At 61.2% G+C, this 225,323-nt stretch carries 221 protein-coding genes, 1 tRNA gene, 1 pseudogene and 2 riboswitches (1 of these 225 running past the window's edge); of the genes and pseudogenes, 114 read left to right on the top strand and 109 right to left on the bottom strand.

Features of this window, described 5'->3' with window-relative positions:
- From pip to AC1DIJ_RS17360, 5 genes and pseudogenes are all read left to right on the top strand, one after another.
- Positions 1–359 carry the final stretch of a prolyl aminopeptidase gene (gene pip / locus AC1DIJ_RS17380; RefSeq protein WP_112387333.1) on the top strand. The gene continues 610 nt to the left of window position 1, outside the view, so 359 of the gene's 969 nt are visible here — the last part of the coding sequence; the start codon falls outside the window, past its left edge; its stop codon occupies positions 357–359.
- Positions 360–740: 381 nt separating this feature from the next.
- Positions 741–1,340 carry a transglutaminase-like cysteine peptidase gene (locus AC1DIJ_RS17375; protein ID WP_112387332.1) on the top strand — a complete coding sequence of 200 codons (600 nt, stop codon included), beginning with the start codon at positions 741–743 and terminating at the stop codon, positions 1,338–1,340.
- A 170-nt stretch (positions 1,341–1,510) separates the two neighbouring features.
- Positions 1,511–2,334, top strand: a pseudogene (locus AC1DIJ_RS17370) (hypothetical protein).
- Between the two features lie 121 nt (positions 2,335–2,455).
- Positions 2,456–3,982 (top strand): SPOR domain-containing protein, encoded by a 1,527-nt coding sequence (locus tag AC1DIJ_RS17365; RefSeq protein WP_112387330.1) that lies wholly within the window; start codon positions 2,456–2,458, stop codon positions 3,980–3,982.
- Positions 3,983–4,094: 112 nt separating this feature from the next.
- Positions 4,095–4,370 carry a hypothetical protein gene (locus AC1DIJ_RS17360; RefSeq protein WP_112387329.1) on the top strand — a complete coding sequence of 92 codons (276 nt, stop codon included), beginning with the start codon at positions 4,095–4,097 and terminating at the stop codon, positions 4,368–4,370.
- A 4-nt stretch (positions 4,371–4,374) separates the two neighbouring features.
- On the opposite strand, the gene AC1DIJ_RS17355 is transcribed toward AC1DIJ_RS17360, so the two are convergent.
- A complete protein-coding gene (locus tag AC1DIJ_RS17355) occupies positions 4,375–4,812 on the bottom strand; it encodes a DUF1489 family protein (protein ID WP_112387328.1) in 438 nt (145 codons plus the stop codon).
- Positions 4,813–4,874: 62 nt separating this feature from the next.
- Positions 4,875–6,281: an L-serine ammonia-lyase gene (locus AC1DIJ_RS17350; RefSeq protein WP_112387327.1), complete on the bottom strand. Its 1,407-nt coding sequence runs from the start codon at positions 6,279–6,281 to the stop codon at positions 4,875–4,877.
- Positions 6,282–6,514: 233 nt separating this feature from the next.
- Here AC1DIJ_RS17350 and AC1DIJ_RS17345 point away from each other — a divergent pair, with 233 nt between their 5' ends.
- Together AC1DIJ_RS17345 and AC1DIJ_RS17340 are read left to right on the top strand one after the other, a co-directional pair.
- Positions 6,515–7,282: a DUF599 family protein gene (locus AC1DIJ_RS17345; RefSeq protein WP_112387326.1), complete on the top strand. Its 768-nt coding sequence runs from the start codon at positions 6,515–6,517 to the stop codon at positions 7,280–7,282.
- Entirely contained in the window at positions 7,283–8,284 is a 1,002-nt protein-coding gene (locus AC1DIJ_RS17340; protein WP_112387325.1) for a heparan-alpha-glucosaminide N-acetyltransferase, read from the top strand. It abuts the gene before it with no gap.
- Between the two features lie 4 nt (positions 8,285–8,288).
- On the opposite strand, the gene AC1DIJ_RS17335 is transcribed toward AC1DIJ_RS17340, so the two are convergent.
- Positions 8,289–8,681, bottom strand: a complete 393-nt coding sequence (locus tag AC1DIJ_RS17335; protein WP_112387324.1) for a MerR family transcriptional regulator — start codon at positions 8,679–8,681, stop codon at positions 8,289–8,291.
- Positions 8,682–8,751: 70 nt separating this feature from the next.
- The gene (mgtE, locus tag AC1DIJ_RS17330; protein WP_112387323.1) at positions 8,752–10,167 is read right to left on the bottom strand and encodes a magnesium transporter; all 1,416 of its coding nucleotides are present in this window, start codon (positions 10,165–10,167) and stop codon (positions 8,752–8,754) included.
- Between the two features lie 243 nt (positions 10,168–10,410).
- Between mgtE and AC1DIJ_RS17325 the strand changes: the two genes are divergently transcribed.
- The 3 genes from AC1DIJ_RS17325 to AC1DIJ_RS17315 all read left to right on the top strand — a co-directional run bounded on the left by AC1DIJ_RS17325 (position 10,411) and on the right by AC1DIJ_RS17315 (position 12,102).
- Positions 10,411–10,905 carry a peptide deformylase gene (locus AC1DIJ_RS17325; RefSeq protein ID WP_112387322.1) on the top strand — a complete coding sequence of 165 codons (495 nt, stop codon included), beginning with the start codon at positions 10,411–10,413 and terminating at the stop codon, positions 10,903–10,905.
- A gap of 71 nt (positions 10,906–10,976) precedes the next feature.
- A complete protein-coding gene (locus AC1DIJ_RS17320; protein ID WP_112387321.1) occupies positions 10,977–11,474 on the top strand; it encodes a BON domain-containing protein in 498 nt (165 codons plus the stop codon).
- Positions 11,475–11,748: 274 nt separating this feature from the next.
- Positions 11,749–12,102, top strand: coding sequence for a hypothetical protein (locus AC1DIJ_RS17315; RefSeq protein ID WP_112387320.1), 354 nt, complete (start codon positions 11,749–11,751; stop codon positions 12,100–12,102).
- A gap of 58 nt (positions 12,103–12,160) precedes the next feature.
- Here AC1DIJ_RS17315 and AC1DIJ_RS17310 read toward each other — a convergent pair whose 3' ends face one another.
- Positions 12,161–12,805 carry a metallophosphoesterase family protein gene (locus AC1DIJ_RS17310; protein WP_112387319.1) on the bottom strand — a complete coding sequence of 215 codons (645 nt, stop codon included), beginning with the start codon at positions 12,803–12,805 and terminating at the stop codon, positions 12,161–12,163.
- A gap of 157 nt (positions 12,806–12,962) precedes the next feature.
- A tRNA-Leu gene (locus AC1DIJ_RS17305) sits at positions 12,963–13,047 on the bottom strand.
- Between the two features lie 170 nt (positions 13,048–13,217).
- Between AC1DIJ_RS17305 and lipB the strand changes: the two genes are divergently transcribed.
- From lipB to sugE, 10 genes are all read left to right on the top strand, one after another.
- Complete coding sequence (lipB, locus tag AC1DIJ_RS17300) at positions 13,218–13,931, top strand: lipoyl(octanoyl) transferase LipB (RefSeq protein WP_112387318.1); 714 nt, start codon at positions 13,218–13,220, stop codon at positions 13,929–13,931.
- Positions 13,932–13,988: 57 nt separating this feature from the next.
- On the top strand, positions 13,989–14,915 hold the full coding sequence (locus tag AC1DIJ_RS17295; protein ID WP_112387317.1) for a DMT family transporter: 927 nt from the start codon (positions 13,989–13,991) through the stop codon (positions 14,913–14,915).
- A 98-nt stretch (positions 14,916–15,013) separates the two neighbouring features.
- A complete protein-coding gene (locus tag AC1DIJ_RS17290) occupies positions 15,014–15,706 on the top strand; it encodes a hypothetical protein (protein WP_112387316.1) in 693 nt (230 codons plus the stop codon).
- A gap of 101 nt (positions 15,707–15,807) precedes the next feature.
- On the top strand, positions 15,808–17,817 hold the full coding sequence (locus tag AC1DIJ_RS17285; RefSeq protein WP_112387315.1) for an acetyl-CoA carboxylase biotin carboxylase subunit: 2,010 nt from the start codon (positions 15,808–15,810) through the stop codon (positions 17,815–17,817).
- Positions 17,818–17,928: 111 nt separating this feature from the next.
- Positions 17,929–19,191 carry a zinc metalloprotease gene (locus AC1DIJ_RS17280; protein WP_112387314.1) on the top strand — a complete coding sequence of 421 codons (1,263 nt, stop codon included), beginning with the start codon at positions 17,929–17,931 and terminating at the stop codon, positions 19,189–19,191.
- A gap of 122 nt (positions 19,192–19,313) precedes the next feature.
- A complete protein-coding gene (locus AC1DIJ_RS17275) occupies positions 19,314–20,441 on the top strand; it encodes an S-(hydroxymethyl)glutathione dehydrogenase/class III alcohol dehydrogenase (RefSeq protein WP_112387313.1) in 1,128 nt (375 codons plus the stop codon).
- Positions 20,442–20,545: 104 nt separating this feature from the next.
- Positions 20,546–21,124, top strand: coding sequence for an S-(hydroxymethyl)glutathione synthase (gene gfa / locus AC1DIJ_RS17270; RefSeq protein ID WP_112387312.1), 579 nt, complete (start codon positions 20,546–20,548; stop codon positions 21,122–21,124).
- Between the two features lie 96 nt (positions 21,125–21,220).
- Complete coding sequence (locus AC1DIJ_RS17265) at positions 21,221–21,688, top strand: YaiI/YqxD family protein (protein ID WP_112387311.1); 468 nt, start codon at positions 21,221–21,223, stop codon at positions 21,686–21,688.
- On the top strand, positions 21,685–22,518 hold the full coding sequence (gene fghA, locus AC1DIJ_RS17260; protein ID WP_112387310.1) for an S-formylglutathione hydrolase: 834 nt from the start codon (positions 21,685–21,687) through the stop codon (positions 22,516–22,518). Before AC1DIJ_RS17265 ends, fghA begins: the two co-directional genes overlap by 4 nt.
- A 156-nt stretch (positions 22,519–22,674) precedes the next feature.
- On the top strand, positions 22,675–22,989 hold the full coding sequence (gene sugE, locus AC1DIJ_RS17255) for a quaternary ammonium compound efflux SMR transporter SugE (RefSeq protein WP_112387309.1): 315 nt from the start codon (positions 22,675–22,677) through the stop codon (positions 22,987–22,989).
- Between the two features lie 38 nt (positions 22,990–23,027).
- Here sugE and AC1DIJ_RS17250 read toward each other — a convergent pair whose 3' ends face one another.
- From AC1DIJ_RS17250 to crcB, 7 genes are all read right to left on the bottom strand, one after another.
- Positions 23,028–23,423 carry a DoxX family protein gene (locus tag AC1DIJ_RS17250; protein WP_112387308.1) on the bottom strand — a complete coding sequence of 132 codons (396 nt, stop codon included), beginning with the start codon at positions 23,421–23,423 and terminating at the stop codon, positions 23,028–23,030.
- Between the two features lie 124 nt (positions 23,424–23,547).
- Positions 23,548–25,080, bottom strand: a complete 1,533-nt coding sequence (locus AC1DIJ_RS17245) for an acyl-CoA carboxylase subunit beta (protein WP_112387307.1) — start codon at positions 25,078–25,080, stop codon at positions 23,548–23,550.
- Positions 25,081–25,112: 32 nt separating this feature from the next.
- Positions 25,113–25,571, bottom strand: a complete 459-nt coding sequence (locus AC1DIJ_RS17240) for a hypothetical protein (protein ID WP_112387306.1) — start codon at positions 25,569–25,571, stop codon at positions 25,113–25,115.
- Positions 25,572–25,642: 71 nt separating this feature from the next.
- On the bottom strand, positions 25,643–26,428 hold the full coding sequence (locus tag AC1DIJ_RS17235) for an ATP12 family chaperone protein (RefSeq protein ID WP_112387305.1): 786 nt from the start codon (positions 26,426–26,428) through the stop codon (positions 25,643–25,645).
- A gap of 9 nt (positions 26,429–26,437) precedes the next feature.
- Positions 26,438–27,088: an HAD-IA family hydrolase gene (locus AC1DIJ_RS17230; RefSeq protein ID WP_112387304.1), complete on the bottom strand. Its 651-nt coding sequence runs from the start codon at positions 27,086–27,088 to the stop codon at positions 26,438–26,440.
- A complete protein-coding gene (locus AC1DIJ_RS17225; RefSeq protein WP_112387303.1) occupies positions 27,085–28,077 on the bottom strand; it encodes an RluA family pseudouridine synthase in 993 nt (330 codons plus the stop codon). The genes AC1DIJ_RS17230 and AC1DIJ_RS17225 overlap by 4 nt, the downstream gene beginning before the upstream one ends.
- Before the next feature lie 89 nt (positions 28,078–28,166).
- On the bottom strand, positions 28,167–28,544 hold the full coding sequence (crcB, locus tag AC1DIJ_RS17220) for a fluoride efflux transporter CrcB (protein ID WP_112387302.1): 378 nt from the start codon (positions 28,542–28,544) through the stop codon (positions 28,167–28,169).
- A gap of 120 nt (positions 28,545–28,664) precedes the next feature.
- Here crcB and AC1DIJ_RS17215 point away from each other — a divergent pair, with 120 nt between their 5' ends.
- Entirely contained in the window at positions 28,665–28,934 is a 270-nt protein-coding gene (locus tag AC1DIJ_RS17215) for a hypothetical protein (protein WP_112387301.1), read from the top strand.
- Positions 28,935–29,008: 74 nt separating this feature from the next.
- Here AC1DIJ_RS17215 and AC1DIJ_RS17210 read toward each other — a convergent pair whose 3' ends face one another.
- Together AC1DIJ_RS17210 and AC1DIJ_RS17205 are read right to left on the bottom strand one after the other, a co-directional pair.
- Positions 29,009–29,995 (bottom strand): copper chaperone PCu(A)C domain-containing protein, encoded by a 987-nt coding sequence (locus tag AC1DIJ_RS17210; protein ID WP_112387489.1) that lies wholly within the window; start codon positions 29,993–29,995, stop codon positions 29,009–29,011.
- A 76-nt stretch (positions 29,996–30,071) separates the two neighbouring features.
- The gene (locus tag AC1DIJ_RS17205; RefSeq protein ID WP_112387300.1) at positions 30,072–30,452 is read right to left on the bottom strand and encodes a hypothetical protein; all 381 of its coding nucleotides are present in this window, start codon (positions 30,450–30,452) and stop codon (positions 30,072–30,074) included.
- Positions 30,453–30,611: 159 nt separating this feature from the next.
- A riboswitch (glycine riboswitch) is annotated at positions 30,612–30,704 on the top strand.
- A gap of 150 nt (positions 30,705–30,854) precedes the next feature.
- Between AC1DIJ_RS17205 and gcvT the strand changes: the two genes are divergently transcribed.
- From gcvT to AC1DIJ_RS17185, 4 genes are all read left to right on the top strand, one after another.
- The gene (gene gcvT, locus AC1DIJ_RS17200) at positions 30,855–31,991 is read left to right on the top strand and encodes a glycine cleavage system aminomethyltransferase GcvT (protein WP_112387299.1); all 1,137 of its coding nucleotides are present in this window, start codon (positions 30,855–30,857) and stop codon (positions 31,989–31,991) included.
- A 24-nt stretch (positions 31,992–32,015) separates the two neighbouring features.
- Positions 32,016–32,378 carry a glycine cleavage system protein GcvH gene (gene gcvH / locus AC1DIJ_RS17195; RefSeq protein ID WP_112387298.1) on the top strand — a complete coding sequence of 121 codons (363 nt, stop codon included), beginning with the start codon at positions 32,016–32,018 and terminating at the stop codon, positions 32,376–32,378.
- Entirely contained in the window at positions 32,378–35,242 is a 2,865-nt protein-coding gene (gene gcvP / locus AC1DIJ_RS17190) for an aminomethyl-transferring glycine dehydrogenase (RefSeq protein WP_112387297.1), read from the top strand. Before gcvH ends, gcvP begins: the two co-directional genes overlap by 1 nt.
- Positions 35,243–35,361: 119 nt before the next feature.
- On the top strand, positions 35,362–35,631 hold the full coding sequence (locus AC1DIJ_RS17185; protein WP_112387296.1) for a DUF982 domain-containing protein: 270 nt from the start codon (positions 35,362–35,364) through the stop codon (positions 35,629–35,631).
- Positions 35,632–35,638: 7 nt separating this feature from the next.
- Here AC1DIJ_RS17185 and AC1DIJ_RS17180 read toward each other — a convergent pair whose 3' ends face one another.
- The gene (locus AC1DIJ_RS17180) at positions 35,639–36,439 is read right to left on the bottom strand and encodes a class I SAM-dependent methyltransferase (protein ID WP_112387488.1); all 801 of its coding nucleotides are present in this window, start codon (positions 36,437–36,439) and stop codon (positions 35,639–35,641) included.
- Positions 36,440–36,641: 202 nt separating this feature from the next.
- Between AC1DIJ_RS17180 and AC1DIJ_RS17175 the strand changes: the two genes are divergently transcribed.
- Complete coding sequence (locus AC1DIJ_RS17175; RefSeq protein WP_112387295.1) at positions 36,642–36,917, top strand: flagellar basal body protein; 276 nt, start codon at positions 36,642–36,644, stop codon at positions 36,915–36,917.
- A gap of 1 nt (position 36,918) precedes the next feature.
- Here AC1DIJ_RS17175 and AC1DIJ_RS17170 read toward each other — a convergent pair whose 3' ends face one another.
- From AC1DIJ_RS17170 to AC1DIJ_RS17135, 8 genes are all read right to left on the bottom strand, one after another.
- Entirely contained in the window at positions 36,919–37,554 is a 636-nt protein-coding gene (locus AC1DIJ_RS17170; protein WP_477831489.1) for a LysE family translocator, read from the bottom strand.
- Positions 37,555–37,645: 91 nt separating this feature from the next.
- Positions 37,646–38,041 (bottom strand): Fe-S cluster assembly scaffold SufA, encoded by a 396-nt coding sequence (gene sufA, locus AC1DIJ_RS17165; RefSeq protein WP_112387294.1) that lies wholly within the window; start codon positions 38,039–38,041, stop codon positions 37,646–37,648.
- Between the two features lie 94 nt (positions 38,042–38,135).
- Positions 38,136–38,516 (bottom strand): SUF system Fe-S cluster assembly protein, encoded by a 381-nt coding sequence (locus tag AC1DIJ_RS17160; protein WP_112387293.1) that lies wholly within the window; start codon positions 38,514–38,516, stop codon positions 38,136–38,138.
- Between the two features lie 10 nt (positions 38,517–38,526).
- Complete coding sequence (locus AC1DIJ_RS17155) at positions 38,527–39,768, bottom strand: cysteine desulfurase (RefSeq protein ID WP_112387292.1); 1,242 nt, start codon at positions 39,766–39,768, stop codon at positions 38,527–38,529.
- 12 nt (positions 39,769–39,780) lie between these two features.
- Positions 39,781–41,055 (bottom strand): Fe-S cluster assembly protein SufD, encoded by a 1,275-nt coding sequence (sufD, locus tag AC1DIJ_RS17150; RefSeq protein ID WP_112387291.1) that lies wholly within the window; start codon positions 41,053–41,055, stop codon positions 39,781–39,783.
- 23 nt (positions 41,056–41,078) lie between these two features.
- Complete coding sequence (gene sufC, locus AC1DIJ_RS17145; protein ID WP_112387290.1) at positions 41,079–41,834, bottom strand: Fe-S cluster assembly ATPase SufC; 756 nt, start codon at positions 41,832–41,834, stop codon at positions 41,079–41,081.
- A 72-nt stretch (positions 41,835–41,906) separates the two neighbouring features.
- Entirely contained in the window at positions 41,907–43,376 is a 1,470-nt protein-coding gene (sufB, locus tag AC1DIJ_RS17140) for a Fe-S cluster assembly protein SufB (protein WP_112387289.1), read from the bottom strand.
- Positions 43,377–43,519: 143 nt separating this feature from the next.
- Positions 43,520–44,686: a cysteine desulfurase family protein gene (locus tag AC1DIJ_RS17135; protein WP_112387288.1), complete on the bottom strand. Its 1,167-nt coding sequence runs from the start codon at positions 44,684–44,686 to the stop codon at positions 43,520–43,522.
- A 204-nt stretch (positions 44,687–44,890) separates the two neighbouring features.
- Between AC1DIJ_RS17135 and AC1DIJ_RS17130 the strand changes: the two genes are divergently transcribed.
- A complete protein-coding gene (locus AC1DIJ_RS17130) occupies positions 44,891–45,568 on the top strand; it encodes an alpha/beta hydrolase (RefSeq protein WP_112387287.1) in 678 nt (225 codons plus the stop codon).
- Here the strand turns inward: AC1DIJ_RS17130 and AC1DIJ_RS17125 are convergent.
- Positions 45,565–46,056 (bottom strand): GNAT family N-acetyltransferase, encoded by a 492-nt coding sequence (locus AC1DIJ_RS17125; RefSeq protein ID WP_112387286.1) that lies wholly within the window; start codon positions 46,054–46,056, stop codon positions 45,565–45,567. The two genes, AC1DIJ_RS17130 and AC1DIJ_RS17125, sit on opposite strands and share 4 nt — an antisense overlap.
- 4 nt (positions 46,057–46,060) lie before the next feature.
- Complete coding sequence (locus AC1DIJ_RS17120) at positions 46,061–47,203, bottom strand: anhydro-N-acetylmuramic acid kinase (RefSeq protein ID WP_477831488.1); 1,143 nt, start codon at positions 47,201–47,203, stop codon at positions 46,061–46,063.
- A gap of 120 nt (positions 47,204–47,323) precedes the next feature.
- Here AC1DIJ_RS17120 and tyrS point away from each other — a divergent pair, with 120 nt between their 5' ends.
- Positions 47,324–48,580 carry a tyrosine--tRNA ligase gene (gene tyrS, locus AC1DIJ_RS17115; RefSeq protein WP_112387285.1) on the top strand — a complete coding sequence of 419 codons (1,257 nt, stop codon included), beginning with the start codon at positions 47,324–47,326 and terminating at the stop codon, positions 48,578–48,580.
- Positions 48,581–48,630: 50 nt separating this feature from the next.
- Here tyrS and AC1DIJ_RS17110 read toward each other — a convergent pair whose 3' ends face one another.
- Complete coding sequence (locus tag AC1DIJ_RS17110; protein ID WP_112387284.1) at positions 48,631–52,032, bottom strand: YhdP family protein; 3,402 nt, start codon at positions 52,030–52,032, stop codon at positions 48,631–48,633.
- A 116-nt stretch (positions 52,033–52,148) separates the two neighbouring features.
- Between AC1DIJ_RS17110 and AC1DIJ_RS17105 the strand changes: the two genes are divergently transcribed.
- The 5 genes from AC1DIJ_RS17105 (at position 52,149) to AC1DIJ_RS17085 (ending at position 56,939) form a co-directional block, all read left to right on the top strand.
- Positions 52,149–52,622 carry a peroxiredoxin gene (locus tag AC1DIJ_RS17105; RefSeq protein ID WP_112387283.1) on the top strand — a complete coding sequence of 158 codons (474 nt, stop codon included), beginning with the start codon at positions 52,149–52,151 and terminating at the stop codon, positions 52,620–52,622.
- Positions 52,619–53,443: a ferritin-like domain-containing protein gene (locus AC1DIJ_RS17100; RefSeq protein WP_112387282.1), complete on the top strand. Its 825-nt coding sequence runs from the start codon at positions 52,619–52,621 to the stop codon at positions 53,441–53,443. The genes AC1DIJ_RS17105 and AC1DIJ_RS17100 overlap by 4 nt, the downstream gene beginning before the upstream one ends.
- Positions 53,444–53,544: 101 nt before the next feature.
- Entirely contained in the window at positions 53,545–54,852 is a 1,308-nt protein-coding gene (locus tag AC1DIJ_RS17095) for a M23 family metallopeptidase (protein ID WP_112387281.1), read from the top strand.
- 157 nt (positions 54,853–55,009) lie between these two features.
- Positions 55,010–56,509 (top strand): DEAD/DEAH box helicase, encoded by a 1,500-nt coding sequence (locus AC1DIJ_RS17090; RefSeq protein WP_112387280.1) that lies wholly within the window; start codon positions 55,010–55,012, stop codon positions 56,507–56,509.
- A 7-nt stretch (positions 56,510–56,516) separates the two neighbouring features.
- On the top strand, positions 56,517–56,939 hold the full coding sequence (locus AC1DIJ_RS17085; protein ID WP_112387279.1) for an NUDIX domain-containing protein: 423 nt from the start codon (positions 56,517–56,519) through the stop codon (positions 56,937–56,939).
- Here the strand turns inward: AC1DIJ_RS17085 and AC1DIJ_RS17080 are convergent, their stop codons facing one another.
- From AC1DIJ_RS17080 to AC1DIJ_RS17050, 7 genes are read right to left on the bottom strand one after another with little or no spacing between them, the layout of a single operon-like run.
- Positions 56,940–57,257 (bottom strand): TfoX/Sxy family protein, encoded by a 318-nt coding sequence (locus tag AC1DIJ_RS17080; RefSeq protein WP_112387278.1) that lies wholly within the window; start codon positions 57,255–57,257, stop codon positions 56,940–56,942. It abuts the gene before it with no gap.
- A gap of 1 nt (position 57,258) precedes the next feature.
- Positions 57,259–58,893 (bottom strand): NTP transferase domain-containing protein, encoded by a 1,635-nt coding sequence (locus AC1DIJ_RS17075; protein WP_112387277.1) that lies wholly within the window; start codon positions 58,891–58,893, stop codon positions 57,259–57,261.
- Entirely contained in the window at positions 58,890–59,597 is a 708-nt protein-coding gene (locus AC1DIJ_RS17070; RefSeq protein ID WP_112387276.1) for an XdhC family protein, read from the bottom strand. Before AC1DIJ_RS17070 ends, AC1DIJ_RS17075 begins: the two co-directional genes overlap by 4 nt.
- Entirely contained in the window at positions 59,597–59,926 is a 330-nt protein-coding gene (locus tag AC1DIJ_RS17065) for an XdhC family protein (protein WP_112387275.1), read from the bottom strand. Before AC1DIJ_RS17065 ends, AC1DIJ_RS17070 begins: the two co-directional genes overlap by 1 nt.
- Positions 59,923–61,185, bottom strand: coding sequence for a vWA domain-containing protein (locus tag AC1DIJ_RS17060; RefSeq protein WP_112387274.1), 1,263 nt, complete (start codon positions 61,183–61,185; stop codon positions 59,923–59,925). Before AC1DIJ_RS17060 ends, AC1DIJ_RS17065 begins: the two co-directional genes overlap by 4 nt.
- Before the next feature lie 3 nt (positions 61,186–61,188).
- Positions 61,189–62,118, bottom strand: coding sequence for an AAA family ATPase (locus tag AC1DIJ_RS17055; RefSeq protein WP_112387273.1), 930 nt, complete (start codon positions 62,116–62,118; stop codon positions 61,189–61,191).
- A 21-nt stretch (positions 62,119–62,139) separates the two neighbouring features.
- Positions 62,140–62,634, bottom strand: a complete 495-nt coding sequence (locus AC1DIJ_RS17050; protein WP_112387272.1) for a flavin reductase — start codon at positions 62,632–62,634, stop codon at positions 62,140–62,142.
- Positions 62,635–62,806: 172 nt separating this feature from the next.
- Here AC1DIJ_RS17050 and AC1DIJ_RS17045 point away from each other — a divergent pair, with 172 nt between their 5' ends.
- From AC1DIJ_RS17045 to purB, 4 genes are all read left to right on the top strand, one after another.
- Positions 62,807–63,883 (top strand): ABC transporter substrate-binding protein, encoded by a 1,077-nt coding sequence (locus tag AC1DIJ_RS17045; protein ID WP_112387485.1) that lies wholly within the window; start codon positions 62,807–62,809, stop codon positions 63,881–63,883.
- 89 nt (positions 63,884–63,972) lie between these two features.
- Positions 63,973–64,650, top strand: coding sequence for a ribulose-phosphate 3-epimerase (rpe, locus tag AC1DIJ_RS17040; RefSeq protein ID WP_112387271.1), 678 nt, complete (start codon positions 63,973–63,975; stop codon positions 64,648–64,650).
- 28 nt (positions 64,651–64,678) lie between these two features.
- Entirely contained in the window at positions 64,679–65,164 is a 486-nt protein-coding gene (locus AC1DIJ_RS17035; protein WP_477831487.1) for a hypothetical protein, read from the top strand.
- 65 nt (positions 65,165–65,229) lie between these two features.
- Positions 65,230–66,531 (top strand): adenylosuccinate lyase, encoded by a 1,302-nt coding sequence (gene purB, locus AC1DIJ_RS17030; RefSeq protein ID WP_112387269.1) that lies wholly within the window; start codon positions 65,230–65,232, stop codon positions 66,529–66,531.
- Between the two features lie 29 nt (positions 66,532–66,560).
- On the opposite strand, the gene AC1DIJ_RS17025 is transcribed toward purB, so the two are convergent.
- Complete coding sequence (locus tag AC1DIJ_RS17025; RefSeq protein ID WP_112387268.1) at positions 66,561–67,118, bottom strand: low affinity iron permease family protein; 558 nt, start codon at positions 67,116–67,118, stop codon at positions 66,561–66,563.
- Between the two features lie 78 nt (positions 67,119–67,196).
- Positions 67,197–67,994 carry a DUF2189 domain-containing protein gene (locus AC1DIJ_RS17020; protein WP_112387267.1) on the bottom strand — a complete coding sequence of 266 codons (798 nt, stop codon included), beginning with the start codon at positions 67,992–67,994 and terminating at the stop codon, positions 67,197–67,199.
- A gap of 165 nt (positions 67,995–68,159) precedes the next feature.
- Between AC1DIJ_RS17020 and AC1DIJ_RS17015 the strand changes: the two genes are divergently transcribed.
- The 7 genes from AC1DIJ_RS17015 (at position 68,160) to AC1DIJ_RS16985 (ending at position 73,737) form a co-directional block, all read left to right on the top strand.
- Positions 68,160–68,714: an RBBP9/YdeN family alpha/beta hydrolase gene (locus AC1DIJ_RS17015; RefSeq protein ID WP_112387484.1), complete on the top strand. Its 555-nt coding sequence runs from the start codon at positions 68,160–68,162 to the stop codon at positions 68,712–68,714.
- Positions 68,715–68,836: 122 nt separating this feature from the next.
- Entirely contained in the window at positions 68,837–71,092 is a 2,256-nt protein-coding gene (locus AC1DIJ_RS17010) for an EAL domain-containing protein (protein WP_112387483.1), read from the top strand.
- Positions 71,093–71,320: 228 nt separating this feature from the next.
- Positions 71,321–72,085, top strand: coding sequence for a phosphoribosylaminoimidazolesuccinocarboxamide synthase (gene purC, locus AC1DIJ_RS17005; RefSeq protein WP_112387266.1), 765 nt, complete (start codon positions 71,321–71,323; stop codon positions 72,083–72,085).
- Between the two features lie 18 nt (positions 72,086–72,103).
- On the top strand, positions 72,104–72,346 hold the full coding sequence (gene purS, locus AC1DIJ_RS17000; RefSeq protein WP_112387265.1) for a phosphoribosylformylglycinamidine synthase subunit PurS: 243 nt from the start codon (positions 72,104–72,106) through the stop codon (positions 72,344–72,346).
- Between the two features lie 19 nt (positions 72,347–72,365).
- Positions 72,366–72,623 carry a hypothetical protein gene (locus tag AC1DIJ_RS16995; protein WP_112387264.1) on the top strand — a complete coding sequence of 86 codons (258 nt, stop codon included), beginning with the start codon at positions 72,366–72,368 and terminating at the stop codon, positions 72,621–72,623.
- Positions 72,620–73,291 carry a phosphoribosylformylglycinamidine synthase subunit PurQ gene (gene purQ, locus AC1DIJ_RS16990; protein ID WP_112387263.1) on the top strand — a complete coding sequence of 224 codons (672 nt, stop codon included), beginning with the start codon at positions 72,620–72,622 and terminating at the stop codon, positions 73,289–73,291. The genes AC1DIJ_RS16995 and purQ overlap by 4 nt, the downstream gene beginning before the upstream one ends.
- 47 nt (positions 73,292–73,338) lie before the next feature.
- Complete coding sequence (locus AC1DIJ_RS16985; RefSeq protein ID WP_112387262.1) at positions 73,339–73,737, top strand: hypothetical protein; 399 nt, start codon at positions 73,339–73,341, stop codon at positions 73,735–73,737.
- Here AC1DIJ_RS16985 and AC1DIJ_RS16980 read toward each other — a convergent pair whose 3' ends face one another.
- Entirely contained in the window at positions 73,738–73,992 is a 255-nt protein-coding gene (locus AC1DIJ_RS16980; protein ID WP_112387261.1) for a YjiS-like domain-containing protein, read from the bottom strand.
- A gap of 81 nt (positions 73,993–74,073) precedes the next feature.
- On the opposite strand from AC1DIJ_RS16980, the gene AC1DIJ_RS16975 reads away from it, so the two are divergent.
- The 5 genes from AC1DIJ_RS16975 to AC1DIJ_RS16955 all read left to right on the top strand — a co-directional run bounded on the left by AC1DIJ_RS16975 (position 74,074) and on the right by AC1DIJ_RS16955 (position 80,747).
- Positions 74,074–75,492 (top strand): aminotransferase-like domain-containing protein, encoded by a 1,419-nt coding sequence (locus AC1DIJ_RS16975; protein ID WP_112387260.1) that lies wholly within the window; start codon positions 74,074–74,076, stop codon positions 75,490–75,492.
- A gap of 131 nt (positions 75,493–75,623) precedes the next feature.
- Positions 75,624–76,199 (top strand): acyloxyacyl hydrolase, encoded by a 576-nt coding sequence (locus AC1DIJ_RS16970; RefSeq protein WP_112387259.1) that lies wholly within the window; start codon positions 75,624–75,626, stop codon positions 76,197–76,199.
- Between the two features lie 127 nt (positions 76,200–76,326).
- The gene (gene purL, locus AC1DIJ_RS16965; RefSeq protein WP_112443940.1) at positions 76,327–78,561 is read left to right on the top strand and encodes a phosphoribosylformylglycinamidine synthase subunit PurL; all 2,235 of its coding nucleotides are present in this window, start codon (positions 76,327–76,329) and stop codon (positions 78,559–78,561) included.
- A 21-nt stretch (positions 78,562–78,582) separates the two neighbouring features.
- Positions 78,583–78,816: a BolA/IbaG family iron-sulfur metabolism protein gene (locus tag AC1DIJ_RS16960; RefSeq protein ID WP_477831486.1), complete on the top strand. Its 234-nt coding sequence runs from the start codon at positions 78,583–78,585 to the stop codon at positions 78,814–78,816.
- A gap of 119 nt (positions 78,817–78,935) precedes the next feature.
- Positions 78,936–80,747 (top strand): hypothetical protein, encoded by a 1,812-nt coding sequence (locus tag AC1DIJ_RS16955; RefSeq protein ID WP_112387256.1) that lies wholly within the window; start codon positions 78,936–78,938, stop codon positions 80,745–80,747.
- On the opposite strand, the gene AC1DIJ_RS16950 is transcribed toward AC1DIJ_RS16955, so the two are convergent.
- Positions 80,744–81,901: a hypothetical protein gene (locus AC1DIJ_RS16950; RefSeq protein ID WP_112387255.1), complete on the bottom strand. Its 1,158-nt coding sequence runs from the start codon at positions 81,899–81,901 to the stop codon at positions 80,744–80,746. The genes AC1DIJ_RS16955 and AC1DIJ_RS16950 overlap by 4 nt on opposite strands.
- A 157-nt stretch (positions 81,902–82,058) precedes the next feature.
- Here AC1DIJ_RS16950 and AC1DIJ_RS16945 point away from each other — a divergent pair, with 157 nt between their 5' ends.
- The 4 genes from AC1DIJ_RS16945 to AC1DIJ_RS16930 all read left to right on the top strand — a co-directional run bounded on the left by AC1DIJ_RS16945 (position 82,059) and on the right by AC1DIJ_RS16930 (position 85,440).
- Entirely contained in the window at positions 82,059–82,283 is a 225-nt protein-coding gene (locus AC1DIJ_RS16945; RefSeq protein ID WP_112387254.1) for a hypothetical protein, read from the top strand.
- A gap of 158 nt (positions 82,284–82,441) precedes the next feature.
- Positions 82,442–82,777, top strand: a complete 336-nt coding sequence (gene grxD / locus AC1DIJ_RS16940; protein WP_112387253.1) for a Grx4 family monothiol glutaredoxin — start codon at positions 82,442–82,444, stop codon at positions 82,775–82,777.
- A 141-nt stretch (positions 82,778–82,918) separates the two neighbouring features.
- Positions 82,919–84,124, top strand: a complete 1,206-nt coding sequence (locus AC1DIJ_RS16935; protein ID WP_112387252.1) for a multidrug effflux MFS transporter — start codon at positions 82,919–82,921, stop codon at positions 84,122–84,124.
- 35 nt (positions 84,125–84,159) lie between these two features.
- Positions 84,160–85,440, top strand: coding sequence for a multidrug effflux MFS transporter (locus AC1DIJ_RS16930; protein WP_112387251.1), 1,281 nt, complete (start codon positions 84,160–84,162; stop codon positions 85,438–85,440).
- A 56-nt stretch (positions 85,441–85,496) separates the two neighbouring features.
- On the opposite strand, the gene AC1DIJ_RS16925 is transcribed toward AC1DIJ_RS16930, so the two are convergent.
- The 3 genes from AC1DIJ_RS16925 to AC1DIJ_RS16915 all read right to left on the bottom strand — a co-directional run bounded on the left by AC1DIJ_RS16925 (position 85,497) and on the right by AC1DIJ_RS16915 (position 86,428).
- Positions 85,497–85,661, bottom strand: coding sequence for a hypothetical protein (locus AC1DIJ_RS16925; protein WP_310300036.1), 165 nt, complete (start codon positions 85,659–85,661; stop codon positions 85,497–85,499).
- Between the two features lie 111 nt (positions 85,662–85,772).
- Positions 85,773–85,982 carry a cold-shock protein gene (locus AC1DIJ_RS16920; RefSeq protein WP_112387250.1) on the bottom strand — a complete coding sequence of 70 codons (210 nt, stop codon included), beginning with the start codon at positions 85,980–85,982 and terminating at the stop codon, positions 85,773–85,775.
- Between the two features lie 209 nt (positions 85,983–86,191).
- Positions 86,192–86,428, bottom strand: a complete 237-nt coding sequence (locus AC1DIJ_RS16915) for a DUF982 domain-containing protein (protein WP_112387249.1) — start codon at positions 86,426–86,428, stop codon at positions 86,192–86,194.
- 195 nt (positions 86,429–86,623) lie between these two features.
- Here AC1DIJ_RS16915 and AC1DIJ_RS16910 point away from each other — a divergent pair, with 195 nt between their 5' ends.
- A complete protein-coding gene (locus AC1DIJ_RS16910; protein WP_310300038.1) occupies positions 86,624–86,752 on the top strand; it encodes a hypothetical protein in 129 nt (42 codons plus the stop codon).
- A gap of 114 nt (positions 86,753–86,866) precedes the next feature.
- Here the strand turns inward: AC1DIJ_RS16910 and AC1DIJ_RS16905 are convergent, their stop codons facing one another.
- The 5 genes from AC1DIJ_RS16905 to AC1DIJ_RS16885 all read right to left on the bottom strand — a co-directional run bounded on the left by AC1DIJ_RS16905 (position 86,867) and on the right by AC1DIJ_RS16885 (position 91,010).
- Complete coding sequence (locus tag AC1DIJ_RS16905) at positions 86,867–87,691, bottom strand: inositol monophosphatase family protein (RefSeq protein WP_112387248.1); 825 nt, start codon at positions 87,689–87,691, stop codon at positions 86,867–86,869.
- A gap of 30 nt (positions 87,692–87,721) precedes the next feature.
- Complete coding sequence (gene ttcA, locus AC1DIJ_RS16900; protein WP_112387247.1) at positions 87,722–88,606, bottom strand: tRNA 2-thiocytidine(32) synthetase TtcA; 885 nt, start codon at positions 88,604–88,606, stop codon at positions 87,722–87,724.
- A gap of 59 nt (positions 88,607–88,665) precedes the next feature.
- Positions 88,666–89,595, bottom strand: a complete 930-nt coding sequence (locus tag AC1DIJ_RS16895) for a glutaminase (RefSeq protein ID WP_112387246.1) — start codon at positions 89,593–89,595, stop codon at positions 88,666–88,668.
- A gap of 71 nt (positions 89,596–89,666) precedes the next feature.
- Positions 89,667–90,284, bottom strand: a complete 618-nt coding sequence (gene rpsD / locus AC1DIJ_RS16890; protein WP_112387245.1) for a 30S ribosomal protein S4 — start codon at positions 90,282–90,284, stop codon at positions 89,667–89,669.
- Between the two features lie 198 nt (positions 90,285–90,482).
- Positions 90,483–91,010: a MarR family transcriptional regulator gene (locus AC1DIJ_RS16885; protein ID WP_112387482.1), complete on the bottom strand. Its 528-nt coding sequence runs from the start codon at positions 91,008–91,010 to the stop codon at positions 90,483–90,485.
- A 99-nt stretch (positions 91,011–91,109) separates the two neighbouring features.
- Between AC1DIJ_RS16885 and AC1DIJ_RS16880 the strand changes: the two genes are divergently transcribed.
- Positions 91,110–91,445, top strand: a complete 336-nt coding sequence (locus AC1DIJ_RS16880) for a cupin domain-containing protein (RefSeq protein ID WP_112387244.1) — start codon at positions 91,110–91,112, stop codon at positions 91,443–91,445.
- A 6-nt stretch (positions 91,446–91,451) separates the two neighbouring features.
- Here AC1DIJ_RS16880 and AC1DIJ_RS16875 read toward each other — a convergent pair whose 3' ends face one another.
- The 6 genes from AC1DIJ_RS16875 to AC1DIJ_RS16850 form a co-directional block, all read right to left on the bottom strand.
- Positions 91,452–92,966, bottom strand: coding sequence for an ATP-binding protein (locus AC1DIJ_RS16875; protein ID WP_112387243.1), 1,515 nt, complete (start codon positions 92,964–92,966; stop codon positions 91,452–91,454).
- 97 nt (positions 92,967–93,063) lie between these two features.
- On the bottom strand, positions 93,064–94,215 hold the full coding sequence (locus tag AC1DIJ_RS16870) for an MFS transporter (RefSeq protein WP_477831498.1): 1,152 nt from the start codon (positions 94,213–94,215) through the stop codon (positions 93,064–93,066).
- A gap of 119 nt (positions 94,216–94,334) precedes the next feature.
- Positions 94,335–95,138, bottom strand: a complete 804-nt coding sequence (gene murI / locus AC1DIJ_RS16865) for a glutamate racemase (RefSeq protein WP_112387242.1) — start codon at positions 95,136–95,138, stop codon at positions 94,335–94,337.
- Positions 95,119–95,949 carry an RNA methyltransferase gene (locus tag AC1DIJ_RS16860; protein WP_112387241.1) on the bottom strand — a complete coding sequence of 277 codons (831 nt, stop codon included), beginning with the start codon at positions 95,947–95,949 and terminating at the stop codon, positions 95,119–95,121. The genes murI and AC1DIJ_RS16860 overlap by 20 nt, the downstream gene beginning before the upstream one ends.
- 56 nt (positions 95,950–96,005) lie before the next feature.
- Positions 96,006–98,000 (bottom strand): FUSC family protein, encoded by a 1,995-nt coding sequence (locus tag AC1DIJ_RS16855; protein ID WP_112387240.1) that lies wholly within the window; start codon positions 97,998–98,000, stop codon positions 96,006–96,008.
- Positions 98,001–98,073: 73 nt separating this feature from the next.
- Positions 98,074–98,598 (bottom strand): hypothetical protein, encoded by a 525-nt coding sequence (locus tag AC1DIJ_RS16850; protein ID WP_112387239.1) that lies wholly within the window; start codon positions 98,596–98,598, stop codon positions 98,074–98,076.
- Between the two features lie 189 nt (positions 98,599–98,787).
- On the opposite strand from AC1DIJ_RS16850, the gene AC1DIJ_RS16845 reads away from it, so the two are divergent.
- The 3 genes from AC1DIJ_RS16845 (at position 98,788) to AC1DIJ_RS16835 (ending at position 101,248) form a co-directional block, all read left to right on the top strand.
- On the top strand, positions 98,788–100,002 hold the full coding sequence (locus AC1DIJ_RS16845) for an NADP-dependent isocitrate dehydrogenase (protein WP_112387238.1): 1,215 nt from the start codon (positions 98,788–98,790) through the stop codon (positions 100,000–100,002).
- A 75-nt stretch (positions 100,003–100,077) separates the two neighbouring features.
- Entirely contained in the window at positions 100,078–100,521 is a 444-nt protein-coding gene (locus tag AC1DIJ_RS16840; RefSeq protein ID WP_112387237.1) for a GNAT family N-acetyltransferase, read from the top strand.
- An 88-nt stretch (positions 100,522–100,609) separates the two neighbouring features.
- Positions 100,610–101,248 carry a glutathione S-transferase family protein gene (locus AC1DIJ_RS16835; protein ID WP_112387480.1) on the top strand — a complete coding sequence of 213 codons (639 nt, stop codon included), beginning with the start codon at positions 100,610–100,612 and terminating at the stop codon, positions 101,246–101,248.
- Here AC1DIJ_RS16835 and AC1DIJ_RS16830 read toward each other — a convergent pair.
- From AC1DIJ_RS16830 to recA, 3 genes are all read right to left on the bottom strand, one after another.
- Positions 101,240–102,091, bottom strand: a complete 852-nt coding sequence (locus tag AC1DIJ_RS16830; RefSeq protein ID WP_112387236.1) for an AraC family transcriptional regulator — start codon at positions 102,089–102,091, stop codon at positions 101,240–101,242. The two genes, AC1DIJ_RS16835 and AC1DIJ_RS16830, sit on opposite strands and share 9 nt — an antisense overlap.
- A 132-nt stretch (positions 102,092–102,223) precedes the next feature.
- On the bottom strand, positions 102,224–104,887 hold the full coding sequence (gene alaS / locus AC1DIJ_RS16825) for an alanine--tRNA ligase (RefSeq protein WP_477831485.1): 2,664 nt from the start codon (positions 104,885–104,887) through the stop codon (positions 102,224–102,226).
- Positions 104,888–105,047: 160 nt separating this feature from the next.
- Positions 105,048–106,133, bottom strand: coding sequence for a recombinase RecA (gene recA / locus AC1DIJ_RS16820; protein WP_112387234.1), 1,086 nt, complete (start codon positions 106,131–106,133; stop codon positions 105,048–105,050).
- 241 nt (positions 106,134–106,374) lie between these two features.
- Here recA and AC1DIJ_RS16815 point away from each other — a divergent pair, with 241 nt between their 5' ends.
- Positions 106,375–107,319: a carbohydrate kinase family protein gene (locus AC1DIJ_RS16815; protein WP_112387233.1), complete on the top strand. Its 945-nt coding sequence runs from the start codon at positions 106,375–106,377 to the stop codon at positions 107,317–107,319.
- Positions 107,320–107,349: 30 nt separating this feature from the next.
- Positions 107,350–108,276, top strand: a complete 927-nt coding sequence (locus tag AC1DIJ_RS16810; protein WP_112387232.1) for a pseudouridine-5'-phosphate glycosidase — start codon at positions 107,350–107,352, stop codon at positions 108,274–108,276.
- Between the two features lie 36 nt (positions 108,277–108,312).
- Here the strand turns inward: AC1DIJ_RS16810 and cckA are convergent, their stop codons facing one another.
- Positions 108,313–110,919 carry a cell cycle histidine kinase CckA gene (gene cckA, locus AC1DIJ_RS16805; RefSeq protein ID WP_112387231.1) on the bottom strand — a complete coding sequence of 869 codons (2,607 nt, stop codon included), beginning with the start codon at positions 110,917–110,919 and terminating at the stop codon, positions 108,313–108,315.
- Between the two features lie 277 nt (positions 110,920–111,196).
- Between cckA and AC1DIJ_RS16800 the strand changes: the two genes are divergently transcribed.
- Positions 111,197–112,306, top strand: a complete 1,110-nt coding sequence (locus AC1DIJ_RS16800) for a flagellar biosynthetic protein FliO (protein WP_477831484.1) — start codon at positions 111,197–111,199, stop codon at positions 112,304–112,306.
- Positions 112,307–112,382: 76 nt separating this feature from the next.
- On the opposite strand, the gene dksA is transcribed toward AC1DIJ_RS16800, so the two are convergent.
- A complete protein-coding gene (gene dksA / locus AC1DIJ_RS16795) occupies positions 112,383–112,802 on the bottom strand; it encodes an RNA polymerase-binding protein DksA (RefSeq protein WP_112387229.1) in 420 nt (139 codons plus the stop codon).
- Positions 112,803–113,077: 275 nt separating this feature from the next.
- Between dksA and AC1DIJ_RS16790 the strand changes: the two genes are divergently transcribed.
- From AC1DIJ_RS16790 to AC1DIJ_RS16775, 4 genes are all read left to right on the top strand, one after another.
- Entirely contained in the window at positions 113,078–113,572 is a 495-nt protein-coding gene (locus AC1DIJ_RS16790) for a SixA phosphatase family protein (RefSeq protein ID WP_112387228.1), read from the top strand.
- A gap of 76 nt (positions 113,573–113,648) precedes the next feature.
- On the top strand, positions 113,649–115,124 hold the full coding sequence (locus AC1DIJ_RS16785) for a YcjX family protein (RefSeq protein WP_112387479.1): 1,476 nt from the start codon (positions 113,649–113,651) through the stop codon (positions 115,122–115,124).
- A complete protein-coding gene (locus AC1DIJ_RS16780; protein WP_112387227.1) occupies positions 115,121–116,203 on the top strand; it encodes a TIGR01620 family protein in 1,083 nt (360 codons plus the stop codon). The genes AC1DIJ_RS16785 and AC1DIJ_RS16780 overlap by 4 nt, the downstream gene beginning before the upstream one ends.
- A 212-nt stretch (positions 116,204–116,415) precedes the next feature.
- A complete protein-coding gene (locus tag AC1DIJ_RS16775; protein WP_112387226.1) occupies positions 116,416–116,964 on the top strand; it encodes a hypothetical protein in 549 nt (182 codons plus the stop codon).
- Positions 116,965–117,018: 54 nt separating this feature from the next.
- Here AC1DIJ_RS16775 and folK read toward each other — a convergent pair whose 3' ends face one another.
- From folK to folP, 3 genes are read right to left on the bottom strand one after another with little or no spacing between them, the layout of a single operon-like run.
- Positions 117,019–117,537: a 2-amino-4-hydroxy-6-hydroxymethyldihydropteridine diphosphokinase gene (gene folK / locus AC1DIJ_RS16770; protein WP_477831483.1), complete on the bottom strand. Its 519-nt coding sequence runs from the start codon at positions 117,535–117,537 to the stop codon at positions 117,019–117,021.
- Complete coding sequence (folB, locus tag AC1DIJ_RS16765) at positions 117,527–117,898, bottom strand: dihydroneopterin aldolase (RefSeq protein ID WP_112387225.1); 372 nt, start codon at positions 117,896–117,898, stop codon at positions 117,527–117,529. The genes folK and folB overlap by 11 nt, the downstream gene beginning before the upstream one ends.
- Positions 117,895–118,764 carry a dihydropteroate synthase gene (gene folP / locus AC1DIJ_RS16760; protein WP_112387224.1) on the bottom strand — a complete coding sequence of 290 codons (870 nt, stop codon included), beginning with the start codon at positions 118,762–118,764 and terminating at the stop codon, positions 117,895–117,897. Before folP ends, folB begins: the two co-directional genes overlap by 4 nt.
- 100 nt (positions 118,765–118,864) lie before the next feature.
- On the opposite strand from folP, the gene AC1DIJ_RS16755 reads away from it, so the two are divergent.
- Positions 118,865–119,491, top strand: coding sequence for a DUF922 domain-containing protein (locus tag AC1DIJ_RS16755; RefSeq protein ID WP_112387223.1), 627 nt, complete (start codon positions 118,865–118,867; stop codon positions 119,489–119,491).
- 285 nt (positions 119,492–119,776) lie between these two features.
- Here AC1DIJ_RS16755 and AC1DIJ_RS16750 read toward each other — a convergent pair whose 3' ends face one another.
- Positions 119,777–120,097, bottom strand: a complete 321-nt coding sequence (locus tag AC1DIJ_RS16750) for a 2Fe-2S iron-sulfur cluster-binding protein (protein WP_112387222.1) — start codon at positions 120,095–120,097, stop codon at positions 119,777–119,779.
- Positions 120,098–120,325: 228 nt separating this feature from the next.
- On the bottom strand, positions 120,326–120,694 hold the full coding sequence (locus AC1DIJ_RS16745; protein WP_112387221.1) for an Hpt domain-containing protein: 369 nt from the start codon (positions 120,692–120,694) through the stop codon (positions 120,326–120,328).
- Positions 120,695–121,158: 464 nt separating this feature from the next.
- Between AC1DIJ_RS16745 and AC1DIJ_RS16740 the strand changes: the two genes are divergently transcribed.
- Together AC1DIJ_RS16740 and AC1DIJ_RS16735 are read left to right on the top strand one after the other, a co-directional pair.
- Positions 121,159–127,584, top strand: a complete 6,426-nt coding sequence (locus tag AC1DIJ_RS16740; RefSeq protein WP_112387220.1) for an apolipoprotein A-IV repeat region-like domain-containing protein — start codon at positions 121,159–121,161, stop codon at positions 127,582–127,584.
- A 243-nt stretch (positions 127,585–127,827) separates the two neighbouring features.
- Positions 127,828–128,691 (top strand): D-alanyl-D-alanine carboxypeptidase family protein, encoded by an 864-nt coding sequence (locus tag AC1DIJ_RS16735; RefSeq protein ID WP_112387219.1) that lies wholly within the window; start codon positions 127,828–127,830, stop codon positions 128,689–128,691.
- A gap of 3 nt (positions 128,692–128,694) precedes the next feature.
- On the opposite strand, the gene AC1DIJ_RS16730 is transcribed toward AC1DIJ_RS16735, so the two are convergent.
- The 5 genes from AC1DIJ_RS16730 to AC1DIJ_RS16710 all read right to left on the bottom strand — a co-directional run bounded on the left by AC1DIJ_RS16730 (position 128,695) and on the right by AC1DIJ_RS16710 (position 133,514).
- Positions 128,695–129,348: a glutathione S-transferase family protein gene (locus AC1DIJ_RS16730; RefSeq protein ID WP_112387218.1), complete on the bottom strand. Its 654-nt coding sequence runs from the start codon at positions 129,346–129,348 to the stop codon at positions 128,695–128,697.
- A 99-nt stretch (positions 129,349–129,447) separates the two neighbouring features.
- Positions 129,448–130,062, bottom strand: a complete 615-nt coding sequence (locus tag AC1DIJ_RS16725) for an ABC-type transport auxiliary lipoprotein family protein (RefSeq protein ID WP_112387217.1) — start codon at positions 130,060–130,062, stop codon at positions 129,448–129,450.
- A 32-nt stretch (positions 130,063–130,094) separates the two neighbouring features.
- Positions 130,095–131,465 carry an MlaD family protein gene (locus AC1DIJ_RS16720; RefSeq protein WP_112387216.1) on the bottom strand — a complete coding sequence of 457 codons (1,371 nt, stop codon included), beginning with the start codon at positions 131,463–131,465 and terminating at the stop codon, positions 130,095–130,097.
- Positions 131,466–131,474: 9 nt separating this feature from the next.
- On the bottom strand, positions 131,475–132,323 hold the full coding sequence (locus AC1DIJ_RS16715) for an ABC transporter ATP-binding protein (RefSeq protein WP_112387477.1): 849 nt from the start codon (positions 132,321–132,323) through the stop codon (positions 131,475–131,477).
- Positions 132,324–132,332: 9 nt separating this feature from the next.
- The gene (locus AC1DIJ_RS16710) at positions 132,333–133,514 is read right to left on the bottom strand and encodes an MlaE family lipid ABC transporter permease subunit (protein ID WP_112387476.1); all 1,182 of its coding nucleotides are present in this window, start codon (positions 133,512–133,514) and stop codon (positions 132,333–132,335) included.
- Positions 133,515–133,598: 84 nt separating this feature from the next.
- On the opposite strand from AC1DIJ_RS16710, the gene dgcA reads away from it, so the two are divergent.
- The gene (dgcA, locus tag AC1DIJ_RS16705; protein WP_112387215.1) at positions 133,599–134,582 is read left to right on the top strand and encodes an N-acetyl-D-Glu racemase DgcA; all 984 of its coding nucleotides are present in this window, start codon (positions 133,599–133,601) and stop codon (positions 134,580–134,582) included.
- Here dgcA and AC1DIJ_RS16700 read toward each other — a convergent pair.
- Entirely contained in the window at positions 134,534–135,754 is a 1,221-nt protein-coding gene (locus AC1DIJ_RS16700) for an MFS transporter (protein ID WP_477831482.1), read from the bottom strand. The two genes, dgcA and AC1DIJ_RS16700, sit on opposite strands and share 49 nt — an antisense overlap.
- A gap of 150 nt (positions 135,755–135,904) precedes the next feature.
- Complete coding sequence (locus AC1DIJ_RS16695) at positions 135,905–136,708, bottom strand: UDP-2,3-diacylglucosamine diphosphatase (RefSeq protein ID WP_112387475.1); 804 nt, start codon at positions 136,706–136,708, stop codon at positions 135,905–135,907.
- A 213-nt stretch (positions 136,709–136,921) separates the two neighbouring features.
- Here AC1DIJ_RS16695 and AC1DIJ_RS16690 point away from each other — a divergent pair, with 213 nt between their 5' ends.
- Together AC1DIJ_RS16690 and AC1DIJ_RS16685 are read left to right on the top strand one after the other, a co-directional pair.
- A complete protein-coding gene (locus tag AC1DIJ_RS16690) occupies positions 136,922–139,234 on the top strand; it encodes an NADP-dependent malic enzyme (protein ID WP_112387213.1) in 2,313 nt (770 codons plus the stop codon).
- A 124-nt stretch (positions 139,235–139,358) separates the two neighbouring features.
- Positions 139,359–140,456 carry a DUF2865 domain-containing protein gene (locus AC1DIJ_RS16685; RefSeq protein ID WP_112387474.1) on the top strand — a complete coding sequence of 366 codons (1,098 nt, stop codon included), beginning with the start codon at positions 139,359–139,361 and terminating at the stop codon, positions 140,454–140,456.
- Here the strand turns inward: AC1DIJ_RS16685 and bluB are convergent.
- The 4 genes from bluB to AC1DIJ_RS16665 all read right to left on the bottom strand — a co-directional run bounded on the left by bluB (position 140,453) and on the right by AC1DIJ_RS16665 (position 144,716).
- Entirely contained in the window at positions 140,453–141,136 is a 684-nt protein-coding gene (bluB, locus tag AC1DIJ_RS16680; RefSeq protein WP_112387212.1) for a 5,6-dimethylbenzimidazole synthase, read from the bottom strand. The genes AC1DIJ_RS16685 and bluB overlap by 4 nt on opposite strands.
- A 43-nt stretch (positions 141,137–141,179) precedes the next feature.
- A riboswitch (cobalamin riboswitch) is annotated at positions 141,180–141,361 on the bottom strand.
- A 17-nt stretch (positions 141,362–141,378) separates the two neighbouring features.
- On the bottom strand, positions 141,379–142,209 hold the full coding sequence (locus AC1DIJ_RS16675) for a TolB family protein (RefSeq protein ID WP_112387211.1): 831 nt from the start codon (positions 142,207–142,209) through the stop codon (positions 141,379–141,381).
- A gap of 32 nt (positions 142,210–142,241) precedes the next feature.
- Positions 142,242–142,949, bottom strand: a complete 708-nt coding sequence (locus AC1DIJ_RS16670; protein ID WP_112387210.1) for an NYN domain-containing protein — start codon at positions 142,947–142,949, stop codon at positions 142,242–142,244.
- Between the two features lie 84 nt (positions 142,950–143,033).
- On the bottom strand, positions 143,034–144,716 hold the full coding sequence (locus AC1DIJ_RS16665; protein WP_112387209.1) for an NAD+ synthase: 1,683 nt from the start codon (positions 144,714–144,716) through the stop codon (positions 143,034–143,036).
- Between the two features lie 242 nt (positions 144,717–144,958).
- Between AC1DIJ_RS16665 and AC1DIJ_RS16660 the strand changes: the two genes are divergently transcribed.
- Both AC1DIJ_RS16660 and AC1DIJ_RS16655 read left to right on the top strand, forming a co-directional pair.
- Positions 144,959–146,848 (top strand): LTA synthase family protein, encoded by a 1,890-nt coding sequence (locus AC1DIJ_RS16660; RefSeq protein ID WP_477831481.1) that lies wholly within the window; start codon positions 144,959–144,961, stop codon positions 146,846–146,848.
- 79 nt (positions 146,849–146,927) lie between these two features.
- Positions 146,928–147,461: a DUF1003 domain-containing protein gene (locus AC1DIJ_RS16655; protein WP_112387207.1), complete on the top strand. Its 534-nt coding sequence runs from the start codon at positions 146,928–146,930 to the stop codon at positions 147,459–147,461.
- Here AC1DIJ_RS16655 and AC1DIJ_RS16650 read toward each other — a convergent pair.
- Positions 147,458–147,853: a GFA family protein gene (locus tag AC1DIJ_RS16650; protein WP_112387473.1), complete on the bottom strand. Its 396-nt coding sequence runs from the start codon at positions 147,851–147,853 to the stop codon at positions 147,458–147,460. The genes AC1DIJ_RS16655 and AC1DIJ_RS16650 overlap by 4 nt on opposite strands.
- A gap of 300 nt (positions 147,854–148,153) precedes the next feature.
- On the opposite strand from AC1DIJ_RS16650, the gene AC1DIJ_RS16645 reads away from it, so the two are divergent.
- Together AC1DIJ_RS16645 and AC1DIJ_RS16640 are read left to right on the top strand one after the other, a co-directional pair.
- Positions 148,154–148,576: a TadE/TadG family type IV pilus assembly protein gene (locus AC1DIJ_RS16645; protein ID WP_112387206.1), complete on the top strand. Its 423-nt coding sequence runs from the start codon at positions 148,154–148,156 to the stop codon at positions 148,574–148,576.
- Positions 148,577–150,304 carry a pilus assembly protein TadG-related protein gene (locus AC1DIJ_RS16640; protein WP_112387205.1) on the top strand — a complete coding sequence of 576 codons (1,728 nt, stop codon included), beginning with the start codon at positions 148,577–148,579 and terminating at the stop codon, positions 150,302–150,304.
- A 45-nt stretch (positions 150,305–150,349) separates the two neighbouring features.
- Here AC1DIJ_RS16640 and AC1DIJ_RS16635 read toward each other — a convergent pair whose 3' ends face one another.
- Positions 150,350–151,723, bottom strand: a complete 1,374-nt coding sequence (locus AC1DIJ_RS16635) for a class II 3-deoxy-7-phosphoheptulonate synthase (protein ID WP_112387204.1) — start codon at positions 151,721–151,723, stop codon at positions 150,350–150,352.
- 315 nt (positions 151,724–152,038) lie between these two features.
- Between AC1DIJ_RS16635 and AC1DIJ_RS16630 the strand changes: the two genes are divergently transcribed.
- On the top strand, positions 152,039–153,328 hold the full coding sequence (locus tag AC1DIJ_RS16630) for a pilus assembly protein TadG-related protein (RefSeq protein WP_112387472.1): 1,290 nt from the start codon (positions 152,039–152,041) through the stop codon (positions 153,326–153,328).
- 3 nt (positions 153,329–153,331) lie between these two features.
- Here AC1DIJ_RS16630 and gor read toward each other — a convergent pair whose 3' ends face one another.
- The 3 genes from gor to rpiA form a co-directional block, all read right to left on the bottom strand.
- Positions 153,332–154,717, bottom strand: a complete 1,386-nt coding sequence (gor, locus tag AC1DIJ_RS16625; protein ID WP_112387203.1) for a glutathione-disulfide reductase — start codon at positions 154,715–154,717, stop codon at positions 153,332–153,334.
- Between the two features lie 118 nt (positions 154,718–154,835).
- Positions 154,836–155,477 (bottom strand): DUF2059 domain-containing protein, encoded by a 642-nt coding sequence (locus AC1DIJ_RS16620; protein ID WP_112387202.1) that lies wholly within the window; start codon positions 155,475–155,477, stop codon positions 154,836–154,838.
- A 16-nt stretch (positions 155,478–155,493) separates the two neighbouring features.
- On the bottom strand, positions 155,494–156,192 hold the full coding sequence (gene rpiA / locus AC1DIJ_RS16615) for a ribose-5-phosphate isomerase RpiA (protein ID WP_112387201.1): 699 nt from the start codon (positions 156,190–156,192) through the stop codon (positions 155,494–155,496).
- Between the two features lie 177 nt (positions 156,193–156,369).
- Here rpiA and AC1DIJ_RS16610 point away from each other — a divergent pair, with 177 nt between their 5' ends.
- On the top strand, positions 156,370–157,095 hold the full coding sequence (locus AC1DIJ_RS16610; RefSeq protein ID WP_112387200.1) for an HAD family hydrolase: 726 nt from the start codon (positions 156,370–156,372) through the stop codon (positions 157,093–157,095).
- Positions 157,096–157,162: 67 nt separating this feature from the next.
- On the opposite strand, the gene AC1DIJ_RS16605 is transcribed toward AC1DIJ_RS16610, so the two are convergent.
- Entirely contained in the window at positions 157,163–159,037 is a 1,875-nt protein-coding gene (locus AC1DIJ_RS16605; RefSeq protein ID WP_112387199.1) for a L,D-transpeptidase family protein, read from the bottom strand.
- A 392-nt stretch (positions 159,038–159,429) separates the two neighbouring features.
- Here AC1DIJ_RS16605 and fumC point away from each other — a divergent pair, with 392 nt between their 5' ends.
- From fumC to AC1DIJ_RS16585, 4 genes are all read left to right on the top strand, one after another.
- On the top strand, positions 159,430–160,821 hold the full coding sequence (gene fumC, locus AC1DIJ_RS16600) for a class II fumarate hydratase (RefSeq protein ID WP_112387198.1): 1,392 nt from the start codon (positions 159,430–159,432) through the stop codon (positions 160,819–160,821).
- Between the two features lie 493 nt (positions 160,822–161,314).
- Positions 161,315–162,412: a porin gene (locus AC1DIJ_RS16595; protein ID WP_112387197.1), complete on the top strand. Its 1,098-nt coding sequence runs from the start codon at positions 161,315–161,317 to the stop codon at positions 162,410–162,412.
- A 149-nt stretch (positions 162,413–162,561) separates the two neighbouring features.
- Positions 162,562–164,169 (top strand): fumarate hydratase, encoded by a 1,608-nt coding sequence (locus AC1DIJ_RS16590; protein ID WP_112387196.1) that lies wholly within the window; start codon positions 162,562–162,564, stop codon positions 164,167–164,169.
- Between the two features lie 381 nt (positions 164,170–164,550).
- Positions 164,551–165,618 carry a GGDEF domain-containing protein gene (locus AC1DIJ_RS16585; RefSeq protein WP_112387195.1) on the top strand — a complete coding sequence of 356 codons (1,068 nt, stop codon included), beginning with the start codon at positions 164,551–164,553 and terminating at the stop codon, positions 165,616–165,618.
- 21 nt (positions 165,619–165,639) lie between these two features.
- On the opposite strand, the gene AC1DIJ_RS16580 is transcribed toward AC1DIJ_RS16585, so the two are convergent.
- The gene (locus AC1DIJ_RS16580; protein ID WP_112387194.1) at positions 165,640–166,251 is read right to left on the bottom strand and encodes a pyridoxamine 5'-phosphate oxidase family protein; all 612 of its coding nucleotides are present in this window, start codon (positions 166,249–166,251) and stop codon (positions 165,640–165,642) included.
- Between the two features lie 50 nt (positions 166,252–166,301).
- Positions 166,302–167,255, bottom strand: a complete 954-nt coding sequence (locus AC1DIJ_RS16575) for an alpha/beta fold hydrolase (RefSeq protein WP_112387193.1) — start codon at positions 167,253–167,255, stop codon at positions 166,302–166,304.
- A 45-nt stretch (positions 167,256–167,300) separates the two neighbouring features.
- On the opposite strand from AC1DIJ_RS16575, the gene AC1DIJ_RS16570 reads away from it, so the two are divergent.
- Complete coding sequence (locus tag AC1DIJ_RS16570; protein ID WP_112387192.1) at positions 167,301–167,768, top strand: MarR family transcriptional regulator; 468 nt, start codon at positions 167,301–167,303, stop codon at positions 167,766–167,768.
- 3 nt (positions 167,769–167,771) lie between these two features.
- On the opposite strand, the gene AC1DIJ_RS16565 is transcribed toward AC1DIJ_RS16570, so the two are convergent.
- Positions 167,772–168,962, bottom strand: coding sequence for a low temperature requirement protein A (locus AC1DIJ_RS16565; RefSeq protein ID WP_112387191.1), 1,191 nt, complete (start codon positions 168,960–168,962; stop codon positions 167,772–167,774).
- Positions 168,963–168,987: 25 nt separating this feature from the next.
- Positions 168,988–169,362, bottom strand: a complete 375-nt coding sequence (locus tag AC1DIJ_RS16560) for a gamma-butyrobetaine hydroxylase family protein (RefSeq protein ID WP_112387190.1) — start codon at positions 169,360–169,362, stop codon at positions 168,988–168,990.
- A 134-nt stretch (positions 169,363–169,496) separates the two neighbouring features.
- Here AC1DIJ_RS16560 and moaA point away from each other — a divergent pair, with 134 nt between their 5' ends.
- Positions 169,497–170,543, top strand: coding sequence for a GTP 3',8-cyclase MoaA (gene moaA / locus AC1DIJ_RS16555; protein ID WP_112387189.1), 1,047 nt, complete (start codon positions 169,497–169,499; stop codon positions 170,541–170,543).
- Positions 170,544–170,572: 29 nt separating this feature from the next.
- Here moaA and AC1DIJ_RS16550 read toward each other — a convergent pair whose 3' ends face one another.
- Positions 170,573–170,764, bottom strand: coding sequence for a hypothetical protein (locus AC1DIJ_RS16550; RefSeq protein WP_112387188.1), 192 nt, complete (start codon positions 170,762–170,764; stop codon positions 170,573–170,575).
- Between the two features lie 217 nt (positions 170,765–170,981).
- Here AC1DIJ_RS16550 and AC1DIJ_RS16545 point away from each other — a divergent pair, with 217 nt between their 5' ends.
- From AC1DIJ_RS16545 to mobB, 3 genes are read left to right on the top strand one after another with little or no spacing between them, the layout of a single operon-like run.
- Entirely contained in the window at positions 170,982–171,890 is a 909-nt protein-coding gene (locus AC1DIJ_RS16545; RefSeq protein WP_112387187.1) for a DMT family transporter, read from the top strand.
- A gap of 8 nt (positions 171,891–171,898) precedes the next feature.
- Complete coding sequence (gene mobA / locus AC1DIJ_RS16540; RefSeq protein WP_112387186.1) at positions 171,899–172,531, top strand: molybdenum cofactor guanylyltransferase MobA; 633 nt, start codon at positions 171,899–171,901, stop codon at positions 172,529–172,531.
- On the top strand, positions 172,528–173,049 hold the full coding sequence (mobB, locus tag AC1DIJ_RS16535; protein WP_112387185.1) for a molybdopterin-guanine dinucleotide biosynthesis protein B: 522 nt from the start codon (positions 172,528–172,530) through the stop codon (positions 173,047–173,049). The genes mobA and mobB overlap by 4 nt, the downstream gene beginning before the upstream one ends.
- Before the next feature lie 48 nt (positions 173,050–173,097).
- Here the strand turns inward: mobB and AC1DIJ_RS16530 are convergent, their stop codons facing one another.
- A complete protein-coding gene (locus AC1DIJ_RS16530; protein WP_112387184.1) occupies positions 173,098–175,383 on the bottom strand; it encodes an OmpA family protein in 2,286 nt (761 codons plus the stop codon).
- 319 nt (positions 175,384–175,702) lie between these two features.
- On the opposite strand from AC1DIJ_RS16530, the gene AC1DIJ_RS16525 reads away from it, so the two are divergent.
- From AC1DIJ_RS16525 to AC1DIJ_RS16485, 9 genes are all read left to right on the top strand, one after another.
- Positions 175,703–176,473, top strand: a complete 771-nt coding sequence (locus AC1DIJ_RS16525; RefSeq protein WP_112387471.1) for an ABC transporter substrate-binding protein — start codon at positions 175,703–175,705, stop codon at positions 176,471–176,473.
- Positions 176,474–176,585: 112 nt separating this feature from the next.
- Positions 176,586–177,389 carry an ABC transporter permease gene (locus AC1DIJ_RS16520; RefSeq protein WP_112387183.1) on the top strand — a complete coding sequence of 268 codons (804 nt, stop codon included), beginning with the start codon at positions 176,586–176,588 and terminating at the stop codon, positions 177,387–177,389.
- Positions 177,386–178,216, top strand: a complete 831-nt coding sequence (locus AC1DIJ_RS16515) for an ABC transporter permease (RefSeq protein WP_112387182.1) — start codon at positions 177,386–177,388, stop codon at positions 178,214–178,216. The genes AC1DIJ_RS16520 and AC1DIJ_RS16515 overlap by 4 nt, the downstream gene beginning before the upstream one ends.
- Before the next feature lie 161 nt (positions 178,217–178,377).
- Positions 178,378–178,644: an usg protein gene (locus AC1DIJ_RS16510; protein ID WP_112387181.1), complete on the top strand. Its 267-nt coding sequence runs from the start codon at positions 178,378–178,380 to the stop codon at positions 178,642–178,644.
- Between the two features lie 94 nt (positions 178,645–178,738).
- Positions 178,739–179,551 carry a methyltransferase domain-containing protein gene (locus tag AC1DIJ_RS16505; protein ID WP_112387180.1) on the top strand — a complete coding sequence of 271 codons (813 nt, stop codon included), beginning with the start codon at positions 178,739–178,741 and terminating at the stop codon, positions 179,549–179,551.
- A gap of 87 nt (positions 179,552–179,638) precedes the next feature.
- Positions 179,639–181,249: a hypothetical protein gene (locus tag AC1DIJ_RS16500; protein WP_112387179.1), complete on the top strand. Its 1,611-nt coding sequence runs from the start codon at positions 179,639–179,641 to the stop codon at positions 181,247–181,249.
- A 92-nt stretch (positions 181,250–181,341) separates the two neighbouring features.
- Entirely contained in the window at positions 181,342–182,034 is a 693-nt protein-coding gene (locus AC1DIJ_RS16495; RefSeq protein WP_112387178.1) for a glutathione S-transferase family protein, read from the top strand.
- Positions 182,031–182,366, top strand: a complete 336-nt coding sequence (locus tag AC1DIJ_RS16490) for a metalloregulator ArsR/SmtB family transcription factor (RefSeq protein WP_112387177.1) — start codon at positions 182,031–182,033, stop codon at positions 182,364–182,366. The genes AC1DIJ_RS16495 and AC1DIJ_RS16490 overlap by 4 nt, the downstream gene beginning before the upstream one ends.
- A complete protein-coding gene (locus tag AC1DIJ_RS16485) occupies positions 182,363–182,839 on the top strand; it encodes an SRPBCC family protein (protein WP_112387176.1) in 477 nt (158 codons plus the stop codon). The genes AC1DIJ_RS16490 and AC1DIJ_RS16485 overlap by 4 nt, the downstream gene beginning before the upstream one ends.
- Before the next feature lie 5 nt (positions 182,840–182,844).
- Here the strand turns inward: AC1DIJ_RS16485 and AC1DIJ_RS16480 are convergent, their stop codons facing one another.
- From AC1DIJ_RS16480 to AC1DIJ_RS16465, 4 genes are read right to left on the bottom strand one after another with little or no spacing between them, the layout of a single operon-like run.
- Complete coding sequence (locus AC1DIJ_RS16480) at positions 182,845–183,666, bottom strand: ATP-binding cassette domain-containing protein (protein WP_112387175.1); 822 nt, start codon at positions 183,664–183,666, stop codon at positions 182,845–182,847.
- A 10-nt stretch (positions 183,667–183,676) separates the two neighbouring features.
- Entirely contained in the window at positions 183,677–184,513 is an 837-nt protein-coding gene (locus AC1DIJ_RS16475) for an ABC transporter permease subunit (protein ID WP_477831480.1), read from the bottom strand.
- A gap of 23 nt (positions 184,514–184,536) precedes the next feature.
- Positions 184,537–185,706, bottom strand: coding sequence for an FMNH2-dependent alkanesulfonate monooxygenase (gene ssuD, locus AC1DIJ_RS16470; protein ID WP_112387173.1), 1,170 nt, complete (start codon positions 185,704–185,706; stop codon positions 184,537–184,539).
- Positions 185,707–185,733: 27 nt separating this feature from the next.
- A complete protein-coding gene (locus AC1DIJ_RS16465; RefSeq protein ID WP_112387172.1) occupies positions 185,734–186,702 on the bottom strand; it encodes an aliphatic sulfonate ABC transporter substrate-binding protein in 969 nt (322 codons plus the stop codon).
- A gap of 262 nt (positions 186,703–186,964) precedes the next feature.
- Here AC1DIJ_RS16465 and AC1DIJ_RS16460 point away from each other — a divergent pair, with 262 nt between their 5' ends.
- Positions 186,965–187,834, top strand: a complete 870-nt coding sequence (locus tag AC1DIJ_RS16460; RefSeq protein WP_112387171.1) for an NAD(P)-dependent oxidoreductase — start codon at positions 186,965–186,967, stop codon at positions 187,832–187,834.
- Complete coding sequence (locus tag AC1DIJ_RS16455; protein ID WP_162705950.1) at positions 187,831–188,007, top strand: hypothetical protein; 177 nt, start codon at positions 187,831–187,833, stop codon at positions 188,005–188,007. The genes AC1DIJ_RS16460 and AC1DIJ_RS16455 overlap by 4 nt, the downstream gene beginning before the upstream one ends.
- Before the next feature lies 1 nt (position 188,008).
- Here the strand turns inward: AC1DIJ_RS16455 and AC1DIJ_RS16450 are convergent, their stop codons facing one another.
- The 3 genes from AC1DIJ_RS16450 to AC1DIJ_RS16440 form a co-directional block, all read right to left on the bottom strand.
- Positions 188,009–188,497 carry an Lrp/AsnC family transcriptional regulator gene (locus AC1DIJ_RS16450; protein ID WP_112387170.1) on the bottom strand — a complete coding sequence of 163 codons (489 nt, stop codon included), beginning with the start codon at positions 188,495–188,497 and terminating at the stop codon, positions 188,009–188,011.
- 67 nt (positions 188,498–188,564) lie between these two features.
- Positions 188,565–189,188 carry a uracil-DNA glycosylase family protein gene (locus AC1DIJ_RS16445; protein ID WP_477831479.1) on the bottom strand — a complete coding sequence of 208 codons (624 nt, stop codon included), beginning with the start codon at positions 189,186–189,188 and terminating at the stop codon, positions 188,565–188,567.
- Entirely contained in the window at positions 189,179–189,727 is a 549-nt protein-coding gene (locus AC1DIJ_RS16440) for a thermonuclease family protein (protein WP_112387168.1), read from the bottom strand. Before AC1DIJ_RS16440 ends, AC1DIJ_RS16445 begins: the two co-directional genes overlap by 10 nt.
- A gap of 105 nt (positions 189,728–189,832) precedes the next feature.
- On the opposite strand from AC1DIJ_RS16440, the gene AC1DIJ_RS16435 reads away from it, so the two are divergent.
- A complete protein-coding gene (locus AC1DIJ_RS16435) occupies positions 189,833–191,368 on the top strand; it encodes a sensor histidine kinase (protein WP_112387167.1) in 1,536 nt (511 codons plus the stop codon).
- 2 nt (positions 191,369–191,370) lie between these two features.
- Here AC1DIJ_RS16435 and AC1DIJ_RS16430 read toward each other — a convergent pair whose 3' ends face one another.
- The 3 genes from AC1DIJ_RS16430 to cobT all read right to left on the bottom strand — a co-directional run bounded on the left by AC1DIJ_RS16430 (position 191,371) and on the right by cobT (position 194,078).
- Positions 191,371–192,441 carry a hypothetical protein gene (locus AC1DIJ_RS16430; protein ID WP_112387166.1) on the bottom strand — a complete coding sequence of 357 codons (1,071 nt, stop codon included), beginning with the start codon at positions 192,439–192,441 and terminating at the stop codon, positions 191,371–191,373.
- Between the two features lie 97 nt (positions 192,442–192,538).
- Positions 192,539–192,976 carry a diacylglycerol kinase gene (locus tag AC1DIJ_RS16425; RefSeq protein ID WP_112387165.1) on the bottom strand — a complete coding sequence of 146 codons (438 nt, stop codon included), beginning with the start codon at positions 192,974–192,976 and terminating at the stop codon, positions 192,539–192,541.
- 85 nt (positions 192,977–193,061) lie between these two features.
- Positions 193,062–194,078: a nicotinate-nucleotide--dimethylbenzimidazole phosphoribosyltransferase gene (cobT, locus tag AC1DIJ_RS16420; RefSeq protein ID WP_112387164.1), complete on the bottom strand. Its 1,017-nt coding sequence runs from the start codon at positions 194,076–194,078 to the stop codon at positions 193,062–193,064.
- 157 nt (positions 194,079–194,235) lie between these two features.
- On the opposite strand from cobT, the gene AC1DIJ_RS16415 reads away from it, so the two are divergent.
- From AC1DIJ_RS16415 to AC1DIJ_RS16405, 3 genes are read left to right on the top strand one after another with little or no spacing between them, the layout of a single operon-like run.
- Positions 194,236–195,018, top strand: coding sequence for an adenosylcobinamide-GDP ribazoletransferase (locus AC1DIJ_RS16415; RefSeq protein WP_112387163.1), 783 nt, complete (start codon positions 194,236–194,238; stop codon positions 195,016–195,018).
- Between the two features lie 18 nt (positions 195,019–195,036).
- Positions 195,037–195,249 (top strand): DUF1289 domain-containing protein, encoded by a 213-nt coding sequence (locus AC1DIJ_RS16410; RefSeq protein WP_112387162.1) that lies wholly within the window; start codon positions 195,037–195,039, stop codon positions 195,247–195,249.
- Complete coding sequence (locus tag AC1DIJ_RS16405) at positions 195,246–195,947, top strand: retropepsin-like aspartic protease family protein (protein ID WP_112387161.1); 702 nt, start codon at positions 195,246–195,248, stop codon at positions 195,945–195,947. Before AC1DIJ_RS16410 ends, AC1DIJ_RS16405 begins: the two co-directional genes overlap by 4 nt.
- A 481-nt stretch (positions 195,948–196,428) precedes the next feature.
- Here the strand turns inward: AC1DIJ_RS16405 and tet are convergent, their stop codons facing one another.
- On the bottom strand, positions 196,429–197,604 hold the full coding sequence (tet, locus tag AC1DIJ_RS16400) for a Tet(A)/Tet(B)/Tet(C) family tetracycline efflux MFS transporter (RefSeq protein WP_112387470.1): 1,176 nt from the start codon (positions 197,602–197,604) through the stop codon (positions 196,429–196,431).
- 75 nt (positions 197,605–197,679) lie between these two features.
- Between tet and AC1DIJ_RS16395 the strand changes: the two genes are divergently transcribed.
- The gene (locus tag AC1DIJ_RS16395; protein WP_112387160.1) at positions 197,680–198,294 is read left to right on the top strand and encodes a TetR/AcrR family transcriptional regulator C-terminal domain-containing protein; all 615 of its coding nucleotides are present in this window, start codon (positions 197,680–197,682) and stop codon (positions 198,292–198,294) included.
- Between the two features lie 7 nt (positions 198,295–198,301).
- On the opposite strand, the gene AC1DIJ_RS16390 is transcribed toward AC1DIJ_RS16395, so the two are convergent.
- The 5 genes from AC1DIJ_RS16390 to AC1DIJ_RS16370 all read right to left on the bottom strand — a co-directional run bounded on the left by AC1DIJ_RS16390 (position 198,302) and on the right by AC1DIJ_RS16370 (position 203,922).
- Complete coding sequence (locus AC1DIJ_RS16390; RefSeq protein ID WP_112387159.1) at positions 198,302–199,063, bottom strand: ABC transporter permease; 762 nt, start codon at positions 199,061–199,063, stop codon at positions 198,302–198,304.
- Positions 199,060–199,986, bottom strand: a complete 927-nt coding sequence (locus AC1DIJ_RS16385) for an ABC transporter ATP-binding protein (protein WP_112387158.1) — start codon at positions 199,984–199,986, stop codon at positions 199,060–199,062. Before AC1DIJ_RS16385 ends, AC1DIJ_RS16390 begins: the two co-directional genes overlap by 4 nt.
- 386 nt (positions 199,987–200,372) lie before the next feature.
- A complete protein-coding gene (locus AC1DIJ_RS16380; protein WP_112387157.1) occupies positions 200,373–200,621 on the bottom strand; it encodes a hypothetical protein in 249 nt (82 codons plus the stop codon).
- Between the two features lie 65 nt (positions 200,622–200,686).
- Positions 200,687–201,988, bottom strand: a complete 1,302-nt coding sequence (locus AC1DIJ_RS16375) for an extensin-like domain-containing protein (RefSeq protein WP_477831478.1) — start codon at positions 201,986–201,988, stop codon at positions 200,687–200,689.
- A gap of 113 nt (positions 201,989–202,101) precedes the next feature.
- Entirely contained in the window at positions 202,102–203,922 is a 1,821-nt protein-coding gene (locus AC1DIJ_RS16370) for a methyl-accepting chemotaxis protein (RefSeq protein ID WP_112387468.1), read from the bottom strand.
- Positions 203,923–204,491: 569 nt separating this feature from the next.
- On the opposite strand from AC1DIJ_RS16370, the gene AC1DIJ_RS16365 reads away from it, so the two are divergent.
- The gene (locus AC1DIJ_RS16365) at positions 204,492–204,878 is read left to right on the top strand and encodes an acyl-CoA thioesterase (RefSeq protein WP_112387467.1); all 387 of its coding nucleotides are present in this window, start codon (positions 204,492–204,494) and stop codon (positions 204,876–204,878) included.
- A gap of 11 nt (positions 204,879–204,889) precedes the next feature.
- Here the strand turns inward: AC1DIJ_RS16365 and AC1DIJ_RS16360 are convergent, their stop codons facing one another.
- The 3 genes from AC1DIJ_RS16360 to AC1DIJ_RS16350 all read right to left on the bottom strand — a co-directional run bounded on the left by AC1DIJ_RS16360 (position 204,890) and on the right by AC1DIJ_RS16350 (position 207,902).
- Positions 204,890–206,062, bottom strand: a complete 1,173-nt coding sequence (locus tag AC1DIJ_RS16360) for a DUF1501 domain-containing protein (RefSeq protein WP_112387156.1) — start codon at positions 206,060–206,062, stop codon at positions 204,890–204,892.
- An 11-nt stretch (positions 206,063–206,073) separates the two neighbouring features.
- The gene (locus AC1DIJ_RS16355) at positions 206,074–207,585 is read right to left on the bottom strand and encodes a DUF1800 domain-containing protein (RefSeq protein WP_112387155.1); all 1,512 of its coding nucleotides are present in this window, start codon (positions 207,583–207,585) and stop codon (positions 206,074–206,076) included.
- A gap of 80 nt (positions 207,586–207,665) precedes the next feature.
- Positions 207,666–207,902 carry a hypothetical protein gene (locus AC1DIJ_RS16350; RefSeq protein WP_112387154.1) on the bottom strand — a complete coding sequence of 79 codons (237 nt, stop codon included), beginning with the start codon at positions 207,900–207,902 and terminating at the stop codon, positions 207,666–207,668.
- Between the two features lie 193 nt (positions 207,903–208,095).
- Here AC1DIJ_RS16350 and AC1DIJ_RS16345 point away from each other — a divergent pair, with 193 nt between their 5' ends.
- The gene (locus tag AC1DIJ_RS16345) at positions 208,096–208,317 is read left to right on the top strand and encodes a hypothetical protein (protein WP_112387153.1); all 222 of its coding nucleotides are present in this window, start codon (positions 208,096–208,098) and stop codon (positions 208,315–208,317) included.
- Between the two features lies 1 nt (position 208,318).
- Here AC1DIJ_RS16345 and AC1DIJ_RS16340 read toward each other — a convergent pair whose 3' ends face one another.
- Positions 208,319–208,783, bottom strand: coding sequence for a phage regulatory CII family protein (locus tag AC1DIJ_RS16340; RefSeq protein WP_112387152.1), 465 nt, complete (start codon positions 208,781–208,783; stop codon positions 208,319–208,321).
- A gap of 197 nt (positions 208,784–208,980) precedes the next feature.
- Positions 208,981–209,334: a DMT family protein gene (locus tag AC1DIJ_RS16335; protein WP_112387466.1), complete on the bottom strand. Its 354-nt coding sequence runs from the start codon at positions 209,332–209,334 to the stop codon at positions 208,981–208,983.
- 224 nt (positions 209,335–209,558) lie between these two features.
- On the opposite strand from AC1DIJ_RS16335, the gene AC1DIJ_RS16330 reads away from it, so the two are divergent.
- Positions 209,559–210,815, top strand: coding sequence for an MFS transporter (locus AC1DIJ_RS16330; protein WP_112387151.1), 1,257 nt, complete (start codon positions 209,559–209,561; stop codon positions 210,813–210,815).
- A 320-nt stretch (positions 210,816–211,135) separates the two neighbouring features.
- Here AC1DIJ_RS16330 and AC1DIJ_RS16325 read toward each other — a convergent pair whose 3' ends face one another.
- A complete protein-coding gene (locus tag AC1DIJ_RS16325; RefSeq protein WP_112387150.1) occupies positions 211,136–212,386 on the bottom strand; it encodes an MFS transporter in 1,251 nt (416 codons plus the stop codon).
- A 173-nt stretch (positions 212,387–212,559) separates the two neighbouring features.
- Positions 212,560–214,560 (bottom strand): putative bifunctional diguanylate cyclase/phosphodiesterase, encoded by a 2,001-nt coding sequence (locus AC1DIJ_RS16320; RefSeq protein WP_112387149.1) that lies wholly within the window; start codon positions 214,558–214,560, stop codon positions 212,560–212,562.
- A 318-nt stretch (positions 214,561–214,878) separates the two neighbouring features.
- On the opposite strand from AC1DIJ_RS16320, the gene AC1DIJ_RS16315 reads away from it, so the two are divergent.
- From AC1DIJ_RS16315 to AC1DIJ_RS16295, 5 genes are all read left to right on the top strand, one after another.
- The gene (locus AC1DIJ_RS16315; RefSeq protein WP_112387148.1) at positions 214,879–215,922 is read left to right on the top strand and encodes a class I SAM-dependent methyltransferase; all 1,044 of its coding nucleotides are present in this window, start codon (positions 214,879–214,881) and stop codon (positions 215,920–215,922) included.
- A gap of 150 nt (positions 215,923–216,072) precedes the next feature.
- A complete protein-coding gene (gene uvrB, locus AC1DIJ_RS16310) occupies positions 216,073–219,066 on the top strand; it encodes an excinuclease ABC subunit UvrB (protein ID WP_112387147.1) in 2,994 nt (997 codons plus the stop codon).
- A gap of 110 nt (positions 219,067–219,176) precedes the next feature.
- The gene (locus AC1DIJ_RS16305; protein ID WP_112443948.1) at positions 219,177–219,701 is read left to right on the top strand and encodes a hypothetical protein; all 525 of its coding nucleotides are present in this window, start codon (positions 219,177–219,179) and stop codon (positions 219,699–219,701) included.
- Positions 219,698–220,447: a hypothetical protein gene (locus tag AC1DIJ_RS16300; RefSeq protein WP_112387146.1), complete on the top strand. Its 750-nt coding sequence runs from the start codon at positions 219,698–219,700 to the stop codon at positions 220,445–220,447. Before AC1DIJ_RS16305 ends, AC1DIJ_RS16300 begins: the two co-directional genes overlap by 4 nt.
- Positions 220,405–221,088: an NUDIX hydrolase gene (locus tag AC1DIJ_RS16295; RefSeq protein WP_112387145.1), complete on the top strand. Its 684-nt coding sequence runs from the start codon at positions 220,405–220,407 to the stop codon at positions 221,086–221,088. The genes AC1DIJ_RS16300 and AC1DIJ_RS16295 overlap by 43 nt, the downstream gene beginning before the upstream one ends.
- A gap of 8 nt (positions 221,089–221,096) precedes the next feature.
- On the opposite strand, the gene AC1DIJ_RS16290 is transcribed toward AC1DIJ_RS16295, so the two are convergent.
- Positions 221,097–221,696, bottom strand: a complete 600-nt coding sequence (locus AC1DIJ_RS16290) for a DnaJ domain-containing protein (RefSeq protein WP_112387465.1) — start codon at positions 221,694–221,696, stop codon at positions 221,097–221,099.
- Between the two features lie 804 nt (positions 221,697–222,500).
- On the opposite strand from AC1DIJ_RS16290, the gene AC1DIJ_RS16285 reads away from it, so the two are divergent.
- The 4 genes from AC1DIJ_RS16285 to AC1DIJ_RS16270 form a co-directional block, all read left to right on the top strand.
- Positions 222,501–222,941, top strand: coding sequence for a hypothetical protein (locus tag AC1DIJ_RS16285; protein ID WP_477831477.1), 441 nt, complete (start codon positions 222,501–222,503; stop codon positions 222,939–222,941).
- A 701-nt stretch (positions 222,942–223,642) separates the two neighbouring features.
- Positions 223,643–224,257 (top strand): hypothetical protein, encoded by a 615-nt coding sequence (locus tag AC1DIJ_RS16280; protein ID WP_477831476.1) that lies wholly within the window; start codon positions 223,643–223,645, stop codon positions 224,255–224,257.
- Positions 224,258–224,367: 110 nt separating this feature from the next.
- The gene (locus tag AC1DIJ_RS16275) at positions 224,368–224,712 is read left to right on the top strand and encodes a hypothetical protein (RefSeq protein WP_477831475.1); all 345 of its coding nucleotides are present in this window, start codon (positions 224,368–224,370) and stop codon (positions 224,710–224,712) included.
- Positions 224,713–224,832: 120 nt separating this feature from the next.
- A partial coding sequence (locus AC1DIJ_RS16270) for a hypothetical protein (RefSeq protein ID WP_477831474.1) occupies positions 224,833–225,323 on the top strand: 491 nt, incomplete at its 3' end.

Below are 225,323 nucleotides of genomic sequence, written 5' to 3'. Positions count from 1 at the left end.
GGTGGGAGGCCGCGTCGATCCTGCTTGCCGATCCGAACGGCATGCCGCGCCGGTGGGCCGATCCGCGCTATCTGCTGATGCGTGCGCGGATCGTGACGCACTACTTCCATCACGGCGCCTGGCTGAAGGACCGGCAGCTGCTCGCCGATGCCAGCAAGCTTCAGGGCATACCCGCAACGCTGATCCAGGGCCGGTTTGACCTTGAGGCGCCGTTGACCACCGCATGGGAACTGGCCCAATCCTGGCCTGAAGCCGAGCTCGTCATCGTCGAAAATGCCGCTCATTCCCTCGACAACAGCGCCATCGCCGCTGCTATCGTCGATGCGGCGGCAAAATTTCTGCATTTTCTCGAAAAATAATTTTCGCCGGAATCGGACGAAAACCTACCAATTCGGCGCTTTTTGCGCCCTTATGTCGGCGATCTTGCATCTGGTCCGGCAAGGTCAGCCGGCAAGGCAGCGTTAACAACGCGATAACAAGCCACAATCCGGAACACTCCGCCGTTAACTTTTACCCCGGAATAGCGCCATTCCGGCACAGAACCCGTATCGGGAATAGCTGCAATTTTAATCGAATTCGCCGCAAATTTTCTGCGGTTTTTATGCGTATTCGATTCAAATATCGTTCAAGTTTTCTCCGCTTTTGAATCAACTAAGCACTTAATTTGACTACGTAATTTTGCGTCGGATAAAACCGTCGATGTCATTGTCACCTCAACAAACGGGGAGACGGCAGAGACAATGTTCAACGCAATCAAGAGCGGCATTTTCGCCAGTATCATGATGATCACCATGACGGGCACAGGACAGGCGGCGCCCGGCAGCATGACGCTTGCAGGCAACGCTAGCCCACCGATCGGCGCCTATCAGTTCTGCAAGGAAAATCCGGCCGATTGCAGCAATCCCGCGGGTGACGCCGGCCCGCTGCTTCTCACCGAAGCACGCTGGAAGGATATCCTGAAGATCAACTATCAGGTCAATTCGTCGATCCAGCCGATGACCGACATGGAGATCTACGGTGTCGAAGAGCGCTGGGCCTACCCGCGTACCGTCGGCGACTGTGAGGACTATGCGCTCTTGAAGCGCAAGCTGCTGATCGATGCCGGCGTCTCCCCGTCCGATCTTCTGATGACCGTCGTGCTGCAGCCGAATGGTGAGGGCCATGCCGTGCTGACCGTCCGCACCGACCACGGCGACTTCATTCTCGATAACATGCGCAACAAGGTCATGCTCTGGGCCGACACCGAATACACCTACCTCAAGCGTCAGTCTTCGGATGATCCGAATCGCTGGATGAAGCTTCAGGATGGCCGTGCGGTTGCCGTCGGCAGCGTGAAGTAAGACAGCCGCCGGGTTATCCCGGCGTCACAGCCAGGCACCGGTCAGTCCCCCGCATCCCCGTCCCCGACCGGCGCCCCAGAGCCGCTCCCGCTGTCCCGGGAGCGGCTCGCCCTTTATCGGGCGCTCCGCACCTCTTTGGTTAATGCGATATTAACCATCCTCGCCTGATGATGCCGTCAGATTCATCCAGGCACCGGCGGCTCACGTTTTTCTTGCGGCGGTCAACGACTGAAGAGCCGCCATGAGCCATCTCGCCCCCAATGCCGCCGCAGTCGACGAAAGCCCGATCCTCTCCAGTGGCTTCCTGATCCGCGTGACCGCCGCCGTCGCCGTTCTTGCCGTCCTGACCATCGCGATCAGCCTCGGCGGCCGCTGGTTCGGCCGCCACATCACGCTGGCAGGCAATAGCGAAAGCACCCAGGCCGTCAGCGTCACGATCGGCCGCGACACGCTCAACCTTTCGGAAAACACGATTCGCTTCCCGAGCCAGCGCCATGCCGGCGTCTCCGAGCGTGCCGACCTGTATCTGACCTGGCCGGAAATGCAGGGCTACACGAAGAACGACCGCGAACGCTTCGACGACGTTGCCCAGTCGGCCGGCCTCATCTTCCTGCAGATCACCCAAAGCACGATGTCGCGCGACATGTCCGGGCGAATCGAACCGATCTACGCCCATCTGATGGACGGTGCGGCCAAGCCCTATGCCGATGGCCTGACGCTCCACAACCTGCGCGCCGATGCCGGCTACACCGGAGAGGTCCTGCTGACGGCAGAGCGCCCGAACGCGGCCGACTATGCCGTTCGCTGCATCCTGCCCGAATCGCCCGAGCTCGCGACCAGCGGCGACTGCCAGCGCGACATCAAGGTCGGCAAGGATCTGAGCGTGCTTTACCGATTCTCCAGCCGTCATTTGAACGATTGGGACCATATTGATGCCGCTATTCGCTCTTTTGTGGAGGCGCGTCTCGCGACCCGTTCTGCGACAAGCCGCTAAAACGCGGCTGACGGGCGAAAGAAACGATTAATCATAAACGGATTGGTAACTCAGCCCCGGTAAATTCCGTAGTCAACGATCGCCGCGGAGGGGCGTGCGGTCTGGTTCAAAAACATCAGAAATGCAAGCGAAGAGTGAAATAGTGTCAAGGTCAGTCTCCTCCGTACATCCGTCGCGGTCCGGCAATTTCCTGGTGAAGATGCTTGCGGCACTTGCGATCGCCACGACGGCGTTTCTTGCCGAATCGGTTACCGCGGAAGCGGAAGCAGCCAATCCGAAATATGCAGGGATCGTCGTCGATGCGAAGACCGGCAACGTTCTCTACAGCGAGAACGCCGACCGCCTTCAGTATCCGGCATCGCTGACCAAGATGATGACCCTCTACATGACCTTCGAGGCGCTGGAGCAGGGCCGCATTTCGCTCGATACCCGCGTCCCCTTCTCCCCGCACGCCTCCGCACAGGCACCGACCAAGCTCGGCGTCCGCGCAGGCGGTTCGATCACCGTCGAACAGGGCATTCTCGGCCTCGTGACGCTGTCCGCCAACGACGCGGCAACCGCGCTTGGCGAGATGATTGGCGGTGGCAGTGAAGATCGCTTCGCGCAGATGATGACGGCCAAGGCCCACGCGCTCGGCATGACCCGGACCACCTATCGCAATGCCAACGGCCTGCCGAACACCGCGCAGATGACCACGGCCCGCGACCAGGCCCGCCTCGGCATCGCGCTTCGCCAGCATTTCCCGCAATATTACGGCTATTTCGCCACGCAGAGCTTCAAGTTCGGCACCCGCACGATCCGCAGCCATAACCGTCTCGTCGGTTCCGTGCGCGGCGTCGACGGCATCAAGACCGGCTATACACGCGCTGCAGGCTTCAATCTCGTCAGCTCCGTGCAGGACGACGGCCGCTCGATCGTTGGCGTGGTCATGGGTGGTGCCTCTACCCCTGCCCGCGACAACCAGATGCGCAAGTTGATCGCCACCTATCTGCCGAAGGCTTCGACCCGCGGCGGCACCAAGCTGATTGCCGAACCGGCTCCGACGCGGGTACCTGCCCCGGCAGCTGAAGTTCCGGTCGCTGCTGCCTCCGAGATCGAATTGCCGCATACAGCTCCGGCTCCGGCTGCACGCTACGAAGTTGCCGCTGCGGCGACTGCTTACACCGACACACCTGCCGTAAAGACGGAAAACCCGCTGGTGGCAACTCAGCAGCCGACCGAGATGCCGTCGCCGACAAAGGTCAAGACGGTTGCGATCAAGGGTTCGGTTGCCGTCCCGACGCCGGCGCCGGCCTATATGCCGGAACAGGCAGAGGACAATTCCGTGGACCAGCTGACCACGGCTTCCGTCCCTGCGGCAAAGGCTGCTGCGACGCCTGCACCTGTCACCGAAAAGGGTCCGTCCGGCTGGGTTGTCCAGATCGGCGTCTCGTCCAGCAAGGATGCAGCGATGGATCTGCTGCAGAACGCCAAGACCAGGGGCGGCAAAGCGCTGAGCGCCGCCAAGCCTTTCGCTGTCGCCTATGCCAATGACGGCGAACAGATTTATCGCGCCCGCTTCGGTGGTTTCGACGACCAGCGCGACGCGGTCAATGCCTGCAAGGCGCTGAAGCGCGCCGGCGTTAAGTGCTGGGCGGCTGCCCAGTGAGATATTCGGCGCCGCCAGTCCTGTTTCTGACGGCACCGCTGATGGCCGAACCGGTGTTTGCGGTTCTGGTCGAAATTCGTGACCTCGATTGTTAGTGCGTACGGGGAATATTATGGCGATCAATGGAAATGTACCGGGCTTTCCGCCCGAAGGACGCGCAACCGGCAAGCCGGCCCGCATCGGCCTGCACCCGCTTCATGAGGCTGCATTGCGCCTCGCCGAGATCGGGCGGCCGCGCGCGACCAAGTCGGCAAAGACCAAGGATCTGATCAATCTTCTGCTGACTCATGGCGCCCGCGCCTGGCGCTACCAGCAGCCCGAAGCCCGCATCCACCTGCACGTCACCTGCCCGGAAGGCACGTCGCCGGTTACTCTGCGGCTTCGCTGATTATCTAGAGCAATCCGAGTTCCGAAAGCTCGCGGCGCAAGTCCGCGGGCATTTCAGCAATACCGGCGCCGAGACTCATCAGGTCGCGCGGCGTGTCTTCTTCCGGATAGTAGCGCCAGCCCTGGAACGCCCGCTTCGGCTGAACCGATGTCTCGATGACCTCCGGTCCGAGAATGAGATGGCAGCGGCCGATGCCCTCGCCATCCGTGAAGGTCTCGATACCCAGCAGCTTCTGGCGCGCCTGTACCTGCCCCTTGATCACCCAATAGAGCGAGCCGCCGTCGAGAAGTTCATCGACGCGCTTCGGCACCATGCGGGTGGTGTGGATGGAGTGGGGTTCGAGACCGGCGGCAATCGCCCGCAGAGAACGTTCAGCGACCCATTCGCGCAAATCCTCGATGGAGTCGGCGCCAACGCACAATTTGATGAGATGCAATGCCATGCTGGCTGTTGAAATCCTTTTGACCGGCAGCGTCAAGCGCTACCGGCCCGAAGTCCACAAACTCAGCATTCCACGACGTTGACCGCCAAACCTCCGGTGGAGGTTTCCTTGTATTTCTCGCTCATGTCGTATCCCGTCTGGCGCATCGTCTCGATACAGGCGTCCAGCGGAACGAAATGCTGACCGTCTCCCTTTACCGCCAGCGAGGCCGCCGTCACTGCCTTGACGGCACCCAAGGCGTTGCGCTCGATACAGGGAACCTGGACGAGGCCGGCAACCGGATCGCAGGTCATGCCAAGGTGATGCTCGAGCGCGATCTCGGCGGCATTTTCGATCTGGGCCGGTGTCGCGCCCATGACCGCGGCGAGCCCCGCAGCCGCCATCGCAGCCGCCGAACCCACTTCGCCCTGACAGCCGACTTCGGCGCCGGAGATCGAGGCATTGTGCTTGATAATACCGCCAACGGCTGCTGCTGTCAGCAGATAGTCGCGGATGCCGTTCTGGTCCCAGTCGTCATGGAAATGCTCGTAGTAGCGGATCGTAGCCGGAATGACGCCGGCAGCGCCATTGGTCGGCGCGGTGACGACGCGGCCGCCCGCGGCATTCTCCTCGTTGACCGCCATGGCATAGACGCTCAGCCAATCGTTGGCGAGCAGCGGGTTGATGCGGTTGCTGCGCCATTCTTCCTGCAGCTTGTCGTGGATCTGGCGCGCCCGGCGGCGAACCTTGAGCCCGCCAGGCATGATGCCATCGACCTTCAGGCCGCGCTCGATACAGGAGCGCATCGCGTCCCAGATCCGGTCGAGACCGGCATCGAGCTCTTCGCGGCTGCGCTGGCTCTCCTCATTAGCGCGCTTCATCTGCGCGATGGTGAGCCCGGAGCGATCGGCCATCTCCAGCATCTGGGCAGCAGTGGCGAAGGGATAGGGCACCTTAGTCGCACCGGGCGCTGCCTTCTTCTTGGCGCGCATCTGCTCGAGTTCGGTATCGGTGACCACGAAACCGCCTCCGACCGAGTAGTAGATGCGGCGCAGCAGCAGCCGGTCGTCCTTGTCGAAGGCTGAAAAGATCATGCCGTTCGCATGGCCGGGAAGCGTCTGCTTCTTGTCGAAGACCAGGTCGTTCTTCGGCAGGAAGAAATAGGCCGGATGGCCGGGCGGCGTGATGCGGCCGGAACGCTCCACCTGATCGATGATGCCGTCCATCTTGTCGGGATCGACGCTATCTGGCGCCTCGCCCATCAGGCCGAGAATTACCGCCCTGCCCGTTCCGTGGCCAATCCCGGTATAGGCGAGCGAGCCATGCAGGCTGGCCTTGATCGACGCGACCTGCGCGCCTGATGAAGGCCGCGGCCACTCGTTCGACAGAATGAGGTCGAGGAAGCGGTTGGCAGCCGACATCGGCCCCATCGTATGCGAGCTCGAAGGCCCGACGCCGATCTTGAAAACATCGAATACCGAAAGGAACATGCCTGCTTCCCAATAATGAACTGCACCGAGACTATCCCCGGGAGAAACTTGCCGCGCGCGGCGAACCGACATCGCGTTTGACCGGCGCGACACTGCTGCAGAAGGATTTAATGCCTGTCGGTGCTTTGCGAAAGGCCGCGCCACTGGAAATCGCTTCAGGCCGCCGTCCCCGTCATTGCAGCATCTCATGGCATATGTAGAGTGGCGCCGGAGACCAAGGGGTTGAATCATCGATGCTTACGCTTGCGGACTATACTGCGCTTGCCTTCTTTGCCGTGTCCTGGCTCGGCTATTCCTGGCTTCTCCGCGGCCGGACCTTCTTCGGGCGCACCAGTCTGACGCATGCAATGGGCGAGCGTCGCCGCGAATGGATCTACAATTCGCTGCGCCGTGACCTGAAGATGATCGACACCCAGATCATGGCCGGCCTGCAGAACGGCACGGCTTTCTTCGCCTCGACATCGATCTTCGCGATCGGCAGCTGCTTTGCCCTGCTCGGCGCCACCGACAAGGTCAGCGCCATCTTCGCCGACCTGCCCTATGTCTTCGGCGGCAGCCACGTGAGCTTCGAACTCAAGGTCGGCGGACTGGCGGGACTGTTCGCCTACGCCTTCTTCAAATTCGGCTGGTCCTACAGGCTTTTCAACTACTGCACGATCCTGTTCGGCTCGATTCCGATGATGCGCGACACGGAAGCGGATATTTATGCTGCGGAACGCGCCGCCGAGCGCGTCATCCGCATGAACATCATTGCCGGCGGTCATTTCAACGAAGGCCTGCGGGCGATCTTCCTGTCGATCGGCTATCTCGGCTGGTTCGTCAACGCTTACGTTTTCATGGCAACGACGGCGACCGTCGTCTTCGTGCTGACGCGCAGGCAGTTCTTTTCGGAGGCGCGGCTGGCGATCATGGATGTGTCGCCGCCATCAAATCTCCACCTTTCTCCTATTCCCCGCGACCCAGCGCAAAACGGCGACGGTGATTTGTCCGGGAGACAGTGAATGACGATGATGGCTGACGGCAACGGCAACCCGGCTCAGCCGCCGCGGATCGGCCTCCTCGACACGCTGCGCGGCGCCGCCCTGATCGCCATGGCAACCTATCATTTCAGCTGGGACCTGGAGTTCATGGGCTATCTGGCGCCCGGAACCGCAGAGACCGGCTGGCTGAAGCTCTATGCGCGGGCCATCGCCACCACATTCCTGTTCATTGCCGGGCTCAGCATGGCGTTGTCGAGCCAGGCAGGCATTCGCTGGCCGTCATTCTGGAAGCGCTTCGCGATGATTGCAGGCGCTGCACTGCTGATCTCCATTGCGACGCGCATCGCCATGCCCGGCGAGTGGATATTCTTCGGCATCCTGCACTGCATGGCGGCGATGACGCTGGTGGGCGTCGTCTCCGCCCGCCTGCCGCTCTTCGTCACCGCCCTCGTGACGATTGCCCTAGTTGCCGCCTGGGTTGCCGATACCTTTGCTGCGCCCGGCACGCTCCGCTCGGCATCGTTCAACCAGCCGCTGCTCTGGTGGATCGGTCTTACCGACATGCCGCCGCGCTCGAATGACTATGTGCCGATCTTCCCCTGGGCCGCAGCCTATATGTCCGGCTTGACGCTGGCGCTGATTGCCCTGCGCACCAGCCTGCCGCAGAAGCTTGCCGCACTTGGGACCGGCGGCTCGCTTCTGGCACGCGGCGGGCGCCACAGCCTGGCATTCTATCTGATCCATCAGCCGGTTCTGATCGCCATCGCCTACGCAATGACCTTCGTCGCTCCACCCGCAAAACCGGATCTCGCCGAAATTCACATGCGCCAGTGCAATCCCGGCTGGTGCCAGGGGATGGATGCCAAGTCATGTCAGATCTATTGCGAATGCACGCTGACCGAAATGCAGGGGCAAAAGCTGCTGGAGCCGTTCCACACGGGGATCGTCAAGCCTGACGACGACCGGGTGCAGGCGATCGCCAATCAATGCAGCATCAAGGCGCTTCCGTCCGAACCGCAATAGCGGCTCAGGTGCCGACGCCGATTTCGGCCAGCCGGCCGAGGCAGGATTCCTCGATATTGTCGAGTTCCGCCAGCGTGTCGTCGATATCCTTGCGCTTCTGGCGCAGGTCCTCACGCTTCTCATCGACGCGCTTCATCAAGAGCTTCAGCTGACCGAGTTCGCCCGGCGGCTCCTTGTAGACGGTGATGATCTCGCGGATCTCGGCGATGGTGAAACCGATGCGCCGGCCACGCAGGATTTCCTGGATGAGCCGGCGGTCCGCCTGGCGGAAAAGCCGGGTACGGCCGCGGCGCTCCGGATGGATCAGACCTTCGTCTTCATAGAAGCGAAGCGTGCGCGTCGACACACCGAATTCGCGCGTCAGCTCCGTTATGCTATAATACTTGTTCACAGGCATCAGATTCCCACTCTCTCCCGCCAATAATATTGACTTTTACGTAATAGTCAATTTCGGCAGGGCAGCGTGGTTAAATGGCAAACCACCAGGTCGCAATCCCCAGGAATGCGAAGAAGCCCGTACAGTCGGTGACCGTCGTCACGAAGACCGACGATGCGATGGCGGGATCGGCGCCGACCTTGTCCAGAAGCAGCGGCAAAAGGATGCCGGCCAACGCTGCGGCAATCAGGTTGATGATCATCGCCGCGCCGATCACCATGCCCAGCTGGTAGTCGTGGAACCAGGTGCCGGCAATCGCCCCCATGATCGTTGCGAAAATCACCCCGTTCATGACGCCGACAGTCGCTTCCCTGCGGATGATGCGGCCAGCGTTGTAGATGTCTAGATCGCGGGTCGCGAGCGCCCGTACGGTCACGGTCATGGTCTGCGTGCCGGCATTGCCGCCCATCGAGGCGACGATCGGCATCAGCACCGCCAGCGCGATCATCTTCTCGATCGAGCCGTCGAACAGCCCGATGACGCTGGCAGACAGCATCGCCGTGCCGAGATTGATCAGCAGCCAGAGGAAGCGCGAACGGACTGTGGAGATGACGTTATCCGACAGCTCTTCGTCACCGACACCGCCGAGGCGCTTGATATCCTCGTCAGCCTCTTCATGGATAACGTCGACCACATCGTCGATGGTGAGCACGCCCACCAGACGCTCATTCTCGTCGACGACGGCGGCTGAGAGAAGGTCATACTGCTCGAAGAGCTGTGCCGCCTCTTCCTGGTCCATCTCGGCCGGGATCGGGTGGTTCGTCTCCCGCATGATCACTTCGATCTTGTTCTGCCGCTTGGTGCGCAAAATCTGGTCGAGATCGACGGCGCCGAGCAGCTTGAAGGTCGGATCGATGACGAAGATCTGCGTGAAGGAGTAAGGCAAGTCCTCCTCCTCGCGCATGTAGTCGATCGTCTGCCCGACGGTCCAGAACGGCGGCACCGCGACGAATTCCGTCTGCATGCGCCGGCCTGCCGAGCTCTCGGGGTAGTCGAGGGCTCTGCGAAGCCGCACCCGCTCGGTGAACGGCAGCTGGGCGAGAATTTCGTCCCGGTCTTCCTGATCGAGATCTTCGAGAATGTAGACGGCATCGTCGGAATCGAGATCGCCGATCGCCGCCGCGATCTGCTCGTTCGGCATCTGGTCGACGATTTCGCGGCGGATCGCTTCGTCCACCTCGGTCAGCGCCGTCATGTCGAAGTCGTCGCCGAGCAGGCGCACCAGCGCCAGACGCTGATCCGGCTGGATCGCTTCGAGCAGATCGCCGATTTCCGATTCGTGCAGGCGCGCCACATTCTGGCGCAGGAAAATCGTGTCGCGATCAGCGATCGCTGCGCCGAGCAGCGCTAGAAAATCGCTGCGAACGTTGCCGTCCTCGTCATAGATGTCGGCGTCTTCGTCCTCTGGACGCTTGCGGATGCGTTCGTCTTCTTCGCCTGCCGTCATTTGCGCCTCGCATCCAGGATCATAACAGTTACGGCTTTCCTGCCGCGTTCGAGAATGGCGGCGGAAAAGGCATTGTCAACAAACGGATAAACGAACCCCGCCAGCCGTTGCGGCAGCATAAGTCCCCGTCCCTGCTAACCGAATTGGCTCCTTGCGTCTAGCGTCCAAAACCATGTCTGCGGATGACAATGCGCCGTTGCGGCGATAGTTTCCGCAACCCGAATATCAGGAGCTTACGAAAACATGACGATCCGCCCGATCCTACGCTATCCGCATCCCGGATTGAAAACAGTCTGCGCACCTGTCAGCGCCTTCGACGGCGATCTGCAGAGCCTTGCGGGCGATCTCCTGGACACCATGCGGGCCGCACCCGGCGTCGGCATCACGGCAGCCCATATCGGCATCTTCCAAAAGGTGGTGGTGATCGAACTCAGCAAGGCCGATGGCGTGCGGACCTATGTCAATCCGGAAATCCTCTCGTCTTCGGCGGAACCTTTGCGCCAGATGGAAGGCAGTGTCTCCATGCCCGGCGCGACAGAGGAGGTCATCCGGCCCGGCGCAATCCGTTTCCGTTATCAGACTGTGACCGGCGAGACGAAGGAGGAAAACGCAGATGGTTTTCTCGCCATCTGCATCCAGCATGAGATCGACCAGCTCGATGGTATCTTCTGGCTGCAGCGCCTCTCCAAGCTCAAGCGCGACCGGCTGATCCGCAAATGGGAAAAGGCCGCCCGCTAATTTCATAAAACTTCCACGAACCAATCCAGCCGATGAGCGTTCTTTGAGCATGACCTTGAAGGAGGACGATCATGCCGAAGACCGACGACAAGAGCACCATTTCACGCGAAGAAGATTATCGCGACTACGAGGAGCGCAATCTCGATGACGGCTGGCCCTATTCCGACAGCCCCGGCGCATCCTCGGCAAAGCCCGCCAACGGCGCCTATGGCGAGACATCAGCCAATTTCGACCGTGACCGCAACGGCGGCTTCCGCATCGATGGAACCGACGAGGACGGCAATGAGAACCGTCTGAGGGATTCGCTGACGGCAGATATGATCGATCGCAGCGAGAGCGACGATCTGGAAGCCCGCGTCTCCGAAAACCTCGAAAACATTCCTGATCTCGACGCAGACAGCATCGACGTCCATGCCGACGGCCATACGATCACGCTGGAAGGTTCAGTCGAGACGATCGGAATTGCCCGCAAGGCCGAACTCGGCGCGCTTTCCGTCGATGGCGTCCACCACGTTCGCAACCGTCTTGAGACGACAGGCGTCGACTCGCATATCCCGAACGAGGATTAGCTTCAACAATTGTAGAAACGAATAATGTATTCATGGGTTGCATGTTTCGATAAACCCGGCCGCACATGTGGCCGGGTTTTGCTGTTTTGATAGGCTGCTAACCTATGTCACAAAACGGTGAAATATCGCCACAGAATCGTGAATTACATGGACAATTCGTAATCCGCGCTGGCCATATACTCCCACAATTTCGCCTCAATTCAGGAGCGAACTCGTACCTGCCGAGGGTTATCGTTTCGTTGTTGATTGCAACAACTGATTGAGGAGATATCACATGAGAATCAAACTTGCAGCCACCGCGGCCCTGTTTGCCATTGGCGTCGCATCGTCCGCTTTCGCCGCTCCCATGTACGACGACAGCTACGTCCGCCCGATCCGCATCAGCCCGCCGAAGCCTGTTCACTACACCGAACATGCCCCTCCGGCCTATTCCGACGACTACACCAATGACAGCGACGGCTGGTACCAGACCAAGATGGCCGCGCCCAAGAAGATCAACTATTCCAAGCTCGAAGCCCAGCGCCTTCCGCCGTGCAAGAACCCGGCCGAACTGACGGGCGTGCAGACCAGAGCCGGTGATGGCGGAGCTTCCGATACCGATGCCTGCCGTGACGTTGGCACGCACTGACAGCGACGAAAACGCAACAAGAGCCGCATGTGCGGCTCTTGTTTTATCCCCGCGGCGATCAGCCTCGAACCTGAAGCAATGCGGCCGGACCGCCCGGTAGACCATCATCGAAAACCGCGCAGGAGAGTTTTCCCCCGAAGACGCAGCCGCTGTCGAGATTGGTGCGATTTCCCGTCGTTCGCGGATTGGCCGGTGACGGCGTATGCCCGTGCACCAGATGCTTTCCCCAGAACTCACCTGATACATCGTCTTCGAAGCGCAGCCACATCAGCTCATGCGGCGTCTGATCTTCGAGATACCGTCCTTCTCTGACGCCGGCATGCACGAAGATGCGATGCGGATCCGTGTGTAGAAGCGGCAGTGCCGCCATCCAGTTCAAATGCGCTGATGGAACCGGCCCGCCGTAAGACGCCAACGTCTCGATCCCGCCGTTGTCCAGCCACAACGATTCGTCGTGCCGCCCCTCGTGAGCACCCGTTGCCATGTCCTCGTGATTGCCCTTCAGCGCGATCCATTGCCAGTCCGGCGAGCGCGGCCCTGCTATTAAAGTCTCCACGACGGCACGGCTGTCGGGACCACGGTCGATATAGTCGCCGAGGAACACGATCTTTCCGGATGGCGCGTAGTCTTCCACCCGCTCGATCATCCGCAAGAGCGGGCCGATGCAGCCGTGGATATCTCCAATTGCGAAGGTGAGGCTCAATACGCAGCGCTCCCGTCGATGTGACAAGGAAATAAACTAGTGCAAGGCAGCCAATGGTCGATAGCGCCGAAACAACTGTCAGCGGCTCAGGTTTCACATCAGCAAAATGAGATAAAAAACTGTAGAAAAAGAAAAACCCGCCGAAGCGGGTTTACTTTGGTGCGGTCGAGAAGACTCGAACTTCCACGGGTTGCCCCACAGCGACCTCAACGCTGCGCGTCTACCAATTCCGCCACGACCGCATCGTGGTAGAGCCGATTTGCGTCGGCGAGGCAGCATGTAGCAAAAGCATTTTGGGCGCACAAGAGCGATATGACAGATTTTTTCAAAACAAATCGCAGCATTTGAATTGGTTATCAAACGAGGCCATATAGCAGCATGCCGCTGAGCCTTTGCGGCAAGGGAAAAGTCCATGCTGCGTACCGATCTTCAACTCTCCATGTTTCCACAGGCCGGCAACAAACCCGTGCGCTGGCGCATCGCCGATGAGCTGGTGCCCTATGAGCTTGCTGTGGAAACCATGGAGCGCGAAGTGGCCTTGATCGCCGATGGCGGCGATGAGCTCGTCTGGCTGGTCGAACACCCGCCGCTCTACACGGCAGGCACAAGCGCCGATGCCAAGGATCTTGTGCAGCCCGACCGATTCCCGGTCTTCGCCACCGGCCGCGGCGGTGAATACACCTATCACGGTCCCGGTCAGCGCGTTGCCTATGTGATGCTCGATCTCAAGCGACGCCGTCAGGACGTCCGCGCTTTTGTCGCAGCCCTCGAAGACGTCGTCATCCGCACGCTCGATTCGATGAATGTCCGCGGTGAACGGCGCGAGGACCGCGTTGGCGTCTGGGTGCGGCGGCCGGAAAAGCCGTTGCTGCCGGATGGCACGATGAGTGAGGACAAGATCGCCGCCCTCGGCATCCGCCTGCGCCGCTGGGTGACCTTTCACGGGCTGTCGCTCAACGTCGAGCCCGATCTCGATCATTTTACCGGCATCGTCCCCTGCGGGATCTCCGCCTATGGCGTCACAAGCCTTGTCGATCTCGGCCTGCCGGTGATGATGTCAGATGTCGACATCCGTCTGCGTCAGTCGTTCGAATCGGTTTTCGGAGAAACTGTCTCCGACGCCTAGGTCATATTGATCCGGCGCGGTTCCTGTGGTTGATGGCTGTGTTTCCGAAAGCGCAGCATGTCTCAGCCACAATCATACCAGAACCCGCTCCAAGGCATGGCCATCATGGCCAGCGCCATGATCGTCCTGCCGGCCATGGATGCGATCGCCAAATATATGGCGACGTTCGAATCGATGTCGCCGGGCCAGGTCACGTTCTACCGCTTCTTCTTCCAGCTGGTCTGCACGCTGCCGCTGCTGCTCTATATCTTCCGCTGGAAGGCATTGTCGGCCAAGCGCCCGTGGATGAATCTGTTGCGCGGCGCGCTACACGGCGCCGCCAGCCTGCTGTTCTTCGTCGCCGTCAAATACATGCCGCTCGCCGATGTCTTCGCCATCTATTTCGTCGAGCCGTTCATGCTGACGGCGATGTCGGCGATGTTCCTGGGCGACAAGGTCGGCTGGCGGCGCTGGACGGCGATCGTCGTCGGCTTCGGCGGCGCGATGATCGTGATCCAGCCGAGCTACGAGATCTTCGGCCTGAAGGCGCTGCTGCCGGTTTTCTGCGCCTTTCTCTATTCCCTCTACCTGTTCCTGAACCGGGCCATCGGCGATGCCGATTCGCCGCTGACGATGCAGACCATGGCCGGTATCGGCGGCACGCTGTTCATGTCGGTGGCACTTGCGGGCGGTGCAGCCGCAGGCATTCCGGATTTCGAAATCTCGCTGCCCTCGTCCGTCCTCGGTCTGGTCCTGCTTCTACTTCTCGGAACGATCTCCGGTTACGCCCATATGCTGATCGTGCGCGCCTTCCGCCTGGCGCCGCTCTCGCTGCTTGCTCCATTTCAGTACTTCGAGATCATCTCGGCAACGGTTCTCGGCTACGCGCTGTTCAATGATTTTCCCACACTTTCCAAGTGGATCGGCATCGCTATCATTGTGGCCTCGGGGCTTTTCATCATCTGGCGCGAGCGGGCGCAGTCGAAGTCTGTCAATTCCGTCTGAACGGCGCGGCATTTCGTTAACTGTCGTTGTTCAGGGATCTTCAATTCGCCCGCGCTAGAACCGTCTCCGGCCTCATGATGAGGTTCTGGAGACAAAAAATGAGCGAATTTCGACTCGCTTTCCCGGCATGTGTCATCGCCGGAAAGCATCGGCTTGCCGCCGACGATATCGGCCTTTTGCGCAAGCACAGCTTTCCGGACGGCGTCCGGACATCCGACGACGTCGTCGTCATGCTTGCCCTCAACAATTCCTGCCCCGAAAAATGCCAGGAATGGAACGCGTTCTTCGTCGAGAACCTGGCAGGCTTCATCGTCAATTACACCTATCCGCAGGGCTCGCTCGACGCGATCAACGTTGCCTGGATCATGCGCATGTTTGCGACTGACGGTGTCGTCAATTCCGCGCTCGAGCTGGAGCTCGTGCTGCACATCATGGAGATTTCCTCCCATGTGCCGGACGAGCTGCGTGCCTTCGCCCTCGATCAGCTGCGCCTTGCGATCACCGACAATGTCGGCGGCTACAAGCTTTCGCGCGCCGTCGATCGCAAGGGCATCACCCGCCAGGATATCGATTTCGTCATGCGCGTGCTGCGCAATGTCAGCGAAGGCGGCGTCATTCCGGTTTCGCCGGTGACCCATGGCGTTCTCAGGCGGATCGAGACGGAGACCCTGCCCGCCTCGAACCATCCCCGCTGGGTGGAAATCATGCGGGCGCTCGAACTTCGCGACTATCACCAGCCGCGCACCAGCCGCTGGCTACGGATTGTCGATGACGAGCAGGCGGTCGCCTGACCCCACGCCATAAAGCTGAATATCTGCAAGGCTTTCGCACGATTGTGCGTTCTGAAGTTTCTGCGTAGAACTTCAGAACGCATTTTTCGGGTGGAGTCTGCATGTTCAAGAAAATCCTGATCGCGAACCGCGGCGAGATCGCTTGCCGCGTGATCAAGACTGCGCGGCGCATGGGTATCCTGACGGTCGCAGTCTATTCCGACGCGGATCGGGATGCGCTTCACGTCGAGATGGCGGACGAAGCCATCCATATCGGCCCTGCACCGGCCTCGGAAAGCTATCTGGTGGCCGAAAAGATCATCGCTGCCTGCAAGGAAACGGGCGCCGAAGCCGTACACCCCGGCTACGGCTTCCTCTCCGAACGCGCCTCCTTCTGCGAAGCGCTGGAGAAGGAAGGTATCGTCTTCATCGGACCGAAGCCCAAAGCGATCCTCGCCATGGGCGACAAGATCGAATCGAAGAAATTCGCCAACGCCGCGAAGGTCTCGACGGTGCCCGGCTATCTCGGCGTCATCGAAGATGCCGTCCATGCCGAAAAGATTGCCGGCGAGATCGGCTACCCGGTCATGATCAAGGCCTCAGCCGGCGGCGGCGGCAAGGGCATGCGTATCGCCTGGAGCGAGAGCGAAGTCCGCGACGGTTTCGACCGGGCACGCTCTGAAGCAAAGAGTTCGTTCGGCGATGACCGCGTCTTCATCGAGAAATACGTCGTCGATCCCCGTCATATCGAGATCCAGGTGCTCGCCGACGGATACGGCAACACGGTCCATCTCGGCGAGCGCGAATGCTCGATCCAGCGCCGCAATCAGAAAGTCGCCGAAGAGGCGCCCTCGCCGTTCCTCGATGAGAAGACCCGCAAGGCCATGGGCGAGCAATCTGTCGCGCTTGCCAAGGCCGTCGACTACCAGAGTGCAGGAACCGTCGAATTCATCGTCGATCGTGACCGCAACTTCTATTTCCTCGAAATGAACACCCGCCTGCAGGTCGAGCACCCGGTGACCGAACTCATCACCGGCATCGATCTCGTCGAACAGATGATCCGGGTCGCCGCCGGTAAAAAGCTCCCCTTCGTGCAGAAGGACATCAAGCTCAACGGCTGGGCGATCGAAAGCCGTCTCTACGCCGAAGACCCTTATCGCAACTTCCTGCCCTCGATCGGCCGCCTGACGCGCTACCGCCCGCCTGAAGAAGGCAAGCAGGGCGACGTGATCGTCCGCAACGACACCGGCGTTTATGAGGGCGCCGAGATTTCCATGTATTACGACCCGATGATCGCCAAGCTCTGCACCTGGGCGCCGGACCGACTGGCGGCCATCGATGCCATGGCCGAAGCGCTCGACGCCTTCGTCGTTGACGGGATCGAACATAACGTCCCGTTTCTTTCGGCACTGATGAAACATCCACGCTGGCGTGAGGGCCGCCTGTCGACCGGCTTCATTGCCGAGGAATATCCCGATGGCTTTGCCCCGTCCGAACCTGACGGCTGGCAGCAGACTGCTCTCGCAGCCATCGCGCTATCGGCATCGCTGATCGAAACGAGCCGCCGCGAGCGCCACGCCGACCGCCTGCGTGCGGCCAGCAGCGATCTGCGCAGCGACTGGGTGGTCAGGATCGGCAAGGACTATGTCGGCCTCTCGCTGACGGAAGGCCACGTCACCATCCCCTTCGACATGGGGATGAATGCAGATTGCAGCGAAATCCAGGTTGTCACCACTTGGAGACCGGGCGAACCCGTCTGGTCCGGAACGATCGGCGGCGTCAAAGTCATCGCCCAGATCCGCCCCATCCTGAATGGCCTGCGGATCGACTGGCAGGGGCTTTCTGTCCGGACGAAGACGTTCACGCCGCGCCACGCGGAACTCGACAGGCTGATGCCGGTGAAGCTGCCGCCCGATACGTCGAAACTCCTGCTCTGCCCAATGCCCGGCCTTGTCGTGTCGATCTCGGTGTCCGAAGGCCAGGAGGTCAAGGCCGGCGAAACGCTGGCGGTGGTCGAAGCCATGAAGATGGAAAACGTCCTGCGCGCCGAGCGCGACCTCGTCGTCGGCAAGGTCAAGGCGAAGCCGGGTGAAAGCCTGGCCGTCGATGCCGTCATCATGGAATTCGCCTGACCCATTCCGGGACAGCCGCAGCCTTTGAGAGCCTGAAAGCCAAGGATTTTTGTTAAGACGCCCGCTCTATGATGAGCCGTTTTCGTCCTGTGGCTGGGGCCGGAGTTGCGAATGACGGCCCTTCAATCGGCAGGCTTGCTGCTATCGATCAATCTTGGCCTGCTCTGGCTGTTGATGCGTATGCCACTCGGGCAACGCACGATCAGCGTCGTCAGAACCTTCCACTGTTCGCCGGAAACACTCTGGAAGGCGATCAATCCCGCTGGCGAAGCCGCTGATTGGCATCACGCCGTCATCAGCAGCCGGCCAATCGCGCATCGTCCTGGGTTCGTCGAGCAGGTCTACAGCCATCTCGACCGCAATGGAGAGCCGCTGCGCCGCGTCCTGGCGCTCGACGCGCTCCCGGCTGGCGGCGTTCATGCCTTCCGCTCCCGGATTGCCGACGACAGCACGCTCGATCCGCAGTTCTGGACGCATTACACCGAGAGCCGCATTATCAGGGCAACGCCGCAAGGGGCGACTCTGGAGATCAGCCAGACCGACCACTATCGCGGTCTTGCTTTTCTGCTCTTCCGCTATTTCGTTCTGCAGCGGGAGGTAAGGTCGCTGCAGGGCTGGCTGGAAACCGGCATTTCGAAGCCACAGGGTTACTTCGAAGGTCCGTTGGTGCAGACAAGCCTGGCGATCCTCTCGACGCTGCTGCTCTGGCCATTCTTCGGGCTCAACGTCAGCGGCCTGATGATCTCCACCTTTCTCACGCTGGTCATCGTGCTTCATGAGCTTGGCCACATGGCGGCCTATCGCGCCTTCGGACATCGGTCGGTACGAATGATCTTCGTCCCCCTGCTCGGCGGTATCGCCATTGGCGGGCGGCCGTACAAGAATCTCTTCGAGGTCGCGGCCTGCGCGCTGATGGGCGCCGGCATGTCGGCTTTCCTCGTGCAGATCGTCATCACCGCATACCAGGGGATCGGCCATGGCCTTCTGCCTGCCAGTTTCGGACGGCCGCTGCTTGTCTTCCTGCTGATTCTCGGCGCCTTCAATCTGCTGAACCTCTTGCCCATGCATCGCTTCGACGGCGGCCAAGTTCTGCGGCAGATTTTCCGCACCCGCCATTCGCTGATGGTGGCAAGTTTCGCTGTCACAGGCTGCATTCTGGCGATCGGCTGGGAGATCGGACTGTCGAACAATCTGTTGATCGCCGGCCTCGTCGTCTTCATCCTGCTGAGCATGATCGGCTCGGGATCCGTCAAGCCGCGCCAGAAGCTTGATGAGATGAATGATGGCGAGCGGATGCTTGTGGCATTCGGGCTTTATGCGGCAATCGCGATGCACGGCTATGCCATTATTTTCGCGAGCGAAAACCTCTTCTGACGTTTGCGGAAAACTCGCTGCCGCATCCCGGACAAAGTGTCTTTTGATCAAGCTTTTTGCTTGAGCCTCCCTTACCCGGCGTGCCAATGTCCGCCATCAAATCATATGAGGGAGATCAGACGATGGACGTTCGCGCCGCAGTCGCCGTTCAAGCCGGCAAGCCGCTTGAGGTCATGACAGTTCAGCTTGAAGGACCACGCGCCGGAGAGGTGCTGGTCGAGGTGAAGGCGACGGGCATCTGCCATACCGATGATTTCACTCTGTCGGGCGCCGATCCGGAAGGCCTCTTCCCGGCAATTCTCGGTCACGAAGGTGCAGGCATCGTCGTCGATGTCGGCCCCGGCGTCACCTCGGTGAAGAAGGGCGATCACGTCATTCCGCTCTACACGCCGGAATGCCGCGAGTGCTATTCCTGCCTGTCGCGCAAGACCAACCTCTGCACATCGATCCGCGCGACGCAGGGCCAGGGCCTGATGCCCGACGGCACCTCGCGCTTCTCGATCGGCAAGGACAAGATCCACCACTACATGGGCTGCTCCACCTTCTCGAACTTCACCGTTCTGCCGGAGATCGCGCTCGCCAAGGTCAACCCCGACGCCCCCTTCGACAAGATCTGCTACATCGGCTGCGGCGTCACCACAGGCATCGGCGCTGTCATAAACACCGCCAAGGTTGAGATCGGCTCGACGGCGATCGTCTTCGGTCTCGGCGGCATCGGCCTGAACGTGCTGCAGGGCCTGCGCCTTGCCGGCGCCGATATGATCATCGGCGTCGATATCAACCCCGACCGCAAGGAATGGGGTGAAAAGTTCGGCATGACGCATTTCGTCAATCCGAAGGAAGTCGGCGACGACATCGTGCCCTATCTCGTCAACCTGACGAAGCGCAACGGCGACCTGATCGGCGGCGCCGATTACACGTTCGATTGCACCGGCAATACCAAGGTCATGCGTCAGGCGCTCGAATCATCGCATCGCGGCTGGGGTAAGTCTGTTATCATCGGCGTTGCCGGCGCCGGCCAGGAAATCTCGACGCGTCCGTTCCAGCTGGTCACCGGCCGCAACTGGATGGGCACGGCCTTTGGCGGCGCGCGCGGCCGCACCGACGTGCCGAAGATCGTCGATTGGTACATGCAGGGCAAGATCCAGATCGACCCGATGATCACCCACACGATGCCGCTCGAAGACATCAACAAGGGCTTCGAGCTGATGCACAAGGGCGAAAGCATCCGGGGCGTCGTGGTCTACTGAGGAGAGTGATGCGGAATGCGGTTCGACGTTGAAATCGCCTGCGGCTTTGTCGCAAATCGATCCTGATTTGGGAGCCGTGGGCAGCTGAGGAGGAGAAGCTGAACATGGCAAACCAGGTATCGATACACCCGCTGCTCGATGGCGGGGTGAAGAAGGGTCAGGCGAATTTCAACGGCGGAACGCTTGTCTGCGCCTGTACGGACAAGCCCGTGAAGGTGGCGGTCAAGGGCACGGTACTGCACAACCATGCCTGTGGCTGCAGCAAGTGCTGGAAGCCCAAGGGCGCCGCATTCTCGATCGTGGCAGTGGCGGCGCATGAGAATGTCTCGGTTCTGGAGAATGGCGACAAGCTTCACGTCGTCGATCCCGAAGCGCTGATCCAGCGCCATGCCTGCAAGCAGTGCGGCGTTCACATGTACGGACCAGTGGAGCGCGATCACGCGTTCAAGGGGCTGGATTTCGTTCATCCCGAACGTTTCCAGGAAAGCGGCTGGCCTGAACCGGGCTTTGCGGCCTTCGTCTCCTCGATCATTGAAACCGGCACGCCGCCTTCAGCGATGGCGGGCGTGCGGGGCAAGTTCAGGGAGATCGGCCTGGAGACCTACGACTGCCTCAATCCGACGCTGATGGACGTCATTGCCACCTGGGTGGCAAAGAAGGCCGGCACACTGAAAGAAGCCTGACATCTTGAACCGATGGCAGCCGCCGGACTATGAGAGCCGAAAGAAAGAACGCTACGCGGTAACGCGTGGCGTTCCAGCAAGAACAGATTGAACTTTATGATCTATGTCGATGCAGACGCCTGCCCGGTCAAACCGGAAATCCTGAAGGTTGCCGAGCGCCTCGGCATCGAGGTCACCTTCGTCGCCAACTCGGGCCTGCGTCCGTCGCGCGATCCGATGGTGAAGAACGTCATCGTATCCAATGCGTTCGACGCGGCTGACAACTGGATCGCGGAGCATGCAGGTCAAGGTGACGTCGTCGTCACCGCCGATGTGCCGCTTGCCGTGCGCTGTGTCGCAACCGGCGCGCTCGTCAGCGGCCCGACCGGACGCGTCTTCGACGACACCAATATCGGTATGGCGAGCGCCATGCGCGATCTCGGCGCCCATCTTCGCGAGACCGGCGAGAGCAAGGGCTACAACGCCGCCTTCAGCCCCAAGGACCGCTCACGGTTCCTGGAAACATTCGATCGCCTCTGCCGGCGCGCCAAGGCCGCCAGCTCCAATACGGATAGTCAGCCATGAACATCATTTCCCAGGCAACCGCTTTCGGCGGCATGCAGGGCGTCTTCAGCCACGCTTCGGAAGCTTGCAAGTGCGACATGACCTTTGCGGTCTTTGTGCCGCCGAAGGCGATCAAGGAGCCCTGCCCGGTGCTCTGGTATCTCTCCGGCCTCACCTGCACCCATGCAAACGTCATGGAGAAGGGCGAATACCGGCGCATGGCTGCAGAACTTGGCCTGATCATCGTTTGCCCCGACACCAGCCCGCGCGGCAATGACGTTGCCGACGAGCTGACCAATTGGCAGATGGGCAAGGGCGCCGGCTTCTATCTCGACGCAACGGAATCGCCCTGGACCGAGCACTATCAGATGTACACCTACATCACCGAAGAGCTCCCTGCCCTGATCGCCGAACAATTCCGGGCCGACATGAGCCGTCAGGGCATCTTCGGCCATTCGATGGGCGGTCACGGTGCGATGACGATCGCGCTGAAGAACCCGGAGCGTTTTAAGAGCTGCTCGGCCTTCGCGCCGATCGTCGAACCTTCGACAGCCGACTGGTCGGCACCTGCGCTCGGAAAATATCTCGGCACGGATGAGACCAAGTGGCGCCAGTATGACGCCTGCGCGCTGGTAAGCGATGGCGCACGGTTCCCGGAGTTCCTGATCGATCAGGGCAAGGCCGACGGCTTCCTGGAAAAGGGCCTGCGCCCCTGGCTGTTCGAAGAGGCGATCAAAGGCACGGACATCGGTCTGACGCTCCGCATGCACGAGCGCTACGACCACTCCTACTACTTCATCTCGACCTTCATGGACGACCATTTGAAGTGGCATGCCGAGCGGCTTGGGTAAGGCGCAAGAAACGGGTGGCATGGCAGCTATGCCAATTCCTACCTTGAACTCGGCCGTTACTCCGCGCATATAGAAATCAACGCAGACGACTGCGGCGTCCGATCCCTCGGGCGCAAATGTCGCGGGGACGGCCTCGCTCTTGAAAAGGAGAGTGAGATGGCCTGGTTCCTGCTGTTTCTAGCCGGACTTTTTGAATGTGGTTGGGCGATCGGTCTGAAATACACCGATGGCTTCACCAAACCCATGCCGACGATTTTCACCGTTATCTCGATGGTGATCAGCGTCGTGCTTCTGGGGCTGGCGGTAAAGACGCTACCGATCGGCACCGCTTACGCGATCTGGACCGGCATCGGCACGGTCGGCACGGTCCTTCTCGGCATCTGGCTGCTTGGCGATCCCGCGACCGCATCGCGCCTCGCCTGCATCGCACTGATCGTTGCAGGCATCGCGGGGCTGAAGCTCACCGCATGAGATAAAAACGCCGCAGGCCAAGACCCGCGGCGTCTTCTTTAGGCGTTGCGCTTGTCCACCGACAGCGCGCCAGCTCCGGCGAAAACCAGGAACAGGAAGATGAAGCAGAACAGGATCGCTTCGCCGCCGCCGTTGACCGCCGGGTAGAAGCCGCGCGGGAAATGCGCCATGAAATAGGCGATCGCCATCTCACCGGACAGCAGGAAGGCAACCGGGCGCGTCAGGAAGCCGACGAGAACGAGCAGACCACCGATAACCTCAAGCAATGCGGCAACGAGGAAAAGCGGCGGCAGCGAACCACCCTCGCCTTGCGGGATGGGAAAAGCGAAAAGCTTCATCGTGCCATGCTCGATAAAAAGCAAAGCGGTGAAAATTCTGAGCGCAGCCAGCGCGAAGGGTTGGTAGGCGTTCAGGCGATCAAAAATACCAGACATAAACTCTCCTTTTAGGGGCGCAAGAGCGTTAGCGCGTCGCCATTCCCAAGAAAAATCACGGAATGCCAACGTCTATTCACTTCTTCGACAGTGCGTAAACAGCTGAAAGGACAGTTTTATTCGCTCATAACGGAATGTTGTCATGCTTCTTCCAGGGATTGGAGAGATCCTTGTTGCGTAGCATCTTCAATCCGCGCGCCAGACGGCGGCGCGTCGAGTGCGGCATGATCACCTCGTCTATGTAACCGCGCTCGGCGGCAACGAAAGGCGACAGGAACCGGTCCTCGTACATTTTCGTATGCGCCGCGATCTTCTCGGGATCGGCAATATCCTTGCGGAAGATGATCTCGACCGCGCCTTTGGCTCCCATGACGGCGATCTGTGCCGTCGGCCAGGCGTAATTGAGGTCGCCGCGCAAATGCTTCGACGCCATCACGTCATAAGCGCCGCCGAAAGCCTTGCGGGTGATCACCGTCAACTTCGGAACCGTCGCTTCGGCATACGCAAACAGCAGCTTTGCGCCATGCTTGATCAGGCCACCATATTCCTGCGCCGTCCCAGGCAGGAATCCCGGTACATCGACAAAGGTCACCAGCGGAATGTTGAAGCAATCGCAGAAGCGCACGAAACGCGCCGCCTTGCGCGATGCATCGCTATCGAGCACGCCCGCCAGCACCATCGGCTGGTTGGCCACGAAACCGACCGTAGAGCCCTCTATGCGCCCGAAGCCGCAGACGATGTTCTTGGCGAAGCTCGACTGGATCTCGAAGAAATCGCCCTCATCGGCGACCTTCAGGATCAGTTCCTTGATGTCATAGGGCTTGTTGGCGTTGGCGGGCACAAGCGTATCGAGCGACTCGTCCACCTCTGTCACCGGCTGGTAACATTCGATTTCCGGGATCGGCGATGTGTTTGACAAGGGCAGGAAATCGATCAGGCGGCGCACCTGCAGCAGCGTATCGACATCGTTGTCATAGGCGCCGTCGGCAATCGACGACCGCGTCGTATGCACGGAGGCGCCGCCGAGCTCTTCGGCCGTCACCGTCTCATTGGTCACAGTCTTGACGACGTCGGGCCCGGTCACGAACATGTAGGACGTATCACGCACCATGAAGATGAAATCGGTCATAGCCGGCGAATAGACGTCGCCACCAGCACAAGGCCCCATGATCACTGATATCTGCGGGATGACGCCCGATGCCAGCACGTTGCGCTGGAACACTTCCGCATAGCCGCCGAGCGCCGCGACGCCCTCCTGGATGCGCGCACCGCCTGCATCATAGATACCGATGACGGGCGCGCGGTTCTTCAGCGCCATGTCCTGAACCTTCATGATCTTCTCGGCATGCGCTTCCGAAAGCGAGCCGCCGAAGACCGTGAAATCCTTGGCGAAGACGAAGACGGTACGACCGTTGACCGTGCCCCAGCCGGTGACGACACCGTCGCCGGCAAAGCGGGTCTTCTCCATGCCGAAATCGGTGGAACGGTGCTCGACGAACATGTCGAATTCTTCGAAGGAATCTTCATCGAGGATCAGGTCGATCCGCTCGCGGGCCGTGAGCTTGCCACGCTTGTGCTGCGCATCGATGCGCGCCTGCCCGCCGCCAAGCCGCGCTTCGTCGCGCCGGCGCTCAAGCTCCTCGAGAATTTCCTTCATGAAAACTCCTCCTGCCGCCAGCGCGGCATTGATCAGCCGCGCCCGGCCGTCAGCTTGAATGCCGAGCGAAGCCGCGCGGCAATATCTTCTGCGAGAATCTGATCGGCCATCGCAGGATCGTTGGCGAAGCTCGACACGTCGAAAGCCGAGACGCCGATCACCGACCCGTCGTCGACAGAGGCAGCATCGGCGGTAATCTTCGCGACGTTGCGGTTGTTGTCGAACCCCTGCCCCTTGGTGACGGAAACGATGCGGATCGTCAGCACGACGCGCGGATAGACGTCGGTGCGGACCGTGGCATTGATGGCGGCATTGACGCGGTCGCTGATGCCTGAAAGCAGAGGCCCGGCGATCCCGGGGCCACCGAGAACCACAGCACTTCTGACGTCATATACAGGGGCTGGCGGCTCGCTGGAACCCATGCCGGCACAGCCGGTTAAGGCAGCGCAGATGATCGCTATCTGGCAAAAACACAACCGCAGCCACTTCATTGAAAAACCCTGCACCCATCCCCACTCAGGAGTCGCAGAGTTCGTCATTATGGCGGTCAAAGCAATATGTTTCAGGCCCTTAGCGCCAAAAAAACATCCGCCGACGCCTTGAAGTCCTCGAAGCGCTTGGCGCGACGCTCTTCGGCTTCCTCGTCGCTGCCCCAATGCTCGATCGTCCAGTCCTCGTCGAGATGCGCAAGCGACCAGGCTTCGTCCATCGTCAGGTGCCGCTCGGCAAAAGCCAGCGCCAGGATTGCCGATCCGGTCAGCGTCGTCATCGTATGCAACGCGGCAAGCGCCAGCGCGCTATTATGGCGGCGAAGCGTCACGCCGAAAGCCGCGATGGCGTCACGCGGCTGCTCATGATGGATCACGCCCTCGATCAGCAGGAAGCGCGCACCGAGATCGCCGGCCGCCCAGTCGAGCACCGGATCCCAGCGCTCGGCCTGGCGCTGCACTAGCAGCTCCGGCTGGTCGGCGCGGTAGCAGAGAAGATCGCTGGAGGAAAAGCGCACAATATCGTCGAACACCGCCTGTGTGTCGGTCGCCACGCCGTCGAGCGCCGTGTTCACCAGCCGCGTCACAGGCATGGTCGCCGGATCGATTACCTCCGCCTGCGCCTGCCATTCGGCAGAGAGCAGATCGGCAAGCAGCTTGGTCGGCACGGCAAGGATCTGTTTGGCAGGCGTGCGGACGGGCCGGCCGTCGAGCAGGATCGCAAATCCGGCATCCTGCTCGGCAACGGAAACCTCCTTGTAGAAGCGTTTCGGCAGCGGCTTCTTCATCTGGATCTGCGCGCGGCGGATCGGATCGGGATGGCTGAGGCCTTCGGAAAGGTCGTTCAACAGGTCGCGCATGGCGTCACCTCATAAATGGTCGAGCACGTCGTTCGGATGATGGGCGATCGCATCGGCACCTGCAGCAATCAGCTCATCGACACTGGCATATCCCCAGGATACGCCGATCGCCTTGGCACCGGCGGCCTTCGCCATCTGCATGTCGTAAATCGCATCGCCGATGACAACGGTATCGGCAGGGTTCATGCCGGTTTCGTCACAGCATTCCGTCACCATGGCCGGATGCGGCTTGGACGGGCAATCGTCGGCAGTCCGTGAAACGATGAAGTGTGGCGCAAAGCCATGGATTTCAAGAACGCTGACAAGGCCACGCCGGGACTTGCCGGTCACGGCACCGATCAGGATGTCGTCGCGCGCCGCAAGCGCTGCAATGACAGTCTTGATACCGTCGAACAACGGCACGTCCATGCCGGGTTCGCCGCGCACATCCATGTAGATTTTCTTGTAGTGCGCGGTCATTGCCACTGCCTCGTCATCGACATGCGGTTTGCCCTGCATCCGGGCAATGGCGATATCGAGCGTCAGACCGATGATCGACTTGGTGCTTTCGATCGCAGGCCGCGGATGGCCGAAGGCCACGAAGGTCCGGGCCATGACTTCATGGATCAGCGCAGCACTGTCGACAAGCGTGCCGTCGCAATCGAACAGGGCGAGCTTCATTCGTAGTCTTCCCGATCCGCCTCTGCGAGGTCGAGGCCGAGCAGGTTCCAGGTCTGCACCATATGCGGGGGCAGCGGCGCGGTGACCCGCAGACGGCCGCCATTCGGATGAGGAACGTCGATCTTGCGCGCATGCAGATGCAGCTTCTTCTGCACGCCGCCGGGGAAATCCCAGTTATGGTCGTCGTCGAAATATTTGGGGTCGCCGATGATCGGGTGGCCGATGTGCAGCGCGTGCACACGCAACTGGTGCGTACGCCCCGTATAGGGCTCCATCTCCAGCCAGGCGAGGTTCTGCGCTGCCGTTTCGCGCACCTTGTAGTAGGAGATCGCGTGGTCCGCCCCCTCCTCGCCGTGCTTGCAGACCCGCATGCGGTCACCGTCCGGCGTCTGCTCCTTGACGAGCCAGGTCGAAATCTTGTCCTCGTGCTTGCGCGGTACGCCCTTCACCAGCGACCAGTAGGTCTTTTTGGTGTCGCGCTCGCGAAACGCCGCCGTCAGCTTTTGCGCCGCGCCGCGGGTGCGGGCAATCACCAGCACGCCCGAAGTGTCGCGGTCGAGCCGATGCACCAGCCGCGGCTTCTCGCCCTTCGGGCTGGTCCACGCCTCGAGCATCTTGTCGATATTGCGCGTTACGCCCGATCCGCCCTGCACAGCAAGGCCGGCCGGCTTGTTGAGCACGATCACCTTGTCGTCCTCGTGCAGCACCATACGCTGCAGCAATTCGTAATCGCCACTATGCTTCAGATCATGGCCGGCAATCGGGGTGTTTTTCTTGGCATCGACATCAATCGGCGGAACGCGCACCACCTGGCCGGGCTGCACCCGCGCGTCGGTCTTGACGCGGCCGCCATCGACACGCACCTGGCCGGAGCGCAGGAGCTTCTGGAGAGGACCGAAGCCCAGGCCCGGAAAATGGATCTTGAACCAGCGATCGAGCCGCATGCCCGCCTCGTCCGGTTCGACGGTGATATGTTCAATGCCAGCCATGAAAGTACTTTCGGAAAGAGTTGCCGGCGCCAAGCGCGGCCTTTGCCGGTGGCTTTAGAGCATTTTTGTCGAAAACGGAAACCCGAATCTCAGATCAGCGCCCGCATCAGCGCAAGACCGGCGACAACGGCGGCCATCGAGAGACCGACGCTGGCAGCGATATAGACACCGCCGAGCACGGCTTCACCACGCTCGAAAAGCGAAATTGCGTCCAGTGAAAAGGCTGAGAACGTCGTGAACCCGCCGAGGAAGCCGGTGACCAGCAAGAGCCGCAGCTCTACCGACGCATTGAAACGGCGGGCGATCATCTCGGCAAACACGCCGATGACGAAACATCCGGCAACGTTGACGATCAGCGTGCCCCACGGAAAGTTGGGACCCCACAGTCTGAGCGACCACTGGCCGACGAAATAACGCAGCAGAGAGCCGAGAGCGCCACCGGCGGCAACGAGAAAAGCCTGGAACATGGCCCTGTTTAGCGCAGCAGAAGAGCATTTCCAATCGTTTCCCGGTAATTCCGGCAGATCGGTAAAATGCGAGTATTTTCCTTAGCCGGGAGCCAACGCCACACCGGTATCGTCGAAAGCATGACACAGGTCGTGACCATATCGGCAAGCACTGCGGCTGCCGCCTTCGACTCGTTGCGGATCGCTCCGCGCGTTCCGGCAAGCATGGCCGCGAAGGATGCCCGCAGGATTGCCGAGCGCCAGCTGCGTGGCGTCGAAGCGGCCGACGAACATGAAGAAATGCCGAACATCATCCAGTCGACGGAAGTGGCGCTGGACCTGATGACCAAGGGCAACAAGCAGCCGCAGGCAGGCCTGCAGCACGCGCTTAAATCCTACGAAGACTTCTAACTTCTGTCCCCGGAAGGCAGAAAGGCCCGCGGTCTGTGACGCGGGCCTTTTTGTTGATTGCCTTGACGGGCGTGTTACTTGCCTTGCGCCGAGAGCACCTTCAGCGTCACATCGACCTTGCCCGCCTTTTCGAATGTCAGCGTCACCGGAACTGTGTCACCCTGCTTGAAGGGCGCAGTGACCTTCTGGAACATCAGATGCAGGGCGCCGGGCTCGAGCTTGACGGTTCCGCCCGCAGGAATGGCGATGCCACCCTTCAGCTCGCGCATCTTCATGACATTGTTCTCGGTCTTCATCTCGTGCATCTGCACCTCGCCGGCATTTGGCGACGTGATGGCGACAAGCGTATCATCGTTCTTGCCGTTGTTCTTGACCGTGAAGAAGCCACCGCCGACAGGTTGGCCCGGAAGCATCGCCTTGGCAAAGGCGCCGGATATTTCGAGATCGCCGATCTTCGCCTCGTCGCCCGCGGGCGCCGCCATGGCCATTCCGGCCATACCGCTCATGTCCATGCCCGCCATGTCGTCGTGGCCATGGCCGTGACCGCTGCCCTCGACCACCTTCAGCACCGGCGCCGGGCTCTTCAGCTTGTGCGGATCGCTGCCATCGGCGGCGATCTGATCCCAGGCCTCGACGGTATCGCCGCAGAGCTGGGTGACCGGGAAGGCCAGCGACGCCCCAGCCTCGATGCCCGATACCTTCCCCTGGATCACGAAGGTGTCGTAGAAATCGTCGGAGAGATTGCCGCCCTTCCAGCGGATCTCGATCGCGCCCGACTTCACCGGCGTACCGTGATTGTCGTAGCTCCTCTTGTAGTCGCCCTTGATGACCTCGAGCTCCCAGCCGGCCTTCGGCTGCGGCTTGGCGAAGACAAAGCCTTCCGGCAGCTTCACCTGCACTTCATTCGTCGGCTTGCCGTCGCAGCCATGCGGGACCTGCAGCGTTGCCAGGATGGTGGCTTCCTGCGGCGCCTCGGCGTCGAGAAAGGTCACATGGGCGCTGGCGGCCGTCGCGGCAAAGGAAAGAGCAGCGGCAAGGCCAAGGGTTTGAACGGTTTTCATCTGATGTCTCCTCGCCGTCATCCGCATCGTCTTGGCGGTCTCCGGCATCATATTGCATTTCGGTTCGGGTTGGAGATCAGGCCAGAACCGGTGGCCCCCGCGATTTCGGCTGCGTCACGGCGCGAAGCGACAGGGCCGCGATGTCGCTCGTCAGGCCGTTCTCGAACGAGGCAAAATCGAGCTTCAGCCATGCGGCAGCATCCGGCGCGGGCAGGATCACCGAGACAGCGAGGCGGCAGACGTCGCAATTCGGCCCCATCGGAATCCGCTTGCCTTCGTCATCCTTGACGGTGACGCAGAGCGAGGCGAAGGAACCGTCAGGCAGGGTATATTCGGCAGCGTTGTAAAGCGGGTCGGCGCCGAGTTGCGGCAGCTGGTGCCCAAGGCCGAGCAAAAGCAGGCTCAGCGCGCAGATCATGCGCGTCAGCATCCCGGCTTTCCGGCTCCGTGCAGTCATCCAATCCCCTCACCGCTGCTGTCGCGATTAATCACTTTATTGGCGAAAAGCAAAAGCCGATTTGCCGCAGAATGCAATTCGCGCCGGGGCGGCGCGACAAAAATTTGCTCGGTGGCGACATTCCCCTCTTGCCAAGCACCCGTTCCGCCCGATAATTGCCGCAACCTTGTTGGGAGAAGCTGGTTTGCAAGAACCAGTGCCGAAGGAGCAACCGCCCCGGAAACTCTCAGGCAAAAGGACCACAAGGGGCAGACGGAACTCTGGAGAGAGGCGTTCTCGAAACGCTCGCCGAAGGGATAACAATCTCAGGCGCAAGGACAGAGGGGGCTCGATAACGAGGCGTAACTGCGCCTTCATTTGAGCCCGCGCATGGACTTCCACGCGCAACGACCGGAGGCGTCATTGGACGATACTGCTGCCCTCAAGAAAACCCCGCTTCATGCGCTGCATCTGTCGCTCGGCGCCCGCATGGTTCCTTTCGCAGGCTACGACATGCCGGTGCAATATCCGGCCGGCGTCATGAAGGAACATCTGCAGACCCGCCAGGCTGCCGGCGTCTTCGACGTTTCGCATATGGGCCAGGTCATCGTGAAGGCGAAGACCGGCAAGTATGAGGATGCAGCCCTCGCGCTCGAAAGCCTCGTACCCGTGGACATTCTCGGTCTCGCCGAGGGACGCCAGCGCTATGGCTTCTTCACCGACGACAATGGCGGCATCCTCGACGATTTGATGATCACCCATCTCGACGACCACCTGTTCGTCGTCGTCAACGCCGCCTGCAAGGACGAAGACGTCGCGCATATGCAGAAACATATCGGCGACCGCTGCGACATCACCGTGCTCGACCGCGCGCTCGTTGCGCTGCAGGGACCGCGCGCCGTCGATGTGCTCGCCGAACTCTGGGCCGATGTCGCCGCCATGAAATTCATGGACGTGCGCCACTGCCGCCTGCACGACGTTTCCTGTCTCGTCTCCCGTTCGGGCTATTCCGGCGAGGACGGCTTCGAAATCTCCATTCCCGCCGACAAGGCCGAGGATGTCACCAAGCGGTTGCTTGAGCATCCCGATGTCGAGGCAATCGGCCTCGGCGCCCGTGACTCGCTCCGCCTCGAGGCCGGTCTCTGCCTTTATGGCAACGACATCGACACGACGACGACGCCTGTCGAAGCGGCCTTGGAATGGGGCATGCAGAAGGCCCGCAAGACCGGTGGCGCCCGCGCCGGCGGTTTCCCGGGTTCTGCCCGCATTCTCTCCGAACTCAACAACGGCGCCACACGCCGCCGCGTTGGCTTGAAGCCCGAGGGCAAGGCGCCGGTGCGCGGCCATGCCAAGCTCTACGCCGATGCAGAAGGCAAGACCGAGATCGGTGAAGTCACGTCCGGTGGCTTTGGCCCGAGCGTCGAGGGACCCGTTGCCATGGGCTACGTGCCCGTCTCGCACGCGGCTGCCGGAACCGAAATCTACGCTGAAGTGCGCGGCAAGTATCTGCCGATCACCGTCAGCGCCCTGCCCTTCATCACGCCGACCTACAAACGCTGAACCTTTTCAAGAGAGGACCTTTCCATGCTGAAATTTACCGAAGAACACGAATGGCTGAAGATCGAAGGCGGCGTTGCAACGGTTGGCATCACCAATTACGCGGTCGACCAGCTCGGCGACCTGGTTTTCGTCGAACTGCCTGAAGTCGGCGCAAGCTTTGGCAAGAATGACAATGCCGCGACCGTCGAATCCGTGAAGGCTGCTTCCGACGTCTATTGTCCGCTTGATGGCGAAATCACCGAAGTGAACCCGGCCATCGTTGCCGATCCGTCGCTGGTCAATTCCGATCCGCAGGGTGCCGGCTGGTTCTTCAAGCTGAAGCTTGCCAATGCCGCTGACGCCGATGGCCTGCTCGACGAGGCGGCCTACAAGGAGCTCACCGCGTAATGACGACGCCGACGGAATTCCAGTTTACCGACTACCAGCCCTATGACTTCGCAAACCGCCGTCATATCGGACCGTCTCCGGCCGAAATGACCGATATGCTGAAGGTCATCGGCTATAACAGCCTTGACGGGCTGATCGATGCGACCGTGCCGCCCTCCATCCGCCAGAAGGCGCCGCTCGCCTGGGGCGCGCCGATGACGGAACGCGAGGCGCTCGACAAGCTGCGCGAGACCGCCAACAAGAACAAGGTTCTGACCTCGCTGATCGGCCAAGGCTATTACGGCACGATCACGCCGCCGGTCATCCAGCGCAACATCCTCGAAAACCCCGCCTGGTACACGGCCTACACGCCCTACCAGCCGGAAATTTCGCAGGGCCGCCTTGAAGCGCTTCTGAACTACCAGACGATGATCTGTGACCTGACAGGTCTCGACGTCGCCAACGCATCGCTGCTCGACGAAGCGACGGCTGCTGCCGAAGGCATGGCGATGGCCGAGCGCGTCTCGAAGTCGAAGGCCAAGGCCTTCTTCGTCGATGCCGCCTGCCATCCGCAGACGATCGAGCTGATCAAGACTCGCGCCGAGCCGCTCGGCTGGAGCGTTATTGTCGGCAACCCGTTCACTGATCTCGACCCCGTCGATGTCTTCGGCGCAATCTTCCAGTATCCGGGCACCCATGGCCACGTCCATGATTTCACCGGCCTGATTTCCCGCCTGCACCAGACCGGCGCCATCGCCGTCGTTGCCGCCGATATCCTGGCGCTCACGCTGCTCAAGTCTCCGGGCGAAATGGGCGCCGATATTGCCATCGGCAATTCGCAGCGCTTCGGCGTTCCGGTCGGTTACGGCGGTCCGCATGCGGCCTATATGTCGGTCAAGGACGCACACAAGCGTTCGATGCCCGGCCGCCTCGTCGGCGTCTCCGTCGACGCCCGCGGCAACCGCGCCTACCGCCTGTCGCTGCAGACCCGCGAACAGCATATCCGCCGCGAAAAGGCGACGTCGAACATCTGCACCGCGCAAGTGCTGCTCGCCGTCATGGCCTCGATGTATGCCGTCTTCCACGGCCCCAAGGGCATCAAGGCGATCGCCCAGCAGGTCCACCAGAAGGCCGTGCTGATGGCCAAGGGTCTCGAGAAGCTCGGCTACACGATCGAGCCCGAAACCTTCTTCGACACGATCACCGTCGATGTCGGCCACATGCAGGGTGTCATCCTGCGCTCGGCTGTTGCCGAGGGTGTGAACCTGCGCAAGGTCGGCGCCACCAAGATCGGCATGAGCCTTGACGAGCGCACCCGCCCGGCAACGCTGGAAGCCGTCTGGCGCGCCTTCGGCGGCAACTTTGCCGTTGCCGAATTCGAGCCGAGCTATCGCCTGCCGAAGGGTCTCGCCCGCACCAGCGAATACCTGACGCATCCCATCTTCCACATGAACCGCGCCGAAAGCGAGATGACCCGCTATATCCGCCGGCTCTCCGACCGCGATCTGGCGCTCGACCGCTCGATGATCCCGCTCGGCTCCTGCACGATGAAGCTGAACGCCACGGCGGAAATGCTGCCGATCACCTGGCCGGAATTCTCGGATATCCATCCTTATGTCCCGGCGGACCAGGCGCTTGGCTATCGCGAGATGATCGACGACCTGATCGAAAAGCTCTGCGCCGTCACCGGCTATGACGCCTTCTCGATGCAGCCGAACTCCGGTGCCCAGGGCGAATATGCGGGCCTGCTGACGATCCGCAACTACCATATCGCCAATGGCAATGGTCACCGCGACGTCTGCCTGATCCCGACTTCGGCGCATGGCACCAACCCGGCTTCGGCCCAGATGGTCGGCATGAAGGTCGTGGTCGTCAAGGTTCGCGAAAACGGCGATATCGACCTCGACGATTTCCGCGCCAAGGCCGAGCAGCATTCGGAAAACCTCTCCTGCTGCATGATCACCTATCCCTCGACGCATGGCGTATTCGAGGAAACGGTGAAGGAAATCTGCGACCTCGTGCACAAGCACGGCGGCCAGGTCTATCTCGACGGCGCCAACATGAACGCCATGGTCGGCCTGTCCCGCCCAGGTGACATCGGCTCCGACGTCTCGCACCTCAACCTGCACAAGACCTTCTGCATTCCCCATGGCGGCGGCGGTCCCGGCATGGGCCCGATTGGCGTCAAGTCGCATCTGGCGCCCTTCCTTCCGGGTCACCCGGAAAGCGACGGCCGCCCGGGCGCGGTCTCCGCGGCAGCTTTCGGTTCGGCATCGATCCTGCCGATCTCCTGGAGCTACTGCCTCATGATGGGGGGCGAAGGCCTGACGCAGGCAACCAAGGTGGCGATCCTCAACGCCAACTACATCGCAGCCCGGCTGAAGGGCGCTTACGACGTGCTCTACAAGTCCGAAGCCGGCCGCGTGGCGCATGAGTGCATCATCGACACCCGCCCGCTGGTCGACAGCTGCGGCGTGACGGTCGACGATGTCGCCAAGCGCCTGATCGACTGCGGCTTCCACGCCCCGACCATGAGCTGGCCGGTTGCCGGCACGCTGATGATCGAGCCGACGGAATCGGAAACCAAGGCCGAACTCGACCGCTTCTGCGAAGCCATGCTGGCGATCCGCCAGGAAGCCCGCGATATCGAGGAAGGCCGTTCCGACAAGGCGAACAACCCGCTGAAGAACGCCCCGCACACGGTCGAAGACCTGGTCGGCGAATGGGATCGCCCCTATTCGCGCGAACAGGCCTGCTTCCCGCCCGGCGCCTTCCGCGTCGACAAATACTGGTCACCGGTCAACCGCGTCGACAACGTCTTCGGCGACCGCAACCTGATCTGCACCTGCCCGCCGCTCGAAGACTACGCCGAAGCGGCCGAATAAGGTCTGAACAACTGGAGCGCCCGGCTTGGTCCGGGCGTTTTCTTTTCTTGAAAGCTTGTGAGCAGCCCGAGTGAAAGCTAAGGGTCTCCCACTTTCAGGCAATCACAGGTGACACCGCCATGGCAAAATCCGACGACGATCTCACGCAGGTGCCTTGGGCTAAACCCGTGCAGCTCGCGCTTGAAGAGCCAGGCGTCTACGTAACAATCAACACGACACAGGCCGCCTCCTGGGCGATGATCGAGGACTGGCCGACGGAAGACGGCCCGGCGCTCGACAAGGCGTTGCTGATCTGCGCCGATGTCATCAAGGGAAAGCGGACCAACGAGGACGCCCGGCAGGCATTCATAGCCGCGGCTGTGGAAGCAGGCATCGATATCCAGAAGTGAACTACGCTCAGGGCACCCTGCCGCGGCAGACCCAGGCGATGTTGGCAAAGGAACGCGGGCCGTCGGGCCGCCCGGCTTCATAGGCATCACGTACTGCCGCATCGGCCTGCGCCCTCTCCGCGCCGCCGAGCTTGCCCATGAATGCGCCGAGCGGCCCTTCCCCCGCGGCAATCGGTTTCCAGTAGTCCTCGAAAGTCTCGTAATCCATGCGGACAAGCAGCTGCGTCTCCTGGACATCGAAAAGACCGCTATCGATGAAGGCCTGCTTCATCTCGCCGGGTTGCATCATCGGCTGAAAGCAATAGCGGGCGCGCAACTGCCGCCCGCCTTCACTGAGCGCCGCCACGGTATCGATCATCATCCGCATGCCCGGCATGCCGCCGAGATGATCCCAGACCGCCGCCGCAACCACGCCACCCGGGCGCACGACCCGCCGCATTTCGGAAATTGCCTTCGGCGCTTCCGGAACGAAATGCAGCACGAGCAGGGCCAGCGCCCGGTCGAAACTCTTCGCCTCGAAAGGCAGCGCACAGGCATCCGCCTGCCGCACCGTAATGCGCGGATCGTTGTTGTGACGGATCACCTCGTCGATGAATATCTGCGAAAAGTCGATTGCCTCGATCGCGCCGACATTAACGGTTTCTAACAGCGAGAAGGTAAGGCTTCCTGTGCCGCAGCCGACATCGAGCACCCGATCGCCATCCTCGACACCTGAAAACGCAATGAATGACGGCGCGAGCTTGCGGCTCCAGCGGCCCATCAGCTGCTCGTATCCATCCGCCTTGTGAACATTGAAGCTTGAAGACATCGCCGCCTCCACCATCAGGCCGCATCGTACTCCCCGGTCGCAACGACGCCAAGTGCGGACCGCTCAGCCAGCATTCACGACCTGCACCAGTTCGACACAGATCGTGCATCCAGCTGCGGCCACCGTTAACGAAACGCGTTCAGCATTCACTAAGCTCCGGCTGCTATAGGACAGTGACGGGACGCGTGGGGAATACCGGCCGATGAACATCTCAAGCATCATGAATACTGCATCGTCGGGCATGCGGGCGCAGACCAACCGCTTCGCCGCCGCTGCCAACAATGTCGCGAACTTGAGCACCCCGGGCTACAGCCGTGTCGACCCCGCAACGCTCACCACGGATGAAGGCCAGCCGGCCGATCTCGCCTCCGAGATGACCGACATGATGCAGGCGACGCAGGCTTACAAGGCAAACGCCGTGGTTTTCGAAACCGGAGCCGACATCTGGCAGTGGCTGGCCACCATCAAGCGCGACTGAATTACCCGAGAAGATTGATCGCGGCATAGCCAAGCACGGCAATGCCAAAGCCAATGATCAGCCAGCCGGAAATGCGGCGGATCAGCAGCGTCACGTCGCTGGAAATCCTGTCTCTGGCGAGATTGACCGCCGCACTCAGCGCCACCCACCACGCCATCGCCCCGAAGAAGACGCCGATGACGATCGCTGCCGTCTCCGTGACCGTATTGCCGTCAACAAGCCCGAGGCCCGCGAACAACCCGCCGAAGGATAGCAGCGCCCCCGGATTGGAGATTGCCAGCAGAAAGGTCGAGGCGATCAGACGGAAGAGATTACCGGCGCCCACTTCCCGCGCTGTAGCCGGCGGCGTCACCAGGTCGCGGATGCCGAGGAAGAGAAGCAGCACGCCGCCGACGGCAGCGATCATCAGCGAATAGGTATCGACGACGTCGGAGACCATCGCGAGACCCGCAGCGGCAACCAGCGCGTAGATGGAATCTCCGAGTGCCGCCCCGATGCCGATCGCAGCCCCCGATGCAAAGCCGCGGTTCAGGCTGCGGTCGATGCAAAGCGTCGCGATCGGGCCTGGCGGTATCGTGATCACGAGACCGAGCAGAGCGCCTTTGGCAAAGAGCAGAAGCAGCGTTTCGATGATCATGCCTGAGAGATGTTACGCCGCCGCGATCGGACAACTGCAAAACAAAAAGCCGCCATCGCTGGCGGCCTGTCGGTGGCCATGAGACCGCGCATCAATGCGAAGCGGTCACGACCGGATTGCCCTGCGCGGCGAGTGCCGCGAGATCGGCGGGCTTCAGCTCGACGGATTCGCCGCAGCCGCAGGCCGATGTCTGGTTCGGGTTGGTGAAGGTGAAACCGGAGCGCAGCGTCGTCTGTTCGAAGCCGAGCTGCGTCCCGAGCAGATAAAGCACCGCCGAGGGCTCGATCCAGACGCGCGCGCCATCGCGCTCGATCAGGTCGTCCTTCGGGTTGGGTTCGCTCACCATGTCGATGGTATATTCCATCCCGGCGCAGCCACCCTTCTTGATGCCAACGCGAATACCCTTTGCATCCGCTCCTGCACCGCCGACGATCGCCTTCACGCGATCGGCCGCTTCCTGCGTCATGCTCATCACTGCAAAGCCCATCGGCTCATTCTCCTTACGCACACGGATTGAAGGTCCGGTGTTTCATGAATCAAATGTAGTGCCAGTGGCTTAACCGATCAATACCAGCGGCCAATTAGTACCAGCCAACGGCGACCTGCGCCTCTTCCGACATGCGGTCCGGCGTCCACGGCGGATCAAAGGTCATCTCGACCTCGACGCCGGAAACACCCTCGACGGAACCGACGGCGTTTTCCACCCAGCCCGGCATTTCGCCGGCCACGGGGCAACCGGGCGCCGTCAGCGTCATCATGATCTTCACCATCCGGTCGTCTTCGATGTCGATCTTGTAGATCAGCCCGAGTTCGAAGATATCGGCAGGAATTTCAGGGTCATAGACCGTCTTCAGCGCCATGATGACATCATCGCTGAGGCGTGCCAGCTCTTCCGCCGGAATGCTGGAATGCACGATGCCCTCGCGCACGTCGATCTTCTGTTCGCTGTCGTCAAGGCTCATAACGGTATCCTCAAGCAAAGAACTTGCGCGCATAGTCAAGCGCATCGGCCAAGGCATCGACCTCGGCACGGGTATTGTACATGCCGAAGGATGCACGGCATGTGGAGGTCACGCCGAAGCGTTTCAAGAGCGGCATGGCGCAATGCGTCCCGGCGCGAACCGCAACACCGCGCCGGTCGATCACCGTCGAGACGTCATGGGCATGCAGGCCCGCAAGCTCGAACGAGAAGATGCCGCCCTTGCCGGGCGCCGTGCCGATGACCCGCAGCGAGTTGACGTCGCGCAGCCGCTCCGTGGCATAAGCCGTCAGATCGGCCTCATGACGGGACATAGCCTCGCGGCCGACCTTTTCCATATAGTCAAGCGCATAGCCGAGACCGATCGCCTGCACGATCGGCGGCGTACCGGCTTCGAAACGGTGCGGCGGCTCGTTATAGGTGACGTTGTCCTCGGTAACCTCGAAGATCATCTCGCCGCCGCCCTGGAACGGGCGCATGGCGCGAAGCCGATCCCTCTTGCCGTAGAGAACGCCGATGCCCGAGGGACCGTAGAGCTTGTGGCCGGTCATCACATACCAGTCGCAATCGAGATCCTGCACGTCGACAGGCATATGGACCGCACCCTGCGACCCATCGACCAGCACAGGAATGCCGCGCTCATGGGCGATGCGGCAGATTTCCTTGACCGGAACGACAGTGCCGAGCGCATTCGACATATGGGTGATCGCCACCAGCTTGGTGCGTTCAGTCAGGCTCTTTTCGAAGGCTTCGATCTGGAACGCGCCCTCGTCATCGACATCGACCCAGACCAGTTTCGCGCCCTGGCGCTCGCGGATGAAATGCCAGGGAACGATGTTGGAATGATGCTCCATGATCGACAGGACGATCTCGTCGCCCTCGCCGATCTCGGGCATGCCCCAGCCATAGGCGACCGTGTTGATCGCTTCGGTCGAGGACTTGGTGAAGACGATCTCGTCGACCGAAGGCGCGTTCAGGAAGCCGCGCACCTTTTCGCGCGCAGCCTCGTAAGCTTCGGTGGCGGCGTTCGACAGGAAATGCAGGCCGCGATGCACATTGGCATATTCATTCGAATAGGCATGGCTGATCGCGTCGATCACCGCCTGCGGCTTCTGCGCCGAGGCGCCGTTGTCGAGATAGACCAGCGGCTTGCCATACACCTGTTTCGCGAGGATCGGGAAATCCTTGCGAATGGCTTCGACGTCATAGGCGGTTACCGGCACGATCTTGTCCATGATGCGATCCGATCAGGCGTGCTTTTCAAGCCAGGCCGAGATCACGCCCTCAAGCGCTTCGACCAGACCTTCGTCTTCCAGTTCCTCGACGATTTCGGCAACGAAGGCATTGACGAGCATCGCCCGCGCCTTGTTCTCCGGAATGCCGCGCGCCATCAGGTAGTAGAGATGGTTGTGGTCGATATCGGCAACCGTCGCGCCATGGCCGCACTGCACGTCGTCGGCGAAGATTTCGAGCTCGGGCTTGACCGAGAACTCGGCATCATCGGACATCAGCAGCGTGTTGCAGGCCATCTTGGCGTCGGTCTTCTGCGCATCCGGGGCAACCCGGATCATGCCCTGGAAGACGCCCTTGGCGCGGTCGAACACGACGTTGCGGATGATCTCCGTCGAGCCGGTGTTCGGCACGTTATGGCCGAGAACCATGGTGACGTCGGTATGGGTATCGCCGCCGAGCAAATTGATGCCGCGCAGCGTCAGGTCGGAACCCTCGCCCGTCGCCTTGATATGCAGTTCCTGGCGCACCAGCTTGCCGCCGGCATTGATGACGAACAGCCTGAACTTGGCGTCAGCGCCGAGATCAACGCGGATCTGGGCGAGATGCGTGTCATCGGCGCCCTGCTGCTGCAGGATGATCCAGGTGAGTTCGGCGCCTTCGCCGATGGTGATGTCACTGACATGAGATACCAGCGCGGCATCCGATGTCACCGTCAGGTGACGCTCGATCACGGTCCCCTTGACGTTGGCGCCGAACGTCACCGGCAGACGTGTATGGATCTGACCGCCAGCATGGACGATGTCGATTTCGAGAGGCTTGTCGAGTTCGGTGCCATCGGCAACGTCGATCACGTAACCGTCGCGCACGAAGCTGCCATTGATACGGCCGACCGCGTCATCGGCGCCGAGTGCGCCTAGCGACGTCGCAGCCGAACCGTCGAGCAGATGCTGCGCATAGCTCGAAACCTCGAGATCGCGCACCGAAGCCTTGGCATCGACATGACCCTGGACGATCGAAAGCACCGAGGATCCCTCGACGAGCGGCTTGACGCTCTTCGAAACGGCATCGCCGGCAACAGCCGGAACCGCGCGCAGCAGGTTCTTCAGGTCGGTATAGTGCCAGGCCTCGACGCGGCGCGTCGGCAGGCCGGACTTCTTCAGATCGTCAAGCAGGCGGTCGCGCGTCGCGGTGACCGCGCCGTCGCCCGGCAGTTCGCCGAACTGGTTGTTGAAAGCCTCGATCAGCGCTGCTTCCGCAGCAGTCAAGCGGCTCGTCGTCTGCATGTTCATGGACGTCGTCCTTTCCGCCTCGATCAGGCTGCCGCTCCGATGATGTCGGCATAGCCATTGGCTTCCAGCTCATGCGCCAGCGTCTTGTCGCCGGACTTGATCACCTGGCCCTTGTAGAGAACGTGGACGGTGTCAGGCACGATGTAATCGAGCAGGCGCTGGTAGTGGGTGATGACGATGACGGCGCGATCCGGCGAACGCAGCGCGTTGACGCCGTCGGCCACGATCTTGAGCGCATCGATGTCGAGGCCGCTATCCGTCTCGTCGAGAATGCAAAGCTGCGGCTGCAGGAGCGCCATCTGCAGGATTTCGGCGCGCTTCTTTTCACCGCCGGAGAAACCGACGTTCAGCGGGCGCTTCAGCATCTCGGTGTTGATCTGCAGCTTGGCGGCCGCATCCTTCACCAGGCGCATGAAATCAGGCGTCTTCAGCTCGTCTTCGCCGCGCGCCTTGCGCTGCTCGTTCATCGCCACCTTCAGGAACTGCATGGTGGCAACGCCCGGGATTTCGACCGGATACTGGAAGGCGAGGAAAATGCCCTTGGAGGCACGCTCCGCAGCGTCGAGCTCAAGGATGCTCTCGCCGTTATAGAGAATGTCACCCTCGGTGACTTCGTAGTCTTCGCGGCCCGACAGGATGTAGGAGAGCGTCGATTTGCCGGAGCCGTTCGGCCCCATGATCGCAGCAATCTCGCCGGCCTTCACCGTCAGGTTCAAACCACGAATGATCTCGGTGCCGTCTTCGGCGATGCGGGCGTGCAGATTTCTGATTTCAAGCATGTTCTTTTTCCATAAAAGCGTTCGGAAACGGGCGCGCTCAGTCGCGCCCCTGAATAGTCAATCGCGACGGCGTCAGCCGACAGACCCCTCGAGCGAGATGCTGATCAGCTTCTGCGCTTCGACGGCAAATTCCATCGGCAGCTCCTGCAGGACTTCCTTGACGAAGCCGTTGACGATCAGGGCGATCGCTGCTTCGGTGGGGATGCCGCGCTGCAGGCAGTAGAAGAGCTGATCCTCGGAGATCTTCGAGGTGGTCGCCTCGTGCTCGAACTGCGCCGTCGAATTCTTCGCCTCGATGTAGGGCACCGTATGGGCGCCGCACTTGTCGCCGATCAACAGCGAGTCGCACTGCGTGAAGTTGCGGGCGTTGGATGCCTTGCGGTGGGCCGAGACCTGGCCGCGATAGGTGTTCTGCGAGACGCCGGCGGCGATACCCTTGGAAACGATGCGGCTCGACGTGTTCTTGCCGAGATGGATCATCTTGGTGCCGCTATCGATCTGCTGATGGCCGTTGGAAACGGCGATCGAGTAGAACTCGCCTCTGGAATCGTCACCGCGCAGAATGCAGGACGGGTATTTCCAGGTAATGGCAGAACCGGTCTCGACCTGCGTCCACGAGATCTTGGACCGGTCGCCACGGCAATCGCCGCGCTTGGTGACGAAGTTGTAGATGCCACCCTTGCCCTGGGCATCGCCCGGGTACCAGTTCTGGACCGTCGAATACTTGATCTCGGCATCATCGAGCGCAACGAGTTCGACGACAGCCGCGTGCAGCTGGTTTTCATCGCGCTGCGGCGCTGTGCAGCCTTCGAGGTAGGACACATAGGCGCCCTCCTCGGCAATGATCAGCGTCCGCTCGAACTGGCCGGTGTTCTTCTCATTGATGCGGAAATAGGTCGACAGTTCCATCGGGCAGCGAACGCCCTTCGGAACGAAGACGAACGAGCCGTCGGTGAAGACAGCAGAATTCAGCGTCGCATAGTAGTTGTCGGTCGTCGGGACGACGGAGCCGAGATACTTCTGAACGAGCTCGGGATACTCGCGGATCGCCTCGGAGATCGACATGAAGATCACGCCGGCCTTCTTCAGCTCCGCCTTGAAGGTCGTAACGACGGAAACGCTGTCGAAAACGGCATCGACGGCGATCCGGGGCTTTTCGACACCGGCCAGGATTTCCTGTTCCTTCAGGGGAATGCCGAGCTTTTCGTAGACCTTGAGAATCTCGGGATCGACTTCGTCAAGCGACTTCGGGCCCGGCGTGCTCTTCGGCGCGGCATAGTAATAGAGATCGTTGAAATCGATCTTCGGATAATCGACGCGTGCCCAGCTGGGCTCTTCCATCGTCAGCCAACGCTTGTAGGCGTCAAGGCGCCATTCCAGCATCCATTCCGGCTCCTGCTTCTTGGCGGAGATGAAGCGGATGATGTCTTCGGACAGGCCCTTGGGTGCCTTGTCCATTTCGATGATGGTCTCGAAACCGTATTTGTACTGATCGACGTCAATCTCGCGGACGCGATCAACCGTTTCTTGTACGGCTGGCATGTCGTTCTCCAATCTCGCCGGATAAAGGGCCGGCAGGCTGTCGTGCGGGCATTTTTTGATTGCCCCTTATGTAGTGGGCCAAAAGGGCCTTTTCAGCCCTGATGGCAAGCAGAAATTTCCGTTTCCGCAATTTTCTGAAGCGCTCAGGCCGCCTCTCCGGTCGGCCTTCGCCGCCCGGCAATTTTCGCAAAGGCGCCGAGCGCCCGGTCTATGTCTTCGTCGCTGGTCGCAAAGCCGAGCGAGATGCGCAGCGCCCCCAGTTTCGGGTCATGGCCCATGGCGACCAGGACATGGCTTTCGCCCACCTTGCCCGAAGAACAGGCCGAACCCGCCGAAATCGCCACACCTTCGAGATCGAAGGCGATCTGCCCTGTCTCGGCCTTCAGCCCCGGCAGCGTGAAAAACGTCGTGTTGCAGACCCGCGACCCCTCAGCGCCATAGATGACGACGTCAGGGGCGGCATTCCGCATGCCGTCTTCAAGACGGCGCTGCAAGGCCGCGATACGTCCGTTCCGGCCGGCAAAGTCCGAAACAGCCGCAGCGGCTGCGGCGCCGAAACCGACGGCAGCCAGCGAATTCTCCGTTCCCGAACGGTGACCCTTCTCCTGCCCGCCGCCATGGATCAGCGGCTTCGGCATCAGGACCTCACCGCGCGACACCAAGGCACCGGCGCCCTTCGGACCGCCAAGCTTGTGCGACGAGAGGATCAGGAAGTCGGGACCCAGCGCGTTGATGTCGATCTCGACGCGGCCTGCTGCCTGAACCGCATCGACGACCAGCAGCCCGCCATGCGCCTTGACGATCTCGGCAGCCTCGCGGATCGGCTGAATGATGCCGGTCTCGTTATTGGCCAGCATGATCGCCACCATCGGCAGGCCTGACGCTACGTCATGATTGGCAAGCTGCGCCTGAAGCGCCGCGAGATCGACCACACCTTCCGATGTCACCGGAATTTCGCTGGCCTTGTCCTTCGAAAAGCGTCCGCCCTCGCGCACGGCCGGATGTTCGACGGCGCTATAATAGAGATGTCCGATCGCCAGCGGCGTGCGCCCCATGCGAAATTCCGGCGTCAGCACCATATTGGCCGCTTCCGTCGCGCCGCTGGTCAGCACCACATGCGAAGCCTCGGCGCCGACAAGCGCTGCGACCTGACGGCGCGCGCCCTCGATCGCGGCCCTGACGGCACGGCCCTCGGCATGCACGGAATTCGGATTGCCAAACAGATCCATGGCGCGCAGCATGGCCTCGCGCACTGCGGGATGCAGCGGCGACGTCGCGTTCCAGTCAAGATAAAGGCGGGGCGGCGCCATGATCTCAGGTCCTGCGCTTGGTTTCTGCTTCGGTCGTCCGGCTCATTTTTCTTGAAATGTCTGCCGGGCTTGCCTTATGACACTTTCCACACTGCGTGGTGCGCCATGCAAAGTTTCGAATTGTTCTAAACTGCGTTTTAGAAAAGCTGACAACGTCCGTCAAGTCTGCGCAGTCCGAACGCGAAAATAAAACCCGGAGTACCGATGCCCGAAGTCATTTTCAACGGCCCAGCCGGCCGTCTTGAAGGCCGCTACCAGCCCTCCAAGGAAAAAAGCGCCCCGATTGCTCTCATTCTGCACCCGCACCCGCAGTTCGGCGGCACGATGAACAATCAGATCGTTTACCAGCTCTTCTACATGTTCCAGAAGCGCGGCTTCACGACACTGCGCTTCAATTTCCGTGGCATCGGCCGCAGCCAGGGCGAATTCGACCACGGCGCCGGCGAACTCTCGGATGCCGCTTCGGCGCTGGATTGGGTGCAGAGCCTGCATCCCGATTCGAAGACCTGCTGGGTCGCCGGCTATTCCTTCGGCTCCTGGATCGGCATGCAGCTTCTGATGCGCCGCCCTGAGATCGAAGGCTTCATGTCGATCGCCCCGCAGCCGAACACCTACGATTTCTCGTTCCTGGCGCCCTGCCCGTCCTCGGGCCTGATCATCAATGGCGATTCGGACAAGGTTGCGCCCGAAAAGGACGTCAACGGCCTCGTCGAGAAGCTGAAGACCCAGAAGGGCATCCTGATCACCCACCGCACGGTGCCGGGTGCCAACCACTTCTTCAACGGCCAGATCGAGCCGCTGATGGCCGAATGCGAGGATTACCTCGATCGCCGCCTCAACGGTGAACTGGTTCCGGAACCGGCTGCCAAGCGCATCCGCTAGGAATTGCTATTCGTGGCGCCCACCTCAAAGGTCGGCGCCACGAAGCCATCAATATGGCGCGGCGCAATCTGCCGCATCCCGGCCTTTCGCAAAACATGCTGCGACGCATGATTGTCCGGATGGGTGAAGGCGATCAGCCGGCCCATGTTTCTTGCCGAAAACCAGTCGATCAGTGCCCGGGCCACTTCCGTGGCAAAGCCCTTGCCCCACTCATCTTCGCGAAACGCGTAACCCATCTCGTATTCGCCGGTTTCCCGATCGTGCAGCGATATTCCCGCGCGCCCGATAAAGCGGCCACCGTCCCGGCTGAGAACCTTGTATTTCGTCGTCCCATCCTCGGCCTGTTCACGGAACCATTGAGCGATGCGCTCCTCGCACCTCGTCATATTCCACGGCTCGCCACCGGACATGAAGCGGCTCGTCGCCATTGTCGAATGCAGGTCATGTACCAACCGCGCATCATCTGGCTGCCACATGACGAGGCGCATCCGTTCAGTCTCGAGAATGGTCTCCACGTCTCACCTCCGCAAGCACTCCACCACTGACAGGCTCCCGCACACCCGTCGTTCCCGGATAGGTCAGCGGCAATCCTTCGAGCGAGCGGACTGCCAGATAGGCCCAGGCCTCGGCCTCCATCGCGTCGCCGTTGAAACCGGCATCCTCGGCGGAAATCACCGCTGAGTCCTGCCTCGCAGCGAGTTCCGTCAGGTCACGCATGATCACCCGGTTCAGCCGCCCGCCGCCGCAGATCACATAGAGCGCAGGCGTCACCGGAAGGTGACCGGCGGATTTGATGATCGAGGCAGCCGCCACGTAGGCAAGCGTGCGCGCGCCGTCGGCGAGCTCCGCATCACTACCCGAAGGCGGCAGAAAATCGTTGCGGTCGAGCGAGCGGCGTTTCGTAGCGTTAAAGAAAGGACTCGCGAGATAGCGCTCCGCGAGATCATCGGCGATACGCCCCTCCGAGGCGATCATCCCGCCCTGGTCGAAGGGAATGCCGGCATGCGCCTCGACCCACTGGTCGATCAGCGTATTGCCGGGGCCGCTGTCATAGGCAATCACCGTCCCGTCGGCACCAACATAGGTCAGGTTCGAGATCCCGCCGATATTGACGAAACAGACCGGCAGTTTGGCGCCGTCTATGTTGGCAGCCAGTGCCGCGTGATAGGCAGGAACCAGTGGCGCACCCTGTCCGCCATGCACCATGTCGTTGGCGCGCATGTCGAAAACCGTGACAATCCCGGTTTCATTCGCCAGCAACGCGCCGTCGCCGATCTGAACGGTCAGCGCCTCGTCCGGTCGATGCAGAATGGTCTGGCCGTGAAAACCGAGCACATCCACCGCTTCGGCAGCAATCCCGTTCGTGTCGAGAAATTCCCTAACGGCAGCCACATGCCGTAGCGTAAGCTCGTGCTCGATGGCTGCCAGATCGCCCGGCCGCTCTGTCCGCGTCGTGATCGTCTTTGCCTGTTCGAGCGCCAGTTTCAGCCGGTTGCGGAAGGAAGCATCATAGCCGACGCCCAGAAACGGCCCGCGCTCGACGACGCTCACGCCGTCCGTCCGCACCAGAGCCACATCGATACCGTCCATCGACGTACCGCTCATCAGGCCGATCGCGGTTCTCACTCCGGGCATGCTTCCTCCAAAAACTCTGCGGCCGAATAGTGCACTTTCGGCAAAACAGTGCTAAACGCGCCGCGGCGCTTCAACAAGTGCCGATCGCAATTCCCTCCGAAGCCTCAAGAGACGAAGTTCATGTCCGAGTTCAAATCCGATTTCCTGCGCACTCTGAAAGAGCGCGGCTTCATTCATCAGATCTCCGATGAATCCGGCCTCGACGATCTTCTCGCCAAGGAAACCGTGACGGCTTATATCGGCTACGACCCGACGGCCTCGAGCCTTCACGTCGGCCATCTGACGCAGATCATGATGCTGCACTGGTTCCAGGCGACCGGCCACCGTCCGATCTCGCTGATGGGCGGCGGCACCGGCATGGTCGGCGATCCCTCCTTCAAGGAGGAAGCGCGCAAGCTGATGACGATCGACATGATCGAAGACAACATCGCCTCGATCAAGCGCTGCTTCTCGAACTACCTCGATTACGGCAAGCCCGCCAACGCGGCGCTGATGATCAACAATGCCGAGTGGCTCCGCTCGCTGAACTACCTCGAATTCCTGCGCGATGTCGGCCGTCACTTCTCGGTCAACCGCATGCTGTCCTTCGATAGCGTCAAGACGCGCCTCGACCGCGAACAGTCGCTGTCCTTCCTCGAATTCAACTACATGATCCTGCAGGCCTACGACTTCGTCGAGCTTGCCAAGCGCTACGACTGCCGCCTGCAGATGGGCGGTTCCGACCAGTGGGGCAACATTATCAACGGGATCGATCTCGGTCACCGCATGGGGACAGAGCAGCTCTACGCGCTGACCTCACCGCTGCTGACAACCTCGTCGGGCGCCAAGATGGGCAAGTCCGCGTCCGGCGCCGTGTGGCTGAATGCCGAGCTTCTGCCGGTCTATGACTTCTGGCAGTACTGGCGCAACACCGAGGATGCCGATGTTCCGCGCTTCCTCAAGCTGTTCACCACCCTGCCGATGGATGAAATCGCCCGCCTCTCGGCCATTGGCGGCGCAGAGCTGAACGAGGTCAAGAAGATCCTCGCGACCGAAGTGACGGCTATCTTGCATGGCCGTGCAGCGGCCGAGCAGGCAGCTGAAACCGCCCGCAAGACCTTCGAGGAAGGCGCGCTTTCCGACAATCTTCCGTCGGTCGAAATTCCATCCGCCGAACTGGATGCCGGTCTCGGCCTGCTCTCCCTGATCGTCCGCGCCGGTCTCGCCGCATCGAACGGCGAGGCGCGCCGTCATGTCCAGGGTGGTGCCGTGCGCATCAACGATCAGGCCGTCAGCGACGAGCGCAAGATGATCGGCAGCAGCGAGATCACCGCCGATGGCGTGATCAAGCTGTCGCTCGGCAAGAAGAAGCACATCCTGATCCGTCCCGCTGCCTGATAAGCGGGCAAGTCAGCCATCATCGAAAGCCGGCCTCGCGCCGGCTTTTTTTATTGAAATTCGAAGATGTTGCGGAACACGCCGGGCGCAATGATCGACAGCGGATTGATCTGCAGGTTCGGCTTGTCGAACTTGCCCGTCAGCTTGAAGGTGATGCCGATCAGGCCGCGATCGGAACCGTTGCCGAGAATGATGCCGATAACCGGCAATTCTGCGAAGAGGCGGTTCAGCCCATAGGCCGGCATGAACGTGCCGGTCATGTCCATATTGCCATTCGGATCGCGGATGGTGCCCTGAAAGGTCGCGCCGATCTGCTCGCCGCGCACCACACCGTTTTCGATGCTGACAATGCCGTTCTGCGACACGATGCGGGCAAAGCCGCGCTGGAAGCGCTGTGCCGATGTATCGATATCGCGCTTGACCGCCGAATTCAGGCTTCGTTGATCCTGACCGACAGGGGTCGAAACGATCGAATGCAGCCTGTCTTCATTGACGATCGAAAACCGCCGGACATCGGCAGAACCGTCCCAGCCGCCATTGCCGAAGCGCACCGTCATGTTGAGCAGCCCGCCGCGCATATGCTTGTAAAAATCGGCAAAGCGCGACACGGAGCCAGCGTCACCGGTCGTGACGTTCAGGATCCGCCCGTCCTTCATCTGCGTGACTACCGCCTCGCCGCTATCGGTCACGCCTGAAAGGTTGAGGACCTGCAGATCGCCGTCGCGCATCATGTAGAGCGCATCGAGGCTGCGCAGACGCTCGTCATTGAAGCCGACCACCTGTCCAAGCTTGGCGCGCACCGTGATGTCGCCGCCGCTGTCGGATTTCCCGTCGCCGTCGCCGCTACCGTTCTGGCCGTTCTTCAACCTGGCCAGGATCGGCCGCGCATCCGCGGTGTCGCCGGAAACCGAGACTTCGAAGACACCCTTGGCGCGGCGGATGGAGATCGCGAAATCGTCGAGTGACGACAGTTTCACGCTATCGAATGTCGCAGAGGTCAGTCCGCCCTTGCTGACCACGAGCGAGCCGCTGGCACCAAAACCGTCACCCTTCAACTTGAAATTCTTGACCTGCGTATTGTCTGCCGGACCGGATATCTCGAAGTCCGCCCCAGCCGGAATGCCCGCGCCTTTCGACCATCCGATCCACGGAAGCTGCAGCGTCGAGCGTGACAGGTCGATACTGACGGCTTGGCGGTCGTTGTCGATCCGTGTCAGCTCCACCTTGATGCTGCCGTCGATGATGCCTGACAGACCGGGCAACAGTTTTTCTCGCTGGTCGTTGGTCAACGTCGCGGTGATTTCGCGCTCTGGCGAGATGCCCGAATTCTTGTCGACCGGCTCCAGCAGCGAAATATCGGCAGGAACGCCGTCGATCTGCCCCTTGCCGTCGAGCGTCACCTGTTTCGGATCGGCGTTGAGCGTGCCATCGAGATTGGTGATCTTGCGGCCGGACACCGGCTTGGCGACATCGACGCCCGAAAGCTGCATCGACGCCTTCCAGTCCGGTGGTGGCGGGTTCTGGGCGCTGACCAGTCCGAAACGTGCCTGTACCGTCGCGCTAATCTTGCCGCTGAGATCCTGCGGCACGAGGTTGGCGCGCTGCAGCACCTGCACGGGCTTATAGGTAAGCAGTTCGCCGACAGCATCGGCAGCCCCCGATATGGCAAGCTGCATCTCCGCCATCAGCGGCTTGTCGTAAGTCGCCGGCAGCACGAACGTGCCTTCGCCGAGATCCACCGTACGCCCGGACGGAAAGAACGACCGACCGCTTTTGATCGACACCGTCGCCCGCGGTCCCTTGAGATCGAAATGCGCCGCCGTATCGCGGATCGGCGGAATATCGCCGGCAACGTTCATCCGCGCATTGGCGATATCGAAATCGATCTTGATCTGATTCTCGTCGAGCTTCAGCCCCTTGCCGACAGCCTCGTCCAGCCGGCCGAAGGGGATGAAGACCGAAATCGAGGCATCGCTCACCGTTCCGCCGAATAGGTTCTTCAACACCCAGTCGCGCGCCTTCGGCGCCATCCAGAACGGCCAGAGCTGCTTGATCGCCGCCGTCTGCAATTGCTGCGACTGCCCGGCAAAACTTATCTCCGGCGAGACGTTGCCGAATTTCACATGCAGAGCGCCGTAAAGCTGTCCGAGTGGACTGGAGGCCGTGATGCCCGGGAATTGCAATTCGCGGGTAGCGACCATGAAGCGGCCGCTTGCCTGGATATCGAAGGGTACCGGCTGCTCGCCGGAACCAACGGGCGAAGCGCTGCCGCCGCTAACCAGGAGATCGACCCCGAAACCCTTGCCGGCCGCTGGATCGAGCCGGTCGAGATCGATCAGCGCACCGTTGAACGGCACCGATGTGGCGCCGAACTGCCCGTGCGACTTGGCGATCTCGATCGTCTGTTTCTTGAAGTCGTAATCGAGATTGATCTGCCCGCTGGTGAGTTCCTGCTGGTCGCCGTCGACATAGATCAGACCGGGCGCAAGCGTAATGCCGGCGCTCAGCGCGGGATCGGTACCCTCGCCGTCTCTCGCTGCCGACACCGTAAAATCGGCAAATGCATTGACCCCCTGCCGGATCTCGCCAAGCACGTTCCGCTTGATGGCAAACGGCGTGACATCGGCGTGGCTGAGCTTGGCGGTAAAGCGCTGGGTCTTGCCGTCGCGGTTGTCAGCTTGGACATCGAGCATCGCCGGCTCGCCGTTGATCGAGATCTGACCGGCTAGATGCAGCGCGGTTGCCGAAGGACGGGAAAAAACGAGATCATCGACAACGATCGACAGCGGCCCGTTGGCGGTGTCGGCAATCTTGATGTCGATGCCTGAAATACGGATGCTGTCCGTACCGCCCCGCTGTGCGAAACTGTCGAACAGGTCAAGATGGGAGAAAGCCGCTTCCAGCGCCTCAGGGATCTGATCGACCCGCAGATTTTCGAGCTTTACCGGATTGCCGGAAGGCAGAAGCGCCGTATCGAGTGCAATATCCTCGGCCTCGACATCGGCAATCGCTATCCGCCCGCGAAACAGCGCCAGCGGATTGAGAGCCATGCGCATTGCACCTGTCGTCGACAGATGCTGGCCGCTTTGCTGGTCGATCATGTTGACGTTACGCGCTTCGAGAGCCAGCCGAAGACCGGAGGTGAAACGGATCACGGTCGATCCGACCTCGGCCCTGTATCGCGGACCGATCGCCGAATTGAGCGCCATCTGCGCCTGCTTCGAGAGCGTCTGATCGACCATTCCGCTTTCGATGACGGCGGCGATGACAGCCAGAATGAGGACAAGCACGGCAAAACATCCGCCGGTCCATCCGGCGGTGCGCCGCAGCTTGGAGCGTGGCGGCGGGCAATGCACGATCATGGGATCTTCGGTTTGGGCCGAAGGGAGTTCATGCAAGGCGACGATGTCTTTCTTGCGAAACGTAACTTTTTCGCCGCGGATCGCCGACATACGTCTTGGGTAACTCCTTGAATTCCACTTTCCGGTCTAGCTCGCCCGGTACTCGCCCAATATATATCGGCTGGGTTAAGTGTCACCCATAAACCCGGCAAAAGAAAGGTTTCCACATGGCGGATATCGGCATCGGCGCCGAAGCCCCGGACTTCGACCTCCCGCGTGATGGCGGCGGCCGCGTATCGCTCGCAGAATTCAGGGGCAAACCTCTGGTTCTGTTCTTTTATCCGAAAGATGACACGGCGGGCTGCACCGCCGAATCGATCGGCTTCACCGAGCTTGCCGGCGAATTCGAAAAGGCCGGTGCCGGGCTTGTCGGCATGTCGCCCGACTCGGTCAAATGCCACGAGCGTTTTATCAGGAAACATAGCCTCGCCGTCGCGCTTGCTTCGGATGAGGAAAAGACCGTGCTGCAGACCTATGGCGTGTGGAAACAGAAGAGCATGTACGGCCGCACCTATATGGGCGTCGAGCGCACCACCTTCCTGATCCGCGCCGACGGCACCATTGCCACCATCTGGCAGAAGGTCAAAGTGCCCGGCCATGCAGAGGCAGTGTTGCAGGCCGTCAGGAACCTCGCCGCATGACCGCACTGACGATGACGTCGTTGCGAGGTGGCGCGATCGACGCCATCCGCTCCGCCGATCTCGACAGGAAGACGGAGCTCGCCCAGGAAGCAGCAACGCGCTGGTTCGAGCGCAGGATTTCGCTGCGCTCGCCGCTCGACCCCCCATTGCCGGAGCGGCCGGGCCGCCCGGAGAAACCGAAGCTGGTTCCGCCGACCCAGGTTGAGAAGCGCTCGCTGCACACGGTTCATGGCCGTATCGCCCTGCTTCATTCGATCGCCCATATCGAACTCAACGCCGTCGATCTGGCCCTCGACATCGTCGCCCGCTTCGCCACCGAACCGGTGCCGAACTCCTTCTTCGACGGTTGGATGCAGGTTGCCTTCGAGGAAGCCAAGCATTTCCGCATGGTCCGCGACAGGCTGCGAGACCTCGGCGCCGATTACGGCGATGTTCCGGCCCATGACGGGCTCTGGCAGGCGGCGCACTCCACCCGCAACGACCTGACCGCCCGGCTCGCCGTCGTCCCGCTCATTCTCGAAGCACGCGGCCTCGACGTCACGCCGTCGCTGCAGGCGAAGATGCGCGAAACCGGCGACCTTGAAAGCGCCGCCATCCTCGATGTCATCTACAACGATGAAAAGGGCCATGTCGCGATCGGCGCAAAATGGTTCCGGTTTCTCTGCGCCCGCGAACGCCGAGATCCGGCTCAGACCTTTCGAGAGCTCGTCCGGGCAAACTTCCGCGGCCCGCTGAAACCGCCTTTCAACGACCTGGCGCGTGCCGAAGCCGGACTGACACCATCGTTCTACCGTTCATTGACATCGACAAGCAGTGGCTGAACCATTGCGTGCGCCGGCTCCATGGCCGAAGTAATTTGTTAACCTTAACAGTGTGTAATCAACCCAATCGAGGCACGGGCGCATCAATTGGGAGATTCTCCGTGACGCATGCACAGCACCAGCGCGTATTCGGCAAGCGTTCACAAGAGCATATCCTCATTCTGGCCAGCGGCGACAAGGTCCGCCACATGACGGTCAAGCCTTGGATGGCCGCCCTTGCCTTTTGCTTCGTCGGTGTATTCGCCATCGGATATCTGCTCGCAACCTCCTATCTCGTGCTTCGCGACGACCTGATCGGCGCCACCATGGCGCGCCAGGCCCGGATGCAGCACGATTACGAAGACCGGATCGCAGCCTTGCGTGCCCAGGTCGACCGCGTCACCTCCCGTCAGTTGCTCGATCAGCAGGTCGTCGAGGACAAGGTCGACAAGCTGATGGAACAGCAGATGGCGCTGACCTCGCGTCACGGGAAGCTCGGATCGCTGCTCGACCGGGCCGAAAGCTCCGGCCTCACGGATAAGGACATGCCGGCGCCGGTCCAGTCCTTCGTTCCCGATACCAAGGACAAGCGCGCATCGCTTTCGGGCGGCGCCGCAGCGATCAACAAGATGCTTTCGGGCGGCAGCGAACCGGCGGACGCCACGCCTGACAATACCACCCTCGCCTATGTTCCCGCACCTGAAACTGTCGGCGACCGCGCCGACCGTCTGTTTTCTAAGGTCACGCTTTCGCTGAAAGGCGTCGAGGAAGACCAGCGTTCGCGGGTCGATCAACTGACAGCCGATGCAGGCGATGCCGCCGATGCCATTTCCAGCGTCCTGAACCGCTTCAGCATTTCAGTCCCGCAGCAGACGGCAAAAGCCGGCGATGACGATAGCGCCGTCGGCGGTCCCTTCGTGGAGCCGGAGAGCGAAGACGATTTCGACAATTCCCTGGTGCAGCTCGACACCGCGCTGACACGGCTTGAGACCGTGCGTAACACCGCCGAATCCCTGCCCTTCCGCAATCCCGGCATCGGCAAGGACATCACGAGCCCCTTCGGCAACCGCCGCGATCCGTTCCTCGGCCGCCTGGCACTTCATTCCGGCATCGACTTCCGCTTTGCCCCAGGCGAAAAGGTTCGCCCGACGGCCGCTGGCAAGGTCACCACCGCCGGCTGGACGGGTGGCTATGGCAACATGGTGGAAGTCGATCACGGCAACGGCATTTCCACCCGCTATGGGCACATGTCGCAGATCCTGGTAAAGGTCGGCGACACCGTCGATCGTGGCGATGTTATCGGCCTTGCCGGTAGCACCGGCCGCTCCACCGGCACGCATTTGCACTATGAAGTACGCCAGAACGGTCGCGCCGTAGACCCGATGTATTTCATGAATGCAGGGTTGAAACTGGCGACCTATATAAAATAACCAAAGGCAGTAACCACAGCTTTACCTGTGCAAGGGCTGCAAGGCCCGTATTCCTTGACTTGCAAGCCGTTTGGGAATATGTCGCGCTGCATTGCGGCATGCAATCCCGCCGACTCAGCCAGAGTTCGGCCGAACCTGAACGGAAATAGTTTTCCCTTTGACGACATTTGCTGATCTTGGCTTGAGCCAAAAAGTGCTTTCCGCCGTTACCGACGCCGGCTACACGATCCCTACCCCTATTCAGGCGGGCGCCATCCCGTTCGCCCTGCAGCGCCGCGACATTTGCGGCATTGCGCAGACGGGTACGGGCAAGACGGCGTCCTTCGTTCTGCCGATGTTGTCGCTGCTGGAAAAGGGCCGCGCCCGCGCCCGCATGCCCCGCACGCTGATTCTCGAGCCGACCCGCGAACTCGCGGCCCAGGTCGCCGAGAATTTCGAGAAATACGGCAAGAACCACCGTTTGAACGTCGCCCTTCTGATCGGCGGCGTGTCCTTCGAAGAACAGGACCGCAAGCTTGAGCGCGGCGCCGACGTTCTGATCTGCACGCCCGGCCGCCTGCTCGACCATTTCGAGCGCGGCAAGCTGCTGATGAGCGGCGTCGAGATCTTCGTCATCGATGAAGCCGACCGCATGCTCGACATGGGCTTCATTCCGGATATCGAACGCATCGCCAAGATGATCCCGTTCACCCGCCAGACGCTGTTCTTCTCGGCCACCATGCCGCCGGAGATCCAGAAGCTCGCCGATCGCTTCCTGCAGAATCCGGAGCGCATCGAAGTCGCCAAGCCGGCCTCCGCGTCGAAGACCATCACCCAGCGTTTCGTCGCCACCCATGGCAAGGATTATGAGAAGCGCGCTACCCTGCGTGATCTCGTGCGCGCCCAGGAAGAGCTGAAGAACGCCATCATCTTCTGCAATCGCAAGGTCGATGTTGCCGACCTGTTCCGCTCGCTGGAACGGCATGGCTTCTCCGTCGGTGCGCTGCACGGCGATATGGACCAGCGTTCGCGCACCACCATGCTGCAGAACTTCCGCGACGGCCAGCTCCAGCTTCTGGTGGCCTCTGACGTCGCAGCCCGCGGCCTCGACATCCCGGATGTCAGCCACGTTTTCAACTTCGATGTACCGATCCATTCGGAAGATTACGTTCACCGTATTGGCCGTACCGGCCGTGCAGGCCGCTCCGGCGCCGCCTTCACGCTGGTGACCAAGCGCGATATGAAATTCACCGATGCGATCGAAAAGCTGATCGGCGAGAAGGTCGAATGGCTGAACGGCGATCTCAATGCCCTGCCTCCTGCAGAGGAAAGCAAGGAGATGGATCGTCCGGGACGCGGCGGCCGTGGCGACAAGAGCCGCGATCGCGGCCGCGGCAAGGGCCGCGGCGCTTCGGGTCATAAATCTGATACCGCCGTCGAACATACTACCGCAGAAATCATCGAAGTAGCACCACCAGCAAAGGTCGAAAGCGTGAAGCAAGAGCGCAAGGCAGAGAACAAGCAGCACAACAACGCGCGCAACACTCGGCCCTATCCGGCAAACGACGACTCTCGCGACCGCCGCCGCTACCGCGACCACGATGACGGCCCGACACCGGTTGGTTTCGGCGACGACATCCCTGCCTTCATGTTGATCGCAGCCAGCGCCAAGGTCTGATCCCGCGATGGGTCAGCCGGGCATCGATTTCCCAGGCCTCGGCGTAGGCCTGGTGATTTTGCGCGACGGCAAGATTCTTCTCTATGAGCGCGTCAAGGCGCCCGAACCGGGTCACTGGAGCATTCCAGGCGGCAAGGTGGATTTTATGGAATCCACCGCCGAGGCCGCACGCCGCGAGGCCGAGGAAGAAACCGGCCTCGAAATCCGCACTGTCAGACTGCTTGGTCCAGCGGAGGTGCTCAGCCAGGCCGACAGGCAGCATTGGATTTCGCTGCTTTACATCGCCGACGAGTTTCGCGGCGATCCCGAGATCACTGAGCCGGATAAGCTTTCCGATTTCGGCTGGTTCGGCCGCAACGAGCTGCCGCAGCCACTCTCCGAATTTGCCCGTGCGGCAATCGATTTCCTCGGCGACACCGACCTCCGCTGACTACTCGGCCCGCAGCGCTGCCTCGTAGGCAAGCCTGACCCATTTCGCCATCTCGTCCGGATCATCATAGGCATTCTCGGGGATAGACCAGTAGGGCATCTTCACCGGATTGCCCTTCTTGCCCTCGTAGGCCCACTGGCTGGCGCCGGCATCGGCAAATTCCGGCGCGCTCTTCTCGTCAGCCTTCAGGAGCATTTCATCGCGCAGTTCGATCGCGATGATCCGGCCGAGGTGATAGATTCCCTTGCCGCCGAACATCCGCTTGATGGTGACAGGGCCGAGGCCCTGAAACATTTCCTCGATCGCCGCCGTATCCATTCTACCCCCTCAAAATGCCACCGGCCGCTACAACGGCTTCCGGCGTATCCACGTCCAGATGTGCCGCATCGCCAATATCGACATCGATCACAGGCAATCCGGATGTCTCAATGATATGCCGCGCCCCGACATCGCCTTCAAGCCGCATCACGGCATCGCCGAGGGAGCGCGGAAGAATGACCGGGTTGCCACGCTTGCCGCAGGACACCGCGCGAACGATCGCCCGTCCGGACGCCGTGCGGAATGCGGAGATCAGGGCGTCGAGATCGGCAGCCGTCACGCCAGGCATATCCGCGAGCATTACAAGCACACCATCCGCATCGCGTGCCGGCGCCGCCGAAAATCCTGAAATGAGCGAGCTTGCCATGCCGGACGCGTAATCGGGGTTCTCGATGGCCGCCACACCCAATCCGGCGAGTGCAGCCTCGATCTCGCTCCCCCGGTGACCGGTCACGACGACGACGGATGCCGTATCGGCAGCAAGCGCGGTTTCGGCGGCGCGGCGTACCAGCGGCTTGCCGTCGAACTCCGCCAGCAGCTTGTGGGCACCACCCTCTCCCATCCGGCTGGCTTTGCCGGCCGCCAGGATGACCGCAGCAACTGTCACCGGCCGGTGACGCTCCTCGGCACTGTCCCGCGGCCGCGGCCGTGTCTCGATCTCCATCAGCAACCCTCCGACACCCATGCCCGTCAGATCATGGGCATCGGGTTTCTCTCCAGCCAGGATGCGATCCAGCACCCAGTCGAAACCGTTCTCCTTCGGACTGCGGGCGCAGCCCGGCGCACCGACGACATAGGTCTCGCCGATCCGCCCGAGCACCATCAGATTGCCGGGATCCACCGGCATGCCGACGCTCAGGATCTCTCCGCCGGCCTGCCGGATCGCCGCCGGGATTACATCATCTTCGTCGATCACGGCCGATGCCCCAAAGACGATCACGAGCTTCGGAAAGCGATCGGCAGCCACCATTGCCTCACCAATGGCGACAGCGACGGCGTCGCGCCCGTGAGCCACGCGCTGCTCGCGTGCCAACCAGTTGCCGGATGCTGCCAGCCGCCGCTCCAGAATGCGCGCCGTCTTGTCCATGACCACGGGTTTCAGCGACGGCAACTCGGTAGCGACAAGCGATACTGCATATTCGGCGAAAGGCTTGACCTCGAAGGCCACCGCAGCTCGCAAGGCATCGCACGCGGCCTCGACCTTGTGGCCTGACACCGCAAGCGGAATGATCTTGAAAGTCGCCACCATATCGCCCGTCCGCACGCGCGCATGATCTCCAAGACAGGCTAGCGTGATTGCCGGATCGATGCGATTGACGCGGTCGACGATGGCGCGGTCCGCGACAAACAGCCCATCTGCCGCCGCATAGACATTCACCCGCCCCGTGGCTGCCTCCGAAAAGCGCAGATGATCTGGCGCAATTGCCGCAGCAAGTTGCCGCGCCGCTTCGTCTTCGCTGAGATCCCCGTCCTCGATGCGCGCTGCGGTGACGCTGGTAATACCGGCGCGCCGAAGCGTTTCGATATCCTCCGGCAAAACGCGGTGGCCTTTGTGCAAGGTCCGGCCGGGCAGTTTCACCGCATGGGCCAGCATCAGTCCTTCCGCACCGGTGACCGGAAACTCGCCAAATTTCATCCCATGCCACCCTTCGGAGACAGGAGATTGCGCGAGCGCAGCGCCTCGATGATCTGCGCAAGGATGGCGACGGCGATCTCTGCCGGACTGGCTGCGCCGATATTGAGCCCGATCGGCCCGTTGATGCGCGCCAGCGCCTCATCCGGGAAACCCTCGGCCCTCAGCCGCTCGAGACGCGACGCATGGGTCTTCCGGCTTCCCAGGGCGCCGACATAGAAACAGCCGCGGCGCAGCGCCTCGGCAATCGGAAAATCGTCTATCTTCGGATCGTGCGTCACCGCGACCAGCGCCGTATAGGCATCGATAGGCTTGTCCTTCAGGACATCGACCGGCCAGTCGGCCGTCAAGTCGATCCCCGCAAAACGCTCCGGCGTCGCGAAAGCCGTCCGCGGATCGATGATCCTGACGTCGAAGCCTGCCAGCGCTGCCATTTGCGCCAGGACCTGGCTGATATGGACCGCGCCGATGATGACGATATCAGGCGGCGGCAGATGGACGTTAAGGAAATAGCGCCCGCCATCGGCCTCCACCATACTCGAGCGCCCCGAGCGAAAGGCCGCCGCTATGGCTTCGCCAAGCGCGCCGGAGAGCCGGTCACCTTCGGCAACGACGCTCGCCCGGCCACCACCGAGATCGGTGACCAGTGCGGCAGCGATCCGTGCCTGCCTCAAGGCATTCAGCCGCTCGAGCGCCGCCAGCTCCATTAGCCGAGCCTTTCCACATAGACGCGAATCCGCCCGCCGCAGGAAAGCCCGACGCGCCAGGCCGTCTCGTCGGCGACACCGAATTCCAGCATCTTCGCTTCGCCGCTGCCGATAACATCGAGCGCTTCGGTGATGACGGCGCCTTCGACGCAGCCGCCGGAAACGGAGCCTTCGAAATTGCCATCGGCATCGATCACCAGATGGCTGCCCGCAGGCCGCGGCGCAGAACCCCAAGTCTCGATGACCGTGGCGATCGCCACATCGCGGCCGCTTCTCCTCCAGGCTTCCGCCGTCATCAGCGGATCGAGACCAACAGACGTCTCGCTCATGCAGAGCCTCTCATTCTCTCCAGATACCGCCGCGGCTGGTACGCCTCGGCGCGGCCGTACCCGAGTGCCGCAGCAAGATCACTCAAGGAGGATAGATTGTGGACCGGCCGGAATTCGTCAACATGCGGCAGCATGGCGCGAACGCCGCGCGCCCGCGGCTCGAAACCATCGAAGCGCAGCAGCGGATTGAGCCAGATCAGCCTCCGGCAGGAGCGGTGCAGCCGGTCCATCTCGGCCGAAAGCTGCTCGACGCCCTCGCGCTCCAGCCCGTCCGTGATCAGCAGCACCACGGCGCCCTGCCCCAGCACGCGCCGTCCCCAGAGGCGATTGAACTCGTGCAGCGTCTCGCCTATCCGCGTTCCGCCCGACCAGTCGTTGACCGCAGCCGCACATTCGTCCAGCGCCTGATCCGGATCCTTGCTGCGCATCTGCCGTGTGACGTTGGTCAGCCGCGTCCCGAACAGGAAGGTGCTGACGCGCCGCCGCCGTTCGGTCAGCACATGCAGGAAGTGCAGGAAGATCCGCGTATACTGGCTCATCGAGCCGGAAATATCGGCGAGCACCACCAAGGGCGGCTGAATCTCCTTGCGCTCGCGGTAGCGCGGCAGGATCAGCGATCCGCCGGTACGAAGGGCGGCGCGCATCGTTGCGCGGGGATCAACCGTCGCGTGGCGATGCGATGGCTTGAATCTCCGGGTGGTGACACGGTCGAGCGGCAGCTGCAGGCGTGCCAGCTCCTTCTTGGCGAGCGCCATCTCCGCTGCCGACATCTGCGCGAAATCCATGCGCCGGATGATCTCGTTGCCCGACATCGTGAAGCGCGCATCGATCTCGATATCGGGCTCTTCGCGCGGCGGCTTGTCGGCGCGCCGGTCGCCGAGCAGCGCATCGCTTGCCCGGGTCTCTCCCGGTCTCTGCTTTTCCTTCTCCCGCGTATCCGGCGCCCGTGGCGACATCATCGCGATCATCTTCTCGACGAGATTGCGCGATCGCCAGAAAAGCCGGAACGCTTCGTCGAAGACAGCTGCATCCTCATGCCGCTTGACGAAGACCGCCGAGAGCGCCGCATGGAACTCGTCGCGCGATCCCATGCCGATCGTTTCCACCGCCTCGATGGCGTCAGCGATCGCGGCCGGGCCAACTTTCAGTCCGGCCTTGCGCAGCGTCCGGCCGAAGAAAACGATATTGTCAGCAAACCGGCCGTCACCCAACGGAAGCGGCGGAACGACGATACCATCCTCTGCCTTCTCGCCCTGCATCGCCTATCCCGCAACCCGCAATTCGTCCTGGACATCCTTCAGCACCCGTGCGCCCTCGCCGCCCTGAATGCGCGCGATGTCGTCCTGATATTTCAGGAGCGTGCCGATCGTGTCGGAAATCGTTTCCGGATCGAGCGCCAGCCGATCGAGCTCCGTCAGCGCCGTCGCCCAGTCGATCGTCTCGGCAACGCCTGGGTTCTTGAAGAGGTCGAGTGTCCTCAGCCGCTGCACATAGGCAACGATCTGGCGCGACAGCGTCTCGTTGCAGTAAGGCACTTTCCGGCGGATAATCTCAAGCTCCTGCTGCGCCTCGGGATAATCGACCCAGTGGTAGAGGCAGCGCCGCTTCAGGGCATCGTGCACCTCACGCGTCCGGTTCGTGGTGATGATGACGATGGGTGGTTCGTCTGCCCTGATCGTCCCGAGCTCGGGAATAGTCACCTGAAAATCGGACAGGACCTCCAGCAGGAAGGCCTCGAAGGCCTCGTCGGTACGGTCGAGCTCGTCGATCAGGAAAACCGGCGCACGCCCGTCTGTGGAGGAAAGCGCCTGCAGCACCGGGCGGCGGATCAGATAGCGCTCGGAAAAGATATCGGATTCGATCCGCGCGCGGTCGGTCAGGCCAGAGGCTTCCGACAGCCGGATCTCCAGCATCTGTGCCGGGTAGTTCCACTCGTAGACGGCAGAGGCGACGTCCAGCCCCTCATAGCACTGCAGCCGGATTAGCGGACGCCCGAGCGCCTTGGACAGAACCTTGGCGATCTCAGTCTTGCCGACGCCCGCCTCGCCCTCGAGAAACAAGGGCCGCTTCATTTTCAATGCCAGGAAAAGCACGGTGCCGAGCGCCCGGCCCGCAAGATAATCCTGCCCGCCGAGCAGCGCGATCGTATCATCGATCGACTGCGGCAGAAGCGGCGCGCTCTGATCAGCCATGTCTCCTCCCTTTTGGAGAAGTTATAGCGTGTGATAGTCGCGGTTCATATAGAGGAGAGCCGGTTTTGTTTCGTCGAAACGCACGCCGACCACCTCGCCGAAGATGACGTGATGCGTTGACATCTCCTTGATTTCCATGACCCGGCAATCGAAGGAGGCGAGTGAATCCGAAAGCACCGGCGCACCCGTCACCAGCTTCTCGAACCTGCCCGTCGAGAACCTGTCCTCGTTGTCGAGCTTCATGCGTCCGGAGAAGGCATCGGCCAGCCCCTGATGATGGGCGCCCAGCGTGTTCAGCGCAAAGATGCCGCTGCGGAAGAAGATTTCATTCTTGGGGTTGCTGTTGTTGAGGCAGACGAGCACGCAGGCCGGACTGTCGGAGACGGAGCATGCGGCAGTGATCGTCACGCCGCGCTTCTGATCGCCGAGCGCCGTCGTCACCAGCTGGACATGCCCACCAAAGCGGCTCATGGCATCGCGATACAGCGCTGGATCGATCGGTTGCCTGCTCAACACAGAAGGTCTCCTGCGGCCTCGCCGCTTGTTGTTATGTCACTAATATGGCCGCCATCGGTTACATTTTCTACAATGAACGCGACGAAATGCTGCCTATTACGCTGTTTTTCTTTGACGATTAGTATTCGCCGGATAAAAGGGCATGGACAAAGGTCAGGAGCCGGCGACTTTTATGAATATTCTGCGTGGCATAGCTGCTGTTTCGATGCTGCTGATGGCGGCGCCGGCAGGCCATGCAGCCGGCATCATCATCGGCGTCGTTGCCCCCCAGGGCGGCAATCTCCAGCAGCTCGGAACCCAGATCTTCGCCGGTGCTAATTTTCAGGTCACCAAGGATGGCAACACCTTCGTCGCGGTCAACGAACCCTGCGAGGACAACAGCGGCGGCACGATTGCCGACGCGCTGATCGCCGCCAAGGTCCAGGTCGCCATAGGCTTTCTCTGCAGCGAGACGCTGGAAGGTGCCCTGCCGAAGCTGAAGGATGCCAATATCCCCGCAATCACCGTGTCCGTCCGCTCGCGCATCCTGATGGAAGATTCTCTGAAGAACGGCTGGCCGCTCTTCCGTCTTGGCCCGCCTGATGGTGCTGAAGCCGCTCGCATCATCGAGGTTATCCTGCGCGACTGGGCGGCCGCGCCGATCGCCCTCATCGAGGACGGCACGATCCACGGCCGCGAACTGACCGAGGCCGTCAGGAACGCTCTTGAGCAGAACGGCCTGAAGGCGGCCTTCACCGACACCTACCGGCCGGGCCAGGAACAGCAGATCGCGCTTGTCCGCCGGCTGAAACGCGCAGGCGCCGCCAAAGTCTTCATCGGCGGCGACCGCTCGGACGTGGCGATCATCGCCCGCGATGCGGCGGCCGAAAAAATCCCGCTCGATATTCTGGGCGGCGACGCAATGCGGGCCGCCAATCAACCGCTAGCATTGGCGGACGGCGTGCACGCTGTCGCGATCCCCGAATATGCAAGCCAGCCGGATGGCAAGGCTGCCGCCCAGGCGATGCGCGAACAGGGCATCGAACCGGAAGGCTATGTGCTTCCCACAGCCGCAGCCGCAGCGATCGCGCAACAGGCGGTGTCCGCGGCAAACGGCAAGCCGCTCGCCGATGTGCTGACCGGCACGCGCTTTGAGACGCCGATCGGTCCTGTCACATTCGGAGCCAATCACGAACTGGCGGACAACCCCTACCGCCTGCAGGAATGGCGCAACGGCGCCTTCACGATCCTCGGCGCGGCTTCGGAGTGATGATGCTGCAGATCGGGCACTTCGATCAGTTGCCCGTCGCGTCGCACACTGCTAAATCCGCGGCGAGCATCTTAACGAGAGAGATCCCCATGACGCTGCCGATCCGCATCGCCCCCTCCGTCCTCGCCGCCGACTTCGCCAAGCTTGGCCAGGAAATCAGAGACGTGACCGCAGCCGGCGCCGATTGGATCCATCTCGACGTCATGGACGGCCACTTCGTTCCGAACATTTCCTTCGGCCCCGATGTCATCAAGTCCGTGCGCTCCTATACCGACGCCACCTTCGACTGCCATCTGATGATCGCGCCTGTCGATGCCTATCTCGAAGCCTTCGCCAAGGCCGGCTGCGACCGCATCACCGTCCATGCCGAATCCGGCCCGCATCTGCACCGCTCGCTGCAGACAGTGCGCAATCTCGGCAAGAAGGTCGGCGTGACGCTCAATCCGGCAACGCCGCTCTCCGTCATCGAAAACGTCATCGACGATATCGACTTGATCCTCATCATGTCCGTGAACCCCGGTTTCGGCGGCCAGAAATTCATTCCGGCGATGGCCGCAAAGATCGCCGCCGCCAAGTCCCTGATCGGTGACAGGCCGATCGAGCTGCAGGTCGATGGCGGCGTGACGCTGGAAACAGCACCCATTGTCGGCAAGGCTGGCGCCAATGTGCTCGTCGCCGGTTCGGCGATCTTCAAGGCGGGATCGCCCGAAGCCTATCGCAGCGAGATCGCCGCATTGCGGGCAGCAGCCGAAGCCGGCCGCGTATGACGGCACTCTCCGCGATCGCCCGCTGACCATGGAACGCCTGCGCGCCGCAAAGCCACCGCTGCTGGATGTCCTTGCGGGCGCCCTGCTCTGGGGCCTGATGATGACGGCCTCGGCGACCGCGGCGCTTTATCTGCGCAACCGCTTCGAAACCAGCCATCTTGCCGAACTCGCGCAGCTCTATTTCTTCGGCGGCCTGTTCGCCTGGCCGTTCATGCTGCCGCTGGCCCGCTTCTTCRCTTGGCAGCGCCCGATCGAGACCCGTTTCGCCGCCTTTTTCGCCTGCCTGACGATTGGCACGATCCTGATGACGGCGTTTCTGTTTTCAATGGATTACCGCATCTTCTATTCGCGCTGGCATGCGCCCTTCGGCAGCGTCATCTGGATTTTCGAGTTCATCTTCACCGGCGCCAATGCCGTCTACCAGTTCTCGGTACTCGGTGTCCGGCTGTTCCTGCCCTTCGGCCTGATCTGCCTGCTCGCCACCAGTTTCGCGCTGGCGAAACGCATGCGTTGAGATTGCCGCCCGTCTTTGCTACAGGGGCGCCAGCAAGTTTTGTCTACCAACGAAAGCAGTGAGCCATGATCCCGCGTTACTCCCGCCCAGAGATGGTCGCCATCTGGTCGCCCGAAACCAAGTTCCGCATCTGGTTCGAGATCGAAGCCTTCGCCTGCGATGCGCTCGCCGAACTCGGTGTCATCCCCAAGGACGCGGCAAAGACCATCTGGGAAAAGGGCAACGCGGCGGTGTTCGATGTTGCGCGCATCGACGAGATCGAAGCTGTCACCAAGCACGACGTCATTGCCTTCCTGACCCATCTGGCGGAGTTCGTCGGCCCTGACAGCCGTTTCGTGCATCAGGGCATGACGTCGTCCGACGTGCTGGACACCACTTTCAACGTCCAGCTCGTCCGTGCTGCCGACATCCTGTTGGCCGGTGTCGATCGCGTGCTCGCCGCCCTGAAAACCCGCGCTTTTGAGCACAAGGACACCGTCCGCATCGGCCGCAGCCACGGCATTCATGCCGAGCCGACGACCATGGGCCTGACGCTTGCCCGCTTCTATGCCGAGATGGACCGCAACCGCGCCCGCCTCGTCGCCGCCCGTGCCGAAATCGCCACCGGCGCAATCTCGGGTGCCGTCGGCACCTTCGCCAATATCGACCCGCGCGTCGAAGAGCATGTCTGCGCTAAGCTCGGCCTGACGCCGGAGCCTGTCTCGACGCAGGTCATCCCGCGCGACCGCCACGCGATGTTCTTCGCCACGCTCGGCGTCATCGCTTCGTCGATCGAAAACATCGCCATCGAATTCCGCCACATGCAGCGCACCGAAGTTCTGGAAGCCGAAGAGTTTTTCTCGCCCGGCCAGAAGGGCTCGTCGGCCATGCCGCACAAGCGCAACCCGGTCCTGACCGAAAACCTGACAGGCCTCTCGCGTCTCGTACGCATGTCGGTCGTTCCGGCGATGGAAAACGTGGCCCTCTGGCATGAGCGCGATATCAGCCACTCGAGCGTCGAACGCGCCATCGGCCCGGATACGACGATCACCCTGGACTTTGCCCTCAACCGCCTTGCCGGCGTCGTCGAGAAGCTGGTGATCTATCCTGAGAATATGGAGAAGAACCTCAACAAGTTCCGCGGACTTGTTCACTCGCAGCGCGTTCTGCTTGCCCTCACGCAAGCCGGCGTCTCCCGCGAGGACGCTTACCGCCTGGTACAGCGCAACGCCATGAAGGTCTGGGAACAGGGCAAAGACTTCCTCGAAGAGCTGCTCGCCGACCAGGAGGTGCGCGCCGCGCTCTCCGAAGAGCAGATCCGCGAGAAGTTCGACCTTGGCTATCACACCAAGCATGTCGACACGATCTTCAAGCGCGTCTTCGGCTGATACCGTCCATCGGCATCGCAAACGGCGCCTCAGGGCGCCGTTTTTGTCTTCTGCTTGCGGCTCTTGGCGGCTGCCGGCTTGCGCCCGGCCGCCTTTGCAGACGCTGATCTCTTGACGGCAACACTGGCCTTCTTGGCAACAGTAGCGGCCTGCTGCCGCTTCGGGCCCTTGCCGCTCCTGTCTTCATCGGCAAGCTTAACTTCCCCACCATCCTCCTGCGCGTCGCGCCGGCCCTTGGCGGCCTTGGCAACCAGCCGGTCGAGATGCTTCAGATCGTCCTCGTCGAGGTTCTCGATCCCGATGAAGCGGTTCTCGGCATGGCTGGTCAGGATGATCTCGTCGAGCTTCGCCTGGATCGCCCGCGTATCGCGCGTCTGGGCGTTCTGCAGCACGAAAACCATCAGGAAGGTGACGATGGTGGTGCCGGTGTTGATCACCAGCTGCCAGGTCTCCGAATAATCGAAAACCGGGCCAAGCCCGGCCCAGACAAGAACGGAGATGACGGCAAGAACGAAGGTGACGGGCGCGCCCGCCAACTCGGAGATCTTCGTCGCGAAATGCGCAAAGAGTTTTTTGGCACCTTCCATGCGCTGCCTCCCTCAAAGATATCGCAAGACAACTCGGAGGAAGGCCGCAAAGTTCCGGTGGCGCCCGAACCGGCCAGATCAGGCCGGCGCAACGAGCTTTCTATAGAGATGCCAGCTCGCATGTCCGAGGATCGGCATCACGAGCGCCAGTCCGGCAAACAGCGGAATGCTGCCGATGACGAGCAGCACCGCAATGATGAGCCCCCAGAAGAACACCGGCACCGGATTGGCCGCCGTTGCCCGGATCGAAGCACCCATGGCAGCCACCAGACCGACATCGCGGTCGAGCAGCATAGGGAACGTCACGACCGTCGTCGCCAGCACGACGATGGCAAAGACGAGCCCGAGCGCGTTGCCCCAGAGCATCAGCTGCATGCCTTCGGGTGTTCCGAAGATCTGCGCCGAGAATGTCTCGACCGAGCGCGGGAAGACGTCGCCGAAAAGATTGCTGTAGAGCGTCTGTGCTGCAACCAGCCAGACGACGAAGAAGGCGAAGAGCAGCAGCCCGCCCGCAATGATCGAGGGCAGCGCCGGAGAATGGCGGACGTCGAGCGCATGGGTCCAGGACGTATCGAGCCCGGTTTCGCGGCGGCGGCTGATCTCATAAAGGCCGATCGCCGCGATCGGGCCGATCAGCGCGAAGCCCGAAATCAGCGGGAAGATCATCGGCAGCAGGTTGGCGCTCGATGTCGCGACGGCCAGAAACACACCGGCGACCGGATACATCAGGCACAGGAAGACATAGTGAGACGGCTTTTCGCGAAAATCGTCCAATCCGCGCTTCAGCGCGTCGAAGACGTCTGCAATGCTGATCTTGTTGATGGCGGGATGCGCATAGGCTTCGCCTGCTCCCGTCATGACATGGAATGCCGTCATGGCTTTCTCCTCCGTGAGCCGTACACCGGCGGCGGAAAAAGCATCGGCTTTGAGGCGGCCGACACGAAATCCGCAACCGGCAATCGCCAAACCATAACAAATTTTGCCGCCTTTGTCCCGCCTTCCCTTGACAGACGGGTCAAGCTTTCTCACATCGGCGGCATTATGAAAGTTTCAGACGCAGATATCCTCATCGTCCCCGGTTACACCAATTCCGGCCCCGATCACTGGCAGAGCCGCTGGGAAGCCAAGCTCAGCACGGCGCGCCGTGTCGAACAGGCGGAATGGTCGAAGCCAGTTCGCGACGATTGGGCTGCCCGGATCGCCGAGGAGGTCAACGCCTCCACGCGCCCGGTGGTGCTCGTCGCCCACTCGCTCGGCATCCCCTCGGTGATCCATGCGATCCCGCAGTTCAAGAACAAGGTGGCTGGCGCGTTTCTGGTCGCTCCCCCGGATGTCGCCAATCCGGATATCCGCCCGAAGCACCTGATGACATTCGGCCCCTATCCGCGCGATCCGCTGCCGTTCCCGACACTCACCGTCGCCAGCCGCAACGATCCGTTCGGTACCTACGAGCATGCCGACGATATCGCCGCCAGCTGGGGTTCGATGCTGATCGATGCTGGCGAGTCCGGACATATCAACACCGAGTCCGGTCACGGTCCATGGCCGGAGGGCACGATGGTCTTTGCGCAGTTTCTGTCAAAACTGAAGCCCTGACCACGCGGCACCCCTGAGTTTTAATAGATATTTCAGTGAACGCTACGATAATGCGCCGAGGCGAATGAATCGAGTGCGCGCATTTGAAGCGATCCAGACAAGACCATCCGGCAACCGTAGAGCTGAAGCCCGCCAAGCCGGCGGACAAGCGGCGGCTCGAAGTGCGCGATACGCCGGATCTGGCAGAACGCGAAAGCCGCTGGAACTACGCCCTGATCGGCTCGGGGCTCGGCGTCTGGGATCATAACCATCGCAACGGCACGAAATACTATTCCGAGACCTGGAAAGAAATCCGCGGCATGGGCCCGGATGAAGAAGCCAACGGCGACTATGAGGAGTGGCTGGCCCTCCTCCACCCCGATGACCGCGACTTCGTGATAAAGGCGATCGAGCGGCAGATTGCCGGCGACCCGGAATACCAGGTGTTCGAGTATCGCGAGCGGCACAAGGACGGGCATTGGGTCTGGATCGAATGCCGCGGCGCCTGCGTCGAGTGGGATGAGGACGGCAATCCTGCCCGCATCGTCGGCACCGACACCGATATCACCGCCCGCAAGCGCGCCGAGGAGATGCTGGAGCATCTCTCCCGCCGTCTCGATCTGGCGCTCGACATCACCCGAATCGGCGTCTTCGAAGCTGATCTCGAGGCCGGCACCGTCGAATGGGACGACCGGCTTCTGACCATGTACGGCCTCGAAGGCACGGCCCGCATGCAACCCGGCGAAGCCTGGGAACAGATGCTGCATCCCGATGACCGGACCGCGGCACTTGCCAAGCTGGACGAAAGCCTCGACAAGGACCAGGGCCTCTTGCACGAGTTCCGCATCATCAGGACCGACGGACTCGAGCGCGTCATTCGGGCCCGCTCCGCTTTCTTCGTCGATGCCGAAGGCAAGCGGAAGCTGATCGGCGCCAATTGGGACGTCACGGAAGAGGTCAAGCTCCGCAACGACCTGCAGAATGCCAAGAACCTCGCCGAAGCGCGCAACCAGGAACTTGAAGCCGCCAAGGAGAGCATCGAGCATCTCGCTCTCCACGACTATCTGACCGGCCTGCCGAACCGTCGCTATCTCGACCGCACGCTCGAAGAACGCGCCGAAGAATGCCGCAAGGGCGGGCTGACGCTTGCCGTGCTGCATATCGATCTCGACCGCTTCAAGCAGATCAACGACACGCTCGGCCATCGCGCCGGCGACGCAATGCTGAAACATGCCGCCAAGGTGCTGAAGGACTGCGTCCGCTCGACGGATTTCGTTGCCCGCATCGGCGGCGACGAGTTCGTCGTCCTCTGCGCCGTCGAAAGCGGCACCAAGAAGCTGTCGAACATGGCCGCCCGCATCATCCGCGAACTCTCCAAGCCGATCCGCTACGAAGGCCATGAATGCCGCTTCGGCGCCAGCATCGGCATAGCCGCCGACAGCGGCGCCGATCTGGACGCCAAGCAGCTTCTGCTGAACGCCGATATCGCCCTCTACCGCGCCAAGGGTGCGGGCCGGAACCGCCACGAATTCTTCTCCAAGGACGCGCGCCGCAGCATCATTGCCGCCAAACGCCTGGCCGACGAAATCCTGCAGGGCCTTGAGCGCCACGAATTCGTCCCCGTCTACCAGCTGCAGTTCCATGCCCGCACACTCGAAGTCGCCGGCGTCGAGACCTTGGCGCGGTGGCAGCATCCCGAACACGGACTGATGGCGCCTGACCGCTTCCTGAAGATCGCCGAGGATCTCGACGTCGTCTCGACGATCGACGGGCTCATTCTCGAACATGCCCTCGCCGACCGCGCCGTTTGGGCAAAGGACGGATTCCTTGCGCCGAAAATCTCGGTCAACGTCTCGTCCAGCCGTCTCAACGATCCGGCGCTCGGCAAGAAGCTACGCGCCCTCAAGGTTGCTCCAGGCACGCTCTCCTTCGAATTGCTGGAATCGATCTCGCTCGATGACTGCGACGACGCCGTGATCGCCAACCTCCGGCATTTCCGCAGGCTCGGCATCGATATCGAGATCGACGATTTCGGAACCGGTCACGCCTCGATCGTCAGCCTTCTGAAGCTCAGCCCGCGGACGCTGAAAATCGACCGCGAGCTGATCCGCATGCTGCCGCAATCGGCCGAGCAGCGCAAACTCGTGCGCTCGATCATCGATATCGGCCGTTCGCTGAATATCCTGGTGACGGCCGAAGGCGTCGAGACCATGGATCACGTCCGCATTCTCGCCGATCTCGGCTGTGACGTGCTGCAGGGCTACGCGCTTGCCCGGCCAATGCCCGCAACGCAAATTCCGGCCTATGTCCAGGCAGCAAGCTGGCGCCATCAGGAAGGCGGAGCGCGGGCGCTACAAAGCGGCCTCAGCCGCGAGATCAAGCGCAACGCCACCAAATAAGCCTGCATAACCGGCCGGTCCCACGGCTTTGATTTCCAACAGTCATCAAAATTCTGTAGGCTGATATCCGCAATATCTTCGATTCTCTCAGACCGCATCCCTATATCTTGGGAATCCGGGGAAGGAGTTACTGGCGCATTGTGAAAGTGACTCTTTTCCTTTATGGGGACGCCACGAGATCGATCCACTGCGCTATCCCAAGAGCGCCAAGACAGAGAAAAGCTTAAAATGAACCGTCGCCGCCGTATCTACGAGGGCAAGGCCAAGATTCTATATGAGGGACCGGAACCGGGTACGTTGATCCAGTTCTTCAAGGATGACGCCACCGCCTTCAACAAGAAGAAACACGAAGTTATCGACGGCAAGGGCGTTCTCAACAACCGCATTTGCGAGTTCATCTTCAACCATCTGAACAAGATCGGCATCCCGACGCATTTCATTCGCCGCCTCAACATGCGCGAGCAGTTGATCCGCGAAGTCGAGATGATCCCGCTCGAGATCGTCGTGCGCAACGTTGCGGCCGGTTCGCTGGCCAAGCGCCTCGGCATCGAGGAGGGCGTCGTCCTTCCACGCTCGATCATCGAATTCTATTACAAGTCCGATGCGCTCGATGACCCGATGGTTTCGGAAGAGCACATCACCGCGTTTGGCTGGGCCAACCCCGCTGAACTCGACGACATCATGGCGCTTGCCATCCGCGTCAACGACTTCATGACCGGCCTCTTCCTTGGCGTCGGCATCCAGCTCGTCGATTTCAAGATCGAGTGCGGCCGCCTCTTCGAAGGCGACATGATGCGCATCATCCTCGCCGACGAAATCTCGCCGGACAGCTGCCGTCTGTGGGACATTGAAACGCAGGAAAAGATGGACAAGGACCGCTTCCGCCGCGATATGGGCGGCTTGCTGGAAGCCTATTCCGAAGTCGCACGGCGCCTCGGCATCATCAATGAAAACGAGCCCGTGCGCGGCACCGGGCCTGTATTGGTCAAGTAAGTCAGGGAAGACAGGCAAGTGATCAAAGCTCGTGTAACCGTCACGCTCAAGAATGGCGTTCTCGACCCGCAGGGCAAGGCAATCGAAGGCGCTCTTGGCGGCCTTGGATTCGCTGGTATCGGCAATGTCCGCCAGGGCAAGGTGTTCGACCTGCAGCTCGAAGGTGCGGACAAGGCCAAGGCCGAATCCGACCTCAAGGCGATGTGCGAAAAACTCCTCGCCAACACCGTTATCGAGAATTATACTATTTCTCTCGACTGAAGGTTGCGGAGAATGCGCGATGGCTGATGTTACTCAGGAATTCATGTATGAGCTTCTGAAGAAGCTCAGCCAGCGCTTCGACAAAGTCGATCATGCCATTAGCGAACTTCGCACGGATAATATGACGTTGCGAAACCAGCTGCACGTAATTCAAGGTGACGTGAACAATCTGCGCGCCACCTTCGGCCACGTCGAGAACCGTCTCGATCGCATTGAAAATCGCCTAGAACTTCGAGAACTCGCAGAAGCACAAGCAAGGTTTGAACCGCACCCATGAAGTCCGCCGTCGTTCAGCTCCCTGGTCTCAATCGCGATCGTGACATGATCGCAGCGCTCACCAAGATCTCCGGTCACGCCCCGGTAACGGTGTGGCAGACGGAAACGCAGGTTCCGGATGTCGATCTGATCGTCATCCCGGGCGGCTTCTCCTACGGCGATTACCTGCGCTGCGGCGCCATTGCTGCCCGCATGCCGGTCATGCAGGCGATCATCGAGAAGGCCAAGCAGGGCACCAAGGTTCTGGGCGTCTGCAACGGCTTCCAGATCCTCGTCGAGGCAGGCCTCCTGCCCGGCGCGCTGATGCGCAACGCCTCGCTGAAATTCGTCTGCCGCGAAGTCAAGCTTGAGGTCGTCAACGCCGATACCGACTTCAGCCGCGCCTATGCCAAGGGCCAGATCATCCGCTCGCCGGTTGCGCATCACGACGGCAACTATTTCGCCGACGCTGAGACGCTGGCGAAGATCGAAGGCAACGGCCAGGTGGTCTTCCGCTACGCCGAGGGAACGAACCCGAACGGCTCGATCAACGATATCGCTGGCGTGGTGAACGAGAGCGGCAATGTTCTCGGCATGATGCCGCATCCGGAAAACCTGATCGAAGCAGCTCATGGCGGCTCCGACGGGCGCGGTCTCTTCGCTTCGGCGCTCGACGTAATCGCCGCTTAACCTTCGCCGGATATCAGGTGGATCTAAACCACCACGGGAGACCACCGATGCGCATTGCGACCACCTTCACGGCTGCCGCCGCTCTTGCTGTCATCGGAATGCTGACTGCGTCCTGCCAGTCCAAGGCGCCTCCCGTCAGCGCAAACCGAGACGCGCTCTCCACGATGGAACGCGTTGCCGTCGGCGCCAATAATTGCTGGTTCAAGTCGGGCGATGCATCCTTCGCGACCTACCGCCTGGCACCGGAACTCAATTCCTTTTCCGGCCGCCCGCGCATCCTGGTCGTACACAAGAACAGCCCGGCTGGGTTGCCGCATCTGGTAGTGCAGGCGGAAGGCAATCCCGCGAAGCTCCAGGCCTTCGGCCCGATGATGTCGCAGCCGGTCTCTGCCCGCATTGCCGCCGACGTCAATCGCTGGTCATCGGGCAGCAAAGCCTGCAGCTGATCAGTCCCAGAAGGTCGATTTTCCGACTTCTCGCGCAGCATCGGATTGCGATAGACCGATATCCTTGAGCTGATCGGCCGTGAGTTCGTGCAGGGCACGTCTTCCCTCGCGCTTCTCGTGCCAGACGAGAAATCCATTCCACATGCGCTGCAGCCAAGATTGACCGGTCGTCTCGACCCGGGGAACGATCACGTGCGGACCATCGATCGACACAATCGGCACAATATCACCATTGATCTGCTGTACTATCGACATCGCCGCTCTCCTGTCATCTTGCTTGGCGGTAATGTCTCATAATATTGACAGAACAACGGTGACAATCTATTCATTGTCACCATGACAAATTGGCTCCCTGATCTCTCTCGCGGCTCCGGTCCGGTCTATATGCGGCTGGCTGATAGCATCGAATCCGCCATTGCCAGCGGCGCCCTGCCCGCCGGCGGCAAGCTTCCGCCACAGCGCAATCTCGCCTACGATATCGGGGTGACAATCGGCACAATCGGCCGGGCCTACGCCTTGGTGCATGAACGCGGACTGGTTGCCGGAGAAGTGGGGCGCGGGACCTACGTTCTCGACCGCACGCAGGTGGCGCCCAACGAACAGGCCGATCCGCTGACGCTATCGCTTGGCGGTACGCGTGCCATCGATGCGCCGCCAAACAAGATCCGCTTCGACACGACAGCGGCGCCGGACCTTGGCCAGGGCAAGATCGTTGGCGGCATTCTCGGCGAGATCGGCGAACAGCACATGGCCGAGGTCTCGTCCTACTCGCGGCATTTCCCAACCAACTGGTTCACTGCCGGACGCCTATGGCTTGCGCGCAACGGCTGGACGCCGGATGCCGAAAACATCGTGCCGACGCTTGGCGTCCATGCTGCCGCGATAGCCGTGATCTCCGCGATGTCTGCGCCCGGTGACAAGATCGTTTTCGAGAACCTGAGCTACACGCAAGTCAGCCGCAGCGCCCGCATTCTTGGCCGCCGCACCATCATCGTCGATTCCGACGAGCATGGCGTCATCCCCGACGATTTCGAACGTGTCTGCCATCAACAGCACCCGAAGATCGCCTTCCTGATGCCGACTGCCCATAATCCGACGCTCGCAACCATGCCTGCCGCGCGCCGTGTTGCCATCGCCGACATTGCCCGCCGCCACGGTGTCTGGCTGATCGAGGACGATCTCTATGGCGGCATGACCGGAGACGATGCACCGTTGCTGGCCTCACTGGCGCCCGAGCGCACCTTCCTCGTCAACGGCTTGTCGAAGTCGGTCGCAGCCGGGGTTCGCGGCGGCTGGGTCGCCTGCCCGCCGCATTTCGCCCAGCGTATCAAGGTCACCCACAAGATGATAACCGGCGGCCTGCCCTTCATTCTGGCGGAGACCGCGGCCCGTCTTGTCGAGAGCGGCGAAGCGGAGCGTATTCGCGCCGCCTGCGTCAAGGAGCTGGCATCGCGCCAGGCCGTTGTCAGGGAACACCTCGGCGGCTTCGACTTCGTGTCGCATCCGCATGTGCCTTTCCTCTGGCTGAAGCTTCCGGAACCCTGGCTCTCGGGCACATTCAAGAATGCCGCCTATCAGGAAGGCGTCCTTGTTGATGACGAGGACGAGTTCAAGGCGGCCCGCTCGGAGCGCGTGTTCCACCGTGTCCGCGTTGCCTTCTCATCGCCGGGCGGCAGCGCCGAGCTTGCCAAGGGAATGATGATCCTCCGCCGCCTGCTGGAAAGCGGCGTCTCGTCCTATGACAGCGAAGTGTGACCTGTTGCATTTTCGCGCCAGCGCAATGCCGAACCCTGTCATATTTTAGGGGCCTCTTTACCGGCGCCTCACGCTGAGTTCCAATCGGTCATCAGCCGTTGCTGTGATTCGATGGGCGCGAGGGACAGCCTATGGACGCTTGTATCCGTAAAGTGGCGTTGCGTTTCCTGTCAGCATCTGCAGCCGCCATTCTCATTGCCGGATCAGCGAGCCTCCCCGCCCATGCGCAGGATCAGATATTCGACGAACTGCGCTTCGGCGCCTCGGCCTCCATCCAGGGCGGCAGCGAACATGAGGACGGCGTCTTCCCTGAATTGACGCTGTTCTTCGATCCGTTCGGCCACGACGAGGCCACCGGCCTGCAGAAACTGGCCCGCCCGCGCATCCATTTGGGAACGTCGATCGGTACATCCGGATCGGCAACACAGGTCTTCACCGGCTTTTCCTGGACCGCCGACTTTTCGGAAAAGGTCTTCGCCGAAGCGGGTTTCGGCGGCGTCATCCACACGGGTGAACTGGATGAGAACGACGACGGCCCGGCGCTTGGCTGCCGTGTGCTGTTTCACGAATATATCGGCGCCGGCTACCGTTTCGACAATCACTGGAATGTCATGGCCCAGATCGCCCACTCCTCGCATGCCAATCTCTGCGACGGCCCGAACAACGGCATGACGCGCGCCGGCCTGCAGCTGGGCTACAAATTCTAGGCATCTGCCGCTTCGAAAGGCGCTCGGTCCGGTCTTTGTTGACGGTGGGCATTTTCCTGTCGCGCGCCGCGCCAACTTGGGTTAAAGACACCCCAAAACGCGCAACGGCAGGGACTTTCGAGAGCTCATGACCATATCCAATACCCGCCCGATCACCCCCGAACTCATCGCCAGCCACGGCCTGAAGCCGGATGAATATCAGCGGATTCTGGATCTGATCGGCCGCGAGCCGACCTTCACCGAGCTCGGCATCTTTTCGGCCATGTGGAACGAGCACTGCTCCTACAAGTCTTCGAAGAAATGGCTGCGTACGCTGCCGACCAAGGGACCGCGCGTCATCCAGGGTCCGGGCGAAAATGCCGGTGTCGTCGATATCGATGACGGCGACTGCGTCGTCTTCAAGATGGAGAGCCACAACCACCCGTCCTACATCGAGCCCTACCAGGGTGCGGCGACCGGCGTCGGTGGCATTCTGCGCGACGTCTTCACCATGGGCGCCCGCCCGATCGCGGCGATGAACGCGCTGCGCTTCGGAGAGCCGAGCCATCCGAAGACCCGCCACCTCGTCTCCGGCGTCGTCGCCGGTGTCGGCGGCTACGGCAATTCCTTTGGCGTCCCGACTGTCGGCGGTGAAGTCGAATTCGATGCCCGCTACAACGGCAACATCCTCGTCAACGCTTTCGCCGCGGGCCTCGCCAAGTCGAACGCCATCTTCCTGTCGGAAGCCAAGGGCGTCGGCCTGCCCGTCGTCTATCTCGGCGCCAAGACCGGGCGCGATGGCGTTGGTGGTGCGACCATGGCATCGGCCGAATTCGACGAGTCGATCGAAGAAAAGCGCCCGACCGTTCAGGTCGGCGACCCCTTCACCGAAAAGTGCCTGCTGGAAGCCTGCCTTGAGCTGATGAAGACCGGCGCCGTCATCGCCATCCAGGACATGGGTGCCGCCGGCCTCACCTGCTCTGCCGTCGAAATGGGCGCCAAGGGCGATCTCGGCATCCTGCTCGATCTCGACACGGTTCCCGTCCGCGAAGAGCAGATGACCGCCTATGAAATGATGCTGTCTGAAAGCCAGGAGCGCATGCTCATGGTTCTCGAACCGTCGAAGGAAGAGGTCGCCAAGGCGATCTTCGTCAAGTGGGGCCTCGATTTCGCCATCGTCGGCAAGACCACCGACGACCTGCGCTTCCGTTGCGTCCACCAGGGTGAGGAAGTCGCGAACCTGCCGATCAAGGATCTCGGCGACCAGGCTCCGGAATATGACCGCCCGTGGCGCGAGTCGGGCAAGCGCGCGCCGCTGCCGGCCGAGCTCGTGGCTGCGCCCGCCGATTACAATAAGGCCCTGCTCGACCTCGTCGGTTCCGCCAATCAGTCCAGCCGCCGCTGGGTCTACGAGCAGTATGACACGCTTATCCAGGGCAACTCGCTGCAGCTGCCGGGCGGCGACGCCGGTGTCGTCCGCGTCGAGGGCCATCCGACCAAGGCGCTCGCCTTCTCCTCGGACGTCACGCCGCGCTATGTCGAGGCCGACCCGTTCGAAGGCGGCAAGCAGGCCGTCGCCGAATGCTGGCGCAACATCACCGCCACCGGCGCCGAGCCGCTGGCTGCGACCGATAACCTGAACTTCGGCAATCCGGAAAAGCCCGAAATCATGGGCCAGCTGGTCGAATCCATCAAGGGCATCGGTGAAGCCTGCCGCGCACTCGATTTTCCGATCGTCTCGGGCAACGTCTCGCTTTATAACGAAACCAACGGCGTCGCCATTCTGCCGACCCCGACCATCGCTGGCGTTGGCCTGCTGCCCGACTGGAAGTCGATGGCCCGTATCGGCAGCGCCGCCGAAGGCGACCAGCTGATCCTGATCGGCACCGACGGCAGCCATCTCGGCTCTTCGATCTACCTGCGCGACATCATCGGCAGCACCGATGGTCCGGCGCCTGAAGTCGATCTCTTTGCAGAGCGCCGCAACGGCGACTTCGTCCGCTCCGCGATCCGCAACGGCCAGGTTTCCGCCTGCCACGATATTTCGTCTGGCGGCCTGGCACTGGCGCTTGCCGAAATGGCAATGTCGTCGGGCAAGGGCCTCAATGTCACGCTGTCAGAGGGCAAGGGTGCCGCCCATGCCCTGCTCTTCGGCGAAGACCAGGCCCGCTATGTGATCGCGGTCAAGGCCGATGTCGCAAACTTCGTTTGTGCTAATGCCGAAGGTGCCGGCATACCGTTCCGCCGCCTTGGTTCTGTTTCCGGTGAGAACCTTGTTATCGACGATCTGATCTCGCTGCCCATTCAGCAATTGCGCAATGCCCATGAATCGTGGTTCCCTGAATTCATGGACGGCGGCAACGCGCTTGCCGCTGCCGAATGATGCGCAAGGAGTAAATCGATCATGCCCATGAAACCCGGCGACATCGAAGACATGATCAAGTCCGGGATCCCCGGTRCCAAGGTGACGATCCGTGATCTGGCGGGTGACGGCGACCACTACGCTGCCGAAGTCGTTGCTGAAGCCTTCCGCGGCAAGAGCCGCGTGCAGCAGCACCAGATGGTCTACGAGGCGCTGAAAGGCAATATGGGTGGCATCTTGCATGCCCTGGCGCTTCAGACCTCGGCGCCGGAATAAGACAGATGGATGCCCGGCCAAGCCGGGCATTTTCTTTTTCGGCCCCTTCCGCGCCCTAGCGCAATTTTAATCGTCTGCCGTCCATAATTCCCCCGCACACGAGAGCGGCGGATATTGGCATGACTTCTGGTTTCCCGGGCATTGCAGCTGAGGCAGAGAGTAGCGACCGTTCTTCTTCCTGGCTGAGAGTATTTGCGATCATCGCGCCGCTCAGCCTGATCATCGCCCTCCTGGATCTGGCCGACGGTCAGGCGTTTCTCGGCGATATCGACGACAAGATGCGGGAACTTCAGATCCGTCATCTTTTCCTCGGTGGCGGACACTGGTTTGATCTCGGTCTGCCGGTGATCGCAACGCCGGAGCCCTACACATCGCCCTGGTCGCGGCTGATCGACCTCCCCTTTGTGACGATTGCCTATCTGCTCTCGCCGGCATTAGGACCGGAGCACGCGCTCCAGATCGCATTCCATATCTGGCCGCCAGTGATGCTCGTCGGGTTCAGCGCTCTGACGGCCATGTTCTTCTCCCGGCAGATGCGCAGCGGCGTCGTCATCAGCTATCCGATCCTCGTCGTCAGTATCGTTTTTATGACCTATGCGATCTGGGAGTTCGTTCCCACGCGCATAGACCATCACAACATGCAGATCCTGGGCTTGCTGATGATCGGTGTCGGCCTGGAGCGCTGGAGCCGAGGCGGTGGAATTCTGATGGGCATCGGGACGATGATCTGCATCATCGTCGGCCTTGAGGGTCTGCCGCTGATCGCCGTCGCATTCCTGGGGCTGGTGGGCTGCTTCATCTTTCAGATCGCCGAATCCCGGGATGTTCTTCTCGGCGCGGCAGCCACGATCCTGCTGTTGACGTTGCCCGCAGCCTTCGCATTCATCGGACCTGCGGCAATACGATCGACACAATGCGATTCCTTCTCAGCTCCCTATATCGTTCTGGCGCTCGGCTGCTCATCGATCTTGCTGATCGGCGGTTTAGTGCTGCATCGGCAGACAGCACCGATCAAGATTGCTGCCCTTACAGCAATGGGCGGCGCATTCTTGGGCGTGACCGCCTACATCTTCCCGAGATGTCTATCCGGCCCCTACTGGATGATCGATCCGCTGTCGCGTCACGACTGGCTTGACCGCGTTCCGCAGGAATTCAGTTTTATCTACTATTTCCAGCATCCGCAGTTCACGATCCTGATGATGCTTGGCGTACTCGTGTGTATCGCCATTGCGGCACTACCGGCCATTCTTCAAGCCGCCCGGCGAGGAAATGCCGGTCTTGTCATCGTCTTTGCAATTGCCGTCGCCAGTCTCGCGATAACACTGCTGCAGACCCGAAACATCAGATTTACCTTCGCCTTCGTACCGCTTTTTCTGCCGTACGCACTGCAAATAGTGACCGCTCCCGAGAGCTTTGGGCCAAACGGCAAGGAGGCTCAGCGCCTCGTCGGCGCCGCTTTGGCATCGGTCATCGCGATCGCGCTGTTACTCCGTCTGGTTTTCCCGCCCCAGGAACAGAGCTACGACGCGATCGACTACATGGCCTACAGCGAGTGTGAGGGCCAGGATTTCTCGGTTCTGTCATCTGTCGCGCCGGGCAAGATCGCCGTTCCGGCCGGGCTTTCGCTTCCGCTCGCGTTCGCCTTGCCTCCGGGTTTCTCGGTCGCAGCGCTTCCATTTCACCGTGCGTCGCCCGGGATGAAGCGCATGTTCGAACTTTTCACGTCGGCAGACAGCGAAATCCGAAGAGAAGCAGCCGCTCCTTTTGATTATGTCGCCGTCTGTGCGTTTCCGCTACCGGTCGACGCCAGCCAAGCGCCGGTCTATGCTGCGCTTGCGCAAGGCGGCTCCTGGCCGGGACTGATCCAGATCAACAATCCATCGGCATCGGATTTCAAGTTGTTCCGCATCGATCACCAACTTTTCCGTTAGCTGATCTCTGCTAGCCCCGACTTCAACGCCCCATCAGCCATCACCGTTCCCGCCAGCGGCCCAGAAGTCAGCAGCGTGAAATCGAAGGACGCCTGCAAATCAGGGCCAAGCACGTATTGCCGGTGCACCCGCAGGAAATCGAGCTTGATCTTCTTGTAGTGCTCGGGCGTCAGCATCTGTTTGACGCGGATGAACAGCATCTTTGCCTGCGGCGCATCACCGTGACCGGAAACGGCGACGACCGGAACCTTGTAGAAATGGATCGCGTCCGTCAGACACTGAACGTCGAGCCAGAAGACCGCGGGATTTCGGGCAATGGCGCCGACGCGCGACCGCAACAGGGTGGCAGACTTCAGCAACGCACATTGCAGCACCGCGGAGCCAAGCGAGGCAAAAACGACGCGCTTGCCATGGAGCAGACCCGGCTCGCGCTCGAGCAGCATCCCGAGAACATGCGCAGCCACGCTTGAGCCCATGCTGTGCGATGAGATGACATATTCGTCCGCCTCTTCCGCAAGAGCCGCACGCGCGGCCAGAGCACAGCGCTCCAGAAAGTCCTGGAATTGCGGCCTGTTCATGTGCCCGAGCCCGACGGCCATCTCCCAATCGGCAAACAGGTGCAGCGTATGGAACCGTTCCGTGAACGGCAGAAACACGAAGGCAAAGAAGATGCCGGCAAGCGGCAGACTCCAGACCAGATGCCATGCGGCAAAACCGGCGCCAACGGGCAGAAGCGCGATGGCGGCAGTCAGCAGCATGCCGAGCATCATCAGCAGAAAGGGAAAGATGAAGAACAGGCCGAAACGCCAGGCGTGGCGGAAATAGCCGGTCATTGCGCCATCGGCGATAATCCTCGCTGCCGCGGCAAATCCATCCGCCATCCGCCGCGCCAAAGGCTTATTGCGAAGCGACTGGACGAGTTCGTCGTGGTCGAAGATGTGGATCGTGTTTTCGGTCTGCCAAGCCGGCGCATTGGCATGAACGGTAAAGCGCAGAGGATAATCGGATGTTTCGGCGTCTCCCGTCTCGACCGCGTAATTCCAGGCCGCAGCACTCTGCTTGGCGGAGCGCTCGTAGCGCGCCCGCTGCGCGCGTCCATCCAGAGGCTCGAAGCCCGGGAAATGCAGGACCACCCGCTTCCTGATCAGTTCCATCACTATCTTTCCGGCAAGCCCCCATGGCGCCATCGGCCGCCGCCTTGCACGCCAAATAAGGCGGAAAAAGCACGAACGGACGCGAACTCCGCTTGCTAACCTAAAACATCCGGAATTCAATAGCCGGGGAACCGGTTTGTGTCGCAGGGGGCATTGGATGGCAGATCTTATCAAAGAACTTGTCAACGGCGTGGTCGAAAGCGTTCTCAAGGAGATCCTGAAGAAGACCAGCGGAAGCAACACGACGAAGCGCACGAAACGTCAGACGCGCTCGGCAACCACTGGCCGGTTCAAAAAGGCTGCCACCCCGCGCAAGACCACCAAGAAACAGGTCAGCAAGCGCCGCACCGCAGCCGTCCGCACCAAGCAGCGCAGCCGCTGAAGACAGCGGCGTAACGAAAGCGCAACAGCGTTACCTAGCATGCTTACGATTGGTCTTTTTTTGGCATTGACTGCTGGAATTTGATCGGGCGCATGCTATCTAAAGCAAACGATTGAAACGGTGGGCCTTTAACCCGCCTGTTGAAAGGATTAGGTCCCATGAGCGGCATCAACGAATTCATCGCCAACGAAATCAAGACCAACGACGTCGTCCTTTTCATGAAGGGCACGCCGCAGTTTCCCCAGTGTGGTTTCTCCGGCCAGGTCGTCCAGATTCTCGATTACATCGGCGTCGACTACAAGGGCATCAACGTGCTCGCCGATTCGGAAATCCGCCAGGGCATCAAGGATTACTCCAACTGGCCGACGATCCCTCAGCTTTACGTGAAGGGTGAGTTCATCGGCGGCTGCGACATCGTCCGGGAAATGTTCCAGGCGGGCGAATTGCAGCAGCATCTGCAGGAAAACGGCGTCGCGGTTCGCGCCGCCTCCTGACCGGGCACCGGGCGTCCGTCCGGTTTCCAAACCTGATTTGATTTGAGTCCGAGGCGCTGTGCTGAACAGCGCCTTGGCCTGTTTATGGGAATTTCTAAAGTGACGGACACCTCTCCCACCGTTGCCGCGGGTCGAACACCTATGGGCAAGCGAGAGTTCATCTTTCTGGCTGCCTTCATGATGGCGGTCAATTCTCTCGCCATCGACGTCATGCTTCCCGCCCTCCAGCAGATCGGCGCCAATCTCGGGGTCGAAAGCGAGAACCACCGGCAGTTCGTCGTCTCCGCCTATCTCTTCGGCTTTGGTCTGGCGCAGTTGTTCTTCGGCCCGATATCGGACCGTTTCGGCCGCCGCAAACCGCTCTTCGTCGGCCTCGTCATCTATATCTGTTCCGCCTTCGGCATTGCACTGATCCCGTCCTTCGGCGGTCTGCTGGTGCTGCGTTTCATCCAGGGCATCGGTGCTGCGGCCACCCGCGTCATCACCATATCGATCGTCCGCGACATCTATGGCGGCCGCCAGATGGCCGAAGTGATGTCGCTGATCTCGATGACCTTCATGATCGTGCCGGTGATCGCGCCGGGCACCGGCCAGCTCGTCATGCTGTTTTCCACCTGGCACATGATCTTCGTCTTCATCGGCACGATGGCGACGCTGATCCTGATCTGGGCCTATAACCGCCTGTCAGAAACGCTGGCGCCCGCCAATGTGCGTCCGTTCACCGCAAAGTCTGTTATCGGCGGCTTCAAGCTGGTGCTCACCAATCGCAGCGCGCTTTGCTACACGCTGGCAACCACCGTCGTCTTCGGCGCGCTGTTCGGCTTCATCAATTCGGCGCAGCAGGTCTATGTCGGCATCTATGATCTCGGGGTCTACTTCCCGTTCGCCTTTGCCGGCGTTGCGATCTTCATGTCGTTCTCATCGTTCCTGAATTCACGGCTCGTCGGCCGTTTCGGCATGCGGCGGCTGTCGCATGCCTCGCTCGTCGGCTTCATCATCGTCAACACCATCTGGCTGCTGGTGCAGCTTTATGGTCCGCAGCCAACGCCCTTCCCGGTCTTCATCTGTCTGTTCGGGCTGGCGATGTTCCAGTTCGGCTGGATCGGCTCGAACTTCAATTCGCTGGCAATGGAGCCGCTCGGCCATGTCGCTGGTACAGCATCATCGGTTCTCGGCTTCACCAGCACCATCGGCGGTGCAGCTATCGGTGCGGCCATCGGCCAGGCCTTCAACGGCACGGCGCTGCCGATGGTCATCGGCTATTTCACTGTCGCCTTCATCGGTCTCGGCTTCGTGCTGATCGCTGAAAAGGGACGGCTTTTCCAGCCTCACAATCCGGCCGTCTAGGCGGCCGGATAGCATTTTCTTTGGGGGACTTCATCATGGCGGCGGATCACACGGCGCATATCGAAAACCAGGGCTCGGCCCGCATCGGCATGGGCTTTGCCGAATTCGTCATCACCATCGCGATCATGACCGCGAGCGTTGCAATGGCGATCGACAGCATGCTGCCGGCATTGCCGGCCATCGGCCATTCGCTTAACGTCACCAACACCAACGACGCCCAGCTGGTCATCGCCGTGTTCTTCTTCGGCTTCGGTGTGTCGCAGATCCTGTTCGGCAGCCTCTGTGATGCCTTCGGCCGCCGCAACATCCTGCTTGGCGGTCTCGCCGTCTACGTGCTTGCGATGTTCGGCGCGGCCGCGACCTCGAGCTTCGAAATGCTGCTCGTCATGCGTTTCGTCCAGGGCATTGGCGGCGCAGCGGTGCGCATCACCAGCATGGCGATCGTCCGCGACTGCTTCGGTGGCCGCGAAATGGCCCGCGTGATGTCCTTCGTGATGATCGTCTTCATGATCGTGCCGATCGTCGCCCCGTCGGTCGGCCAGCTGATCATCAGCTATGCCAACTGGCATTGGATCTTTATACTGCTCGGTCTCGTCGGCTCGATCCTTTTCATATGGGCAGCCGCCCGGCTGAAGGAATCACTGCCGCGCGAGGAGCGCATACCGCTCTCGTTTGCCGCCGTCGGCAATGGCTTCAAGACCGTTTTGACCAACCGCATTACCTGCGGCTACATGATCGGTCTCACGATGTTCACCGGCGTCATCAGCGCCTATGTCATCTCCGTCCAGCAGGTATTCGGCGAGGTCTATGGCCTCGGCGACTGGCTGCCGATCGCCTTTGCGGCGACCGCCGGTGGCATCGCCGTCGCCAACTTTGCCAACGGCTTTTTCGTCCGCACCTTCGGCATGCGCCGCATTTCCCATGCAGCGGTGCTTCTCTTTACCGTCATCTCAGCCTTCGGCTTCGTCGTGGCGCTCGGGGGCACAGTCAATTTCGCGCTCGACTACACCCTCTTCACGGTGCTGCTGATGCTGTTTGCGGTGATCGCCACCAATTTCACGGCAATCAGCCTTGAGCCGATGGGCAATCTGGCCGGCACAGCAACCGCGATCACCGGCTTCGTATCGACGACTTTCGGCGCCCTTCTCGGCGGCGGCGTCGGCCAGCTATTCAATGGCACAGTCCAGCCGCTCTTCGCGGGCTTTGCCGTCTTCGGTGCGATCAGCGTTGCCGCAACGCTCTGGGCCGAAAAAGGCAAGCTCTTCACCCATCCCGGCGACAGCCCGCAGCTCGATCCCGGTGCTGCCCACTTCTAATAAAAAAAGCCCGCCGGATTGGCGGGCTTTTTTGATTGCGGCACTGATGGCGAAGCTTATCGCTTGCCCATCGGCTTGCGGCTCTTGTCGCCCTTTACCGACGATGTCTTCGCATCGTAGGCCTGACCGAAATTCGTGCCGCCGAGATGGCCGCCGCCGCTGGTGTTGGCAACCTGGCGTTCGGCTCTGCGAAGAAGCAAGTCTGCATTTGTCTTTTTCATCATGGCTCTCAATATTGGATCAATGAAAAAAGGCTGGGCGAAAACCCAGCCTCCCGATCGTCTGAAGACCAGTGCCAGTACATCCGTGGTCAAAGGTCGAAGACGGTAGTGTTATGCAGTCGCGAGGTTCTCGGCAGCATTCTTGCCGCTGCGATTGTCGCGCACGACGTCGAAAGTGATCTTCTGACCTTCAACGAGGTTGCTCATGCCCGACCGTTCGACGGCCGAAATATGAACGAAGATGTCAGGCGAGCCGTCGCTCGGCTGAATGAAGCCGAAGCCCTTGGCGGAATTGAAAAACTTGACGATTCCATTGTTCATGACGATTTCCTTTCAATCGCGTTGAGATTACCGCCCGGCGCACGCCGTCGGTGTGTGATCGATTTGAGAGGAAAGATTAGCTCGGGCGCTCGAAGCGCAAAAACGAAGCTCAACAGGCAAGTTCGATGCGCAGGTATATAGACCTCAATTGTGCTCGCATAAAGGCAGAGCGTGATTTGGCGAAAACTATTGCGTGTGGAGCGCCAAAATCACCCAATGAGGTGCGCTTCTGTAGCGGCCACCAGAAATTTCTTCCGGGCCTCGCCGGCATCCGCCAAACCATTGAAGGCGTCGAGACAGGTAACCTCCGCACGATACAGTGCAGGTCCTTCCTTCAACGGCCACTCCGTCACCATCAGGCGGTAGGCGTCATGAACAGTCTTGACGACTCGGTAACGCCCACCGAGCCTGATACGCACTGGAGAAAATGCAGGGATGCTCTTCATGACATCAACCTCACGCAAAACATGCGACTCAACGAATCACCTTGCGAGTCGTTCCGGACCAACGCGCGCCCATGCCAATCACGGTTCAAGACCGCTTCGGCATGGGATTGATGACGTTTCGTTCATCTGGCGTTCATATTCCTTGCTGCCATCGCTCTTTGGGGTTACTCTTTAAGGGCAACGTTGGAGCAAGAGATGATCAAGACCACCGTCGCGGCGTCCGTATTTGCCGCTTATGCGTTTGCGATGTTCGCAATCGCCTCCCTTCCACAGAACCTGCCGGCAGTGCCGGTCGACCAAATCACCACGAGTTCGACGAACTGACCAAACGAAAAACCCGCTCGATAAGCGGGGCCGTTTCGTGATCAAAATGCTTGGGAGGACATATGCTTTCCCTCCTATATATCGAGCATGGATCGAGGCTTTCGGCCTCGCCACCTAAACGGTGAAAACTTCTCTCCGCAACAACTCCCAGGACGCCTTGTCCGGCGCGATCAGCAATCCGCCATCGACATGATGCGGCAGATAAGGCGTGCCGTCGAAACGCGCCGCATGGGCTCCGGCTTCCTGAGAGATAAGCGTCCCTGCCAGATGATCCCACGGCATCAGCTTGTTGTACGAGAGATAGTGCACGTGCCCGGATGCAAAGGCGCGATATTCATGCGCGGCGCAGCGGTAGTTGGCCAGAAAGCGCACCTTCGCCAGATTTCCGAGAATTTCGGCGCGCTTTTCCTTGGCGAAGAAGCCGGTCGAAGCCATGCCGACCATCTGATCGAGCGCGACCGGCTCAGCAACAGACAAGCGCTCGGTCTCGCCGTCAGGGCGCTTCAGCCAGGCGCCGCCACCCTTCTCCGCCAGAACCCAATCGTCACCCATCGGATCGTAGATAATCCCCGCAACGGTTTCGCCCCTCGACACGACCGATGCCATGACGCCGAAAGCCGGAATGCCGGACGCGAAATTGAACGTGCCGTCGACCGGATCGACGATGATCGCGAGATCCGCGCCTTCAATTCGCTCGAGCAGTGCCGGATCGGCAGCGACCGATTCCTCACCAACGAACAAGGCGTTCGGCCAGAGTTTGGCTGCCTCGGCCTTGATCATCCGCTCGGCCTGCTCATCGGCCTCCGTTACCAGATCGGTCGCCTCACTCTTGGCGCGCACGTCGCCGGCGCTAAGCCTGCGGAAACGCGGCAATATTTCGGCCTTCGCCGCCCGCCGAAGAAGATCGGAAAGCGTCGTGATATCAATTGTCGAGGTCATGATAAGTCCCTGTTTGAGCGTTCCGCCCAGTTACTCGCTCTTCGGTGACGGTTCCGTGACCATCAGGCTCGAAAAATCGAAGAGCTTCGGATCGAGAAGATGCGACGGGTTCACATGGGAGAGTGCGCGCAGCATCGTGTCCTTGCGGCCAGGCATCCGCCGTTCGATATCGGCAAGCATGTCCTTCATCGCATTGCGCTGCAGACCGTCCTGCGAGCCGCAGAGATCGCAGGGAATGATCGGGAACTGCATCGCCGCCGCAAACTTCGCCATGTCATCCTCGGCGCAATAGGCAAGCGGCCGGAGAACCATCAGGTTACCTTCGTCGTTGAGCAGCTTCGCCGGCATCGATGCCAGCCGCCCGCCGTGGAAGAAGTTCATGAAGAAGGTCTCGAGAATATCCTCGCGGTGGTGGCCGAGAACCAGCGCATCGCAGCCCTCTTCCTTGGCAATACGGTAAAGATTGCCGCGGCGCAGGCGCGAACAGAGCGAACAGTAGGTGGCCCCCTCCGGCACCTTCTCCTTCACGATCGAATAGGTATCGCGATATTCGATCCGGTGCTTGACGCCGATGCTCTTCAGATATTCCGGCAGAATGTGTTTCGGGAAGTTCGGCTGGCCCTGGTCGAGATTGCAGGCGATCAGTTCGACGGGCAGCAGTCCGCGCCATTGCAAGTCGAGCAGCAGCGCCAATAGGCCGTAGCTGTCCTTGCCGCCGGAAACGCCGATCAGCCAGCGCTTCTGGCCCTTGAGCATATCGAAATCGTCGAAGGCCTGGCGCATCTGGCGCAGCAGGCGCTTGCGTAGCTTGTTGAACGAAACGGAACGCGGCGCATCGGCAAACAGCGCATGGCCGATCCCGCCTTCGTCGGCGGTTTCATCGAGTGCATCGGCAATGTTGGCTGCGATATTCATCGTTTCTTCCAGATGGTCAGGACTTTGCCTTTAGCAGAAAGCGGCCGGCAGACACAGCATCAATCGCCGAAAATGGACCAGCCGGTGCGCGCCGCCAGCATCTCCAGCGCCACGGCGCCGAGCTGCGAGTTGCCGACCTTGTTCAGCCCCGGGGACCAGACGGCGATCGAAGCGACACCCGGCGCCACCGCAAAGATCCCGCCGCCGACACCGCTCTTGCCAGGCAGGCCGACATGATAGGCGAAGTCGCCGGATCCATCATAGTGGCCGCACATCAGCATCATCGCGTTGATACGCCGCGCCCGCTTCGGCGAAACCACCGAATGGCCGGTCACCGGATTGCTGCCGCGCGCCGCCAGGAACAGGCCGGCACGGGCGAGCTGCTCGCAGGTCATCGACAGCGCGCATTGATGGAAATAGACGCCGAGCACATGCTCGACCGGATGATCGATATTCTTGTAGGCGCGCATGAAATTGGCGAGCGCGAAATTGCGGTAACCGGTCTGCGTTTCCGAGCGTGCCACTTTCTCGTCGATCGTCACCGATTCGTCGTCGGCGAGATAACGGACGAAGCGCAGCAGCTCGCCGATCGCCTCGCGCGGCGCATGTCCCGCCATGACGACATCGGTAACGGCGATGGCGCCGGCATTGATGAAGGGATTGCGCGGGATACCGCCCTCATGCTCCAGCTGGACGATGGAATTGAAGGCCGAACCTGATGGCTCGCGGCCGACGCGCTTCCACAGGCTCTCGCCCACCTTGCCGAGCGCCAGCGTCAGCATGAAAACCTTGGAAATGCTCTGGATGGAGAAGGGCACGGCGGCATCGCCGACGCTGTAGACCTTACCATCGACGGTGGAGATCGTCATCCCGAACTGGTTCGGATCGATCTTGGCCAGCTCCGGAATGTAATCCGCAACCTTGCCCTCGCCGATCCGCGGCGTCAGTTCTTTGTAGATGCTGTCGAGGACTGCCTGCAAATCCACCATGACTTCTCTCCAGAGAACAAAAAAGCCGCCCTGGAGGCGGCTTTTCCGTATGCGAAAACGCCTCGCGTTGATTAACGCGAATAGAATTCGACCACCAGATGCGGCTCCATGACGACCGCGTACGGCACGTCGGAGAGCGTCGGGACGCGAGCGAAGGTCGCAACCATCTTGTTGTGATCAACTTCGATGTAGTCAGGAACGTCACGCTCAGCGAGAGAGACGGATTCCAGAACCGTTACGAGCTGCTTCGACTTCTGACGAACTTCGATGACGTCGCCGGCCTTGCAACGGTAAGAACCGATGTTGACGCGGACGCCGTTCACAGTCACGTGGCCGTGGTTGACGAACTGACGTGCAGCGAAGACGGTCGGAACGAACTTGGCGCGATAAACGATCGCATCCAGGCGCGATTCCAGAAGACCGATGAGGTTTTCGGAAGTGTCGCCCTTGCGGCGGTCGGCTTCAGCGAAGATTGCGCGGAACTGCTTCTCACGCAGGTCACCGTAGTAACCCTTCAGCTTCTGCTTGGCGCGCAGCTGCACACCGAAGTCCGAAAGCTTGCCCTTGCGGCGCTGACCGTGCTGGCCCGGGCCGTATTCGCGGCGATTCACCGGGGACTTAGGACGGCCCCAGATGTTTTCGCCCATACGGCGGTCAATTTTGTACTTAGACGATTCGCGCTTGCTCATCGTATTTCCTTTCAGAGTGTTAGAACGGTCTGTTGTCAGATCGCTCGAAGGAAACACGCCCTCCTTTGGCCCCTTTTGGGAGGCCCGACAGGATTTTCCGGTTACGCGAACTGGAAAGATCCACGGGACATGTCAAATGAAACACGGGACATTGCTGCCCCGTGCTGGCGCGGTCTTTAGGGATAAGTCACGGGATTGTCAAACGGAATTTGGCTCCGCCGCGTCTGCGCCAGCCGCCTCGATCGAACCGGCAAGCTTGCGCAGCAGACCGGCAAGCGCCCTCCGCTCACCCTCGTCGAGCACATCCAGATGACGGAGCTCGCGGGCCATGTCTTCGCGAAACGCCGCCTCGGCACGCGCCACACCTTCGGCCGTCAGCGCCACCTCGAAGCTGCGCTTGTCCTGTTCCGACCGCCGCCGCTCGATCAGTCCCGCCTTTTCCAGCCTGTCCAGCCTGTGCGTCAGCCCCCCGGACGAGATCATCAGCAAACGATAGAGATCGGTGGGGATCATCCGGTAGGGCGGCCCTGCCCTGCGGATCGTCGAAATCACATCGAACTCGCCGCGATCGAGACCGAACTCCGCGAAGGTCGCCTCGATCGACGGCCGCACAAGATTGGAGAGCCGGTAGATGCGCCCGAGAATGCTCATCGGCATCGTATCGAGATCGGGCAGTTCCTCGGCCCAAAGCGCGCGCAGCCGGTCAACGTGGTCTTCCGTCGTCATCAACAGCTCCAATTTATCTTGACGAGAAGATAAATTGGGTTATCTTCTCACTAAGATACTTAGATAGCGAAGTCCGGCGCACGATCCAAGGAGGAAATCATGTTCCACATCATCCCGCGCGAAGATCAGAACCAGTTCCCCAATCGCACCATCCTCTTTGAAGGCGGAAATTTCGGCGCACCCGTCTCGGTCTTCCTGATCGACAGCGAACCCGGCCAGGGGCCGGCACTCCACACTCACCCCTACACGGAAATGTGGATCGTCCGCTCCGGCAAGGCGCGCTTCACGGTCGGCAACGAAACGCTCGACCCCAATCCCGGCGACATCGTCGTCGTCAACCCCGAGACGCCGCACCGCTTCAAGAATATCGGCACGACGCGGCTCGAGCTCACCTGCATCCATGCAAGCCCCGAGATCATTCAGACTTGGGTCTGAGCAAGATTATTCCGCGGCACTCTTCAGTGCATCATCGTCTGGTGCATCCGCCGAGCCTGGTGCTGTTTCGGCCTGAAGGTCGGGGAATGCGACGATGCGCTTGCCGGTGAAGTCGGTGTGGACGACGATCAGGCCCTGCTCCTCGAAATAACCGAGAAGACGGCGGGCACGGCGGGCGGAGTGGGTACCGTAGGCGCGGGCGATCCGTGCATCCGACGGGCATTGTTCGCCGCCGATTGCGGCCTTCGCCATCATCAGGAACACGCCCTGCAGGTCGTCGGTGACGCCGTTTGAAAGCGAGAGCGCCGTCGCCCAGGCTTCGCCAGCCGCCATGTCCGCATCGACGCCGGAGCGCGACACCGCAACGCGGCGGCGGAATTCCGGCAGCGGCATCGGCGGGCCCGGCACGCGGCGCATTCGCAGACGCACCAGGAACTCTTGGTAGAGCACAGAATCCGTGCGGAAACCCGAGGCCGGATCGTCGAGAATTTCGGCAAGGACCGCCGACAGGCGCTCTTCGCGCTCGTCTGCCGAGAGCTCCGGCTGGCTGCTGCGCGGCTCGGATGGTGCCGGCGTCGCTGCTGGTGCCGAGCGAGCCAGTTCGGCAAGAATATCGGTGGTCGGGCGTGGTGCGGGCAGAGCGCGGCGAACGAGCGGCCGCTGAAACTCTTCGGGATCCGGTGTGAAGATCAGGTCTTCGACGTCCTGCGGAGCATCCGGCAGCGGCATCAGCTTCGGGCTCGACGAGCGCGCCGACGTCTCGACATTGCCGATCTGGATCGGCAGCGGGCGGCGCGACAATGCCGGACCGAGCGCCACGAAGTTTCCGCGCTTCAGGTCGCGGAACATTTCCGCCTGGCGCCGGTCCATGCCGAGAAGATCGGCGGCCCGGGCCATGTCGATATCGAGGAAGGTGCGGCCCATCAGGAAGTTGGAGGCTTCGGCGGCAACATTCTTGGCAAGCTTTGCCAGACGCTGCGTGGCGATGACACCGGCCAGGCCGCGCTTACGGCCACGGCACATCAGGTTGGTCATCGCGCCCAGCGACATCTTGCGCGCATCTTCCGAGACATCGCCACCGACTGACGGTGCAAACATCTGCGCCTCGTCGACGACAACGAGAACCGGATACCAATATTCGCGGTCGGCATCGAACATGCCGTTGAGGAAGGCGGCCGCAGCGCGCATCTGCTGCTCGATATCGAGCCCTTCCAGGGTCAGGACGCAGGAGACGCGGTGCTGGCGGATTCGGTTGGCGATACCGGCAAGCTCGGCTTCGGTGCGCTCGCCATCGACGACGATATGGCCGAACCGGTCGCTCAGCGTCACGAAGTCGCCTTCGGGATCGATGATCACCTGCTGAACCCATTGAGCAGACTGCTCCAGCAGCCGCCGCAGCAGATGTGATTTTCCGGAACCGGAATTGCCCTGCACCAGCAGACGCGTTGCCAGCAGCTCCTCGATATCGAGTGTCGCCGGGCTGCTGCCGGACGCCGTTCCCATATCGATGCCAACCTGCAAGTCGAATTCCTTTTAATATCTGTCCGCCGTCTCTAGCAGATTCGCCGCTGTCTTTGTTACCCGTCTCTGATGGAAACCCACAGAAAGACTGCAGGCTTCAGACAGCCTCGGGTTCGACAAGACGGCTCTGAGCATCGCCGCTGCGCGGTTTTAGCATCCGGGTGAAGATCAAGCTGACGGAAAGCGGCACGATCAGCACCGCAAGCCCTGCCCTCAGTCCCCAATATTCGCCGATGAAGCCGATGATCGGCGGGCCGATCAGGAAGCCGAGCAGTGCGACGAAGGAGAGGATCGCAAGGCTTGCGGCCGCCGGCCGGTCGGTTAGCGCAGCCGCCGATGTGACCGCAAGCGGAAAGCCGACCGAGACGCCGACGCCAACAGCCGCAAATCCGATCAGCGCCAAGGGAGCTACCGGTGCCAGCAGGATGATCGCCATCCCGGCAAGCGAAGCGGTGCCGCACGCCCGTGCGATCGCTACCGCGCCGAAGCGGCCTTTCAGATAGTCGCCGCTGAACCGCCCGGCGGCCACCATGCATGCGAAGACCGAGTAGCCCAGCCCCATCTGCGCTCCCTCGGAACCGAAAACATCACGAAGATAGACCGCCGACCAATCGGCGATCGCTCCCTCGGTCATGGTCACGCCGAAGACGAAGGCACAGACGCCGAGCAGCGCTAGTCCCGGAAGCTTGAAGCCACTTTTCACCGCAGTCTCCGCATGGTGACTTTCCGGCAGTTTCGGCAATCGGGTGCTGACGATGAGCGCGATCGGCAGCACGATCACCGATATCGCCAGGATCGACCAATGCGGCGCAGTGCCGATGGCGATCGCGCCAACGCCGAGCAGACTGCCGAACATGATGCCGAGGCTCCAGAAGCCATGCGACCGGCTCATGATGATCAGCCCGGTGACTTTCTCCGTCAGGTCCGCCTCGACATTCATGCCGAGCTCGACGGTCGACAACGCAACGCCGAGGATCAAAAGCGAGAAGAACAGCAATGTGACGGTCGGCGCAAAGGCCGGCAGCGAGACAACGGCGAGGAAAAAGACAAAGCCATAGATAATCGCCGCCCGTCCGCCGATGCGCGAGACGACGCGCCCTGCAAAGGAGAGCGTCAGCAGCGTTCCGACAGGCAGGCCAAGCAGGGCAATCGCCAGATCGGCGGTGCCGAGCTGCAGTTTCGCCTGAATGTCGGGAATACGCGGCAGCCAAGCGCCGAAGGCGATCGGCTGCAGGAAAAAGATCAGCATGACAAGTCGTTGAAGCGGCACGGCGCATTCCTTCATTCTCAGGCACGGAAGGTGCCGCACCTGATTCCCCGGCAGCGAGTCTGCGTCATCACCAGAGCGAAAGAAAGCGTTGAAACGCCTTAGCGGGTGCTGAGACCGAAGCCCTGCATCAGCCGTGTCGTTGCAAAATCCGGGTTGCCCGACGTGAAGACCGCAAAATCGAAATTGTCGGGATGAACCGCATCGGCCACTTCCGGTACGAGGCTGCGGGCACGGCGCGCAATCGCCTCGGCCGGATCCAGCCAGTCCACGGGCCACGGCGCTAGTCGCCGGAAAAGATTGGCCATGAACGGATAATGCGTGCAGGCGAGCACGACGATATCAGTCTTGCGCCCGTCCTTCTCGACGAAACACTGCTCGATCTCGCTCATCACCGCGGCGTCCGATACGGTCTCGCCGCGGATATAGGCCTCGGCCATCCGCGCCAGATTTTCCGATCCGACCAGACGGACATGGCATTGCTGCGCGAAGGACTGGATCAGGTCGCGCGTATAGGCGCGCTTGACGGTACCAGGCGTTGCCAGCACCGAAACCAGCCCGGAACGTGTCCGCTCGGCCGCCGGTTTGATCGCAGGCACCGTTCCGACGAAGGTCATCTGCGGAAACGCAGCGCGCAGATCGGCGCCGACAAGCGTGAAGGCCGTATTGCAGGCGATGATGCAGACTTCGGGGTCATGCTCTTCGAGCAGCCTGGCAAACAGGCTGACGACACGCTCCTTCAGCGCCTGCTCTTCCCAGCCGCCATAGGGAAAGCCGGCGTCGTCAGCGATATAGATGAAGCCGCGCTCCGGCATCAGCACGCGCGCTTCGCGCAGCACGGTCAGCCCGCCGATACCGGAATCGAAAACCAGGACCGGTTTCAGCTCATTCCCCGCTGCTGTCATCTTTCGGCCGTTCCTTGGTCTTTTCGGGAGCCCGGCTGCCGCGTGGATATTGCCGCGAGAACCGGTCGAGGGAGGAGATCACGCCGCGCAGCACGCTGATTTCCTGCTCGGTGAAGGCGCGGCGCGACAGGACTGCGCGCAGATTGTCCACCATTTTGGGCTTTTTCGCGGGCGGGTGGAAATAATTGCGCGCATCAAGCGCCTCCTCCAACTGGTCGAAGAAGCCGAACAGCTGCTCCTTGGTCGATGGCGTCTGCTCCATGGCCTGGAAGCGCACCTCGCCCAGATCGTCCATCCCGGACTTCATCCACTCGTAGGACATCAAAAGCACCGCCTGGGCGATGTTGAGCGAGGCGAACGCTGGATTGACCGGAAAGGTGACGATCTCGTCCGCCAGCGCCACTTCCTCGTTGCTGAGGCCCCAGCGTTCGCGGCCGAAGAGAATGCCGACGCCCTCCCCGGCGCGAAATCTCGTCCGCAGCGTCTCGGCGGCTACCACGGGCGAGCGTACCGGCTTGAAACCGTCCCGCTCGCGCGCCGTCGTCGCATAGACGAAGTTGAGGTCGGCGATCGCCTCCTCCAGCGTGTCGTAGACCTTCGTGCCGGCGATGACGTGATCGGCCTTCGACGCCGTCGCCTGCGCCCTCTCGTTCGGCCAGCCGTCGCGCGGGTTGACGAGCCGCAGCTCCGCAAGGCCGAAATTGGCCATGGCGCGCGCCACCATGCCGATATTTTCGCCCATCTGCGGTTCGACCAGAATGATCGCCGGTCCTTCGGTCAGAAGTTCCCGCTCGCTGTTTGTGCCTGCCATGAATGCCGTCCTTGCTTTCGAGCCGGAATAGCCTTGCGCGCGGCAAACGGCAAGACTTATGCGGCCGGATAGAGCCGGTCGAGGACGCCGCCGACCATCTCAACGCCGAGCCTCGCGCCGCTCATCGAGATCGGCAGATGCCGTGCGGCGGAAGCTGCCGACTGGCGCTCGACGAAGAAACACTCCGAACCGCGCGGCGCCACCGCCGAGAGCCGCGTCCGCGCAGCCGCCAGCGCCGCGCTCACCTTTTCACGCTCCGCATCGCTCAGACCCTCGCCATAAGAGCTGGCGACGATCCTGGCCCAATAGGTGCCCGACAGAAAGATCGCCAGCGTCTGCCGGATCCGGCCGGGACGTGTCACCACCGACCAGGCCGACCCGAGAGGCCGTGCAGCGACGGTGACATCGCGATAGGCACCATCGAGCGTCTGAGAAAGCGAGATGAGCTCGTAGCGCGGCTTGCCGTCGAGGATCGCCGAGAGCAGCGCATCGAGCGCGTCGAACCATTTCTGAAGTGCGGCATCCAGTGCGCCGCGGGTGCGCGCCGGGAAAACCAGGAAGGCGACCGCCGTCCCGGCCAGCGTCCCGATCAACGTCTCCTCGATGCGCAGCGCCAGCAGATCGACAGTCAACGCACCGGTCATCCCGTAAACGAGACAGAGTACGATCGACACGAAGAAGGTCATCGTCGCATAGGAAATCTGCAGGAAGTAGAAGGCCAGGAAGATGCAGACGACCGCGACGGGGATGGCGATCGCGTCATGGCCGGTCAGCAGCGTCGCAAGCCCGAGGCCCACGACGATGCCGAACAGCGTGCCGAGCGACCTCTGCAGCGCCTTCATCGCCGTGTCGCCGCGGGAATTTGTATTGGTGAAGACCAGAAACGAGGCGAGCACCGCCCAGAACCATCGTTCGCGCGACAGCATCAGCCCGAAGCTCATGGCCAGCGCGGCAGCGAGCGTGATCTGCAAGGCGGATTTGATCAAAGGATTGGCGAAGGAAAAGTCGATCGCCGCAGCGGTCGGCTCGTCATCGGCGGGCTCCACACCGGCGAATGCGGTCATCTGCGCCTGCGCGATTGTCTCCACGAGGTGACGTCTGGCGTCACCGAGCCAGAAAAGCGCCCGCCTGGTCTCGGCTGCCGGGTCGGACGATGTGTCATCCTGTTGAGCAAGGCTTCCTTGCTTGCCTTCGATGACGGCGTGAACGAGCGCGAAATCCGGCAGGCTCTGCTGGCTGAGCACGATGGCGCTTTCCGCGGCGAGATGCAGATCGAAAAGACGGATCGCCAGTTCGGCTGCCGGATCGCCACCCTTGTCGAAGACGCCGCCGGCCGGCCGTGGAATGAAGCTCTCCGTCATCAGCACCACTTCCTTCAGCCGATCTTCCAGCTGGCGCAGTTCCTGCCGGTCGTGCTCCCCGACCTGTCCGTCCGAAGCAAGCGCTGCCAGCTTGAAGAGGATCTGGTTGACCCTGCCCCGCACGCTTTCCAGCGATCGCAACAGATCGCGCCGCCAGTTGTCAGGCAGCAGCATCGCACGGACGACATGTCCGGTCAGCGCCGAAACAACGGGACCGACCGCGATCAGCGGCAATTCGCCGATGTCAGGGTGGAAATAGGCCCCCATGAAATAGGAGGTGAAGGCGAACATGCCGATGGCAAACCCGCGCGGCCCAAAGACGCGCGCCGAGGCCGCAAGGCAGATGACCACCAGAAAGACCAGATCGGTCAGCACCCGATGATCTTCCAGCGCCGCGGCGATTGCCACGACGGCAAGACTGGCCAGGCATCCGAGCAGCCGCGTGATCAGCTGCCGCGAATTGCCCTTGTCGCGCACGGCGACGCCCCCCTCGATCGACAGCACGATGCCGAGACCATAGGAGGCGGTCGGTAGCGGCACAGCAAAGAGATGGATCGCAAACAGGATCGCAAAGGAGATGACGATCGTCAGCGTCACCCGCGATGCCATGCGAAAGCGCGACAGCGCCGGGTCGTTGGCAAGCAGCCAGTCACGAAGATCGAAGCCCGAAAACAACCGATGAGCCCTCATCCGGCGCAGTCACGAAACATGCCCTCTCCGGACATACCGCCAAACGGGGCAAAATCAAACGCCGGGCCAGCCCTCACTGGCCCTTGGCGATCTCGTCCATCGTCGCCTTCAGCGAACTGGTGGCCTTGGTCTCGGGATCCTCGAGCATAATGTCGTCGATGACGGCCTTGCCGCCTTCCGTCGCCATCTCGAAGCGCACGGTGGAAACCGCCTGTGCCTCTTCGCCCTCGCCGCATGCCATCTTGCGGAACGACGCCACGACCTCATCCTGACCATCGGCGGCTTTCTGCGGCGTCAGCTTCAGATCTTCCAGCGGGCAGGCATCCTGGCCGTTGACGATGACGTCGTAATCGAAGGGTGAAATGCCGTCGTCCACGGCGGGATGCTTTGCCGCCTCGCGGTACTTGGCGGCGAAATCCTTGCTGTAGCGCGTGTCGAGTTTGCCGGGGTCGAAGATGTCGACCCATTCGATATCGTCGCCTGACCAGTTGTTGACCGTGGCGTCCATGACCTCCTGAACCGGCGCCGGGATTTCGGCAGCTTTTGCAAGGGTCGGAAGACCGGCGAATACGGTAAGCAGCAAGGCAATCGTCTTCATGATGAAATGTCCGTTAACGAAGCAATTGCCGCGGACACTAATCAAATCCGCGGACTTGGCAATGGCCCCAAAATGCTCTTTCCGGGGTGCTTGCGGCTTTGCGTTCCAAGCACACAATGCTATAGCGCTCGGGATTTCAAAAATCACCCGCCACGGGACCCAGTCCCCACCAGCTTACGAGGCAGATACATGAAAAAGATCAAGGTCGCTAACCCCGTCGCCGATCTCGACGGCGATGAAATGACGCGTATCATCTGGCAGCTTATCAAGGACAAGCTGATCCATCCGTATCTCGACCTCGATATCGATTACTTCGACCTTTCTGTCGAAAACCGCGACGCCACCAACGACCAAGTGACCGTAGACGCCGCCAACGCCATCAAGAAGCACGGCGTCGGCATCAAGTGCGCGACGATCACGCCGGACGAAGACCGCGTCAAGGAATTCAATCTCAAGCAGATGTGGAAGAGCCCGAACGGCACGATCCGCAACATCCTCGGCGGCGTGATCTTCCGCGAGCCGATCATCTGCCAGAACGTTCCGCGCCTCGTCCCGGGCTGGACCAAGCCGATCGTCGTCGGCCGTCACGCTTTCGGCGACCAGTACAAGGCGACCGATTTCAAATTCCCGGGCAAGGGTAAGCTCTCGATCAAGTTCGTCGGTGAAGACGGCGCAGTCATCGAGAAGGACGTTTTCGACGCTCCCGGCGCCGGCGTGGCCATGGCGATGTACAACCTCGACGAGTCGATCCGCGAATTCGCCCGCGCCTCGATGAACTACGGCATCATGCGCGGCTGGCCGGTCTACCTGTCGACTAAGAACACCATCCTGAAGGCCTATGACGGCCGCTTCAAGGACATCTTCGAGGAAGTCTACCAGGCCGAATTCAAGGCCAAGTTCGTCGAGCTCGGCATCACCTATGAACACCGCCTGATCGACGACATGGTCGCCTCGGCGCTGAAGTGGTCCGGCGGCTACGTCTGGGCCTGCAAGAACTATGACGGCGACGTCCAGTCCGACACGGTCGCACAGGGCTTCGGCTCGCTCGGCCTGATGACTTCCGTCCTGCTCTCGCCGGATGGCCGCACGGTCGAAGCGGAAGCCGCGCACGGCACGGTGACCCGCCATTACCGCCAGCACCAGAAGGGCCAGGAAACCTCGACGAACTCGATCGCCTCGATCTTCGCCTGGACCCGCGGCCTCGCACACCGCGCCAAGCTCGACGACAATGCCGAACTTGCAAAGTTCGCGGCAACGCTCGAAAAGGTCTGCGTCGACACCGTCGAGGCTGGCTTCATGACCAAGGACCTGGCGCTGCTCATCGGCCCGGATCAGCCATGGCTGTCGACGACTGCCTTCCTCGACAAGATCGACGAGAACCTCAAGAAGGCCATGGGCGCCTGAGGCGGCCAGAACCAGAGAACGGCAGAACGGCGGGATCTTCCCGCCGTTTTCATTTCAACAACAAGGGAACAGCACATGACGACGATCCGCCTGCTTGAGCCATCCGACCGCTCGCAATGGGAGCCCTTGTGGAAGGGCTATCAGACCTTTTACGAAGTCGTCATTCCGCCTGAGACCACTGAACTGACCTGGGCGCGCTTCCACGCTGCAAACGAGCCGATGCATGCCTTCGGCGCTTTCGATGACGACGGCAAGCTGAAGGGCATCGTCCACACCATCTTCCACCGCTCCACCTGGCTGCCGAAATGGACCTGCTACCTGCAGGATCTCTATGTCGAGGCAGACCAGCGCGGTCTTGGAACCGGTGCCGCACTGATCGAGCGCGTTGCCGATCTCGCCCGCGAACAGGGCGCCGGCCGCCTCTACTGGATGACGCACGAGACCAACGAACGCGCCCGCCGCCTCTATGATCAGATCGCCGAACGCTCCGGCTTCATCCAGTACCGAAAGCAGCTCTGACTGCTGACAGAAATTGGCAGCAGCCTCCGCTAGACATTGCCGCGTCGCTGGCCTGCGCCAGATATCAGCAATCGATGAGGAGACAATGATGACCGAAGAGCTGGTGTTCTACACAAACCCGATGTCGCGCGGCCGGATCGCCCGCTGGATGCTGGAGGAAACAGGCGTTCCCTACCGCACGGAGATCAAGACCTTCGACGGTACGATGAAGGGAACGGACTATCTCTCGATCAATCCGATGGGCAAGGTTCCTGCAATCCGCCACCGCGGCACCATCATCACCGAATGCGCCGCGATCTGCGCCTATCTGGCCGATACCTTTCCGGAGAAGGAGCTGGCGCCGCGCGCTAAAGAGCGCGGCTCCTATTACCGCTGGATGTTCTTCGCCGCCGGTCCGCTGGAGTCGGCGGTCACCAATCGCGCGCTCGGTTTCGTCACGCCTGCCGAGAAGGCCCGAATGGCCGGATATGGCAGCTTCGGCGACGTCATGGACACGCTCGAAAAGGCCGTGACCAACAACCCCTATATCGCCGGCGACCGCTTTACGGCCGCCGATGTCTATGTCGGCTCGCATATCGGATGGGGCCTGAATTTCGGCTCGCTCGAGCAGCGGCCAGCCTTTGCCGACTATCTCGGCCGGGTCGCCAACCGCGACGCCTACCGCCGGGCGAACGCGCTGGATGACGAAGCGATGCAGGACATGCAGCTCAATGCCCACTCACACTAGCGGCATGTAGATATCCGTCAGCAGCCCGGTCGGCGCCGTGTCGCGCGGGTTGTTCAGATATTCCTCGAACATCAGCCCGTCGCGCAGCTGCCGGCCGGAAACCGGCAGCCATTCGGCATAGAGCCACTGATAGGCCTTGTGCATGTCCGCATACGGCCCCTTGTGGCGCAGCACCGCATACTCGCCGCCGCTGAGAGACTGCCGGACGAAAGGCGGCTCGGCGGCGATGGTCTCATCAGCGCTGACGCAGGCAACCGACCGCAGTCTTTCAGCCGGAACAATATCGGGATCGTCGAAATAGATACCGATCATCCGCATGGCGGGTGACGCCAGCCCGCGGGCATAAAGCGTTCCGAACAGCGTCTCGAACGCCTTGCTGATCTGCATGTAGGAACCGGTATGCGGCACGCCGATCAATTCGATCGGCTCGATGGTTTTCAACGTCACGTCAAACATGGCTGTCGCCTTTCCTGAAATCGAGGGTTCGAAGACTGTGTGGCTTCCCTCTTTCCGGTAGCGCGCCGGCGGCATGCCGTAGACCGATTTGAAGATGCGGTTGAAAGACTGGAGATTGGGATAGCCCGATCGCTTGGCAATCTCGCTGATATCAAGATCTGTACGGACGATATCGCCCGCCGCGCGATGCAGCCGCAGCCGCTTGACGGTCGCCGCCAGCGTCTCGCCGTAGATCGCCCGGTAGATCCTGTGCCAGTGATAGCTCGACATGCAGGCGATATCGGCCAGCCGCTCCATATCCAGCTCCTCGTCGAGGTGGTCGTGGATATAGGCCGAAACCCGCCTCAGACGGTTTTCATAGAGAGACCAAGCCGTTTGCCCGTTCATGTCAGACCTCATGCAAATCGATCACCCGCAGACAACCATAGTCCAGTTTGACAAATCCTGCGGAGTTCAGGCGCAAAACAAAAAAGGCGGAGACCGAAGCCTCCGCCTTTCACTATCACCATCCGGTGACGATCAGCCGGCGAGCGCTGCCGCAACGGCTTCGATCGCCTCGTCGGCCTTCGATCCGTCCGGACCGCCGGCCTGGGCCATATCGGGACGGCCGCCGCCGCCCTTGCCGCCGAGTGCTGCAGAAGCGATGCGCACCAGATCGACGGCGCTGAAGCGGCCGACGAGATCTTCGGTAACGGCAACCACGGCGCTGGCCTTGCCGTCGTCGGAAACGCCGATCAGCGTCACGACGCCGGAGCCGAGACTGGCCTTGCCGTCGTCGGCAATGCCCTTCAAATCCTTCGGATCGACGCCGGTAATGGCCTTGCCAAGGAACTTGACGCCGGCGATCTCGCGGGCTGCATCATCGGCGGAACCGCCCTGGCCGCCGCCCATGGCGAGCTTGCGCTTGGCATCGGCCAGTTCGCGTTCCAGCTTGCGGCGCTCGTCCATCAACGCTTCGACGCGCGAAACCACATCGCCTGCCTGCACCTTGAGAGCCGAGGCCAGCGTCTTCACGCGGTCGTCCTGTTCCGCCAGATAGACACGGGCCGCTTCACCGGTGACTGCTTCGAGACGGCGCACGCCGGAGCTGACGGCACTGTCGCCGAGAATGCGCACCAGCCCGATGTCACCGGTCGCAGACACATGCGTGCCGCCGCAGAGCTCGATCGAATAAGGCTTGCCGGTCTTGGCGCCATGCAGGCCCTGGCCCATGGCCACCACACGCACTTCGTCACCGTACTTCTCGCCGAACAGCGCCATTGCGCCCTCGGCACGGGCATCATCGACGCTCATCAGACGCGTCGTGACAGGCGAATTCTGCAGAATGATTTCGTTGGCCATATCCTCGACCACCTTCAGCTCTTCTGAAGACATCGGCTTCGGATGCGACACGTCGAAGCGCAGACGATCCGGCGTCACCAGCGAGCCCTTCTGGGCAACGTGGTGGCCGAGCACCTCGCGCAGCGCCTCATGCAGCAGATGCGTTGCCGAATGGTTGGCGCGGATCTGCGAGCGGCGGGCGTGATCGACGGTCATCGCAACCGCATCGCCGGTCTTGATCGTGCCTTCGACGACGGTGCCGATATGAACGAACAGCCCCTCGCCGCGCTTCTGCGTATCGGTGATCTCGATCCTGGCGTTATCGGAAGAGATGATGCCGGCATCACCCACCTGACCGCCGGACTCGCCGTAGAACGGCGTCTGGTTGACGACGATCTGCACCTTGTCGCCGCTGACGGCCTGGGGAGCAGAGGCGCCATCCTTGACGATCGCCTGGACAACGCCTTCGGCGCTTTCCGTGGCATAGCCGAGGAATTCGGTCACCCCATGCGCCTCGCGCAGCTCGAACCAGATGGTTTCGGTCGCCTTGTCGCCGGAGCCGGCCCAGTGCGAACGGGCCTCCGCCTTCTGGCGCTCCATGGCATCGGTGAAGCCCGCGAGATCGACGTTGATCTCGCGGGCGCGCAGGGCATCCTGGGTCAGGTCGAGCGGGAATCCGTAGGTGTCGTAGAGCTTGAAGGCGGTCTCGCCGTCGAGCATGTCGCCCTTGCCGAGCGTGGTCGTGGCTTCCGACAGCAGCGACAGGCCGCGCTTCAGCGTCGTGCGGAACTTGGTTTCCTCGAGCTTCAGCGTTTCGGTGATCAGCGCTTCGGCGCGCACCAGCTCCGGATAGGCGCGGCCCATCTGCTGGATCAGCGCCGGCAGCAGCTTCCACATCAGTGGTTCGCGGGCGCCAAGCAACTCGGCATGGCGCATGGCGCGGCGCATGATGCGGCGAAGCACGTAGCCGCGGCCTTCAGCGGACGGCAGCACGCCGTCGGCGATCAGGAAGGCGGACGAGCGCAGATGATCCGCGATGACCCGGTGGCTGGCGCGCTGGTCGCCTTCAGCCTTGACGCCGGTCGCCTCTTCGGACGCCTCGATCAGCGCGCGGAACAGGTCGATATCGTAATTGTCATGCTTGCCCTGCAGCAGCGCCGCGACGCGCTCCAGGCCCATGCCGGTGTCGATCGACGGGCGGGGCAGATCGACGCGCTCTTCCTTGGTGATCTGCTCGTACTGCATGAAGACGAGGTTCCAGATCTCGATGAAGCGGTCGCCGTCTTCCTCCGGCGAGCCGGGAGGGCCGCCCCAGATATGATCGCCGTGATCGTAGAAGATTTCCGAGCACGGACCGCAGGGACCGGTATCGCCCATCGCCCAGAAATTGTCGCTGGTCGGAATGCGGATGATCCGGTCTTCGGAGAGACCGGCGATCTTCCTCCAGAGACCGAAGGCTTCGTCGTCGGTGTGATAGACGGTGACCAGCAGGCGCTTCGCATCGATGCCGAATTCCTTGGTGATCAGGTTCCAGGCAAGTTCGATCGCCCGTTCCTTGAAATAATCGCCGAAGGAGAAGTTGCCGAGCATCTCGAAGAAGGTATGGTGGCGCGCGGTGTAACCGACATTGTCGAGGTCGTTATGCTTGCCGCCGGCGCGCACGCATTTCTGCGCCGTCGTCGCCGTCGAATAAGGGCGCTTTTCAAGACCGGTGAAGACGTTCTTGAACTGCACCATGCCGGCATTGGTGAACATCAGCGTCGGGTCGTTGCGCGGCACGAGCGGGCTCGACGGAACGACTTCGTGGCCGTTGGTCTTGAAATAGTCGAGGAAGGTCGACCGGATATCATTCACACCGCTCATGCTATGCCCTTCAATGCTGCCCACGGCAGGTCAAATCTTAAATCCAGTGGCTTTTATCGTCCGCATTAACCACTGTCCAGCAGGCAAACCCGCCTGCAAAACGAAACGGCCGCATTCCTTGCGAAATGCGGCCGTTTCGAACTCATAACTGCGCTGACGATCAGGGTTCGCCGTCACCATCGCCGTCATTGGCATCGGGACCGCCGTTCTGCAGCTTCTCTGCAAGCAGGCCGGCATTCTGGCGGATCGAAGTCTCGATCTCGCGCATCGTATCCGGATTGTCGCGCAGGAAAATCTTGGCGTTCTCACGCCCCTGCCCGAGCCGCTGGCTGTTATAGGAGAACCAGGCACCTGACTTCTCGACGATGCCTGCCTTGACGCCGAGATCGACCAATTCGCCGGTCTTAGATACGCCTTCGCCATACATGATGTCGAATTCGACCTGCTTGAAGGGAGGCGCCATCTTGTTCTTGACGACCTTGACGCGCGTCTGGTTGCCAATCACCTCTTCACGCTCCTTGACCGCGCCGATACGGCGGATGTCGAGGCGAACCGAGGCGTAGAATTTCAACGCGTTGCCGCCCGTCGTGGTTTCCGGAGAACCGAACATCACGCCGATCTTCATGCGGATCTGGTTGATGAAGATGACCATGGTCTTCGACTTCGAGATCGATGCGGTCAGCTTGCGCAATGCCTGGCTCATCAGACGTGCCTGGAGACCCGGCAGGCTGTCGCCCATCTCGCCTTCGATTTCGGCGCGCGGCGTCAGTGCAGCGACCGAGTCGACGACGAGAACATCGACGGCACCGGAACGAACCAGCGTATCGGTGATTTCTAGCGCCTGCTCCCCGGTATCCGGCTGCGAGATCAGGAGGTTGTGCAGATCGACGCCGAGCTTGCGGGCATAGACCGGGTCGAGCGCATGTTCCGCATCGACGAAGGCACAGATGCCGCCCTTCTTCTGGGCTTCTGCAATGGTCTGCAGCGCCAATGTCGTCTTGCCGGAGCTTTCCGGTCCATAAATCTCGATGATGCGGCCCTTGGGAAGACCGCCAATGCCGAGTGCGATATCCAGTCCGAGAGAGCCCGTCGAAACAGTCTCGATCTCGACCACGCTCTCATTCGAGCCGAGCTTCATGATAGAGCCCTTGCCGAACGACCGCTCGATCTGAGAGAGTGCCGCTTCAAGTGCCTTGCTTTTGTCCACCGATTTGTCCTCTACAAGCCGCAATGTATTCTGTGACATTCGATCCACCTTTAGGTTATTGAAGCCGCTCTAGCAATGTTGCCGCCGATGCCGATTTTGTACGTGATTTGTTCTCATTACGCAAGTGGCGTCCAAATGATTGAAACGAAAAGGTAAATCAGTACGTGTTCTACATTTGTTTTATTGATGCGGCGCAAGGGCTTAGCAGCGTGACGCGGCCTGACGGCGAGCTGCAGCGGATGGCTCGATTCGGCGAAATCGCCCCCTCTGGAGCTCGCGCATGAAGCGCAAGATTCTCGTGCTCGGCGGCGCCCATATCGACCGGCGCGGACGGATATCCGGCGAGACGGCGCCGGGCTCAAGCAACCCGGGATCCTGGTTCGAGGAAGCCGGCGGCGGCGGCTTCAACGCGGCGCGCAATCTCGCCCGCCTCGGCTTCGACGTGACGATGATTTCGCCGCGCGGCGGTGATCCGACCGGCGAGATGGTGAAGGAGGCTGCCTACGCAGCCGGCGTCAACGACCGCCCTTTCGTCTTCCTCGACCGCAAGACGCCGAGCTACACCGCGATCATCGAGCGAGACGGCAATCTCGTCATCGCGCTCGCCGATATGGACCTCTACCGCTATTTCTCACCCCGCCGTCTCGCCATCCGCGCGGTGCGCGAAGCCTTTGCCGCCAACGATCTCATCCTCTTCGACGCCAATCTGCCGGAAGATACGATCGCGGCAATCGTCACCCGGGCAAACGGCCTCGGAAAACCGGTGGCGGCGATTGCCATCTCGCCAGCCAAGGTGATCAAGCTGAAGGCCTGTGCCGAGGGCATCGACTTCCTGTTCCTCAACGAGGCGGAAGCCACGGCTCTCGCCGGAGCGCGCCCTGATGATGCGGCAGACTGGGTGTCGCTGCTCGGTGACACCGGGTTGAAGGGCGGCGTCGTCACCCGCGGACAGCGCGAACTGATCGCCTTTGCCGGCAAGCAGTCGATCGCGCTGCAGCCGCCGGCCGTCGACAGCGTGGCCGACGTCACGGGCGCCGGGGATTCGCTTGCCGCAGGCGTGCTGTCGGCATTCATGCACGGCTTGCCGCTGGAGGAAGCCGTGCGTCATGGCGCTGCGGCAGCAGCGGTCACCGTCCAATCGCCGCTTGCCGTCAGTGAAAAACTGACACCGGAGCTCCTCCGCGACACGCTGGCCCTTGTTCCGGCCGCCAGAATTCTGCATTGAAGCGCGCTTATCGATGAACTGGAAACGACAATGACGAAACCGATCTCCCCTCTGCTGCCGATCTCCTATTCGAAGGAAGTTGCCGCCGCCAAGCAGCGCGGCGCACCGCTAGTCGCGCTGGAATCGACCATCATTACTCATGGCATGCCCTATCCGGGCAATATCGAGATGGCCCGCAGCGTCGAGGCGATCATCCGCGAACAGGGCGCCATTCCGGCGACCATCGCGGTCATGCACGGCGTCCTGCATATCGGCCTCGAACCGGAAGAGCTTGAAAGGCTCGCCAAGGAAAAGGACGTGATGAAGGTGTCGCGCGCCGACCTCGCCTTCTCGATCGCCGAGCGCCGCACCGGCGCCACGACGGTTGCGGCGACGATGATTGCGGCAGCGCGTGCCGGCATCAAGGTCTTCGCCACCGGCGGCATCGGCGGCGTGCATCGCGGCGCCGAAGAGAGCTTCGACATTTCGGCCGACCTGCAGGAGCTCGCCCGCACCGGCGTCATCGTCGTCTGCGCCGGCGCCAAGGCGATCCTTGATATCCCCAAGACGCTGGAAGTGCTGGAAACCTCGGGCGTTCCCGTCGTCACCTATGAGAACGAAGAATTCCCAGCCTTCTGGTCGCGCAAGTCAGGCCTCAAGAGCCCGCTGACACTGAACAGCCCGGCGGCGATCGCCAATTTCCAGACGACCCGCGAGCAGCTCGGCATCGACGGCGGCATGCTGATCGCCAATCCGGTTCCGGAAGCCGACGAGATTCCGCGCGAGGAGATGGAAATCTACATCGAGCGCGCGCTCGACAGCGCCGAGCGCGACGAAATCACCGGCAAGGCGGTCACGCCCTACCTGCTCAGCACCATCTTCGACCTGACCGACGGCCAGAGCCTGAAGACCAATATTGCGCTGGTAGAAAACAACGCGCGCCTGGCAGCCGAAATCGCCGTGGCGCTGGACGCCTGAATGAATTGAAAATCCGGGAGGCGGAAACGCCTCCCGTCATTTGCTGTCGAGCGTTTCCTTGACGACGACGGCCAGCTGCTTCAGCGAGAACGGCTTCGGCAGGAAGCCGAATTTCGAGCCCTCCGGCAAATTGCGCGCAAACGCATCCTCGGCATAACCGGACACAAAGACAAACTTCATATCCGGGTATGTCTTGCGCAACTCGCGCAGCAGGCTCGGCCCATCCATCTCCGGCATGACGACATCGGAAACGACGATATCCACCTTGCCGTCGAGCTCTTCCAGAATATCCAGCGCCTCGATGCCCGATCCGGCCTCGTGAACAGTATAGCCGCGGGTCTCCAGCATGCGCTTGCCGCCGCGGCGTACCGCCTCCTCATCCTCGACCAGCAGAATGACGGCGTTGCCGGTCAGGTCTTCCGGCTGTTCCGGCTGCACCGCGACAGGCATCTGCACCACATTGCTGGCAACAGCACCGTCCGCGCTCCCCTCGGCAGCTATGACCGGCTCGACGATATGGCGCGGCAGGAACACCCGGAAGGTGGTTCCCTTGCCGACTTCCGATTCTGGCTGGATATAGCCGCCGGATTGCTTGACGATGCCATAGACCATCGCCAGCCCGAGACCGGTACCCTTGCCCACTTCCTTTGTGGTGAAGAACGGCTCGAAAATCTTGTCCATGATCTCGGGCGCGATACCGGTACCGGTATCCTTGACCTCGACCAGAACCATGTCTTCGTTCGGCATGTAGGAATAGTTGAAAGCCGCGACTTCATCCGCCGTCACGTTGCGTGTCCGCACCGTCAACTTGCCGCCTTCGGGCATCGCGTCGCGGGCGTTGACGCAGAGGTTGATCAGCACCTGTTCGAACTGAGAGAGGTCGGTTTTGACGGGCCAGAGATCACGGCCATATTCGACATCGAGCTTGACGTTGGTGCCCGACAGCAACCGGTCGACCAGCATGCGGAGATCGCCGACGACATCGGTCAGATTGAGCACTGAAGGCCGCATCGTCTGCTTGCGCGAGAAGGCCAGCAGCTGGCGCACCAGCACCGCCGCGCGGTTGGCGTTGCGCTTGATTTCCATCAGATCGGCGAAGCTCGCATCGGCCGGCCTCGCCTGCAGCAGCAGGTGGTCGGAGGATAGCAGGATCGCCGTCAGCACGTTGTTGAAGTCATGTGCGATGCCGCCCGCCAGGGTGCCGACAGCGTTCATCTTCTGCGTCTGCGCCATCTGCGCCTCAAGCGCCTTCTGCTCGGTCACCTCGACGGCATAGACGATCGCCGCCTCTTCCGGCGCCTCATCGCTCTGGTCGATGACGGCATTGATGTAGAAGCGGAAATGGCGTGCATCGTCGTCAGGCGTGCGGGAATCGATCGGCGGAATGTCGCCCTGCCGGTCCTTGGCGGCGTCGAGCGCGCCCTGCAGCCGTTCGCGGTCGCTTTGCTGGACGATCGCTTCGAGCCGTGCGCCATTGTCGACGTCATCGCGGGACACGAGGCCGGAGAACAGCTTCAGGAACGGCGCATTGGTACGCAGGATCCGGCCTTCGCCATCGACGGAGGCGATCGCCATCGGCGTATTGTTGAAGAAGCGGGTAAAGCGCATGACCGCGGCCGAGGCGGATTGCTCGTTCTCGGTGCCCGGCTCGCGCCGCAGCACGATTGTCCGGCTTTCGCCCGGCGCACCGTCGCGCATCGACGTGACGCTATGGACGATCTGCACCGGCAGGCTCTGGCCGTTCGACTTCTTCAGATCGAGATCCAGCGTATCGGTCTTTTTCAGGCCCGGCTCGGCCTGGACAGACTGGATCAATGCCAGCCCCTCGCCTGCCACCACGTCGCCGATGGTCATCGAGCCCGGTATGAATTTCGTCAGGTCGAGACCAAGCCATTCGGCCAGCGTCGCGTTGAGATAGAAAATCTCGCCCTTGCGCCCGGCGGAAAAGAAGCCGGCCGGTGCATGGTCGAGATAGTCGATGGCGTTCTGCAATTCCTTGAAGAAGCGCTCCTGATCGTCGCGCTCCGAAGTGATGTCGCTGATCTGCCAGATATGCAGCGGCTTGCTGCCGCTCTCCTCGGTCTTCAGCGTACGCGCCTTCAGGCGGTACCAGTGCGCCCCGGAACCATTCGGCGATGGTCCGAGCGCCCGCAGCAGCCGGAACTCTTCCTGCCCCTCACGGCCCTCGCGCAGCCCGTTCGACAGACGGTAGAGCGCCTCATTGGACTCGCGGTGACGCGACAGCAGCGCTTCCAGCGTCTGCACCTCGGTTGCCTTGCGCGCGCCGGTCAGCTTTCCATAGGCGCCGTTGGCATAGATGATCCGGCCCTTGTCATCAGTAATCAGCGAACCATCCGGGTGACTGTTGAGAAACGAGCGGGCCAGGCTGTCGGACTGGCGCTGGGGCATCACTTCTATGAAGCCGATCACCGAAGACACCAGAAAGAAGATGCCGACCATCGCCAGCACGCCGAGAACGCCGAGCACCATCTCGTTGTCGAGCGAACTCTTGAACACCACGAAGGCGGCGGCCGCCGCAATCAGCACCAGCGCCAGGAGGAGGATGCGGATAGCCGTGCCGGAACGTCCTCCTCGATCCACGATCGGGGAATTGTAGTCGTCAGCCTGACGCGGTGTCGTCATCTAGTCCTCGCATGCGCCGATCCGGCATGGTGCTTTGTCACCGGAAGACAAAGCAGGAATCAGGCGTTCGTTCCTTCTTAGCAATTTGTAGGCCTTGCAAAAACAGTGCCGTACCGCCGGAACGCTTGAATTCACAAGGAACAGCGCCAGTTTCGCAAGCCATCGGGCTTCTGAGGCGATCTTCTCGCACGGGCGTGACTGGACAAGCACACAGCCTATTGCCTAAGGAACTGAAAAGCCTTCATGATGCGGCCTGCGTATAGGGGAGTTTGAGATCATGTTTGACAGCGTAGTGAGCGACTATGGCAGCCGTTTCCTCCTAGCAGCAGGCGGCGTCGGCCTTGGCCTGGTCGTCCTGATCGGCGTACTCTGGCTGATGCGCAACCGCGCACCCTCGCCTTTCGTGCGCGGCGGCAAGAACCGCCAGCCGCGTCTGCAGGTTCTGGACGCCGCTGCCGTCGACACCCGCCGCCGCCTCGTACTGGTGCGCCGCGACGACGTCGAGCACCTGATCATGATCGGCGGCCCCAGCGATATCGTCATCGAAAGCCGCATCCTGCCTGAGGGCGCCGAACAGGCGAAACCGTCGTCTGAGCTCCGCCCGGCGCCGGTTGCACCACCGGCAGCTCCCGTAATCGAACGGCGCCCGGCCGTGGCCGAACGCCCTGCACTCCGCGCGGTTCCCGAACAGCGGCCGGAGCCCCGGGTTGAACCGAAGCCGGAACCAGTAGCGATCTTCGAAGAGGAAGAGGCCGAGCTCTACATCCCTGCCCCTGCCCCTGCCCCTGCGCCTGCGCCCGCTCCGGCACCTTTCATCGAGCCGCGCCGCCCGCAACCCATCGCACCCGCCGCCGCAGCACCCGCCTTCGCTCCGGCTCCCGCTCCGGCCATCACCGTTCCTCCGGTCATTGCCGCGGCAGAAAACCGTGTCCCGCCGACGATCACCATCCGCCCGATGGAGCAGCCGCAACCGGCACCGTCGCTCGAAACCACCAATGCCGCCGATATCCTGGATGCCGCTCGCGCCCGCGTCCTGCCGCAAAAGGCGCGTATCGAACCCGAAGTGCTGACGCCGCCGGCACAAAGCCTTCCGACGGTTTCGGAGGGCCATCCGGTGGTGACCGCCGACGCGGGAGCGCCGCCACAGCAGCCGAAAGGCGATTTTCAGCGCATTCTCGAAGAAGAGATGAACACCACGCTGGCCGCCGAACGCGTCGTCCAGCCGGTGCAATCCATTCAGAGCGCGCCGATCCGCACCATTGCGCCGCAGCCGGTCAACCTGCAGCGCCGTGACCCGGAAGCACCGCCGGTCACCGGCGCCGATGCCGAGTTGCAGAAGGAAGTGGCGCGCATCTTCGGCGAGATGAGCGTCAACCGAGACAAATAGCCGGTCAGCCAGACCGCCAAAACGAAAAAGGCACCGCAATGCGGTACCTTTTATTTTATGCCTGCTCCCAGGACGCTTATTCGTCGCGGTAAACCTTCTCGCGGCGCTCGTGGCGTTCCTGCGCTTCGATCGACAGTGTCGCGATCGGGCGGGCGTCGAGGCGCTTAAGGCCGATCGGCTCGCCGGTTTCCTCGCAGTAGCCGTAAGTGCCTTCCTCGATCCGCTGCAGGGCAGCATCGATCTTGGAGATCAGTTTTCTCTGACGGTCGCGCGCCCGAAGTTCGATGGCGCGGTCTGTTTCGGAAGATGCCCGATCCGCGAGGTCGGGGTGGTTGGCGCTTTCTTCAGCGAGATGATCCAGTGTCTCGCGCGCTTCTCTAAGGATGTCATTTCGCCATGCGACCAGCTTCGTGCGGAAGTATGCTCGCTGGTTTACGTTCATGAACTCCTCGTCTTCCGAGGGAACGTAGCTGCTAAGATCGATCTTCTCACTCAACGCGATTCTCCTGAAGAACATCTCATGTGGCGGGCTGTATATCTCATGCGCCAATATCGATTCAAGCCAAATACGACATGTAAACAGATTTTTAAATCTGTCATATTTTTAGGCTAACAGTCTATTTTCTCAGCACTATTCCAGATTCGCTTTCTCACCCCGCCTTCAACAAGCCGTGTAGGCCCAGCGCTTTTGCACCACCACGGCACGTCACCGGTTGACGCCGGCAATACCCGGCGGCTACTGAAAAGGCTCCTTCGCACGTGGATTTTTCTATGGCCGCAACCTTGCATACGCCTTCGCGAATCTACCTGTTGCGGCATGCCGAAGCCGCCTGGGCGCAGCCCGGAGAACGCGATTTCGACCGCGCCCTGAGCGAAAAGGGATACGGCGATGCCGAGATCCTCGCCGACCGCGCAGCGGACAAGGGCTACCGTCCGGACATTATCCTGAGCTCAACGGCGAAGCGCTGCCGCCAGACGGCCGATGCTGTTCACCGCGCCATGGGGCTATCGCTGGAGCTGCGCTATATCGACGAACTCTATAACGCTGCCCCAAATGTCTATCTCGAGCTCCTCGATACGCAGGAAAGCAATGCGGTGATGCTGGTCGGCCATAATCCGACGATCGAGCAGACGCTGGAGGCGCTGATCGGCCACGAACAGCTGCTGCGCGCCCTGCCCGGCGGCTTTCCCGCCGGCGGCCTTGCGGTTCTGGATTTCGACGCAGCGGCCGCCGCCTGGAAGCTGCGTGAATTTCTGAGCGGCTGACGCGGTTGCATGCCGGTTCTTTTTCCGGCGGCCTCGCCATCCTATATGCTTGAGCAATGACAACCGGGACACCGCCTTGCCGCCAAGCTTGACCTCCTTCGCTGACGATGCCCGCATCGCACTCGATAACCTCACCGACCGCGCCACGGGTCTGGTCAATCCGACCGTCCGTCTCGGCGTCACCGGTCTATCCCGTTCCGGCAAGACGGTCTTCATCTCCTCCCTGGTCCATAACCTCCTGCATGGCGGCCGCCTGCCGCTGTTCGAACCGGTGCAATCGGGCCGCGTTTCGGCGATACGCCTCGAAGAGCAGCCTGATGACGGCGTTCCGCGCTTTCAGTACGAAGATCACATCCGCGCGCTGGTGAAGGATCGCGTCTGGCCGGATTCCACCCGCGCCATCTCAGAACTGCGGGTCACCATCGACTATCAGAGCGCCAGCGGCTGGAACCGCATGTTTTCGCCAGGGCGCCTGTCGATCGATATCGTCGACTATCCGGGCGAATGGCTGCTCGACCTGCCGCTGCTCGCCAAGGATTTCCGGACTTTCAGCGAGGATACCCTGGCGCTCGCCCGCACCGGCATCCGCGCCGAACTCTCGAAGACCTGGCTCGAGCTGACACAGGCAGCCGATCTTCACGCGGCGGCCGATGAGATGCAGGCCCGAGACCTCGCAACGTCCTTTGCCGCCTATCTGAAGGCCTGCAAGGCCGACGAACGTTCGCTCTCGACGTTGCCACCCGGCCGTTTCCTCCTGCCGGGCGATCTCGACGGCTCACCGGCACTGACCTTCGCGCCGCTGCTCCCGCCGCCCGAAGGCCGGGCCGAAAAGGGCTCGCTCTGGGCGATGATGGAGCGGCGCTACGAGGCCTACAAATCGGTCGTCGTCAAACCGTTCTTCCGCGAGCACTTTGCCCGTCTCGACCGCCAGATCGTGCTTGTCGATGCGCTGCAGGCAATCAACCGCGGCCCCGAAGCCGTGCAGGATCTCGAACGGGCGTTGACAGACGTGCTGGCCTGCTTCCGCCCGGGAACCAACTCGCTCCTCTCCTCGCTTCTCGGCCGCCGTATTGACCGGGTGCTGGTCGCCGCCACCAAGGCCGACCACCTGCATCACGAAAGCCACGACCGGCTGGACGCCCTGACGCGGCGCCTCGTCGAACGCGCCGTCCACCGCATCGGCATGGCCGGCGCGGGCATCGACGTCATGGCGCTTGCCTCGGTGCGCGCCACCCGCGAGGCGACCGTCAGGCGCGACGGACACGACCTGCCTGTGATCGTCGGCACGCCGATCGATGGCGAGACGATCGGCGGCGAGCGTTTCGACGGCATCCGCAAGACCGCTATCTTCCCCGGAGACCTGCCCGAGAACCCCGAAAGCCTGTTCGCAGCCATTGAATCCAATGCGGGAGATATCCACCTCCCGGATGTCAACGTCGTCCGCTTCAGGCCACCGCAGCTCGAGGAAACCGGTGGCGGCATCAAGCTCTCGGTGCCGCATATCCGCCTCGACCGCGCCATGCAGTTCCTGTTTGGAGACCGCCTCGCATGAGCAAGTCCAATCCAGAAAATGCCGCTGGCAATACGCGCAAACCTGCAGCCTTTGTTTACGAAGACGAGCCTCGCGCGCTGGAAACCGCCGTGCCGGTGCAGCGCCGCAAGCCGTCCAGCTTCGAGGCCGACGTCGTCCTGACACCGGATGAGGATGATCCCTTCATCAACCCCGACAAGGATGCTGCGCCGCTTCCGGTCGCAATGCCGCGCAGACGCCGCACATCCTTCGCGAAAATCGCCGGAGCGGCGTTCGGCGTGCTTTTGTCGCTCGCCTTCGGTCTCTGGACCGACAGCCTGATCCGCGACCTCTTTTCCCGCGCCGACTGGCTGGGCTACGCCGCCCTTACCGCGCTTGCGATCGGCATCCTTGCCGTGATCGGTATCGTCATCCGCGAGACCGCGGGCATGATGCGGCTCGCCGCCGTCCAGACGATCAAGGCCGAGGCCGAGGCGGCCATTCTGGAAACCAGGCCGGCCAAGGCGCGCAGTCTCGTCAACCGGCTGGCGGCAATGCTTTCGGCAAAGCCCGAGACAGCCAAGGGCCGCGCCACGCTGAAGGCCTCCGAAAACGACATCATCGACGCCCCGCATCTGGTGGCGCTTGCCGAACGCGAGCTGCTCGGACCGCTCGACCGTCAGGCGCGTGCATTGATCGTCAATTCCTCGAAGCGCGTCTCGATCGTCACCGCTGTCAGCCCGCGCGCCATCGTTGACCTGCTCTACGTGCTGTATGAGGCATCGCGGCTGATCCGCGCCATGGCGGAGCTCTATGGCGGGCGGCCGGGCACGCTCGGCATGGTCAGGCTGATGCGCGACGTCCTTGCCCATCTCGCGGTGACCGGCTCGATCGCCGTTGGCGACAGTCTGGTGCAGCAGGTTCTCGGCCATGGACTGGCGTCGAAGCTGTCAGCGCGCCTTGGCGAAGGTGTCATCAACGGCCTGATGACCGCCCGCATCGGAATCGCCGCCATGGATCTCTGCCGCCCGCTGGCATTTCACGCCCTGAAGCGGCCGGGAATCAGCGATTTCATCGGCGATCTCACGCCTTCGATATCGGGCCGCGACCAGCAGAAGTGATCCCCAAGGGTTTTTCTCAGCCACGTCGCCTGACGCAACGGAAGCAATCAGGAAACCTATATTTTTCATAGGCGTAGCTACCCAGGTTGAAGGCTGTCCAGACGCCGAAAATGCTGGTCTTCCAGAGCCTTTCGCCATCCCGGAAACCAACCATTAACCATTATTCGGCAAAACTCCAAGGCAGTAGCGGGTAGGTGTGCCAAGGAAAATCCATGTATTTGCGCAAGCTTCTTTTCGTCTGCGGCCTGGCCGCCGTGGCTCTGTCGCCGATGGCTGACGTCACTCCTGCAGCAACCGCTGCGACACGCGATAAGGCCTTCTTCGAATCGGTGGCCGGATCCTGGCGTGGACCGGGCGAAATCGTCGCCGGCAAATACAAGGGCACGAAGTTCACCTGCAACCTGGTCGGTTCCTCGGTTACAGATGGCACCGGTATAAAGCTTGACGGCTCCTGCCGCGTCGGCGTCTTCAAACAGCCGATGACCGCGACGATCACCCAGTCGGGCAGCAGCTACAAGGGACAGTTCCTGGATGGCGCCGCCGGCAAGGGTCTGGACGTTGTATCCGGTACCGTTACCCCGGATACCGTCGTCGTTGGTCTCAACCGCTCGAAGCTGAATGGCGCGATGATTGCCCGCATCCGCGATGACAAGACGATGAACGTCACCGTCTCGGTCAAGGTCGAAGACCGCATGATCCCGGTGATCGGCCTCACCCTCACCCGTCAGCTGGACGAGATGACGGTCGGCTCGGTCCAGTAAGACAGATCATCCTCAGGACACACCCAGGCGGCGGATTTTCCGCCGCTTTTCGTTTCAAGGCTTCCGCCACCACTCGAAGCTGGCATCAGCGATTTCGATGCCCTGCACATCGGCAGTAGCGAGCCAATCCCGAACCGTCCGCCCCTTCACCAGAAGATCTCCCGCGAAATCAGCAAGCGGCATCAGCACGAAGCCGCGATCCGTCATGCGTGGATGCGGTAGCTCCAGCCGCGGCGCTTCCTGCTCGACACCTTCGTAGGTCAGGACGTCAATATCCAGCGTGCGCGGCCCCCAGCGCTCGATCCGCTCGCGCTTCATCTCCCGCTCGATCTCAAGACAGACATCAAGCAGTGCCTCCGGCGCCAGAGACGTCTCGACTCCTGCGCAGGCATTGAAGAAGAAGGATTGATCGGTCTTGCCCCAGGGCGGCGTCCGGTAAAGCCTGGACACCGCTATCACCCGGCAATCGTCCCGCATATCGAGGTGCTGCAATGCCGAGGCCATAGAGCGCACGGGATCGCCGATATTGCCGCCGAGACCGAGCGTGGCCGCCTTGAAAGGATCAGTGTGCAAAGTGTTCGACGCTCACCTGAACGAAATCAAGCACGCCTGGAACCGGCGCACTCGGCTTGCGCACCGTGATCTTCGCCCGGGTGATCTGGTGAAAGCGCTCACAGAGCCCCTTGGCGATATCGAGCGCCAGCGCCTCGATCAGATAGCGCCGCTTGCCGACGACGATCTCCTCGATGACAGTGAAGGCGATACCGTAATTGACGGTATCCTCGATCGAGTCGCTTTCCAGCGCCTTGCCGGCAGTCACGTCGAGTTCGGCATCGACGAAGAAGCGCTGTCCGAGGAACTCTTCCTCGTCATGCACGCCATGGCGCGCGAAGAACGCACAGTTCTGCATCAGGATCGTATATTTCATAGTCATTGGCCCCGGCGTCCTTCGTAATTTCGGCGTGCCGCCAGCATAGCATCGGCAACAGCCAGCGCATCCCTGTTGATTGCGACATTGTGGACCCGGAAAACCGCAGCCCCCGCCAATCTGAGCAGCGCGCTGCTGGCCGCCGTCGCCGCATCGCGATCCGCGGCATCCCGGCCGGTCACAGCGCCGATGAAGCGCTTGCGCGAGGTCCCAGCGAGCAACGGAAAGCCGAAGCGCGACAGCTCCGCAAACCGCGCCATCAACTCGAAATTCTCGTCCGCCGTTTCCTTGGCGAAACCGAAGCCTGGATCGAGAACGATCTGCTCGTTGGCAATCCCGGCCTCGCTTGCCAGTGCCAGCGACCGCTCCAGGAACACTGCCTGGTCGGCGACCATATCGGGCAGCTTCTCGCGCTCGCGGCCCGTATGCATGATGCACACGCCGGCATTCGCCTTCGCAACAACGCCGGGCATCGCCAGATCCTTCTGCAGCCCGAACACGTCGTTGACGATATGGGCGCCTGCTTGGATGGCGAGCCTTGCGGTCTCCGCCCGGTAGGTATCGACAGAAATCAGCACCTCGGTCTTGCCGCGCAGCGCCTCGATGACGGGTAGCACGCGCCGCTGCTCCTCGGCCGCATCGACCTTGGCAGCACCCGGCCGCGTCGACTCGCCGCCGATGTCGATGATCTCAGCACCTTCGGCCACCGCCGCCAGCGCGTGCGCGACGGCCGCATCGGCGTGATCGTACTTCCCGCCATCGGAAAACGAGTCCGGCGTCACGTTGACGATCGCCATGATCACGCTCGTTGCGCCGAGCGCCAACTCGCGGTCATGGGCGACCCGCCATCGGCTGACCTGAAGCTCACTCACCGGCGTTTATCCTATTGATAATAAAAAATCCTGCGCCTATTGCGCTCGCGGTGGCTATGCCCCAAGCTCCGCCAAACTTCAACATGGGTCACCGTCTAGAATGCCTTCCGCATCGCCGAATATGCGTCTTCTCCTTGCTTTTTCCATGACGATTGCCCTTTGCACCTCAGCGTCGGCCGAAGTGGTCGCCACGAAGAGCTATTCCTATTTCGACATCCGCGGCAAAACCGCCGACGAGCTCGACCAGCAGCTCAGCACACGCGGCCCGACGGCCAACGGTTCATCCGCCCGCCACCCCGGCGCCACCAAGATCCGCTTCGGCGGAGAAGCCACCTATGTCCAGCACGACGGACGCTGCAAGGTCGGCAGCGCCAAGGTCACCGTCCATACTCAGATCATCCTGCCGCGCTGGCGTAACCGCAAGGGCGCGACGAAGGACCTGTCGATGATCTGGGATGCGCTATCGAGCGATATCAAGCGCCACGAAGAGCGCCACGCCGAAATCGCCAGAACACAGGCACGCGCCATGGAGCGCGGCATTCTTGCGCTTCCCGCACAGCGCAACTGCGAGGCAATGCAGGAGTTGGTATCGGAAGAATCCACTCGCGGAATAGACGAGCACGACCGCCTTCAGGCGCGCTTCGACAAGGTCGAGGCGGTCAATTTCCAGAATCGGATGATGCGACTGCTCAACAACCGACTCAAATCATCCGGCGGCAAAAACTAGCGCATTTGCGGGCAAGATACGACGCAAGATCGTTAGCTGCACAACGAAACCTGTGCGAAACTTGCGTCCTCCCCAGCCTCTCAATGGTGAAAATTAGCGATAGGCGACTCAACTGAGGCGCGCTAATATGAACACATTCGAAAGTTCAGGACTGAACTACCTGATCTTTCCGTCGCTGGGTTCTCCTGGCGCGTTCCAAGCCGCGGACGGTCCTCCCTCGTCCGATGGTTATGCGCCCGCCTCGCCTCGCTCGTCATCCGGCGCGCGAGGCTTTTTTTGGCGAGATCAGGCCTGGCGTTCCGGTACGTGAACCGTCAGTCCATCCAGCACAGCCTTCATGCGGATCTGACAGGAGAGGCGCGAAGTCGGGCGGACGTCGAAGGCGAAGTCCAGCATGTCTTCTTCCATCGCTTCGGGCGGACCGACGCGTTCGACCCATTCTTCGTCGATATAGACATGACAGGTAGCGCAGGCGCAGGCGCCGCCGCATTCGGCTTCGATGCCCGGGACGGAATTGCGCACGGCATTTTCCATGACGGTGGAACCCTGATCGACGTCAAGGTCAAAGCGCGTGCCGTCGAAGGCGACAATGGTCAGTTTGGGCATTGTGATTTCCGGTAACCGTATTGAGGGAGGATCAGAATTTTTCTTCCAACAAATCTGCGAGGCAGTCAACATCGACAGCCCCGGCAGTGTCATCCCACACTTAAAAGCGACAGGCTTGCTTGATTGCGGCATGCCGGTGGTCACAAAAAGACCCGCTGCTCATCGGAAACAGACATGCCTGTTCCGGAATGATGCAGCGGGTCCAGCTTTGCGACTGATGCCTGGCTCTTAACGGCTCAGCTTCAGGATGAAATTCTCGGCCTCGACGACAGCAGCACCGACGGCTGCCATCGATGCAGCGTCACCGGCATTGAACTCAAGCGTTTCGGCCGTCTCCGACACCCGGAAAGCACCGACAGCGCTTGCGGCGCCCTTCAGCCGGTGCGCGGCTGCGACGATCTTCTGCGCCTCTCCGGAGGCGATCTCTCCGAGACACGCGCGTGCCTGGCGCGCGAACATCTGGAGGACCTCGATTTCGAGGGCCTTGTCGCCCATCGTCTGCTTTGCAAGATGCACCAGGTCGATCGGACGGACCTTGGAGGGGCACGGCCCCTTCGAATTATCCGGCGCTTCGAACGCGATACTGACTGCTGCCATGTGCCAAACTCCCGTCTTTATCCCCGCGGTTGAACTCTACAGTGCGGCTGGAGAGTGGCGATCGCGTTAAATTCCGGCACATTGAGGGCGGGATTCTGGCGCTATGGTTAATATCCGTTAAACATCGCTAAATTATTGGTTTTTCAACAGGCTCTGCCGTTAAATCATGTTAACAACCCATTAACGGAAGGTGATTAGCAAGCCTTCGTTAATTGTCTACGAAGCCCGGATGTGTCACTACGATACTGGTACAGTGGGTTTGTGCTACGCGCCTTTGCGGGCCAAGTGGATAATGGTAATGTTTTGATACCGTCCGTTTGAAAAAGCGGCTATCCACTCTGAAATGACATGCTTATCCGTCCGTCGTCTTGGATGGGAAGGTCAGAGGCAAAAGGTTGACGTCCGGACGCGGCGATGTCCGGACCAGCGGCTGAACCGGCTGAGATGTAACGAGGCGTAACGGAATGGCGAACAACAAGTACAACGAGTCGATCGAGGACAAAGCGTTCAAGGCATTGGACGAGGCGCTCCAGATCGATTTCAGCCAGCAGAAAGCGCCGTCTCGCAGCGGCAAAACGCCCGACGCCCCGGAGGCCAATGTGTCTGAGAACCCATCTGCGCGTAATCAGCAGGACCAGGACGACAGCCAGCGCCGCCGCGGCCGCTCAAAGGGTGCAGAGCATCAGGCACCCCGCGCTCCGGCCTTTGCCCCGGCAAACGATGCCAACCGCAACACGCCCGCTTCGCTTCTGAAGTCGCTCGACGGCAGCTCGACGCGCGTCGCCGTGCGCAACGCCACCCTGTTTTCGCTGATCTGGATTGTCGGCGGCATCGGTCTGATGTCCCTGCTCTATTCGCCGCAGATCTGGCAGATCCGTTCGGTCGCCGATCTGGTCGGCCTGCCTGGCGTGATCGCCGGCATCGTCGGCATCATCATACCTGTTCTGCTGTTCTACGCTTTCGCGATCATGATTTCGCGTGCCCAGGACATGCGCAACGCCGCCCGCTCCATGGCCGAAGTGGCGCTGCGCCTCTCCGAACCGGAAACGATCGCCTCCGAGCGCATCATGACCGTCGGTCAGGCCGTACGCCGCGAAGTCTCCGCCATGAACGAAGGCATCGAGCGTACCATTGCGCGCGCCTCCGAGCTGGAAACCCTCGTCCATTCTGAAGTGAACGCGCTTGAGCGCAGCTACGCCGATAACGAACTGCGCGTGCGCGGTCTCGTCCACGAACTCGGCTCCGAACGCGAAGCGATCGTCAATCACGCCGAGCGCATTCGCAGCTCGATCGTTGGCGTTCACGACCAGCTGAAGGAAGACCTGTCGCTGGCGACGGAAGAAATCGCCGTCCGCCTGTCGACCTCAGGCGAAGCCTTCGCCTCGATGATCGACACGCGCGCTGCGACGCTCACCGAAAAGTCGGAAGCCGCCATCCAGTCGCTCGGCTCGCTGCTGGCCGCCAAGACCGATTCCCTGCTGCAGACCCTGACCTCGTCGGGCTTTGCGCTAGCCCATGAATTCGACACCCGCCTGGACACGCTGACTTCGAGCCTCAGCGAACGCGGCGAGCACCTGCTCAGCCAGTTCGAGACGCGCGCTTCCACCATGGACAGCAGCGCCGAGAAGTTGAACGCCGCGCTCAACGACCGCGCCCGCCAGCTGAACGAAATCCTGATTGCCCGCACCCGCGAGATCAACGAGACGCTGACCGGCAGCGAACGCGAGATCACCGGCTCGCTGGATGGCGTGCTTGCCAAGCTCAACAGCGCTCTTGACGAGCGTGGCCAGAGCTTCCGCCAGAGCCTGCAGTCCAGCGCCGACGACGCGATCATGGATCTCGACCTGCGTTCGGGCTTCTTCGAAGAGCGCCTGCAGAGCACGGTCGCGCAGATGTCCACAGCTTTCGACGAACGCGTCGCAGAATTCGCCACCGCTTTCGACAAGCGCGCGGGTTCTCTCGACACCAAGCTGATGGAAAGTCTCGCCCGCATCAACGAAACGCTGGCTGGCGGTTCGGAATCGCTGGATGGCATCCTGACCTCGAGCATCGAGCGTCTCGGCGCATCGCTGACCGACCAGTCCTTCGCGCTGGCAACGGCATTCGGCACCGGCCAGGAAGTTCTCGAAAGCTCGCTCGGCAGCAAGGTCGATGAGATTTCCGAAGCGCTGGCCGCCCGCACCAAGGAAATCAACCAGACGCTGAAGAGCGCCTCTGGTGAAGTCAACGAAGCGCTGGCAGCAGGCATGGCCGATTTCCACGGCAGCCTCGCAGGCCGCACCAGTGAATTCTCCGCAGCGCTGCAGGGCGCTACCGGCGAGATCACCAACGCGCTGGCCACCGGCACGTCCGAACTGCATGCCGGCCTTGCCGACCGCACAGCAGCCCTGTCGTCTGCCCTCCACAACGCCACCGGCGAAATCTCGTTGGCACTGGCAGCAGGCACTTCGGAACTGCATAACAATCTTCAGGCCCGCTCGACCGAATTCCGCGACACGCTGCTGTCGACGACATCGGAACTGACGGCAGCGGTCTCCTCGGGTACCGAGCAGATTACCTCGGCCTTCGGCCGCGCCGACGACCTGAACACTGTCATCTCCGAGCGCGCCGCAGCGATCACCACGGCCCTGGATTCCGCCCATGAACGCATCGACAGCGCCATGGCCGAACGCGCCAACGCTCTGGAAAGCACGCTGTCAGGTCACCACGACCGTGTCGCTGACGCTCTCGACGAACGCACAATGGCACTTGCCATCTCGCTCGACTCCGCTCAGGAGCGCTTTGAGAACACCATGTCCGAACGCAGCAATGCGCTCGTCGATGCTATGGCAGGTCATCATGACCGTCTGTCGGACTCGCTCGACGAGAAGACGATGGCAATGGCGATTTCGCTGGATGACAGCCAGAGCCGCTTCGACAGCGCCCTGGAGGCCCGCGCCAATGCGATGCTGGATACAGTTGCCGGCGCCGAAGCCCGCGTTGCCGGTGCCTTCGCCGACAAGTCGGAAGCCATCCGCAGCGCCTACATCGACAGCCAGGAACGCCTCGAACGCTCGCTGAGCGACCACGCGGCCGCACTGCACTCTTCCCTGTCGAGCAACAGCGACCGTATCGAGACCGTCACCGGCGATGCAGCCGCGCGCCTGCAGACGCTCACCGGCGAAGCGGCCGATCGTATCGAGGCCGTTACCGGTGATGCCGCTGCCCGCATGCAGTCGCTGACGGGAGAAGCTGCCGATCGCATCGAAGCCGTCACCGGCGATGCTGCGCAGCGCCTGCGGACATTGACCGGCGAAGCCGCCGACCGCATCGAGGGTGGCCTGGCATCGGCGCATGACCGCATCCGCTCGACGCTCGAAGACCGCACCAACGCCATCAGCCTGGCGCTCGGCGAAGCCCATGCGCAGATCAGCGATACGCTGTCGGAGCAGGCAACGACGATCAGCGCCTCTGTCGCCGCCAGCGCCAGCATGCTGGAAATGTCGCTCGAAGATCACGAAGCCTCGCTGCGCCAGACGATCGACAACAGCTCCCGCGCACTCGACGAGCGTCTGCGCGAAGGCGCCGGCCAGATCGCCGAGCGCTTCCAAGGTGCTGCGGCCGAGATTTCCCGTACGGCCGAAACCTTCTCGACCCATCTCGACCATTCCGTCGGCGGCATGACCGAACGCTTTGCCGAAACCGGCTCGCGTGTCGAGGCCGGCCTGACGGCGCTCGAAAACCGCATCCGCGACGGCGTCGGCGGCGTTGCCGAACAGGTGGATTCAGCCGGTGCACGTCTCTCCGAAACGCTCTCCGACAGCATCAACCAGCTGCGCGAACTCGGCGATGATGCGGCCTTCCGCGTCACCACGGTTCTCGAAAGCACCAGCGACACGCTGACCGGCGCGATCGACGATCGCACCGCCAACCTCGCTTCGACGCTTGAAGAGCGCGCTCGCAGCCTTTCGTCCTCGATCGAGGCGCAGGCCTCCAGCCTCGCTGCGAGCCTCGATGGCCGCGCATCGCAGATGAACGCCTCGCTTGCGGCGAGCTCCGCAAGCCTGACGACAGCACTCGATGAGCGCACCACGCATCTCTCCTCCGCGCTCGATGAGCGCACCGCCCGCCTCGCCTCGTCCCTCGATGATCGCACGGCGAGCCTGACCTCTTCGCTCGATGAGCGCACGGCGACGCTTTCGTCGTCGATCGACGAGCGCACCGCCAATCTCGGCGACACCATGGACCGCGGCGGTGAACGTCTCGGCGAACGCCTGTCCACCATGGACCGGGCGCTGACCATGGGTCTCGACGCCGTCAACCAGACAATCGAAGGCAAGGCTGCCGGCCTCGCCTCGACGCTGCGCAACGCCGTTGCCGATGCCGCACAGGGCATGGATGCCGAAGCACAGCGCACCGCCGACCTGATGGGCCGCACTGGCCAGCAGTTCACGGAAACGCTGGACAACAAGACCGGCGAGTTCGCCCGCTCCATGGACGAGCGTTCCGAGCAGATCGTCGGCCGCGTTTCCGAGGCGCAGAACCGCCTCGCAGGCCAGGCCGCTGCGGTCGCCCAGACCTTCTCCGAAGCCGGCAACGCCATCGTCAACAAGGTTGCCGAAGCCGAGACCCTGGTCAGCGGCCAGGTCAACGCCATCTCGCAGGCTCTCTCCGACGCCCAGTCGTCGCTCGAGACCCGCGGCGACGCCATCCGCACGACGATCACCAGCGCCAGCGAAGGCATCGCCAGCACCATGTCGAATGTCGACCGTGCGCTCGAAGCCCGCAGCACGGCGATCCGCACCGGTCTCGAAGATCGTGCCCGCGAAATCGACGCGTCGCTGACCGATGTCGAGAAGGCTCTCGAAGCCCGCGGCACCTCGATCCGTGCAACGCTCGACGAGCGCACCCGCGAACTGAACTCGATGCTGGCCGGCCGCTCCTCGGAGCTCTCGCGCCTCATCGACGAGACCGCCCGCCCGATGATCGAGCGCTATGCCGAAACCGGCCACGAAGCCGCTGCCCGCATCGCCGCTGCTGCCGAGCAGAGCGCCGATCGCCTGCGTGCCGAAAATGCCGCTCTCGCCAACGCCATTGCCGCTCGCACGGAAAGCGCCTCGACGGCCGTCAACGCCATCGAGACCAGCCTGCTTGCCAACGTCAATTCGCTGATCGAGCGCCTCTCTGATAACAGCGCCTCGATGGCCCTGATGATGAACCGCGCCGCCCAGGATCTGACCGATGTCGACGGCCGCCTCGGCGATACGACCTCGCGCTTCACGGACTCGGCTGCCAAGGCTGCCGAAATGGTCTCCGCCTCCACCCGCCTTCTCGAAGGCAAGGTCGATCGCCTGTCGGATATCTCAGGACAGACGCTCGCCCAGGTCGGCTCGATCATCGGCCGCTTCGACGAACACTCCAAGGTTCTGACGCAGGCCTCCGGTCTGCTGGGTGCCGCCCAGTCGAACCTCGTTTCGACCCTCGAAGAGCGCGAAGGCGCTCTCCAGAGCCTGTCGATCGGTCTCGTGCAGCGTTCGGAAGAAATCGAAAAGACGATGCGTGCGCTTGGCACCATGGTCGAAGGCGCCTTCGAGCGCGCCGAACAGCGCTCCAATCAGGTCAGCGGAAATCTGCGCCAGAGCGTGCAGTCTTCCTTCGCCGATATCGGCCGCGTGCTCTCCGACACCGAGAAGCGTGCCGAAGAAGCCGCCGAGGCCATGCGCAGCTCGATCGTCAAGGCCGGCGAAGAAGCCAATGCCACGATCGACGGCACCTTCGGCAATGCCGAACGCCGCTCCAGCGAGCTTGCCAACCGTCTCCGCGGCGGCCTGACGGCTTCCCTTTCAGATGTTGAACGCATGCTCGGCGAAGCAGGCCGCGCCTCGGATGGCGCTGCCCAGCAGCTGCGTGAATCGCTGCGCGAAGCCGTTGACGAGGCGGTTGCCCGCTTCTCGGGTGCGACGGAAGAAATCCGCCGCTCGGCTGGCGATATCCGCAAGGAACTCGACATGACCCGCAGCGAGCTGAAGCGCGGTGCCTTCGATCTTCCAGAGGAAGCCAAGGAAAGCGCTGCCGCCATGCGCCGCGCCGTCGCCGAACAGATCAAGGCGCTGCAGGATATCTCGCATATCGTCGGCCGCTCGGTGCAGCAGTTCGAAGTCTCCGAACCGGCGCCGCGCGCCGCCCAACCGGCCCCGGCTCCCGCGCCGCGCCAGGCTCCGCCGGCACCTGCTCCGTCCCCTGTTGCAGCGCCCGTCGTTGCTGCACAGCCGGCCCCGCAGCCTGTGGCTGCTCCGGCACCCCGTCCGCAGATCGAAGATGGCTTCGCACTTCGCGGCACCATCGCTCCGGCACCGGCGGCAGCGCCGCAGCGTGCTGCTCCCGTTGCGCCCGCACCCGTAGCTGCTACGCCTGCCCGCCAGGAATCCGGTGGCTGGATCAGCGATCTGCTGCGTGGCGCCTCGCGTGACGAGGATACCGAGGAAGCACCTGCCCGTTCGGCAGCACCGCGCGCCGAAGCAGCCGCTCCGGCACAGCAGCGCGCCGCCGACAGCCGCAATCCGCGTCACGTCGTCGAATCCTTGAACTCGCTCTCGGTCGATATCGCCCGCGCCATCGATCATGACGCCTCGGTCGATCTCTGGCGCCGTTACCAGCGCGGCGAGCGCGACGTCTTCACGCGCCGCCTCTACACGCTGAAGGGCCAGCAGACCTTCGATGAGATCAAGCGCAAGTATGACCGCGAGCCGGAATTCCGCACCGCCGTCGATCGCTACATCGCCGACTTCGAAAAGCTGCTTGCGGACGTTGCCCGCAGCGACCGCGACCGGACGATCACCCAGTCCTATCTGACGTCCGATACCGGCAAGGTCTACACCATGCTGGCCCACGCCGCGGGCCGCCTGACCTAACGGAAGAAAACTCGGACTTCGCTACGCAAAGGGCCGCTTCATCAGCGGCCCTTTTTTCATTCGGCATGAAGCGCCTCACGGCAAAGTGAGACAAACGGCCGCCGCAAATCCGGGCTTATAAGCAAGACACGCTTGTCATAATGCCGTAGATTTGCTCAATCCGGTGGCCAGACAACGTCACTCCGTCACGACCCTATTCAGGTTGCCAACGCGCTGCCGCCGTTTTTGAAGAGACCACATTCGATGCCAAAGACCATGCCGCTGCTTCTCTCCGCAGCGTTCTCCGCCTCCCTGTTCCTCGGCCTCTCCTCGACATCCTCGGCCGGACAGGCGAGTTTCCTGATCGACGCGCAGACGGGCCAGGTGCTGGCAAGTGCCAATCAGGACGAGCTGAACTACCCGGCGTCGCTGACCAAGATGATGACGCTCTACCTGGCATTCGAAGCCATGCATGCCGGCCGCCTCGGCTGGGATCAGAAGCTCACGATGTCCGAGAATGCCGAGAGCAAGGAGCCCTTCAAGCTCGCCGTCGGCGCCGGCCGCAAGGTTACGGTGCGCGAAGCCGTCGAGGGCATCATCGTTCTCTCGGCGAATGATGCGGCGGTGGCGATCGCCGAACAGCTCGGCGGTTCGGAAGATGCCTTCGGCAAGCTGATGACCGCCAAGGCCCACCAGCTCGGCATGACCAACACCACCTTCAAGAACCCGTCCGGCCTGCCCGATCCGGAACAGATGACGACGGCGCGCGACATGGCGACGCTCGGCGCCGCGCTGATCCGCGACTATCCGGAAGAGTTCAAGATGTTCTCGATGCGCGGCTTCCAGTTCCGCGGCATGAAGCTGCGCGGCCACAACAATGTCATGTATCGCTATCAGGGCGCCGATGGCATCAAGACCGGCTATACGGATGCATCCGGCTATAACGTCGTGACCTCGGTCAACAAGGACGGCCGCCATGTCGTCGGCGTTGTCATGGGCGAAAAGACCGCAGCGATCCGCGACGACAAGATGGTCGCCATGCTGGACGCTGCATTGATCGGCGCTCCCGCCGCGGCGACAGCCTCGGCCGATCCGGCGGCAGCCACCGCCGCCGTTCCCGCGAACTGATCGCTAGGCCGGCTGCTTCACATCGGCAGCCGCGAAATGTGCGAGTTGGTCCGCATGGGCCTTCGCGAAAGCCGGCCGCGCCGTCGCGCGCTGGACATAGGCGCGGCAGGCCGGAAAGGCCGCCAACCCGTCGAAACGATCGACGAGGCGCAGCACATCCGCCATCAGGATATCGGCAACGGAAAACTGCCCGGCCAGCCATTCGCGCGCGGCAAGCACCGGCTCCATATGCTTCAGTCTGGCCTTCAGGAAGGAATCCAGGTTTTTCCAGGCCGGCGTATCGCCATCCTGCCCGGAGAAGATCATGATCGTCCAGGGCAGGCTTGCCGCCTCGACGGAATTGAGCGCCGCAAACAGCCACTCCAGCGCCGCGCTGCGGCCCTTCGCGTCACCGGGCATCAGCGCTTCGCTCTTGCTGCCGAGATGCAGCAGGATCGCGCCACTTTCGAAGATCGAGAGATCGCCATCGGTCAGCCACGGCACCTGGCCGAATGGCTGATGCGCGAAATGCTGCGCATCGCGCTTTGCAAAGGGGATGCCCGCGACGCGGTAGGGCAATCCCGCCTCCTCCAGCGCCCAGCGCACGCGGATATCGCGCACGTAGCCGCGCGGAAGATCGGGAACCCAGTCGAAGGTGGTGAGGACGAGGCCGGTCATTGTCTGTCTCCTTGCTATCTCCTTAGCAAAGGACGTCCCGGCACGTCATGTTCCGACACCGGCAGGTGATTTTTCTCGCTCGCCCGCCGATATCCGATGTCAGATGGACTGCAGCGTCCAGTCGACGATCTCGGTTGTTACTGCCGAGAAGGACCGGTCGAGCGACTTAATCATGCCCTCGGCTGCACCTCCAGCCGGAGCAGCAGCCCGGAACACCTTCTGGGCGCGCACCGTGCCGTTGCGATCGTTGAGGATCTTCGCGGAGATCTCGACCACCGCCTGGCTGCCCTTGCTGCTGTCGATCTCAAAGGCGCGAATATCGGTCACGACCTGATAGTCAATCGCCAGTCCCTGGCCGGGCTTGCCGACGCCGCCGAACTTGCCGGAATTCTCATAGGCCTCGACCAGCTTCGACTGCACCATGCGTGGCAGCTTGTCGCTCCATTGCGAGCGGGCCAGATACTGGATCTCGGACGGTGATACGCGAACGACGATCTGCTCGCTGTTCAGCGCTGCCAGCGCCGTTGGCTCCGGCACCAGGATCTGGCTGCGCTTGGCGGCCGGACCGGCACCGCTGCCGACGGCCGCAGACAGATCGTAGGTGTCGTTCTTGGCGCCCGTGCCGCAACCGGCAAGGGTCAGCGCCACCAGCGGCAGCGTGAAGGCTGCTCTCGCCAGCAATGAACGGCGCGCCAACAGATGCGATACGGCCATATTATGCTTCCCCTGCTTTTCTCTTATCGAAATCAACGGCGCGAGCGGCCGTCGGTCTGCTTCACCGTATCGCCACCGAAGATCAGGCGCTGCGGGTTTCTGTCGAAATTGCTGATCGCGTCGTTGAGGTTCTGCACCGTGTTGCGCGTATCGTTGACCAGCGACTGCACGTCGCGCAGCCCGCCGCTCGAGAACTTCTGCAGATTGTCGGCGATCGGCCCGATACGGGCATTCAGATTGTCGGCGACCTTCTTGAAGGATTCCAGCGTGTCGCGTGCTTCGGCAAACAGCGACTGCGAATTGTCGGTGCCGAGCAGCGCGTCGAGCTTGATCAGGATGCCGTCGACGCGCGTCGAAGCCGAGTTCAGCTTATTCGCCATCTGCGAGACGTCCTGGATCGTCTGGTTGATGTCCTTCTGATGCGACGAGACGGTATTGGCCACATCGCGGATCGAAGCGACGGCAACGCGCGCGTCCTTGGTCGCCTGCGAGATATCGTCGACCGAGCCCTTCAGCTTCTGCGGGTCGATCTGCGCCACCAGCGTATCGACGCGATCAAGTGCCGACTGCGCCTTCTTGCCGACATCGTTGAAGGTCGTTGCAGTCTGGTCGAACTTGTCGATCGCTCCCTTCAGACCGCCAGATGCGTCGGCAATGTCCTTGCTGACCTTCTCGGCATTGGCGAGGATCGTATCGATCTTCTTGGCATCGACGGCCTTCACCAGCGCCTCGACGGCAGCCAATGTCGAATCCACCTTGCCGGAAACGTTGCGAACCGTCTCGGAAAGTTGCCCGACGCTCTGCAGGAAGCTGTCGATATTGCCGGAGTTCTTGGCGAGCGCATCGGAGAAGGTCTCGGCATTCTGCAGCGTCTTGGTCAGCGGCCCGCGCGCATCCTGCACGAAGCCCTGAACCTGGCCGACGGCGTCATTGGCGCGGTCGAGGATCTTGTCGGCAGTGGCGAGCAGGTTGGTCACGCTCGACTGGTCGGCGACGATCACCGCCCGCTTGCCTGAATCGATCGACTTCTGGAGAATGTTCTCTTCACCCACCTTGCCGCCCGACATTTCGATATAGGCAGCACCGGTCAGACCCTGGATTTCAAGGATCGCCTTGGTGGACGGGTAGATCGGCGCATCGACGCGCACCTCGGTGAAGGCCAGTGAATATTGCGGATCGTCGGCATCGATCGACAGCGACTTCACCGATCCCACCTGAATACCGTTGAAGCGCACCGGCGAACCGACGCTGAGACCGTTTGCCGATCCCGGAATACGCACGACAAGCTCGGCCATCGGGCCGCTGCGGCCATATTCCGCCATCCAGTAGACGAAGCCGAACGCCGCTGCGATCACCAGAACGGTGAAGATGCCGACAATCGTATAGTTCGCTTTGGTTTCCATCGTCTCCGGTCACTTCCCGCGGCTGTCGTGACTGCCCGCGCGCGAGGCGCCGGCAGTCTCTTCCTGCGGCACGATCGAGCGTGCGCGCTTGCCCTTGAAATAGGACTGAACCCACGGATCATCGTAGGCCAGCATATCGTCGATCGTCCCTTCCACCATTACCCGCTTCTTTCCAAGCACGGCAATACGGTCGCAGACGGAAAACAGGCTGTCGAGATCGTGGGTCACCATGTAGACGGTGAGACCCAGCGTATCGCGCAGCCTGGCAATGAGATCGTCGAATTCGGCGGCACCGATCGGATCGAGACCCGATGTCGGCTCGTCGAGAAAAACGAGGTCCGGATCAAGCGCCAAGGCACGGGCAAGCGCCGCGCGCTTGATCATGCCGCCAGAGAGTTCGGACGGATACTTGTCGGCCGCGTCGGCAGCCAGACCCACCAGCTTGATCTTCAGATGCGCCAGCTCGTCCATCAATGACTTCGGCAGATCCAGATATTCGCGCATCGGAACCTGGATGTTCTCCTTGACCGTCAGCGACGAGAACAGCGCACCCTGCTGGAAGAGAACGCCGAGGCGCATGTCGAGCGAATTGCGCTCGCTCTCGTTCAGCTCGTCGAAATTCTGCCCGAGGATCTCGATCGAGCCGGAACGGCGCGGCAAGAGACGCAGGATCGTGCGCATCAGCACCGACTTGCCGGTACCGGAGGCGCCGACGAAGCCGAGGATCTCGCCGCGGTAGATATCGAGGTTCAGCTTGTCGAGCACGATCTTCGAGCCGAATCCGACCGTGACATCGCGTGCCGAAAGCACGATGTCCCGCTCCTTTTCTCCGCCCGTTTCCGTCTGTTGCTCGTTCACGCTCAAACCCTAGAAATTAATGGCCGCATAGAAGATGGCGAAAAGCCCGTCCATGAGGATGACAACGAAAATCGCCTTAACGACCGCAGCCGTCACATGCTGGCCCAGCGATTCGGCACTGCCGCCGACCTTAAGCCCTTCGACGGCGGCGACAATGCCGATAACCAGCGCCATGAACGGCGCCTTGATCATCCCGGCAAGCACGGTGGACAGCGTCACCGCCTCGTGGAGGCGCGACGTGAAGGTGGCGAAGGTGATGCCGGAATAGGCCCAGGTAACAGTCGCGGCGCCAAGAAGCGACGCGAAATTGGCGAGCACGGTCAGCAGTGGCAGCGCAACGGTCAGCGCCACCAGACGCGGAAAGATCAGCACGCCGACCGGATTGAGGCCCATGACCTTCAGCGCATCGACCTCTTCGCGCATCTTCATTGAGCCGATTTCGGCGGTGATCGCGCTGCCCGAGCGGCCGGCGATCATGATCGCCGTCAGGAGCACGCCGATTTCACGAAGCTGCAGAATGCCGACGAGATCGACCACGAAGACCTCGGCGCCGAAATAGCGAAGCTGGAAAGCGCCCTGCTGTGCGATGATCGCGCCGATCAGGAACGACATAAGCAGGATGATCGGCACGGCCCGAACACCCATATGATCGATCTGGTTGACGATCGAGGCCGGCGAAACGCCGCTGCCGCGGCCAAACTTCATCTGCGCGCCGCGCACCGCGGAGCCGAGGATGTACATCGCTGCCGCAAAATTATCCCACAGATCGTAGGCCATCTTGCCGATAGGCGCAAAAATCCTCTCGGCGAGCGATCGCTTCTTCGCTGGTTCCGCTTCCTGCTTTTCCGGCCGCTGCGAGAATTCCTCGATCATCTCGTCGATGTGCTGGTTGGTGCCCTCGAAATGCACCTGGCGGCCGGCGGCCTCCTCTTCGAGCTTCAGCCGCACCAGCAGCCAGACACCGGCAGTATCGATATCGGTGACATCGGAAAGATCGAGCGTCAGATCGCCGTTACCGCGAGACAGCGCTTCGAAATCCTTGAGAACGGTGTGGATGTTGCCGCTGCGCCAATTGCCTTCGAGACGCACCAATCGCCCGGAGCCGTTGGCTTGGTCGTCCACGTGGAGTGAGGCGGCTTTGCTGGGCTCGGGCTTCAAAATGCTTGTGTCTTTCAGGGCTTGCGGCGACATTGCCGACTCGCGAAGCATTGCTCACGCCCGGCGGGTTAATATACCCAAGACCCGCAGAATTTCCATGCTTTCAGGATTGCAAATATGCCACGGTCCCTCGAAATCCAAATGAATTCATTCCCGATCGCGGGCACTTTCACGATATCGCGCGGCGCAAAGACCTCCGCGGAGGTGATCAGCGTCACGCTGAGGGAAAATGGCAGAATCGGTTGGGGCGAATGCGTGCCCTATCGACGCTACGGCGAGACGATGGAAAGTGTCGAGGCACAGATCGAAGCGGCACGGCCGTTGATCGAGGCCGGTATTTCAAGAGATGACCTGCAGTCGGCGATGGCGCCCGGTGCTGCCCGCAACGCCGTCGATTGCGCCCTTTGGGATCTGGAGGCCAAGCTGACCGGTGCCACCGTCGCGGCCAACATCGGCCTTGCGGCGGCAAAGCCGCTGACGACCGCGTATACGATATCGCTCGGCGAGCCCGAGGTGATGGCGGCACAGGCACGGGAACATGCCGGACGCACGCTGCTGAAAGTCAAGGTCGGCACCGGCGATGACGAAAGCCGCATCCGCGCTGTTCGCGCCGCAGCCCCGAACAGCATGATCGTCCTCGACGCGAATGAAGGCTGGCCCGAAGCGGCTCTGGAGCACCATCTGCGGATCTCCGCTGAAATGAATATCGCGCTCGTCGAACAGCCACTACCGGCCGGCAAGGACGAGATGCTCGCGGTGATCAAGCGGCCTGTCATCGTCTGCGCCGACGAGAGCGTCCATCACACTGGCGATCTCGCCAGCCTCCGCGACCGTTACGACGCGATCAACATCAAGCTCGACAAGACCGGCGGCCTGACGGAAGCCTTGGCGATGAAGCGCGAAGCGCAGCGACTGGGCTTCCAGATCATGCTCGGCTGCATGGTCGGCACATCGCTCGCCATGGCGCCGGCGGTGCTGCTGGCGCAGGACGCCGAATTCGTCGATCTCGACGGACCTTTGCTGCTCGCCAGGGATCGCGAGCCCGGCCTGCGCTACGAAGCTTCCCTCGTCTTCCCGCCGGACAAAGAGCTCTGGGGCTGAAGGTAATAGGCGACGAACACCAGCGCCATGCCGATCGCCGCAACCAGCGCCATGACGTAGTAGCTGGCGAGGCCGAGCCAGGCATACAGATAGCCTGAAGCGAGCGTCATCAGGCCCAGGAACATGCCGTTGTAAAAGAAATAGGCGCCCTGCGCCGAGGATTCCTGCGTCGCCTGCACCGAAGCCACGATCCGCCGCTGCACGCCCGTATGCACGAAGGCGTAGGTGCAGGAATGGAAACATTGCAGGAAGAAGAAGCCTGTAAAGTCCCAGTGCATCGGGAACAGGATCCAGCGGCAGATGCACATGGCGCAGCCGAAGCGGATCAGAGTCCAGGCATTGAAGCGGCGGCTGAGATRCTTCGAGACGAAGAACACCAGCACCTCGGAGGCCACGCCGGCACTCCAGAGAATACCGACCTGCGTGCCGGTAAAGCCAAGCTGATGCCAATAGATCGATGCGAAGGCATAGAGCAGCGCGTGGCTGGACTGCTGGATCGCCACGCCCCAGAGCAGCACCAACAGATGCGGCTGACGCAGCGAGCTGCCTGTTGCCTGCTGCAGATCGACAGGCGTATTGCGGCGCCGCGTCGGGCCGATACGCGGACAGTAGATCGCCATCGCCATGGTCATCGCAAAGCCAAAGATCATGACCGGCAGCACCATATCGCCACCCCACAAGCCGATCATTTCGCCGCCGATCATCGTCGAGACGATGAAGGCGATCGATCCCCAGACGCGCATCGATCCGTAATCCAGCCCCCAGCGCCGGACGCCCGAAATGACGATCGATTCGACGATCGGCACATAGGGCGCAAAGGTGGCGCCCTGGACGCTATACACGATCAGCACCGGCCAGAAGCTCGTCGTCCAGTAAAGTGCGATCGCCGTCAGCAGCGACAACCCGCCAGACCATAGGAGCACGTCGGCGCGCTCCTTCATCCGGTCGGCATACATCGCCACAACCGGCGCCACGAGGACGCGCACGACCATCGGCACGGCAAGGATGACGCCGATCTCGTGATCGGTGAATTTGTGAACCGCAAGCCAGACAGGGAAGAATGGAAGCGCGACACCGTTGACGATCAGCGGGGCGCAGTAAGACAGGGCGCTGAGCAGCCGGAAACGCGGCGGAGCCCCCTCATCGACAGAGGCATTCTGGGCGGGAATCATGGTGGACCTGCAGGAAACTGTGCGCTGCCTAACACATCAACCTAGGGGCGACTATGGCGAGAAATAGCCCATTTGAAACGTTTTAAAAAATAAATAGGGCCGTTGCCCGGAGGCAACGGCTAAATGTCTTGCAATATGGCGGGTTGAAAATCAGGCAGCCTGCGGCGCGCGCTCAGGCTGGTGCGTCAGCTTCAAAGTCACCGGCTCGCTGCTGGCGATCGCATTCCAGGTGATCAGTTCGAAAGTGCCGTCCTCATGCTCGGCAATCGCCGTGCAGCTTTCGACCCAGTCGCCGGTATTGATATAGCGCACGCCGTCCATCTCTTCGATGACGGCATGGTGGATGTGACCGCAGATGACGCCGTCGGCACCACATTTGCGGGCCTCGTCGGCCACGACACGCTGGAACTCGCCGATGAAGTTGACGGCATGCTTGACCTGCAGCTTGGCCCAGGCCGAGAACGACCAGTAAGGCATGCCCATGCGGCGACGGATGGCGGCCAGAACGATATTGATGCGGATCGCCATGTCATAGGCCCAGTCGCCGAGATAGGCGAGCAGGCGGGCATTGCGGACGACGACATCGAATTCGTCCCCATGCAGCACCAGATACTTCTTCCCGTCGGCGCCCTCGTGCATCATCCGCTCGGCCACTTCGATGCCGCCGAAATGCATGCCCGGGAAGTCGCGGAGGAATTCGTCGTGATTGCCGGGAATGTAGACGACGCGCGTACCCTTGCGCGCCTGGCGCAGCAGTTTCTGGATGACGTCGTTGCAGACCTGCGGCCAGTACCAGCTGCGCTTCAGGCGCCAGCCATCGACGATATCGCCGACGAGGACGATCGTGTCTGCCTCGTGGTGGCGCAAAAAGTCGATCAGGAAGTCGGCCTTGGCAGCCTTGGAACCGAGATGCACATCGGAAATGAAGAGCGTACGGAAGTGTCGCGTATCCATGTAATCCATCACAGGCATCCTGCCCGTGCCCCATCGTTCATCTGGCCTTCCAAAATCAGACTCGTGTTTCAGGAAGATGACAGCGCGGTTGTTTGACGCATCCCTCGGGCACAAGAGTTTTCCGCTTTCAACCTCAAATTCCCGCTGTCCCGCCGCACCGATTGTTGTATGGAGAAGGCTTCAAACGACATGACTGCGGTATTGGAGAAGGCAATGGATAATCAGGACAAATCCAAGACGGAGAAGAACCTGACAGGTGGAACTCTTGACGAACAGGCGCTGTTCTTCCACCGCTATCCCCGCCCCGGCAAACTCGAAATTCAGGCGACCAAGCCGCTCGGAAACCAGCGCGATCTGGCACTCGCCTATTCGCCCGGTGTCGCCGCGCCGTGTCTCGCGATCCGCGACGATCCGGAGACGGCCGCCGACTATACCTCGCGCGCCAATCTGGTCGCTGTCATCTCCAACGGCACTGCCGTTCTCGGCCTCGGCAACATCGGCCCTCTGGCGTCCAAGCCGGTGATGGAAGGCAAGGCCGTTCTCTTCAAGAAGTTCGCCAATATCGACGTCTTCGATATCGAGGTCGATGCCTCGACCGTCGAGCAGATGGTCTCGACCGTCGCTTCGCTTGAGCCAACCTTCGGCGGCATCAACCTCGAAGATATCAAGGCGCCGGAATGCTTCGAGATCGAACAGCAGCTGCGCGCAAAGATGCGCATTCCCGTCTTCCATGACGACCAGCACGGCACCGCGATCATAGTTGCCGCCGCCATCCTCAACGGCCTGGAATTGGCCGGCAAGTCGATCAGCAACGTCAAGATCGTCACGTCTGGCGCCGGCGCTGCAGCGCTCGCCTGTCTCAATCTGCTCGTCGAACTCGGCGCCAAGCGCGAAAACATCTGGGTCCATGACATCGAAGGCCTCGTCTACGAGGACCGCAACGTGCTGATGGACCAATGGAAAGCCGTCTACGCGCAGAAGAGCGATACCCGCACGCTCGCCGAAAACATCGGCGGCGCCGATGTCTTCCTCGGCCTCTCTGCTGCCGGCGTTCTGAAGCCGGAACTGCTCGAGCAGATGGCCGAAAAGCCGCTGATCATGGCGCTCGCGAACCCGACGCCGGAGATCATGCCGGAACTCGCCCGTGCTGCCCGGCCGGACGCGATGATCTGCACGGGGCGCTCGGACTTCCCGAACCAAGTCAACAACGTTCTCTGCTTCCCCTTCATCTTCCGCGGCGCGCTGGATTGCGGCGCCGAGGAGATCAACGAAGCGATGAAGATGGCAGCCGTCCGCGCCATCGCCGGCCTCGCCCGCGAAGAGCCGTCCGATGTCGCTGCCCGCGCCTATTCCGGCGAAACGCCGATCTTCGGACCGAACTACCTGATCCCTTCGCCCTTCGATCCGCGCCTGATCCTGCGCATCGCGCCTGCCGTCGCCAAGGCCGCGGCCGAGAGCGGCGTCGCACGCCGTCCGATCACCGATTTCGACGCCTATCTCGACCAGCTGAACCGCTTCGTCTTCCGCTCCGGCTTCATCATGAAGCCGATTTTCACGGCCGCCAAGGCTGCCGAAAAGAAGCGGGTGATCTTCTCCGAAGGTGAAGACGAACGCGTGCTCCGCGCCGCTCAGGTTCTCATCGAAGAAGGCATTGCCGAACCGATCCTGATCGGCCGTCCGCAGGTCATCGAGACCCGCTTGCAGCGCTATGGCTTGCGCATCCGCCCGCTTTCCGACTTCGCCGTCATCAACCCGGAAGACGATCCGCGCTTCCGCGAATATGTCGATCTCTATCTGTCCCTCGTCGGCCGCCGGGGCGTCATCCCGGAAGCGGCCCGCACGATCGTGCGCACCAACACCACGGTCATCGGTGCGCTGGCGTTGCGCCGCGGCGAAGCAGACGCGCTGATCTGCGGCCTCGAAGGGCGTTACGAGAAGCACCTGCGCGACGTTCGCCAGATCATCGGCAAGCGCAAGGATGTCCGCGATTTCTCGGCACTCAGCCTGCTGATCTCGCAGCGCGGCGCGACCTTCTTCACCGACACCTACGTGACGTTCAATCCGAGCGCCGAGGAAGTGGCTGAATCAGCCGTTCTGGCTGCCGAGGAAATCAAGCGCTTCGGCATCACGCCGCGCGCCGCCCTCGTCTCGCATTCCAACTTCGGCTCGCGCGAAAGCGAAAGCGCCACGAAAATGCGCGGTGCCCTGCAGCTGATCCGTGATACCGCCCCCGATCTCGAGGTCGACGGTGAAATGCATGGCGAGAGCGCAATCGCGGACGAAATCCGCAAGCGCGTCATGCCGTCCACCACGCTGCATGGCGAAGCCAACCTGCTGGTCTTCCCGAACCTCGATGCGGCCAACATCACGCTCGGTGTCGTCAAGTCGATGACCGACGGCCTGCATGTCGGCCCGATCCTGCTCGGCACGGCCCTTCCGGCCCACATCCTGGCGCCGTCGGTGACCTCGCGCGGCGTCGTCAATATGGCAGCTCTCGCCGTGGTCGAGGCACAGCAGCCGGCGTGATTTGCCGTCGATCGGAAAAATGCGTTAGAATTCCTTCGTTAGCTTGTTAACGGAAGGCAGCTAGACAGAACGGATGCGGCAAATGCTCTGCCGCTTCCGGTTTACTATGCTGCGGGATGATACCGTGAAACGCCGAATCCTGACCCTTGCTCTCTTTCTCGCCGCTGCCGCGCCCGTGGCGGCGCAGACCAGCGCGATCTGCGAAGATTTGCGCGGACGCCTTGCCGACCTGCCGCAGGTGATCGGCAACGGCCCGGAGATCCGCCAATATGCAAGCGCCATAGCCGAACAGAACCTCGAGCTCCGCAAGCTGCGCAACGACCTGCGCAGCAACGGCTGCAGCGTAGACAGCATGGTCGTCATCGGCGGCGAGAATGACCGCTACTGCAGCGACCTGCAGGAATCGGAATCGCGGATGATCGACAACATCCACCACCTCCAGGACCGCCGCAACCAACTGCGGGAGGCCGGCGGCAGCGATGTCAACGAACGCCGCGAACTGATGGCCGCCCTCGACGATAACGGCTGCAACGACGATCCGGGTTATCAGCCGGACGAGCGCGCCTATGTCCCGGCGCCAAGCACCGAAGAACAGGCGATGCGCGGCGATACCTTCATTCCGCTCGGCAACGGCGAGGAAGGCAACACCCAATATGGCGTGCCGCGCGGCGAGATGATGTCGCATGTCAGCACCATGTGCGTACGCAGCTGCGATGGCGGCTTCTTCCCGATCAGCACCAATGCGACTTCGATCGATTTCAGCCGCGACGCCTCGACCTGCTCGAAAATGTGCCCGGGCATCGAGACCGAGCTTTTCTATCAGGACGTCTCCAACACCGACGCGGCCAACATGATCTCGGCCGCGACTGGCGCCCGCTACAGCGCCATGCCAAACGCCTTCGCCTACAAGAACCGGGCGCCCGGCGAGAAATCTTCCTGCACCTGCAATCTGACCGCCTATTACGAACAGATGCGCAAGAACCAGACGGTCAGCGCCCCGCCGCCAAAGGGCTCGATCACGACGATCACCACCAAGCCGCCGGCAACTGCTGCCCCCACACCGGCTGCGCCGCAGGCACAGGTACCCGACCGCCCCTACGACCCCGGAAACAGCAAGGTACGCCAGATAGGCCCGCAATTTCTCGCGGGCGACCAGGGCAGCATCGACCTGAAGAATCCGGCCACCTCAGGCCCGCAGCCGCAGCAGCAACAGCGGAATTAGCGGCGGCCCCAGCCATCGCGGAAGATCAGCTCGTCGAGCGGCAGCCGCTGCCGCCAGCCTTTGACGGCCAGCTCGGGCTCGCTATAGAGCGTATCGACATAGCCGATGCAGAGCCAGGCGACGATCTCGACATGCTCGGGCACGCCGAGAATGTCCTTGAGTTCGCTCTCATGGAAAATGCTGACCCAACCGACGCCGATGCCTTCGGCCCGTGCCGCGAGCCAGAGGTTCTGCACCGCACAGACGGTTGAATAGCTATCCATCCGCGGATTATGCGTGCGCCCCAGCACGACGTCACCGCTGCGTGACGGATCGCAGGTGATGCAGATGCCGAGCGGCGCCTTGAGGATGCCCTCCAGCTTCAGGGAACGGTATGTCGCCTGCCGCTCACCGTCGAACATCCCGGCCGCCTCGCGGTTCGCCCTGTCGAAGGCGTTCCAGACGCGCTGACGCACACCGGCATCTTCGACAACGATAAAATTCCAGGGCTGCATGAAGCCGACCGAGGGCGCGTGGTGTGCGGCCTCAAGCAGCCGCACCAGCACATCGGATGGGATGGGATCAGGCAGAAACTGGTCGCGCACATCGCGCCTGGTCATGATCGCCCGGTAGACGGCGTCGCGCTCGTCAGCGGAAAAGGCGGACGCGCCTTCAAGCGCATCCTTGTTCATGGGCCGCATCGTCAAATCCCCAACAACGCAACCGCCCCGCCGTCCGCGCGGGATCAGTCTATGATGCCAGGCCGGTCTTCTGACTTGGCGTCATCCGCCCGCCGCAGCCTTCCCGGTGTCAACCAGTGGCATGATGCGGCAGGCGTCGGCCTTACAGCGTTGGGCACGTTCCGGGCTTGCACCGGATTCCCGATTCTCCCGCGGCAAGCGGGCACCTGACGAAAGCCTCTTGCCCGCTTTTCAGAGAAGCTTCAAGTGGCCGGGAGATACCGGACATAGGCAAACTCGTCACCATCAGGTGACCAGCAGGGAACATTGATCGTGCCCTGCCCGCCGAACAGCTCGAAAAGCGTCGTCAGATTGCCGCCGTCCATATCCATCAACCGCAGGCGCACATGCAGGTCGCGCGGATGATCGAAGACGTCAGCGTCGTAGGAAAGCAGCAGCACCTTGTCGTTGGTGGGCGCCGGATGGGCAAACCAGTTGCCGTGATTGTCGTGCGTGACCTGCTCCAAACCGGTCCCATCGGGATGAATCCGCCAGATCTGCATCAGCCCGGTGCGGCTGGAATTAAAATAGATCCACTGCCCGTCAAAGGAATAATCCGGCCCGTCATTGCGCCCCTCGCCATGCGTCAGCCGCCGCTCGGCCCCGCCATCGACGGAAATCGTATAGATGTCGAAGAGATCGCCGCGGATGCCGCAATAGGCGAGTTCCTTTCCGTCAGGCGACCAGCCATGCCAATAGGATGGCAGGTTTTCGGTGATCTGTTTTGGCGCGCCGCCTTCCGAGGGCAGCGTATAGATGCAGGATTTGCCGTGCTCGGTCTTGTCGGAAATCACATACTGCTTTCCGTCGGGCGAAATGCCGTGATCGTTGTTGCAGGCAGTGGCAAAGCCGGTGTCGACCTGCTGCAGGCCGCCCTCACCATCCGGTGACAAGCGATACAGAAGGCCATCGCCGTTGAGCAGCAGGTAGCGGCCATCGGGCGAAAAATTCGGCGCCTCGATCAGCTGCTCCGTCTGGAACACGACCCGGCTCTTGGCCGTGCGGATGTTGTAGATCTCGACCGAACTGCGCATGCATGCCTCCCGCATTTGCTGCGGCCCGGCGCTTAGCCGTTCCGCTTCATTCTGATTTGCATGCGGTTTGTGCCATGCATCTGCGTTTCGATAAAGGCGCATCGCTTCAAAAGCGAGCTGAGGTTCGGAGCGCCGAAATGCTGCGCCTTGAACTCCGGATAGACCTGCCGCAACAGCGTTCCGAGTTCGGCGATATCGAGCCAGCCTTCGCCCTGCAGCTTGGCCGCCTGCAGCGCCTGGGTGATATAGGGCCGGATATTTGGAGAAGGCTGCAGCGCAATCACCTTCGGCAGCGCAAAGGTGGAATTCGCCTCACCAACATTCAGTTCGAAGAAATCATCGAAGGACTGCCGCAAAAGCGCCGATGCGTTGGGCGCGCCCAGTCCGATCGCCTGCTTGCCGCGCATGCGGATACGCATCGCCAGATGGCCGACATCGCGGTCGCTGCTGGCGATGCAGAAAAGATCGATCGCCGAACCGGCCAGATATTCCATTGCATCGATGGCAAGCAGGATATCCGCGCCGTTCTTGCTGGAATGGGAGCTGACAGCCGTCTGCAGGCTGAGTGCCTGACGTCCGGCCTCCGCGATCCACGGCTGCGCCGCCTCTTTCGTGAAGTCGCCGTAAGCCCGGCGCTCGATAAGGCGTCCGTATCCGCCGGCGATGCTGATGATCTCTCCCGCACAGCGCGCCGGCAGGTTTTCCGTATCGATGAAGACGGCGACCTTGGTTTCCCGCATGCTCAAACCTCCCGCGTTTCCAAAGCATAGAAACGCGAGAAGAGACTGCCGTCAGCAGCTTTCGGTTGATCGGGTTAACGATCGCTAACCACGATCCCTAAAACGGTTGGTGATCGGATAGCGGCGGTCGCGGCCGAAATTCTTCTTGGTGATCTTCACGCCTGGCGCCGACTGGCGGCGCTTGTATTCGGCGAGATAGAGCAGATGCTCGATCCGGTGCACCGTCGCGACATCGTGGCCGCGCGCGACGATCTCGTCGACGCCCATTTCCTTCTCGACGAGACATTCGAGAATGTCGTCGAGAACCGGATAAGGCGGCAGCGAATCCTGGTCGGTCTGGTCGGGCCGCAGTTCGGCGGAGGGCGCCTTGTCGATGATGTTCTGCGGGATCACCACGCCTGATGGTCCAAGCGCATCCGGCGGCACATGCGCATTGCGCCAGCGCGAGATCGCATAGACCTGCATCTTGTAGAGGTCCTTGATCGGATTGAAGCCGCCGTTCATGTCGCCGTAAAGCGTCGCATAGCCGACCGACATTTCCGACTTGTTGCCCGTCGTGACGACCATCGAGCCGAACTTGTTGGAGATCGCCATCAGGATCGTGCCGCGGGCGCGGCTCTGCAGGTTTTCTTCGGTGATACCGCTATCGGTGCCTTCGAAGAGGTCCGAGAGCGCCGAGGTAAAGCCTGTCACCGGCGCCTCGATCGGCACGATGTCGTAGCGGCAGCCGAGCGCCTTGGCGCATTCGGCAGCGTCCTTCAGCGAATCCTCGGACGTGTAGCGGTAGGGCAGCATGACGGTGCGCACCCGCTCCTCGCCCAGCGCATCGACGGCGATTGCCGCGCAGATCGCCGAGTCGATGCCGCCGGAGAGGCCAAGCACGACATTCTTGAAGCCGTTCTTGTTGACGTAGTCGCGGAAGCCAAGCAGGCAGGCGCGGTAATCGGCCTCTTCCTTCTCCGGAATATGCGACATCGGCCCTTCGCTGCAACGCCAGCCGTTGTCGCCGCGCTTCCAGGTGGTGACGGCAAGCGCCGGTTCGAACTGGCTCATCTGGAAGGCCAGCGACTTGTCGCCGTTGAAGGCAAAGCTCGCGCCGTCGAAGACCAGTTCGTCCTGGCCGCCGAGCTGGTTGGCGAAGATCAGCGGCAGGCCCGTTTCGATCACCTGCCGCAGTGCCACCTGATGGCGCACGTCCACCTTGCCGCGATAATAGGGCGAGCCATTCGGCACCAGCAGGATTTCGGCGCCGCTTTCGGCCAGCGTCTCGCAGACGCCGAGATCGTTCCAGATCTCCTCGCAGATCGGCACGCCGATCCTGACGCCACGGAAATTCACCGGCCCCGGCATCGAGCCTTCGGCAAAGACGCGTTTCTCGTCGAATTCGCCGTAATTCGGCAGATCGATCTTGTCCCGGAACACCAGGATCTTGCCGCCATCGAGCACCGCGACGGAATTGTGCCGCCCGGTTTCGCCCTGCCGCGGGAAGCCGACGATCAGGCCCGGTCCGCCATCCGCGGTATCGGCTGCGAGGTCCTCGATAGCCTTCAGGCAGGCCTTGAGGAATGCCGGTTTCAGCACCAGATCCTCGGGCGGATAGCCGGAAATGAACAGCTCGGTCAAAAGCAGCAGATCCGCGCCCTGACGGGCCGCATCTGCACGTGCCTCGCGGGCTTTGGCAAGATTTCCAGCAACATCGCCGACCGTTGGGTTGAGTTGGCCGACGGCAATCCGGAGCGTGTTCAAGGGAGCGTTTTCCTGTGTCATGTCATCTATTTAGCGCGCGCGCGTTCGCCCCGCAACGTGTCCTGCCATGAAAAGCCGCCGGGTCTGCTCAGACGAAAATTCAAATCTTCGGGAAAAGCAAGGAAACATTAACGGTTCATCTAGCGTTCATGGCGGGCATGTGACAGTTCGGTGAAGGTTTTATGACGCCGGGATGACGGCGGGAATGACATTGGAGTCCGCCCTTGATCGCGTTGGTCATGAAGTCCGCGCAGGCCAGAAGAATGGCGCTGCTTTCTGCTGGTCTCGGCGCGAATGTCCGCTCTCCCGCCGCCCGAGCCGCCCTCAGCATCGCATTCACCTTTTCGATGGCACTGCTCAGCGTCATCGCCGTCGAATGGATCGCCCGCAGCACGCTTGCCGATGTCGGCGATTTCCTGACCTCGACGGCCCGCCCCGGCATGACCACCGTTGTCATGCTGACCATCCTGATGCTGACGCTCGATGCCGCCTTCGGCCGCCGTTATCTCTCCGCACTGATCCTCGTTCCGCTTGTCTTGATCCCGGCCTTCGTCTCCAACCAGAAGCAGCACTACCTTTCCGACCCCTTCTATCCCTCGGATATCCTCTTCGGCCGCCAGATCATGGAACTGCTGCCGGTGATGGTGCGCGACCGGCCGTTCACGGCAATCGCGATCGTCGTCGGCCTTGCACTGCTGGCCGCCGGCATGGTGTTCGGCTGGCGCTATGCCTGGCGCACCTTTCCGAAGCTCTCGAACCAGGCGCGCCTGCGCCGCCTTTGCCTCGGCCTGCCGGTGATCGCCGCCTTCGGTTCGCTGATGGACTATTCGCAATATTCCTATATCCGCGACCGTCTGCAGGTCGTGCCGATGATGTGGGACCAGAAGGAAAACTACCGCAGCAACGGCTTCATCCTGGCCTTCATCTTCAATGTGCCGATGGCCGATGTGGCAGCCCCCGCAGGCCTCAACGCCGAAGCGCTCGACGCGATACCGGCCCGCAATTACGGCTATCTCGCCGGTCCGCGTGAAAAGCCCGATGTCATCATGCTGATGAGCGAATCCTTCTGGGATCCGACGCGGCTGAAGAAGCTGAATTTCAGCGCCGACCCGATGCCGACGATCCGCGCCTCGCAGTCCGGCTATGTCTTCTCGCCCGAATTCGGCGGCATGACCGCCAATGTCGAGTTCGAGGCGCTGACAGGCTTCTCCAATGCCTTCCTGCCCTATGGCAGCATTCCCTATCAGCAATATATCCGCCGCGACGTCCCCTCGCTTGCGACCTTCTTCCGCGGCGAAGGCTATACGGCACGCGCACTCCACCCGTTTAGTGGCTGGTTCTGGAACCGCAACGAGGTCTACAAGGATTTCGGCTTCGAGGAGTTCCGCACCGAGGAAACCCTCCCGCCGATGGAAAAGCGCGGCATCTTTGCATCCGACGACTCGCTGATGAAGGAAATCATGCGCGAGGGCGACGGACTGGATAAGCCGTTCTTCTTCTTCGCTGTCACGCTGCAGGGACATGGCCCCTACGAGGCCAACCGCTACGCCCACAACTCGATCGACATCCAGGGCGACATTCCGGAAGCCGACCGCGCAACGCTCGCGACCTATACGCAGGGCGTCAAGGAAGCTGACGACAGCCTGAAGATGCTGATGGACTGGGCCTCGCATCGCGACCGCGAGACGATCATCGTTCTCTGGGGCGACCACCTGCCGCCGCTCGGCAATGTCTACATGAGCGCCGGCTACATGCCGGACCAGGTCGCCACCCGCAAGGCGCCGCTCGATGTGATGAAGCAGCAGCATGAGACGCCGCTGGTGATCTGGTCGAACAAGAAGGGCGTCAAGCAGGATGTCGGGACCATCAGCCCGTCGCTGATCTCCTACAATCTCCTGAAGTTCGCCGGATTCGAGCATCCCTACTACACCGGCTTCCTCGGCCGGGTGCAGAAGAAATACGACATCATCGACCGTTACCAGCTGGCAACCCGCAAGAACGAGGTGACGCCGGACTGGGTGCTCGATCCGAAGAAGCTCGACCCCTTGGTGCGCGATTACCGCTACCTGCAGCACGACGTCATGTTCGGCAAGGCGCAGACGCTCGACCGCTTCTTCCCGCAGCATGTGATGGTCAACGAAGCCAGCTACTGAGCTAAGACACTAATTCGCATTGCATTCAGGCCATCAGCGGGAATACTGGCTCCGACGCGATACAGCATCGGAGCCTCGCATGTATAACCTCCCCAATTTCATCCACACGCATTTCGGCAAGAGTGCCGACGAACTCGGCGACATCGAGAAGCGCGTGCTGCAGAAAGCCCATGAACGGAAGATCATCTCCACCAACGTCAACGCCGTCCTTTCGGCCGAGTCGTCTTTCGGCCAGCGCATTGCCGATGGCATCGCCCGCGTCGGCGGCTCCTGGTCCTTCATCCTGACCTTTCTGGCCTTCCTGGTGATCTGGACTGTCATCAACACCATCATCCTGGCGACCGGCGCCTTCGACCCCTACCCCTTCGTCTTCCTCAATCTCATCCTCTCGATGCTTGCCGCCATCCAGGCACCGATCATCATGATGTCGCAGAACCGTCAGGCCGAGCGCGACCGGCTGGAGGCAGCCAAGGATTACGAGGTGAACCTGAAGGCCGAACTGGAAGTGCTGGCGCTGCACCAGAAAATCGACATGCGCGTGCTGACCGAGCTGACCTCTTTGCGCGAGGACGTCGCAAGGCTCAGTGCCGCGCTCGACGCCAAACGCATCTAGGCACTTTCGGGATATTGCGGCAGGCCGTCGTTGATCTCGTAGAAATCGGCCTTGTCGGCGCAGTAGATATGGTAGCCGATGGACAGCCCGCTCGGCTGATCGAAGGCACCGGCAAGGATCGAGACCGTGTCAGCGCCGGTGCGCTGCCAGAACAGCCCCGATCCGCAATTGCGGCAGAAGCCGCGCTCTGCCGCATCGCTCGACTGATACCAGTGCAAAGCCTCCCGGCCGGCAATGACGAGCCCGTCAAGCGGGACGTCGGTTGAGGTAAAATAAAGCCCCGTCTGCCGCCGGCACTGCGAGCAATGGCATGCAACAACGGGCCCCGGCTTGCCAGTGCCCCGAAACCGCACGGCGCCACAGGCGCATCCCCCAGCATAGTCTCCGCTCATTGCCGCCGTCTCCATTTGAACTCCTGCGGAAACTGACGGCAGACGGTGAAGGCGTCAAATCCAATATGTTGATGGAAAAGCTCAGTGTTTTTGATGGTTTGAAAGACCGCCCCGCACTAGTCGAGTCAGGCCCTCCCAGGCCGAAAGCCATCGGGAGTTGCATGGAAAGACGGGAGAGCCTTCCCGAAATAGGTCATCTTGCCGCACCAAAACACACGCATTACTTTTATTAGCTAATCCAAAATTAATAGTTTCAGGCCTATACAGAACGCAGCTTACAAAGCTCGCATGAGGCGCAGTATGACAGTGTTTCGCCGTTTCCGTTCGAACGACAAGGGAGCCGCCGCGATTGAATTTGCGATCATCGCTCCGCTGTTCCTGCTCGTGATGTTGACGCTGATCGCCTACGCGATCTACCTGACCGCGGCCCATTCCGTCCAGCAGATCACCGCCGACGCCGCCCGCACGGCCGTCGCCGGCATTTCCGCCAAGGAGCGCGAAACGCTGGTCGACAATTTCATCACCGCCTCGACGATCAATCATCCTTTGCTGCAGAAGGACAAGATCCACGTTACGGTGACCACGGATCCCGGCAACGTCAACCAGTTCACGGTGACGACGGAGTATGATTCCGCCAATCTACCTATATGGAATTTATACACTTTTCCGCTTCCGGACCATACCATCAAGCGCTTCGCGACGATCCGGATGGGAGGCATCTGAATGACATTGAATGCCTTCAGGCTTGCCCGTGACAAGCGCGGCAACATTGCCATCAGTGCCGCTCTCTGCGCGCCCCTTATCATCTACTCCCTTGGCCTCGGGGTCGACTACGGCATGCTGACGCTGCAGCAGCGCCGGCTGCAGCAGATGAGCGACATAGGCGCCATCGCCGCTGCGTCAGACATCAACCGTGCCGCCGAACAAATTCTTGCCAATTTCACAGAGAACGGGATCAACGTGGCGGTGCTTACCGAGAACGGTTACCTGACCGGCAAGGGATCACTACCGAAGGGCTCGGATACGTCACAATTCCAGGCTGTCGTCAGCTATTCGCTGGGCGCCTATCTCGCCGACGAGACCGTTGCCCCCGATCAGCGCTTCGTATCCGGAAAGCAGCCCTACGATGCCGTAAAAGTTGCAGTATCGCAGAAGGGTGAATTGGCCTTCGCCAATATCTTCGCCAGTGCCCCGACACTGAGTGCCACCGGTACCGCGTCGGCCGCAAAAGTCGCAGCCTTTTCCGTCGGCTCGCGTCTGGCAAGCGTCAACGACGGCGTGCTGAACGCCCTGCTCAGCGCCCTCCTCGGCACCACTGTCTCGCTGAAAGCGGTCGATTACGAAGGCCTTGCTTCGACCGACATCAACCTGCTCTCCTATCTCGATCTCCTGGCGACCAATCTCAACGCCAACGCCGCCACCTATGACGAGTTGCTGGCGACCGATATCTCCTATCCGCGCCTGCTGAACACGCTTGGCAAGACGCCCGGCCTGCCGGCGGCAGTCAACAAGACGATCACCGCGCTGGAGAAGGGTCTCGGCTCCACCCAGCTCAAGGTGAAGCTTGAAGACATCCTCAATCTCGGCTCCACCGGCGAACGCGCCATCGGCAGCGGTTCGCATCTGCAGGTCGATGCCACGGCGATGGAGCTGATCTCGGCGACCGCTCTGGCCGCCAACCAGAAGAAGCAGGTAGCGGCCAACGTCAACAGCACCGTTCCCGGTCTGCTGAACGTCAAGCTCAGCGTCGCCGTCGGCGAGCGGCCGGTCGGCTATGCGGCGACAGCTGTGGGCTCTGCAGGTTCCGCCGTCCGCACCCCGCAAATCCGTCTGGCGATCGAAACCAGCGTGCCGGGTCTCGGCTTGCTCGGCGGCCTAAAACTTCGCGTGCCGCTCTATGTCGAGGTGGCCTATGCGGAGGCCAGGCTTTCGAACATCACCTGCCTTGGCGGCGGCGCCAAGAATACCAGCGTCGGCGTCGAAGCCGTGCCTGGTGTTGCCGAGATCGCGCTCGGCGATGTCGATACGACGGCATTCGCGAATTTCGGCAGCAAGCCACGCGTCAATCGCGCCACGCTTCTCGATGTCTTCGGACTTCTGAAAGCAAGCGCCATGGCCGACGTCAATGTCACCAACCTCGACAAGAGCAAGCTGACCTTCCAGCCAGCCGACATCGCGGCAAAGACGGTCAAGAACATTTCGACGAAGGATAGCCTGACCTCAACGGTTCAGAGCCTGCTCGGCAACACCGATATCGAGGTGCAGCTGCTGACCCTGACGCTCGGCACACCCAAAGCGGTGACCGCGGCCGTGGCACAGACCCTGACGGGGCTGACAAAGCCGCTCGACGAGCTGCTTTACAACACGCTGATGATGCTCGGCATCAAGATCGGCGAAGCCGATATCCGCGTCACCGATGCGCGCTGCCAGCAATCGGTTCTCGTCCAATAAAAAAGCCCCGCATCGCGGGGCTTTTCCAATTCAGATCATTTGCACTCAGGCGCTGACGGCCAGACGCTTCTCGTCGCGGCCGCCCTTCATGCGCTCGGCAAGCAGGAAGGCAAGCTCGAGGGCCTGGTCGGCATTGAGACGCGGGTCGCAATGCGTGTGGTAGCGGTCGGACAGCGAGTCCGCCGTCACGGCGCGGGCGCCACCGGTGCATTCCGTGACGTCCTTGCCGGTCATCTCGATATGGATGCCGCCCGGATGCGTGCCTTCGGCGCGATGGATCTGGAAGAAGCTCTCGACCTCCGACAGGATCCGTTCGAACGGACGCGTCTTGTAGTGGTTGAGCGTGATCGTGTTGCCATGCATGGGATCACAGGACCAAACGACCTTCTTGCCTTCCTTCTCGACGGCGCGGATCAGCTTCGGCAGGCTGTCGGCAACCTTGTCGTGGCCGAAGCGGCAGATCAGCGTCAGGCGGCCGGCTTCGTTGGCCGGGTTCAGCGCATCGATCAGCTCGATCAGGTTGTCGGGCGTCAGCGACGGGCCACACTTCAGACCGATCGGGTTCTTGATGCCGCGGAAATATTCCACATGCGCATGGTCGAGCTGACGTGTGCGGTCGCCGATCCAGAGCATATGGCCCGACGTCGCATACCAGTCGCCCGAAGTCGAATCGACGCGGGTCAGCGCTTCCTCGTAGCCGAGAAGCAGCGCTTCGTGGCTGGTGAAGAAATCCGTCTCGCGCAGGCTCGGCTGGTTCTCGGCAGTGATACCGATCGCCTTCATGAAGTCCATGGTTTCGGAGATACGGTCAGCCAACTTGCGGTAACGATCCGCCTGCGGGCTGTCCTTGATGAAGCCGAGCATCCACTTGTGAACGTTTTCGAGGTTGGCATAGCCACCCATCGCGAAGGCGCGCAGCAGGTTCAGCGTTGCCGCCGACTGACGGTACGCATCGAGCTGGCGCTCCGGGTTCGGAATGCGGGCTTCTTCCGTGAATTCGATACCGTTGATGACATCACCGCGGTAGCTCGGCAGCGACACGCCGTTCATCGTCTCGATGTTCGACGAACGCGGCTTGGCGAACTGACCGGCGATGCGGCCAACCTTGACGACAGGAAGCTGCGCGCCATAGGTCAGAACCACGGCCATCTGCAGGAAGGCGCGGAAGAAGTCGCGGATATTGTCAGCGCCATGTTCGGCGAAGCTTTCGGCGCAGTCGCCACCCTGAAGCAGGAATGCGTCGCCATTGGCAACGCTGGCGAGCTGCTTCTTGAGGCGGCGTGCCTCACCGGCAAAAACCAGCGGCGGATAAGTGGCAAGCGTGGCTTCCGTTGCCGCTAAAGCGGCCTGGTCCGGATATTCCGGAACCTGCTGGATCGGTTTTTGCCGCCAACTGTTCGGGGTCCAAGTCTGTGCCATCTTACTCACCTTTGCTACACCGGATAACGCCGGGCATCGTCCTTGAAGAATAACGGCGGCTTATAAACCTTTAGGCCCGGCTTGCCTAGCGGCGTTTCGGACACTTTCAAGGGCAAAAGGCGACGTTTTTCCTGCATATAAAGGAACGCTGCGCCCGCACTTCAATCCCCGCCATTAAGACAAACTATACCACGTCGTTTTGCTGACGATTTAGCTTTCGCTGTTACAACACCCTTCAATATTAATGGGCCGCACTGGTGCCTTTCCTGAAAATGCAGGCAAGCGGCCGAGACAGGGATTTCGACGCCGATGACCATGCGCCGTTTGCTCGCCGACCGTTCCGGAAACTTCGGTTTGCTGACTGCCCTGCTCGCCGTGCCGCTGATCGGTTCGGCCGGCATGGCCATCGATTTCGGCCATGCGATGAGTCTGCGGACACAGCTTTATGCTGCGGCAGACGCCGCAGCTGTCGGCTCCATCTCGCAGCAGTCCAGCGCGGTCACGCAGGCGATGACGAGTGGCGATGGCCCGCTTTCGACCGGCCTGGCGGATGCGCGCAGCATCTTCCTTGCCCAGATGCAGGGAGAACTGAAGGCAAGCGACGTCAGCCTCGACGTTCAGGTCAACAAGGTCGCCAATCAGCTGAATTCCCAGGTGTCGTTCAGCGCCAGCATTCCGACGACCTTCATGCAGATCTTCGGCCGGAACAGCATCCAGATCGACGGCACGGCAAATGCCGTCTTCCAGACCGCCGCCTTCATGAATTTCTACATCCTGCTCGACAACACGCCGTCCATGGGCGTCGGCGCGACGCCGACCGATGTCGCGACAATGGAAAAAAAGACGTCGGATACCTGTGCCTTCGCGTGCCACGTCGTTTCTGACGCCGGCGTCGAAGACCCGAACAGCTATTACAATCTCGCCAAGAAGAACAACGTCACCCTGCGCATCGACGTCGTGCGCCAGGCGACGCAGCAGCTGACGCAGACAGCGAAAGTCCAGCGCGTCACCGATAACCAGTTCGCCATGGGCGTCTATACCTTCGGCAAACGCGCGCAGGATGCCAACCTGACGACGATTTCCGACCCGATCACTGATCTCGACAAGGTGGCGAATTACACGAATGCCGTCGATCTGATGTCGATCCCTTTTCAGGGATACAACAACGACCAGCAGACCAGCTTCGACAACGCCCTGACACAGATGAAGACGATCATCGGCAACCAAGGTGACGGCAACAGCCAGACCCAGCCGCAGAAGATCCTGTTCTTCGTATCGGATGGTGTCGGCGACAGCTACAAGCCGTCAACCTGCACCAAGGCGACGACAGGCGGACGCTGCCAGGAGCCGATCGACACATCCTTCTGCAAGCCGCTGAAGGACAAGGGCATCAAGATTGCCGTACTCTATACGACCTACCTGCCGCTGCCCAACAACAGCTGGTACAACAGCTGGATCAAGCCCTTCCAGAGCCAGATCCCGACCAAGATGGCAGAATGCGCCTCTCCCGGCCTCTATTTCGAGGTAACGCCGACCGACGGTATCGCTCAGGCGATGAATGCCCTGTTCCTGAAGGTCATTCGTATGCCGCGCATCACCAGCTGACGATCAGACCTTCTGGCCGTCGACGATGCGATAGCTCGGCGCATACATGGTGACGAGTTCTTCGGCGGCGGTCGGATGGACTGCCATCGTGCGATCGAAATCGTCCTTGGTGCAGCCGGCCTTCAGTGTGATGCCCAGAATCTGCGCCATCTCGCCTGCGTCATGCCCCAGGATATGGGCGCCCACGACCTTGCGGCTGGCAGCATCGACGATCAGCTTCATCAGCATCTTCTCGCCACGGCCCGACAGCGTTGCCTTCAGCGGCCGGAACTGGGCGCGATAGACCTCGATCTCGCGGTATTTCTTCGCAGCCGCTTCTTCCGTCAAACCGACAGTGCCGATCTCCGGCTGCGAGAACACCGCCGTGGCGATCAGATCGTGATCCGGTTTGGTCGGGTTGTTCTTGTACTCGGTCTCGATGAAGCACATCGCTTCGTGGATGGCGACCGGCGTCAGCTGTACCTTGTCGGTGACATCGCCGAGCGCGTAGATGTTATCGACGCTGGTGCGTGAATAATCGTCGACGACGATCGCGCCCCGCTCGTTGGTCTTCACGCCGGCCGCTTCAAGGCCAAGACCCTCGGTATTAGGATCACGGCCAAGCGCCAGCATCACCACGCCGGCATTCAGCGTACCGTTGTTCTTGGTCTCGACCACAAGGCCATCGGCGCCCTTGGAAACCTTCTCGATCACATCGTGGCAGAGAATGCGGATTCCCTTGGCCGTCATCGCCTCGTGCAGGCCGCGGCGCAGATCATGGTCGAAGCGCGAGAGGATCTCCGCGCCGCGATAGATCAGCGTCGTCTCGACACCGAGGCCATGGAAGACATTGGCGAACTCGACGGCAATATAGCCGCCGCCGGCAATGACGATCGATTTCGGCAGCACTTCAAGATCGAAGGCTTCGTTGGACGAGATGCAGAGCTCGTGGCCGGGAAGCGCTGCATGCGCATTCGGCTTGCCGCCCGTGGCGATCACGATCGTCTTGGCCGTCACCGTCTTGCCGGTGTTGATGAGCCGAATGGTATGATTGTCGACAAGCTCGGCGCGGGTCTCCAGAATCTCCGCGTTGGCGGTGGAAAGTCCCTTCTTGTAGAGCCCTTCCAGCCGTGAGATCTCGGCATCCTTGGCCGCGATCAGCTTCTTCCAGTCGAAGCTGGTTTCACCAACGGTCCAGCCGAAGCCGGCCGCGTCCTCGAAATGCTCATGATACTGCGAAGCATAGACAAACAGCTTCTTCGGCACACAGCCGCGGATGACACAGGTGCCGCCGTAACGATATTCCTCTGCGATCGCCACCTTCTTGCCGAGCGAAGCCGCCACGCGCGCGCTTCTTACGCCTCCCGAACCGCCACCAATGACGAAGAGGTCGTAATCATATGCAGACATGAGGAAATGCTCCGGTTGGGAATCGGGAGGAAAGGCTGACAAAGCATATAGTATCGGTGGCCACGAAAACAAAAGCCCGGCGCGAGCCGGGCTTTCGTCATCGTAATCGTGAAACCGCTTATTGCGGGGTCTGCAGGTTGAGGGCCGGAGCAGCCGGAGCCTTGGCAGGTGCCTTTGCCGGAGCCTTGGCGGGCGCCTGCGCCGGAGCGGCAGAAGCATCGGCCGGTGCTGCCGGCGTGTCGAGCTGAACCGGCTCGACCTTGATGATCTTGCCAAGTTCGTCGCTGGCGTTCTTCTGCAGGTCGCGGGCGATACCCTGAGCCCAGATATCGGCCGCACGGTTGGTCTCGCGCGAAGCGATCGGGCCGTCCTTGAGCAGCTTCTTGCCGACGTCGGAGCCGTAGAAATCGGCGATCGCCTTCAGCTCTTCAACGGTGAAAGCCTTGGCATAGTTGGTCGCAGCTTCCTTTTCGAGGTCAGCGCGGCGCGGCGCCAGGGCGAGAGCGGTCGCATCGACCGTCTGCGAAATCTGGTCTTCGTAGTTCGGCGAATCCTGGATCAGGCCGGCCTTGAGGCGCTCTGCCAGACCCGGCAGGATGTTGTCGAACTGAGCGGTGGCGCCGATCGCAGCGATTGCCGCGCGTGCTGCCTTCAGCTGCTCTTCCGTGACTTCCTGAGCCTTGACGGCAGTACCGAAAGCGAAGCTGGAGAGAATTACGGTCGCAGCGGCGATGCGGCCAAGACCTGCAAATGTCTTCATGAGTTCAATGCTCCTGTTATCTGTTCGCTTGCAGCGTGCGGGCACCGGATGGACCAGCAATGATCGCAAGTGCCGCCATATTGAGAAAAAGCCCGTGTTCAACGACACCGGGTATTGAATTCAGCTCGCTCGAAAGCGCCTCTGCATCAGGAATGCGGCCAAATGATGCATCGATAATGTGGTGGCCGCCATCCGTGGTAAAATCTCCGTCACCCGATCGGCGGATCGCAAGACTGCCGCTGAGGCCAAGCTTCGCGGCGACCTTCTCGATCGTAATCCGGGTCGAAACCAGACCGAACGGATTGACTTCGATCGGCAGCGGAAACTGGCCGAGCGTCTCGACCAACTTGCTTTCGTCTGCAATGACGATCATCCGTCCGGATGCTGCGGCGACGATCTTTTCACGCAGTAACGCACCGCCGCCACCCTTGATCAGACGCAGGGCGCCATCCACCTCGTCGGCGCCATCGATGGTCAGATCGAGTTCCGGCAATTCATCGAGCGATTTCAGGGGTACGCCAAGTTCGACGCAAAGCCGCGCCGTGCGTTCGGATGTCGGAACGCCTTCGATCTTGAAGCCGCCTGCGACCTTCTCCGCCAGCAGCCGCACGAACTCTTCAGCCGTGCTCCCCGTGCCGATACCGAGGCGCATGCCGCTCTCCACATGGGTCAGCGCAACCGCGGCAGCCTTGATCTTCATCTCGCGGGCATCCATGCGCCGCTTACTCCGATTGTTTCGTTGGATGTGCTGTTAACACGGCTCGCATGCCAAACGAAAGCCAAAATAACCGAAGCAAACTGAAAAGCAAAAGCATCGCGGCGGGTCCGAAACAGCCTAGTCTTGACGTTGCTTTTTGACCGCCCTTCGCCTACTCCGGACCGACCCGTTTTCATGAAGAGGCAACAGACCTTGACCCCTGCCCTTGTCGTATTCGATCTCGATGGCACGCTTCTCGATACCCATTCCGATCTCATCGAGAGCCTCAATCACTCGATCGGCTCGATCGGCCTCGAGCCGGTCAGCTATGACAACCTGACCCATCTCGTCGGTCACGGCGCCAAGGTGATGATCGAGCGCGCCTGCAAGCTGCGCGGTCACCCGCTGACCGAAAGCGAGGCGCCGGTCCTGCTGGAGCGCTTCATCGCGCATTATACCGAAACGATGCCCGGCCAGACCAAGCCCTATCCGGGCCTAGTTGCCGCGATGGACAACCTGAAGACCAGCGGCTTCAAGCTGGCAGTCTGCACCAACAAGCTGGAATCGCTGGCGCGCACGCTGCTCGAAAAGCTTGAGCTGACCCACTATTTCGAGGTGATCACCGGCGGCGATACCTTTCCGGTCCGCAAGCCCGACGCCCGCCATCTCCTCGGTACGATAGAAAAGGCCGGCGGCACCCCTGAGCGGAGCATCATGGTCGGCGACAGTTTTAACGATATCGCCGTTGCCAAGAACGCCTCGGTCGCCTCTATCGGCGTCCCATTCGGCTATTCCGACGTGCCGATCGCGAGCCTGGAACCCACCCGCATCATCCAGCATTTCGATGAACTGACGCCCGATTTCGCCAACGCGCTGATCCGCGATTATGCGGCGGGCAACAAGGCCGTACAGACCGCCTGAGCCTGCCAGCATGGCAAACAAAAAAAGGCGGCCACGCGGGCCGCCTTTTTCATGACTGTCAGCACGCTCAGATCTGAGCGCCGCGCGCCTTGCTGGTGATGTCGAAGGCCTTCATCGTGTAGGTATCGCGATCATAGACGTCGTTGAAATATTCAACATTGCCGTCCTTGTTCGGCCAGGCCGTGAAGTAGGCGATATAGATCGGGATCCGCTGCGGCACCGAAACAGCCTTGTTCTGGCCAGTGGCGATCTGCTTGGCGACATCGTCGACCGTCGTGTTCAGCACGGCAGCCGCCATCGCCCGCGGATCCGCAAGGCGCACACAGCCATGGCTCAACGCGCGCATATCGCGCTTGAAGAAGCTGCGCTGCGGCGTGTCGTGCATGTAGATCGCATGCGAGTTCGGGAACAGGATTTTTAGTTCGCCGAGCGCATTGTCACCGCTCGGTGGCTGGCGCACGGAAACGTTGGCGGTCGAACCGTACCAGTCGACGCTGGAAGACGGAACAGCACGTCCGTTGACGGCCACTTCATAGCCCATGCGGTCGAGATAGTTCGGGTCGGCGCGCAGCTTCGGCAGCATCTCGTTGATGATGATCGACTGCGGCACGCCCCAGAACGGATTGAACTCGACGGTTTGGATCTCATCTTCGAAGAAATTGGTCTGATGCGTCGGCTGGCCGACGACCACGCGCATCGACAGCTGTTCCTTGTTGTCGTTGTGGTAATAGACCATGAAGGCAGGCTGGTTGATCATCACGTAACGCGAGCCGAGATCTTCCGGCAGCCAGCGGGCCTGCTCCATCGCGACGACGAGCTTGTTGATCTTCGCGGTGTTGCTATCGCCGCCGGTCATGACGCGGACGGTTGCCTGACCGATGACGCCATCAGGCTTCAGGCCATGCTCCTTCTGGAAGTCCTCGACCAGCGACACGACCTCGGGCGAATAGTCCGAACCGCCGGTATAGGCAGCCAGCATCGCAGCATGCTGGGTCTTGAGCGCTTCCGAACCATGCTTGCCAACCGCCTTGACGATATTGGCGATCTCCGGCGAGCTGTCGCCCGGACGCAGCAGGCCGTTGAGCGAGATGGTGATCTGCTCCTGGTCGCCGCCTTCGGCCTTCAGCTTGGCAAGCTCCTTCTTCAAAATATCGAATTCGCGCCCATCCGGGCTGCGGCTCGCGAGATAAGAGCCGACATCCGGGCTCATGCGCGCAAGCTTCAGCACCGGATCGAGATTGACGACCTTGCGCTTGAAATCGTGGTAACCCGACAGCTTGTTTGGATCGATACGGCCGCGCACCGTGTCCTGAACATAGGCCAGAACCTTCGACGACAGCTCAAGTTCGAACTGCGTCAGCGCGTGGTCGCGAACGGTCGAGTCCGGATTGGCGGCATCGGCAGCCGGAAGATCGACGGCGTAGTCTGCCGGATCGAGACCGACGGAACCGGCGCTTGCCAGGAAGCTCATGGCTGCCTTGGCGCGATCGTTCACTTCCGTGCCGCTGACCCAGACGAGCGGGTTCTTGGTGTCGCCGTAATAGGATTCGAGCGACTTCGCGACATTGCCGTCGGCGCGAACCTTGGCATCGGCGAGATAACGGCGCTGAACGCCGGACTGGTCGCCCGACGTTGCCGACGCATCGACGACGGCCCCGGTTACGACCGGGTCTGCAAACTTCGCCGTGTTCACCAGACGCATCGGGTCCGGCTTATACGTATAATAGGTCGGTGACGTCACCTTCGGCAGCGGCGCGTCGACGGGGGCCTGCATGGCCGGCATCTGCGCGGGATTGGAAGGATCGATGATGGTGCTCTGGGTGCGCGGCCGGTCACCGCGGATCATGTCCATCAGCGTATAGGCATGCGCGGGCGCAGCAAGTGCCGCAAAGCCGCAGGAAAGTGCCAGTGCGGAAACCGCACCCTTGAAAAACGATGTCATGCTTTTTCCAGTCCCAGTGTCATGCTGTCTTGGCGTGGGCCCGAGCCCATTCGAGATTTCTACCGCCTGGCTCACTGCTCCATTGGCAGAATCCAGCCTGCGCCGCCAGCGCCGGACGACTCAACTTTGCGTGACGTGATCCTTCGCGGCGGCGCTCCGCAGTTCACACAAAATTATGAAATTATTGGTTAATTTTTTACCCAATTTCGCGCCGCCGCCAAAGCCCGTTTTTCAGCTGTTCCGCATAAAATTCCGGCCGTGTCCCAAATACCACTCCAACCGGGCCTAAAACATGAAAATCACTCTCATATTTTAAGCCGCGAGACGGTTTTCTTGGCGGCGCTCCGGGCCTATAAGACGCCATCCTGACGACAGCAGAGGAAGGCACTGCGATGAGCACGACCCGTACCGAAACAGACACCTTTGGCCCGATCGAAGTCGCCAGCGACCGCTATTGGGGCGCACAGGCCCAGCGCTCGCTCGGCAACTTCAAGATCGGCTGGGAAAAGCAGCCGCTGTCGATCGTCCGCGCACTCGGTATCGTCAAGCAGGCGGCCGCGCGCGTCAATGTCGAACTCGGCCAGCTCGACCCTGAGATCGGCAAGGCGATTTCCGTGGCAGCGCAGGAGGTCATCGACGGCAAGCTCAACGACCACTTCCCGCTCGTCGTCTGGCAGACGGGCTCCGGCACGCAGTCGAACATGAATGCCAACGAAGTGATCTCCAACCGCGCTATCGAAATGCTGGGTGGCGTGATGGGCTCGAAGAAGCCTGTTCACCCGAACGATCACGTCAATATGAGTCAGTCGTCGAATGACACCTATCCGACGGCGATGCATATCGCCTGCGCCGAGCAGCTCGCTCATCACCTGCTGCCCGCCCTCAAGCATCTGCACGCAGCGCTCGACATGAAGGTGGTCGAGTTCAATCACATCATCAAGATCGGCCGCACGCATACGCAGGACGCCACGCCGTTGACGCTGGGACAGGAATTTTCGGGCTATGCCGCACAGGTGGGTTCGGCGATCAAGCGGATCGAGATGACGCTTCCCGGCCTCTGCGAGCTCGCACAAGGCGGCACGGCCGTGGGCACCGGCCTCAATGCGCCGGTCGGCTTTGCCGAAGCGGTTGCCGAGGAGATCGCCAAGATCACCGATATACCATTCGTAACGGCGCCCAACAAGTTCGAGGCGCTGGCATCGCATGACAGCATGGTCTTCAGCCATGGCGCCATCAATGCCGCAGCAGCAGCGCTCTTCAAGATTGCCAACGACATCCGCCTCCTCGGCTCCGGCCCGCGCGCCGGTCTCGGCGAACTGGCGCTGCCGGAAAACGAACCCGGCTCGTCAATCATGCCAGGCAAGGTCAATCCGACCCAGTGCGAAGCGATGACCCAGGTCTGCGCCCAGGTCTTCGGCAACAATGCCGCCCTCACCTTCGCCGGCAGCCAAGGCCATTTCGAACTCAACGTCTACAATCCGATGATGGCCTACAACTTCCTGCAATCGGTCCAGCTGCTTGGCGATGCCGCGATCTCCTTTACCGACAATTGCGTCGTCGGCATCGAAGCCCGCGAAGACAACATCAAGGCAGGCCTTGAGCGATCGCTGATGCTGGTCACCGCCCTTGCCCCGACGATCGGCTATGACAACGCCGCCAAGATCGCCAAGACGGCTCACAAGAACGGCACGACCTTGAAGGAAGAAGCGCTCGCCAGCGGGCTGGTAACGTCGGAACAGTATGATTCGGTGGTCCGGCCGGAGCAGATGATCGGACCGAAGTAAGGCCGAGCAAGCAAAGCCTGTTGAACAAGAAAGGCTCGCGGAGGTCACTTCGCGAGCCTTTCGCCGTTTTTCCCGGCATAAACGGGCCTTGGGTTTGCCCGGGGCGAACCTCTAGCGCCGCTCCATGACGGACGTATAAAAACGCCACGACTTCGAAAAATAAGATTAATATTCGAATATCTAAATGTAATTACAATATATTATAAAATATAAACTCAACATCAGCATTCATTATAATTATGTAATATATTACCTATAGTTCAGTATATTACTGTACGTTGGCGTTTATATATACATACGCGTGACAAATACGCAACATCGATACTTTACCACCCGTTGTGACAAACTTGTAATTTTGACGTTTCGTTCGCCCTGTACCCACCGCCTCGAAGTTGGGGGCATGCCACCTTCTTCTCAAAAACAAGGGCCGGGAAAGGGAATGCCGTTGGCAAAAAATCCCAGCCCAATCGAAACTTTGAATTGGAGGTTATCCATGAACATCAAGAGCCTTCTCCTTGGCTCCGCTGCAGCTCTCGCAGCAGTTTCCGGCGCTCACGCCGCAGACGCCATCGTCGCTGCAGAACCGGAAGCCGTCGAATACGTTCGCGTCTGCGACGCTTACGGCACCGGCTACTTCTACATCCCGGGCACCGAAACCTGCCTGAAGATCAACGGCTACATCCGTTTCGACGTCAACTTCGCGTTTGGCGACGGCACCGACAATCCGGCCACCGGCAAGGGCGGCGAAGACTGGAACGTCCGTACCCGCGGTCAGGTTCAGTTCACTGCCAAGAGCGACACCGAATACGGCCCGCTCACCGGCGTTATCGTTTACCAGGCCAACTATCGTGGCCCGGCAAGCAAGGACGGCGCTCTGAGCCCAAGCGGCGCTCAGAACGCAACCGTTCTCGACACCGCCTACATCGACATCGCTGGCCTGCGCGTCGGTAAGTTCGTCAACTGGTGGGATAACGACTTCTCGGGCGAATTCGACATCACCAACTCCGGCACCACGAGCTTCAACACGGCCCGTTACCAGTACGAAGCCAACGGCTTCTACGCTGGCGTCGCGCTCGAAGAACTCGGCGGTAACGGCTTCGCTTGGGAAACTGGCGGCAACGACCTCGGTATCGACGCTGCAATCGGCGGCAAGGCCGGCAGCTTCACATATGAAGTTCTCGCTGGCTACGACGTCGATGCCGATAACTTCGCCGTTCGCGGCAAGATCGGCGCCGACATCGGTCCCGGCACGCTCGGCATCGCAGCGATCTGGGCTGATGGTCCTAGCGCCTACTTCACCAAGGGCGAATGGACTGTTGCAGCCCAGTACGCCATCAAGGCGACCGACAAGTTCACGATCACCCCTGGCTTCCAGTACACCGGCAATGTCGATGTTACCGGCCTGGCTGGCGAGCAGGAATTTGACGGTGGTAGCGAGTGGCGCGCAGGCGTAACGCTCGACTATCAGGTCGTTCAGAATCTGGCAGCGAAGCTCGCAGTCACCTACGTCGATCACGACTCTGACACCTCTACGGTTGGCGCAAGCTACACCGGCGTTACGGGCTTCTTCCGCCTGCAGCGTGCATTCTAATCTGATCTGACTCCTTTGGATCGAGGCCCGTCCGGCTCTGCCGGGCGGGCTTTTTGCCGCGGCGGAACCAAGACCCTTCTCCAGCGCATTGCATTTCGCCGCGCCCGGATTTAGATCGCTTCCAAACTAGCCCATTCGAAAGGTTTCCAATGGCTGACGATCTCTTCCCGCTCGGCAAAGACACGACGCAATACCGCAAGATCAGCAGCGACTACGTCTCGGTCGACAGCTTCAAGGGTCAGGAGATCCTGGCGGTCGAGCCAGAGGGTATCCGGCTGCTGGCCGAGACCGCCTTTGCCGACATCAACCACCTGCTCCGCCCCGGCCATCTGAAGCAGCTCGCCTCGATCCTCGATGATCCCGAGGCCACCGACAACGACCGTTTCGTTGCCTATGATCTGCTGAAGAATGCCAATATCGCCGCCGGCGGCGTGTTGCCGATGTGCCAGGATACCGGCACCGCCATCATCATGGGCAAGAAGGGCCGCCGCGTCTGGACTGAAGGCGGCGATACCGCGGCGCTCTCCAGGGGCGTTCTCGACGCTTATGAAAAGAAGAACCTGCGCTATTCGCAGCTGGCGCCCATCAAGATGTTCGAGGAAAAGAACACCAAGAACAACCTGCCGGCCCAGATCGATATTTATGAAGAAGGCACCGACAGCTACGACTTCCTGTTCGTCGCCAAGGGCGGCGGCTCCGCCAACAAGACCTTCCTCTACCAGGGCACGCCATCGCTGCTGACGCATGACCGCATGATCGACTTCCTCAAGGAGAAGATCCTGACGCTGGGTACGGCAGCCTGTCCCCCCTACCATCTGGCGATCGTCATCGGCGGCACCTCGGCCGAGATGAACCTGAAGACGGTCAAGCTCGCCTCGACCCGCTATCTCGACGACCTGCCGACCGAAGGCTCGGAAAGCGGCCACGCCTTCCGCGATATCGAGATGGAGAAGGAAATCCACAAGCTGACGCAGCAGATGGGCGTCGGCGCCCAGTTCGGCGGCAAGTATTTCTGTCATGACGTGCGCGTCATCCGCCTGCCCCGCCACGGCGCCTCGCTGCCGATCGGCCTCGGCGTTTCCTGTTCCGCCGACCGTCAGGCCAAGGGCAAGATCACCCGCGACGGTATCTTCGTCGAACAGCTCGAGACCGACCCCTCGAAATACATGCCGGAGATCGACGAAACGAAGCTGTCGGAATCGATGGTCCGTATCGACCTCAACCAGCCGATGGCCGGCATTCTCGCCGAGCTTTCCAAGCATCCGGTCAAGACCCGCCTGTCGCTGACTGGCACCATCATTGTTGCCCGCGACCTTGCGCATGCGAAAATCCGCGAACGCCTGGAAAATGGCGAAGGCATGCCTGACTATATGAAGAACCACCCCGTCTATTACGCCGGTCCGGCCAAGACACCGGCAGGCTATGCCTCCGGCTCCTTTGGTCCGACGACCGCGGGCCGCATGGACAGCTATGTCGACCAGTTCCAGTCCTTCGGCGGTTCGATGGTGATGCTTGCCAAGGGCAACCGCTCGCGCGCCGTGCGCGAAGCCTGCAAGAAGCATCAGGGATTCTATCTCGGCTCGATCGGTGGCCCGGCCGCCCGTCTGGCACAGGACTGCATCAAGAAGGTCGAGGTTCTCGAATATCCCGAACTCGGCATGGAAGCCGTTTGGAAGATCGAGGTCGAGGACTTCCCCGCTTTCATCGTCATCGACGACAAGGGCAACGACTTCTTCCAGGAACTCAATCTCGGCTGATGCCGGGACTACACGCATTAGCTTCCGGAGCGTTCAAAATAGCTTCGGAAGCAATGATCTTGATATCTCTCTGACGGCAGGGCAAAGCCGCGTTCACAAAAGACGGACGCCGTCGCCGCCACCGTCAATGAAATAAGAACACGCTTATGCAAATTTTTTCAGAGATTTTCCGGGAAACTTTCAACCGGCCACAGCCGGAAGACAGCCTCAGGTGTGAGCATCCCTCAGATTCCTGAGTTTTTTCAATGCTATAGTATTTCTGGAATATACAACCAGAATAATCACATGTAATCGTTGGTATATATCGTCTTAATTGTTTCCCAACGAATTTAAGCTAACCAATAGAAGATTGCTTTTCTAATTCCTTGAGGAGTATGCCGGATGAATACGGCTGCAGCGCAGAAAGCGCAGATCCCGGATGTCGCAGGCCAGATCACTTTTGCCATGCGTTCTATGGGCGTCGCGCCGATCCCGCGCAATTACGAACTCTTCTACGAAGCCTATATCGGTTCCAATCCGGCCCTGACGCGCGATCTCGCGGCACTCGGCGGACAGGCGACGCAGGAAGAACTCGACGAGCTCGGCTCGCAATACTTCACCCACTCTCCCGCCCGCGTCTTCGACGATGTCCATTCCCGCATCGCCGCCGAACTTGAGGGACTGCTCAGGGTGCTGCGCCAGGAGCAGACCTCTCTCGAGAGCTACAACAAGCTGCTCGGCGAAACCTACCGCCGTATCAACACCAAGAACACCACCAGTGTCGATCTCCTCGAAAACGCCATCACCCTGCTGACCCAGGCAACCGGCGACACCATGGCCCACGGCGAACGTACCGTCGAGAATGTCGCTCAGCGCTCGCAGGAAATGGATGAGGTCCGCAAGGAACTCGACGAGTACAAGCGCATCGCCAACACCGACTCGCTGACCCGCCTGTCCAACCGCCGCGCCTTCGACGACCGGCTCGCCGCTGTCTTCGACAACGTCGCCCTGAAGCCTGTGACCGCTCTGGTGCTGGCCGATATCGACAACTTCAAGAAGATCAACGACACCTACGGCCACCCGGTCGGCGACAAGATCCTTGCCACAGTTGCCTCGGTCATCCGAGCCAATGTCCGCCGCGATATCTTCGTGGCGCGCACGGGCGGCGAAGAATTTGCCCTGATCATCGACGGCAACACGCAGGAAGAAGTCATGGGCATGGCCGAGCGGATCCGCCGCACCCTTGAAGCGACACCGTTCAAGAACTCCCGCACACGGATCAACTATGGCCCGGTCACGGTTTCCATGGGTGTCTGCATGGCATCCCATGCCGACGACGCGGGAGAGCTCTATTACAAGACCGATATCGCCCTCTACGGCGCCAAGCACGCCGGCCGCAACTGCAGCGTCCTCTATGAGGATGGCATGCAGAAGGACTTCACCAAGAGCTGGCTGATCTACAAGGCCTGACCATCACCATCCGGTGACGCGCTACCACATCGTCTTCGCAGCGCGTCCCGCCCATTCGCGATCATAGGTTTCGTAGTCGAAATCGCCTGCTGCCGCCTTCAGCATCATGCCCGGTGTCGGCAGCTTTGCCGGATCGGCGAAGGTTTCCGGGTTCCAGATCTGCGAGCGCATCAGCGCCCTGGCGCACTGGAAATAGACTTCATCGACAGTGATCACCACGACAGTCCGCGGATGCTTGCCGTCCATCTCGAAGCTTTCGAGCAGGCTCTCGTCATCAGAGACCACGCCGCGGCCATTGACCCGCATTGTCGTATTCGATCCGGGCACCAGAAACATCAGCGCCAATCGCGGATCGCGAACGATATTTGAAAGCGAATCGACGCGATTGTTGCCGCGCCAGTCCGGAAGATGGAGGGTCTTCTCGTCGACGATCCTGACGACGCCGCCAATGTCGCCGCGCGGTGAGCAATCAAGCCCCTCGGGTCCGACCGTTGCGAGTGCCACAAACGGCGAGGCCTCGATCATCTGCCGGTAGAGCGGCGTCAGCACCTTGGTGACCTTGGCAACCGAAGCCTGCGTCAACCCGCCAGCATAGATCTCGCCGAGCTCTTCCACAGTCCTGATGATTTTCATGATCGCCTGCCATCCTGATTCACGGCTTTCATTAGCCGCCTAAGATGACGCTACAATGACGCGCGCCGCACCGGAAGCTCGAAAAGAGAAGCGATCTCGGCATCGCTCTTGCCGGGCGCGGCATCAAGAAACGACTTGATCTCCTGCAGCACAGGTTCGGCGCCGATGATCCGGCGGTGGCCGAAGCTGTTGGCCCAGAACAGCCTGACATTCTCTCCTGACGCCGCATAGCGCCGCGCATGATAGGCGTTTACTTCCTTGTCGTCTTCGGCATGGACGGCAAGAACCGGCACTGCGAGACGGCCAGCCGAAGTGCCGACATCGAAATCGGCGAGCTTGCGGCCGGTTACGCGCTGAACCTTGCGCTCCAAGGCCGCCTGCGCCTGCTTGCCAAGGCCGATCATCCGGCCGAAATCATGAAACAGCCAGGCCATCTCGCTTGGCGAGCCGATGGTGACGATCTTTTCCGCTTCCAGTTTTTGGATCTGCGGCAAGATGCGGGTCGCCGATACCATCAAAGCGGCGCCACCGAAGGAATGGCCAATCGCGGCGTCGAATCGGCCGAAGCGATCCTGGGCTGCCGCGATCGCCTCCACCGCCATCCCCATATGCAGCGAGCGTCCGCCGGAGATCCCATGTCCCGGGAAATCGAGCGCGATGACCTCGGCACCGTCCTTGGCCAGCATTGCGATCAGATCGGCCATATAGGCCATGCCCGATCCCCAGCCGTGGGTTACGAGATAGCGCTCACGCTGCCCTCTCGCCCCGCCATTGATCCTGTAGGCTCCCGCACGCCGGCCGTTTGCAAGCCGGATCGCGATGCGCTCGGCATCTTTCAGCCACAAGGATCCAGCGGCATGTGTGGCCTTGGCCATTGCTCCCTTCGGGCGAAGCGAGGGCGTACGGCAGAACAGGCGGAAGGCCGCCTCGCCGGCCAGATCGGGCGAAAGAGCCTGCAGCGCGCGAAATCCGAAGCGGGTGACCGCAAGCGCGAAGTTTGCCATAGTGGGAATCCAATAATGTTCAACACTGAACAATAAAGTACAACGATGAACAAAAATCAATCCCTTCCCTGGGATCATCCGCGTTTTCGCAGCTGGATCGCCGTTGCCCGCGCCTGCCAGCTGATGCAGCAATCGCTCGGCCGCTCGCTGGCCGGGCTCGATATCAAGACACCGCATCTCGATATCCTGATCAATCTCTACCGCTTCGAAGGCCTGACGCAGCAGGATCTGGCCCGCAAGCTGCTGGTCGGCCGCTCCAACATGAGCATGCTGCTGCCGCAGATGGAAAAGCGCGGCCTGATCGAGCGGCGCGGCGACGAGCGCGACAAGCGGGTGCTGCGGCTCTATTTGACGGAAGACGGCCGCGCGCTGACGGAAAAGGCCATGGTGATCCAGACCGACCTGATCGACCGCATGCTTTCGGATGAGCCGCTGGAGCAATGCATGGCCATGGCCGGCTCAATGGAGCGCATCATCGCATTGCTGCAGCAGGACCTGAAGGACGACGACTGAGCGCTAGTGCAGCGTCGGCGCGGGCGCCGCCGAACCCAGCGACCGGTACTCCCAGACCGCGACGATGACGAGCACCAGTGCAGCCAGTATCCCCATCACGTAAATCTCGACGGCTGGCGAAAGAAACGCCAGCAGGATCAGAAGGATAATGCCTGCCAGATGCGAGAGTGGCGCCCGTCCGCTGACGGCACCCTTGAACCAGAGATTTCCCGCCAGGAACAACCCGGCGCCGCCAAGCACGGCAGCGGCAATGCCGATATCGCCAACCTCATGCGGATGCGAGAAAATGAATTCCACTGCCACCGCATCGACGATGATGCCTGCCAGAATCGGGATATGCGCATAGGTGAACGCCTGGCGCGCCAGACTTCCTGGCGTCTCCTCATGTTCGATCCGATGCGCGGCCCGCTCATGGCCGAAACGGAAATAGAGCCACCACATGGCAACGGTCGATGCAAAGCTGGTGACCAGAACGAGGCCGGTCATCGGCGAGAACGGCATTTCGGAGAATGTGCGGCCCGAGACGAGAACGGCCTCGCCGAGGCAGATGATGATGAACAGAGCGCAGCGCTCAGCCATATGCGCACCGGAAACATCCCAGTCGGCGGTGGTCGATTTGCCAAGACCCGGCACGAAGAAACCAGACGCAGGACCGGCATATTCGATGGCGAGCGCAATCACCCAGGCGATCAGTCTTGCCTCATGCTCGAGCAGTCCACCGGCGATCCAGAACACACCCGATACCGCCAGCCAGATGCTGATACGCGTGAAATTCAGATAGTTGGAATGGCTGGAATGCCGCACCGCATAGACGGTGAAAAGCGAGCGCCCCACCTGCATCAGCACATAGGCGCCGGCAAACAACAGCCCCTTGTCGCCGAAGGCTTCGGGGATCGACGAGGAGAGAACGAGGCCGAGCAGCATCAGGACGATCAGCATCGCCCGCACCGGCATTTTATCGGGGTCCAGCCAGTTGGTCACCCAAGCCGTGAAGATCCAGACCCACCAGACCGCAAATGTCATCAGCGCCGCTTCGGCGGCACCGAGCGGTGTGTAGTGAGCGGCAAGCGCGTGTGAGAGCTGCGAAATCGAGAAGACGAAGACAAGGTCGAAGAACAATTCCAGAAAGGTGACCTTGCTGCCGCCCGGGCTGCCCTTCGCCCGGAGCCAGTTTCTCATCGCAGTTCCCGCCATCCATGCCCCCTATGGCTGTTGTCAATCAGCGCGGCTGTTCCGCCACGTCCCGGCTCATGCCTTTGTCGGCCAGTTCCTTTTCGTAATTCGCAAACAGCTCGACACCCCGTTCGCCGAGCTCCCGCAGATAGGTCCAGGTGAAGATGCCGGTGTCGTGCATGTCGTCGAAGCCGATGCGCACCGCATAGTTTCCGGTCGGCGTCATGGCGATGATGGCCACGTTGCGCTTGCCGGGAACGGTCAACTTCTGCCCGGGACCATGCCCCTGCACTTCCGCCGAAGGCGACAGTACACGCAGCATTTCGGCCGAGAGATCGAAGCTCTGACCGTCGTTGAACGTCACGGCAAGACGCTGCCGGTCTTTCGAAACCCTGAGTTCGGTGGGCCAGATGTCGCTCATTGCTGCACTCCGTTCGCATTCGTTGAGTAGGCATTGAGGCGTTTTCTGGCAAGCTCAATCTACCGTGTGCCTGTACCGTTTACCTTGACGGCACAGTCACATATGACCACATTAACATGATTGCGGAGGTATTGGTGAACAGCAATGTCGGCACGATAGGAAGCGCTGCACCGCTCGTGGCGGATGCAAGCCCGATGATCGACCCGTTCGGACGGGCCGTCAGCTATCTGCGCGTGTCCGTCACCGACCGCTGTGATTTCCGCTGCACCTATTGCATGGCTGAAAACATGACCTTCCTTCCAAAGAAGGATCTGCTTTCGCTCGAAGAACTGAACCGGCTCTGTTCCGCCTTCATCGCCAAGGGCGTCCGCAAGATCCGACTGACGGGCGGCGAGCCGCTGGTGCGCAAGAACATCATGTTTTTGATCCGCGAGCTCGGAAAGCAGGTCGGCACCGGCCTTGAGGAGCTGACGCTGACCACCAACGGCTCCCAGCTCGCCCGTCATGCCGAGGAGCTCTACGATTGCGGCGTACGGCGCATCAATGTCTCGCTCGATACGCTCAACCCGGACAAATTCCACAAGATCACCCGATGGGGCGACCTGGAAAAGGTCATGCAGGGCATCGATGCGGCGCAGAAGGCCGGTCTGAAGATCAAGCTCAACGCCGTCGCGCTGAAGGATTTCAACGAGCATGAGATCCCCGGCATGCTGCGCTTCGCCCATGGCCGCGGCATGGACCTGACGGTGATCGAGACGATGCCGATGGGCGAAATCGATGCGGATCGCACCGACCAGTATTTGCCGCTTTCGGAGCTGCGCGCTTCGCTGGAAAAGCAGTTTACGCTGACCGATATCGGCTACCAGACGGGCGGCCCGGCGCGCTATGTGACCGTCGGCGAAACCGGCGGCCGCCTCGGATTCATCACGCCGATGACCCATAATTTCTGCGAGAGCTGCAATCGCGTGCGGCTGACCTGCACCGGCACGCTCTACATGTGCCTCGGGCAAAACGATGCCGCCGACCTGCGCTCTGCGTTACGCGCCACCGAAGATGACGGTCTGCTCTATGCAGCGATCGACGAAGCCATCACCCGCAAGCCCAAGGGCCACGATTTCATCATCGACCGCACGCATAAAAAACCCGCCGTCGCACGCCACATGAGCGTCACCGGCGGGTGACTTCCTGGAATTTGCGCTAGCCGCCTGCGCTACGCCGCCCCCGCGGGATCGCCGATCGGCAGCAATGCCGGATTCGGCGGCGTCGGGTCGTTGGGGTTCTTGTTGTCGGCCGGATCCTGAGCCGGCGTCAGCGGTGGCTTCTCCTGAACACGATCCGGTATCCCGGGTGTGGGCGTCGGCCCGCGGGGCGTTTCGGCCGGGTTTGGAATTTCGGTCGGCATTATGATCTCCCTGGATTTTCGAAAGCCGCGGACATGCCGCTTTCACTCATAAGGGAAACGTTACCGCTCTGCTTTTGTTCAATAGCCCTGTCTTGGCGGCGGCCGCTCGCCGATTGTGCACTGCGCCATCGATTTATGCAGACTGTGACTTGCAATCGATTTCATTCCCGCTTCTTCCCCTCTAAAAGGGCCTCAGCATTATCGGGAATCTCTTAGCATGCCGCGGTCTCGCAATACCCAGGGCGCCATTTTCATGAGCATGGCCATGGCCGGTTTTTCGGCCAGCGACGCCCTCTCGAAATCGGTGATCGGTGACATGAATGCCGGGCAGATCATGTTCATCCGCGGCCTATTCACGAGTGTCCTTGTTTATCTGATAGCCCGCAAGATGGGCGCCCTGCGCTCCTGGACTATCATTCTGAAGCCGATCATCATCCTGCGCGTCATCTGCGAGATGCTGGCCGCCGTCACCTACATCACGGCGCTCGGAATGATGCCGATCGCCAATGCCTCAGCGATCCTGCAATCGCTGCCGCTGGTGGTCACTTTCGGCGCCGCGCTGTTCTTCAACGAGCCGGTCGGCTGGCGCCGCTGGTCGGCGATCCTCGTCGGCCTGATCGGGGTGATGATCATCATCCGCCCCGGCCCGGAAGGTTTTACGCCGGCAGCCCTGCTCTGCGTTGCGAGCGTTTTGACAACAGCCGGACGCGATCTCGCGACACGCTCGATCGATCCGGAAATTCCGTCGCTGATGGTGACTGTCGTCACCGCGATTTCGGTCGCCTTCTTCGGCGCCCTCTTGATGCCGCCGCTTGGCGGCTGGCACCCGACGACGTGGACAGCGCTGTCCCATCTGCTGCTGGCCTCCGTTCTTGTGCTGATCGGATACCAGTCGGTGATCACGGCCATGCGGACCGGCGAAGTCTCCCTCGTGGCGCCCTTCCGCTACACGAGCCTGATCTTTTCCGGCCTTCTCGGCTTCCTGTTCTTCTCCGAACTGCCGGATGCCTGGACACTGACGGGTGCAGCGATCGTCATCGCCTCCGGCCTCTATACGTTCTATCGTGAGGCCAAACGCCGCGTTGCACCGCTGGCGCAGGAATCCGAACCGAGAAGCCCAGTCTGAGATCCACCATGGCCGATTTCCCGCCGCAGAAGACCAATATCCCGGGCGTCATCCTAGCCGGTGGACGCTCCTCGCGCATGGGCTCCGACAAGGCCTCGGCCCATCTCGGCGGCCGCACGCTACTGGACCACGCGATATCGCGGCTCTCGCCTCAAGTCTCGTCGGTTGCCGTCAACGCCGGCAGCGAAGCGCAATGCGGCCTTGCCTTCATTCCGGATATCATCCCCGGCAAGGCCGGACCGATGGCAGGCATCCACGCAGCCATGGCCTATGCGGCGAAGCTCAAAGGCGTCAGCCACGTCGTTACCATCTCGATCGACAGCCCGTTCTTCCCGGCCGAACTGGTGGCAGATTTCATCGGTGCGCTCGGTCACCCGGAAAGGATCGCGATCGCCGCATCGGAAGGCCGCAGCCACCCTGTCTTCGGCCTGTGGCCGGTCGCGCTCGCGGCAGACCTGGAATCCTGGATCGCCACCGACGAAAAGCGCCGCGTCCGCGACTTCCTGTTACGTCATGACGTCGCGGAAGTTCAATTTCCGCTCCGCCCGACTCGTGCCGCTATGCTCGATCCCTTTTTCAACATCAACACCCCTGACGATCTCATCGAGGCCGAGCGCTGGCTGCAGGCGCTGCCATCATGAGCGGCCCGCGGGTCTTCGGCATCGCCGGCTGGAAGAACTCCGGCAAAACCGGGCTTGCCGTGCGCCTCGTCGAGGAGTTTACCCGCCGCGGCTATCGCATCTCGACGATCAAGCACGCCCATCATGACTTCGACATCGACAAGGTTGGCGCCGACAGCTACCGCCACCGGCAGGCCGGCGCCCATGAGGTGACGATCGTCTCCGGCACGCGCTATGCTATCATGCACGAGCTGCGCGGCGAACCTGAGCCCGCCTTCGAAGAGATACTGGCTCGCCTCGCCCCTTGCGACCTGGTGCTGATCGAAGGCTACAAGCACGAAAAGATCCCGAAGATCGAGGCCCGCCGCCTGCAGGCCGCCAAGCGCGAGCCGCTGGCGCCCACCGATCCCTATATCTGCGCCATCGCCGCCGACCATCCGGTCACGGATACGGCCCTGCCGCGCTTCGACCTCGACGACACGCTGGCGATCGCCGATTTCATCGCCGCAACCCTCGGCCTTCCCGCCTTTCAGCCATAGAAAAAGCCGCCGGTCGCCCGGCGGCTCTTATTTCGATATCGGCCCGCCTCAGTTGTTGGAGGCGACCGGACGCACCAGCGGCGTGACGCGGCGGATGGTGACGCGGCGGTTTTCCTGGTTCGGACCGGCCGTGTTGACCTTCAGGTAACGCTCACCATAGCCCTGCGTCGCCATGTTTTCAGGCGGGATGCCATAGACATCCGACAGCACGTTGGCGACCGATTCCGCACGCTGGTCCGAGAGAACCAGATTGCTCTGATCGGAGCCGACGGCATCCGTGTGACCTTCGATCAGGAAGGTCTCGCTCGGATCCTTCTGCAGCACCTCGTTCAGCGCATCCGCGACCTTGCGCAGGCTGCGCGCCTGGCTCATCGGGATTTCGGCACTGCCGGTGGCGAAGGTGATGGTATCGAGGTCGATACGGCGCACCTTGTCGCGGATACGAGCCGAATACTTCACTTCGTTCAGCGAATAGACTCGCTCGACCGGCTCGACCGGTGGCTCGCGCAGGAAGTCGTAATAGTCACGATCCGGATCGCTGCTGGTGTCGATGATGTAGTCGCGGACCGGGATCCGCAGACGCATCGGCGGCAGATCGGCACCCGGATCTTCGAAATAGTCCTGATCCGGATTGTCGTAGAGCTCCGGCGAGTAATAGAGGACATACTCACGGCCGCGGCTATCGACACGCGAACGCTGGATGATGTCGCCATAGCGGTTGCGGATCGTCACGATGCGATAGCCGTCCGGGCGGTCGATCGTTTCGCGATAGCGGTCACGCGGCAGCTGCTCATACATCGGCCGTTCGCCATCGCGGATGAAGCGGCGGTCGTCGTCGCTGCGCACCACGATATTGTTGTTGATCTGCAGCAGAACGCGGTTGTCGTCGCCGACACGTCCTTCGACCTGCGCGCCGTCAGGACGCTGGAACTGTGGACGGCGGTCGAGCCGGCGGCCTTCCTCGGCGGTAACGGCTTCGATCTTGACCGGCGGACGGGCTTCGCCGCCAGCTGCGCGCTGTGCATCGGCATCCGACTTCGGCACGAAGACCGGCTGCTGCTCGTCCGCACGCTGCTTGTCGCGCTGGCGGCGGCCATCACGGCCACCCGAACGATCGGCATCCTTGTCGCTATCGAGAACGGCCGCACCATTCTCGACCGGCAGAACCACCGTCTCAGTGCTCTTGCTTGGATCGGCAGCGATCTGCTTGCGGCGCTCAAGCTCCTGCGGCGTCACCTTTTCAGGTGCCGGGATTGCCTGCTCGGCCACCGGCTGCTGACCGTTCACGGCGGGCTGTTCGGCGGCATTGGCACCAGGTTGCTGGCCGGGAGCCGGCTGCTGCTCACCCTGCTGCGGCTGGCCTTCGGCTGCAGGCTTCTGCGCCTGGCCGGGTTCTGCCGGAACCGGCGGCTTTGCCGGTACCGGCGATTCGGCCGGTACGGGTGCCTGATCGGGGGCTGGCGATTCCGTCGGCACAGGCGTCTTGCCTTCGGCAGGCTGCTCGGCCTGCTGGGCATTCTTCTTGCCAGGCTTTGCGGCAGGCTCTTGCTGCTGCTCGCCTTCGGTCGCCTGCTGCTTCTTGTCGCCCTTGCGCGGACGCTGCTGCTCGGGCTGTGCCTCTTCGGTTACTGCAGGCTTCGCTTCACCGGCCTGCGGCTTGGCCTCTTCTGTCTGCGGCTTGGCCTCGTCGGCCTTTGGCTTTGCCTTTTCTACTTCCGGCTTCGCCTGCTCTACCTGAGGCTGGGCTTCATTCTGTGCCGGAGCGGCCTCCTGCTGTGCAGGCTGCTGGTCGCGCTTGCGGCGCGGCTTCTCGGCTGGCTGTTCGGTCGGTTCGGCCTGCGGAGCTGCCTGCTCCTGCTGCTGAGCTTCGGGAGCCGCGTCGCGCTTCTTGCGGCGTGGCTGTTCCTGGTTTTCAGCTGGCTGTGCCTGCTCGGCCTGAGGGGCAGCCTGTTCCGGCTCGGGGGCTGCTTCCCGCTTCTTGCGGCGCGGCTGCTGCTCTTCCGATGGCTGAGCCTGTTCTGCCTGCGGGGCTGCTTCCTCGGCCTGCGGCGCGGCCTCGCGCTGCTTGCGGCTCGGCGCCTCCTGCTGCTGCTCGGCCTGCGGAGCGGCCTCCTGCTGCTGCTGCTGTTCGGCCTCCGGCTGCTTGTGGCGCTTCTTCAGCAATTCCTCTTCCGAAGGCGCATCCTGGGCAAGCTCATACGAGCCGCTGATCGCCTGGGGCGACTGCGCCGCGCCGGTGCCGCCGAGCGCTGACGCATGCACCGGCGTGACGGCCAGTGTCAGCGAAAGCAGCGGAAAGGCAGCGCTGGCGAACAATCTCGATTTCATTCCCATAGGGTTTCCTCGTTCCTTATTGGCTTTTCAGAGTGCTTGTTGCGCGCACTCCGCATGTTGAGTCGGGACCGAAATTTCCGAGGCCCGGATTTGTTCCATGCGTTTTTTAGGAACACCTCCATTAACCCGCTATGAACACCTCGGTCCGCCTCCGTTCATCTTCGCCATAGTTTGCGACGCAACAAAGGCGCGCGGATTCCAGTTGCAATTTGCGGCAAAAAGGTTTGATTATCGCGTCAAGGCGGCGCTCATGCCCGCCGCATTCTGGCCGCTGGCGGATAAAAAGAAGACGCAGCGGTCGCCAACAGAGAGGATCTCTATGCGTATCTCCAATCTCCTCGCCGCAGCGTCGCTTGCAGCGTTGTCCCTCTTCGCCGGCTCGGCAATGGCCGATGGCGAGAAGCTCGTGATCGGTACCGATTCCACCTACCCGCCTTTCGAATTCGTCGACGCCAGCGGCGAGATCAAGGGCTTCGACATCGACATCGCCAAGGCTCTCTGCGCTGAAATGAAGGCTGAATGCTCCTTCGTCAGCAACGACTGGGACGGCATCATCCCGGCTCTCCAGGCCAAGAAGTTCGACATGATCGTTTCGTCCATGTCGATCACGCCGGAGCGCTCGAAGCTCGTCGACTTCACCAACAAGTACTACAACACCCCGCCGGCAATCGCCGTGCCGAAGGATTCGACGATCACCGATGTCGCCGGCCTGAAGGGCAAGACGATCGGCGCACAGACCTCGACCACCCACGCCAACTATGCTGAAAAGCATCTGGCCGACACCGAGCTGAAACTCTACCCGACTGCCGACGAGTACAAGCTCGACGTTTCGAACGGCCGTATCGACGCCGTTATCGACGACGTCGTCGTTCTCTCGCAGTGGGTCAAGTCTGACGCCGGCGCTTGCTGCAAAATCCTGACCACGCTTCCCGTCGACAAGGAAATCAACGGCATCGGCGCCGGTATCGCCGTCCGCCAGGGTGACCCGCTGAAGGACAAGCTGAACACGGCGATCGCCGCGATCCGCGCCAACGGCAAGTACAAGGAAATTCAGGACAAGTACTTCGATTTCAACGTTTACGGCGATTGAGAAAAACTGTAACTGACCTGTAAAGATGATGGCGGAAGGCTTGCTCTTCCGCCATTTTTGTCTGACAACATACTAAAGATCAAAACGGCATAAGCCGTGAGGGGAAAAGTGGATGGGCGGATTGTTTTCCGCGCTGGGCTCGCTCTGGGCCTGGATAGGGTATGTTTTCGATCCGCTATGCGGACCTGCCGGTCTTTTCACCTGGTTCGGCCAGTCGACGATCCTCGCCTGCGGCGATACCGGCTGGGGCGATGAAATCGCCGTCGGCTTGAAGACCACCGTCGCTGTCGCGCTGCTGACGCTGCCCGTCGGTCTGGTGATCGGCTTTCTGGTGGCGCTCGGCCAGCAGTCGGAAGAGAAGTCCGTACGGCTCGCCGCCGGCATTTACACCACGATCTTCCGCGGCCTGCCCGAGCTGCTGACGCTGTTCATCATCTATTACGGCATGCAGATCCTGATCCAGTCGGTGCTCGCCTCCTTCGGCTATGACGAGCGGATCGAGATCAACGCCTTCGTCGCCGGCATGATCGCCCTTTCCGTCGTCTTCTCGGCCTATTGCTCCGAAGTACTTCTCTCGGCCTTCCGCGCTATTCCGAAGGGTCAGTACGAAGCAGGCGATGCGCTCGGCTTCCACCGCGGCCGCACCCTGCGGCTGATCGTTCTGCCGCAGCTGATCCGCATTGCGCTTCCCGGCATGACCAATCTCTGGATGATCCTGCTGAAGGATACGTCGTACGTCTCGATCATCGGGCTCGCCGATATCCTGCGCCAGACCGCCGTTGCCGTGCGCGTCACCAAGCAGGCCTTCTTCTTCTATCTTCTCGCCTGCATCATCTATCTGGTCCTTGCAGTCATCTCCTCCTACGGCCTCAGCTATATCGAACGCTGGGCCAAGCGCTCGGAGGTTCGCCGGTGAGCGTCGCAGAAACCCTCATTCCGCCGCAGCCTGCGCCGAAGCATATCGCCAAGCCGCTCTCGGCGGCGCGCATCACCGGCACGATTCTCGTTCTCATCTGGCTGGCACTCGCCGCGACCTTGATTTACATGGTCATCGCCGGCTGGGATCCGGACAAGTTCACGCGCTACGGGCCGCGCTACCTGCATGGCCTGATGACGACGATCATCCTGGTGGCGATTTCCGTCGTCTGCGGCGCCGTCCTGTCGCTGCCGCTGGCCTTCGCCAGAATGTCGAAGAACCGGATCCTCAGCACCTTTGCCTATTGCTACGTCTACGTCTTTCGGGGCACGCCGCTGCTGGCGCAGCTCTTCCTCATCTATTACGGCCTCGGCGGCTTCCGTCCGCAGCTTGAGTCCGTCGGCCTCTGGTGGTTCTTCCGCGATGCCTGGTATTGCGGCCTGTTCTCGATGACCATCAACACGGCCGCCTATCAGGCCGAGATCCTGCGCGGCGCCCTCGAAAGCGTGCCGAAGGGCCAGCATGAGGCAGCGGATTCGCTCGGCGTGTCCAAGGCAGTATCCTTCCGCAAGATCATCCTGCCACAGGCGCTGATCGTCGCACTCCGCCCCTACGGCAACGAAATCATCCTACTGATCAAGGGCTCAGCGGTCGTGGCTATCATCACCGTGCTGGACCTGATGGGCGAGACCCGTTACGCCTTCTCGCGCACCTTCGATTACCAGACCTATCTCTGGGCTGCGATCTTCTATCTGACGATGGTGGAAGCGCTGCGCCATTTCTGGAACTGGATCGAGCGCCGCCTGACCCGACATCTGATCCGCTGACAGCTTTAGCAGCACTCGCGATGCGATGCTGCCAAACTATTGAAATCAAACAAAAATGAATGGTTCTTTTGCCCGCTTGGTGTCAATCTTCGGTTAACCACGCCGTGTTTCCATTTTAACTGCCGCTAATAGGCGGGAGTGGGAACGAAAGCGAGACTGACATGACAAAGGACATGGAAAAACAGCTCCAGGGTTACGGCCTGACGACGGCCCAGATCCTCTATCGCATGCCGGATCATCCGGCGATCCTGCAGACCTATCTCTGGCAGGAATACGACCTCGCCCCGGATTTTCCGGAGATGCGCGGCTTCCTGAAGTTCTGGCAGGAAAAGCTCGACGGCCCGCTGCACTCCGTCCGCTACATCCACCGCAAGCTGATCTCGGCGACCGAATGGCGCGCGCTGCGCGGCGAATTCATCATTCACTGAGCGGCCCGCCGCGTTCCATCACCGTCACGCTTGCCATTGCCAAAGCCGCCTCGCCGCCTTAGAGGCATCCATAAAGCGAAAAGGTGGACCGGCAATGGCAGAGAAGATCGACGAAGACGCACTGGCAGAAGCCTATAACCGCGCGCTCGCCCTCGAAAAGGCAGGTGACGTCGATGCGGCCGTCAAGGCTTACGAAGACGTGCTTGCAATCGATCCCGACGACCACGGCGGTGCGGCTGTCCGTATCGCCTCCATGGGCCGCGGCGAAACGCCGGCAAAGGCGCCGGACGCCTATGTCGAGACCCTGTTCGACCAGCATGCCGAAGTCTTCGAAGACGTGCTCGTCGAGCAGCTCGGCTACCATGTGCCGATGATGGTGCGCCAGCGCCTGCAGGAGCTCAAGCTCGGCCCCTTCAAGCGCCTGCTCGACCTCGGCTGCGGCACCGGACTGACCGGCGGCACACTGCGCGATCTCTGCGAAGACATGACCGGCATCGATCTCTCCGAAAACATGGTCGAGATCGCCCATGAAAAGGATCTCTACGAGACGCTGTTCGTCGCCGAGGCCGAGGATTTTCTCGAAGACAACGACGAAGACGCCTTCGACCTGATCACCGCCACCGACGTTCTGCCCTATCTCGGCGCCCTCGAGCCGCTGTTCTTCGGCGCTGCCGAAAACCTCGCGCCGCGTGGCCTCTTCATCTTCTCCTCGGAAAGCCTGCCCGCCGCCGACACCCGCCCCTACGCCGTCGGCCCGCACCAGCGCTTCCTCCACGCCGACACCTATATCCGCGACCGCCTGACGGCGACCGGCTTCGAATTGGTCGAGATGACCGAGATCAACGTGCGCATGCAGGAAGGCGAGCCGAGCCCGGGTCATCTGGTGATTGCGCGGCTGGCTGGGTGATCGTCCAAGATCAGTCGCAACTTAGGCGTTTATGACGTTGGTGGACGGCAGGCTTTAAACGACGGAAGCTCCTCCTGGGATGGGGGAATGTCCATGTTCGAAGACTTGTATGCGGTTTGGGAAAAAGCCGGCGTCCTCGGCGTTTTAGATTCGGTATGGCAATCGATTGCGACGATGAGCTGGGCGGCGCTTCTTCTGGCGCTTTTCGTTCCCGTACTTCTGATCTATTGCCGGAATGAAATACGAGTTCGCCGGCTGCGGCTCATAGCCGATTTCGTGCTCTCCTATCCGACGACGCGTGACAAGCGATCGGCCACATCCTCGGCAGGGCTTGAACCAGCAAGCAATCCGTCGCTTGAGCTGGTCACGGCGAAATACCTGGCCGATCTCGGTGACCCCGACTACAAACTCTCTCGCTCGAACTCCATGGAACTCGTCGAAGAGATCGAGCGGCGCATCCGGTCTTCTCGAATTTTCGGGAACCTCGGTGACTATAGACTGCTCGCCGCCTCGGCAGGCTTTGCTGTCCTCTGCTATTTTGGCTTCCTGAACCTGTTCAGCGTCGTAACCAACGGTTTCGAGATCCTGACGGCTTCCGGTGGCCGCGTATGCAGCATCGCCGCAGGTGCAACCACTTGCTGCCCGGAAGGCAGCGTCAACAGCCAGCTTCAAATAGTTGGATCACTCGCCTTTGCTGGGGCCTTCATTGCAGCATCTCGCCAGTTCGTCCGCAGTCTCGCCGTCTTCGACCTTTCTGCCTACACCTTCCTTTGGCAGACGGTCGAAATCTTCGCCTCGGTCATCATCGTGATCTTCCTCTACGAAGCGTTCGAAGACCCTTCAAAAGCGATTGAAGCGATCGTCGCAGGCGGAGACGCGGCGGCACGTCAGTGTGACGAAGTGCCTTGGATTTGGATGGCGCTGGCGCCGCTTCTTGGATTACTGCCGCAGAGCGCAACAAAGTTTCTGCTGTTGAAGATGCAGTCACTCGTGGCTTGGGTCAAAATGGACGATGACCGCTTCAACGCGGTAACACGCCTGACGCCGCTGGATGTAATTGATGGCATCGATTACTCGACGCGTTTCAGGCTTGAAGAGTGCGGCATCTACGATGTCCAGAACCTCGCGACCTACAATCCGATCATGCTGCATGTCGAGTCACCCTACGGGATCTATCAGACAATCGATTGGGTCGGACAAGCGCAGCTTTGTAACATCCTTGGCCTCGACAAATTCCTGCTGTTGAAACAGATGAACATCCGAACCGTTTTTGACCTTGAGAGGTCGCTGGATTTCTGGAGCATCGACGAGCGTCGATGGCGACCGTTCGAAGGACCGGACGAGTTCGATAAGATTTATGCCGGTGTCCTCTTTGCTGCGACAAACGCAATGCGGAAAATCGGCGAGGTGAGCGGCATTCAGCCACTCGTCAGCAGACAACCCAAAGCCGACTTACCTCCAGTGATCGAAGCCGTAGGCATAGATGCCTACTGCATCTGGGCATGCGAAGTTATCACCGCCGATCCGGCGACCACAAAGCGTTGCATCGAACACTTGATGGGCTGGATTGCCGACGATCTCCATGTCAGACGCTTGCGGCGTATTTGGCAGGAAATGTCGGATGACCTCGGAGAGCGTTCCAAGCGCATGGATACCTCATTCGTTCTTCGCCCTCCCGCGCCGGAGCCCGCTCAATAGTTACCCAATCAGCAAACTATCCCTTGCCACAACCACCCCATCCTGATACTTAGCCAATCAGCAAAGTTTTATCCCAGCTGAACGGCCGCCTCATGTCGCTCGTGCTTTACGGACATCCRCTCGCCTCCTTCTGCCACAAGGTACTGATCGCGCTTTACGAGAACGGTACGCCCTTCGAAGACCGGCTAGTCGATTTCTCGGACGAAAGTTCGCGGGCGGATCTCTTCCGCTACTGGCCGGTCGGCAAGATGCCGATCCTCAGGGATGAGGCGCGTGACAGCACCATTCCCGAAACCAGCATCATCATCGAATATCTCGACCGGCACTATCCCGGCGAAGCGCATCTGATCCCGGTTGATCCGGACCGCGCCCTGCAGGTCCGCCTGTGGGATCGCTTCTTCGATCTCTATGTCCAGACGCCGATGCAGAAGATCGTCGCAGACACGATGCGCGCCGCCGATGTAAAGGATCCGCAGGGCGTCGCCGACGCCCGCGGCACGCTTGAGATGGCCTATGACATGATCGAGCGGCAGCTGGCGGGCAATCTCTGGATATCAGGCGATGCCTTTACCATGGCCGATTGTGCCGCCGCCCCGGCGCTCTTCTATAGCGAGACACTAGTGCCCTTCGGAGCGGAACGGCCGAAACTCGCCGGCTATTATCGCCGGCTCGTCGAGCGCCCCTCCTTTTCCCGGGTTCTGAAGGAATCCCTGCCCTATTTCAAATTCTATCCCTACAAGCACCAGCTGCCCGAGACGATCCGCAAGGCTATGCCTGCCGAATGATCATCGAAGCCGCCACACTCGACCGGATGTTCCACGCGCTCTCGGATCGCAGCCGCCGCGGCATGATCGATCGCCTCGGCCGCGGCCCGGCATCGGTCACGGAACTTGCCGAACCCCTGACGATGGCATTGCCAACGGTCCTGAAACATCTGAACGTGCTGGAAGACAGCGGCCTTGTTCAATCTGAAAAGACCGGCCGCGTCCGCACCTACCATCTGCGGCAGGAGCAGCTGGCAGAACTCGAGCGCTGGATCGGCGAGCGCAAGGCCGGGTGGAACGCTGCCTTCGACCGCCTGAACCAGTTTCTTGCCGAAGAGGAAACGACACCGTGACCCGGCCATCCGCGACACACACGACCTTCACCATCGAGCGCCAGCTGAAGGCCAGACCAGAACGCGCCTTTCGTGCCTGGGCCAATCCGGCCTCGAAGCAGACCTGGTTTGCCTGCCATGACGGCTGGGCGACGATTGAATACCGGCTGGATTTTCGCGCCGGCGGCAGCGAGCGCAACCACACCAGCGATGGCGAAGGATTGCTGCATGCCTATGACGCTCACTATCTCGATGTCGTCGAGAATGCCCGCATCGTCTATGCCTACGAGATGAAGCTCGGCGAGACCCGCATCTCCGCGTCCCTTGCCACCGTCACTTTCGAGCCGTCAGCGGCGGGCACCCGCATGCTGTTTACCGAGCAGGTGGTGTTCCTCGACGGCTATTCCGATGATGGCCTGCGCCGCCAGGGCACGGAAATCGGCCTCGACAATTTCGAGGCCTTCCTGGATCGCGAGGCAAGCGGCACGCATTGACGCCTTCAGCGGCCGGTGCCCAGAATGGCGCCGAGCAGCTTGCCTTCGAGTTCGGCGAGCTCCGGATTGCCATGACGGCGCGGATGGGGATAGGGAACCGCTACGTCAAGCGCGATCCGTCCCTCTTCCAGAACGATCACCCGGTCGGCCAGATGCACGGCTTCACTGACGTCATGCGTCACCAGCACGGTGGTAAAGCCGAGTTCGCGCCAGACGCGGTTGATCAGTTCCTGCATGCTGATGCGGGTCAGCGCATCGAGCGCGCCGAGCGGCTCGTCCAGCGCCAGAACACCAGGCTTGCTCACCAGCGCGCGCGCCAATGCCACGCGCTGACGCTGCCCGCCGGATAGCCGCGAAGGCCATTCCTTCGCCTTCTCCGCCAGCTGAACTTCGGACAGCACGGCCGCGGATTCTGCAAGTGCCCGCCGCTTGTCGATGCCGTCGCCAAGGCCGACCACAACATTCTCGACAACGCTCAGCCACGGCAGAAGCCGCGGCTCCTGGAAGACGATGCGAGCGTTCGGCTGGCTTTCCTCGCCATTGCCGCTTTCGAAGCGGATGCTGCCCGCCGTCGGCTGGTCGAGGCCCAGCAGCACGCGCAGCAGCGTGCTCTTGCCGCAACCGCTCTTGCCAATGACGGCGATGAACTGACCGGCCGGGATATGCAGGTTGATGCCCCGCAGCACGCGGTTGCCGTCAAAGCTCTTCTCGAGCCCCGTCAGGGTGATCGCGGCAGCAGTCCCCGGCGCGATCCGGGCGGCGTCGATGTCTGCCTCGTATTCGGCCTCGACAGGCTCGCGGAAGCGTTCATGGCTGATCGCGGTCATCGTCTCGCTCCTACTTCTGATAGATCGGGTTCCAGGTGAGCGTGCGCCGCTCCAGAGCCCGCGCCACGACATCGGCGAGCTTGCCGAGCACAGCGTAGATGACAAGCGCCAGCACCACGACATCCGTCATCATGAATTCGCGGGCATTGTTGGCCATATGGCCGATACCTGAGGAGGCAGCGATCGATTCCGAAACGATCAGCGTCAGCCACATGATGCCCAGCGCATAACGCAGGCCGACGAAGATCGAAGGCAGCGCGCCCGGAAAGATAACCTTCCGGAACAGCGTCCAGTTGCCCATCCCATAGACCCTGCCCATCTCGATCAGGTCGCGATCGACATTGCGAACGCCATGATAGGTGTTGAGATAGACGGGGAAGAGCACGCCGAGAGCCGTCAGGAACAGCTTCGACTCTTCGCCGATGCCGAACCACAGGATGACAAGCGGGATCATCGCCAGATGCGGGATGGTACGCAGCATCTGCAGCGTCGTGTCGGTCAGCTGCTCGGAGAGTTTCGATACGCCATTGGCGATGCCAAGCAGGAAGCCGATCGAGCCACCAACCAGCAGGCCGGCAAAGGCGCGCCCGGCGCTGACCAGCACGTCATGCGGCAGCTGGCCCGAGGTCGTGGTCGACCAGAAGGCGACGGTGACATCGGCGGGAGACGGCATGATGCGCGAGGAGATTAGCCCTGCCGACGACGCGATCTGCCAGCAGATGACGATTGTCACCGGCAAGAGATACGGCAGCAGCGCGGAGCCATTAGGCAGCCGCGGCAGCGCCCGGCCCTTCCGGCTTGTCTGCCTTGCGGCGACGCGTGCGAGCGGCGTTTCGAATACCGACATGCTCTTCTCCTCGCTTAACTGTCTTAGGAGCCCGACACGACCTTCAGGTTGCCGCCATGGCTGCCGCCGCCGAAGACCTGCTTCGAGCCGAAATCGTTGCGGAGACCGTGACGCTGCTCGCTCTGGCCAAGGCCGAGTTCGGGGAACAGCAGCTCGGCGACACGGTAGGCTTCTTCGAGATGCGGATAACCGGAGCCGATCACCGTCTCGATGCCGAGCTCCTGATATTCGCGAAGCCGCGCGGCAACCGTCTTCGGCGAGCCGACGAGCGCCGTTCCGGCACCGGCGCGCACCAAGCCGACACCGGCCCAGAGGTTCGGAGAAACCTCCAGATTGTCACGGCGGCCGTTATGAAGCGCTGCCATGCGAGCTTGGCCGACGGAGTCGGATTCCTTTGCGAAGCGCGCCTGCGCTTCCTCGATCGTCGCATCGTCGAGCTTGGAAATCAGCCGGTCGGCAGCGGCCCATGCCTCCTCGTCCGTCTCACGGACGATGAAATGCAGGCGGATACCGAAGCTGACTTCGCGGCCCACCTTCGCCGCAGCCGCACGCACGCGCTCGATCTTCTCGCCAACTTGTGCCGGCGGTTCGCCCCAGGTCAGATATTTATCGACGCGGCCGACCGCAAAATCGATGCCGGCATCGGAGGAGCCGCCGAAATAGAGCGGCGGGCGCGGGTTCTGGTAGGATGGGAAGCCGAGGCGCGCATTGGTCGCCTTGATATGCTTGCCGTCGATGCTCGCCACGCCCTTTTCGAGAAGCTCTTCCCAAACGTCGAAGAATTCGTTGGCATGGTCATAACGCTCGTCATGCGGCAGAAAGATGCCGTCACCCGCCAATTCTGCCGGGCTGCCGCCAACGACGATGTTCAGGAGAACGCGGCCGTTAGATACCCGGTCAAGCGTCGTCGCCAGACGCGCGTAGTAGGCCGGCGACGCCGTTCCGGGACGGATCGCCACCAGGAATTTCAGCTTCTCGGTATGCTGCGAAAGAGCCGCCGCCGTGACGAAAGATTCCTCGCAGGCAACGCCCGTCGGCAGCAGTACACCGGAAAAGCCAAGACGGTCGGCCGCCTGGGCGATCTGCGTCATGTAGCCGATTTCAGGCGCGCGCGTCTGGTCGGACGAACCGAGATAGGCGCCGTCACCTGAGGTCGGGATGAACCAGAGAAAATCGATTGGTTTGGAAGTCATGAAATTTACCTCTCTTCAAAAAACGGATCAGCTGGCCTTCGGGCGCCAGACGATGTCGCCCGTCGTCAATTTCTTCGGCACGATGCCCAGCTCGTAGAACTCGTCGGCCAATGCCTGCTGATAGGCAGCCGCGCCATCGGTGATCGTCGTCACTGCACCGAGATCGGCGCCGGGACGGCTGAGCGTCACCCGGGTCACCTCGGCAGGCACTCCGGTGATCTCGGAAAGCTCCTTGGCCGTCTCGTCGAGCTTGCCCTGCGCCGACTTGCCGACCTTGGCGAGTTCGTCGATGACATCGACGATCACCTGGCCGTTGTTGTCGGTGAAATCCTGGTTCGCCAGGAAGAAGCTGTAGGAATCGACGAGGCCTTCAGCCGTCGTCAGTATCCGCGTATCCGGATCGGCCTCCGCGATCGCCAGATAGGGATCCCAGATCGACCAGGCGTCGATGCTGCCATTCTTGAAGGCGGCGGCCGCGTCCGGCGGCGATAGATCCAGCGCCTGCACGTCCTCGACCTTGAGTCCGCCCTTGCGCAGCGCCTTGACGGCGACGTTATGAGCGCTCGATCCGCGCTTGAAGGCGAGCTTCTTGCCCTTCAGATCCTCAAGCGTCCGGATCGGTGAATCCTTGTGCACCAGGATCGCGGAACCGGCCGGGCTGCCGCGATAGGTGCCGACATAATAGAGATGGCCACCGGCTGCCTGGGCAAACAGCGGCGGAACGTCACCGGTGGCGCCGAAATCCAGGGCACCGGCGCCAAGCGCCTCCAGCAACGGCGGTCCGGACGTGAATTCCGACCAGCTGACAGTGATCCCCTTGTCGGCAAGCCGCGCTTCCAGCGCCCCGCGGCGCTTGGCGAGCGCCAGCACGCCATTCTTCTGCCAGCCGATGCGAAACTCCGTTGCTGCTGCGGCACGCGCCGGCTTGATGGACGGAAGCACGGCTACAGCGGCGGCCGCACCAAGGAGACCGAGGGTCTGACGGCGTGAGATCATGGCTTTCCCCTTTTCGGCGGCAGTGCAGACGGCGTGCCTGCGCGTTGTGATGGCTGATAATGAGAAACTCTATAAATTAGATCGACATTTATATTTGTGAGTTTTGTCCCAACGGAAACTTTCCTCACCTCAAACCGGCGGTCCCGCAGAATTTTATTCCCCGGCAGCCGGCAGCGGGCCGTACCGCGCTTGCCCGTGATGACTTTTCAGCAACGGCGGTTTCCGCTAAGCATGCCCCCACATCACGAAAAGGATCTGGCATATGGCAAAAGTCGCTTTCATCGGTCTCGGCGTCATGGGTTTCCCGATGGCGGGTCATCTGAAAACGAAAGGCGGCCACGACGTCACGGTCTATAACCGTACTGCCGCCAAGGCCGCCGATTGGGTCGCCAAGTTCGGTGGCGCCTCCGCACCAACCCCGGCCGAAGCTGTCGCCGGTGCCGATTTCGTCTTCACCTGCGTCGGCAACGACGACGATCTTCGCTCGGTGACCACGGGCAAGGGCGGCGTTTTCGAAGGCATGAAGAAGGGTGCGATCCTGATCGACAACACGACAGCCAGCGCCGAAGTCGCCCGCGAACTCGATGAAGCTGCCAAGGCCAAAGGCTGCGACTTCATCGACGCCCCGGTTTCCGGCGGCCAGGCCGGCGCCGAAAACGGCGTGCTCACCGTCATGTGCGGCGGCGACGAAGCCGTTTTCGAAAAGGCCAAGCCCGTCATCGATGCCTATGCCCGCATGGTCGGCCTGATGGGACCAGCCGGTTCCGGCCAGTTGACGAAGATGATCAACCAGATCTGCATCGCCGGCGTCGTTCAGGGTCTCGCCGAAGGCATCCATTTCGGCAAGCGCGCCGGCCTCGACATCGAGAAGGTTGTCGATGTCATCTCCAAGGGTGCTGCGGGCTCCTGGCAGATGGAAAACCGCCACAAGACGATGAACCAGGGCAAATACGATTTCGGCTTCGCCATCGACTGGATGCGCAAGGATCTCGACATCGTGCTGACCGAGGCCCGCCGCAACGGCGCCAAGCTGCCCGTCACCGCGCTGGTCGACCAGTTCTATGGCGACGTTCAGGCCATAGGCGGCAATCGCTGGGATACGTCCTCGCTGCTCTCCCGCCTGGAAAAATGATCGGGGCCTCTTCCGGCGCAGCGGAGTTGATCACGCTGCGCCGGACCTGCCGCGCGCAGGCGCTAAAACTGGCTCGCCGCCCTTCGGATAATTCCGGCAAGACGGCGAGATCGATCGGCAAGGATGCAAAGCGCGAGCTGACGAGCGATGCTGTCATCGCCCGCCTGAAATAACTCAGTCCTCGTTGGACTTGGCGCTGTCGAGCAGCATGTAGTCGAGCGGCAGCTGCGTCGAATACTTGATCTGTTCCATCGCGAAGGCCGAGGAGACGTCGCGGATTTCGATCTTGGCGATCATCCGCTTGTAGAAGGCGTCGTAGGCGGCAATGTCAGGCACCACGACACGCAGCAGATAATCGACATCGCCGCTCATCCGGTAGAACTCGACCACCTCGGGGAATTCCACCACGACCTCGGAAAAGCGCTTCAGCCATTCGATCGAATGCGTCGCCGTGCGGATCGAGACGAAAACCGTGACCTTTGTGTTGACCTTCTCGGGGTCGAGGATGGCAACACGGCGCTTGATGACGCCATCTTCTTCCATCTTCTGGATACGGCGCCAGCAAGGCGTTGTCGAAAGGCCGACCTTCTTGGCGAGATCAGCGACCGCCAGGGTCGAATCTTCTTGCAGCAGGCGCAGTATCTTACGGTCGAGACGGTCCATATGCGAAAGCCCTTTCGAATTATATTCTCTGTATATCGCGATTCCGGCGCAGGAAAAGAATTTTGTTTCAGTTTGTAAGCAGTTTAATTCTACTGCGAAGAACTGGAAGCAACTCTTCCTCGAACCATGGATTGCGCTTCAGCCAGCCGCTGTTGCGCCAGCTCGGATGCGGCAGCGGCAAGACCGCGGGTGACCGGTTCGAAAACAGCGTCTCGCGCCACGCCTTGACCGTGTCGGTCATATTGCCCTTGGCCGCACCGCCCATATGCCAGTTCTGCGCATATTGCCCGACCGTCAGGATCAGTTCGATCTGAGGCATCAGATCCATCACCTGCTTTCGCCATTGAGGCGCACATTCGCGCCGCGGCGGCAGATCGCTACCCTTCTCGTCATATCCCGGGAAACATAAGCCCATCGGCACGATCGCAAAACGGCTTGCATCGTAGAAGGCCTCGCGGCCGACCTGCAGCCAGTCGCGCAGGCGATCGCCCGAGGCATCGTTGAACGGAATGCCGCTTTCATGGACGCGAAGGCCAGGCGCCTGCCCCGCAATCAGCACGCGCGCGGTTTGCGACAGGATGACAACAGGACGCGGCTCGTGCGGCAGAGGTTTCGACGGATCAAGCGGCGCATCCCGGCAGATGCGGCAGGCAGCAATCTCGCCCTGCAACGTCTCGATCGTCATTCCCATCCGACCGCCTGCCCGATCATCCTGACGATGCCGCCGGAATGCAGTCTCTCGTCATCGCGAAAGTCCCGCGGCCGCTCGAATGTCCCTGCCCAGAGACCCGAGCGTCTGGCGCGGGCCTCGTCCTCCTGCCGCCGGTAATCGCCATAGGAAACCGCCATGCCGGTTCGAACCATCTCGCGATTGATGTCGATGGTGCCGCTCCGGCAGATCACCAACAACCGTTGATATTGGTCGCGCTCGGTCCCGCCGCATTGCGTGTCAGTGCCGGCGACCAGCCGCTGCAGCGCATCCCGGGCCTCCCTGCCGCATGCCCACGGCCTGCCGTTCCGCTCGCAGCTTTGCACGAGCTCCGGCGCATCGATGCCTTTCAGCCGCATGCGTTCGCCGCCGATCGCCAGACTATCGCCATCTGCCGCATGAAACGCGCCGCTATGCACCGTTTCCGGCTGATCGTTGAGCTTGGCCGCGATCAGCCAGATCAGCGCCAGCATGGCAAAGGCAGTCACGCCGTCGCGTATCGTCCTGAAGCCGCGCGTCACGCTTCCGCCTCCTTCAAAAACAAATCCTTGAGAGAAATGGCAAACACCTTCTTAAGATTTGCCGGTTACGGTGGAAACACCCGCGGATCAAGTATTCAAGTGCAAATGAGTAACGGCGTCAGCACATCGACCGATAAGATTATCGTCGACAAGTCCCGCAGTCACCGCAACAAGCCCGTTTCCAAGGCTGTTCGGCAGACACGCGAGCGCTTGCAGTCCGGCCATTCCTCGACCGCAGCTTTCGACCGCGACGTCCTGCGCATGTATATGACGGCCTTCACGCAGGGTGCCGCCCTGATGCCGCTCTTCGTAATCATCATCGCCGCTCTCGGCATCTATTTCACCGGCGACACACAGATCTTCTTCTGGGCGGTCGCAACGCTGGTCGCCTATGCCGCCAACGTCTATCTCGTCCGCCGCGCCCGCAAACAGGAAATGACGGCAGAATCCGCCCGGAAATGGCGCCGCGCGCTGCTCGCCGGCCAGTTGCCGATCGGACTTGCCTGGGCCTTTTTCGCCTTCCAGAGCTGCCCTGCCTGCGAACCCTCCAGCTTCATTCTCTACAAGGGTGCGACGCTGCTGATCGCCTTGTCGGTGACGGCAATGTCGAATTTCATGCTGGCGCCATCGGTGCTCGTCACCTTTACGCCTGCGATCATAGCGCTCGCCACCAAGGCCGGGATTTCCCGCGACGTCCTCGAACTCAGCCTCACGGCACTCTTCACCACCACCGTTATCTTCTTCAGCTATATCAGCGACCGTCTGTTCAAGCAGAATCTGCGCATCCTCTCCTTCCAGTCGGAAAAAGACGACCTGATTGCCGAGCTCGAAGTTGCCAAGTCGATGTCGGACGAAGCGCGCCGCCGCGCCGAGGAAGCGAACCTTGCCAAGTCCCGCTTCCTCGCCTCGATGTCGCATGAGCTGCGCACGCCGCTGAACGCCATCCTCGGCTTTTCCGAAGTCATGTCGTCGGAGGTGATGGGCCCGCTCAACAACCCCACCTACAAGGAATATACCGGCGACATCCACCGCTCCGGCCAACATCTGCTGAACCTGATCAACGAGATCCTCGACCTCTCCCGCATCGAGGCCGGAAAATACGAGCTCAGCGAAGAGGCGATCTCGCTGCTCGATATTTCCGAAGATTGCATCGGCATGGTGCAGCTGCGCGCCAGCGGCAAGAACATCACCATCAGCCAGCAGTTCGAGCCAGAGCTTCCCTCTGTCTGGGCCGACGAGAAATCGATGCGCCAGGTGGTTCTCAACCTTCTTTCTAACGCCGTGAAATTCACGCCCCAGGGCGGCGAGATCCACGTCAAGGTCGGCTGGACGGCGGGTGGCGGCCAATATATCTCGATCAAGGACAACGGCCCCGGCATTCCCGAAGAGGAAATCCCGATCGTGCTTTCTGCCTTCGGTCAGGGCTCGATCGCCATCAAGAGCGCAGAACAGGGCACCGGCCTCGGCCTGCCGATCGTCCAGGCGATCCTCGCCAAGCACGACGGCCAGTTTGTGCTGAAATCGAAACTCCGCGAAGGCACCGAAGTCATTGCCATCCTGCCCGGCAAGCGCGTCCTGCAGAGCCTTCCTGCCGTCGAGGAAGCGCACGCAGTCTCCCGTAAGCGCAAGAGCTTCGCCTAAGGTCAGCCCGCGAGTAACGCCAGGAACGCGGGATCATCGCGGAAGTCTCCCAGGTCGTTGTCGATACTATCCAGCCGCGTCAGATTTCTCAGATTTTCCTTGTAGGATGGGTCGAGCAGGATCGCCTGCTTTGCCGCACTCAGCACCGCCTTCTTCGTCTTCGCCAACTCTTCCGGAGCAGCCTCGCCGACGCGCAGTGCGCGATGCTTCTGCCCGTAGGCCGCGGCCATCAAGAACCAGAACTGGGCGATCTTCGAGGCCGGTGTGCTCGCAAGCTTGGTGCCGATCGCGATCGCCTGTTCATAGCCGCCGGGCTGGTAAAGCAGGTCGAAAATGATCTCGATCCCCTGATTGACGGACAGACGGTCACTGCTCGTCAGGTAGGATAGGAAGGCGTCTCGATCCTCGACAGGCACGCTATCGACGATCTGCTTTGTCGTCTGCTCGCCGAGCTTCTGCTCACCGGGATCCTTATCCAGCAGGATTTCCACCTGTTGGAACAGCGGCGACAGATAGATCCTCGTGTAGAGGTAAAAGAAGATGAAGCCGGCGATCAGCCCGAAGACAAGCAGGAAAGGCGACGAGACGGTGACAGCATTGAGTAGCGGCGCATTGGCTCCGGCGAAGAGGCCACTGGCCTGCTTGTCGATAAAATCGGCAAATGAATTCAGATGCGAGGGCAGACTCGCCACCTGCGTCAGCCCGACGCCGACCAGCATCGTTGTCAGCCATTCCGAAATTCGCTCCAGGTTGGTATTCGACGCCAGCAGCCTCTCGCGCCGCGGCGACTTCAAGCCTTCCGCGCCGGCCTTCACATCCGCAGTTGGAACGGCAGGTGCCTCTTTCGTCATGATACGCGGCACGGAAAACAGAAATCCCATGACACCGCCGACGGCGGCGGAGGCAGCAACGATAAGCCCGCCGATGCCGATCGCCGACGAGACGCCGCCCTGTTGCGACAGCCATAAGAAGAGAAAGGTCAGGCCAAGCGCGGCCAGCCCCATATAGCCAAGGTCTCTGGCCTTCTCGCCGCCTTCAACCTGGTGAACCGCATTCGCCTGAAGATGTGCCAATCGTCGCCCCCGTGTGCACCTGTCGCGCAAAACGAAAACAACCTAAACGTACAATTATTATTTACACAACCTTAATATTTAGGGGTCGGTCTGAATATCATCCGAAGACGATGGCGATCAGATGCTTGCCGACGGTCAACAGCAGGTAGAGCCCGCAGGCGCCGAGCATGCAGAGCACGGCGAAGGAGCCGAGGTCCTTGGCATGCTTGCCGACCATCGAGATTTCAGGCGAAATGCGGTCGATGACCTCTTCGATCGCCGTGTTGAGTGCCTCGACGGCAAACAGTGCCAGCAGCAGGATCACCGCGATCACCAGCTCGGAAAGCGTGGCGCCGACAGCGATCAGCAGGATCAGCGAAACGGCGCCGAACAGCAGTTCCTGCCGGAAAGCAGATTCCTTGATCAGGCGCTGAAATCCCGCCCAGGAATAGCTCGCAGCGGCAAAGAAGTGGCTGACACCGGTCAGCTTTCGAACGGCAGGTTTTTCCAAGGCGTCCTCGTCTTGCGGTCGGGGACGGCGTCCTGCGCCGTCCATCAGTGAAAATGCGAATACCGTTTCCCGGTCCGCGCCGCAAGCGTCCGTCATCAACCTGTCACAAAGCTGAACGCGAGGCGCCCAATCAATGCTTGTTGGTGACACCTGCCTGCGCGAAGGTCGCCATGCCGGAATGGCAGGCGGCAGCCGCCTTGACGATACCGGCCGCCAGAGCAGCACCCGTGCCCTCGCCGAGCCGCATGCCAAGCGCCAGAAGCGGCGTCTTGCCGAGCATCTCGATGGCCCGGAGATGGCCGGGCTCGCCAGAGACATGGCCGATCAGGCAGTGGTCGAGCGCCGAGGGATTGGCCGCCTGCAGGATAGCACCGGCAGCCGTCGCCACATAGCCGTCGATCAGGACGGGGATCTTCTCGACACGGGCCGCCAGGATCGCGCCGGCCATCGCGGCGATTTCGCGGCCGCCGAGACGGCGCATGATCTCCAGCGGATCGTCGAGATGATCGCGGTGCAGCTCGACGGCGCGCTCGACGGCCGCCACCTTGCGCTCCAGCATCTCGCCTTCCGAACCCGTACCGGGACCGACCCAGTCGCGTGCCGAACCGCCGTAAAGGGCGTAGTTGATCGCTGCCGCAATCGTCGTGTTGCCGATACCCATCTCGCCGATGCAGAGGAGGTCCGTACCGCCGGCAATCGCCTCCATGCCGAAGGCCATGGTGGCGGCACAGTCGCGCTCGGAGAGAGCTGCTTCCTGGGTGATGTCACCGGTCGGGTAATCGAGCGCCAGGTCGAACACCTTGAGGCCGAGATCGTAAGCGACGCAGATCTGGTTGATCGCAGCACCGCCAGCGGCAAAGTTCTCGACCATCTGCTGCGTGACGGATGGCGGGAACGGCGTAATCCCCTGACGGGCAACGCCGTGGTTACCGGCAAAGATCGCCACCAGCGGCCGGTTGACGGCAGGTGCCCTGCCCGTCCATGCCGCCAGCCAGAAGGCGATTTCTTCCAGGCGACCGAGAGCGCCCGGCGGCTTTGTCAGCTGCGCGTCGCGTTCACGCGCTGCGACCAGCGCCCTGGCATCCGGTCCCGGCAGCTCGCGCAGCAGCGCGCGGAAATCGTCGAACGGCAGGCCTGAAACGCTCATGGATGGGGATTCCTTGTCTTCTTGCTCTTTCCCGGCGATCCGGGGCCAACTTGTCTTTTCGCAGCAAATCGGCTTCTTTCGTCGCGACTCTCTTAAAGCCAGCGGCAGAGGCGAACAACTCCAAAAGCGCCGCAGCTTCCATGCATGAAGTGGGGACATAATCATCAAGGCCTATGCGATCGATACCGCCCGCGCCGTCGCGTTCCTGAGCCGTATTCCCATGCCTGCTTTCGTCTTTGCAGACGACGACGGCAAGCTCGCCCGGACCGCCCGCGCCTTCCCGCTGGCCGGCCTGCTGATCGGCATTATTCCTGCTGCGATTTTCCTGATGATGCTGGGCCTGCGCGCCGACCGGCTGATGTCGGCGCTGGTGGCGATCGCAGCGCTCACCGTCGTCACCGGCGCGCTGCACGAGGATGGCCTGGCGGATGCCGCCGACGGCGTCGGCGGCGGACGTGACCGCGACCATGCGCTCGTCATCATGAAGGATAGCCGCATCGGCAGCTACGGCGCCATTGCGCTGATCCTCTCGATCGCGCTCCGCGCTGCCGCACTCGCCGCCATCGCCCGCGAAGCATCGGCCTTCGAGGCCGCGCTCGCCATCCCGGCCGCCGCCTGCCTCGGCCGCGCCGCGCTCGTCTGGCACTGGCATCGCCTGCCGCCGGCGAAGACGGACGGTGTTGCCGCCTCCGCTGGCAAGCCCGGCGAAGGTGCGATGCATATGGCGCTGGTCTCGGGATGCCTGCTCGCCGCCTTCATCATCTGGCCGGCACTCGGTCTGCTGCCGCTTGTCTGCAGCCTGCTGGCCTCCGGAATCTCGGTCCTCGCAGTGACCCTCTATATCCGCCGAAAACTCGGCGGCCATACCGGCGACACGCTCGGCGCCGCCGAACAGATTTCCGAGATCGCCGCGCTCTGCGCCCTTGCCATGGCCTTGTGAAACAACGATATATCCTTCATGCAAACACCCTGCATCCATGTATGCGCCATCGATCCTGCAACCGGTTTTTGCACGGGTTGCGGCCGCACGATCGAGGAAATCGGCGCGTGGATGCGCTATTCCGATGCCGAACGCGCCAGCCTGATGGCGATTCTGCCCGCCAGGCTCTTCGAAGGCGCGGCGCACGCGGAGAGTAGCCGGCAAAGCATCGATACGGGGCGGCCTGCATGAGCCGTCTGACGATCTTCCTGCTGATCCTCGGCATCGGCCTCGCCATCCTCGTGTTCAACAACGGCAACGATCGCATCATGGGCATGGAGACCGACGATTTCGGGCGCATGGTCTATCTTCTGCCGATCGCGCTGATGCTCTCGGCCGGCATCTGGGCGAGCCGCCGCAATATCGGCGAAACGATGCGCAACTTGATGATCTGGCTTGTCATCATCCTGGCGCTCGCCACCGTCTATCTCTACCGACAGGATCTGCTTGGCGTCGGCAACCGGCTATTGGCCGGGCTCGTACCCGGCCGCGCCGTCGTCGTCACCACCAGCGAAGGCGGCAGCGAGATCATCCTGCACAAGCTGCTGAACGGCCATTTCGAGGCCGACGTCTCGGTCAACGGCCAGACCATCCAGATGCTGGTCGACACAGGCGCCAGCATGGTCGCGCTCTCGCATGCCGACGCCGAACGCATCGGCATCATCCCCGAAAACCTCGACTACTCGATGACCGTCATGACCGCCAACGGCCGCACCCGCGCTGCCCCCGTGACTCTCGACCGCGTCGCCATCGGCCCGATCGTCCGCACCGGCGTCGCCGCCAGCGTCGCCGAAGACGGCAAGCTCGACCAGAGCCTGCTCGGCATGAGCTTCCTGGAAACGCTGGGCTCGATGCAGATGCAGACAGACGAACTGCGCCTGCGGGATTAAGGGCTTGCTATTTGCACTGTAACGGGTTGGTTTCGTGCTGCTTTCAATCTCAGCGGCAGCGCCAAAGAGAAACGAAGGCGCAGGCCCTCAGCTCAACTGGAAGCCGAGAGCCAGAGGAAGCCTGAGCTTCCGTTGGTGTGGCTGTCGCTTGTCTTCGAATGATTGTAGCTGACAGCAAATGCCAGCGAACACATCGCAACCATGAACGCGACGGCGAATAAAATGTGAAGTCTGATCATAATCGGCGTCCGTATTCTAATGGCGGTAGAATATCGAAGCCCACCAGGTGGCGGGCCAGGAACGGAAACGCTAGCGATCCCCTCGCTTCGCAGGGCTTATTAAGCACACTATCGATAAGCTTGTCGCGTGACGAAGGCGTGACATGGGGCGATTTCCACACCTCTATCGCGATTTACGCCACCATAGGTGAAATATTCCCTGCCAGCATCAGACATTGCACAGCCATGCATTGCAAAATGGCTCATGACGGGACAGCAGGGCGGCGACTGAAAATCAGCGGCAGAAGCCCCAGATAAACGGCAGCACCAAGCACCCAGACAAGTCCCGGAAAGACGTCCCGTGAGGCGAAATAGATGGTGCTGATCGCCAGCGGCCCGGCGATCGAGGCGAGGCTGACCATGCTTGCCAAAAGGCCCTGGACCCTTCCCTGCGCCTCCGCATCGACATTCGCCGTGACGAGCGATTGCAGCGCCGGCGCGCCGATGCCGCCCAGGCAAAACAACGGCATCAGGAAAAACACCATCCACCCCTCGCTCAGAAACGCGATCGTCACATAGGCGATACTGTCGGCGATGACGCCAATCAGCACTGCGCGCCGCTCTCCCCAGCGTTCGCTGACCGGTCCGGCCACGAAAGCCTGTACCACCGCATGGAAGAATCCGAAGGCGGCCAGCGAAATGCCGACCATCATCGCCGACCAGGAAAACTTGTCCTGGCCATAGAGAACCCACACGGTGCCGCCGACTTCCCCGATGAAAGCCAGCAGGAAATAAGCCGCCATCAGCGTCAGCAGCGGCTTGAAACTGAACAACCATTTGAAATGCGTGAAGGGCGACAGCGGTTGCCCCTCCTCTCCCTCGCCGCGCTTGCGGGTTTCCGGCAGCAGGAAAATCGCCACGGCAAAGTTCAGAGCGTTCAGCACCGCGGCGGCAATGAACGGCAGGCGAACGGAATATTCGCCAAGGATCCCGCCGATCGCGGGCCCGGCAATGAAGCCGACACCGAAGCAGGCACTCAGCTGTGCAAAACGGCGGGCTCGCTCATGTTCTTCGGTTACATCCGTGATGCAGGCCGCCGCAACGGCATTGCTCGCGCCGGTAAGGCCGGCAATCGCACGGCCGAGAAACAGCATCCAGAGTGCCGGAGCCAAGGCCATAAACACGTAGTCGATCGCAGCACCCGCAAGCGAGACGAGCAGAACGGGCTTGCGTCCGAACCGGTCGGACAGCGACCCCAACACGGGCGAAAACAGAAATTGCATCAGCGCATAAAGCGCCAGAAAGGCGCCGAAACGCCATCCGAGATTGTCCGTATGGCCGACATCGCGCAGAAGACGCGGAAAAATCGGCAAAGTCAGGCCGATCCCCGCCGCGTCCAGAACCACGGTGGCATAGACGACGCTGAGCGCTTTCTTCATATCGTTCACCAAATTTATCAGTGATAAGTTACTTATCGCTGATAAGGTGAAAACGCAACCAGGATTGCCAACGAGATGAAGATCGACCGCCAGCGTATCGTCGATGAGGCGCTTCTGCTTTTGAACGAAGCGGGATTGGACGCGCTCTCCACCCGCGCGCTGGCCGAGCGCCTCGGCATCCGCCAGCCAGCACTTTACTGGCATTTCAAGGGAAAGCGCGCGCTGATCGACGCGATGAATGCCGAGATTCTGAGACGCGGGCATACGCATGCGGCACCAAAACCCGGAGACGTGTGGAGCGCCTATCTGCTCGCCAACTGCCGCAGCTTTCGCAACGCGCTGCTTGCCTATCGTGATGGCGGGCGCGTGCATGCAGGAACGGAGGCCGACCCGCAGGATCTTGCAAAGGTCGAGACTCAGATCGGCCTGCTCGTGGATGCCGGGATGACGCCGGAGACCGCGATGGAGCTTCTCGTCGCCCTCGGGCGCTATACGCTCGGCTGCGTGATCGAAGAGCAGGCGGAGCCGCAGCCCAACACGAAGCAGCTTGACGAGGCAGCCGTCAATTATCCGCTGACGAGCCGCGCCGTTCTGCACTACCGCGACAGCGGCCCTGGGATGTTTTTCGAGGCCGGTGTCACCCTGATGATCGAGGCCGCGGCGATGCGCCTGGCAAAGCGACAGGCTTGATCCGGCGTCAGTTTCTCAGCCGGTAACCGGTCCTGAACATCCAGCCGAGTGTGCCAAGGCAGATCGCCAGGAACAGCGTGATCATCCCGAGGCTGATCAGCGGATTGACGTCGGCGATCCCGTAGAAGCTCCAGCGGAAACCGCTGACAAGATAGAGCACCGGATTGAAATGGCTGACCGCCTGCCAGAAGGGCGGCAGCATGTTGATCGAATAGAAGCTGCCGCCGAGAAAGGTTAGCGGCGGGACCACCAGCATCGGGATCAGGTTCAACTGCTCGAAATTGCCGGCCCAGATACCGATCATGAAGCCGAACAGGCTGAAGGTGATCGCCGTCAGCAGGAAGAACAGCATCATCATGAAGGGATGCTCGATCCTCACTTCGACGAAGGCATTGGCCGTCAGCAGGATGATCAGCCCGATCAGCAATCCCTTGGTGGCCGCCGCCCCGACATAACCGAGCAGGATTTCCGTCATCGCAACAGGCGCCGACAGCACCTCGTAGATCGTCCCGGTGAATTTCGGAAAGTAGATGCCGAAGGAACCGTTGCTGATGCACTGGCCGAGCAGCGTCAGCATGATCAGGCCGGGCGTTATGAAAGCGCCGTAGGAGACACCTTCTACCGTCTGGATGCGCGAACCGACGGCGGCGCCGAAGACGATGAAATAGAGCGAGGTCGAGATGACAGGCGAGACGACGCTCTGCAGCAGCGTGCGGCGCGTGCGCGCCATCTCGAAGAAGTAGATGGATTTGACGGCTTCGATATTCATTTGGCGCCTCCCACGAGTGCCACGAAGATATCCTCGAGCGAGCTTTGCCGCGTCGAGAGATCCTTGAAATGGATGTTGTCTGCCGAAAGCCGGGTCAGAAGCGCCGCGATGCTTTCCTGCTCGTTATGCGCATCGAAATTGTAGACCAGCCGCGCGCCGCCCTGTTCCAGCGACAGGCCGTTTCCGGCAAAATGCTCCGGCAGCTTTTCAAGCGGCTCGGTGAGTTCGAGGATCAGCTGCTTGCGGCCGAGCTTGGCCATCAGCGCCGCCTTGTCTTCGACGAGCAGCAGCTTGCCACCGTTGATGACGCCGACACGATCGGCGATCTCTTCGGCCTCTTCGATATAGTGGGTCGTCAGAATGATCGTGACGCCCGAGGCGCGCAGCTGCTCGACGACGCGCCACATGTCCTTGCGCAGCGTCACATCGACACCGGCCGTCGGCTCGTCGAGGAAGAGGATTTCCGGCTCGTGGCTCAGCGCCTTGGCGATCAGCACGCGCCGCTTCATGCCGCCGGAAAGCTGCCGCAGCGTGTTGTCCTTCTTGTCCCAGAGAGACAGGTCGCGCAGCACCTTCTCGATATGCGCCGGATTCGGCTTCTTGCCGTGCAAGCCGCGTGAGAAGCTCACCGTGTTCCAGACGGTCTCGAACTGGTCGGTCGTCAGCTCCTGCGGCACAAGGCCGATCATCGTCCGCGTCGCGCGGAAATTCTTGACCACGTCGTTGCCGCCGACGAGCACCTCGCCGCCGCTCGGATTGACGATGCCGCAGACGATCGAGATCATCGTCGTCTTGCCTGCGCCATTGGGGCCGAGCAGCGCCAGGATTTCGCCCTTCTCGACATCGAGATCGATGCCCTTCAGCGCTTCAAATCCATTGGCATAATGCTTGGTGAGATTGCGGATCGAAATGATGGGTGTCATGCGGCTTTTGGATGTTTCCTCTTACTGGGCCGCTATATAGCCCCTTTGTGACACTTTGACATCCCGTACCCCGTGAACACACTATTCAGCGGGCAAGCCATAGTGGCGCGAAGAAAAGCGGCCAGCGGAAAATCGTCTTTCCATCGCCCTTGTCATCAACCGGTGATCTTCGCGGAGGATAACCGCCACAGAGGCAAGCAACGGTTTCCGCCCCGCCGCCCATCCCTTTGCGGAACCGTCAACGGGCGCTCGTTACGCCCATATTTCCGCTGCCTCTATTTGTAGAGAAATGCCGCCGTAAGCACGAACACTTTTAGAACCCGGTCGATTTCCCCTGAAGACCGGTCAGTCTGAGCCGGCGTTTCGCCGGCTTTCTTTTTGAGCGCTCACCACTGTCCGTTGAGGCCGCAGCCGAAGGGCGGCAGCGTCTTGCCTTCGAAACGGCTCTTCAGCATGCCGCAGCCGATCTCGCGGATGGGTCCCGGCATCATCGTGTTTAGACCGATGCCGACCTCGTCGAAGGGGTCGCTCGCATAGGCGACATAGACATACCAGCGCCCGCCGAAAACGGCGGCTGCGGCAATCACCACCACAAGAAAAAGCATGACGAAATTCGGGCGCCTGCGGTCTGCCATCTCTGCTCTCCTCTTCCAGGAGTGCCCGTCAGATCAGATTCCCCGGCATGCGCCAAGAAGGCACGCTAGCTGCAATAGACCCGGCCGCTTTTGCGGTCTCTCAGATCGAAGTGGAAGTGATTCCAGTGTTCGGGGTTGCTGCCGGGGCCAAGCACGGTGTTGAAATACTTGCAGCTGTCGCTGCGCACCGCCTTGAGCAGACGGCCCTCACGGAAGGAGAACAGCCCCTTCTTGCGGATATCGATCTCGTGACCGTTCTTCAGCACGAACTTGCCGACATCGATCGCATTGCCATGCGCATGCTCCGACATCGGATTGTATTTCTGGCGGCTGTTGTTCATGCGCCGGCAGGAATAACCGCCGAGCGGCTCGATCGTCTTGATGCCCGACCAGTAGCGAAAGCGTGCCGACGGCGCGAGCTCGTTCTTCACCCATTTGGCGAAGGCGAGCGTCACCTGGCAGTTCAGCGTCACRGCCGGCCGGACGCCGATATTGCCGGAAAGCCCCTGCAAGGAGATCGGGTAAGGCACCTGGCAGGCAGGACCATTGGAGATCGCCGGCTTGTCAGTGAAAACCACGCCCATGCGCTTCAGTTCGCGGCGGCAGGAAAGCTCCGAGGCCGGCATCACGCTCGGATCAGCGGGCATGGCCGGCGTGCTCATCATAGGATCGTTCGGCCTCAGCATCGCCACTTCCTGGCTCTCGTTCTCTTCGGGAACGCGCTGCGGGGCAACGACTGCGCTGCCGTCATTCCAGGCGGCGGCCTGGTTCATCTCGGCCTGTGCGGCCGGGCGCGGCATGTGGCGCTGGTTGGTCTGAACAGGCGCATCGGTGCCGATGCCATCGACCACGGGCTCGGCCGTCTCGCCTTCGGCGATCTGCTGCTGTTGCTCCTGGGCAAGGCCGACGACCGGTTCGGCGCCGAGTTCGGAATCCATGTTGACGCCGCCCTCGGGAACCGAAAGCTGGCGCGTGCCACCCCAGTTGCCGGGCTCATTCTGAGAGCGCGGCACCTGTTGCTGGGCAAGCGCCTCGTCACTGTCGATCATCGGCAGCTTGCCGCCGGGCGCCGGAGCGGCATCGCTGGCGGAACGTCCCTCGCCCGCAAGGTTTGGCGTATCGAGGTAATCGACCGATCCGCCGGCGCGCGAAACGGGCGCCGAAGCGGGATAGGATTGCGCCGTTTCCATCGGCGCCATGCGCATGGCGGACTGTCTTGGCGGAGAAATGGAGCTGACTTTGGTGCCGCGATCGACATTGGCAGGCGGCACGAGGCCGTCACTGATGGAACAAGTCGTAAGCGCCGTGGAAACCAGCGTGGTCAGCACGATACGCCGCAGAAGAGAGACAGACACAATACCCTCCATCGCCCCGCAGCCCTGCTTGCAACCTGAAGAATTCCAATCAAATTTAAATAAAACTCGTGAAGGAAAGCTTACCCCTGGTGGAAAAGGCGGTTTCCCGCCTTTTCCGGATGCTCTCAGGCCGCCCGGTTATAGGCGCGCGGCGCCGCCCGCTGGCTCTGGCCGAGGCGGAAGTTGGAGAGCAGCGTGCGCAGCTGGTTGCTCTCGGCAGCCAGCGTCTGGCTGGCTGCGGTCGTCTCCTCGACCATCGCAGCGTTCTGCTGCGTCATCTGATCCATGTGATTGACCGAGGTGTTGATCTCCTGCAGCCCGGTTGCCTGCTCGCGCGCCGCCGTGGCGATCGAATTCACGTGGTCATTGACCTTGTTGACCAGCGCCTCGATTTCCACCAGCGCATCGCCCGTCGAGCGGACAAGGGAAACGCCGTTGCCGACTTCCGCAGCCGAGTTGCTGATCAGTGTCTTGATCTCCTTGGCGGCGTTTGCGGAGCGCTGCGCCAGCTCGCGGACCTCCTGCGCAACGACGGCAAAGCCGCGGCCGGCCTCGCCCGCACGCGCCGCCTCGACGCCTGCATTGAGCGCCAGAAGGTTGGTCTGGAAGGCGATCTCGTCGATGACGCCGATGATCTGGCCGATACGGCTGGACGAATCCTCGATCCGGCTCATCGCCGCAACGGCATTGCGGACGATCTCGCCCGACTTGCCGGCGCTGGTCTTGGTCTCGGACACCATCTCGCGCGCTTCCGTCGCCCGCTCGGAGGCTGTGCGGACGGTCGCCGTGATCTCGTCGAGCGCCGCTGCCGTCTCTTCCAGAGCGGCCGCTTGCTGCTCGGTGCGCTTCGAAAGATTGTTGGTCGCTTCGCTGATATTGGCGGCGCTGTCGTTGACGATATGGCTCGATTCCGAAATCGCCTGGATGACGCTGCTAAGCGCACCGGCAGCCGCATTGAAATCCGAACGCAGCTTGGCATATTCCTCGCCGAGATCGCCGACCGTGACCGTCAGATCACCGGCGGCAAGACGCTCGAGGCCCTGGCCAAGCGTCATCATCGCGTGGTTCTGGCGTTCGGCGGAGCTACGCATCCGCTGCTCGCTGCTGCGGCGCTCACCATCCAGCTCGCGCTGACGGGAATCCTCGCGTGATCGCATCTCGCTACGCTCGATCATCGAGTCCCGCAGGACAAGCAGCGCCTTGGCCATGTGGCCGATCTCGTCACGGCGTTCGCTGTCAACCACTGCGGCAGTGGAGTCGTCGGCAGCAATGGCATGCATCGCAGCACCGATCCGCGCAACCGGACCGGTAACACTGCGAACGATCGCATAGGCAATGAGCAGGGTGACGATAGCGCCCGCACCACAGAGCAGCGCGGCCCAGAGTGCGTTCTGGCGGTAAAGCGCGGCAAGGTCGTCGCCATAGACGCCGGTGCCGACAACCCAGCCCCAGGGCTCGAAGCCGGCGACATGCGAGTATTTCAGAACAGGCTGCTCGGCGCCCGGCTTGGGCCAGTAGTAATCGACGAAGCCCTGGCCATGGGCCTTGACCGTATTGACGAACTCAACAAACAGGAACTTGCCGTTCGGATCCTTGTTCTGCGACAGGTCGGTGCCATTAAGCTCCGGCTTGATCGGATGCATCACCATCGTCGGGTGCATGTCGTTGATCCAAAAGTAGCCGCTGTCGCCATAGCGCATGGAAGCGATGACGTCCTTGACGGCAGTCTGCGCCTGCTCGCGCGTCAGCGTGCCGTCCTGCTCCATCTTGTAGTATTTCTTCATGATGTTGATGGCCGTCGCATCCATCTGGGCCAGACCGGCTTTCCGCTCGGCCTCAAGCTCCGAGTAGGAATAGTTCAGGAAGAACGCCATCACGCCGACGAAAATCGCCAGTGTAAGCCCGACAAGCCCGTACAGACGGGTCGAAATCTTTGTATTGCGCACGAAGTCCCCTCGCATTCACGCACTGATGATCAACGCAAATTCTGCAGGGCATGTCTTACCGGCCAGTGAAGCATTATTAGCTCGACTTCACATAACGTAACGGAAACAACCTCCCTGAACCGCCACGCAAGAGATAAATATATGAATTCTATTATATTTAAGCTCAGCGATTTTTTTGCGGGCTACCAAGAATAAAAATTGCCCAGTCAGCCATCGGAGACACACGGAGCACTATTCCAGCCGTGGGATCCCAAGATCTTACGATACCGCGCCTCCCCCATTTTGAGTATTTCGCTCGCCATCCTAACGCGTCTTGGCGGACACGAAGGGATTGGGGTTCGCGTCTGGGGTCGCGAGCCCCTTTTAACCACGAGGGGGGAGCTCCCATGACGGAACGCGCAATCGGTTTTCTGGTAGCCGCCGAGCTTTCGGCGCTCTTCTGGGCCGCACTCTTCTTCACGCTCGGCCGTCTCTGACAAATCCCTCCCTGCATAACCGCCGCATTGCCCTTGCCATCCGGCCGTCAAGCCTGCCATCTTCACTCTCCGTGACATGACAAGGACTTGATGATGAACGACAGCCCGAAGCCGAAAGGTGAACTGACCCTCCGCACGCTCGCCATGCCCGGCGACGCCAATCCGGCGGGGGATATTTTCGGCGGCTGGGTCATGGCGCAGATGGACTTGGCAAGTGGCATCCGCGCCGCCGAGCGCGCCCGCGGCCGCGTCGTCACCGCCGCCGTCAAGGAAATGGCTTTCGAACTGCCGGTCAAGATCGGCGATACTCTCTCCGTCTATACCAACATCGACCGCGTCGGCCGCACCTCGATCACCCTCTGCGTCGAGGCCTGGGCGCACCGATCGCGCTACAACAAGATGGAGAAAGTCACCGCCGGTACCTTCATCATGGTGGCGCTGGACGAGAACGGAGCGCCGATGCCTGTCCCTGCCGAGTGACTTGGCTCTCATCAGGCTCGCAGGAACTGCGAGCCCTTGTCAAAACTCAACCCCGGAAAGATCTTCGCCGTCAGGTCTTCGGCAGTAACGTCGAACTGCCGGTAGAGCATCGCCGCGGCGATCTCCCGAACATCGGCCGTCGGCATCAGATCGCGATCGTCGAGCAATTGGGCATCGCCGATGCCCGGCCATTTACCGAGGATACGTCCGCCATTGATGGCTCCGCCCGCAAGCAGCGCGCAACCGCCCGTTCCATGATCCGTGCCGCCGGAGCCATTCTGCCGCACGGTGCGGCCGAACTCGGTCATCGCAAGGACGACCGTCTTCGACCAGATATCAGCGCCTAGCGTGGTTTTCAGTGTGTTGATCGCTTCCGCCAGATCCTGAACCGGTCGCTTGAACTGCGCGGCTTGCCCGACATGCGTATCCCAGCCGGTGATCGAGAAGCTTGCGATCCGGTAGTCGCCCTTCAGCATGTTGCCAGCAAGTACGGCGACATCGGCGATCTTCTCGCCGCGCTTGCCATCGGGTTCGGCAATCATCGCAGCGCCATTGGCCCGGGTCGCCTCCTCCATCGCCTTGGCAAAGGCGGGGTCCCCGGCATAGAGCCGCATCAGAAACTGCATTTCATCCTTGGCGGTGCTGAGATTGGAATCCGATGCCCACACATCGACATTGTTCGGACCTGAAAGGATCAGCTCCGTCGATGTGTTGACGTCGATCGCCTTGCGCGCATCCGAGCGCGGGATGACGGCAAGCGCCCTGTTGAGCCAGCCGTTTTTTTCTTCGGCCACATGTTCGCCGCCCGATTCCAGCATATCCTGGCCGTCGAAATGGCTGCGCTGGTCGCGATAGGGCGTCGAGACCGCATGGACGAAGGCCAGCTCCTTCGACTTCCACAATGGCAGAAGATCTGCGCCGGCCGGATTGAGGCCGAAATGACCGTCGAGATCGATGAGCCCCTTATCCGGCGTCAGCGCCAGTGTCGGACGCAGCGTTGCAAAACCGGCCTCGCCATAGGGCTGGACCAGATCGAGGCCATCCATGGCGCCGCGCAGCACGATGGTGACGAACCTGTTGTCGCCCGGCATGGCGGCGAAGGTGACGGGCGTGAAAACCGGGGCAGCGGCGAGACAGCAGGCGGAGGCCAGAAAACCACGGCGGGAAAGCAAAAACTCTGTCATGGCCGGTCTCCTTATCGGCGGTTGAATTCGGGTGAGGCAAGAACCAGCGTCAACCCGCTGATCTTGCTCGGCGCCTGCGAAACGACCTGGATTGTCTCGTCGCGCGCCGCATCCCCGAGCGTTGCCTTGAGGAAGTCGCGAGGATCCTCGTCCTTGCCGAATTGCGCCGAAGCCCGCCGGGCCCAGGCGAGCCGCTCGGCAAGCTGGCTTGCGGTGATCCAGGCGCCGAATGTCTCGTCGAAACCTGCGGGGCTCGGCGGCAGCCAGACCGGCTGGCCCATACGGCGTAACGCACCCTGCCCCAAAGCTCTGGCGGTTTGAGACGCCTTGCGCCGCTTGACCGCCTCTTTACCGGCGGGATCGGCAGGCGCCACGTTCTTCATCGCATCCCCGCCAGCCATCGCCGCAGGCGGTGCGGCCATCGCAGTATTGGCATCGCCGTCATCATCCTGATTGGCTTCCATGAAGCTCCCGGCATTCAGCGCCCGCAGCCCGGCAACCACGAAATCGAAAGGCTGGCGCGCCTTCGAGCCCTCGTCGCGCCAGGCGGCCGGATGGTCGAGCATCGCGCCATAGACAGCCGTCAGATCGCCGTCTGCGCGCTTCCAGACATCCGCCATCGCCGAGATCATTTCGGACGGCGGCTGATCGGAGATGAAATGGACGCAAAGCTTGCGGCAGATGTGCTCGGCCGTCTTCGGATACGCCGCGAGGTCATCCAGCATCGCGAGATAGTCCTTGCGCGTTCGCCGTTCACCGCCGTAGGAGATGCCAAGCACGCTATGCTGCCCGGGCTCGGAAAGACGCGGACGAAAGACGGTATCCACATCGTCACGATCCACGGTAAGTCCAGTCAGCACCATGGCGGCGCCCCGCACGTCGGCCTGCGTATAGCCGCTGCCTGCGCCGAGCGTATGGAGCTCCAGCAGTTCGCGCCCGAGATTTTCGTTGAGGCCTTTCCTCTGCCGTATCCCGCCGGGCGAATCCGGCCCCTGAGACTGTGCCTGATCGAGATAGATCAACATCGCCGGATGCTCGGTCGCCGCTCGCAAGAGATCGCGGAACGAGCCGCCGAGATTCGGACGGATCGCCTCGGCCTCGTAGAGCGGCACCATCATCCGCATCGGCAGGCTCTTGTTGGCGCTGGTCGAGAAATGGTTGGTCCAGAACGTCGCCAGCCGCTCGTAAAAACCGTTGGCCGAAAGCACCGGCTGCATCAGTCGCTGATTGGCATCGCGCTGGAACCCGCGCTGCACTTGCCGTTGCAGATCGCGGCGCCGGTCGCGGCGCTCGCCCTCGTCGCCGCCGGCGTTGGCATCCTGACGCATCGCTTTCAGCTGATCCTGCAGCGCCGTCAGCCGCTGGCGGCATGCATCAGCGCCGCCGGCCGGAAAAGACGGCGGGCTCTGCGCCCCGGTCTTCAGCTGGCCGAGAAGCGCCTGGATATCCTGCGGCCCAGACTCGCCGGGCCGGAAGCCGTAACCGAAACGGATAGCCGCCATCGTCTGAAATGACACGCTCATGGCCAATCACCTCATCATCACCTGATGGTGACAAGGTCTCAACCAAATGCGACTGCATTCAGGCAGATTGCAGACATGGACTATTTGTAATTATTGGGTTTTCGGCCCGTTGAACCGACAGACGCAGCAGCATGCTGCTCCAGCTCCTCGATCGGAATATACACATCCGTCTCGCCTGCTTTATGATCGGGATGCGAGACCTTGGCATCGATATCATCGGGCAGAGCCAGCGCCTGCTCCGTGTTCATGATGCCCATCGGTACCTTGCCTTCGGCGGTGGATACGACGACTTCAACGAGTGGTTTGTTCTTCTGCATTATTGATCTCCGGTTCTGGAAACCAACGCAGAACGCCTCCACCCGTTCCCCGCCGGCCGGTCACTCGATGTTACCGGCCGTCATGATGCCACCACCTCCCCGTTGAAAAACGCCGCTCGTTTTGATGTCGCGGTTGTGTCCGGCGCGATAGGGGCTGCGCGTTTGAAACGCAGATCCAGCCAGCCGACAGTCGATGCCAGATCCCAATCCTCTCAGCGAATATATGCGCGTCGTGCGCACGCTTAACCTCTACAAGCTCCAGCTTCTTGCCATCGAGTCCAAGCTTCGCAAGGGTGGCACGCCGGCGCGCAAGAACCTGCTGGAACAGCGCCACGGCGACATTTCGGCCGAGATGGAGGCGTTGCGGGCAGAGGGCGATGACTGGCTGGACAAGCTCCGCCGCCGCGTCCGCTGAATCACGCCTCGGCGATCCGCAGCCGCAGGGTGGCAAGCGACCGCTCAGTCTCGCTGATCTCGTTGCGGACGAGCGCTTCCCGTCTGTGATCCATTCCGCCCCCGGCAAGTGCAGCATCGACAAGCTCCAGGATGCCGGTTGCGTCGACAACCACCCGCGTCGCGATGCGCTGAAGGCCGACCGTCTCGGCCGGCTGGCCATCGTGGCCCGCGGCATCAGGCACTGGACGATCGGCGGCGACGAAACCCGTTTCCTTCAGCAGGCAATTGACGAGCCGTACATCCGGTACCACCCGCACCAGGGCATTGATCTCATCCGCCGAAAAGCACGTCCGGTTGATCAGCCTCGAATGCAGGACGGCATAGGTCATGCCGAGCGCCGCGGCCACCGCCTCGATACCCGGCTTCTTCTCGACGACGAGGACGGTATAGGCGATATCTGCAAACTCGCGGCCGCGCTCTGCCATGGTCCACTCCCTCTATGGGTAAGAGTGTCCATGCAGCAGAAGACAATGGCAAGTGGCAACGTGCCGTTGAAAAGACGGCGCCGATTTGATGGAACTCGCATGCGCGGCCGGTTAGGCAACCGGCGCGCTGCGATCACCACCCCGGTCGCGGCGAAGGCCGCCCGTCCGCTTACGCCGCATCGCGGGCGGCCGCATCCTCATCCGCGGAAGATGAAGGACGCGCCGAGCGCAATGAGCGCAAAGCCGATCGCATGGTTCCAGGTCAGGTTTTCGCCGAGCCAGAAGATCGAGAAGCCGGCGAAAACGATCAGCGTGATCACCTCCTGCATCGTCTTCAGTTGCGCCGTCGAATAGACTTCCGAGCCCATMCGGTTGGCGGGAACGGCGAGGCAATATTCGAAGAAGGCAATGCCCCAGCTGGCAAGAATGGCCAGGAAAATGGCGCTGCTCTTGTGCTTCAGATGCCCGTACCAGGCAAAGGTCATGAAGATGTTGGAGGCAAAAAGCATGATGACCGGCCAGACGGCGGCGGGGCTCAGCGAAAACGGCATATGAGAATCCTTGGAAGGCGTGACTGCTGGCGCCAGCATGTATCCCGAAATTCACGCTCTTCAAGCCCCGCGGAACCCATTGGGCGCATTTGAAGAAAATCGAAGCGCCCCTGCCGCAGGCGCGGAACTTTTGATCCGGGCCGCCGTTCATGGCGAGCGCCGGAAGCGGCCCGCAAACCGCGGAGCCACCTTCAGGACACCACCGTCCTGAAGGAAGAGCAGAGATGCCATCGCCGCAACAATCCGCCCTCAGCCGCCGCTCGCTGGTCGCGCTGGCGACGCTCAATTTCTTTCTTGCCGACGCCCGCGACGGACTGGGGCCATTCCTCGACGGCTTCCTCGCCACGCATGGCTGGTCGCCGATGACGCTCGGCATTGTCGCAACGCTCGGCGGCATCCTTGGGCTGATCGCCACACCGATGTTCGGCGCCTTGGTCGATGCCTCGCCACACAAACGGCTGCTGATCATCATCCCGGTCGTCTTGGTCACCGCCGCCGCACTCTGGACGCTGGCCAGCCCCGGAAACGCCTCCGTCTTCGGCGGCCAGTCGGCAACCGCGATTGTCGGGGCGGTGATCGGCCCAGCGCTGATGGGCCTGACGCTTGGTCTCGTTGGCGAGGCGGCCTTTCCGGATCAGGTGGCGCGCAACGAATTCTGGAACCATGCCGGCAATGTCGTCTCTCTGGCCGGGGTCTATCTCGCCACCCTGCTTTTCGGGCTCAACGGCATCATCTGGCTAATGATTGCGACGGCCGTAGCCACGATTGGCGCCACGCTGGCGATCGATCCGCGCAGCATCGACAACGCCGTCGCGCGCGGTCTGGCCCATGACGACGGCACGCCCGGCCCGTCGGGCTATTCGATCATTGCCAGCTCGCGCGGCCTCATCCTCCTTGCTGTAACGCTGCTGATCTTCCATTTCGGCAATGCGCCGATGAGCCGCCTGATCGCCCAGGATTTTTCGATCCAGCTCGGCACCCCCTTCCGCACGACGGCAATTGTCACCGGCGTCTCTCAACTGTCGATGATCGCCATGGCGCTGGCCGCACCTTTCCTGATCCGGCGCTTCGGCCTCGCGCTCGTCTTCATCATAGCGCTCTGTGCCCTGCCGCTCCGCGGCGCCATCGCCGGAAGCTTCGGCAATTTCGCAGCGATCTATCCGGTGCAGTTCCTCGACGGCGTCGGCGCCGGACTGATCGGCATCGCCACGCCGCTTGCCGCCGAGCGCATCCTCTCCGGCACCGGACGCTTCAACGCCGGCCTCGCCGCCGTCATGACTGTTCAGGGTATCGGCGCATCCCTCAGCAATATCGTTGCCGGCTGGCTGACCAAGGAAGGCGGCTATGCGCTCGCCTACTGGGTCCACGGCGCCGCAGCCATCGCAGCCATCGGGGTGTTCTGGTATGGGCGGCGGGCGATCGTGCCCGAGCGCCCGAAGACCCGGACACCAGCGCCGGCGGTTACCACCGCAGCCCTCTAGATTGCCATATCTGATTGTATTCAATTCGTCTCAAATGACCCGCCGGCTTCGTAATGTATAAGCTCGCCGACTTCGTCTCGTACGCCGCATTGGAAACGGTGCAGAAATCGCTATGCCCGCGGTCAGCAAGAATTCATTAGGAAAGGTAACGGCGAAATTTATCGCCTTCATGATACCGGCCATCGTGCAAACCGGATCATAAAAAGTCGCAGTGGAACGCAATACCTGACCACCGCAAGGAAAGATTAGAAGACGCTGGTTAAGAAAAGACTACAATCGGCGAAAATCGGCGGCGGACGGCTCGCGTCCGCCGCAGCTACTCAGGCCCGGAATGCGCCTTTTGGCGTCTCGGCCTCGGCCGCGCCGAAGCGCACATCCTTCTTCTCGTAACCGAAGCCGGCAAGCAGCGCGACGACGGCGGCGACAATCGCCGCAACGACGAGAAGCGCCGTCGCATAGTCGCCGTTCCAATGGGCGGCCAGGCCCGCCTGCATCGTTGCATTGCCCGAGGCCAGCAGATTGCCTAGCTGGTAGGCAAAGCCGGGGAATGTGCCGCGCACTTCGTCTGGCGACAGTTCGTTGAGATGCACAGGCACTATCCCCCAGGCGCCCTGGACGAAAAACTGCATCAGGAACGCGCCAATCGCCAGCAGCACTGGCCCGGGCGCGTAGACCCATAGCGGTGCCACGGGGATCGCCAGCAGCGCCGCGATGACGATCGCCTTCTTGCGGCCGATCCGCTGCGACAGCGCACCGAAGAACAATCCGCCGCAGATCGCCCCGATATTGTAGACGATGGCGATCGCCCCGGTCGTGTAGCTGTCATAGCCGCGCTGGGTTTCCATGAAGGTCGGATAGATATCCTGCGTGCCGTGGCTGAGGAAATTGAACGCCGTCATCAGCAGCACAGACCAGATGAACAGCGGCACGTTTTCACGCAGGATCGTCAGAAACGGCCTGCGCCCTTCCCGCTGCCTTCGCAGAAAGGCCGGGCTCTCCTCGACGTTACGGCGGATATAGAGCACCAGCAGTGCCGGCAGCGCGCCGACGAAGAACATGCCGCGCCAGCCGATAACCGGAAACAGCAAGAAGAAGACGATCGACGCCAGCAGATAGCCGGACGGATAGCCTGCCTGAAGGATGCCGGAAACGATCCCACGGGATTCGTCTGGCACCGTTTCCATGACGAGTGAGGCGCCGACACCCCATTCCCCACCCATGGCGATGCCGTAGAGTGCCCTCAAGATCAGGAACATCGTCAGCCCGGTCGAAAAGCCGGTCAGGAACTCGAAGATGGAATAGAGCAGCACATCCGCCATCAGGGTGACGCGGCGGCCGAACCGGTCTGCCGCCAGCCCGAAGACCAGAGCACCGACCGCGCGCATCGCCAGCGTGAGGAAGATTGCCGCCGAGACGGCCGGAACGTCGGTGTGAAATTCTTCGGCAATGTGTTTGAGAACGAAGACGAGAATGAAGAAATCGAAGGCATCGAGGGTCCAGCCGAGATAGCTGGCGATCAGCGTATTGCGCTGCTGCGGTGTAAGCGCACGCAGACTTGCCAATGCGGACATCTGTTGTCCTCCATCCGAAAACGGCGGCGAGGCGGGGCAATTCCGGATGCCGTCGGAAAGAGTGCCCTGGAAACGGGCGGGAGCGCTGTTTGAAGACAGCGGATCACAACGTCAGCGCTGCTGACATTGTTCCCCCAAGCTGACTGCGGCATTTTGGCAGGCGTCAGCAGGCCCTAGCGGCCGGCTGGCCGGGATGCGACGAGCGCCGGACGGCTCGGCTTTGCGGGCGTGGAATCGATTGCCTGAACCGGCGCCGGGCGGCCGAGATGATAGCCCTGCGCATAGTCGATCCTGAGCTGGCGCAACAGCGACAGCTGATCCGCCGTCTCCACGCCTTCAACGAGGATCTTCGGTCCACGGTTACGGATTAGCCCGACGATGTCTTCGAGCATCGCCTTGCCGCGCGGCGTGGCGCTGCCATGCAGGAACGAGCGGTCGATCTTGACTGTGTCGAAATCGATGAGGCGCAGCCAGGAGAGGCCTGCAAAACCGGTGCCGAAATCGTCGAGCCAGATCTTGATGCCCAGCGTCTTCAGATCGCTGATGCACTTCAGAACGTCTGCATGCATTTCCATTTCCTGGCCTTCGGTGATTTCGAAGGCAAGGCGGTTGCCGGCAACGCCGGTCTCATAGAGCACGGCGGCAACGCTGGCAGCAAAGCCCGGCATACGCAGCTGGATCGGCGAAACATTGACGCTGGCGATCTGCGCCAGGTTCGGAGCCAAAACCTCGCGGCAAGCCGTCTGGATCACCCAGCGGCCAAGCTCGAGAATCATGCCGGTGCGCTCCGCAATCGGGATGAACAGGCTCGGCGGGATCGAGCTGCCATCCAGCGTCTTCAAACGCATCAGCGCTTCGACAGCATCGCGGCGGCCGGTGCGGATATCCTCGATCGGCTGATAGACCAGCGACAGCAGATCCTGCGCCACGGCGATCCGCAGCAGGGCCGCGATATTCTCGCTCTCGTCGCTGCTGAACGGATCGTTCGGATCGAACAGGCGGGCGCAGTTGCGACCAGCCGCCTTGGCGCTGTAGAGCGCCCGGTCGGCCTCGTGGATGATCTTTTCCAGCTTGCCGCTCTGGTCACGCGTATAGGCCGCGCCAACGCTGACGGTAACGATCGAGGTGCCGTCACGGCGCTCCTCATGGATCAGGCCCATCTGCTCGACCGTATCGCGAATGCATTCGGCCAGATCGGTCACGCGCGCGACCTCGTCGAACTGCGCCAGCACGATGAATTCCTCGCCGCCGTAGCGGCCGATCGACGCGCCATAGGGCTCGATCGCGTCCTTGATGGTGCGCGCAACATGAATGAGGCAGCGGTCGCCTTCCTGGTGACCATAGCCGTCATTGAACTTCTTGAAGAAATCGACATCGACGAGGATGGCGGTGAAGCCGACGCCCTTGCGCTGCCATTCCTTCCAGTAGTCGCGCAGCCGCTGGTCCACGGCCCGGCGGTTTTCGAGACCGGTCAGGTAATCGGTGTTCGACATGCGAAGCAGCGCCTCGCCGCGATCCGTCGCTTCTTTCTGCTGCATCCTGGCTTCAAGCGCATTGAGGAAGACGTGATAGCGCTCGTGGTTCAGCTTCCAGTTCACATAGGAGGTGAAGACGAAGCACGACACGTAGAACATGCCGAAGGCCATGGCGTAGACGCTCGTCGGCCAGAAGAACAGCAGCGAGATCAGGAAGGTCACCAGCACCGCGCTGGAGGCCAGAACCGAAAGGCCGAACCGGAAATTGAAGAACTGGTTGGCGCCCATCATGAAGATGGCGCCGAAGATCATGTAATAGGAAAGGCTGTCGGCATGGACGGTGCGGACGGCCGGAAAGCACCAGATCGCGAAGCCCAGCACCAGCGCCAGCGCACTGGTGCGGTCGAGCCACTGGATGCTTTTCTTCAGATAGACTTCGGCTTCCAGGAACAGCAGCGCGAAGCTGCCGACGCTGACGCGGGCCAGAATCGTGAAGGCGGCAACATCGGGGATCAGCAGCAGGTCGGTGGCGGAAAACAGGATATAGACGATAACAGCGATCCACAGCCCCTGCCGTGTCGCCATCTTTCGTTCAGCTTCCCCCTCGATGCGATAGAGATCCCGCAGTTCGCCCGGCGTCGGCCGCAGCAACTTCGGTTCAAGATCGATCTCTGCCGCATAGGCAATTTCGTGCTTCATGCACTGTTCCACCGCTCCGTACTACGCTTCGCCAGAGCTCTCCGCTGATACTCCGGGCGGAATTGACTGACGCATTCGTGCGGTTCGCTTAGCCCCTTCTGATGAGGAAGCACGGCAACACCGGCAATCTAATACCACCAAAATACAGGGGCTCGATTAAAGCTTGCTAAATGAGCGGCAGACCGGCGCCGTTAATCATGTTTATGGATTTCAATGGTTAATGAAAAGTTTCTCGCTAATATACAATTCAAGGTAACGCCCAAAACGGTACAGGTGTGACCCGGTAATATAACCCCAATTGATTAGAGGACGTATCGCGTGACCCAGCCCAAGATGGATTTCGACGGCCATAGCCTTATTACGCCCAAAGCCATAGCGACCGAGCTCGAAGCGCCGAAGAGCGACCGATTCGAAGAGCATCTGGCCATCAGCAAGGGTGAAGTCGCCCTGCTGCTCGAACTGGCCCGCCAGCAGTTTGCCAAATCCGAAGACCCGACGAAGATTATCGATCGCGTCACGATCTCGCTGCATGAGATGCGCGCTCGCATTCATCCGCGCGTCTGGCAGGAACTGGTGCCGCTGATCCAGAATCACGCCGTCACCAGCTATTTCCTCGAGGATCCACTGACCAAGTGGTCCTGGGACAAGCCGCGCGGTTATTCCGGCGATGCCACCCTGCTCGACTTCATCTACCGCCACGAAAGCGTGATGGATAAGGTCGCGGCCGCCTCCGATCTCGGCAAGGCGCTGTTCGAATATACCAGCACCGCGCCCTCCTCGCAGGCCAACTGGGACCGCCGCGACATCCTCGCCCGCCAGGTCGATGAAGTTGCCGCCGAACGCGGCCCGGGCACGGAAGTGCTCAGCGTCGCCGCCGGTCACCTGCGCGAAGCCGCCTATTCCGAAGCGATGAAGCAGAAGGCGCTGAAGCGCTGGGTCGCTCTCGATCAGGATCCGATCAGCATCGGCACCATTGCCCGTGATTTCCAGGGCACGGCCGTCGAAGCGATCGACGGTTCGGTGCGCGAACTGCTGATGCGCCGCTCCAACCCCGGCACCTTCGACCTCGTCTATGCCTCCGGCCTCTACGACTATCTGGTCGATCGCGTTGCCATCAAGCTCACCCAGCGTTGCCTGGAGATGGTCAAGCCGGGCGGCACCTTCCTGTTCGCCAATTATTCCTACCCGATCCTCGTCGACGGCTATATCGAGACCTTCATGAACTGGGCACTGCTGCTCCGCTCAGAAGCCGACATGTGGAAGATCATCCACGAGGCGACGGCAGGCCAGGATTGCGAATCCAAGGTCTTCTTCGGCAAGAACCGCAACATCGTCTACGGCGTCATCAAGAAGCGCGGCTGAGACATCTGACAAGCATGACAAAGCCGGCCGGGGCGACCCGGCCGGCTTTCCGTTTAGCGCCATTATTCGCCGAATCCGAACGATTCATTCGTTTCCCTTTTGTACCCTTTGCCTCTTCACTTTCGCGCTGACTCTCTCCATATTCCGGCCATGGCTAAACCGACGAAGAAATCCCCCGCCCCGAATGGTTTCGAGGAAGCTCCCCAGTCGTCTTTCACCGGGACGCCCTTCGCGCGCAGCGGGAAGGATCAGCGGGTCCCGCCGGATGATGCCGCCCCGCTCGAGGGTTCCGTCGCCGATTGGGTGAAGCAGCTGGAGGCCGATGCGGAGGCATCCTCCGTCGAGACGCAGCGCCAGATCGCTTCGAAAGCCGGCAAGCACCGCAAGAAGGTGGAGATCGCCGCGTCGAAATCGGCGCGCGGCACCTCGATGGGCGGCTCGACCGACCCGAAGACCCGCGCCGCCGCCGGTCTCAATCCCGTCGCCGGCATGGACACGACGCTGGAAGAGGCCGCCTCGCTGCAGGCCGGCACCGCGGTGACCGCCACCGTCGAGGCGCTGTCGGCACTGATTGAATCTGGCAATCCGCTGCACAAGAACGGCAAGATCTGGACACCGCACCGTCCGGCAAGACCCGACAAGTCGGAAGGTGGCATCACCATCCGCATGGACTCCGAATACAGCCCCGCTGGCGACCAGCCGACGGCGATCCGCGACCTCGTCGAGGGACTGGAGAACGGCGACCGCAGCCAGGTGCTGCTCGGCGTCACCGGTTCGGGCAAGACCTTCACCATGGCCAAGGTGATCGAGGCGACGCAGCGCCCGGCCGTCATCCTGGCGCCGAACAAGACGCTGGCCGCCCAGCTCTATTCCGAATTCAAGAACTTCTTCCCGGATAACGCCGTCGAATATTTCGTTTCCTACTACGACTATTACCAGCCGGAAGCCTACGTCCCGCGTTCTGACACCTATATCGAGAAGGAATCGTCGATCAACGAGCAAATCGACCGCATGCGCCACTCGGCGACGCGCTCGCTGCTCGAGCGCGACGACTGCATCATCGTCGCCTCGGTTTCCTGCATCTACGGTATCGGCTCGGTCGAGACCTACACCGCCATGACCTTCCAGATGGCGGTCGGCGACCGCCTCGATCAACGCCAGCTGCTGGCCGACCTCGTCGCCCAGCAATACAAGCGCCGCGACATGGATTTCACCCGCGGCTCGTTCCGCGTCCGCGGCGACACGATCGAAATCTTCCCGGCCCACCTGGAAGACGCGGCCTGGCGCATCTCGATGTTCGGCGACGAGATCGACGCCATCACCGAGTTCGATCCGCTGACCGGCGCCAAGACCGGCGACCTGAAATCGGTGAAGATCTACGCCAACTCGCACTATGTCACCCCGCGCCCGACGCTGAACGGCGCCATCAAGTCGATCAAGGAGGAGCTAAAGCTCCGCCTCGCCGAACTCGAAAAGGCCGGCCGCCTGCTGGAAGCCCAGCGCCTGGAGCAGCGCACCCGCTACGATATCGAGATGCTGGAGGCGACCGGCTCCTGCCAGGGCATCGAGAATTATTCGCGCTACCTGACCGGCCGCGACCCCGGCGATCCGCCGCCGACGCTGTTCGAATATATTCCTGACAACGCCATCGTCTTCATCGACGAAAGCCACGTCACCGTGCCGCAGATCGGCGGCATGTACCGGGGCGACTTCCGGCGCAAGGCGACGCTGGCCGAATACGGCTTCCGCCTGCCCTCCTGCATGGACAACCGTCCCTTGCGCTTCGAGGAATGGGACGCCATGCGCCCCGACACCATCGCCGTCTCGGCGACCCCCGGCGGCTGGGAAATGGAACAGTCCGGCGGCGTCTTCGCCGAACAGGTCATCCGCCCGACCGGCCTGATCGATCCGCCCGTCGAAGTCCGTTCCGCCCGCTCCCAGGTGGACGACGTGCTCGGCGAAATCCGCGAGACCGCCGCCAAGGGCTACCGCACACTCTGCACCGTGCTGACCAAGCGCATGGCCGAGGACCTGACCGAATATCTGCATGAACAGGGCGTGCGCGTCCGCTACATGCACTCCGACATCGACACGCTCGAACGCATCGAGATCATCCGCGATCTTCGTTTGGGTGCTTTCGACGTCCTCGTCGGCATCAACCTCCTGCGCGAAGGCCTCGACATTCCCGAATGCGGCTTCGTCGCCATCCTCGATGCCGACAAGGAAGGCTTCCTGCGCTCCGAAACGTCGCTGGTGCAGACCATCGGCCGTGCCGCGCGTAACGTCGACGGCAAGGTCATCCTCTATGCCGACAACATCACCGGCTCGATGAAGCGGGCGATGGAGGAAACCACCCGCCGCCGTGAAAAGCAGATGGCCTACAATGCCGAACACGGCATCACCCCTGAATCGGTGAAGGCGAAGATCTCCGACATCCTCGACAGCGTCTACGAGCGCGACCACGTCCGCGCCGACATTTCAGGCGTCAACGGCAAGGGCTTCGCCGATGGCGGCAACCTGGTCGGCAACAACCTGCAGGCCCATCTCAACGCGCTCGAAAAATCCATGCGCGACGCCGCCGCCGACCTCGACTTCGAAAAGGCCGCCCGCCTGCGCGACGAAATCAAACGCCTCAAGGCCGCCGAACTCGCCGTTATGGACGACCCGATGGCCCGCGAGGAAGCCAAGTCGATGGAAGCCGGCAGGAAGGATGCTGCGAGGCTGCGGTCTACGGCGTCAGCACCTCAGAATGAGGGCGGCAGCAAGGGAACGAGCGGCCGCCACGAGTCGGTCTCCCCACCCGTGGGGGAGATGGCCGGCAGGCCAGAGGGGGGCGATCTTGCTGCAACCTCCCTCTTCCGCCGCAACGACCTCGACGAAATGACCGTCGGCCGCACCGAAAAACCGGTCAGCGGCAAGCTGCCGGAAAAGCCGGATGCATCAAAGAGCACCAAGCGCTTCTCGCCCCTGCTCGAGGGCCAGCCGGAGCGCACCCCTCATGGTGAGGAGGCCCAAAGGGCCGTCTCGAACCATGACGTCCGCCCGCTGGTGCGCGGCAAGACGGGTGTCGGGAGCTATGAAGATCCTGGCGAACAGAAGCGCAAGAGCCGGACGAAGGGCAAGACCGGGCGGCCGGGGCGGTGAGCTACCAAGGCACCTGCATTCCAATCGATTGATCCGAAAACCCAAAAAATAGACAAGAGTTGCACAGCTGATCCACGCAACATACTCTAAATAGCATTTAGGGGATTCGCATGGATAAACAGAAACACGACTTGTCGCTAATGCGTCTTCACGTAGGCGACGTAATTGGCCTATTTATATATTACCTAATATTATTAATTGCGGCCACGTTATTCCTTCTTTCAAAAATACTAACAAGCACAGAATCAACAGCAATGACGCAATTTGATGCTATCGCTTGCGTGATATCTGCTTCAATTTGTGGCGCAACTATTTTTTATAGCAGAAAGCTTTACAAGGCATCGATAAATAATTCATATGAATTTCTGCCCAACAACGAAATATCTCCCTCAAGAATAGGGACAATATTCTTTTTTATTCTGAGACCCATATTCGGTGCCGTGTTTTCCATGGTCGTCTACGCACTTTGGCGTGCGTCGGTTCACGCCTCCACAGAAGGAGGCGGCACGCCAAGAGAATTCATATTCGTTGTCATCCCAATAGGATTCTTTGCGGGATTCTCGGCCGGTCGCCTAATCGAGCAATTTGAAGATAAGTCGGTAAGCGACCTAATAGGAAAACAGGACCAAAAATGACATCCAAAGCCGAGATTGACAAAAAAATTGTCGAGCTTGAAAAGTTGGCAGCGACTGTTCTTGAGATAAAGCGTAGGTCCAGGCCACGTCGACCAATAGTTATAGAATTTGCTGGCTCGCCAAAAGCCGGAAAATCAACCTGCATTGGATCATTGGACATTTTTTTGCGGCGAAACAACTTTCGCACAAAAATACTTACCGAGCGCGCGAGCGTTTGCCCAATTCCAAACAAGTTTGATCCCATCTTCAACGTCTGGACCGCGTGCGCCGCGCTTAACCAACTCTCCGAAACGCTGGCCACTTCCGCCAAAAAGCTCGATGTTATCATCCTAGATAGAGGTTTCTTCGATGCTCTTTGCTGGTTTGAATGGCAGCGTGAAGAGAAACTGTTGCGCAACGACGATTTCGAACGCTTCACCAACTTCTTCACATCCAACAGATTTCGTATGTCAATCGATTTGGTCCTGATATTCGAAGCGTCTCCAGCGACGTCGAGCGAACGAGAGTATAAAAACCTACTGACCAGAAAGGAGGGAAGCATAATGCGGAACGAGGTCCTGAGCTCTTATCTTTCCTCAATCAAGGAGACAAAGACGAAATACTCATCTTACTTTCGGAACATCACCGAACACAACACAGATAATCAAGATCAAAACGAAGTAAGTTACAATATAACAAAGACAACTCTCAACCTCTTGAAAATTTGGCGGATGAGAAAATTGGATACATTCCGAAAGCAGAAATAGCGAATCTTCCCACCATATTCGACTACAGCGACATCTCTTCTTACGTCGAAGAAAATCTAGCATTTCATGATCGCCATGAGGTTGAGGAAGATAAAACTCTGCTTCAGCTCATTCCAATTGCCGTGATCAAGGAGAAGGGCAAAGACGAATTCCTTGTGGGAACGAAAGCCGTTAGAGCAACCTCGTCCACGTCGCCGGAGAAAGGCAAAACGCTTTGCTATTTCGGTGGCCACGTTCGCGAGGAAGACGCGAATCTTTTGGATTCGGGCAGCAAGCTAGACGTCCTAAAGCAATGTGTGTATCGCGAAGTTAAAGAAGAGATCGGTATTGATTTAGATCCAGATCAACTCAACCCAAAGTGCATATGGGTTCGCGATGGCAGCAAATCAGATCACCACTTAGCTGTTGTTTTCATAATTGAACTGTCGTTGTCCAGGATCAAATTAAGTGTGGATGGCGAAGAATTCGCCCGCTACGAAAAGAAGGGGCGAACGGGTACTGGCGACATAGTATCTGCTTATGAATTAGCTCAATCAAAAATTGACAGTTGGACTTCCAATATTGTCAAGAAAATAGCTAACGTCAATTATCGAGAAAAAGACCCTACTCAGCCCACACTTTTCAAGCCTACGTCGAAGTAGCACTACTTCTACTCCGCAGCCTCACCCCGCCGTTGCCTCTCCGGCTCCTCCACTGCCACCATCACCAACGCCTCCAGCTCGTAACTATACCCCTCAAGCATCTGATACGCATGCTCGATCGCCTCGATCTGGCCCTGCGCCTTCTGGATGGCGTCGGTGATCGATTGGCTGCGGGCACGCAGCATCGAGCCGAGGACGTCGGTTTCGGGGCGGCGGCCGAGGCGGTCGATGTGCTGGCGGACGCGGTTGCGGTGGCGCTCCAGTTCCAGGATGTGGAAGCGGTTCTTGACGATGTCGTCGGAGAGTTTGCGGCGGATGGCAGCGACGGGGTCGAAGCTGCCGGGTTCGCGCTCGTCGAGGATAATGTCGTTGACCAGCTTTTCCAGCATCAGCACGCCCTCGAGATCCTTGGGATCGGCGAGCTGGGGGTCGTAGCCGGTATCGTCATAGACGCGGCGGCGCACCGGGTCCTTCAGCAGATCGTAGGCGGCCTGCAGCTTGCCGAAATGCTCGGCATCGCCGCCGGAATCGGGATGCGCGGTCTTGGCGGCCTTGCGCCAGGCGCTGCGGATCGCAGGCTCTCCGGCATCGCGGTCAATTCCGAGCATAACATAGGGATCGATCAAACCGGCCACCTGTCCTTCCGCATTCCCATTCCTGTCTCCGGCACCCGTCGAAAGCAGCCCGGTGCCGGCCGCCGCAAGGCAGCATTTGCGCCGTCAGCCGCACGCGCGAGAGCGCCTGCCTCTGACCTACGCCCTCGCCCCGATTGCATCAAGTCCCGGCATCCAGCGCCCACATTATTCCGCCGGTCGGGACGAAATTGTGAACAGCGGGCGATTTTCACAGTCGAAACGACGCCCGGCATCCGGATTTTGCCGCTCGCCATGCCGGGATTTGTTCTGTATAGGACCTCGTCCCCGGCGGTTGCGCATCGCGCGCCGTATTCCCATCTGTGATGGGCCATTTGATGGCGGGACCACAGCGAAACAGGATCGAAACGGCATGACGGCGCAGGGCGGCGGCACATCGGTGACGGAAGGCAAGGCTCATTATTCGAATGGCCCGGTGTTTTCCGTGGCACCCATGATCGACTGGACGGAGGCAAGAGAAAATACTTTATAATCAATCGACTTAAATGTTTAGTAGCAATTTCGTAGCGCTACAGCTCAATTCCATCGGACGCTGCTGATTTTTTACACGATCTCCCGGTCTACACCGTACTGCGGACAAACTTGCCCTTTCCCCAGGACAAACCCGAGATCCGTCATCAGCTTGGGAAGCTTCGAGAACGTTAAGCGGAAACCAGGCGGCGTTTCACTGAGGGTAGACCTCGCCGGGCATGATCCGGCGAGGTTTTGAAACGCCATCATCTGAATGGTATAAGGGAGTCTCAAAGCAAGGGAGAGGGTATGAACTGGGCATCTGGAGCCGTTTTGGTCAGCGCGGCGGTTGCGGTCGTCGCATTTTTGCAATGGCGAACGGCCCACCAAAAGGTCATGCTAGATCTGTTCGACCGCCGTTTCTCCGTATTCATGGACGTGAGACTGATTGTTAGCCACGGCGCAGATCGGAGTAAGTTTGATCAAGGGTTGCCGAACGAAATCATCGCTCGTGGGCGTTTTCTCTTTGGAAGAGAGGTCGTCGATATCCTGACCGAAATACATAATCTTTGTACCGAAAGAGATATCGGACGCCTCCAACCTGGCGCACTTGATGGTGCGTTCGCGAGGTTCATCGCGAGCGTTGAGCCATACATGAAGATGGATCAAAAACGAGTCAGAACACCGGCAGAATGGTTTTCTGACCGAAACAAGGAAAGGCTAAGTTTCAGCGACATCGCGCACAGCTGACCGCGCATACCTAAACTGCCAGATCTCGATAATCGCACCTTAATAGTTTTAAGATGCAAAAAGGCTCAGTTCATGGAAATGGTTTTGTTTTATGACGGCGAGCTTCGCCCAAGGCAGCAGATTAATTTGCGCGATGTACATAGAGTGAGAGCCGCACTCGAACCTCAGATACGAAAGGCTTGGGAATATCCTCCGCTCGATGAGTGCAAGTCCTTCTGGAATTTGAGCTCGGATGGTAATGACGTTTCGACCCGGCTAGATATTGGGCATACGCAGTTCATTTCGGTCGTCGCCGCGTCAGCAAGGCTTCATGCCGAACTTGATATCCAACTCTTGCGAGCCCAACCACCTGGATCACTCGTTTCCAACAGTGGCGACATCGACAACCGACTCAAGACACTTCTTGACGCGCTGCGGGTACCATCCCGTGATCAAGCGCAAACGCTACAGGCCGATGGGTGTTTAGCCCCAGGAACCTTCTGCTGCCTGCTTGAGGATGATCACCTCGTGACCAAGATGACGGTGTCGACTGACAGACTCCTCACAGAGCCGATTGGAAGCAAGCGAACCGTCGCAATTATCAGGGCTAGGGTCCGTCTCTCATCTGCCATCTGGGCGAATATTTCACTAGTCTAATTAGGGTCGCAAATTTAACGCCCCCCTTACGGCCAAAGCTTTGAATCTGCTATCCTGAGTTACCGATGACCAATAAACGCAAGTCTCCCGACGCAGGATGCAGAACCGATATGACTTCATTTCCAAGCAAGGCAGTACAGGACGAGTTTTACGCCTTGTATGGGCGGGCATTGGCTCAATGGTCCGTTATCGAGAGTGGTATGGCGTCCAGCTTCGCGCAGCTGATTATGCCGAAGGGCCTTTGGCACACCGGGCTAACGCTTTTTTTTACTCCAAGTGGGTTTCACGGCCGGGCTAAACTTTTCGACGCAGGTTTAACGAACGAGATCGCCACAGACATCCAATTGTTTTTTCGATCGGCAATCTCGATAGCTAAGGATTATGCTGGAACCCGCAACAAGTTAGCCCATGGAAGTATCGTTTGGAGCAGAAAAACCGGCGGCACGTATCAGTTCGTTGTGAAAGAACCCATTGACGTGAAAGTCACGAAAGGAACGGTCAGCTTCACTGACGATTTAACTTCGAATGATCTTGAAGCTATTATTGCTAACTTTGGAGAGCTTGCTTTGATCATCTTTGAGGGAGCGCAAGAAGCTGAAAAACCTGTCCGTGATTTCGCGGTTTTGATGAGTCGGATCAGGGCCCTACCCAAGCAGGCACACACTCCGGCAAGCAATTAATCGTAGAGTGAAAGCCGAGCAACGATCGTGCTCCATGCCGGAGCAGGGCAATTAAGCCCGGCCAATCGCTTGCGGGAAAGTGAGACACGAAGGCCGTCCACGAAAACGCTTTGCTTTTCGCCACGCCTGTCTCACATTTCGGCCGTATGAGCGAAACCAAACAACGCTACCGACCCCTTTATGGCTGGCGCCGAACCCAGATCGATGCGAACGATCCGCCGGACGATAACGACTGGTCCGGATATGACGGCGAGAACTGCATCGGCCGAATCCAGAAGCAGTTGCACGGGCCGATGAAGGGGAAATGGATGTGGAACCTGCTCGCTACCCACGTCCGGCAAAGGATCATGCCGCAATCGGGCTTCATCGACGAAGGCCGGGAGGCTATGCGTCGGGTGGAAGAGCGGTATCATGATCTGATGCGAGCGAATGATCCGACGGGATGCAAAGGATGATGAACAACCCGTCATCACATCTCGGGGTTGTCATCGCTCGTCTGGTGCACATATAGCTTATTTAGCTAGATAGACCTTGGGTTGCGACTGCAGCCATTCGGGCAGACCAGGCAATCAGGAATGCAGATTCTATTTTTATCTTTGGTTGTAGTTTGCTCGATCTACTTTTTGTGTCGCAGACAAGTGGATCCGATCCTCGTAGCATTCGGATCGACTGTTATTTATTTCTCGCCCGGCATTTTGGGGAGCGTCCAAATCGCCAGCGGATACGATTCCAGCGGGGCTACCCTGGTAGAGTACAACAGCAATATCGTTGCCGGAACATATGTCTGCATGATGATTGTCATCGTCGCAGTGAGCGTGTCCGCGATGATCTTGGATCGAGTTCCAGCGAGGAGCGCGCTGCACTTTGCGGGGGACCGATACTTCCCCTATGTTCTCGGTGCGCTCATCATTGTCGCTTCGACGCTTTCGATCCGAACGGTGTCGGAGTTTTACCTATGCACAGACAAGACACTGACGCTCTCGAAGATTGACAACGGGTATTACTGGGCCGCCTATGCCCTGCCTCTGTGCCTCGTCAGCGCGTGCTTGCTCCGCAATTGGATGGT

The organism is Rhizobium sp. 10N427, assembly GCF_056394605.1.
The sequence above is the reverse complement of the archived record's forward strand: the minus strand, read 5'-3'. Positions and strand labels throughout refer to the sequence as shown.

Bases quoted from the DNA above. Each gene is read 5' to 3' on its own strand.
- AC1DIJ_RS17375 (WP_112387332.1), top strand. From the start codon at position 741: ATGTTCAACGCAATCAAGAGCGGCATTTTCGCCAGTATCATGATGATC.
- AC1DIJ_RS17365 (WP_112387330.1), top strand. From the start codon at position 2,456: ATGCAAGCGAAGAGTGAAATAGTGTCAAGGTCAGTCTCCTCCGTACAT.
- AC1DIJ_RS17360 (WP_112387329.1), top strand. From the start codon at position 4,095: ATGGCGATCAATGGAAATGTACCGGGCTTTCCGCCCGAAGGACGCGCA.
- AC1DIJ_RS17355 (WP_112387328.1), bottom strand. From the start codon at position 4,812: ATGGCATTGCATCTCATCAAATTGTGCGTTGGCGCCGACTCCATCGAG.
- AC1DIJ_RS17350 (WP_112387327.1), bottom strand. From the start codon at position 6,281: ATGTTCCTTTCGGTATTCGATGTTTTCAAGATCGGCGTCGGGCCTTCG.
- AC1DIJ_RS17345 (WP_112387326.1), top strand. From the start codon at position 6,515: ATGCTTACGCTTGCGGACTATACTGCGCTTGCCTTCTTTGCCGTGTCC.
- AC1DIJ_RS17340 (WP_112387325.1), top strand. From the start codon at position 7,283: ATGACGATGATGGCTGACGGCAACGGCAACCCGGCTCAGCCGCCGCGG.
- AC1DIJ_RS17335 (WP_112387324.1), bottom strand. From the start codon at position 8,681: ATGCCTGTGAACAAGTATTATAGCATAACGGAGCTGACGCGCGAATTC.
- mgtE (WP_112387323.1), bottom strand. From the start codon at position 10,167: ATGACGGCAGGCGAAGAAGACGAACGCATCCGCAAGCGTCCAGAGGAC.
- AC1DIJ_RS17325 (WP_112387322.1), top strand. From the start codon at position 10,411: ATGACGATCCGCCCGATCCTACGCTATCCGCATCCCGGATTGAAAACA.
- AC1DIJ_RS17320 (WP_112387321.1), top strand. From the start codon at position 10,977: ATGCCGAAGACCGACGACAAGAGCACCATTTCACGCGAAGAAGATTAT.
- AC1DIJ_RS17315 (WP_112387320.1), top strand. From the start codon at position 11,749: ATGAGAATCAAACTTGCAGCCACCGCGGCCCTGTTTGCCATTGGCGTC.
- lipB (WP_112387318.1), top strand. From the start codon at position 13,218: ATGCTGCGTACCGATCTTCAACTCTCCATGTTTCCACAGGCCGGCAAC.
- AC1DIJ_RS17295 (WP_112387317.1), top strand. From the start codon at position 13,989: ATGTCTCAGCCACAATCATACCAGAACCCGCTCCAAGGCATGGCCATC.
- AC1DIJ_RS17290 (WP_112387316.1), top strand. From the start codon at position 15,014: ATGAGCGAATTTCGACTCGCTTTCCCGGCATGTGTCATCGCCGGAAAG.
- AC1DIJ_RS17285 (WP_112387315.1), top strand. From the start codon at position 15,808: ATGTTCAAGAAAATCCTGATCGCGAACCGCGGCGAGATCGCTTGCCGC.
- AC1DIJ_RS17280 (WP_112387314.1), top strand. From the start codon at position 17,929: ATGACGGCCCTTCAATCGGCAGGCTTGCTGCTATCGATCAATCTTGGC.
- AC1DIJ_RS17275 (WP_112387313.1), top strand. From the start codon at position 19,314: ATGGACGTTCGCGCCGCAGTCGCCGTTCAAGCCGGCAAGCCGCTTGAG.
- gfa (WP_112387312.1), top strand. From the start codon at position 20,546: ATGGCAAACCAGGTATCGATACACCCGCTGCTCGATGGCGGGGTGAAG.
- AC1DIJ_RS17265 (WP_112387311.1), top strand. From the start codon at position 21,221: ATGATCTATGTCGATGCAGACGCCTGCCCGGTCAAACCGGAAATCCTG.
- fghA (WP_112387310.1), top strand. From the start codon at position 21,685: ATGAACATCATTTCCCAGGCAACCGCTTTCGGCGGCATGCAGGGCGTC.
- sugE (WP_112387309.1), top strand. From the start codon at position 22,675: ATGGCCTGGTTCCTGCTGTTTCTAGCCGGACTTTTTGAATGTGGTTGG.
- AC1DIJ_RS17250 (WP_112387308.1), bottom strand. From the start codon at position 23,423: ATGTCTGGTATTTTTGATCGCCTGAACGCCTACCAACCCTTCGCGCTG.
- AC1DIJ_RS17245 (WP_112387307.1), bottom strand. From the start codon at position 25,080: ATGAAGGAAATTCTCGAGGAGCTTGAGCGCCGGCGCGACGAAGCGCGG.
- AC1DIJ_RS17240 (WP_112387306.1), bottom strand. From the start codon at position 25,571: ATGAAGTGGCTGCGGTTGTGTTTTTGCCAGATAGCGATCATCTGCGCT.
- AC1DIJ_RS17235 (WP_112387305.1), bottom strand. From the start codon at position 26,428: ATGCGCGACCTGTTGAACGACCTTTCCGAAGGCCTCAGCCATCCCGAT.
- AC1DIJ_RS17230 (WP_112387304.1), bottom strand. From the start codon at position 27,088: ATGAAGCTCGCCCTGTTCGATTGCGACGGCACGCTTGTCGACAGTGCT.
- AC1DIJ_RS17225 (WP_112387303.1), bottom strand. From the start codon at position 28,077: ATGGCTGGCATTGAACATATCACCGTCGAACCGGACGAGGCGGGCATG.
- crcB (WP_112387302.1), bottom strand. From the start codon at position 28,544: ATGTTCCAGGCTTTTCTCGTTGCCGCCGGTGGCGCTCTCGGCTCTCTG.
- AC1DIJ_RS17215 (WP_112387301.1), top strand. From the start codon at position 28,665: ATGACACAGGTCGTGACCATATCGGCAAGCACTGCGGCTGCCGCCTTC.
- AC1DIJ_RS17210 (WP_112387489.1), bottom strand. From the start codon at position 29,995: ATGAAAACCGTTCAAACCCTTGGCCTTGCCGCTGCTCTTTCCTTTGCC.
- AC1DIJ_RS17205 (WP_112387300.1), bottom strand. From the start codon at position 30,452: ATGACTGCACGGAGCCGGAAAGCCGGGATGCTGACGCGCATGATCTGC.
- gcvH (WP_112387298.1), top strand. From the start codon at position 32,016: ATGCTGAAATTTACCGAAGAACACGAATGGCTGAAGATCGAAGGCGGC.
- gcvP (WP_112387297.1), top strand. From the start codon at position 32,378: ATGACGACGCCGACGGAATTCCAGTTTACCGACTACCAGCCCTATGAC.
- AC1DIJ_RS17185 (WP_112387296.1), top strand. From the start codon at position 35,362: ATGGCAAAATCCGACGACGATCTCACGCAGGTGCCTTGGGCTAAACCC.
- AC1DIJ_RS17180 (WP_112387488.1), bottom strand. From the start codon at position 36,439: ATGTCTTCAAGCTTCAATGTTCACAAGGCGGATGGATACGAGCAGCTG.
- AC1DIJ_RS17175 (WP_112387295.1), top strand. From the start codon at position 36,642: ATGAACATCTCAAGCATCATGAATACTGCATCGTCGGGCATGCGGGCG.
- AC1DIJ_RS17170 (WP_477831489.1), bottom strand. From the start codon at position 37,554: ATGATCATCGAAACGCTGCTTCTGCTCTTTGCCAAAGGCGCTCTGCTC.
- sufA (WP_112387294.1), bottom strand. From the start codon at position 38,041: ATGGGCTTTGCAGTGATGAGCATGACGCAGGAAGCGGCCGATCGCGTG.
- AC1DIJ_RS17160 (WP_112387293.1), bottom strand. From the start codon at position 38,516: ATGAGCCTTGACGACAGCGAACAGAAGATCGACGTGCGCGAGGGCATC.
- AC1DIJ_RS17155 (WP_112387292.1), bottom strand. From the start codon at position 39,768: ATGGACAAGATCGTGCCGGTAACCGCCTATGACGTCGAAGCCATTCGC.
- sufD (WP_112387291.1), bottom strand. From the start codon at position 41,055: ATGAACATGCAGACGACGAGCCGCTTGACTGCTGCGGAAGCAGCGCTG.
- sufC (WP_112387290.1), bottom strand. From the start codon at position 41,834: ATGCTTGAAATCAGAAATCTGCACGCCCGCATCGCCGAAGACGGCACC.
- sufB (WP_112387289.1), bottom strand. From the start codon at position 43,376: ATGCCAGCCGTACAAGAAACGGTTGATCGCGTCCGCGAGATTGACGTC.
- AC1DIJ_RS17135 (WP_112387288.1), bottom strand. From the start codon at position 44,686: ATGGCGCCGCCCCGCCTTTATCTTGACTGGAACGCGACGTCGCCGCTG.
- AC1DIJ_RS17130 (WP_112387287.1), top strand. From the start codon at position 44,891: ATGCCCGAAGTCATTTTCAACGGCCCAGCCGGCCGTCTTGAAGGCCGC.
- AC1DIJ_RS17125 (WP_112387286.1), bottom strand. From the start codon at position 46,056: ATGCGCCTCGTCATGTGGCAGCCAGATGATGCGCGGTTGGTACATGAC.
- AC1DIJ_RS17120 (WP_477831488.1), bottom strand. From the start codon at position 47,203: ATGCCCGGAGTGAGAACCGCGATCGGCCTGATGAGCGGTACGTCGATG.
- tyrS (WP_112387285.1), top strand. From the start codon at position 47,324: ATGTCCGAGTTCAAATCCGATTTCCTGCGCACTCTGAAAGAGCGCGGC.
- AC1DIJ_RS17110 (WP_112387284.1), bottom strand. From the start codon at position 52,032: ATGTCGGCGATCCGCGGCGAAAAAGTTACGTTTCGCAAGAAAGACATC.
- AC1DIJ_RS17105 (WP_112387283.1), top strand. From the start codon at position 52,149: ATGGCGGATATCGGCATCGGCGCCGAAGCCCCGGACTTCGACCTCCCG.
- AC1DIJ_RS17100 (WP_112387282.1), top strand. From the start codon at position 52,619: ATGACCGCACTGACGATGACGTCGTTGCGAGGTGGCGCGATCGACGCC.
- AC1DIJ_RS17085 (WP_112387279.1), top strand. From the start codon at position 56,517: ATGGGTCAGCCGGGCATCGATTTCCCAGGCCTCGGCGTAGGCCTGGTG.
- AC1DIJ_RS17080 (WP_112387278.1), bottom strand. From the start codon at position 57,257: ATGGATACGGCGGCGATCGAGGAAATGTTTCAGGGCCTCGGCCCTGTC.
- AC1DIJ_RS17075 (WP_112387277.1), bottom strand. From the start codon at position 58,893: ATGAAATTTGGCGAGTTTCCGGTCACCGGTGCGGAAGGACTGATGCTG.
- AC1DIJ_RS17070 (WP_112387276.1), bottom strand. From the start codon at position 59,597: ATGGAGCTGGCGGCGCTCGAGCGGCTGAATGCCTTGAGGCAGGCACGG.
- AC1DIJ_RS17065 (WP_112387275.1), bottom strand. From the start codon at position 59,926: ATGAGCGAGACGTCTGTTGGTCTCGATCCGCTGATGACGGCGGAAGCC.
- AC1DIJ_RS17060 (WP_112387274.1), bottom strand. From the start codon at position 61,185: ATGCAGGGCGAGAAGGCAGAGGATGGTATCGTCGTTCCGCCGCTTCCG.
- AC1DIJ_RS17055 (WP_112387273.1), bottom strand. From the start codon at position 62,118: ATGGCTGATCAGAGCGCGCCGCTTCTGCCGCAGTCGATCGATGATACG.
- AC1DIJ_RS17045 (WP_112387485.1), top strand. From the start codon at position 62,807: ATGAATATTCTGCGTGGCATAGCTGCTGTTTCGATGCTGCTGATGGCG.
- rpe (WP_112387271.1), top strand. From the start codon at position 63,973: ATGACGCTGCCGATCCGCATCGCCCCCTCCGTCCTCGCCGCCGACTTC.
- purB (WP_112387269.1), top strand. From the start codon at position 65,230: ATGATCCCGCGTTACTCCCGCCCAGAGATGGTCGCCATCTGGTCGCCC.
- AC1DIJ_RS17025 (WP_112387268.1), bottom strand. From the start codon at position 67,118: ATGGAAGGTGCCAAAAAACTCTTTGCGCATTTCGCGACGAAGATCTCC.
- AC1DIJ_RS17020 (WP_112387267.1), bottom strand. From the start codon at position 67,994: ATGACGGCATTCCATGTCATGACGGGAGCAGGCGAAGCCTATGCGCAT.
- AC1DIJ_RS17015 (WP_112387484.1), top strand. From the start codon at position 68,160: ATGAAAGTTTCAGACGCAGATATCCTCATCGTCCCCGGTTACACCAAT.
- purC (WP_112387266.1), top strand. From the start codon at position 71,321: ATGAACCGTCGCCGCCGTATCTACGAGGGCAAGGCCAAGATTCTATAT.
- AC1DIJ_RS16995 (WP_112387264.1), top strand. From the start codon at position 72,366: ATGGCTGATGTTACTCAGGAATTCATGTATGAGCTTCTGAAGAAGCTC.
- purQ (WP_112387263.1), top strand. From the start codon at position 72,620: ATGAAGTCCGCCGTCGTTCAGCTCCCTGGTCTCAATCGCGATCGTGAC.
- AC1DIJ_RS16985 (WP_112387262.1), top strand. From the start codon at position 73,339: ATGCGCATTGCGACCACCTTCACGGCTGCCGCCGCTCTTGCTGTCATC.
- AC1DIJ_RS16980 (WP_112387261.1), bottom strand. From the start codon at position 73,992: ATGTCGATAGTACAGCAGATCAATGGTGATATTGTGCCGATTGTGTCG.
- AC1DIJ_RS16975 (WP_112387260.1), top strand. From the start codon at position 74,074: ATGACAAATTGGCTCCCTGATCTCTCTCGCGGCTCCGGTCCGGTCTAT.
- AC1DIJ_RS16970 (WP_112387259.1), top strand. From the start codon at position 75,624: ATGGACGCTTGTATCCGTAAAGTGGCGTTGCGTTTCCTGTCAGCATCT.
- purL (WP_112443940.1), top strand. From the start codon at position 76,327: ATGACCATATCCAATACCCGCCCGATCACCCCCGAACTCATCGCCAGC.
- AC1DIJ_RS16955 (WP_112387256.1), top strand. From the start codon at position 78,936: ATGACTTCTGGTTTCCCGGGCATTGCAGCTGAGGCAGAGAGTAGCGAC.
- AC1DIJ_RS16950 (WP_112387255.1), bottom strand. From the start codon at position 81,901: ATGGAACTGATCAGGAAGCGGGTGGTCCTGCATTTCCCGGGCTTCGAG.
- AC1DIJ_RS16945 (WP_112387254.1), top strand. From the start codon at position 82,059: ATGGCAGATCTTATCAAAGAACTTGTCAACGGCGTGGTCGAAAGCGTT.
- grxD (WP_112387253.1), top strand. From the start codon at position 82,442: ATGAGCGGCATCAACGAATTCATCGCCAACGAAATCAAGACCAACGAC.
- AC1DIJ_RS16935 (WP_112387252.1), top strand. From the start codon at position 82,919: ATGGGCAAGCGAGAGTTCATCTTTCTGGCTGCCTTCATGATGGCGGTC.
- AC1DIJ_RS16930 (WP_112387251.1), top strand. From the start codon at position 84,160: ATGGCGGCGGATCACACGGCGCATATCGAAAACCAGGGCTCGGCCCGC.
- AC1DIJ_RS16925 (WP_310300036.1), bottom strand. From the start codon at position 85,661: ATGAAAAAGACAAATGCAGACTTGCTTCTTCGCAGAGCCGAACGCCAG.
- AC1DIJ_RS16920 (WP_112387250.1), bottom strand. From the start codon at position 85,982: ATGAACAATGGAATCGTCAAGTTTTTCAATTCCGCCAAGGGCTTCGGC.
- AC1DIJ_RS16915 (WP_112387249.1), bottom strand. From the start codon at position 86,428: ATGAAGAGCATCCCTGCATTTTCTCCAGTGCGTATCAGGCTCGGTGGG.
- AC1DIJ_RS16910 (WP_310300038.1), top strand. From the start codon at position 86,624: ATGATCAAGACCACCGTCGCGGCGTCCGTATTTGCCGCTTATGCGTTT.
- AC1DIJ_RS16905 (WP_112387248.1), bottom strand. From the start codon at position 87,691: ATGACCTCGACAATTGATATCACGACGCTTTCCGATCTTCTTCGGCGG.
- ttcA (WP_112387247.1), bottom strand. From the start codon at position 88,606: ATGAATATCGCAGCCAACATTGCCGATGCACTCGATGAAACCGCCGAC.
- AC1DIJ_RS16895 (WP_112387246.1), bottom strand. From the start codon at position 89,595: ATGGTGGATTTGCAGGCAGTCCTCGACAGCATCTACAAAGAACTGACG.
- rpsD (WP_112387245.1), bottom strand. From the start codon at position 90,284: ATGAGCAAGCGCGAATCGTCTAAGTACAAAATTGACCGCCGTATGGGC.
- AC1DIJ_RS16885 (WP_112387482.1), bottom strand. From the start codon at position 91,010: ATGACGACGGAAGACCACGTTGACCGGCTGCGCGCGCTTTGGGCCGAG.
- AC1DIJ_RS16880 (WP_112387244.1), top strand. From the start codon at position 91,110: ATGTTCCACATCATCCCGCGCGAAGATCAGAACCAGTTCCCCAATCGC.
- AC1DIJ_RS16870 (WP_477831498.1), bottom strand. From the start codon at position 94,215: ATGCTGATCTTTTTCCTGCAGCCGATCGCCTTCGGCGCTTGGCTGCCG.
- murI (WP_112387242.1), bottom strand. From the start codon at position 95,138: ATGACAGCAGCGGGGAATGAGCTGAAACCGGTCCTGGTTTTCGATTCC.
- AC1DIJ_RS16860 (WP_112387241.1), bottom strand. From the start codon at position 95,949: ATGGCAGGCACAAACAGCGAGCGGGAACTTCTGACCGAAGGACCGGCG.
- AC1DIJ_RS16855 (WP_112387240.1), bottom strand. From the start codon at position 98,000: ATGAGGGCTCATCGGTTGTTTTCGGGCTTCGATCTTCGTGACTGGCTG.
- AC1DIJ_RS16850 (WP_112387239.1), bottom strand. From the start codon at position 98,598: ATGAAGACGATTGCCTTGCTGCTTACCGTATTCGCCGGTCTTCCGACC.
- AC1DIJ_RS16845 (WP_112387238.1), top strand. From the start codon at position 98,788: ATGAAAAAGATCAAGGTCGCTAACCCCGTCGCCGATCTCGACGGCGAT.
- AC1DIJ_RS16840 (WP_112387237.1), top strand. From the start codon at position 100,078: ATGACGACGATCCGCCTGCTTGAGCCATCCGACCGCTCGCAATGGGAG.
- AC1DIJ_RS16835 (WP_112387480.1), top strand. From the start codon at position 100,610: ATGACCGAAGAGCTGGTGTTCTACACAAACCCGATGTCGCGCGGCCGG.
- AC1DIJ_RS16830 (WP_112387236.1), bottom strand. From the start codon at position 102,091: ATGAACGGGCAAACGGCTTGGTCTCTCTATGAAAACCGTCTGAGGCGG.
- alaS (WP_477831485.1), bottom strand. From the start codon at position 104,887: ATGAGCGGTGTGAATGATATCCGGTCGACCTTCCTCGACTATTTCAAG.
- recA (WP_112387234.1), bottom strand. From the start codon at position 106,133: ATGTCACAGAATACATTGCGGCTTGTAGAGGACAAATCGGTGGACAAA.
- AC1DIJ_RS16815 (WP_112387233.1), top strand. From the start codon at position 106,375: ATGAAGCGCAAGATTCTCGTGCTCGGCGGCGCCCATATCGACCGGCGC.
- AC1DIJ_RS16810 (WP_112387232.1), top strand. From the start codon at position 107,350: ATGACGAAACCGATCTCCCCTCTGCTGCCGATCTCCTATTCGAAGGAA.
- cckA (WP_112387231.1), bottom strand. From the start codon at position 110,919: ATGACGACACCGCGTCAGGCTGACGACTACAATTCCCCGATCGTGGAT.
- AC1DIJ_RS16800 (WP_477831484.1), top strand. From the start codon at position 111,197: ATGTTTGACAGCGTAGTGAGCGACTATGGCAGCCGTTTCCTCCTAGCA.
- AC1DIJ_RS16790 (WP_112387228.1), top strand. From the start codon at position 113,078: ATGGCCGCAACCTTGCATACGCCTTCGCGAATCTACCTGTTGCGGCAT.
- AC1DIJ_RS16780 (WP_112387227.1), top strand. From the start codon at position 115,121: ATGAGCAAGTCCAATCCAGAAAATGCCGCTGGCAATACGCGCAAACCT.
- AC1DIJ_RS16775 (WP_112387226.1), top strand. From the start codon at position 116,416: ATGTATTTGCGCAAGCTTCTTTTCGTCTGCGGCCTGGCCGCCGTGGCT.
- folB (WP_112387225.1), bottom strand. From the start codon at position 117,898: ATGACTATGAAATATACGATCCTGATGCAGAACTGTGCGTTCTTCGCG.
- AC1DIJ_RS16755 (WP_112387223.1), top strand. From the start codon at position 118,865: ATGCCTTCCGCATCGCCGAATATGCGTCTTCTCCTTGCTTTTTCCATG.
- AC1DIJ_RS16750 (WP_112387222.1), bottom strand. From the start codon at position 120,097: ATGCCCAAACTGACCATTGTCGCCTTCGACGGCACGCGCTTTGACCTT.
- AC1DIJ_RS16745 (WP_112387221.1), bottom strand. From the start codon at position 120,694: ATGGCAGCAGTCAGTATCGCGTTCGAAGCGCCGGATAATTCGAAGGGG.
- AC1DIJ_RS16740 (WP_112387220.1), top strand. From the start codon at position 121,159: ATGGCGAACAACAAGTACAACGAGTCGATCGAGGACAAAGCGTTCAAG.
- AC1DIJ_RS16735 (WP_112387219.1), top strand. From the start codon at position 127,828: ATGCCAAAGACCATGCCGCTGCTTCTCTCCGCAGCGTTCTCCGCCTCC.
- AC1DIJ_RS16730 (WP_112387218.1), bottom strand. From the start codon at position 129,348: ATGACCGGCCTCGTCCTCACCACCTTCGACTGGGTTCCCGATCTTCCG.
- AC1DIJ_RS16725 (WP_112387217.1), bottom strand. From the start codon at position 130,062: ATGGCCGTATCGCATCTGTTGGCGCGCCGTTCATTGCTGGCGAGAGCA.
- AC1DIJ_RS16720 (WP_112387216.1), bottom strand. From the start codon at position 131,465: ATGGAAACCAAAGCGAACTATACGATTGTCGGCATCTTCACCGTTCTG.
- AC1DIJ_RS16710 (WP_112387476.1), bottom strand. From the start codon at position 133,514: ATGTCGCCGCAAGCCCTGAAAGACACAAGCATTTTGAAGCCCGAGCCC.
- dgcA (WP_112387215.1), top strand. From the start codon at position 133,599: ATGCCACGGTCCCTCGAAATCCAAATGAATTCATTCCCGATCGCGGGC.
- AC1DIJ_RS16695 (WP_112387475.1), bottom strand. From the start codon at position 136,708: ATGGATACGCGACACTTCCGTACGCTCTTCATTTCCGATGTGCATCTC.
- AC1DIJ_RS16690 (WP_112387213.1), top strand. From the start codon at position 136,922: ATGGATAATCAGGACAAATCCAAGACGGAGAAGAACCTGACAGGTGGA.
- bluB (WP_112387212.1), bottom strand. From the start codon at position 141,136: ATGCGGCCCATGAACAAGGATGCGCTTGAAGGCGCGTCCGCCTTTTCC.
- AC1DIJ_RS16675 (WP_112387211.1), bottom strand. From the start codon at position 142,209: ATGCGCAGTTCGGTCGAGATCTACAACATCCGCACGGCCAAGAGCCGG.
- AC1DIJ_RS16670 (WP_112387210.1), bottom strand. From the start codon at position 142,949: ATGCGGGAAACCAAGGTCGCCGTCTTCATCGATACGGAAAACCTGCCG.
- AC1DIJ_RS16665 (WP_112387209.1), bottom strand. From the start codon at position 144,716: ATGACACAGGAAAACGCTCCCTTGAACACGCTCCGGATTGCCGTCGGC.
- AC1DIJ_RS16660 (WP_477831481.1), top strand. From the start codon at position 144,959: ATGGCGCTGCTTTCTGCTGGTCTCGGCGCGAATGTCCGCTCTCCCGCC.
- AC1DIJ_RS16655 (WP_112387207.1), top strand. From the start codon at position 146,928: ATGTATAACCTCCCCAATTTCATCCACACGCATTTCGGCAAGAGTGCC.
- AC1DIJ_RS16650 (WP_112387473.1), bottom strand. From the start codon at position 147,853: ATGAGCGGAGACTATGCTGGGGGATGCGCCTGTGGCGCCGTGCGGTTT.
- AC1DIJ_RS16645 (WP_112387206.1), top strand. From the start codon at position 148,154: ATGACAGTGTTTCGCCGTTTCCGTTCGAACGACAAGGGAGCCGCCGCG.
- AC1DIJ_RS16640 (WP_112387205.1), top strand. From the start codon at position 148,577: ATGACATTGAATGCCTTCAGGCTTGCCCGTGACAAGCGCGGCAACATT.
- AC1DIJ_RS16635 (WP_112387204.1), bottom strand. From the start codon at position 151,723: ATGGCACAGACTTGGACCCCGAACAGTTGGCGGCAAAAACCGATCCAG.
- AC1DIJ_RS16630 (WP_112387472.1), top strand. From the start codon at position 152,039: ATGCGCCGTTTGCTCGCCGACCGTTCCGGAAACTTCGGTTTGCTGACT.
- gor (WP_112387203.1), bottom strand. From the start codon at position 154,717: ATGTCTGCATATGATTACGACCTCTTCGTCATTGGTGGCGGTTCGGGA.
- AC1DIJ_RS16620 (WP_112387202.1), bottom strand. From the start codon at position 155,477: ATGAAGACATTTGCAGGTCTTGGCCGCATCGCCGCTGCGACCGTAATT.
- rpiA (WP_112387201.1), bottom strand. From the start codon at position 156,192: ATGGATGCCCGCGAGATGAAGATCAAGGCTGCCGCGGTTGCGCTGACC.
- AC1DIJ_RS16610 (WP_112387200.1), top strand. From the start codon at position 156,370: ATGAAGAGGCAACAGACCTTGACCCCTGCCCTTGTCGTATTCGATCTC.
- AC1DIJ_RS16605 (WP_112387199.1), bottom strand. From the start codon at position 159,037: ATGACATCGTTTTTCAAGGGTGCGGTTTCCGCACTGGCACTTTCCTGC.
- fumC (WP_112387198.1), top strand. From the start codon at position 159,430: ATGAGCACGACCCGTACCGAAACAGACACCTTTGGCCCGATCGAAGTC.
- AC1DIJ_RS16595 (WP_112387197.1), top strand. From the start codon at position 161,315: ATGAACATCAAGAGCCTTCTCCTTGGCTCCGCTGCAGCTCTCGCAGCA.
- AC1DIJ_RS16590 (WP_112387196.1), top strand. From the start codon at position 162,562: ATGGCTGACGATCTCTTCCCGCTCGGCAAAGACACGACGCAATACCGC.
- AC1DIJ_RS16585 (WP_112387195.1), top strand. From the start codon at position 164,551: ATGAATACGGCTGCAGCGCAGAAAGCGCAGATCCCGGATGTCGCAGGC.
- AC1DIJ_RS16580 (WP_112387194.1), bottom strand. From the start codon at position 166,251: ATGAAAATCATCAGGACTGTGGAAGAGCTCGGCGAGATCTATGCTGGC.
- AC1DIJ_RS16575 (WP_112387193.1), bottom strand. From the start codon at position 167,255: ATGGCAAACTTCGCGCTTGCGGTCACCCGCTTCGGATTTCGCGCGCTG.
- AC1DIJ_RS16570 (WP_112387192.1), top strand. From the start codon at position 167,301: ATGAACAAAAATCAATCCCTTCCCTGGGATCATCCGCGTTTTCGCAGC.
- AC1DIJ_RS16565 (WP_112387191.1), bottom strand. From the start codon at position 168,962: ATGGCGGGAACTGCGATGAGAAACTGGCTCCGGGCGAAGGGCAGCCCG.
- AC1DIJ_RS16560 (WP_112387190.1), bottom strand. From the start codon at position 169,362: ATGAGCGACATCTGGCCCACCGAACTCAGGGTTTCGAAAGACCGGCAG.
- AC1DIJ_RS16550 (WP_112387188.1), bottom strand. From the start codon at position 170,764: ATGCCGACCGAAATTCCAAACCCGGCCGAAACGCCCCGCGGGCCGACG.
- AC1DIJ_RS16545 (WP_112387187.1), top strand. From the start codon at position 170,982: ATGCCGCGGTCTCGCAATACCCAGGGCGCCATTTTCATGAGCATGGCC.
- mobA (WP_112387186.1), top strand. From the start codon at position 171,899: ATGGCCGATTTCCCGCCGCAGAAGACCAATATCCCGGGCGTCATCCTA.
- mobB (WP_112387185.1), top strand. From the start codon at position 172,528: ATGAGCGGCCCGCGGGTCTTCGGCATCGCCGGCTGGAAGAACTCCGGC.
- AC1DIJ_RS16530 (WP_112387184.1), bottom strand. From the start codon at position 175,383: ATGGGAATGAAATCGAGATTGTTCGCCAGCGCTGCCTTTCCGCTGCTT.
- AC1DIJ_RS16525 (WP_112387471.1), top strand. From the start codon at position 175,703: ATGCGTATCTCCAATCTCCTCGCCGCAGCGTCGCTTGCAGCGTTGTCC.
- AC1DIJ_RS16520 (WP_112387183.1), top strand. From the start codon at position 176,586: ATGGGCGGATTGTTTTCCGCGCTGGGCTCGCTCTGGGCCTGGATAGGG.
- AC1DIJ_RS16510 (WP_112387181.1), top strand. From the start codon at position 178,378: ATGACAAAGGACATGGAAAAACAGCTCCAGGGTTACGGCCTGACGACG.
- AC1DIJ_RS16505 (WP_112387180.1), top strand. From the start codon at position 178,739: ATGGCAGAGAAGATCGACGAAGACGCACTGGCAGAAGCCTATAACCGC.
- AC1DIJ_RS16500 (WP_112387179.1), top strand. From the start codon at position 179,639: ATGTCCATGTTCGAAGACTTGTATGCGGTTTGGGAAAAAGCCGGCGTC.
- AC1DIJ_RS16490 (WP_112387177.1), top strand. From the start codon at position 182,031: ATGATCATCGAAGCCGCCACACTCGACCGGATGTTCCACGCGCTCTCG.
- AC1DIJ_RS16480 (WP_112387175.1), bottom strand. From the start codon at position 183,666: ATGACCGCGATCAGCCATGAACGCTTCCGCGAGCCTGTCGAGGCCGAA.
- AC1DIJ_RS16475 (WP_477831480.1), bottom strand. From the start codon at position 184,513: ATGTCGGTATTCGAAACGCCGCTCGCACGCGTCGCCGCAAGGCAGACA.
- ssuD (WP_112387173.1), bottom strand. From the start codon at position 185,706: ATGACTTCCAAACCAATCGATTTTCTCTGGTTCATCCCGACCTCAGGT.
- AC1DIJ_RS16465 (WP_112387172.1), bottom strand. From the start codon at position 186,702: ATGATCTCACGCCGTCAGACCCTCGGTCTCCTTGGTGCGGCCGCCGCT.
- AC1DIJ_RS16460 (WP_112387171.1), top strand. From the start codon at position 186,965: ATGGCAAAAGTCGCTTTCATCGGTCTCGGCGTCATGGGTTTCCCGATG.
- AC1DIJ_RS16455 (WP_162705950.1), top strand. From the start codon at position 187,831: ATGATCGGGGCCTCTTCCGGCGCAGCGGAGTTGATCACGCTGCGCCGG.
- AC1DIJ_RS16450 (WP_112387170.1), bottom strand. From the start codon at position 188,497: ATGGACCGTCTCGACCGTAAGATACTGCGCCTGCTGCAAGAAGATTCG.
- AC1DIJ_RS16445 (WP_477831479.1), bottom strand. From the start codon at position 189,188: ATGGGAATGACGATCGAGACGTTGCAGGGCGAGATTGCTGCCTGCCGC.
- AC1DIJ_RS16435 (WP_112387167.1), top strand. From the start codon at position 189,833: ATGAGTAACGGCGTCAGCACATCGACCGATAAGATTATCGTCGACAAG.
- AC1DIJ_RS16425 (WP_112387165.1), bottom strand. From the start codon at position 192,976: ATGGACGGCGCAGGACGCCGTCCCCGACCGCAAGACGAGGACGCCTTG.
- cobT (WP_112387164.1), bottom strand. From the start codon at position 194,078: ATGAGCGTTTCAGGCCTGCCGTTCGACGATTTCCGCGCGCTGCTGCGC.
- AC1DIJ_RS16410 (WP_112387162.1), top strand. From the start codon at position 195,037: ATGCAAACACCCTGCATCCATGTATGCGCCATCGATCCTGCAACCGGT.
- AC1DIJ_RS16405 (WP_112387161.1), top strand. From the start codon at position 195,246: ATGAGCCGTCTGACGATCTTCCTGCTGATCCTCGGCATCGGCCTCGCC.
- tet (WP_112387470.1), bottom strand. From the start codon at position 197,604: ATGAAGAAAGCGCTCAGCGTCGTCTATGCCACCGTGGTTCTGGACGCG.
- AC1DIJ_RS16395 (WP_112387160.1), top strand. From the start codon at position 197,680: ATGAAGATCGACCGCCAGCGTATCGTCGATGAGGCGCTTCTGCTTTTG.
- AC1DIJ_RS16390 (WP_112387159.1), bottom strand. From the start codon at position 199,063: ATGAATATCGAAGCCGTCAAATCCATCTACTTCTTCGAGATGGCGCGC.
- AC1DIJ_RS16385 (WP_112387158.1), bottom strand. From the start codon at position 199,986: ATGACACCCATCATTTCGATCCGCAATCTCACCAAGCATTATGCCAAT.
- AC1DIJ_RS16380 (WP_112387157.1), bottom strand. From the start codon at position 200,621: ATGGCAGACCGCAGGCGCCCGAATTTCGTCATGCTTTTTCTTGTGGTG.
- AC1DIJ_RS16365 (WP_112387467.1), top strand. From the start codon at position 204,492: ATGAACGACAGCCCGAAGCCGAAAGGTGAACTGACCCTCCGCACGCTC.
- AC1DIJ_RS16360 (WP_112387156.1), bottom strand. From the start codon at position 206,062: ATGACAGAGTTTTTGCTTTCCCGCCGTGGTTTTCTGGCCTCCGCCTGC.
- AC1DIJ_RS16355 (WP_112387155.1), bottom strand. From the start codon at position 207,585: ATGAGCGTGTCATTTCAGACGATGGCGGCTATCCGTTTCGGTTACGGC.
- AC1DIJ_RS16350 (WP_112387154.1), bottom strand. From the start codon at position 207,902: ATGCAGAAGAACAAACCACTCGTTGAAGTCGTCGTATCCACCGCCGAA.
- AC1DIJ_RS16345 (WP_112387153.1), top strand. From the start codon at position 208,096: ATGCCAGATCCCAATCCTCTCAGCGAATATATGCGCGTCGTGCGCACG.
- AC1DIJ_RS16340 (WP_112387152.1), bottom strand. From the start codon at position 208,783: ATGGCAGAGCGCGGCCGCGAGTTTGCAGATATCGCCTATACCGTCCTC.
- AC1DIJ_RS16330 (WP_112387151.1), top strand. From the start codon at position 209,559: ATGCCATCGCCGCAACAATCCGCCCTCAGCCGCCGCTCGCTGGTCGCG.
- AC1DIJ_RS16325 (WP_112387150.1), bottom strand. From the start codon at position 212,386: ATGTCCGCATTGGCAAGTCTGCGTGCGCTTACACCGCAGCAGCGCAAT.
- AC1DIJ_RS16320 (WP_112387149.1), bottom strand. From the start codon at position 214,560: ATGAAGCACGAAATTGCCTATGCGGCAGAGATCGATCTTGAACCGAAG.
- uvrB (WP_112387147.1), top strand. From the start codon at position 216,073: ATGGCTAAACCGACGAAGAAATCCCCCGCCCCGAATGGTTTCGAGGAA.
- AC1DIJ_RS16305 (WP_112443948.1), top strand. From the start codon at position 219,177: ATGGATAAACAGAAACACGACTTGTCGCTAATGCGTCTTCACGTAGGC.
- AC1DIJ_RS16300 (WP_112387146.1), top strand. From the start codon at position 219,698: ATGACATCCAAAGCCGAGATTGACAAAAAAATTGTCGAGCTTGAAAAG.
- AC1DIJ_RS16290 (WP_112387465.1), bottom strand. From the start codon at position 221,696: ATGCTCGGAATTGACCGCGATGCCGGAGAGCCTGCGATCCGCAGCGCC.
- AC1DIJ_RS16285 (WP_477831477.1), top strand. From the start codon at position 222,501: ATGAACTGGGCATCTGGAGCCGTTTTGGTCAGCGCGGCGGTTGCGGTC.
- AC1DIJ_RS16280 (WP_477831476.1), top strand. From the start codon at position 223,643: ATGACCAATAAACGCAAGTCTCCCGACGCAGGATGCAGAACCGATATG.